The 230,686-nt window shown below is 41.7% G+C and carries 214 protein-coding genes (2 of these 214 cut by a window edge); 99 read left to right on the forward strand and 115 right to left on the reverse strand.

Going from position 1 to position 230,686, the window contains the following annotated elements; genetic code table 11:
- Positions 1–200, forward strand: the 3' portion of a protein-coding gene (locus GO816_RS00865; RefSeq protein WP_317163566.1) for an acyl-CoA thioesterase. The gene continues 232 nt to the left of window position 1, outside the view; the window shows 200 of its 432 coding nt (coding positions 233–432); its start codon lies off the left edge, out of view; it ends in the stop codon at positions 198–200.
- 282 nt (positions 201–482) lie between these two features.
- Here GO816_RS00865 and GO816_RS00870 read toward each other — a convergent pair whose 3' ends face one another.
- Together GO816_RS00870 and GO816_RS00875 are read right to left on the reverse strand one after the other, a co-directional pair.
- On the reverse strand, positions 483–1,169 hold the full coding sequence (locus GO816_RS00870) for a hypothetical protein (RefSeq protein WP_157539465.1): 687 nt from the start codon (positions 1,167–1,169) through the stop codon (positions 483–485).
- 39 nt (positions 1,170–1,208) lie between these two features.
- Positions 1,209–2,201, reverse strand: coding sequence for a D-alanine--D-alanine ligase (locus tag GO816_RS00875; protein WP_157539466.1), 993 nt, complete (start codon positions 2,199–2,201; stop codon positions 1,209–1,211).
- A 120-nt stretch (positions 2,202–2,321) separates the two neighbouring features.
- On the opposite strand from GO816_RS00875, the gene GO816_RS00880 reads away from it, so the two are divergent.
- From GO816_RS00880 to GO816_RS00890, 3 genes are all read left to right on the forward strand, one after another.
- Entirely contained in the window at positions 2,322–2,657 is a 336-nt protein-coding gene (locus tag GO816_RS00880) for a MerR family transcriptional regulator (RefSeq protein ID WP_157539467.1), read from the forward strand.
- 120 nt (positions 2,658–2,777) lie between these two features.
- A complete protein-coding gene (locus GO816_RS00885; protein WP_157539468.1) occupies positions 2,778–4,895 on the forward strand; it encodes a ComEC/Rec2 family competence protein in 2,118 nt (705 codons plus the stop codon).
- Positions 4,896–4,939: 44 nt separating this feature from the next.
- Entirely contained in the window at positions 4,940–5,578 is a 639-nt protein-coding gene (locus GO816_RS00890; protein WP_157539469.1) for a DUF4412 domain-containing protein, read from the forward strand.
- 80 nt (positions 5,579–5,658) lie between these two features.
- Here GO816_RS00890 and GO816_RS00895 read toward each other — a convergent pair whose 3' ends face one another.
- The 4 genes from GO816_RS00895 to GO816_RS00910 are packed head-to-tail and all read right to left on the reverse strand — an operon-like array spanning position 5,659 to position 8,952.
- Entirely contained in the window at positions 5,659–6,273 is a 615-nt protein-coding gene (locus GO816_RS00895; RefSeq protein WP_157539470.1) for a hypothetical protein, read from the reverse strand.
- Between the two features lie 5 nt (positions 6,274–6,278).
- The gene (gene bioA / locus GO816_RS00900) at positions 6,279–7,544 is read right to left on the reverse strand and encodes an adenosylmethionine--8-amino-7-oxononanoate transaminase (RefSeq protein ID WP_157539471.1); all 1,266 of its coding nucleotides are present in this window, start codon (positions 7,542–7,544) and stop codon (positions 6,279–6,281) included.
- Complete coding sequence (locus GO816_RS00905; protein ID WP_157539472.1) at positions 7,541–7,978, reverse strand: NUDIX domain-containing protein; 438 nt, start codon at positions 7,976–7,978, stop codon at positions 7,541–7,543. Before GO816_RS00905 ends, bioA begins: the two co-directional genes overlap by 4 nt.
- Positions 7,978–8,952, reverse strand: a complete 975-nt coding sequence (locus GO816_RS00910; protein ID WP_157539473.1) for a cation diffusion facilitator family transporter — start codon at positions 8,950–8,952, stop codon at positions 7,978–7,980. The genes GO816_RS00905 and GO816_RS00910 overlap by 1 nt, the downstream gene beginning before the upstream one ends.
- Positions 8,953–9,040: 88 nt before the next feature.
- On the opposite strand from GO816_RS00910, the gene GO816_RS00915 reads away from it, so the two are divergent.
- A complete protein-coding gene (locus GO816_RS00915) occupies positions 9,041–10,234 on the forward strand; it encodes a pyridoxal phosphate-dependent aminotransferase (RefSeq protein WP_198171386.1) in 1,194 nt (397 codons plus the stop codon).
- Between the two features lie 298 nt (positions 10,235–10,532).
- Here GO816_RS00915 and GO816_RS00920 read toward each other — a convergent pair whose 3' ends face one another.
- The 8 genes from GO816_RS00920 to GO816_RS00955 all read right to left on the reverse strand — a co-directional run bounded on the left by GO816_RS00920 (position 10,533) and on the right by GO816_RS00955 (position 19,647).
- On the reverse strand, positions 10,533–11,093 hold the full coding sequence (locus GO816_RS00920) for an outer membrane beta-barrel protein (RefSeq protein WP_157539474.1): 561 nt from the start codon (positions 11,091–11,093) through the stop codon (positions 10,533–10,535).
- Positions 11,094–11,345: 252 nt separating this feature from the next.
- Positions 11,346–11,885 (reverse strand): hypothetical protein, encoded by a 540-nt coding sequence (locus GO816_RS00925; protein WP_157539475.1) that lies wholly within the window; start codon positions 11,883–11,885, stop codon positions 11,346–11,348.
- A gap of 391 nt (positions 11,886–12,276) precedes the next feature.
- Positions 12,277–12,693, reverse strand: a complete 417-nt coding sequence (locus tag GO816_RS00930; protein ID WP_157539476.1) for an arsenate reductase ArsC — start codon at positions 12,691–12,693, stop codon at positions 12,277–12,279.
- 9 nt (positions 12,694–12,702) lie between these two features.
- On the reverse strand, positions 12,703–13,260 hold the full coding sequence (locus GO816_RS00935) for a DUF6428 family protein (protein ID WP_157539477.1): 558 nt from the start codon (positions 13,258–13,260) through the stop codon (positions 12,703–12,705).
- A 48-nt stretch (positions 13,261–13,308) separates the two neighbouring features.
- On the reverse strand, positions 13,309–13,638 hold the full coding sequence (locus tag GO816_RS00940; RefSeq protein WP_157539478.1) for an ArsR/SmtB family transcription factor: 330 nt from the start codon (positions 13,636–13,638) through the stop codon (positions 13,309–13,311).
- A gap of 71 nt (positions 13,639–13,709) precedes the next feature.
- Positions 13,710–16,886, reverse strand: coding sequence for an efflux RND transporter permease subunit (locus tag GO816_RS00945; protein ID WP_157539479.1), 3,177 nt, complete (start codon positions 16,884–16,886; stop codon positions 13,710–13,712).
- A gap of 136 nt (positions 16,887–17,022) precedes the next feature.
- On the reverse strand, positions 17,023–18,222 hold the full coding sequence (locus tag GO816_RS00950; protein ID WP_157539480.1) for an efflux RND transporter periplasmic adaptor subunit: 1,200 nt from the start codon (positions 18,220–18,222) through the stop codon (positions 17,023–17,025).
- Positions 18,223–18,243: 21 nt separating this feature from the next.
- Positions 18,244–19,647: a TolC family protein gene (locus GO816_RS00955; RefSeq protein WP_198171387.1), complete on the reverse strand. Its 1,404-nt coding sequence runs from the start codon at positions 19,645–19,647 to the stop codon at positions 18,244–18,246.
- A 402-nt stretch (positions 19,648–20,049) separates the two neighbouring features.
- Between GO816_RS00955 and spt the strand changes: the two genes are divergently transcribed.
- The 4 genes from spt to GO816_RS00975 all read left to right on the forward strand — a co-directional run bounded on the left by spt (position 20,050) and on the right by GO816_RS00975 (position 24,833).
- Entirely contained in the window at positions 20,050–21,255 is a 1,206-nt protein-coding gene (gene spt, locus GO816_RS00960; protein ID WP_157539482.1) for a serine palmitoyltransferase, read from the forward strand.
- Entirely contained in the window at positions 21,252–22,367 is a 1,116-nt protein-coding gene (locus GO816_RS00965) for a hypothetical protein (RefSeq protein ID WP_157539483.1), read from the forward strand. The genes spt and GO816_RS00965 overlap by 4 nt, the downstream gene beginning before the upstream one ends.
- Positions 22,364–23,347, forward strand: a complete 984-nt coding sequence (locus tag GO816_RS00970; protein ID WP_157539484.1) for an NAD-dependent epimerase/dehydratase family protein — start codon at positions 22,364–22,366, stop codon at positions 23,345–23,347. Before GO816_RS00965 ends, GO816_RS00970 begins: the two co-directional genes overlap by 4 nt.
- A gap of 163 nt (positions 23,348–23,510) precedes the next feature.
- Positions 23,511–24,833, forward strand: coding sequence for an inositol-3-phosphate synthase (locus tag GO816_RS00975; protein WP_157539485.1), 1,323 nt, complete (start codon positions 23,511–23,513; stop codon positions 24,831–24,833).
- 253 nt (positions 24,834–25,086) lie between these two features.
- On the opposite strand, the gene fabF is transcribed toward GO816_RS00975, so the two are convergent.
- Together fabF and GO816_RS00985 are read right to left on the reverse strand one after the other, a co-directional pair.
- Complete coding sequence (gene fabF, locus GO816_RS00980; protein WP_157539486.1) at positions 25,087–26,331, reverse strand: beta-ketoacyl-ACP synthase II; 1,245 nt, start codon at positions 26,329–26,331, stop codon at positions 25,087–25,089.
- A 177-nt stretch (positions 26,332–26,508) separates the two neighbouring features.
- Positions 26,509–27,456: a Smr/MutS family protein gene (locus GO816_RS00985; protein WP_157539487.1), complete on the reverse strand. Its 948-nt coding sequence runs from the start codon at positions 27,454–27,456 to the stop codon at positions 26,509–26,511.
- A gap of 216 nt (positions 27,457–27,672) precedes the next feature.
- Here GO816_RS00985 and GO816_RS00990 point away from each other — a divergent pair, with 216 nt between their 5' ends.
- On the forward strand, positions 27,673–28,266 hold the full coding sequence (locus tag GO816_RS00990; protein WP_198171388.1) for a phosphatase PAP2-related protein: 594 nt from the start codon (positions 27,673–27,675) through the stop codon (positions 28,264–28,266).
- Positions 28,267–28,299: 33 nt separating this feature from the next.
- Here the strand turns inward: GO816_RS00990 and GO816_RS00995 are convergent, their stop codons facing one another.
- Positions 28,300–28,659, reverse strand: a complete 360-nt coding sequence (locus GO816_RS00995; RefSeq protein WP_157539489.1) for a hypothetical protein — start codon at positions 28,657–28,659, stop codon at positions 28,300–28,302.
- 166 nt (positions 28,660–28,825) lie between these two features.
- Here GO816_RS00995 and GO816_RS01000 point away from each other — a divergent pair, with 166 nt between their 5' ends.
- Positions 28,826–29,362, forward strand: coding sequence for a hypothetical protein (locus GO816_RS01000; protein WP_157539490.1), 537 nt, complete (start codon positions 28,826–28,828; stop codon positions 29,360–29,362).
- 2 nt (positions 29,363–29,364) lie between these two features.
- Here GO816_RS01000 and GO816_RS01005 read toward each other — a convergent pair whose 3' ends face one another.
- Entirely contained in the window at positions 29,365–30,417 is a 1,053-nt protein-coding gene (locus tag GO816_RS01005; protein ID WP_157539491.1) for an NAD-dependent epimerase, read from the reverse strand.
- A 301-nt stretch (positions 30,418–30,718) separates the two neighbouring features.
- Here GO816_RS01005 and GO816_RS01010 point away from each other — a divergent pair, with 301 nt between their 5' ends.
- Positions 30,719–32,056, forward strand: a complete 1,338-nt coding sequence (locus GO816_RS01010; protein WP_157539492.1) for a cytochrome ubiquinol oxidase subunit I — start codon at positions 30,719–30,721, stop codon at positions 32,054–32,056.
- Between the two features lie 2 nt (positions 32,057–32,058).
- Positions 32,059–33,084 carry a cytochrome d ubiquinol oxidase subunit II gene (locus GO816_RS01015; protein WP_157539493.1) on the forward strand — a complete coding sequence of 342 codons (1,026 nt, stop codon included), beginning with the start codon at positions 32,059–32,061 and terminating at the stop codon, positions 33,082–33,084.
- Positions 33,085–33,355: 271 nt separating this feature from the next.
- Here the strand turns inward: GO816_RS01015 and GO816_RS01020 are convergent, their stop codons facing one another.
- Positions 33,356–34,876, reverse strand: a complete 1,521-nt coding sequence (locus tag GO816_RS01020; RefSeq protein ID WP_317163582.1) for a malate:quinone oxidoreductase — start codon at positions 34,874–34,876, stop codon at positions 33,356–33,358.
- A gap of 376 nt (positions 34,877–35,252) precedes the next feature.
- Here GO816_RS01020 and GO816_RS01025 point away from each other — a divergent pair, with 376 nt between their 5' ends.
- Together GO816_RS01025 and GO816_RS01030 are read left to right on the forward strand one after the other, a co-directional pair.
- Positions 35,253–36,062 (forward strand): alpha/beta hydrolase, encoded by an 810-nt coding sequence (locus GO816_RS01025; RefSeq protein WP_157539495.1) that lies wholly within the window; start codon positions 35,253–35,255, stop codon positions 36,060–36,062.
- Between the two features lie 164 nt (positions 36,063–36,226).
- Complete coding sequence (locus GO816_RS01030; protein ID WP_157539496.1) at positions 36,227–37,231, forward strand: fatty acid desaturase; 1,005 nt, start codon at positions 36,227–36,229, stop codon at positions 37,229–37,231.
- A 65-nt stretch (positions 37,232–37,296) separates the two neighbouring features.
- Here the strand turns inward: GO816_RS01030 and GO816_RS01035 are convergent, their stop codons facing one another.
- Both GO816_RS01035 and GO816_RS01040 read right to left on the reverse strand, forming a co-directional pair.
- The gene (locus GO816_RS01035; protein ID WP_198171389.1) at positions 37,297–38,028 is read right to left on the reverse strand and encodes a DsbA family oxidoreductase; all 732 of its coding nucleotides are present in this window, start codon (positions 38,026–38,028) and stop codon (positions 37,297–37,299) included.
- A gap of 53 nt (positions 38,029–38,081) precedes the next feature.
- Positions 38,082–38,996 carry a hypothetical protein gene (locus GO816_RS01040; protein ID WP_157539498.1) on the reverse strand — a complete coding sequence of 305 codons (915 nt, stop codon included), beginning with the start codon at positions 38,994–38,996 and terminating at the stop codon, positions 38,082–38,084.
- 211 nt (positions 38,997–39,207) lie between these two features.
- On the opposite strand from GO816_RS01040, the gene GO816_RS01045 reads away from it, so the two are divergent.
- Both GO816_RS01045 and GO816_RS01050 read left to right on the forward strand, forming a co-directional pair.
- Positions 39,208–39,405, forward strand: a complete 198-nt coding sequence (locus tag GO816_RS01045; protein WP_157539499.1) for a hypothetical protein — start codon at positions 39,208–39,210, stop codon at positions 39,403–39,405.
- A 62-nt stretch (positions 39,406–39,467) separates the two neighbouring features.
- Entirely contained in the window at positions 39,468–40,568 is a 1,101-nt protein-coding gene (locus GO816_RS01050; RefSeq protein WP_157539500.1) for a DUF3810 domain-containing protein, read from the forward strand.
- Between the two features lie 22 nt (positions 40,569–40,590).
- Here GO816_RS01050 and GO816_RS01055 read toward each other — a convergent pair whose 3' ends face one another.
- Positions 40,591–41,235: a DUF47 domain-containing protein gene (locus GO816_RS01055; protein ID WP_157539501.1), complete on the reverse strand. Its 645-nt coding sequence runs from the start codon at positions 41,233–41,235 to the stop codon at positions 40,591–40,593.
- Between the two features lie 138 nt (positions 41,236–41,373).
- Between GO816_RS01055 and GO816_RS01060 the strand changes: the two genes are divergently transcribed.
- Complete coding sequence (locus GO816_RS01060; RefSeq protein ID WP_157539502.1) at positions 41,374–41,613, forward strand: hypothetical protein; 240 nt, start codon at positions 41,374–41,376, stop codon at positions 41,611–41,613.
- Here GO816_RS01060 and GO816_RS01065 read toward each other — a convergent pair whose 3' ends face one another.
- Positions 41,614–42,597, reverse strand: a complete 984-nt coding sequence (locus tag GO816_RS01065; protein ID WP_157539503.1) for an SDR family oxidoreductase — start codon at positions 42,595–42,597, stop codon at positions 41,614–41,616.
- Between the two features lie 108 nt (positions 42,598–42,705).
- Positions 42,706–43,560: a pirin family protein gene (locus tag GO816_RS01070; protein ID WP_157539504.1), complete on the reverse strand. Its 855-nt coding sequence runs from the start codon at positions 43,558–43,560 to the stop codon at positions 42,706–42,708.
- A 169-nt stretch (positions 43,561–43,729) separates the two neighbouring features.
- Between GO816_RS01070 and GO816_RS01075 the strand changes: the two genes are divergently transcribed.
- The 3 genes from GO816_RS01075 to GO816_RS01085 all read left to right on the forward strand — a co-directional run bounded on the left by GO816_RS01075 (position 43,730) and on the right by GO816_RS01085 (position 48,127).
- Positions 43,730–46,066, forward strand: coding sequence for a TonB-dependent receptor (locus tag GO816_RS01075; RefSeq protein ID WP_157539505.1), 2,337 nt, complete (start codon positions 43,730–43,732; stop codon positions 46,064–46,066).
- Positions 46,067–46,070: 4 nt separating this feature from the next.
- A complete protein-coding gene (locus GO816_RS01080; protein ID WP_157539506.1) occupies positions 46,071–46,883 on the forward strand; it encodes a DUF4249 domain-containing protein in 813 nt (270 codons plus the stop codon).
- A gap of 92 nt (positions 46,884–46,975) precedes the next feature.
- Complete coding sequence (locus tag GO816_RS01085; protein WP_157539507.1) at positions 46,976–48,127, forward strand: MFS transporter; 1,152 nt, start codon at positions 46,976–46,978, stop codon at positions 48,125–48,127.
- A 25-nt stretch (positions 48,128–48,152) separates the two neighbouring features.
- On the opposite strand, the gene GO816_RS01090 is transcribed toward GO816_RS01085, so the two are convergent.
- From GO816_RS01090 to GO816_RS01110, 5 genes are all read right to left on the reverse strand, one after another.
- The gene (locus GO816_RS01090; protein WP_157539508.1) at positions 48,153–48,431 is read right to left on the reverse strand and encodes a hypothetical protein; all 279 of its coding nucleotides are present in this window, start codon (positions 48,429–48,431) and stop codon (positions 48,153–48,155) included.
- Positions 48,432–48,510: 79 nt separating this feature from the next.
- Positions 48,511–49,365 carry a hypothetical protein gene (locus GO816_RS01095; RefSeq protein WP_157539509.1) on the reverse strand — a complete coding sequence of 285 codons (855 nt, stop codon included), beginning with the start codon at positions 49,363–49,365 and terminating at the stop codon, positions 48,511–48,513.
- Positions 49,366–49,385: 20 nt separating this feature from the next.
- A complete protein-coding gene (locus tag GO816_RS01100) occupies positions 49,386–50,678 on the reverse strand; it encodes an acetylxylan esterase (protein ID WP_198171390.1) in 1,293 nt (430 codons plus the stop codon).
- Positions 50,679–50,931: 253 nt separating this feature from the next.
- Positions 50,932–52,107 (reverse strand): aldose epimerase family protein, encoded by a 1,176-nt coding sequence (locus tag GO816_RS01105; RefSeq protein WP_232336459.1) that lies wholly within the window; start codon positions 52,105–52,107, stop codon positions 50,932–50,934.
- Positions 52,108–52,226: 119 nt separating this feature from the next.
- Positions 52,227–53,378, reverse strand: coding sequence for a glycoside hydrolase family 26 protein (locus GO816_RS01110; RefSeq protein ID WP_157539511.1), 1,152 nt, complete (start codon positions 53,376–53,378; stop codon positions 52,227–52,229).
- Positions 53,379–53,483: 105 nt separating this feature from the next.
- Here GO816_RS01110 and GO816_RS01115 point away from each other — a divergent pair, with 105 nt between their 5' ends.
- The 4 genes from GO816_RS01115 (at position 53,484) to GO816_RS01130 (ending at position 56,976) form a co-directional block, all read left to right on the forward strand.
- Positions 53,484–54,293, forward strand: coding sequence for an MlaE family ABC transporter permease (locus GO816_RS01115; protein ID WP_157539512.1), 810 nt, complete (start codon positions 53,484–53,486; stop codon positions 54,291–54,293).
- Between the two features lie 11 nt (positions 54,294–54,304).
- Positions 54,305–55,078: an ABC transporter ATP-binding protein gene (locus GO816_RS01120; RefSeq protein ID WP_157539513.1), complete on the forward strand. Its 774-nt coding sequence runs from the start codon at positions 54,305–54,307 to the stop codon at positions 55,076–55,078.
- 4 nt (positions 55,079–55,082) lie between these two features.
- A complete protein-coding gene (locus tag GO816_RS01125) occupies positions 55,083–56,075 on the forward strand; it encodes an MlaD family protein (RefSeq protein WP_157539514.1) in 993 nt (330 codons plus the stop codon).
- A 133-nt stretch (positions 56,076–56,208) separates the two neighbouring features.
- A complete protein-coding gene (locus tag GO816_RS01130; protein WP_157539515.1) occupies positions 56,209–56,976 on the forward strand; it encodes an SDR family NAD(P)-dependent oxidoreductase in 768 nt (255 codons plus the stop codon).
- Positions 56,977–57,021: 45 nt separating this feature from the next.
- Here GO816_RS01130 and GO816_RS01135 read toward each other — a convergent pair whose 3' ends face one another.
- The 3 genes from GO816_RS01135 to GO816_RS01145 are packed head-to-tail and all read right to left on the reverse strand — an operon-like array spanning position 57,022 to position 60,345.
- Positions 57,022–57,561: a hypothetical protein gene (locus tag GO816_RS01135; protein WP_157539516.1), complete on the reverse strand. Its 540-nt coding sequence runs from the start codon at positions 57,559–57,561 to the stop codon at positions 57,022–57,024.
- Positions 57,562–57,587: 26 nt separating this feature from the next.
- Positions 57,588–58,100: a TspO/MBR family protein gene (locus GO816_RS01140; RefSeq protein WP_157539517.1), complete on the reverse strand. Its 513-nt coding sequence runs from the start codon at positions 58,098–58,100 to the stop codon at positions 57,588–57,590.
- Positions 58,101–58,146: 46 nt separating this feature from the next.
- On the reverse strand, positions 58,147–60,345 hold the full coding sequence (locus tag GO816_RS01145; protein ID WP_157539518.1) for an ATP-binding protein: 2,199 nt from the start codon (positions 60,343–60,345) through the stop codon (positions 58,147–58,149).
- A 170-nt stretch (positions 60,346–60,515) separates the two neighbouring features.
- Between GO816_RS01145 and GO816_RS01150 the strand changes: the two genes are divergently transcribed.
- Positions 60,516–61,199 carry a pseudouridine synthase gene (locus GO816_RS01150; protein WP_157539519.1) on the forward strand — a complete coding sequence of 228 codons (684 nt, stop codon included), beginning with the start codon at positions 60,516–60,518 and terminating at the stop codon, positions 61,197–61,199.
- Here the strand turns inward: GO816_RS01150 and GO816_RS01155 are convergent, their stop codons facing one another.
- The gene (locus tag GO816_RS01155; protein WP_232336460.1) at positions 61,200–61,772 is read right to left on the reverse strand and encodes an NUDIX hydrolase; all 573 of its coding nucleotides are present in this window, start codon (positions 61,770–61,772) and stop codon (positions 61,200–61,202) included.
- Positions 61,773–62,117: 345 nt separating this feature from the next.
- Here GO816_RS01155 and GO816_RS01160 point away from each other — a divergent pair, with 345 nt between their 5' ends.
- The 4 genes from GO816_RS01160 to GO816_RS01170 all read left to right on the forward strand — a co-directional run bounded on the left by GO816_RS01160 (position 62,118) and on the right by GO816_RS01170 (position 65,355).
- Complete coding sequence (locus tag GO816_RS01160) at positions 62,118–64,217, forward strand: LruC domain-containing protein (protein WP_157539520.1); 2,100 nt, start codon at positions 62,118–62,120, stop codon at positions 64,215–64,217.
- Positions 64,218–64,320: 103 nt separating this feature from the next.
- Positions 64,321–64,461, forward strand: coding sequence for a hypothetical protein (locus GO816_RS18750; protein WP_232336461.1), 141 nt, complete (start codon positions 64,321–64,323; stop codon positions 64,459–64,461).
- Positions 64,410–65,072 carry a class I SAM-dependent methyltransferase gene (locus GO816_RS01165; protein WP_317163583.1) on the forward strand — a complete coding sequence of 221 codons (663 nt, stop codon included), beginning with the start codon at positions 64,410–64,412 and terminating at the stop codon, positions 65,070–65,072. Before GO816_RS18750 ends, GO816_RS01165 begins: the two co-directional genes overlap by 52 nt.
- A 58-nt stretch (positions 65,073–65,130) precedes the next feature.
- The gene (locus tag GO816_RS01170; RefSeq protein ID WP_198171391.1) at positions 65,131–65,355 is read left to right on the forward strand and encodes a hypothetical protein; all 225 of its coding nucleotides are present in this window, start codon (positions 65,131–65,133) and stop codon (positions 65,353–65,355) included.
- A 120-nt stretch (positions 65,356–65,475) separates the two neighbouring features.
- On the opposite strand, the gene GO816_RS01175 is transcribed toward GO816_RS01170, so the two are convergent.
- Entirely contained in the window at positions 65,476–66,141 is a 666-nt protein-coding gene (locus GO816_RS01175; protein ID WP_157539521.1) for a hypothetical protein, read from the reverse strand.
- Between the two features lie 562 nt (positions 66,142–66,703).
- A complete protein-coding gene (gene dnaE, locus GO816_RS01180; RefSeq protein ID WP_157539522.1) occupies positions 66,704–70,288 on the reverse strand; it encodes a DNA polymerase III subunit alpha in 3,585 nt (1,194 codons plus the stop codon).
- 241 nt (positions 70,289–70,529) lie between these two features.
- Between dnaE and GO816_RS01185 the strand changes: the two genes are divergently transcribed.
- From GO816_RS01185 to GO816_RS01195, 3 genes are all read left to right on the forward strand, one after another.
- Positions 70,530–75,710, forward strand: a complete 5,181-nt coding sequence (locus tag GO816_RS01185) for a translocation/assembly module TamB domain-containing protein (RefSeq protein ID WP_157539523.1) — start codon at positions 70,530–70,532, stop codon at positions 75,708–75,710.
- Positions 75,707–77,974 carry a translocation and assembly module lipoprotein TamL gene (gene tamL, locus GO816_RS01190; protein ID WP_157539524.1) on the forward strand — a complete coding sequence of 756 codons (2,268 nt, stop codon included), beginning with the start codon at positions 75,707–75,709 and terminating at the stop codon, positions 77,972–77,974. The genes GO816_RS01185 and tamL overlap by 4 nt, the downstream gene beginning before the upstream one ends.
- A 100-nt stretch (positions 77,975–78,074) precedes the next feature.
- Positions 78,075–78,497 carry a retropepsin-like aspartic protease gene (locus GO816_RS01195; protein ID WP_157539525.1) on the forward strand — a complete coding sequence of 141 codons (423 nt, stop codon included), beginning with the start codon at positions 78,075–78,077 and terminating at the stop codon, positions 78,495–78,497.
- An 80-nt stretch (positions 78,498–78,577) separates the two neighbouring features.
- On the opposite strand, the gene GO816_RS01200 is transcribed toward GO816_RS01195, so the two are convergent.
- Together GO816_RS01200 and GO816_RS01205 are read right to left on the reverse strand one after the other, a co-directional pair.
- Entirely contained in the window at positions 78,578–79,672 is a 1,095-nt protein-coding gene (locus GO816_RS01200) for an AI-2E family transporter (RefSeq protein ID WP_157539526.1), read from the reverse strand.
- Positions 79,673–79,735: 63 nt separating this feature from the next.
- Positions 79,736–80,611 (reverse strand): nucleoside phosphorylase, encoded by an 876-nt coding sequence (locus GO816_RS01205; protein WP_157539527.1) that lies wholly within the window; start codon positions 80,609–80,611, stop codon positions 79,736–79,738.
- A 110-nt stretch (positions 80,612–80,721) separates the two neighbouring features.
- On the opposite strand from GO816_RS01205, the gene GO816_RS18665 reads away from it, so the two are divergent.
- The gene (locus tag GO816_RS18665) at positions 80,722–80,898 is read left to right on the forward strand and encodes a DUF6496 domain-containing protein (RefSeq protein ID WP_198171392.1); all 177 of its coding nucleotides are present in this window, start codon (positions 80,722–80,724) and stop codon (positions 80,896–80,898) included.
- Positions 80,899–80,959: 61 nt separating this feature from the next.
- Here the strand turns inward: GO816_RS18665 and GO816_RS01210 are convergent, their stop codons facing one another.
- The 15 genes from GO816_RS01210 to GO816_RS01280 all read right to left on the reverse strand — a co-directional run bounded on the left by GO816_RS01210 (position 80,960) and on the right by GO816_RS01280 (position 97,335).
- A complete protein-coding gene (locus GO816_RS01210; RefSeq protein WP_157539528.1) occupies positions 80,960–81,478 on the reverse strand; it encodes a DUF2911 domain-containing protein in 519 nt (172 codons plus the stop codon).
- 24 nt (positions 81,479–81,502) lie between these two features.
- The gene (locus tag GO816_RS01215; protein WP_157539529.1) at positions 81,503–82,486 is read right to left on the reverse strand and encodes a Gfo/Idh/MocA family protein; all 984 of its coding nucleotides are present in this window, start codon (positions 82,484–82,486) and stop codon (positions 81,503–81,505) included.
- On the reverse strand, positions 82,486–83,484 hold the full coding sequence (mgrA, locus tag GO816_RS01220) for an L-glyceraldehyde 3-phosphate reductase (protein ID WP_157539530.1): 999 nt from the start codon (positions 83,482–83,484) through the stop codon (positions 82,486–82,488). Before mgrA ends, GO816_RS01215 begins: the two co-directional genes overlap by 1 nt.
- 125 nt (positions 83,485–83,609) lie before the next feature.
- A complete protein-coding gene (locus GO816_RS01225) occupies positions 83,610–84,917 on the reverse strand; it encodes a bifunctional folylpolyglutamate synthase/dihydrofolate synthase (protein ID WP_157539531.1) in 1,308 nt (435 codons plus the stop codon).
- A 129-nt stretch (positions 84,918–85,046) separates the two neighbouring features.
- Positions 85,047–85,868: an energy transducer TonB gene (locus tag GO816_RS01230; RefSeq protein WP_157539532.1), complete on the reverse strand. Its 822-nt coding sequence runs from the start codon at positions 85,866–85,868 to the stop codon at positions 85,047–85,049.
- Positions 85,869–85,873: 5 nt separating this feature from the next.
- Positions 85,874–86,272, reverse strand: coding sequence for an ExbD/TolR family protein (locus GO816_RS01235; RefSeq protein ID WP_157539533.1), 399 nt, complete (start codon positions 86,270–86,272; stop codon positions 85,874–85,876).
- Entirely contained in the window at positions 86,269–86,985 is a 717-nt protein-coding gene (locus GO816_RS01240) for a MotA/TolQ/ExbB proton channel family protein (RefSeq protein WP_157539534.1), read from the reverse strand. Before GO816_RS01240 ends, GO816_RS01235 begins: the two co-directional genes overlap by 4 nt.
- Positions 86,986–86,990: 5 nt before the next feature.
- Complete coding sequence (locus tag GO816_RS01245; protein WP_157539535.1) at positions 86,991–88,277, reverse strand: SPOR domain-containing protein; 1,287 nt, start codon at positions 88,275–88,277, stop codon at positions 86,991–86,993.
- A gap of 42 nt (positions 88,278–88,319) precedes the next feature.
- The gene (locus tag GO816_RS01250; protein ID WP_157539536.1) at positions 88,320–90,137 is read right to left on the reverse strand and encodes a TonB-dependent receptor; all 1,818 of its coding nucleotides are present in this window, start codon (positions 90,135–90,137) and stop codon (positions 88,320–88,322) included.
- Between the two features lie 24 nt (positions 90,138–90,161).
- Positions 90,162–93,236, reverse strand: a complete 3,075-nt coding sequence (locus tag GO816_RS01255; RefSeq protein WP_157539537.1) for a tetratricopeptide repeat protein — start codon at positions 93,234–93,236, stop codon at positions 90,162–90,164.
- A 177-nt stretch (positions 93,237–93,413) separates the two neighbouring features.
- Positions 93,414–93,776, reverse strand: a complete 363-nt coding sequence (locus GO816_RS01260) for a response regulator (protein WP_232336462.1) — start codon at positions 93,774–93,776, stop codon at positions 93,414–93,416.
- 396 nt (positions 93,777–94,172) lie between these two features.
- Positions 94,173–94,634, reverse strand: coding sequence for an RNA recognition motif domain-containing protein (locus GO816_RS01265; protein ID WP_157539539.1), 462 nt, complete (start codon positions 94,632–94,634; stop codon positions 94,173–94,175).
- Between the two features lie 78 nt (positions 94,635–94,712).
- Entirely contained in the window at positions 94,713–95,279 is a 567-nt protein-coding gene (locus GO816_RS01270; RefSeq protein WP_157539540.1) for an L-threonylcarbamoyladenylate synthase, read from the reverse strand.
- Positions 95,272–96,399: a glycosyltransferase family 4 protein gene (locus tag GO816_RS01275; protein ID WP_157539541.1), complete on the reverse strand. Its 1,128-nt coding sequence runs from the start codon at positions 96,397–96,399 to the stop codon at positions 95,272–95,274. The genes GO816_RS01270 and GO816_RS01275 overlap by 8 nt, the downstream gene beginning before the upstream one ends.
- Before the next feature lie 117 nt (positions 96,400–96,516).
- On the reverse strand, positions 96,517–97,335 hold the full coding sequence (locus tag GO816_RS01280) for a 2,3,4,5-tetrahydropyridine-2,6-dicarboxylate N-succinyltransferase (protein WP_157539542.1): 819 nt from the start codon (positions 97,333–97,335) through the stop codon (positions 96,517–96,519).
- 99 nt (positions 97,336–97,434) lie between these two features.
- Between GO816_RS01280 and GO816_RS01285 the strand changes: the two genes are divergently transcribed.
- Both GO816_RS01285 and GO816_RS01290 read left to right on the forward strand, forming a co-directional pair.
- Complete coding sequence (locus tag GO816_RS01285) at positions 97,435–97,872, forward strand: RNA-binding S4 domain-containing protein (RefSeq protein WP_157539543.1); 438 nt, start codon at positions 97,435–97,437, stop codon at positions 97,870–97,872.
- Entirely contained in the window at positions 97,869–98,150 is a 282-nt protein-coding gene (locus GO816_RS01290; RefSeq protein ID WP_157539544.1) for a SelT/SelW/SelH family protein, read from the forward strand. The genes GO816_RS01285 and GO816_RS01290 overlap by 4 nt, the downstream gene beginning before the upstream one ends.
- A gap of 49 nt (positions 98,151–98,199) precedes the next feature.
- On the opposite strand, the gene GO816_RS01295 is transcribed toward GO816_RS01290, so the two are convergent.
- The gene (locus GO816_RS01295) at positions 98,200–98,673 is read right to left on the reverse strand and encodes a nucleoside deaminase (RefSeq protein WP_317163567.1); all 474 of its coding nucleotides are present in this window, start codon (positions 98,671–98,673) and stop codon (positions 98,200–98,202) included.
- 133 nt (positions 98,674–98,806) lie between these two features.
- Complete coding sequence (locus GO816_RS01300) at positions 98,807–99,418, reverse strand: OmpH family outer membrane protein (RefSeq protein WP_157539545.1); 612 nt, start codon at positions 99,416–99,418, stop codon at positions 98,807–98,809.
- Between the two features lie 151 nt (positions 99,419–99,569).
- Here GO816_RS01300 and gyrB point away from each other — a divergent pair, with 151 nt between their 5' ends.
- From gyrB to GO816_RS01315, 3 genes are all read left to right on the forward strand, one after another.
- On the forward strand, positions 99,570–101,528 hold the full coding sequence (gyrB, locus tag GO816_RS01305; protein ID WP_157539546.1) for a DNA topoisomerase (ATP-hydrolyzing) subunit B: 1,959 nt from the start codon (positions 99,570–99,572) through the stop codon (positions 101,526–101,528).
- 233 nt (positions 101,529–101,761) lie between these two features.
- A complete protein-coding gene (locus GO816_RS01310) occupies positions 101,762–102,466 on the forward strand; it encodes a 3'-5' exonuclease (RefSeq protein WP_157539547.1) in 705 nt (234 codons plus the stop codon).
- Positions 102,463–104,367 (forward strand): DUF294 nucleotidyltransferase-like domain-containing protein, encoded by a 1,905-nt coding sequence (locus GO816_RS01315; RefSeq protein WP_157539548.1) that lies wholly within the window; start codon positions 102,463–102,465, stop codon positions 104,365–104,367. Before GO816_RS01310 ends, GO816_RS01315 begins: the two co-directional genes overlap by 4 nt.
- A gap of 49 nt (positions 104,368–104,416) precedes the next feature.
- On the opposite strand, the gene GO816_RS01320 is transcribed toward GO816_RS01315, so the two are convergent.
- Together GO816_RS01320 and GO816_RS01325 are read right to left on the reverse strand one after the other, a co-directional pair.
- Positions 104,417–106,699: a TonB-dependent receptor gene (locus GO816_RS01320; RefSeq protein WP_157539549.1), complete on the reverse strand. Its 2,283-nt coding sequence runs from the start codon at positions 106,697–106,699 to the stop codon at positions 104,417–104,419.
- 83 nt (positions 106,700–106,782) lie between these two features.
- A complete protein-coding gene (locus GO816_RS01325) occupies positions 106,783–107,100 on the reverse strand; it encodes a hypothetical protein (protein WP_157539550.1) in 318 nt (105 codons plus the stop codon).
- A 177-nt stretch (positions 107,101–107,277) separates the two neighbouring features.
- Here GO816_RS01325 and GO816_RS01330 point away from each other — a divergent pair, with 177 nt between their 5' ends.
- The gene (locus GO816_RS01330) at positions 107,278–108,171 is read left to right on the forward strand and encodes a cation diffusion facilitator family transporter (RefSeq protein WP_157539551.1); all 894 of its coding nucleotides are present in this window, start codon (positions 107,278–107,280) and stop codon (positions 108,169–108,171) included.
- A gap of 10 nt (positions 108,172–108,181) precedes the next feature.
- Here the strand turns inward: GO816_RS01330 and pyrF are convergent, their stop codons facing one another.
- Positions 108,182–109,015 (reverse strand): orotidine-5'-phosphate decarboxylase, encoded by an 834-nt coding sequence (pyrF, locus tag GO816_RS01335; protein WP_157539552.1) that lies wholly within the window; start codon positions 109,013–109,015, stop codon positions 108,182–108,184.
- 286 nt (positions 109,016–109,301) lie between these two features.
- Here pyrF and rho point away from each other — a divergent pair, with 286 nt between their 5' ends.
- From rho to purS, 3 genes are all read left to right on the forward strand, one after another.
- A complete protein-coding gene (gene rho, locus GO816_RS01340; RefSeq protein WP_157539553.1) occupies positions 109,302–111,080 on the forward strand; it encodes a transcription termination factor Rho in 1,779 nt (592 codons plus the stop codon).
- A 304-nt stretch (positions 111,081–111,384) separates the two neighbouring features.
- Positions 111,385–112,098, forward strand: a complete 714-nt coding sequence (locus tag GO816_RS01345; protein ID WP_198171393.1) for a CDP-alcohol phosphatidyltransferase family protein — start codon at positions 111,385–111,387, stop codon at positions 112,096–112,098.
- 1 nt (position 112,099) lies between these two features.
- Positions 112,100–112,351 (forward strand): phosphoribosylformylglycinamidine synthase subunit PurS, encoded by a 252-nt coding sequence (gene purS / locus GO816_RS01350; RefSeq protein ID WP_157539555.1) that lies wholly within the window; start codon positions 112,100–112,102, stop codon positions 112,349–112,351.
- A 221-nt stretch (positions 112,352–112,572) separates the two neighbouring features.
- Here the strand turns inward: purS and GO816_RS01355 are convergent, their stop codons facing one another.
- Both GO816_RS01355 and folK read right to left on the reverse strand, forming a co-directional pair.
- Positions 112,573–112,938 carry an Hpt domain-containing protein gene (locus tag GO816_RS01355; protein ID WP_157539556.1) on the reverse strand — a complete coding sequence of 122 codons (366 nt, stop codon included), beginning with the start codon at positions 112,936–112,938 and terminating at the stop codon, positions 112,573–112,575.
- Positions 112,939–112,957: 19 nt separating this feature from the next.
- On the reverse strand, positions 112,958–113,443 hold the full coding sequence (gene folK, locus GO816_RS01360; protein WP_157539557.1) for a 2-amino-4-hydroxy-6-hydroxymethyldihydropteridine diphosphokinase: 486 nt from the start codon (positions 113,441–113,443) through the stop codon (positions 112,958–112,960).
- Between the two features lie 87 nt (positions 113,444–113,530).
- Here folK and sppA point away from each other — a divergent pair, with 87 nt between their 5' ends.
- The 7 genes from sppA to GO816_RS01395 all read left to right on the forward strand — a co-directional run bounded on the left by sppA (position 113,531) and on the right by GO816_RS01395 (position 120,710).
- Entirely contained in the window at positions 113,531–115,303 is a 1,773-nt protein-coding gene (gene sppA / locus GO816_RS01365) for a signal peptide peptidase SppA (RefSeq protein WP_157539558.1), read from the forward strand.
- A gap of 141 nt (positions 115,304–115,444) precedes the next feature.
- Positions 115,445–117,133 carry a DNA polymerase/3'-5' exonuclease PolX gene (locus GO816_RS01370; RefSeq protein ID WP_157539559.1) on the forward strand — a complete coding sequence of 563 codons (1,689 nt, stop codon included), beginning with the start codon at positions 115,445–115,447 and terminating at the stop codon, positions 117,131–117,133.
- Complete coding sequence (gene rfaE2, locus GO816_RS01375; RefSeq protein ID WP_157539560.1) at positions 117,134–117,637, forward strand: D-glycero-beta-D-manno-heptose 1-phosphate adenylyltransferase; 504 nt, start codon at positions 117,134–117,136, stop codon at positions 117,635–117,637.
- Positions 117,638–117,654: 17 nt separating this feature from the next.
- On the forward strand, positions 117,655–118,623 hold the full coding sequence (locus GO816_RS01380; protein WP_157539561.1) for a glycosyltransferase family 9 protein: 969 nt from the start codon (positions 117,655–117,657) through the stop codon (positions 118,621–118,623).
- Between the two features lie 72 nt (positions 118,624–118,695).
- Positions 118,696–119,391, forward strand: a complete 696-nt coding sequence (locus GO816_RS01385) for a porin family protein (RefSeq protein ID WP_157539562.1) — start codon at positions 118,696–118,698, stop codon at positions 119,389–119,391.
- A 76-nt stretch (positions 119,392–119,467) separates the two neighbouring features.
- Positions 119,468–120,070 (forward strand): porin family protein, encoded by a 603-nt coding sequence (locus GO816_RS01390; RefSeq protein WP_157539563.1) that lies wholly within the window; start codon positions 119,468–119,470, stop codon positions 120,068–120,070.
- 163 nt (positions 120,071–120,233) lie between these two features.
- Positions 120,234–120,710: a SixA phosphatase family protein gene (locus tag GO816_RS01395; protein WP_157539564.1), complete on the forward strand. Its 477-nt coding sequence runs from the start codon at positions 120,234–120,236 to the stop codon at positions 120,708–120,710.
- 53 nt (positions 120,711–120,763) lie between these two features.
- Here the strand turns inward: GO816_RS01395 and dprA are convergent, their stop codons facing one another.
- Positions 120,764–121,864 (reverse strand): DNA-processing protein DprA, encoded by a 1,101-nt coding sequence (dprA, locus tag GO816_RS01400; RefSeq protein WP_157539565.1) that lies wholly within the window; start codon positions 121,862–121,864, stop codon positions 120,764–120,766.
- 239 nt (positions 121,865–122,103) lie between these two features.
- On the opposite strand from dprA, the gene GO816_RS01405 reads away from it, so the two are divergent.
- Positions 122,104–122,484: a BlaI/MecI/CopY family transcriptional regulator gene (locus GO816_RS01405; RefSeq protein ID WP_157539566.1), complete on the forward strand. Its 381-nt coding sequence runs from the start codon at positions 122,104–122,106 to the stop codon at positions 122,482–122,484.
- Entirely contained in the window at positions 122,477–124,195 is a 1,719-nt protein-coding gene (locus GO816_RS01410; RefSeq protein WP_157539567.1) for a TonB family protein, read from the forward strand. Before GO816_RS01405 ends, GO816_RS01410 begins: the two co-directional genes overlap by 8 nt.
- Positions 124,196–124,239: 44 nt before the next feature.
- On the opposite strand, the gene rsmG is transcribed toward GO816_RS01410, so the two are convergent.
- Genes rsmG through GO816_RS01425 form a run of 3 tightly spaced genes read right to left on the reverse strand, consistent with a single transcriptional unit; the run spans position 124,240 to position 126,512 of the window.
- Positions 124,240–124,866, reverse strand: a complete 627-nt coding sequence (rsmG, locus tag GO816_RS01415; RefSeq protein WP_157539568.1) for a 16S rRNA (guanine(527)-N(7))-methyltransferase RsmG — start codon at positions 124,864–124,866, stop codon at positions 124,240–124,242.
- Positions 124,867–125,460 carry an RNA polymerase sigma factor gene (locus GO816_RS01420; RefSeq protein WP_157539569.1) on the reverse strand — a complete coding sequence of 198 codons (594 nt, stop codon included), beginning with the start codon at positions 125,458–125,460 and terminating at the stop codon, positions 124,867–124,869.
- The gene (locus GO816_RS01425) at positions 125,451–126,512 is read right to left on the reverse strand and encodes a glycosyltransferase (RefSeq protein ID WP_157539570.1); all 1,062 of its coding nucleotides are present in this window, start codon (positions 126,510–126,512) and stop codon (positions 125,451–125,453) included. The genes GO816_RS01420 and GO816_RS01425 overlap by 10 nt, the downstream gene beginning before the upstream one ends.
- Positions 126,513–126,797: 285 nt before the next feature.
- Between GO816_RS01425 and tgt the strand changes: the two genes are divergently transcribed.
- The 4 genes from tgt (at position 126,798) to GO816_RS01445 (ending at position 131,305) form a co-directional block, all read left to right on the forward strand.
- The gene (gene tgt / locus GO816_RS01430; protein ID WP_157539571.1) at positions 126,798–127,928 is read left to right on the forward strand and encodes a tRNA guanosine(34) transglycosylase Tgt; all 1,131 of its coding nucleotides are present in this window, start codon (positions 126,798–126,800) and stop codon (positions 127,926–127,928) included.
- Complete coding sequence (locus tag GO816_RS01435; protein WP_157539572.1) at positions 127,928–129,037, forward strand: LptF/LptG family permease; 1,110 nt, start codon at positions 127,928–127,930, stop codon at positions 129,035–129,037. Before tgt ends, GO816_RS01435 begins: the two co-directional genes overlap by 1 nt.
- A 70-nt stretch (positions 129,038–129,107) precedes the next feature.
- Positions 129,108–130,028 (forward strand): DMT family transporter, encoded by a 921-nt coding sequence (locus tag GO816_RS01440; protein ID WP_157539573.1) that lies wholly within the window; start codon positions 129,108–129,110, stop codon positions 130,026–130,028.
- 1,034 nt (positions 130,029–131,062) lie between these two features.
- Positions 131,063–131,305: a hypothetical protein gene (locus tag GO816_RS01445; protein WP_157539574.1), complete on the forward strand. Its 243-nt coding sequence runs from the start codon at positions 131,063–131,065 to the stop codon at positions 131,303–131,305.
- 139 nt (positions 131,306–131,444) lie between these two features.
- Here the strand turns inward: GO816_RS01445 and GO816_RS01450 are convergent, their stop codons facing one another.
- A complete protein-coding gene (locus GO816_RS01450; protein ID WP_157539575.1) occupies positions 131,445–132,578 on the reverse strand; it encodes a cysteine desulfurase family protein in 1,134 nt (377 codons plus the stop codon).
- A gap of 82 nt (positions 132,579–132,660) precedes the next feature.
- Positions 132,661–134,046 (reverse strand): phosphoglucosamine mutase, encoded by a 1,386-nt coding sequence (gene glmM / locus GO816_RS01455; protein ID WP_157539576.1) that lies wholly within the window; start codon positions 134,044–134,046, stop codon positions 132,661–132,663.
- 288 nt (positions 134,047–134,334) lie between these two features.
- Here glmM and GO816_RS01460 point away from each other — a divergent pair, with 288 nt between their 5' ends.
- Positions 134,335–134,898, forward strand: coding sequence for a phosphatase PAP2 family protein (locus tag GO816_RS01460; RefSeq protein WP_157539577.1), 564 nt, complete (start codon positions 134,335–134,337; stop codon positions 134,896–134,898).
- The gene (locus tag GO816_RS01465) at positions 134,898–135,611 is read left to right on the forward strand and encodes a ZIP family metal transporter (protein ID WP_157539578.1); all 714 of its coding nucleotides are present in this window, start codon (positions 134,898–134,900) and stop codon (positions 135,609–135,611) included. The genes GO816_RS01460 and GO816_RS01465 overlap by 1 nt, the downstream gene beginning before the upstream one ends.
- 83 nt (positions 135,612–135,694) lie before the next feature.
- On the opposite strand, the gene GO816_RS01470 is transcribed toward GO816_RS01465, so the two are convergent.
- Positions 135,695–136,666 (reverse strand): DUF2167 domain-containing protein, encoded by a 972-nt coding sequence (locus GO816_RS01470; RefSeq protein WP_157539579.1) that lies wholly within the window; start codon positions 136,664–136,666, stop codon positions 135,695–135,697.
- Between the two features lie 210 nt (positions 136,667–136,876).
- Here GO816_RS01470 and GO816_RS01475 point away from each other — a divergent pair, with 210 nt between their 5' ends.
- The 5 genes from GO816_RS01475 (at position 136,877) to GO816_RS01495 (ending at position 143,355) form a co-directional block, all read left to right on the forward strand.
- Entirely contained in the window at positions 136,877–139,114 is a 2,238-nt protein-coding gene (locus GO816_RS01475; protein ID WP_157539580.1) for a sodium-translocating pyrophosphatase, read from the forward strand.
- Between the two features lie 192 nt (positions 139,115–139,306).
- Complete coding sequence (locus GO816_RS01480; protein ID WP_157539581.1) at positions 139,307–139,858, forward strand: RDD family protein; 552 nt, start codon at positions 139,307–139,309, stop codon at positions 139,856–139,858.
- A gap of 109 nt (positions 139,859–139,967) precedes the next feature.
- Positions 139,968–141,452, forward strand: a complete 1,485-nt coding sequence (locus GO816_RS01485) for an amino acid permease (RefSeq protein ID WP_157539582.1) — start codon at positions 139,968–139,970, stop codon at positions 141,450–141,452.
- Between the two features lie 105 nt (positions 141,453–141,557).
- On the forward strand, positions 141,558–142,784 hold the full coding sequence (locus tag GO816_RS01490; protein ID WP_157539583.1) for an MFS transporter: 1,227 nt from the start codon (positions 141,558–141,560) through the stop codon (positions 142,782–142,784).
- Entirely contained in the window at positions 142,777–143,355 is a 579-nt protein-coding gene (locus GO816_RS01495) for a MarC family protein (RefSeq protein WP_157539584.1), read from the forward strand. The genes GO816_RS01490 and GO816_RS01495 overlap by 8 nt, the downstream gene beginning before the upstream one ends.
- A gap of 19 nt (positions 143,356–143,374) precedes the next feature.
- Here the strand turns inward: GO816_RS01495 and GO816_RS01500 are convergent, their stop codons facing one another.
- The 4 genes from GO816_RS01500 to fabG form a co-directional block, all read right to left on the reverse strand.
- The gene (locus tag GO816_RS01500) at positions 143,375–143,980 is read right to left on the reverse strand and encodes a trimeric intracellular cation channel family protein (RefSeq protein ID WP_317163568.1); all 606 of its coding nucleotides are present in this window, start codon (positions 143,978–143,980) and stop codon (positions 143,375–143,377) included.
- 3 nt (positions 143,981–143,983) lie between these two features.
- Positions 143,984–146,074, reverse strand: coding sequence for a vWA domain-containing protein (locus GO816_RS01505; RefSeq protein ID WP_157539585.1), 2,091 nt, complete (start codon positions 146,072–146,074; stop codon positions 143,984–143,986).
- A 74-nt stretch (positions 146,075–146,148) separates the two neighbouring features.
- Entirely contained in the window at positions 146,149–146,400 is a 252-nt protein-coding gene (locus GO816_RS01510; RefSeq protein WP_157539586.1) for a DUF3253 domain-containing protein, read from the reverse strand.
- Positions 146,401–146,457: 57 nt separating this feature from the next.
- Positions 146,458–147,201, reverse strand: a complete 744-nt coding sequence (fabG, locus tag GO816_RS01515) for a 3-oxoacyl-[acyl-carrier-protein] reductase (protein WP_157539587.1) — start codon at positions 147,199–147,201, stop codon at positions 146,458–146,460.
- A 173-nt stretch (positions 147,202–147,374) separates the two neighbouring features.
- Here fabG and GO816_RS01520 point away from each other — a divergent pair, with 173 nt between their 5' ends.
- A complete protein-coding gene (locus GO816_RS01520) occupies positions 147,375–147,707 on the forward strand; it encodes a hypothetical protein (protein ID WP_157539588.1) in 333 nt (110 codons plus the stop codon).
- A gap of 81 nt (positions 147,708–147,788) precedes the next feature.
- Here GO816_RS01520 and GO816_RS01525 read toward each other — a convergent pair whose 3' ends face one another.
- The 3 genes from GO816_RS01525 to carA form a co-directional block, all read right to left on the reverse strand.
- Positions 147,789–148,007 (reverse strand): hypervirulence associated TUDOR domain-containing protein, encoded by a 219-nt coding sequence (locus GO816_RS01525; protein ID WP_157539589.1) that lies wholly within the window; start codon positions 148,005–148,007, stop codon positions 147,789–147,791.
- Positions 148,008–148,172: 165 nt separating this feature from the next.
- A complete protein-coding gene (locus GO816_RS01530) occupies positions 148,173–148,589 on the reverse strand; it encodes a hypothetical protein (protein WP_157539590.1) in 417 nt (138 codons plus the stop codon).
- Positions 148,590–148,820: 231 nt separating this feature from the next.
- Positions 148,821–149,921: a glutamine-hydrolyzing carbamoyl-phosphate synthase small subunit gene (gene carA, locus GO816_RS01535; RefSeq protein ID WP_157539591.1), complete on the reverse strand. Its 1,101-nt coding sequence runs from the start codon at positions 149,919–149,921 to the stop codon at positions 148,821–148,823.
- A gap of 303 nt (positions 149,922–150,224) precedes the next feature.
- Between carA and panB the strand changes: the two genes are divergently transcribed.
- Both panB and GO816_RS01545 read left to right on the forward strand, forming a co-directional pair.
- Positions 150,225–151,040 (forward strand): 3-methyl-2-oxobutanoate hydroxymethyltransferase, encoded by an 816-nt coding sequence (panB, locus tag GO816_RS01540; RefSeq protein ID WP_157539592.1) that lies wholly within the window; start codon positions 150,225–150,227, stop codon positions 151,038–151,040.
- 174 nt (positions 151,041–151,214) lie between these two features.
- Complete coding sequence (locus GO816_RS01545; RefSeq protein ID WP_157539593.1) at positions 151,215–151,970, forward strand: RluA family pseudouridine synthase; 756 nt, start codon at positions 151,215–151,217, stop codon at positions 151,968–151,970.
- Positions 151,971–152,043: 73 nt separating this feature from the next.
- Here the strand turns inward: GO816_RS01545 and yiaK are convergent, their stop codons facing one another.
- Positions 152,044–153,033, reverse strand: coding sequence for a 3-dehydro-L-gulonate 2-dehydrogenase (gene yiaK, locus GO816_RS01550; protein ID WP_157539594.1), 990 nt, complete (start codon positions 153,031–153,033; stop codon positions 152,044–152,046).
- Between the two features lie 151 nt (positions 153,034–153,184).
- Here yiaK and GO816_RS01555 point away from each other — a divergent pair, with 151 nt between their 5' ends.
- From GO816_RS01555 to GO816_RS01595, 9 genes are all read left to right on the forward strand, one after another.
- Positions 153,185–153,751 (forward strand): hypothetical protein, encoded by a 567-nt coding sequence (locus tag GO816_RS01555; protein WP_157539595.1) that lies wholly within the window; start codon positions 153,185–153,187, stop codon positions 153,749–153,751.
- A 92-nt stretch (positions 153,752–153,843) separates the two neighbouring features.
- The gene (gene purN, locus GO816_RS01560; protein ID WP_317163569.1) at positions 153,844–154,431 is read left to right on the forward strand and encodes a phosphoribosylglycinamide formyltransferase; all 588 of its coding nucleotides are present in this window, start codon (positions 153,844–153,846) and stop codon (positions 154,429–154,431) included.
- 194 nt (positions 154,432–154,625) lie between these two features.
- A complete protein-coding gene (purH, locus tag GO816_RS01565) occupies positions 154,626–156,158 on the forward strand; it encodes a bifunctional phosphoribosylaminoimidazolecarboxamide formyltransferase/IMP cyclohydrolase (RefSeq protein WP_157539596.1) in 1,533 nt (510 codons plus the stop codon).
- 165 nt (positions 156,159–156,323) lie between these two features.
- Positions 156,324–157,346, forward strand: coding sequence for a rod shape-determining protein (locus GO816_RS01570; RefSeq protein WP_157539597.1), 1,023 nt, complete (start codon positions 156,324–156,326; stop codon positions 157,344–157,346).
- Between the two features lie 92 nt (positions 157,347–157,438).
- Entirely contained in the window at positions 157,439–158,275 is an 837-nt protein-coding gene (gene mreC, locus GO816_RS01575; RefSeq protein WP_157539598.1) for a rod shape-determining protein MreC, read from the forward strand.
- Entirely contained in the window at positions 158,268–158,783 is a 516-nt protein-coding gene (gene mreD, locus GO816_RS01580; protein ID WP_157539599.1) for a rod shape-determining protein MreD, read from the forward strand. Before mreC ends, mreD begins: the two co-directional genes overlap by 8 nt.
- On the forward strand, positions 158,784–160,787 hold the full coding sequence (gene mrdA, locus GO816_RS01585) for a penicillin-binding protein 2 (RefSeq protein WP_157539600.1): 2,004 nt from the start codon (positions 158,784–158,786) through the stop codon (positions 160,785–160,787).
- Entirely contained in the window at positions 160,780–162,039 is a 1,260-nt protein-coding gene (gene rodA / locus GO816_RS01590; RefSeq protein ID WP_157539601.1) for a rod shape-determining protein RodA, read from the forward strand. Before mrdA ends, rodA begins: the two co-directional genes overlap by 8 nt.
- 85 nt (positions 162,040–162,124) lie before the next feature.
- Positions 162,125–162,733: a YdeI/OmpD-associated family protein gene (locus tag GO816_RS01595; RefSeq protein WP_157539602.1), complete on the forward strand. Its 609-nt coding sequence runs from the start codon at positions 162,125–162,127 to the stop codon at positions 162,731–162,733.
- Positions 162,734–162,960: 227 nt separating this feature from the next.
- Here GO816_RS01595 and GO816_RS01600 read toward each other — a convergent pair whose 3' ends face one another.
- From GO816_RS01600 to GO816_RS01635, 8 genes are all read right to left on the reverse strand, one after another.
- Positions 162,961–163,170, reverse strand: coding sequence for a cysteine-rich CWC family protein (locus GO816_RS01600; protein ID WP_157539603.1), 210 nt, complete (start codon positions 163,168–163,170; stop codon positions 162,961–162,963).
- An 84-nt stretch (positions 163,171–163,254) separates the two neighbouring features.
- A complete protein-coding gene (locus tag GO816_RS01605) occupies positions 163,255–165,633 on the reverse strand; it encodes a ribonucleoside-diphosphate reductase subunit alpha (protein ID WP_157539604.1) in 2,379 nt (792 codons plus the stop codon).
- A gap of 149 nt (positions 165,634–165,782) precedes the next feature.
- A complete protein-coding gene (locus GO816_RS01610; protein ID WP_157539605.1) occupies positions 165,783–166,757 on the reverse strand; it encodes a ribonucleoside-diphosphate reductase small subunit in 975 nt (324 codons plus the stop codon).
- A gap of 45 nt (positions 166,758–166,802) precedes the next feature.
- Entirely contained in the window at positions 166,803–166,949 is a 147-nt protein-coding gene (locus GO816_RS01615) for a hypothetical protein (RefSeq protein WP_157539606.1), read from the reverse strand.
- Positions 166,950–167,279: 330 nt separating this feature from the next.
- Entirely contained in the window at positions 167,280–167,651 is a 372-nt protein-coding gene (locus GO816_RS01620; protein ID WP_157539607.1) for a methionine-R-sulfoxide reductase, read from the reverse strand.
- Positions 167,652–167,898: 247 nt separating this feature from the next.
- Positions 167,899–168,213 (reverse strand): DUF3817 domain-containing protein, encoded by a 315-nt coding sequence (locus GO816_RS01625; RefSeq protein WP_157539608.1) that lies wholly within the window; start codon positions 168,211–168,213, stop codon positions 167,899–167,901.
- Positions 168,214–168,223: 10 nt separating this feature from the next.
- The gene (locus GO816_RS01630; protein ID WP_157539609.1) at positions 168,224–168,685 is read right to left on the reverse strand and encodes a hypothetical protein; all 462 of its coding nucleotides are present in this window, start codon (positions 168,683–168,685) and stop codon (positions 168,224–168,226) included.
- A 48-nt stretch (positions 168,686–168,733) separates the two neighbouring features.
- A complete protein-coding gene (locus GO816_RS01635) occupies positions 168,734–169,318 on the reverse strand; it encodes a TetR/AcrR family transcriptional regulator (RefSeq protein ID WP_157539610.1) in 585 nt (194 codons plus the stop codon).
- Positions 169,319–169,529: 211 nt separating this feature from the next.
- On the opposite strand from GO816_RS01635, the gene GO816_RS01640 reads away from it, so the two are divergent.
- On the forward strand, positions 169,530–171,896 hold the full coding sequence (locus GO816_RS01640) for a glycoside hydrolase family 127 protein (RefSeq protein ID WP_157539611.1): 2,367 nt from the start codon (positions 169,530–169,532) through the stop codon (positions 171,894–171,896).
- A 16-nt stretch (positions 171,897–171,912) separates the two neighbouring features.
- Here the strand turns inward: GO816_RS01640 and GO816_RS01645 are convergent, their stop codons facing one another.
- The gene (locus tag GO816_RS01645; protein ID WP_157539612.1) at positions 171,913–172,200 is read right to left on the reverse strand and encodes a hypothetical protein; all 288 of its coding nucleotides are present in this window, start codon (positions 172,198–172,200) and stop codon (positions 171,913–171,915) included.
- A gap of 392 nt (positions 172,201–172,592) precedes the next feature.
- Between GO816_RS01645 and GO816_RS01650 the strand changes: the two genes are divergently transcribed.
- Positions 172,593–173,249, forward strand: coding sequence for a DUF3050 domain-containing protein (locus GO816_RS01650; protein ID WP_232336463.1), 657 nt, complete (start codon positions 172,593–172,595; stop codon positions 173,247–173,249).
- Between the two features lie 18 nt (positions 173,250–173,267).
- Here the strand turns inward: GO816_RS01650 and GO816_RS01655 are convergent, their stop codons facing one another.
- Complete coding sequence (locus GO816_RS01655; protein WP_157539614.1) at positions 173,268–173,837, reverse strand: hypothetical protein; 570 nt, start codon at positions 173,835–173,837, stop codon at positions 173,268–173,270.
- Positions 173,824–175,344 carry a 2,3-bisphosphoglycerate-independent phosphoglycerate mutase gene (gene gpmI, locus GO816_RS01660; protein ID WP_317163570.1) on the reverse strand — a complete coding sequence of 507 codons (1,521 nt, stop codon included), beginning with the start codon at positions 175,342–175,344 and terminating at the stop codon, positions 173,824–173,826. Before gpmI ends, GO816_RS01655 begins: the two co-directional genes overlap by 14 nt.
- A gap of 226 nt (positions 175,345–175,570) precedes the next feature.
- Here gpmI and nadC point away from each other — a divergent pair, with 226 nt between their 5' ends.
- From nadC to GO816_RS01685, 5 genes are all read left to right on the forward strand, one after another.
- Positions 175,571–176,419 carry a carboxylating nicotinate-nucleotide diphosphorylase gene (gene nadC / locus GO816_RS01665; protein ID WP_157539616.1) on the forward strand — a complete coding sequence of 283 codons (849 nt, stop codon included), beginning with the start codon at positions 175,571–175,573 and terminating at the stop codon, positions 176,417–176,419.
- A gap of 42 nt (positions 176,420–176,461) precedes the next feature.
- Positions 176,462–177,109, forward strand: a complete 648-nt coding sequence (gene plsY / locus GO816_RS01670) for a glycerol-3-phosphate 1-O-acyltransferase PlsY (RefSeq protein ID WP_157539617.1) — start codon at positions 176,462–176,464, stop codon at positions 177,107–177,109.
- A 14-nt stretch (positions 177,110–177,123) separates the two neighbouring features.
- Complete coding sequence (locus GO816_RS01675; protein ID WP_157539618.1) at positions 177,124–177,927, forward strand: M48 family metallopeptidase; 804 nt, start codon at positions 177,124–177,126, stop codon at positions 177,925–177,927.
- A 287-nt stretch (positions 177,928–178,214) separates the two neighbouring features.
- Positions 178,215–178,745 (forward strand): hypothetical protein, encoded by a 531-nt coding sequence (locus GO816_RS01680; RefSeq protein ID WP_157539619.1) that lies wholly within the window; start codon positions 178,215–178,217, stop codon positions 178,743–178,745.
- Positions 178,746–178,891: 146 nt separating this feature from the next.
- The gene (locus GO816_RS01685; RefSeq protein ID WP_157539620.1) at positions 178,892–179,626 is read left to right on the forward strand and encodes a YqjF family protein; all 735 of its coding nucleotides are present in this window, start codon (positions 178,892–178,894) and stop codon (positions 179,624–179,626) included.
- A gap of 35 nt (positions 179,627–179,661) precedes the next feature.
- Here GO816_RS01685 and GO816_RS01690 read toward each other — a convergent pair whose 3' ends face one another.
- Entirely contained in the window at positions 179,662–180,273 is a 612-nt protein-coding gene (locus GO816_RS01690) for a tetratricopeptide repeat protein (protein WP_157539621.1), read from the reverse strand.
- Positions 180,274–180,629: 356 nt separating this feature from the next.
- Here GO816_RS01690 and lon point away from each other — a divergent pair, with 356 nt between their 5' ends.
- The 4 genes from lon to GO816_RS01710 all read left to right on the forward strand — a co-directional run bounded on the left by lon (position 180,630) and on the right by GO816_RS01710 (position 185,555).
- Positions 180,630–183,107, forward strand: a complete 2,478-nt coding sequence (gene lon / locus GO816_RS01695) for an endopeptidase La (protein WP_157539622.1) — start codon at positions 180,630–180,632, stop codon at positions 183,105–183,107.
- A 49-nt stretch (positions 183,108–183,156) separates the two neighbouring features.
- Positions 183,157–183,666 carry a hypothetical protein gene (locus GO816_RS01700; RefSeq protein WP_198171394.1) on the forward strand — a complete coding sequence of 170 codons (510 nt, stop codon included), beginning with the start codon at positions 183,157–183,159 and terminating at the stop codon, positions 183,664–183,666.
- A gap of 75 nt (positions 183,667–183,741) precedes the next feature.
- The gene (locus GO816_RS01705; RefSeq protein ID WP_157539623.1) at positions 183,742–184,722 is read left to right on the forward strand and encodes a lipid A deacylase LpxR family protein; all 981 of its coding nucleotides are present in this window, start codon (positions 183,742–183,744) and stop codon (positions 184,720–184,722) included.
- Between the two features lie 95 nt (positions 184,723–184,817).
- Positions 184,818–185,555, forward strand: coding sequence for a hypothetical protein (locus GO816_RS01710; protein ID WP_157539624.1), 738 nt, complete (start codon positions 184,818–184,820; stop codon positions 185,553–185,555).
- Between the two features lie 89 nt (positions 185,556–185,644).
- Here GO816_RS01710 and arfB read toward each other — a convergent pair whose 3' ends face one another.
- Positions 185,645–186,052, reverse strand: coding sequence for an alternative ribosome rescue aminoacyl-tRNA hydrolase ArfB (arfB, locus tag GO816_RS01715; protein WP_157539625.1), 408 nt, complete (start codon positions 186,050–186,052; stop codon positions 185,645–185,647).
- A 188-nt stretch (positions 186,053–186,240) separates the two neighbouring features.
- Here arfB and cmk point away from each other — a divergent pair, with 188 nt between their 5' ends.
- Positions 186,241–186,918 (forward strand): (d)CMP kinase, encoded by a 678-nt coding sequence (gene cmk / locus GO816_RS01720; RefSeq protein WP_157539626.1) that lies wholly within the window; start codon positions 186,241–186,243, stop codon positions 186,916–186,918.
- On the opposite strand, the gene GO816_RS01725 is transcribed toward cmk, so the two are convergent.
- Together GO816_RS01725 and GO816_RS01730 are read right to left on the reverse strand one after the other, a co-directional pair.
- Positions 186,908–187,384: a deoxycytidylate deaminase gene (locus GO816_RS01725; RefSeq protein WP_157539627.1), complete on the reverse strand. Its 477-nt coding sequence runs from the start codon at positions 187,382–187,384 to the stop codon at positions 186,908–186,910. The genes cmk and GO816_RS01725 overlap by 11 nt on opposite strands.
- 6 nt (positions 187,385–187,390) lie before the next feature.
- The gene (locus GO816_RS01730; protein WP_157539628.1) at positions 187,391–188,998 is read right to left on the reverse strand and encodes an MFS transporter; all 1,608 of its coding nucleotides are present in this window, start codon (positions 188,996–188,998) and stop codon (positions 187,391–187,393) included.
- A 156-nt stretch (positions 188,999–189,154) separates the two neighbouring features.
- Between GO816_RS01730 and GO816_RS01735 the strand changes: the two genes are divergently transcribed.
- Positions 189,155–189,808, forward strand: coding sequence for a LysE family translocator (locus tag GO816_RS01735; RefSeq protein WP_157539629.1), 654 nt, complete (start codon positions 189,155–189,157; stop codon positions 189,806–189,808).
- A gap of 81 nt (positions 189,809–189,889) precedes the next feature.
- Here the strand turns inward: GO816_RS01735 and GO816_RS01740 are convergent, their stop codons facing one another.
- The 18 genes from GO816_RS01740 to GO816_RS01825 all read right to left on the reverse strand — a co-directional run bounded on the left by GO816_RS01740 (position 189,890) and on the right by GO816_RS01825 (position 210,999).
- A complete protein-coding gene (locus tag GO816_RS01740; protein ID WP_157539630.1) occupies positions 189,890–190,654 on the reverse strand; it encodes an SDR family NAD(P)-dependent oxidoreductase in 765 nt (254 codons plus the stop codon).
- Positions 190,655–190,830: 176 nt separating this feature from the next.
- Complete coding sequence (locus GO816_RS01745; protein ID WP_157539631.1) at positions 190,831–192,738, reverse strand: class II glutamine amidotransferase; 1,908 nt, start codon at positions 192,736–192,738, stop codon at positions 190,831–190,833.
- A gap of 125 nt (positions 192,739–192,863) precedes the next feature.
- On the reverse strand, positions 192,864–194,366 hold the full coding sequence (locus GO816_RS01750) for an NADH-quinone oxidoreductase subunit N (protein ID WP_157539632.1): 1,503 nt from the start codon (positions 194,364–194,366) through the stop codon (positions 192,864–192,866).
- 7 nt (positions 194,367–194,373) lie between these two features.
- Positions 194,374–196,248: a mucoidy inhibitor MuiA family protein gene (locus GO816_RS01755; RefSeq protein ID WP_198171395.1), complete on the reverse strand. Its 1,875-nt coding sequence runs from the start codon at positions 196,246–196,248 to the stop codon at positions 194,374–194,376.
- A gap of 122 nt (positions 196,249–196,370) precedes the next feature.
- Positions 196,371–197,963 carry a complex I subunit 4 family protein gene (locus GO816_RS01760; protein WP_157539634.1) on the reverse strand — a complete coding sequence of 531 codons (1,593 nt, stop codon included), beginning with the start codon at positions 197,961–197,963 and terminating at the stop codon, positions 196,371–196,373.
- Positions 197,964–197,968: 5 nt separating this feature from the next.
- Positions 197,969–200,029: an NADH-quinone oxidoreductase subunit 5 family protein gene (locus GO816_RS01765; protein WP_232336464.1), complete on the reverse strand. Its 2,061-nt coding sequence runs from the start codon at positions 200,027–200,029 to the stop codon at positions 197,969–197,971.
- A gap of 2 nt (positions 200,030–200,031) precedes the next feature.
- A complete protein-coding gene (locus GO816_RS19000) occupies positions 200,032–200,526 on the reverse strand; it encodes a TonB-dependent receptor plug domain-containing protein (RefSeq protein ID WP_157539635.1) in 495 nt (164 codons plus the stop codon).
- On the reverse strand, positions 200,526–200,831 hold the full coding sequence (gene nuoK / locus GO816_RS01775) for an NADH-quinone oxidoreductase subunit NuoK (protein WP_157539636.1): 306 nt from the start codon (positions 200,829–200,831) through the stop codon (positions 200,526–200,528). The genes GO816_RS19000 and nuoK overlap by 1 nt, the downstream gene beginning before the upstream one ends.
- The gene (locus GO816_RS01780) at positions 200,828–201,349 is read right to left on the reverse strand and encodes an NADH-quinone oxidoreductase subunit J family protein (protein WP_232336465.1); all 522 of its coding nucleotides are present in this window, start codon (positions 201,347–201,349) and stop codon (positions 200,828–200,830) included. Before GO816_RS01780 ends, nuoK begins: the two co-directional genes overlap by 4 nt.
- Positions 201,350–201,375: 26 nt before the next feature.
- A complete protein-coding gene (locus GO816_RS01785; protein ID WP_317163571.1) occupies positions 201,376–201,969 on the reverse strand; it encodes a 4Fe-4S dicluster domain-containing protein in 594 nt (197 codons plus the stop codon).
- 81 nt (positions 201,970–202,050) lie between these two features.
- Complete coding sequence (nuoH, locus tag GO816_RS01790) at positions 202,051–203,121, reverse strand: NADH-quinone oxidoreductase subunit NuoH (RefSeq protein WP_157539639.1); 1,071 nt, start codon at positions 203,119–203,121, stop codon at positions 202,051–202,053.
- 161 nt (positions 203,122–203,282) lie between these two features.
- Complete coding sequence (gene murI / locus GO816_RS01795) at positions 203,283–204,122, reverse strand: glutamate racemase (protein WP_157539640.1); 840 nt, start codon at positions 204,120–204,122, stop codon at positions 203,283–203,285.
- Positions 204,123–204,185: 63 nt separating this feature from the next.
- Positions 204,186–204,698: an OmpH family outer membrane protein gene (locus GO816_RS01800; protein ID WP_157539641.1), complete on the reverse strand. Its 513-nt coding sequence runs from the start codon at positions 204,696–204,698 to the stop codon at positions 204,186–204,188.
- Positions 204,699–204,750: 52 nt separating this feature from the next.
- Positions 204,751–205,281 (reverse strand): OmpH family outer membrane protein, encoded by a 531-nt coding sequence (locus GO816_RS01805; RefSeq protein WP_157539642.1) that lies wholly within the window; start codon positions 205,279–205,281, stop codon positions 204,751–204,753.
- Positions 205,282–205,288: 7 nt separating this feature from the next.
- Complete coding sequence (bamA, locus tag GO816_RS01810; protein ID WP_157539643.1) at positions 205,289–207,838, reverse strand: outer membrane protein assembly factor BamA; 2,550 nt, start codon at positions 207,836–207,838, stop codon at positions 205,289–205,291.
- Positions 207,839–207,898: 60 nt separating this feature from the next.
- Positions 207,899–208,639, reverse strand: coding sequence for an isoprenyl transferase (locus GO816_RS01815; RefSeq protein WP_157539644.1), 741 nt, complete (start codon positions 208,637–208,639; stop codon positions 207,899–207,901).
- 305 nt (positions 208,640–208,944) lie between these two features.
- The gene (locus GO816_RS01820) at positions 208,945–209,463 is read right to left on the reverse strand and encodes an ExbD/TolR family protein (protein WP_157539645.1); all 519 of its coding nucleotides are present in this window, start codon (positions 209,461–209,463) and stop codon (positions 208,945–208,947) included.
- A 333-nt stretch (positions 209,464–209,796) separates the two neighbouring features.
- The gene (locus tag GO816_RS01825; RefSeq protein ID WP_157539646.1) at positions 209,797–210,999 is read right to left on the reverse strand and encodes a proline dehydrogenase family protein; all 1,203 of its coding nucleotides are present in this window, start codon (positions 210,997–210,999) and stop codon (positions 209,797–209,799) included.
- A gap of 66 nt (positions 211,000–211,065) precedes the next feature.
- On the opposite strand from GO816_RS01825, the gene GO816_RS01830 reads away from it, so the two are divergent.
- From GO816_RS01830 to GO816_RS01845, 4 genes are all read left to right on the forward strand, one after another.
- A complete protein-coding gene (locus GO816_RS01830; protein WP_157539647.1) occupies positions 211,066–211,272 on the forward strand; it encodes an RNA-binding S4 domain-containing protein in 207 nt (68 codons plus the stop codon).
- A 3-nt stretch (positions 211,273–211,275) separates the two neighbouring features.
- On the forward strand, positions 211,276–212,346 hold the full coding sequence (gene aroB, locus GO816_RS01835) for a 3-dehydroquinate synthase (RefSeq protein ID WP_157539648.1): 1,071 nt from the start codon (positions 211,276–211,278) through the stop codon (positions 212,344–212,346).
- A gap of 248 nt (positions 212,347–212,594) precedes the next feature.
- Positions 212,595–213,155, forward strand: a complete 561-nt coding sequence (locus GO816_RS01840) for a helix-turn-helix domain-containing protein (RefSeq protein ID WP_157539649.1) — start codon at positions 212,595–212,597, stop codon at positions 213,153–213,155.
- Positions 213,156–213,218: 63 nt separating this feature from the next.
- A complete protein-coding gene (locus tag GO816_RS01845) occupies positions 213,219–213,959 on the forward strand; it encodes a heavy-metal-associated domain-containing protein (RefSeq protein ID WP_157539650.1) in 741 nt (246 codons plus the stop codon).
- Between the two features lie 161 nt (positions 213,960–214,120).
- On the opposite strand, the gene GO816_RS01850 is transcribed toward GO816_RS01845, so the two are convergent.
- The 5 genes from GO816_RS01850 to GO816_RS01870 all read right to left on the reverse strand — a co-directional run bounded on the left by GO816_RS01850 (position 214,121) and on the right by GO816_RS01870 (position 220,087).
- Entirely contained in the window at positions 214,121–214,861 is a 741-nt protein-coding gene (locus GO816_RS01850) for an EcsC family protein (RefSeq protein ID WP_157539651.1), read from the reverse strand.
- A 460-nt stretch (positions 214,862–215,321) separates the two neighbouring features.
- Positions 215,322–216,413: a chorismate synthase gene (gene aroC, locus GO816_RS01855; protein ID WP_157539652.1), complete on the reverse strand. Its 1,092-nt coding sequence runs from the start codon at positions 216,411–216,413 to the stop codon at positions 215,322–215,324.
- Between the two features lie 281 nt (positions 216,414–216,694).
- Positions 216,695–218,056: a cystathionine beta-synthase gene (locus GO816_RS01860; protein ID WP_157539653.1), complete on the reverse strand. Its 1,362-nt coding sequence runs from the start codon at positions 218,054–218,056 to the stop codon at positions 216,695–216,697.
- Positions 218,057–218,183: 127 nt separating this feature from the next.
- Positions 218,184–219,023: an aminotransferase class IV gene (locus tag GO816_RS01865; protein ID WP_157539654.1), complete on the reverse strand. Its 840-nt coding sequence runs from the start codon at positions 219,021–219,023 to the stop codon at positions 218,184–218,186.
- Between the two features lie 20 nt (positions 219,024–219,043).
- Positions 219,044–220,087 (reverse strand): RluA family pseudouridine synthase, encoded by a 1,044-nt coding sequence (locus tag GO816_RS01870; protein WP_157539655.1) that lies wholly within the window; start codon positions 220,085–220,087, stop codon positions 219,044–219,046.
- Positions 220,088–220,151: 64 nt separating this feature from the next.
- On the opposite strand from GO816_RS01870, the gene GO816_RS01875 reads away from it, so the two are divergent.
- From GO816_RS01875 to GO816_RS01890, 4 genes are all read left to right on the forward strand, one after another.
- On the forward strand, positions 220,152–221,207 hold the full coding sequence (locus GO816_RS01875; protein ID WP_157539656.1) for a DUF6588 family protein: 1,056 nt from the start codon (positions 220,152–220,154) through the stop codon (positions 221,205–221,207).
- Between the two features lie 9 nt (positions 221,208–221,216).
- Positions 221,217–222,104, forward strand: a complete 888-nt coding sequence (locus GO816_RS01880) for a 1-aminocyclopropane-1-carboxylate deaminase/D-cysteine desulfhydrase (protein WP_157539657.1) — start codon at positions 221,217–221,219, stop codon at positions 222,102–222,104.
- Positions 222,105–222,213: 109 nt separating this feature from the next.
- Positions 222,214–223,536, forward strand: a complete 1,323-nt coding sequence (gene lat / locus GO816_RS01885) for an L-lysine 6-transaminase (protein WP_157539658.1) — start codon at positions 222,214–222,216, stop codon at positions 223,534–223,536.
- Between the two features lie 223 nt (positions 223,537–223,759).
- Entirely contained in the window at positions 223,760–224,188 is a 429-nt protein-coding gene (locus tag GO816_RS01890) for a hypothetical protein (protein ID WP_157539659.1), read from the forward strand.
- A gap of 127 nt (positions 224,189–224,315) precedes the next feature.
- Here GO816_RS01890 and bshB1 read toward each other — a convergent pair whose 3' ends face one another.
- From bshB1 to GO816_RS01905, 3 genes are read right to left on the reverse strand one after another with little or no spacing between them, the layout of a single operon-like run.
- Positions 224,316–225,035, reverse strand: a complete 720-nt coding sequence (gene bshB1, locus GO816_RS01895; protein ID WP_317163585.1) for a bacillithiol biosynthesis deacetylase BshB1 — start codon at positions 225,033–225,035, stop codon at positions 224,316–224,318.
- Complete coding sequence (locus GO816_RS01900; protein WP_157539661.1) at positions 225,035–225,553, reverse strand: glutathione peroxidase; 519 nt, start codon at positions 225,551–225,553, stop codon at positions 225,035–225,037. The genes bshB1 and GO816_RS01900 overlap by 1 nt, the downstream gene beginning before the upstream one ends.
- A 3-nt stretch (positions 225,554–225,556) precedes the next feature.
- On the reverse strand, positions 225,557–226,171 hold the full coding sequence (locus GO816_RS01905; protein WP_157539662.1) for a DUF4294 domain-containing protein: 615 nt from the start codon (positions 226,169–226,171) through the stop codon (positions 225,557–225,559).
- Positions 226,172–226,280: 109 nt separating this feature from the next.
- Between GO816_RS01905 and GO816_RS01910 the strand changes: the two genes are divergently transcribed.
- The 3 genes from GO816_RS01910 to GO816_RS01920 all read left to right on the forward strand — a co-directional run.
- A complete protein-coding gene (locus tag GO816_RS01910; RefSeq protein ID WP_157539663.1) occupies positions 226,281–228,512 on the forward strand; it encodes a RelA/SpoT family protein in 2,232 nt (743 codons plus the stop codon).
- A 204-nt stretch (positions 228,513–228,716) separates the two neighbouring features.
- A complete protein-coding gene (locus GO816_RS01915; RefSeq protein ID WP_157539664.1) occupies positions 228,717–229,184 on the forward strand; it encodes a Fur family transcriptional regulator in 468 nt (155 codons plus the stop codon).
- Between the two features lie 229 nt (positions 229,185–229,413).
- Positions 229,414–230,686, forward strand: partial view of an adenylosuccinate synthase gene (locus GO816_RS01920; RefSeq protein ID WP_157539665.1) — the 5' portion only. The gene runs 5 nt beyond the window's last position; 1,273 of the gene's 1,278 nt are visible here — the first part of the coding sequence; the start codon lies at positions 229,414–229,416; its stop codon lies beyond the right edge, outside the window.

A 230,686-nucleotide genomic window follows, 5' to 3' on the forward strand; every position in this document is an offset into this window, starting at 1 on the left:
TTAACCTGGGCGACTACTTTTTGGTGCGCACAGGTATTAATAATATTACCGAGCGCGTTTGCCGGGTGGCATTTACCATCAACAACAAAGTCACGGGTAAACTATGCTGCGACGGCTGGTTTGATTATGTGATGATAGACCTTAAAACGGGTCGCGGAGCGCGTATACCGGAGGATGTGATTGAACATTATAGTGTCTAAGAGAGCTCTTGGAGGGAGAGAAAGACGTTTAATCATACAAGAGCACTGGCCTGCCATAACCTTAAAAACCGGCATCAGCCTGTTTGGTAACTACAAGTCTAAGTAAAAGCACCAAACTTTGTAGAACAGGGTGCAGCCGGAAGTTTTTCTTTGGTTACTTTCTTTTTAAAGAAAAAAGAAAGTAACATCCACTGGCTTACGGCAAGTACATGCCTATCCTAACAAGGCACTACACTCAGTATTAGCACAACTTATATGATGTATCATAACATTTCCCTCCTGTCAAGCTTTACGTAATTTAATCTTCGAGAAAACATTCGTTGTTCTTTTCTTATTAGAGCGTACCAATCTTAAGTCTTTAGTATCCATTTTAAAAGGTGCTAATTCCTTAATTTTGTCAAAATACTTCCAGAAGTCATCATTGGGTTCTGTAAATGGAAAACATAATGACGGGCAAACACTATTGTTTCTCGACAAACTAATAATCAGCATTGATGTGTATTGCTGACCGGTTAATTCAATTCGGGTATCTAAATCAATTAACTTAAAATCATATGATAATATTAACTCTATTGGCCCCAAGTTATACTTAGGATATGGCTGTCCTGCTACCATGAACTCAATAGCGTCACTCAAATCAGCAGGAGTTAACTTCCATTCAGTTTTATTTTGCTCTGTTGGTTGCTTATCATACACATGATATCCTAATGGTTTTATATCACCAACTCCAAAATGGGCTACAATTCTTTCTAATAAGCTAACTGCTGGTTCGGGCAACTCTCCATGTCTTCTATCTGCCGAAAAGCCATTGATTTCAATACTGGTCGGTTGATGAATATCGACATCTGTACATACTTCAACAAAATATTTAATATTATCCCATGCCTTTTCAATCTTACCACCTTTGATGGCTTGAAAAATTCTTGTTAACGGCAGTTTATAAATTATATATGGTTGTATTGCTACCATTTTTACAAGTTTCGCAGTCTACTTTCTACAGAGAGTAATTTACAGCCCTTTACTCGATCCTTCCACAATCATCCCGTAAAACTCCTGCACGCTCATACCGGCAGCACGTACCTGTTGCGGTATAAGGCTGTTTGCCGATTGGCCAGGCGTGGTGTTTACTTCAATAAAATAAAAATCACCGGTACCTTCCTGCAAAATAAAGTCAATTCGCACCATGCCGCGGCAATTAAGGCGCAGGTAAACTTCGGTTAATATACCGGCAATTATCTCCTGTTTATCAGCACTAATATCGGCCGGCGTAATTTCCTGTGTTACGCCAGGAGTATACTTAGCTTCGTAATCAAAAAACTCTTTTGAGCTGATAATTTCGGTTGGCGGCAATACTACCAGCTTGCCGTTTAAGCGGGCTATACCCTGGCTAAATTCACGCCCTTTAATAAACTCTTCAACTAAAATTTGACTGTCTTCATGGAAAGCCTTCTCCAGTGCTGCCGGTAATTCGGCTACGTTATGCACCTTGCTCATCCCTACACTGCTACCGCCATTGTTAGGTTTTACAAATAGCGGAAAGCGCAGAGCAGAAGCTATGGTGCTTACGTCATGCATATCGCTTTTGAAAAGCTTAACTGACTTTGCGGTGTTTAAATGCTTCACATCATGCACCAATGCTTTGGTGTAAGCCTTATTCATGGTAATGGCAGAGGTAGTAGCGTCACAAGTGTTGTAAGGTAACCCCATCATATCCAGGTAACCTTGTATTTTACCGTCTTCGCCGGGTGTACCATGTACGGTTATAAACACGGTATGGAAGGTAATTTTGGTACCATTTACAGTTATACTGAAATCATTTTTATCTACATCAACCTGCTGGCCTTCGTGTTGGTAAAACCAGCGGTCGCGTGTAATTAAGAGTGTATATACATTGTATACATCGGCATCTAAATTGGCTGCAATATTTTTAGCGCTATTTATAGATACCTCATACTCTCCGGTATAACCTCCGGCCAAAAGGGCTATGTTTTTCTTGCTCATGGTGGTCAAATATAAACAGCCCCAGCAATATGTTGCCCGACGGCGTGGCACTTTTTCAAAAAAACTTGGTGCACTACCTGCCAATGATGATTGCGTAAGGCAATTTTACTACTTTTGCATATGCCTTACAAAGAACGCGATATCAATAAAATGTACTATACCATGGGCGAGGTTACGGCTATGTTTGATGTTAACCACTCGCTTATAAGGTATTATGAAAAGGAATTTGATGTACTGCAGCCCAAAAAGAATAAAAAAGGCAACCGCTATTTCACTACTGAAGATATCGAAAATCTGAAAATTATTTTTCACCTTATTCGTGATAAGGGTTACACTTTACAAGGCGCTAAAGACCACTTGAAAAATAATGGTAATGAAGCCAAAAGTCAGCAAAATGTGATTAACGCCCTTGAAAACCTTAAGCAGTTTTTATTAGAGGTGCGCGATCAATTGTAAAATTTAACCATCCTGCTTATAACGGCAAAATCAAACGCTTATACCCTACCACATTTTGCCGGTGTTTTTTGGGTTATCATTTCTATATTTAGGCAATAATCACCACCTGTCACGCCTCATATGCTGCAAGCCCATAAAGGCGAAGTTCCATTTTTTTACTGGCTAATGCCTTTATTGGCTGGCATTATTGCAGCTTTATCTTTTCAGCTACCGCAATTTTTAAATGGTGTATTACTAACCGGAGTATCATCAGCAATCGTCATCATTCTGTTAAACCTGTTCTATAACAAATTTAGGGTACAACAATACTCATGGGCCGGAAGTGTGTTAATGCATATCATATTAATATGCAGTGGCTGGTTACTGGTCCACTTACATGATGATAAACACCATAAAAATTATTTTGCCCGTTATAAGGCCCAATACTTAACCTTGCAGGTTATAAGCGAACCCAGGCAAAAAGGAATTTACACACGCTTTACCGCTAATGTACAACAGGTATTAAATAGCGGAACACATACAGCAACCCAAGGCAAAATACTGGTGACCTTAGTGGCTGATAGTAACGCTCATGTAGCCAATTATGGAGACGAATTGGTGGTACCGGCCAGGTACAAAACTATCGATCCGCCTTTTAACCCCGGCGAGTTCAACTACAAAAAATACCTTGCTAACCAGAATATATACCACCAGCTGTTTCTCAACCATGATGATTGCAGGCTAACCAACTACAATACAGGCAACCCGGTAATTGCATTCGCTCTTTCAATTCGACAGCAACTTATAACGTCAATTAAAAAATATATACCTGACGTTGAAGCGGCAGCCCTTGCTTCGACCCTGCTGCTAGGCTACAAAGCCGATTTAAGTAATGAAACAATGCAGGCCTATTCAAAAACCGGTACTATTCACATTCTATCCGTATCGGGTGCGCACGTAGCAGTTCTGTTCAGCATTATTGCATTTTTGCTTAAACCCTTCAGGCATCATCGCTATGGTAAACTGCTCAACGCATTACTGTCATTAACACTATTATGGGGCTATACCATTATAACCGGTTTATCACCTGCCGCGTGCCGTGCTGCGGTGATGTTAAGCATGCTATTAATAAGCAAAACAAGCACCCGGCCTGTGCATCCACTTAACGTATTATCGGTAGCTGCATTTGCCATGCTGTTATACAACCCCTACTTATTAACCGATGTAGGCTTTCAACTTTCTTTCATTGCCGTATTTGGGTTGGTGGTTGTACAACCCATTATTTATACACTATGGCAACCCCACAACACGTGGCTAAACAAGCTATGGAAATTATGCTCTTTTTCGCTGGCTGCTCAGTTGGTTACCTTTCCACTAAGCATGTATTACTTCCATCAGTTCCCTGTATACTTTTTAATAAGCAATTTGCTTATCATTTTACCTGCCGAACTTATTGTAATTGCAGGCATTGCATTTTTAGCCAGCACATTTGCCCCGCCGTTTGCAATGGTAAGTAAGTTTACGGGGCTGGTATTGCAATACCTAATTACAAGCCTTAACGCCATGCTGAGGTTTATAGAACATCAGCCTTATGCCAGTATAGATCGTGTATGGTTTTCAGGTTTAGAGATTGTTTTGATTTGCGGAGTTATACTGATCTTTATTTATCTGCTCACTTACCAAAAGAACCGGCAACTTTTTACGCTCTTATGCTGTGTATTTATTTTATGCCTTAGCGTAAGCTGGAAAATTATTCACCGCTATACTACTGACCACATCATCTTCTTTAATCTTAAGAAAAATACCGCCTTGCTTTTTAAGCATGGTACTAAAGCTGTATTGATTACCAACCTCCAAAAGTCAGACAAAAATTTTAACTACAGCGTTCAACCCTGCCTGGATAGTTTAGGCATTGATAGTGTAACTATATGCAAGCCTGAACATGATATACAAAACACCTTTTTAAGCAAGCGGTTAAACTACATTCAGTTCATTAATCAAACTGTTATCCTTTTTAATCCATCGCTGCAAAACGTAGTCTTACCAAATAAAATCAGCATCGATTACTTGTTTTACACTGGGAACCCGCAAAGCAGTATGGCTTATATCAGCAAGTTTTATAATTTCAAGCACTTTGTTGTTGATGCAGGCATACCGTTAAAAAGACAACAGACATTAAAGCACGAAGCCGACAGTATGCACATAAATATAATTACCTTGCGGCGTAACAAATCGTTTGTTATTGAATCTAACTATTAAATTAATATCTTTAATTAATTATTAACTGCACATTTTTAAAGAATATGAATAAACTATTATCTGCAGCTGTGGGCTTAGCCCTTAGCGCAACTGCGTTTTCAGCAAGCGCACAAAAGGCTTACACAGAAGGCGTTGCTATTTACGATGCCAAAGTGAACGGCCAAAGCATTGAAGCTAAAGTTTTCTTCAAAGGAGATTCATCGGCAACTGCTCGCCAGCAAGGCCCTGCTTCTATCAAAGTAATCCAATTTAAAGACGAAGCCATTACGGTTTTGGTTGACGTACCGGTTGCTAACATGAAAAAGGCTGCAGTAGGTACTCCGGGTGAGGTTGAAGAAATGATGTCGCAAATGCCATCGTTTACCTTTAAGCCAGGTACCGAAACTAAAGTTATAAACGGTTTTAAATGTACTAAAGTTATTGCTACAGACGCCAAAGCCAATAAATCATATGATGTGTGGGTAACTAAAGACATTACAGCACCTTCAAGTGCCTACGGTGTAGTATACGCTAAAGCAGGCGGTTTCCCGGTCGAATTTACATTGAACCAAATGGGAATGACGGTAACTAATACCTTAAAGTCTATCTCTGGTGATAAAGTTCCGGCAGGCACTTTTAGCATTCCTGCAGGCTATGATAAAATGACCTTAACAGATCTTAAAGCTTTAGGCGGCGGAAGATAATTTCTGCTATAAATTAAGCTAAACAATAAAAGGCCTTTGCACTTGCAAAGGCCTTTTATGATTGTAAATGGCTTTATAGTTTATTGAACACCTAACTCCTTACCAAGCTCCTTTACCCACGTGTGAAATAAGCGGGCTTCAATAGCTACAGCTTTATCAGCGTGCACTTGCCAATCTGCCGAAAACTGCTGCAACTGGTTAATCATCTCTTCCAGGTGTCCTTCTTCTTCAAGTATAATTGACTTAACGTTCACCTTGCTTCCAGCTTCGGTGAGTACATCCTGGTATACAGGGTAAAGTTCATCGGCACGTACTTCAATGGCGTAGGTAACCAGCAAGTAAGCTGCAAATCGCAGCTCTTTACCGCTTAAGCACAACGTATCTTTTAGGTAACGGCACGCATCAATATCTAACTGGTTTAAATAACGTTTGCTATGTGCGGCCGCCAGTAAATACTCCGGTGAGTAGGTTGGCAGGCTCACCCCTTCAATCTTTTCAATTTGCTTTTTTAGGAAGAAGGCATGACGATGCTCCTCGGCCGCATGTTTAAGTATAATATAGGTAACGGTAGCCGGGTCTTCACAAGCCGATATTTTACGTGCGCCGGTGTTCTCCATCAGCGACAGCGTATTCAAAAAACGGGCGTGCAGGTTATCGTTATTAACTATTTTAGTAAATATATCTTTAAGTTCCATAAGTATTAAATTGTATCGAGCGCCTGTTTTATAGCACTGTAAATATAATTGAGTTGCTCATTGGTTATGCAATATGGCGGTAAAATGTACAGCACGTTACCCAGCGGTCGCAGTATAATTCCTTGTTGCAGGAAATGCTGGTATAAGGTATCGCGCAAGCTACTAAAGTAGGATGTGTTGTTACCTGTCTCCCACTCCAATGCAACTATAGTACCCGTTTGACGTATGGTACGAACCTTTGGATGATGTTTAACCTCGTTAGAAAATGAAGCGTGAGAGCTTTCAATTCGTGCAATATTTTCTTTAGTTTCAGGTGCCACAAACAGATCCATGCTGGCAAGCGCAGCGGCACACGCTACCGGGTTGGCCGTAAACGAATGTCCGTGGAAAAGCGTTTTCAGCCTGTCGGCAGATAAGAATGCATCGTAAATGTGCTGTGTACAGGTTGTGATGCCCAGAGCCATGGTTCCGCCGGTTAGTCCTTTGGAGAAGCACATAATATCTGGCTGTTCAGTAATATGCTCACAGGCAAATGCTTTACCTGTACGGCCAAAGCCGGTAAAAACTTCATCGTCTATAGTGAATACGTCTTCGGCTTTGCAATGCGCTACCAACTCGTTTAAATATTCAGCCTCATACATCAGCATACCTGCCGAACCTTGCACCAGCGGCTCAAAAATAAAGCAAGCTAATTCCGTCTTGATACTTGATACTTGATACTTGATATTCTCAATATTATCCGCCGTAGGTAAATCAATAAACTCTACATCAAACAGCAGCTTTTCAAACGCATTGGTAAACGCGCTGCGGCCGCTAACAGCCATAGCGCCGAAGGTGTCACCGTGATAGGCATTTTTGAATGCCATTATTTTTGTGCGCTGTTCACCTTTGTTGTGCCAGTATTGCAAACACATTTTTATAGCTACCTCTACCGCTGTTGAACCATTATCAGAGTAGAATACCTTTTGTTGATTTTGAGGCAGGAGTTCCAATAAACGTTCGGCCAGCTCAACGGCAGGCTCATGCGTAAAACCGGCAAAAATTACATGCTCCAATTTTTGCAGTTGCTCGGCTACCTTTTTAGCTATATATTGGTGAGCATGCCCGTGGATGTTTACCCACCATGATGATACAGCATCAATATACTCACGGCCATCCTCTCCGTAAAGTACCGCACCTTCTCCCCTCACAATGCCTACGGGCGGTGCTGCAGTTTGCATTTGGGTATATGGGTGCCATATTACTTTTAAATCACGTTCTGTAAGGGTCATTTTTGTTCTTTCAATAATTCTACAACGTACTGGTCAATTGGAAAGGTTACGTCTTGCGGCGTTAAGTTGCTTATCTTTTCCCACCGGAAGGATTGCATTTGCATGCTATCACCATCAAAATCAAATGCCTTTGTTTTTACTGCAAAGTTCAGCGGACCTATTGCTTTAACAAGATAGTATACGCTGATGATTTGCGAATCGTTAAAGGCCGACTTCACAAAAAAATCAGTAGTGTAAAAGTGACTAATAACGTCTACTTCGGTATTGCACTCCTCCATAAACTCGCGCTTAAGCGCCTGGCTCAAACCTTCGCCAAACTCCACGCCTCCCCCCGGGAATTTGGTAAAACGGTAGCCTTGCACCTGCTCATCGGTAAGCAGCACTTCCTGCTCATCGTTAATCAGCAAGCCGTATACACGTACATTAAAATACATTATTCAAAATGTTTTTTGTTACGGAGAATGTTCTCCATGGTCCATTCTATATCAACTCGTTTTGCTTCGCTCCTGATGGGGCAATTAGGCATACTGCAATAATGGCAACATTCAGGCAGGCATGGGTCGGCATGTATAAACAGCTCGGTTGATACGCCTGCCTTTTCGTTTATCATTTTATCAACTAATGATATTTCGGTGTGAACCCGATTGAGGTCAAAGTAGCTGGGCAAAGTCATGTGGCAATCCAGGTGCAATTCGTGCCCATATTTTTGTGCGCGCAGGTTATGCACATCAATCCATTCGGGCTTACGCTCATCATTCAGCACTTTGATGATGTGCTCTACCACGTCAAAGTCGGTTTCATCCATTAACCCCGCAACCGATTTACGAACCAGCTTATAACCACTATAGCATATATAAATGCCAACAGCAATTGATAAGGCCCCATCTAACCAATTAAGTGCGGTAAAGTGAATTAAAAGCAATCCTGCTACTAAACCTCCGCTGGTTACCATATCGGTCAGCAGGTGGCGGCCATCGGCATCTAGGGTAAGCGATCGCAAATGCCTGGCTTTATAAATCATATAGTAGCCTAAAGCACCGTTTATTGCCCCGGTAGCACCTATGATAATGGCACCTGTAAGCAAATCATGAATAGGCTCGGGATTGAACAAACCATAAACCGATTTAAAGAGGATACCGACACCCGCAATTGAAATAAGCGCTCCCTCTAAAAAGACTGAGAAAAATTCAATTTTACCGTGACCGTACGGATGGTTTTCATCACGTGGCTGTGATGCAATGTAAATACTGAATACAGCGAAGGAACTAGCCACAACGTTGACTATACTCTCAGCAGCATCGGTAAGTACGAAATTGGAGGATGTGATAAAGTAGGCGCTGAATTTGGCCAGCATTAGTACCACACTTACCACTAATGCTACAATGATAATATTCCGCGTCTCTTTCAAATCATTAAAATAATGGACAAATTTAATAATAAGGAGTTCAATTGCGGGTAAACTAATTTTCTATATTTGCCCAATTTGATTTTCAACTATGAGTGCACTAAGCGACAGAATTAACAACTTGTCTGAATCACAGACTATTAAAATGGCCAAAATGGGCCGCGAATTGGCTGCGAAAGGTGTTGATGTAATCAGCCTCAGCTTTGGCGAACCCGACTTTCATACTCCCGAACACATTAAGGAGGCTGCAAAGAAAGCCATGGACGATAACTTTACCTACTACACACCGGTAGCGGGTTACCCTGAACTGCGAAAGGCCATAGCCAAAAAATTAAAGGACGAAAATAACCTTGATTACGACTTTACCGAAATCGTAGTATCAACCGGCGCTAAACAAGCTATTGCTAACGCGGTGCTTTGCCTGGTTAATCCTGGCGAAGAAGTAATCATCCCCACTCCTTACTGGGTATCATACTCAGAAGTGGTTAAGCTTGCCGAGGGTAAAAGCGTATTTATTGACACTACGGTTGAGCAAAACTTTAAAATTACGCCTGAGCAATTGGAAGCGGCTATTACGCCTAACTCTAAATTGTTTATGTTTTCATCGCCTTCAAATCCAACCGGCAGCTTGTACAGCAAAGCCGAGTTAGAAGGTTTGGCTAAAGTGTTTGAAAAACACCCGCACGTTTACATCCTGTCTGACGAGATATACGAGCACATTAACTACGTTGACAAACACGAGTCAATTGCCCAGTTTGACAGCATTAAAGACCGCGTAATTATCATCAATGGTTTTTCAAAAGGTTACGCCATGACCGGCTGGCGCATTGGCTACACTGCATCAACTAAAGAACTGGCTAACGCATTTGATAAAATGCAGGGACAAGTTACTTCGGGTACTTGTTCAATCACCCAGCGCGCTGGAACTGCTGCTTATGAAGGCGGCCTGGAATCGGTATTACAAATGCGCGAACAATTCAAAAAACGTCGCGATTTGGTTTACGGCTTGTTGAAAGAAATTGACGGCTTAAAAGTAAACCTGCCCGAGGGTGCATTTTACTTCTTCCCTGATGTTACTGCATTTTTTGGCAAATCATACAACGGTCGTACCATTAACGATTGCGACGAGCTTTCAATTTACTTATTAGAGGAAGCACACGTAGCCACTGTAGGAGGCCTATCGTTCGGCGATCCTAAGTCAATCCGTTTATCATACGCTGCAGCTGAAGATAAATTGATAGAGGCATGCAAACGCATAAGACGCGCTTTAGAGCAATTACAATAAGCCGTTTGATTTAAGATATATGGAAGCCGGGTTGTTTTTGCAGCCCGGCTTTTTTTGTAAAGTTGATTCCTTTTACACAAACCTACCAAACGGGGCAAATTCAATTCAACCTGTCATTCCGACTCAAGGAAGAATCTGTTAATGCGAATAAGCTTTCTATGAACAATATGTCCCACTATCGTTTGAGATGACAACTAACTTTAAGTGTTCTGCTACTTCTTAGATTCATAAATACTGAATTACAAAAAAAGCCCGGAACCAAACGGTTCAGGGCTTTCGTAATATTTTTTACTACTTACTAGAAGTTGAAGTTATAAGCTACACGTAACGCGATAAAGCTTACATAATCATTCTGGTGGTTAACGTTCTCGTAACGGAAAGAGAAATCAAGTTTGTTTGTCTCATAACCTACTGATGGCGCAATGAATTTGCTGAAGTGAGATCTGGTTTCTTTATCAATGTACGGATCGGCATAAGCCACACCAACCTCACCACCTAAATAAAATTCTGGTAAGAAGTATGCTTTAGCACCTAAACGAAGAGGTATAAGTTTCAAATCGGGTGTTAAAGATGCAGCTGAACCAAATACTTTGCTGTTGTTAGCTGTTATAACCGAGTAACCCACACCAAAGGTAACACCTAAGTTTTGAGTAACATCATATTGATATTTTGCTGATACACCAAAGCCCGGGTTGTAAGTACCGCTTCCAGGGTTCATATTTAAGAAGCCGTCTACACCAACATTAATGTGGTTTACAAACTGGCTGTAACGCTCGTTATTTCCCAATAACTGGGCTTTAACATTGCTTACACTAAAGACGGTCGCGATTAGAATGAGTATACGTAGAGTGTTTTTCATGGCCGTGATGTGATAGTTTTAATTGTGACGAATATAATCTTTATAATTAACATTTACATAAATTAAATATTTTTATTAAAGAAAATATCACTTTTATAACTATAAATTAGAATATTATCAAAAATTAAACATTTAGAATCGTCAAGTTCATTAACCACTATTTAAATGTTTTGTTTAACTAAAAGTTATTCATTTACAAAAAAAGCCCCGGTAAAAAACCGGGGCTTTTTAAGCTTTTAAAATTGTGTTTAATTACAGTTTAAAGCCATATGCCAAACGTGCAGCTACCATACCGTAGTTATTGCTTTGGCCCGAGAAGTTTTCGTAACGTACACCTAAATCTACATTACTCCATGAATAGCCTAAGCCAGGAGATAAAATAAGTTTAGTGTTTTTGCCGTAAGCAGTTTCAAATCCTGCACCTACTTCGCCTGATACGTAAAAGCCGCCATTTGTGTAAGCTTTTATACCAGCTTTTACAGGTATCATACCTTGGTCTTTAGGATTTACTTCAACATTGCCAACATTGTAGCTTTTAGTAAAAAAGTTGTAATAGCCAGAAGTTAAGGTAAGGGCTACATTTTGGGCAGCACCATATTGCAAACGGGCAGTACCGCCTAAGGCAAAGTTAGACGCATCATTGTAGTCACCTGTTGGTATACCGGCTTCAACGCCAATACCAAAACGCCAGTCATTAGCGCCAGTGCGTGATTGAGCTTTTACTACATTTGATGCAAACAAAGTGGCAACTGCAAAAGATGCTGCTGCAACTATTTTAGTTAACTTTTTCATAATCGTTTTCTTAATTCACTTGTGATTTTAAGTCACGTACAAAATTGTACACACACCGATTATCAAATACTTTGCCATTAACGTAATGTTAACATACGTACTATGAATAAACTACACCCGTAAAGTAGTCTTTCAGCAAAAGTTATTAACATTGCAAAGATGCTATTAAACTGATGCTCAGTAACATTTTTGTATCGCATTTACGCTATAATTGCGTTTAATCATACAAGTGTTAAAAACAGCTATAAACACCAAACATGACACGCGCAAGCCATAGATACATTCTGTCCTGTATTTATTTCAAATAACATTGTCAGTTTAAGGCTACAAACAAGCCACTTTTAAATTACGTTTATAAACATGATGTATTAAGGATAAATTTTTGAGAATGCTAACTCAACTCACGTTCAATAAACCTTGCAGCATAATCTTTAATCATGTTCCTTACAATTCTAAATTGATTGATTACATCTTCATTAGCACCTGTGGCTTTGGCAGGGTCGGGAAAATTAAAATGAAAATGCCTTGCATTGTTCGGCAACACAGGACAAACCTCTTTGGCGTGATCGCAAACAGTTATTACGTACTCAAAGTGAACATCATTATATTCATTTACGTGATTTGATGTATGTGTTGATATATCTACTCCGTCTTCAGCCATAACTGTTACGGCCTTGGGGTTTAATCCATGTGTTTCAACACCGGCACTGTAAATCTCAGCCTTATTACCTGCATAAAGCCTCAAATAACCTTCAGCAATTTGACTCCGGCAACTGTTACCGGTGCATAACACCAAAATATTTTTCATAACTATAATTTAGCAACAACCTGATCCGGGAGTACAAGCGGTTGCAGATGATGCCAGATTAACTAATTGAATTTTTGGCTTTACCTGAACAGGCGGCGCGCAACACTCTTCCCCTGTTGATGTTGTACCGCAGCTTCCGCCACGTTCAATTGCCTTGCAGGTTACCGAATCAGGACGCAGATCAACTGTTAAATTATCGCCATCAACAATAAAGCCCTTTGGCAATAACTGCCTGGTATCATAAGTTGAATTACCAAACTCCACTTTAACCACAGCATCAGGATTAAGAGGTAAAGATTTTTCAACAAGCTGAATTATTGACAGCGCTTTACTCACTTCCATAGCACGCTCCTCCTGTTGGCCCTCAGGTTCCCATAACTGCACCACAACCTCTGTCCAGGCATTAAGTACGCCACCGCAATCAACCGAATTGACCAATGTGCGCTTAATTTCCGTAATATGATAAGAAGCATCAACCCACTTATCGTCGGCATACTTAAACTGTAACGTAAGCTGAGGATTAGCCAGCAATTCATTTTTGAAATCTTTCCAGTTCATCATTTCCATAATCTTAAATTTAAATCGTAATATTACGATTGATTTGAATAATTTTTTTTAACAGCAGGTTGTTGGCTGCTTGTATGAAGCAAATAAGCCGTCCACCTGTACGGCAAGTATATTCCATGCTTTGGGCTCAATGCAATAACAAATACTTACTCCATCAATTGTGCCCTGTATAATACCGGCATTTTTCAACTCTTTTAAATGCTGTGAAACTGTTGCCTGTGCCAGTCCCAGCTCATCAACCAAGTGGCCGCAAACACATGCATTCGCTTTTATAATGTGCTGCAAAATTGCAATACGGGCCGGGTGAGCTAATGCTTTAAGCATACTAGCTAATTGATTTTGTTCATTGGTAAATATTTCGGTTTTACTAGCGCCCATCTATCGCAATATTACGATTAATTTTTTATCAAAAAAAGGAGCTTCAATGATTGAAGCTCCTTTTTTATTTCTTAATGATGTTCTTGACCGTCATCCTTACGGTTTTGCTCTAGTTCGGCAAGTTTCTTTTCGCCGTATGCAAAGTGTGTAATAATGTAAAATAGTACCGGCACTACAAACACAGCCAGTGAGGTTGCTGCGAGCATACCACCAAACACTGTCCAACCAATGGTTTTACGAGCTTCGGCACCTGCTCCTGACGCAATCATAAGCGGAACTACACCTAATATAAAGGCAAGCGAGGTCATGATAATTGGCCGTAAACGCAACCTAACGGCTTCCAATACCGATTTTTCCAGCCCATGGCCGGCATCTAACCTTTCCTTAGCAAACTCCACAATCAGGATGGCGTTTTTAGCCGAGAGACCAATGAGCGTAATTAAACCAATTTGCGCGTATACGTTGTTGGTAAGCTTTGGTAAAAAGGTAAGGAATAGAATTGCACCAAATGCTCCCAATGGTACAGCCAGCATAACCGAGAACGGTACCGACCAGCTTTCATACAATGCTGCAAGGAACAAGAATACGAAACCAATTGATAACGCAAATATGTAAACAGTTTTCGAACCAGATAGCATTTCCTCGCGACTTAGACCCGAAAATTCGTAGCCATACCCCTCCGGTAAATACTGCGCGGCAGTTTCCTGTAAGGCTTTGATTGCATCACCGCTACTGTAACCCGGTGCAGGACTACCGTTAATTTCGGCAGAGCGGAATAAGTTGTAATGTGATATAAGCGGTGCGTTCTCAATAACTTTGTAAGAAGTAACCGTACTAAGGGGCACCATAGTACCTGATGAATTGCGAACAAAGAATTGTCCCAGGTTTTGTATGCTGGTACGGTAAGATGTATCGGCCTGTGCTACCACACGGAAGTTGCGACCGTAAATAGTAAAGTCGTTAATGTAGGCACTACCCAAATAGGTTTGCAGGGCATTATTAATATCTGAAATCTGCACCCCCAGGCGTTTTGCCTTCTCACGGTCAACAGTAAGCTGGTAGGCCGGTGTACGGGCAGTAAAGAAGGAGAACGAACGTGATATTTCTTTACGTTGACCCAATGCGGCAATAAAGCCTTGCAAGGTTTTTTCAAATGTTTTGATGTCGCCGCCTGCCTGCTTCTCTTCAAATATAAATGAGAAACCAGCAGTATTACCCAAACCAGGGATTGCCGGCGGCTGAATTACCACCACGCTAGCTTCCTTGTAGCGGGCTAGCCGTTGTTGTAATTTTGCAACTATACCTGCAGCATCTTCACCATCGCCTTTACGTTCGGCCCAGGGCTTAAGCTGCACGAATACTGTAGCACTGTTTGATTTACTTGCAAAGTTAACTGCGTTCAAACCTCCTAATGCTGCATAGTGGCCAATGCCCGGTATGCTGTCAATGGTGGCCATCATATTTTTCAGTACGCCAACGGTACGTTCAGTTGATGAACCTTCGGGCAAATCATAAGTCACAAAAATACGGCCTTCATCCTCGATAGGTAAAAAGCCTGATGGCTTACCTTTAAACAGGAACATAGTACCAACTATGATAGAAATTAGCAATATGACTACAAACCGCGAAGCTTTGATACTGCGATGTACGCCATTGCCATATTTCTCGGTTACGCGTGCAAACCAATTATTAAACTTGAAAAAGAACCTGTCGAGCCAGCCTTTTGAATTTTCATCAATTTTGTGAGGCTTAAGCATAATGGTACACAATGCCGGGGTAAGTGATAAAGCCACAAAAGCCGATATAAGCACCGAGATTGCAATGGTGATTGCAAACTGTTGGTACAACCTGCCCACAATCCCCGGAACGAAACCTACCGGCACAAATACCGCTGCCAAAATAAGCGCAATGGCAATTACCGGTGCCGATATATCACGCATGGCGTGTTCTGTAGCTTCCCGGGGCGACATGCCCTCCTCGTCCATATAGTGCTGTACAGCTTCCACCACCACAATGGCATCATCCACCACAATACCTATAGCCAGTACAAAACCAAATAGTGTAAGGGTATTTATGGTAAAGCCTAGTGGTATAAAGAAGATGAACGTGCCGATAATTGAAACAGGGATAGCTAAAACAGGTATTAAGGTTGCCCTCCAGCTTTGCAGGAACAGGAACACTACCAATACAACCAATGCCAGCGCTTCAACCAAAGTATGTATAACCTCTTCTACCGATACCTTTACTACCGTTACCGATTCAAACGGTACAACGTAGTCGACATCAGCAGGGAACGTTTTCTTAAGCTGCTCCATTGTGGCATACACCCCCTCAGCAGTCTCAAGTGAGTTACTGTTAGGTGCCTGGTATACCAACAGGTATGAGGCGCGTTTACCATCAACAAACGAGTTACCTGTATAGTTAAATTTACCTAATTGAACACGAGCTACATCTCGTAAGTGCACTAAGGCGCCGGTGTTTGGCTGAGTACGTACAATGATGTTTTCAAACTCCTCGGGCTTAACTAAACGGCCTTTGGTAAGTACAGTATATTCAAATGTTTGCCCTTTAAGTTGCGGCGGCGCTCCTACGGTACCGGCAGCTACCTGCACGTTTTGTTCCTGCAGGGCCGCTGTAACCTCGGCAGCAGTCATACCATAAGAGGCCAGTTTATCGGGCTTAAGCCAAATACGCATACTGAAATCATCGGCACGGGTAAACACATCACCTACACCCTTGGTACGCAATAAAGCATCCCTGATAAATACGTTGGTATAGTTGTCAATATAGGTAACATCGTGGGTGCCTTTAGGCGAGTACATGGCCACAAGCATTAAAATACTTGGGTTACGCTTACGCACGGTTAAACCTAAACGCTGCACTTCCTGCGGTAATGTTGGTTGGGCAATACTTACACGGTTTTGTACATCGAGCGCGGCAATGTTAATGTCAGTGCCTACTTCAAAGTTAACCGTCATACTCATTTGACCGTTGCTGGTACTGTTACTTTGCAGGTAGGTCATACCCGGGGTACCGTTCACCTGCACCTCTACAGGGGTAGCAACCGTTTGCTCAACGGTGAGCGCATCGGCACCGGTATAGTTACCCGTTACCTGTACCGTTGGCGGTGTAATATCAGGGTACTGTCCTATAGCCAAACTGGTTATAGATAATATACCAACTACCACAATTACTATTGAGATAACAATAGCAGTAACCGGTCTTTTTATAAATACATCTGCAATCATTGTATAATTATTAACCCAAGTGCCCCCTAAAACAAGGAATGGCTTTTGGGATATTTTCTGTATTTTGAATAAGGCTTTTATACCTTAATTTGCATTATTGCAAAGCTCTCTGCCTTAAACAGCGCGTTGCAGGCAGCTATTTCTTTTTTTCCTCGGCCTTGCCACCACCTGCAGCACCGCCTCCCTGGGCTCCACCGGCAGGTGCACCTGTACCGCCCTGAGCTCCTTGCGCCGGCGGCATGCCAATGGTAATTTTACCACCATCGCGCAAACGCTGAAAACCTTCGGTTATTACCTTCTGGCCTTCTTTCACACCATCCATTACCACAACGTTTTCGCCAATACGCGGGCCTAAAATTATTTTCTGCTGCTTGGCAACAGTATCGGCCTGTAAGAAAACAAAGTACTCTCCCATTTGCTCGGTAACGGCTTTATAAGGTATTTGCACTCGCTCGCCCGACTGATCATTCAATACATTCAGTACACCGCTCATACCATCGCGCAAACTATCTTGAGGATTTGGAAACTGCACTCTTACTTTAACAGAGCCTGTTAAACTGTTAACGCCCCTATCAATAGCGTAGATGCGCCCCTTTTGGTTATACATAGAGCCGGTACTAAGTTTCAGCCGGAAAGTTGAATCGGTAGTATGTTTTTGCAAATCATAAAAACGATCTACCGACTGCTCATTAATCACTATATCAACACCAATGGGGTTTTCACTCGATATGGTGTTCAATAAGGTAGTTCCTGGCGTTACCTGAGCTCCAAGCCTTACCTGTGAAATACCAATACGACCGGTAAACGGAGCAACAATGCGTGAATAAGACAAATTTGTAAGGGCTGTTGATACACCTGCTTTTGATGATGCTACCTGTGCCTGCGCAGTAGCCAGAGTAGCCACCGCCTGGTCATAGGTTTGGCGCGCAACCGCATCCTGTTTAAGCAGGAATGAGTAACGGTCGGCATCCTTTTTTGCACGAACCAGGTTTGCTTCTGAGCTGGCTAAACTCGCTTTTGCCTGCTGATAAGCGGCTTCATAGTTACGGCGGTCAATTTCATAAAGCAACTTTCCCTTAGGTACTACTTCACCTTCTTTGAAGAATATACCGGTAATGTAACCCGTAACCTGCGCACGCAGTTCAACGCTGCTTAAAGCGGTTACTGTACCCTGATATTGATCATAATAAACCGAATTTAACCTTTGAGCTTCGGTTACATTAACAGGAGTTGCTGGCGGAGCAGCAGCGGCTGCACTCTTATCATCTTTATTTTTGCAGCCCGTCCATAAAAGCAAGGCTAATGGAATGGCTGATAAGGTATATATTGTTTTCATATAATCAGTTTAGTCTAAAATTTATCGTACAGGTAGAGTTCCCAGTGCCCGCTGTACATCAACTTTACTTGATAGCAGCTGGAACAACGCGTTGTAATAATTAAGTGAAGCTGTGCGTAAATCAGTTTGCGCAACAATAAGGTCAAGGTAGGTTTTAATGCCCTCCCTGTACTGCAGGCTTACAATGTTATATACATCCTTTGCCAATTCAACGTTTTGTCGTAGCGTGTTGTAGTTAGTATAGTTGCTTTTATAGTTTGCAATAGCCTGGGTAAACTCTGTATTTATTGCATTACGTGTGTTTTCCAAATCAAGATCGGTACGCTTAACCTGCAGGCGTGCCTTACTTAGGTTTTGCAAGCGTTTGGTCCCCTGAAATATCGGTATAGCAATATTCAGCCCTACAAGAGAAGTTGGAAAAGCATCTTTATACAATCCGGATAAGCTACTGTTGAAGTATAACAAGTTGTATGATCCCACTGCCGATAACGAAGGAAGGAAACCGTATTTATAATAGCTTACACGTACATTGTTTAAATTCTTTTGCGTTTCGAGCAAGCTGTACTCAATGCGGTTATTTACGTTGAGCACCTGGTTGGTATCAATCAGCGTTTCGCGTTCAAGGCGTACCGAATCATAAGTAACGGTAAGCGGCCTTTGAGGCGTATATCCCATTAGCTGCTTTAAATAAGCAGTACGACTATTTACTGACTCCTGTAATTGCTTGCGCGTTGCTAAAGAGTTATTTAAACCAATAGTGGCTTGCTTAGCATCAATTTTATCAACCACTCCGGCTTGGTAACGGGCATTGGCATCTTTTAAATTACGCTGCAGGCGGGCAATATCCTGATTAATAATATCAAGCTGGCGTTGCGACAACAACAAATCATAAAAGGCTTTACTTACGTTTGATACCACATCAATTTTAGCGCTTTGAGTGTTTTGCTTATAATACTGTCTCGAAAACTTAGAAGCTTTTGATGCCTGCAAAACATCGTTGTTGTAAATAACCTGACTGGCTGATAAACCAAGGTTTGATACATTATTGGCAATGGCTAATTGCTGACCGCCTACTGCACCACCACCTGCACCTACACCTGTACCGTTGCCGGTACCACCAGTGCCACCGGTACCACCAGTGCCTGTTCCGGCTCCTGCGCCGCCAGCGCTTGTTCCTCCCCCTGTGGATGCAGCAAAGGCATTGAAGCGCTGTAAATAATGTTGAAAACTACCCGTTGAATTAACCTGTGGCAGCCAATCAGCCAAACTGATGCGAATGTCCTTTTCGTTAATTTCTTCATCAATGTTAGCTTGCCTAACTGCGGGTTGGTTACGTAACGCAAAATCAATACACTGCTCTAAGGTTAGCTTGCTCGCAAGCGTATCTTTTGCTGTTTGCGCCAAAATAATGGATGGCGCAGCCAATAAAATTGTGATTAATAAAAGCCGATAAAAATTTTTCATAGAGTAATGGCACCGTGCTTGTGCAGAACATACAACACGGGCATAAGTTTTATATTAGAGACTAATTAGAGGAGCGGCAATATTGCACAATAATTAAAGCAAAAAGGTAACCCTAATTGAAATTTTACATTAATGAAGCATTAAGACACTATATCGTTTCAAAAATGTAATTTTTTAAAACAATTTTAAAAAGCGTAATACGGATATCTAAAATTTTTGATTACTTTGCCAGATAGATAGCATGGGTTAATGCATACTATTAATATTGCCCTAACCCATATCATTAAAAAAATTTACATATCAAGTATAAGTTTTAAGCTTTTTGATTGGTATTTTTACAAAAAATTTAAGCAGGGTTAATAAATGCGTAAAAGACTACATGAGAAGATAGCTCAGTTTACAGACGTAAAAGATGTGAGGGATAAGGGTGTTTACCCATTTTTTAGACCTATTTCATCTGGTCAGGATACTGAGGTGATAATTGATGGGCAACGTGTGCTTATGTTTGGTTCAAATTCTTATTTGGGCTTAACCAACCATCCTAAAATAAAAGAAGCATCTAAAAAAGCCGTTGATAAATACGGAACAGGTTGCGCCGGATCAAGATTTTTGAACGGTACACTTGATATTCACATCGAGCTTGAAAACCGTTTGGCTGCCTATGTAGGTAAAGAAGCTGCCGTGCTTTTTAGTACTGGCTTTCAGGTTAATCTTGGCGTATTATCATGTATTACCGGCCGTAACGACTATTTAATACTCGACGAATACGATCATGCCTCTATTATTGACGGTAGCCGCCTGTCGTTTTCACGTGTAATTAAATATGCACACAATGACATGCAGGACTTACAGCGTAAATTGGCCCTGCTGCCCGAAGAAGCTGTTAAAGTAATTGCTGTTGACGGTATCTTCAGCATGGAAGGTGACATTGTTAAATTACCTGAAGTTGCAGTATTAGCTGAGCAATACGGTGCCAACATTTTTGTAGATGATGCACACAGCCTTGGTGTTATTGGTGTAAATGGTGCTGGTACAGCATCGCACTTTAACATGAATGATGATGTTGACCTTATTATGGGTACATTCAGTAAGTCGTTTGCATCATTAGGTGGTTTTATAGCTGCCGATCATGAAACAGTAGATTATTTAAAACACCGTGCACGTTCACTAATGTTTAGCGCAAGTATGCCACCGGCATCTGTAGCAAGCGTTATTGCCGCGCTGGATATTATTGAGGCCGAACCTGAACGTATTGAAAAATTATGGGATAATACCAATTATGCCATGAAACTTCTTACAGAAGAAGGTTTTGACTTAGGCCCTACTGAAAGCCCTATTCTTCCTATTTACATTCGTGATAATGATAAGACCTTTGCGGTTACCAAATTATTGCAAGATAATGGCGTGTTTGTAAATCCGGTGGTATCTCCTGCTGTACCATCTGATTCATCATTACTCCGTTTCTCGTTAATGGCAACTCATACGTTTGCTCAGATAGACGAAGCCGTTGATAAAATATCGCGTGTATTTAAAGAAGTAGGCGTTACTACAGTAAAAGAAAAAATATGACAAATATTGTCGCAGTAAGCTCCAAAAAGGAGCTTGCTGCTTTTATAGACTTTCCGCACGACCTGTATGCAAACGACCCGAACTATGTTCCGGAGTTGTTTATAGCCCAGCGCGACCTGCTAACCACCCACCCCTTTCACGAGCACAACGAACTTCAATGCTTTTTGGCTTACGAAGGCAAAAAAGTGGTTGGACGTATAGCCGCCATCTTAAATAACAGCCATAATGAATTTAACAAAGCCAATGATGGCTTTTTTGGTTTTTTTGACTGTATAAATGACGAGAAGGTAGCTACATTACTTTTTGATACGGCTGAACAATGGTTGCGTACCAAAAAAGTAAGCACCATTATTGGTCCGGTCAATTTTTCAACTAATGAAACTTGCGGATTGCTTATCCAGGGCTTTGATTCGCCGCCATTGGTGATGATGACCTACAACGCAGCCTACTACGCTGAGCTGATTGAAAAAGCCGGCTTGCAAAAAAAGGTAGACTTACTAGCTTTTAAATTTGGCAAGGAAGGATATGATGATAAATCATTCCAGCTTTTAGACCGTATACAGGAGCGCCTTAAGCGTAACGACATCATTATACGCAGCGTAAACATGAAAAACTTCAAAGAAGAATCTTTAGCAATACGCGATGTGTATAATGCTGCATGGGATAAAAACCTAGGCTTTGTACCCATGAACGATAAAGAGTGGGATTACCTGGCAAAAGACCTGAAAATGCTTTTAGATCCTGATTTTTTGATTGTGGCTGAGCAGAAAGGTAAGATTATTGGGTTTGGCCTTGCCCTACCTGATTTAAATCAAATTTTGCGTAAGGTAAAACGCGGTCGCCTACTCCCTACCGGTATTTTCAAAATATTATTAGGTAAAAAGAAAATAAGAGGCATTCGTATTATTACGCTTGGTGTTGTTGACGGCTATCGTAAAATGGGTATTGAGGCTTGTTTATATGGTACCATCATTAAAGAGTATCGCCGTAAAGGTTTGGATTACGCCGAGGCTTCATGGACTTTGGAAAGCAATGATTTAATCAACAATGCTATTCTAGCTATAAAAGGAGACCCATACAAGAAATACCGCATCTACGAAAAAGCTATATGAGAGAACGTGTACTGATTACCGGTGCAAGTGGCTTTGTAGGTTATCATTTAGTTGAAGCAGCTTTAAAAGCCAACCTTGATGTTTTCGCAGCGGTACGTAAAAGCAGTAAAGTAGATCATTTAAAAGAATTTGATATACAATACGCTTATACGAACTTTAATGATATCGACGCTTTAAGTAAAGAAATTGCAGAAAATCAATATGATTACATCATTCACGCCGCAGGTGTAACTAAAGCAAATTCTGCAGCCGAATACGATGCAGTTAATACCGGCTACGCGGTAAACCTTGCTAAGGCAGCGGTTAAAAGTAAACGTATTAAAAAGTTTGTTTTTGTAAGCAGCTTAGCCGCAGTGGGACCTTTGAATACAACTGAAGGTTGCCTTACTGAAAATAGCATACAAGCGCCGGTTACCGCTTACGGTAACAGTAAAAAACGTGCTGAAGAAGCGTTTAAACAAATTGAAGGTTTAAATTACGTTATACTAAGACCAACTGCTGTATACGGCCCGCGTGATAAGGATATATTGATAGTACTTAAACAATTTGCAGGTGGCTTTGAACCGTACATAGGCCGTATAGACCAATACTTAAGCTTTATATATGTTAAAGACTTGGCCCAGGCATGTGTTTTGGGTTTAACACACGGACATAACAGCGCTTATTTGCTTTCTGACGGAAAACGTTATGACCGTTATGAATTAGCAAATATTACAAAACGCTTACTTAGCGTTAAAACATTTAAAATACATTTGCCGGTGCCTGTAATAAGGGTTGTGGCTGGTATTGCCGAAGGCGTAAGCCGGATTACAAAAAAAGCATCAGCCTTAAATGTAGAAAAGCTGAATGAGCTGACTGCAGTAAGCTGGATTTGCAGTATTGATAAAGCACAGCAAGAATTAAATTTTGCACCGCAGTACGATCTTGAGCGCGGGTTAGCCGAAACGCTTTCCTGGTATAAAGAAAATAAGTGGTTATAAAGTAAAATTATATCCCTTATCATTATGATAAGGGATATAATTTTACTTAATTACGAAATCGATTAAGTAAATAAATTTTGGCTTTTGCTTGCAATTGTCAAACAGACAACAAATATAAACAGCTACGGCTTTATATTATATTAAAATACAATAGAAAAAGAAGATGGAAAACAACGTTAAACCTGCAAATGGCAAGCTAGGTATACTGATTCCGGGATTAGGTGCAGTAGCTACTACGCTTATTGCCGGTGTTGAAGCAGTAAACAAAGGCTTATCTAAACCAATTGGCGCCCTTACACAAATGGGTAACATCCGCCTTGGTAAAAGAACTGAAAATCGCTATCCGAAAATTAAAGAATTTGTTCCTTTAGCCAACCTTACAGACATTGTTTGGGGTGGTTGGGACGTATACTCAGATAACGTGTACGAAGCTGCTGTTAACGCTGAGGTGTTAGAAAGAAGCTTACTTGATTCGGTTAAAGCCGAGTTAGAGTCGGTTAAACCTATGACCGCTGCTTTTGATAAAAACTATGCTAAAAACTTAGACGGTACGCACGTTAAAACCGGTACCCGTTTAGATATGGCTAATGAACTGATGGAAGATATTAAAAACTTTCAGGAGCAAAATGGCTTGGATCGCGTAGTTGTACTATGGTGTGGCTCTACCGAGGTTTACTTTGAAGAGTCACAAGTACACCAAAGCGTTGTTGCATTTGAGCAAGGTTTAGCTAATGATGATAAACTGATTGCACCAAGCATGCTTTACGCGTACGCAGCATTAAAATTAGGTATTCCATTTGTTAACGGCGCTCCTAACTTAACTGTTGATATTCCTGCTTTAGTGGAGTTAGCAAAATATACCGAAACTCCAATTGCCGGTAAAGACTTTAAAACAGGCCAAACTTTAATGAAAACTATAGTTGCACCTGGTTTAGCAGCACGTGCGTTAGGTGTAAACGGTTGGTTCTCTACTAATATTTTAGGTAACCGTGATGGCTATGTATTAGACGATCCGGATAACTTCAAAACCAAAGAGGTATCTAAACTGAGCGTTCTTGAAGAAATTTTCAAGCCGGAGATTAACCAGGATTTGTATGGCGATATGTACCACAAAGTACGTATCAACTACTACCCTCCTCACGGCGATGCAAAAGAAAGCTGGGATAACATTGACATTTTTGGTTGGTTAGGCTACAAAATGCAAATCAAAATTAACTTCCTTTGCCGCGATTCAATTCTTGCTGCACCTGTTGCACTAGACTTAGCTTTATTTAGCGATTTAGCTAAACGTGCAGGTATGAGTGGTGTTCAAGAGTGGTTATCATTCTACCTTAAATCGCCGCAAACTGCACCAGGCTTAGCTCCTGAGCACGATATATTTAAACAGTTAACCAAGTTGCAAAACACCCTGCGCCACATGATGGGCGAAGACTTAATTACACATTTAGGTCTTGATTACTACCAGGATGTAGTTGACGCTATGTAATATTCCCTAAACCTTATCACACTCAAGGCCGCCTCAAAAGGGCAGCCTTTTTTTATGGCATTAATTATAGCGTCTGACAATTTGAGTCACTTAAACCTCCCTTTATTCGCTGAATTGAATTGGTTTCCAAATCCAACTTGCTCTTATTGACTTATTTTCTTGAAGACAAAAGCCTCATGAATTCAACGCATAGAGAAATGCGCAAAAAAAAGCCGCCTTCAACAGGCAGCTCTTCACTTATAAACTTCAATAATTAAATCTTTTTGAACACTGCAACAGCGTTGTGGCCACCAAAACCAAAGGTATTACTCATGGCTACGTTTACAGTTTTTTCGATAGCCGAACCGGTAACGATGTGCAAATCATGCGGTAATTGCGGGTCGAACTCTGTTGTATTAATTGTTGGTGGGACAACGTTATCAGTTACTGCTTTAACAGATATAATGGCTTCTATAGCCCCTGCTGCACCCAATAGGTGCCCAGTCATTGACTTAGTAGCACTTACTGATAAACGTGCATTGTTGTTACTAAAAGCTGCGTGAATAGCTTTTGCTTCGCTTATATCACCCACCGGGGTTGATGTGGCATGAGCATTCATATAATCCACATCGGCATGGTTGAGGCCAGCGTCCAGTAAAGCTAATTCCATTGCTTTGATAGCACCTTTACCTTCTGGATGAGTTGCGGTTATATGGTAAGCGTCACCTGTCATGGCAGCACCACTTATTTCAGCATAGATAGTTGCGCCGCGCTGTACGGCATGTTCATATTCTTCAAGCACTAATACACCTGCGCCCTCGCCCATTACAAAGCCATCGCGCTCCACATCAAACGGCCTCGATGCTGCCTGAGGGTCTGTATTACGCGTTGATAAAGCTTTGAGTGCATTGTAGCCACCTATTGAGGCTTCGGTAATAGGTGCATCAGCTCCACCCGTAACAATAATTTTGGCTTTACCCCAGCGTATATAGTTAAGCGCATCCATAATGGCTGTATTGGCGCTTGCGCAGGCCGTTACGGTAGTAAAGTTAATTCCCATAAAACCATACTTAATTGAAATTAAGCCTGCAGCCATATTTACCAGCGTTTTAGGTATAAAAAATGGATTAAAATGCGGCTCGTGGTCTGTAGCAACGTACTCGCGCACCTGCTGCTCAAAGGTTTCCATACCACCTTGCGCCGAACCAAATATTACACCCACATCATAAGGCGACATTGCCGATACATCAAAACCCGAATCTTCGATAGCCTGCTTAGCTGCTATTAACGCATATTGCGTGTACAAATCGTTGCGCTTAACTTCGTTCCGATCTAAAAATTGCAATGCGCTAAAATCATTTGGCAGTTGCGCTGCAAACTGCGTTTTGAATTTAGTTGCATCAAAACGGGTAATTGCTTTAGCTCCGCTACGACCGTTTTTAATATTATCCCAAAAGGTTGCTACATCGGTACCCAGGGCCGATACTACACCCATTCCGGTTATTACTACTCTTTTCATTTTTATGTTAAATTACACCGATTAAAAAATGATATTACCGATGCTTTTAAATTTATGCGGTGATTTTACTGACTGTATTACACCTACAGTTTAGTTATTGTTACTTTTAATTAGAACGGTCGTTATTCTTTCAAAATCGTTGGAATCACTCTTCCCATTAGCGAAATTAAACAAGAGTTACTTCAATAATACCTTTGTTGCGCCGTAACCAAACTTCTCTTTACGGGCATCTAAAAACGTTTGTACTTTTTGATGCTTGCTCAATTGCTTGTGCAGTTCATGCCGTAATATGCCGTTGCCAGCACCATGTATAAATGTAATCTCGGGCAATTGGTGAACTATTGCTGCATCAAGCGCTTTTTTAAACTGCTCGAGCTGGATGCGCAGAATATCATGACTGCTAATAAACTGGTAATCATTCCGCAGCTTTTCTATATGCAAATCTACCTCCGACTGTGGTTTTTCTATTTCTTGCTTTTCTGCCGCAGGCTTAAAAAAACTTTCTTTTAATTTTTGTGCATCTATTACCATTTCCGGCTCGTCAAGTCTTATAAGCCAGCCCTGCTGATTAACTACCGGAACAGACTTTTTACTTCCTGAAAAGTCTTTAGCCTTAAACTTTTCACTAAAAGTGAGCGGTTGTTGCGGCTCAAAATCTTGTCGGGTAAAAAACAACACCTGTAAGTTAAACTTTGGCCAAAGTTGTATATCAGCCAATTGTGCAGAGTATACCGGCACCCCTGTTCCAGGCGCAATTATGCCCAGGTATTCGCCTTTAAACTGCTTACCTTCTGTTGTAAGCGTTACCAGCAATTGGTACGATGTATCATTAACCAAGTTAAAATGCACCACAGATGCGGCTTTGTTATCACTAACTACACCTAAATATATGCCATGCTTTTTAAATTCAGCAGCAGGCACTACAGCTTCGGCCCCTGCCTGGGTACCGGTAGACTGCCCTTTTGCTACGTGCCCGTGCACAGTGGTTACCTTACTGGCTAGTACAGGTATCTCAAAATCGTCTTCCCCGGTAACGCCAATCATCTGATCATCAAAAATGCGGGTAACGTATCCCTCCATCTTCTCATCCACAAAGCGTACAAAATCACCCAACTTGTATTTCATATTCAAAAAATTAGCGGCGCAAAGTTAACTATTAAACCTAATTATAGTCACACCTAACATCACATTCATATTCGCATAAAAATTATTTAACATTATGCAAAAACACTTATTTTTGCAAACCCATATTAGTTTAGTAATAAATTGAACCGGAATACAAGCATATCGTTTAAGCAAAATTGGAAAGCTACCTGGAATTGCACTTCGCAGCGTTCACTCATGATCATTGGGTCTGTACTGGTTGCGCTCGTTCTTTCAGGAATGCCCATGTTTTTTCAGCACATTGAGCAACGCCCAGGTGTGCAGTTACATGATTATGTATTGGCACGCATACCCAGCCATGATGTATCGCTATATATATTTTTGATTGAATGGGGAATGGGCCTTTTAACACTCATAAGGGCTATTAAAAACCCTGCCATCTATGTGCGTTATGTATGGCTTTATGTTGCAATTAGCCTTACCCGGTTAATTACCATTACCCTTGTACCGCTTGCAGCACCGGCCAATTTAGTTGAATTGGTTGACCCTGTTACCGGCATATTTTATGGTCATGCGGTAATTACCAAAGATCTTTTCTACTCAGGCCATACATCAACACTGGTAGCCATGTATTTTTGCCTTCCCCGTAAAAGTGATCGTAAATTAGTTGTTGTTGCTACAATAGCTATGGCGTGCTTGTTGCTGGTACAGCACGTTCATTATACCATTGATATATTAGCTGCACCTGTGTTTGTGTTTTTGCTTAACCGTATCATGCAGTCAACCTTATTTTCTAACGTAAGGATAGATCAGGAAGTAGTAGAGTGCTAAAAAATCAATCACTACCTTATTAGCCTATTTTAGTTACTGGCCGCTGGTGCGTTTAAGAGTAGTTTGATATTCCCCACCTTGATAGCTAATTTTGAGGTTAATTGAATCTGCAAAGGTATGCCCCGTAAATACTGCTTTTGAGCCATTCAAATCAACTTTAAAGTTAATTTGGTCTCGCTCAACCTTACCTTCTTCTATTGCGCTTGCACCAAGCGGAGTTTCTGTGGTTCCAGTAAGTTTTTCACCTTCAGTTTTAAAATTGAAGGCCATGGGTACCAAGCTACCGTTGTAATCAACATAACCCGTCCATTTGCCGTTAATATCGGCTACAATAATCCAGAATAATATACCGCAAATTGCCAGTACAAGCGAATTGATAATCTTGGTATTCATAGGTAAAAAATTGGTAGGGAATTAAAGGTAAGTTTAATAATATCAAATACATAACTTTATTTTATCGAAATCACATACCTGAGTAAATGATTATATAAGTTGATGATTTAAGGTGTTTAAAAAAGAAAAATTGCATCGCTCCTTAACTGATTATTACATTTGGCAGATGCCTCGTAAGTACGTTTTAATAACAGTTGCCGCCTTAGCTATGTTAATGCAGTATTGCCAAAATAAGCCTAAAGAGCAAACAATACAACGATATGAGCCTGCCCCTGCCGATACTACCATTGTGTACAACGAGTTAAGCAGCAAAGTATTGGGACGCATATTAGCGGCAGATACCAACCGCATCAAAAAGCGCTTTACCGTACCTGTTAAAATAAGCGTTGAAGAAAAAAAGGAAAATAGAACCGAGCCCTATTACTTTTATACTTTTAGCAGCCCCGGTAATAAAATAACCTTGTTTTACAAGCCATCTGAAGGATTTTATATTGAAAACGGCTTAATTACAAGAGCAGGTGTAACGCTTAACAAAGATGTTGTAATTGGAATGGATAAGGCTGCGTTTTTACAATTACTCGAACTTAAAAAATCAAAGTTTAACTTGTTTCACATTGTGAACGACGACTCTACGGTGCAGTGCAGCTACTATTTCAAGAATAACTTATTAAGTTCGGTTAAGCTCACTCAAACCATTGAATAAACTTATACCTTATAAAAATCTTTAAACCAGGCAACAAACCGGCCAATACCATCCTGTATATTAGTTTGAGGCTGGTAGTTAAACTCCGTTTCCAAGTCATTCATATCAGCATCTGTACTCAGCACATCTCCTGCTTGCATAGGTAAAAAGTTAATCAATGCCTTTTTACCTATCGAGTTTTCTAACGCTTCTATAAATTTCATCAGCTTAACAGGCTGCGAGTTGCCAATGTTGTATAAACGGTATGGAGCGCTTGAAGTTGCTGGGTCGGGGTGCCCGCTGTTCCATGCAGGATTTGACTGTGCAGGCTTATCCAGTACCCGAATAATTCCTTCAACAATGTCATCAACGTAGGTAAAATCGCGCTGCATGTCGCCGTTATTGTAAACATCAATCGGGTCGCCCTTAATAATGGCATCAGCAAATTTAAAGTAAGCCATATCGGGCCTGCCCCAAGGGCCGTAAACGGTGAAAAAGCGTAGTCCGGTGGTGGGTATCTGGTACAAATGGCTGTAACTATGAGCCATCATTTCGTTACTTTTTTTGCTGGCCGCATACAGGCTAACCGGGTGCGCCGCTCCATGGTGCACCGAAAATGGTGTATTGCTGTTTAAACCATAAACACTTGAGCTACTGGCATAAACCAGGTGCTTTACTTTAATGGTCCGGCAGCCCTCCAATATATTTAAGAAACCTGAAAGGTTGCTCAGTGCATAGTCATGAGGATTAGTAATGGAATAGCGTACACCGGCCTGTGCTGCCAAATGGCAAACTACATCAAATTTATAGGTTGCAAACAGGTTTTCCATTTGTGCCCTGTCAGATATATCCAACTTTATAAAGCTGTAGTTAGCATAAACAGTGCTGTTAACGGGCTGGTTATCTTTCAGCGCATTGGTTTCGATACCCGATGCCCGCAACCTGCCGTGCTTTAACTCGGTATCGTAATAAGTGTTAATGTTATCTACGCCAATAACTTCAAAACCCAACTTTGCAAGTCTTTGAGCTACATAAAAACCAATAAAACCAGCGGTACCGGTAACTAAAATCTTCATATACGTTAAAACACTGTTACCCTTACAATAACAAGGCTGCAAAAGTAATTAATTTACCCAATTAGCTGCCTTAAGCAGTAACATAGATTTGTAAACGTAAAACAAGTGACAAGCAATATAAGAAGCCGAATATTTGTTGATTTAAACTCGCTCCCCTAGCGGCGTAAACGAATTAACCCTCATGCCAAACTCATTTGCTAACGCAATTATTTTCAATAAATAATCAATATAATTAGCAAAAAGTATATACACTGCTGCTGTTCGTCAGTACCTTAGCTTTGTGTAACAAACCAATTACCGTATGGATAATTTTTTGGCTGCCCGTTCGCAAATGGCCCTTTCGCTGGGGTTTCATATTATATATGCCTGCATTGGCATGGTGATGCCTTTTTTTATGGCTGTAGCCCACTACCGCTGGCTAAAAACTAAAGACATCGCCCATAAAAATATTGCCAAAGCCTGGAGCAAAGGCGTTGCTATATTCTTTGCTACAGGGGCCGTATCGGGCACAATGCTATCATTTGAATTGGGGCTTTTATGGCCAAATTTCATGAAGCATGCCGGGCCAATATTTGGTATGCCATTCTCGTTAGAAGGTACGGCGTTTTTTATAGAAGCTATAGCCCTTGGCTTCTTTTTGTACGGTTGGGAGCGCCTTAACCCCTACTTTCACTGGTTTACAGGTGTTGTGGTTGGCATCAGCGGATTGGCATCGGGCATATTGGTAGTTGCTGCTAACTCTTGGATGAACAGCCCGGCAGGGTTTGACTACGTAAATGGGCAATATCTAAACATTGACCCTATGAAAGCCATGTTTAATGAAGCCTGGTTTTCAGAAGCCCTGCACATGACTATTGCTGCATTCGCATCTACAGGGTTTGCCGTAGCAGGCGTACATGCACTTATGATTGTACGCCGGCAAAATGTGCACTTCCACCAGCAGGCGTTTAAAATTGCTGCAGGTTTTGCAGCAGTAGCAGCACTGTTACAACCTATTGCTGGCGATATTGCTGCTAAAAGCGTAGCTAAGCGACAACCAGCCAAACTGGCAGCAATGGAAGCTTACTTTCATACCAAACCCTACTCGCCGCTTGTTTTAGGTGGTATACCCGATGTGAAAACCCAGGAGGTGCATTACGGACTGGAAATTCCGGGCTTGCTGAGCTTTTTAGTGTATGATGATTTTAAGACGCCAGTTGAAGCGCTTGATCAAATCCCTGTTGAAAATCAACCGCCCGTGGCCATAACGCACTACTCGTTTCAGGTTATGGTGGGTTTAGGCATGTTTATGATGCTTATTTCGGTATTGTATTTAATTGCTATTTGGTTTAAAAAGCATTGGATTTACAGCAACTGGCTGCTTAAACTATTCATTATAGCTGTGCCTACAGGCTTTATTGCTGTGGAGGCCGGATGGATGGTGACTGAAATCGGACGGCAACCCTGGATAATACAGGGCGTAATGCGCACAGCTGACGCCGTTACCCCTATGCCTGGCATAGCATGGTCGTTTTACTTATTTACAGGTATTTATATATCGTTAAGCATAGTGGTGGTGTTTTTACTTTACAGGCAAATATTAATGGTACCGAAGCTTTATGACAAACCACAAGATAATTTAACCTTAAGCCAGGCATAATTATGGAGTACATTATCATTGGTTTTTTATGGCTTTCAATACTACTTTATCTTGTTTTGGGAGGTGCTGATTTTGGCGCAGGTATCATTGAGCTTTTTACCTCAAAACGGCATCGCTATCGCACACGTAATACTGCCTACCACGCCATAGGCCCTATTTGGGAGGCCAACCATATGTGGCTTATTATTGCTGTAGTTATACTTTTTGTTGGCTTCCCGGTTATTTATAGTACCATGTCTGTTTACCTGCATATTCCGCTGGTGGCTATGCTGCTGGGCATTACAGCGCGCGGTACGGCTTTTGTATTTAGAAATTATGACGCCGTAATTGATAACATGCAACGCGTTTACAACCGCATTTTCCTGATTTCGAGCTTTATAACACCTTTGTTTTTAGGAATGATTGCCGGCGGTGTTATAGCAGGAAAAATCAACCCCGACACCAACGATTTTTTAACAGCTTATGTTTGGCCCTGGTTTAACTGGTTTTCATTCACCATTGGGCTATTTACCGTTGCCTTATGCGGCTTCCTTGCATCAGTATATTTAATTGGCGAAGCCCCCTCGGGCGATGACAGGAACAGCTTTATACGCAAAGCCAAGCAATGGAATGTTATTGCCGTATTTTGCGGCGCATTGGTATTCATAGCGTCACTTGTTGAAAGTATACCACTCATGCAATGGATATTTGGCAACCCGGTTGGGGCAACAGCTGTAATTGCTGCATCAATTTCTTTGTTGGTATTATGGCTGCTAATAAACAAAGGCAAAACTGTAGTTCCGCGTATTTTGGCAGGCTTTCAGGCAAGTATGATTTTATTGGCGGTTAGCTATGCTCACTTCCCCAACTTTGTGATTTTAAGCAACGGGCAACACCTCTCGCTATTTGAACATCAGGCACCAGCAGCTACAATGACTGCCTTAGCCTGGGCGCTTATCATTGGCAGTTTATTTATACTGCCGTCGTTGTTTTATCTGTATTATAGCTTCCAGAAAGACAGGCACAAGGGTAGTTTTGTAGAGCATTAAGAGGCTGAATAGCGGCAATAGACAAGAGCCAGGTAGTTGCAGCGCCCTGTTATATCGAATTTAGTTCGGAACGTCACCAGATAATAAGGTTCATGCTTGGCTGTTCCATAGTTAAGGATATGGGGTGCTAAAACAAGTTCAGCGTAACATCGTGATAGCGTATATCTTCGAAATGCCAGTGTCCGGCAAGTTTCAACAAAAAATGTCACCCTACTAATAGGATGACATTGCCTTTTATATTTTCATTCACCTTTTTAAAAAAAAGTGGTGCTTACAATTCTAACACCTTTGTAGTACGTTCTCTTGTCTCGTTAGCAAGCTGTGCATTTTTAGCCATAGACTGACCGTATGACGGTATCATGCCTTTTAATTTGGCTTGCCACTCGGCCGATTGCGCCTGGCCTTTAAAGCAACGCTCAATCAACTGCACCATAATTGACACGGAGGTTGACGCTCCCGGCGATGCTCCCAATAAGGCGGCAATACTGCCATCAGCTGCTGCCACCACTTCGGTACCGAATTCAAGAACGCCGCCACGCTTAGGGTCTTTTTTAATAACCTGTACACGTTGTCCGGCAATGTCCAACTGCCAGTCTTCGGATTTAGCGTTAGGGAAGTAATCCTTTAACGCTGCCAGACGATCGTCTGCCGATTGCGTTACCTGGCTAATAAGGTATTTTGTTAACGGAATATTGTCGATACCGGCTTTCATCATCGGGAAGATATTACCGGCATTGATAGAGGTAAACAAATCAGTTAATGAGCCATTCTTTAGAAAACGGGTTGAAAAGCCTGCGTAAGGGCCAAACAGTAAAGCTTTTTTGCCATTAATCATACGGGTATCCAAATGCGGTACCGACATTGGCGGCGAACCTACCGATGCCTTGCCGTATACTTTAGCCTGGTGGCGTTCAATAACATCGGGGTTATTACAAACCAGCCATTGCCCGCTCACCGGGAACCCACCGAAACCACGGCTTTCAGGAATATCAGATTTTTGAAGCAAATGTAAAGCTCCGCCACCGGCACCAACAAATACAAACCTGGCTTTCAATTTTACTTTGTTGCCACTGGCTGTATCTTTTACACGCACGCGCCATGATCCGTCTTTGTCGCGCTTTAAGTCACGCACTTCGTGCTGCAGGTGAAGGTTTACCCCGGGCTGCTGCTTAAGATAGTTGAAAAGGCTATTGGTTAACGCGCCAAAATTAACGTCGGTACCCAGGTCCATGCGGTTTGCAGACACTTTTTCATCAGCATTGCGGCCTTCCATTACTAACGGCATCCAGTTTTGCAGTTGAGCAGCATCTTCTGAGTAAGCCATATCGGCAAAAAAGTGATGTTTTACTAATGCCTCATAACGCTTGCGCAAATAGGTTACATTCTCTTCGCCCCAAACAAAGCTCATATGCGGCACGGCCGATATAAATGACTTGGGCGAATCGATGATCTTGTTTTCAATTAAAAACGACCAAAACTCCTTTGAAACCTCAAACTGCTCCGCAATTTTAATAGCTTTTGATATATCAACTGTACCATCGCCAAGCTGCGGGGTATAATTTAGCTCGCAAAAGGCAGAGTGGCCGGTACCTGCATTGTTCATAGCATCCGAACTTTCGGCAGCCATTACATCCAGGCGTTCAAATATCTCAATTGTAAGATCAGGTTGAAGCTGTTTTAACATGAGGCCTAAAGTGGCGCTCATAATTCCGGCTCCAATCAGCACAACATCAGTTACGGGTTTCTGGGTATATTCGGTGTTAGTCATTTTCGATTTTCGGACGGTACAAATGCGTGCGCAATTTACAATGTACGTGATAAAAACGGCGTGATATTACGATTTTTAATCATAAAATTTACAATTAATATGATATTGAACAACGTTTCGATGTGTATATCAAACCAAACCACCTCATTGTAAAATCCTTTAATGAAAGTATTCTTTTACCTTTTTGTTTTCAAAAGCACGAGGTATCTGATTTACAGGGTGCAATAAGTAAGTTCCTCAATAACTCAACTAAGTGGTTTTTGCCTTTACACTGCTCAGTTATGCAACTTCAAGGATACTATGACCCCTTTACAACTATGCATTGTAGCTTATAAAGCAACAATATTAACGCCCAACTGTAACTTTTAATACAAAAATTTATTCAAAAATTAATTTACTTATGAAAGGCACTATCATTTTTATACACGGCATGTTTCAGAACGCTAAAAGCTGGAATAATTGGGTTGAACATTTTACCGCTAAAGGGTACAATTGCATAGCAGAATCATGGCCGCTACATGAAGGCGAACCTGCTGAGCTTAGAGCAAACGTACCAAACGGCTTGGGCGAGTTACGTTTAGCAACAATTACTGACAAATACCGCCAGCTTGCCGCCGCACAAACTGAAAAGCCAATAATTATTGGCCACTCTGTAGGTGGCCTTATTACTCAAATACTTGTTAACGAGGGTTTAGCTAAACTTGGAGTACCGGTAAGTACAGTAGCACCCAATGCAATGATATCATTTGATTGGGGCTTTGTAAAAAACAGCGCGCTTATAACAAACCCACTCAAAGGCGATGATGCATTTATAATGGATGCAGAAAGCTTTCATGGCTCATTCGCCAATACCATGAGCGAAGAGGCTGCTAAGCAGGCATGGCAAGATACAGCCACCAATGATAGCCGCAACGTACTACGCGATTGCTTGGGCGAAGATGGTAAAGTTGACCTTGATTTACCGCACGTGCCTATGCTGTTTATTGCTGGTGAAGAAGATCAGATTATCCCTTACGAGCTATGCGAAAAAAACGCAAAAGCTTACACAGATGAAATTAGTTTTACTGACCATAAAACGTTTGCAAACCGTAGTCATTTCATTTGCAATGAACCTGGTTGGGAAGAGGTTTTACAAACCGTATCAAGCTGGATTGACGAAAAAGAAAATGCACCGACGTACAATGCCCAGCCAATTGACATCGAATCTTAATTAATTCTTAATATTTGTGCAATTAAGCCTCACACCCAACGTTATAGACTCGGTGATGGGGCTTTTTACTTATCAGCGACTTTATAAATATAAATTTTTAGCAAATCTTAAATTTATTTACCTTTATTATCTTTACAAACATAAATTAAGTTACCACATTAAGTATGAAGAAAAAAAGTTTTAGATGGTCTGATGAGAGCGAACCGCACAAACACAGGACGAAGACCATTATTAAAGAACATCCGGAATTGCGCACCCTTATAGGTCGTAATCCGTATACTTTTTTAGTTATATCACTTTGTGTTGGGGTACAAATTGCCGCTGCTTATTTTCTTAAAGATGCAGCATGGTACTGGATTGCACTGGCTGCTTATTGCATAGGTGCCTTTGCCTGTCATACCCTGTTTGTGTGCATTCATGAATGTGCCCACAACTTAATTTTTAAAAATAAGACTGCTAATACATGGGCAGGCATCTTTGCCAATTTGCCTACATTGCTGCCAAGCTCTGTATCGTTCCAAAAATATCACTTAAAGCATCACTCATTTCAGGGCGTTGAAGCTTTAGATGCGGACATGCCTTTTCGCTGGGAAGCTAAACTTATTAATAATTCAACTTTTGGTAAAGCAATATGGTTGCTGTTCTACCCTATTTTCCAAGCTTTACGTCCATTCCGTTTAAAAGAAATTAACTTAGTTGACGGCTGGACTGCAGTTAACTGGTTGGTACAAATTGCCTTTACCGGTGCAGTGATTTACTTTTTAGGCTGGAAAGCTGTATTGTATCTTGTTTTAAGTTTCTTCTTCTCGGTTGGCTTGCATCCGCTGGGTGCACGTTGGGTTCAGGAGCATTTCTTAACACACGGCGAACAGGAAACAAAAAGTTATTACGGCAGGCTGAACGGGCCAAACCTTAACGTTGGCTTTCATAACGAGCACCATGATTTTCCTTCAATTCCATGGAACAATCTTCCAAAAGTTAAGGCAATTGCAGGCAAGCATTACGAGGATTTAGGTTACCATACATCGTACACCCGCTTACTGTTTGAATTTTTATTTGACCGCGAACTATCTGTGTTTTCACGTACAGCCCGCATTAACCGCGGCAAAATAGCGGCTCCTAAAGCTAAAACACTTGATGCTACCGAACCTGAGGTAAGTGTAGCTTAAGCTTAAACGTCATAAAAAAAGAAAGGGGATGCTACCGCATCCCCTTTCTTTTTTATAATAAATTATCAGCAGTTACCATCAGTATCGCAACTTGCACCCTCGTCACCGTTATTGGTATAACCGGGCTGTTGATACTCAGCATACGCGCTTATTAGTGTGTTTAAGAAAACTTCCGTTGCCTGTGCTCCTGATACAGCATAGCGGTCATTCACTACGAAAAACGGCACTCCTCTTATGCCAAGCTGTGCCGCTTCATCTATATCAATGCTAACATCGTGCTTGTAAGCATCACTGTTAAGCATAGCTTTTACCTCTTCGCTGTCAATACCAATGGCTTCACCCAAAGATGCCAGTGTATCATCATCATCAATATTTTGACCGCCAGTAAAGTAAGCATTGAATAGCTGCTCTTCAGCCGCATCGCTCTTATTGTATTTTTTTGCCAGGTGAGTAAAGCGGTGGGCATTAAAACTGTTAGCAACAACTGCATTATCAAAATTATAACTTAAGCCAACCTGGTCGGCCATTTCGGTTACTTGCTGGCCAACTTGCTTTGCGTAATCTATTGTCCAGCCTTTGGCATCGGCAAGGTACTGGTGTATACTGATATTAGGGTTGGTTTCAAGAGCTGGATTAAGCTGAAAGCTCTTCCATTCAATTTGCACATCGTCTTTAAACTCAAAAGCGTTTAAGGCTTGCTCAAACCGCCGTTTGCCAATGTAGCAGAACGGACACATTACATCCGACCATATTTTTATTTTCATAGCAATAACAATAAAGCCAAATGTAGTAAGCATTATATATGCTTAGCTGCACTACCCGTAGGTATTACGATTGAATGACAGCTTAATTACTTTTTGGGAACTGCATAATGGAATATAGGCTGCTTCATACCTTCACTTACGGTATAATAGCTGCGTCCGTTTGCGGCAAAACCTATGGCTTCACCCAAACGCTCCTGCTCATAGGCAGGCTGTTGTGGCTTGCGCTGCAGTGTTTGCCATATGGGTTCGTTGCCCTCTCTTTTCCAATAGTAAATACGGCTATAACTTTTTAAAACTACCTGTTTAGCATCTTTTGATATATCACCGCTAACAATCCATTTAAAAGGCTGCAAACCTCTAAAGTGCAGGTCGGCACGTTTGGTTAAAGTTACCGTATCATTATTATTGAATAGTAAAGGAGCCGTATACACGCTTACTGATTTATGACGCTTGGTAACTATGTAAAGTAGCTTTTCCAGCGGATCAATCATCAGTGTTTCGGCATCATGAGGTCCATCCGGGTATTTTAACGTTAAATTGGCATGCTTTACTCGCACGGTGCTGTCGGCCTTTGAGTAAAGGTCAGGCTCTTCGGCACGGTAAATATTTATGTTTGGGTAATTTTCGCCGTTATCGCCTATGTCACCAACGTAAACATAACTTTTTGTTGAATCAGGCCCTGGTCCAACGGCAATATCTTCACAATCGCGCACACCGTAGCCGGGCGCATCATCTGCTGAGTATTTGAATATTCCCATGAGCGCTCCATCAGGGCTTATAGCAAAAAATCGCCCTTCATCGCCGCTATCATTATGTATATAAAATATGTTCTGATGTTTTGATGAAGCGGCAATGCCCGAGGTTTCATTGTTAAGCTCGCTTTTTAGTTTACCGGCAACGTAATTTTTATCGTCTTTTCTGTTTTGCGCATAGGCTGCCAGTTCGAGCGCTAAAATTAGCACCGGCCACAAAAACTTCCATCTGCGCGGGCGTGTTATCATCCAAATTAAAACGCAAACTTAAGCTAAAAGTTACAATTAAAATAATACACGAGTGGCTCCGTTAATAAAGTATCAATAATAGCATCTTAAACATATGAACTTGTAAAAGTTAGAAATGTTTAAGAATGCGCTAAGCAATCAGAACTCCTTTCGATTTAGTTTGTTATACCCATGTATTTGCCTTTGATATAAACCATATAACTTAAGTACTATGGAAACGCCTGTAAAACATTATAAGTTTATTAATAGCCGAACAGACAACGTAATTTTCTACTACTCGTTAGATGCCGGCCTAAGTGATGAGCAGCGCAAAGAAAAGCTAGAAGCAGTAAAGGCCGACGTAGCCAGCAAAAACGGCGTTTTTTTGAATACCGTTTATTGGGAAGAAGTTAAAGAAAACGAGGATTAATAAACACCTACATATTTTGCTGGTTGATTTGCTATTCAAATGGTGCAACATTATTTTGCACCATGTTTAGCTCAGCGGGCAATTCCAAAAAAAATCACAACGTACTTTTTATTATAACCGGCCTGACGGCTGCGTTGTTCCTGCTGTTTATAGCAGGCTGCTACCCTTATTTTGTAGAATCGTATTACACTAACGGTTTTTATCAGGGTATAAGCCTTGTATTGCACCTGGTATTTGGTTGGCTTCCCGTAAGCATAGGCGACCTTTTATATATGCTTTTAATTGCAGCATTAGCATATTCCATCATCAGTATTGTTAAGTATTTACTCCTTAAAAATTATTCGGCTTTAAAAGGTGGTTCATTAAGGCTTATTATAGGTTTACAAACGTTCGCTGTAGTCTTTTACTTATTTTGGGGATTGAATTATTCGCGCCCACCTGCTGCTCAAATTTTGAATTTAACAGACAGCGTTTACACATTAACCGAACTTAAGGCCGCAACCGCTTTACTTATAGATAGCACGAACGCAACAAGAGCAAGGCTTACTGTAAAAGATTTATCGGTAACCAATACACAAGTGTATAACCAGGCGGTGAATGCAATAAAAGAGTTGGCTTTCACAAACAAAAATTTCGAAAGTCATTACCCGTCTGTTAAGCCTGCGTTGTTTACACCGCTTATAAATTACTTTAGTACAGCGGGGTATTTCAATCCACTTACCGGGGAAGCGCAGGTAAATTACAGCATGCCTAAAACTAACCGCCCGTTTACCTCATGCCATGAGCTGGCGCACCAAATTGGTTTTGCACGCGAGGATGAGGCTAACTTTGTAGGATTTTTAGCGGCAAAACAATCACCCCATGCCTTGCTGAAATATTCGGGTTACTATATGGCTATGCAGGAGTTTATGCATAATATTTACAGGCGAGACAGTGTAGGATTCAAACAGTTGAAAGTCAGGTTATCTCCTAGTGTTAAACAGGATCTTAAAGCAGATAACAGGTATTGGGATAAATACGAATCAAAGCTAAATGCAATCAGTGGATTATTTTACGATAACTTCCTTAAGCTTAATAACCAGCCTGAAGGCATCCATACTTATAACCGGATGATTATTTTAACCATGGCCTATTTAAAAAAAGAAGATATGCTGAATAGATAAATACTAAGCAGGATGTAATAGATTAACTGTTTTTTACCAAAATGCTCTCTACAACAAAGGCAATATCCTCAAACTTATCTGTTGTGCGTTCAAGTGCACCCAGAATTTCGCTATGCTTGATGAGTTGAATTGAGTCGGTTTCATGCGCGTTTAGCTGAGCAAAACCCCTGTCGTACACATCATCTGCATCGTGCTCCAGTTGCTTAATACGGGTACATAACGTTGTAATGGCTTCGCGGTCGGATAAGTTCCGAAGTGCCTTTAAACATAGTTGGGCCTGTTGTGCAGCTTCATTAATAATACCGCATAATTCAAGCATAGGCGGCGTTATGCTGCTTAACGAGTATAGGTTAATACGCCTCGCCGATGAATCTACATAATCAGATGCAGCGCTAATAGCCGATGCCAGGTCATAAATATCTGTACGTTCAAAAGGTGATACCAGCGCCTTACCGGCCGTGTAATATACCTGACGCTTGATTTCGGCCGAATGTGTTTTAAGACGGCTTATTTGAGCAAACTCAGTTTTTTGTTCGGGCTCCCATTTACCTTGTACTGCTTCATTTAACAGTTTTGCCATGGTAGCACAGTTGGCAGCAGCGCTGTCAAACAAACCAAAAAACAATTGATCATTATCAGGAAGGAATTTACTTAATACGCTGCTCATAGTACATTATTGGCTATGCAATATACGCCAAACTTCAACAAAATTTAATATTTTTTTAAGTATACCACTTAATACGCGGCCGAGTGATTAACAAAATGTTAATATTAGATTATAGAATTGTTAAAGTAAATTTGCCGCATGTCAAAAGACACGCTCCCTACATACGCTATTGTTGAATTACTTATACGCCTTGCCGATTTCAATGCATCCATAGGCGCCTACAAAGACCATATACCACACGAGTTTGGTGTAATGGTAAAAACCACAAACGGACACATTAACTTTTCGCGGCAGCTTATATTGCAACAGTTTAACAATCCTGCACTTATTGATGAACCACAGCTAAAAGAGGTGGCTTTGCTATTTAAAGCTGCCTGATTAGCGCAGCTTTTTAATAACATACAATGCACCGGCTATTACACCGGCTACGCCTGCATATTTACCCAGTTTTTTGCTGCTTACCTTTTTAGATGTATACCCACCTGAAATTTGGTTATCAGCACCTGTCGGCGTAAAAATACTGCCATTGGTAACGGGTGCAGGTTCGGCTTTTTTAAGATATAGCTGCATGAACTTGGCCGAACTGAAACGTGTTAGTTTTGGTGACAGCCATTGCCCAAAGCGTGCAAAGTAAGCTGCGCTACCTAACGTTACCGAATCTTTTGGATTACGCGCCAATGATACAACCGTGTGAGCAACTTTATAAGTTGGCACAACAGGCGGTGCCGGTTTCAACACTTTTCCGGTGTAATTAGCGGCATGGCTTGGCCCGGGAGTATCAACAAAACCAGGGAATACATCACATATATGTATGCGCGGGCAATCTTGTAATTCGGCACGTAAGGCCTCCGAATACCCACGTAATCCAAATTTGCTGGCAGTGTAAGATACCGAGTATGGAAAGGCAACAAACCCGCCTACCGAGTTCAAATTAATAAGCACTCCCCTCTTTTGTTTTTTAAAATGAGGCAACGCTGCATGAGCTCCGTTTATATAACCCATTAAATTGGTTCGTATAATTTGTTCATGTACTTCAATAGGTATGGTGGTGAATTCTCCCAGTGCACCTATACCCGCAACGTTTACCCAAACATCCAGGCTTCCGCCAAACAAACAGGCATCTTTAGCTAACTGCACCATAGCTTGTGCGTCAGTCACATCAGTCACAACTGCTATCGCCTTGCCACCAAGCCGGTCGCAAATGTTTACCATTTCATCCAACACATCTTTTTGGCGGGCAGCCAGTACCAGTTTTGCTCCATGGCGTGCAAACTCAAGGGCAGTTGCCCTGCCAATGCCGCTTGTAGCACCGGTTATTACAACAGTTTGTTTATTTAAAGGTACTGATGGCTTTAAGCTCATAAATAATGTAGTGTATAAAAGTTTAAGTTAATAAAACCCAATTTTGAATTAAAAGTTTCGAAAAAAGAATACCAGGTAAAACAGTGTATGTTCAAGTCTTGTAACAAATTAACCGTTCCAGCTGCCAAACTTTCCGCTGCGGTAATCATCGTAGGCTTGCATAATTTCCTCTTCCGTATTCATAACAAATGGCCCGTGCGACACTACCGGTTCATTAAACGGCATGGCATGGCCCAACAATAAAACACTGTCGGGTTTGGCTTCAATAACGAGGCTTTTGCCGTCATTGTTAAACTCAGCAAGGTGCAGTGAACGCACTGCTGTTCCGTTAACAATAAGTTCGCCGGTTATTACGTAAAAAAATATCTGGTGTGCATCTGGTATTTCAATTTCGAGCTTTGCCCCCGGTTTAAAATATATGGTACTTAAAAAAATACCGGTTTCTGATTCAAAAGCACCCCTGATGTTTTGCCATTCACCCGATATTAGGTTAGCCGTTACCTTACCCTCGTCAAACTGCAGTAACGGTATTTCTTCACGCTGTTTACCGATGTAATAGGGTTTAGCCATTTTTAGCCGTACCGGAAGATTCACCCAAAGCTGCAAAATTTCAAGTGGTCCGCCTTCATCAACAAATTCTTCTGATGATACTTCGGCATGAATTAAACCGCTGCCCGCGCGCATCCATTGAACGCCGCCTGCTTTAATAACGCTTTCGTGTCCGCTGCTATCTTTATGAGCTATATCACCTTCCAATATAAAGGTAACGGTTTCCATTCCCCTATGCGGATGCGGGCCAAATGGCAGGCCATTGTTATGGGGTGCGTAAACCTGTGGTCCGTGATGATTAAGAAATAAAAACGGATCTATATATTCAACTGATTGTGTTGGCAATGCTCTGTAAGTTACCAAATCAGCAATAGGCGAGTAAGCTGCCTGATGTATTCTCTTTATGCTTCTCATATATTTAGTAAAAAGCGTTTTAACAGCTTATGTTTTACCAGGTGCTGTTTAAAATAAACTTACGCAAGTATCACAATAAAAAAGGATATTCGCAGTTTCAGTCCTAATACACTTAAACTGAATTCATCAAGCACCAAAATGTAAGCTTTGCGCTGCTGTACTTCAACGCATGCAATATAAATCTACCATCTATCTCCTGCTGCCACTATTATTTTTTTGTTGCTTTAACGCAGCTGCACAAAAGAAATTTACCATAAGCGGAACAGTTCGTGACGCAGCTACCGGCGAAACTCTTATTGGCGCATCCGTAAAAATTGATGGACCCAATGGCAAAGCAGGCACTGCAACTAACGGCTACGGTTTTTACTCACTTACCGTTGCCGAGGGTACTTACACCGTAAATGTCAGCTACGTAAGCTACCAATTGGTTACTAAAAGCATACAACTATCAAAAAACACCAGCCTCAATTTGGATATGAAGGCCGGAAACGAACTTACAGCAGTTGTTGTAAGTGCCCGCGACCGCAAAGATCAAAACGTGCGCAGCCCGCAAATGGGCGTTGAACAGCTTGATATGAAATTGCTTGACAATCTCCCCGTTTTGTTTGGTGAAAAAGACGTGCTTAAAACCATCCAATTGTTGCCTGGCGTAAAATCGGGCGGTGAGGGTAATACCGGTTTTTTTGTACGTGGTGGCGCATCTGATCAAAACCTCATTTTACTTGATGAAGCTACAGTTTACAATTCATCACACCTTTTAGGCTTTTTCTCAACCTTTAATGCTGATGCTATAAAGACAGCCGATTTGTATAAAGGCGGCATGCCATCACAATACGGCGGGCGTTTATCATCGGTGCTTGATGTGAAGATGAATGATGGCAACAGCAAAAATTTCAGTATGCAGGGCGGGCTTGGTCTTATCTCATCGAGGTTAAAGCTGGAAGGGCCGCTCATTAAGGATAAAAGCTCTTTCATGATCAGTGCTCGCCGAACTTATATTGACCTTATATTAAAGGCCGCTCCGGATAGTAATATTAAAGGTAATACTTTGAATTTTTACGACCTGAATGCTAAGGTAAATTATAAGTTTGATGACAAAAACACCATCTACCTTTCAGGCTACTTTGGGCAGGACAACATAGGCATTAAAGACCTTTTTACCAACGATTGGGGTAATACAACCGCTACGCTGCGTTACAATCACATCTTTAACAGCCGGTTATTCTCAAACACCTCACTTATATATAACAAATACAGCTACAGCGTTGAATTACTCGACGAGGTAAACAATTTCAGGGCTACCTCGCTTATACGTGATTTCAATTTTAAGCAGGATTTTCAATATTTTAGCAATAAGCACACTTTGCGTTTTGGCGCACAGGCTACGCATCACCGCATTGCACCTTCTGACTTGGCACCGGGGTCATCTTCCAGCTTTAATCCGCTATCAATTGAAAATCGCTACGGTCTTGAAAGCTCGGCATACATTTCTGATGAATACAACGTTAGCAACCGCCTTAATTTGCTTTATGGCTTGCGTGCAAGCTGGTTTAGCCTGCTTGGACCGGGCACTTTCAGCACTTATACTGCTAACGGCGACATAGCAACATCACAAACCTACGAACGCGGAAAGTTTGTACAAAACTACTTTAATCTGGAGCCAAGGTTTTCGGCAAGCTATACTATAAACGAGCGTAACTCCATTAAGGCATCATACAACCGTAACACGCAAAACATACATATACTATCTAACTCGGGCTCAAGCTCCCCTACCGATCAGTATGTAATGAGCAGCAATAACATCCGCCCCGAAATTGCAGACCAGGTGGCCTTTGGTTTCTTTAAAAACATAAAAGACAATGCCTATGAGTTTTCGGCCGAAACGTATTATAAGTGGATGCAAAACCAGATTGAGTACAAAGATGCTGCAAGACTGTTAGCAAACGCCGATGTTGAATCGCAGCTATTATTTGGAAGCGGCCGCGCATATGGGCTTGAACTTTACGCAAAAAAACGCACGGGTAAATTAACAGGCTGGATAAGCTACACGCTCTCACGTACCGAACGGAAATTTGCAGGCTTAAATAATGGCAGTTACTTCCCGGCCCGGCAAGACCGTACTCATGACCTGGCTGTTGTTGGTATTTACAAGCTAAATAAACGCTGGACTCTTTCAGGTAATTATATTTATAACACAGGTAATGCCGTAACCTACCCTGCCGGCAAGTATGAAATTGGCGGCGTAACGTCTTTTTTTTACACCCAGCGCAACGCAAGCAGAATGCCCTACACCGGCAGGCTTGATTTAAGCGCAACGTTAGAAGGTAAAGATACCGGCAAGCGTTTCAGGTCGAGCTGGTCGTTTGGGTTATACAATGCTTTAAACCGCAAAAACCCATATTCTATTGATTTTAGAGACGTACCTAATGATCCAACCCGAACAGAAGCCGTGCAAACTGCGTTATTTGGTATAATTCCATCTGTTACCTGGAACTTTAAATTTTAACGAAATGAAAAGCCTTTTTTATCTGGTTATATTTTTCATTATCGCTGTAGCTGTTACATCGTGCGAAAAGGTTATAGATGTAAAAACCGATACGTCGCCCTCACAACTGGTTATTGAAGGGAACATCACCAATATACGCCAGCAGCAAACGATAAAAATAAGCAGGTCTGTTGATTATACTAACCCCAACGTTTACCCTGCTGTAAGAGGCGCTTTAGTAAATGTTAAAGATAACGCAGGCAACAGCTGGAATTTTACAGAAGAAACGCCGGGCGTATACCGTTCGGTAAATATACTCGGACGCCCGGGCCGCACTTACACGTTGAATGTTAATGTTGACAATAATGTGTACACGGCAAGCTCTACCATGCCTGCGCAGGTGAGGGCCGATTCAATTACATTAACGGATATTACCTTTGGCAGCCGCACACGTAAACTGGTTGCCGTACACTACACCGACCCTAAAGGCGTTCCAAATTATTACCGTTATATTTTAAGAATTAACGGCCGCCAAACCAACCGCTTATACGTTTACGATGACCGGCTTAAAGACGGCAACTTAAGCAAAAACGAACTTTACCCCGATACGGAGGATGACGACGAGCGCAATGAATTAAAAAGCGGTGATGTAGCCGAGGTTGAAATGCAGAACATCGACAAAAATATTTTTAACTACTGGTTCACATTACGCCAGCAAAGCCGCGGTGGTCCCGGTGGAGGAACCACACCCGGAAATCCTCCATCAAACATTAGCAACGGAGCGTTGGGATACTTTAGCGCACATACTTATCAGGCTATATCGATAACGGTTCCATAACGTAAGTGTAATTTTTACACGACAAAACTTCAAGTTGTCAACTTGGCCACTAACAAAAGTGTATTTTTGCATCGAATCCATCCATACACTACATGAGCGATCAGGCAGCTTTACTTCCTTTTCCTAAACACTATTTGCGCACTGCAGTTAGCATTGCGTTCTTTTTGCCCGGCCTTATATTTGCCAGCTGGGCATCGCGCATTGCAACAATCCAGCAAACACTTAACCTTTCTGATGCGGCTTTGGGTGCTATACTATTTTGTATACCTGTTGGCCTTATTGTTTCGTTGCCTGCGGCCGGTTGGCTTATATCACGTATTGGCAGCCGCAGGCTTGCTTTGGTTGGCATCATATCATACGGTGTTGCCTTAATTGGGCTTGGTGCGGCTATAAGTGTGCCTATGCTTATGGGTTGTATGGTTGCCTTTGGCTTTGCCAGCAACAGCGTTAATATTGCAGTGAATACGCAGGCTGTTGCCACCGAAAAGATTTATCAAAAGCCTATCATGGCATCTTTTCATGGCTTGTGGAGCCTTGCCGGTTTTACCGGTGCAGGCATTGGTACATTTATGATTGGTAAAAACATTAATCCCTTTTACCATTTCACCGGCATGGTGGTTATTGTAATAATTGCACTGATAATAACCTACCGCTACTTACTTGACGATAAAGGCCCAGCAGAAGCCCGTCAAGGCTTTGCCATGCCCGATAGAGCACTTATTAAACTCGGCATCATTGCGTTTTGCTCACTCATTTGTGAGGGTGCTATGTTTGATTGGAGCGTAATTTATTTTAAAAAGGTACTTAACGCACATAACGGATGGATGGGCGCAGGATATACTGCATTTATGTGTACTATGGCTATGGGGCGTTTTATTGCCGATTGGTTTGCTCACCGTTTTGGGCTTAAACAAACCTTGCAGTTAAGCGGCTTGCTTACAGCAATAGGTTTACTTATTGCAGTTATATTTCCTCGGATACCTACCGCAATGCTTGGTTTCTTGCTGGTTGGTTTTGGTGTTTCCTCTGTTGTTCCAATGGTTTATAGTGTTGCAGGCAAATCAAAAACCATGTCGGCCGGTATGGCTTTGGCTGCCGTTTCAACCATAGGTTTTATAGGCTTTTTGGTAGGCCCGCCGGTAATTGGGTTTGTTGCAGGCATATTCAGCCTCAGGGTAAGCTTTGTGCTTATTGCCGTTATGGGTCTTTTTGTTACTGCAATTTCAACCAAGGTAAAGCTGTAGCCGCAATTTAAAAATCTAATTACAACTACTTTTTAGACGTATTCAAGTCTTCGTCTGTTGGGTTGAGTATGTACTCGCGGTGTTCTCCGTTGTGTCTTAAAATAAACTTAAGTCGTTCTCCAGGTATAGTAATATCCAGGGAAAGTGTAGCTATCACGTCGGGAAGGTTTTCCATAATGGTGTCCATGCTGCTTCCCTGAGGTAAGTCTACAACAATGGCATCATCATCAAGTGGCTTAATTTTCCAGTCTTTAATATTGGCGCTGTTAAGCACGTTAATCCATTTTTGTTGATAGGCATTCATACTTATATAAAGCCCAAAAGAAGGCTTAATGTTTTGTACCAATGTAACCCGAATAAATAATGACTGTATGTAAAGGCTTTTAATAATAGATTTTTCGCCCTAAAAAGTTGTCTATTTTATAAATAAACGCCACCGAAGCATTTGTGGCTATAGTGGTGTTACGGCCGGTTATAAATCTGCCTCCGGTTAAAAATATGGAAAAACTATTATTGAAAGTATGCCCGTAACTTAGGCTGACCTGGGTAAATGTAAAATCGCGCGCTGTATATATGTTACGGGTGAAAGCTGTAAAATCACTTTTTGATAACACACCTGATACGCTTACTGATAATTGGTCATGAAACTTTTTATCAAGGGTAATACCAAATGAAGCACTATAACGGTCTTGTATAGGCCCGTTATCTCCAAGGTACTTTCTTACGGCATTTTCAAGGCTTAGCGAGTAAAAGCTTTTACCTATGTTGCCTGCGCCCGAAAGTCCAAGACGCAACTCGCCACCTCCCTGCGCAAAACCAAGCCCTTCGGTTTTATATAACGGCACAATGCCTGTTCCCTGTAAGGTGAAGTAGTATTTGTAGCCTATGTTAGCCAGGTAGTATTTTAATCCAAGCTCCATATCGCCAAAGCCCGATACGCCAAAGCTACGGCCGGTATCATCTTTAATATTATAGCTTAAAAATGGCAATGTGCCTATAGCTGCCAGTCGCCGTACAATGCCGTACTCGGCATACAGGCTTACGCTGTGCGACCTGAAGGTGCCGTTGTTTGGCCTGCTTACTTTACGCCCTACCGAATCCCAGTCTTTATTAGCGGTAAAGTATGAGTACGAAGGCGACAAAATAAGGCGGCGCGGGCGCGTAGGCCAGCCACAGTAGGCATCAAAACCAAACAGCAAACACAGTAACGATGTGATAAAGAATATTCTTTTAGCCAAAACTTTCAAGTATTACTGATCTAAAATAACGCAAACGTATCGCGCATCCACCTACCCTCATAATTTTTATAGTACAAGGCAACTTCATGTCCCAGATCTCTGAAAACTATCATATGTTTTTTACCGGGTATATTGTTGTAGGCTGCGTACTCGTTATCAGGCGGGGCAAGGTGATCAAGCAAACCTATGCCTACCAGTGTAGGGCACTTAATACGTGCTGCAAAGTTTTTAGTATCAAAGTATGATAAATTATCAAGCAACTTTTCAAGCGTAAGGCCACGGTTAGCTCTTACATAGCGGTTAAAATCGCGTAAAGGCCAGTTCACCTTTCCGGGCAAAGCTTTAACATCACACAAAATTGGATTTTGTGCCGAGCATAGCTTAACACGGTGATCAAGCGCTGCAGTGGCAATTGACAAAAAGCCACCCATACTTCCCCCCGAAACCATTATATTATCATGATCAAGCTCATCGCGCGAAAAAATAAAATCTACCATGCGCACGCAATCCATAATAGCGCCGCGCATAACATAACGGTTCTTATCTTCCAGGCCTGTGAAAATATAGTCGTCGCGCAGGGTTCTGATGCGGTCGCGGCTGTTACCTTGTCCTCTTACATTTATTACAACAATGGCCAGGTCTTCATCTGAGCCAAACATAGGCTTTAAATTTACCTGATAACCCGGCAAGCCCAGCAAAACAGGAAAGCGTTTGCGTTTATTGGTGGTGTTTGGAATGGTCATCCAACCGCGAACAGTAATATCACCCAACGATTTCATCTCAATGGCAAAAACCCTTCTGTTGTCCTGAGCCGAATCAGGCATTTCCGTTACCTTGAAATTGCCATTCACTTTAGCCAAATCAGCTAATGTTTTTTCCCAAAAGCTGTCAAAATCGGCCGGAGCGGCATGTTGCGATTTTATTTTTTCAGGGTCAACTCCAAAGGTGCGGCGCACGGTATCATCGTACTCGGGAAAGTTGACCATAAACTGTACCTTATAAAACCCGGCCTGCTGCGGAGGAATGCGCAGTGTTAAGCTTTTGCTGCCTTTACGGCCAATGTTTATGTTCTCGTTTTTTTGAATGATCTCTTTATCATCCATTGCCAAAACCCTGTAGCCAACTGTGCCTGTTTGCCTGGTGTTGAACGTGTTTTTAAGATCTATTTTATAATTGATGTTGTTGTTAGCGCTGTAAATAGCGTCTTTACTGGCAGGTACTGCACTTATAGCTATTTCACCATCATCTTCGCTTTCCTGAGCGTAAGCAAAGGTTGTGCACAAGCAAAGTACCAATGCAAACCATTTAAACATGAATGTACGTTTTACCAACAAAGCATTTATAAATAATAGCATATATACAACCTTGATAACTGTATAACCGCCAACTGTAATAATGGCAATATTTTGGTTACTAAGATACAATATATGCTACAAAAAGCGCTGTATACGAAATGATTTGTAAAGATAATTTCGTTGTATAAGCAAGCATTTCTTCACAGTTAAAAAGCAAACGGGCCGCCTGCAAATGCAGGCGGCCCGTTTCAATTCGGTATTACGGGTAATGCTACTTAGCCGAAAACTTGTAGATAGTAGTGGTTTTGTATGTTTGACCCGGCTTAAGCTCCGTTGTAGGGAACGATGGCTTGTTTGGTGAATCAGGGAAATGCTGAGTTTCAAGACAAAGCGCTGTACGGTATTCATCTTTAGCACCGCCTTTAAAATCAACTTTACCGGCCATAAAGTTGCCGCTGTAAAACTGAATTCCTGGCTCATCGGTAAATACTTTCATTACGATGCCGGTTTTATCGCCTTGTAGCGTAGCAATAGCAGTTTTTAAATCATGCTTGTTTAATACGAAGTTATGATCATAACCGCCGCCATTTTTAATTTGCTCATCTCCTTCGCCAATGCGTGAACCTATTTCGGTAGGTTTTCTAAAATCAAAAGGAGTGTTTTGTACGGGTGCAATTTTTCCGGTTGGAATAAGCTTATCATCAACAGCGGTAATGCCGTCTGCATCTATTTGCAAGGTATGTTTTAAAATTTCGCCGCTGCCAACTCCGTTCAAGTTAAAAAACGAGTGATTGGTTAAGTTGATAACGGTAGCCTTATCAGTGGTAGCGGTGTAGTGAATTTCAACTGCATTATCATCAGTTAATTTAAAAACTACCGTAGTTTTTAGGTTACCAGGGAATCCTTCTTCGCCATCGGCAGAAGTATAGTTAAGCTCAACGGTTTGTCCGTCAACTTGCTTTGCGTCCCATACTTTTGCGTTGAAACCATCTTTACCGCCATGTAAGGTGTTTGGTCCGTTGTTAACCGGCAGGCTATACTCTTTACCTTCTAAAGTAAATTTAGCACCGCCAATGCGGTTGCCATACCGGCCAATGGTAGCACCAAAAAAGTTAGGTTTTTCTGATTGAAAGCCGTCCAGACCAGCCGGACCGGCAATAACGTCAACCATTTTGCCGCTTTTATCGGGCACAAGTAAGCTTACAAGGCGGCCACCATAATTGGTAATTGCGGCTTCAACGCCTTTACTGTTTTTAAGCGTAAATAATTTTACTTCTTTTCCGTCAACGGATTTTTCAAAATCTTTGGCCACAGGAAGCTGCGCTGCAGCGGTACTGTCTGTCATGTTGGTTTCTGTTTTTTGGGTTGATTGATTACAGGCGGCCAAAGATAGTAATCCGGCGGCAAGCATAGCGGCGTAAAAGCCTTTGTTTTTCATATTGATCATAACTGGTTTGTTTGGGTTGGTTTAGTTTGATGTATGTTACCTGCACCTGTGCAAGATTTAATATTGCGGCCTAAAGTGTGCAAAAAAAACAGCATTAGCAATAATGGTCTCATCAACATTTAATCATTTCGTCTCAAATTTTTATTGTACCGCTGCTGGTGCTGCGGGCCATACACAGTAAGTGGCGTCAGCTTGTCCTGAAACAATACACTATCACTTCTATAAAACTCTAAAAAATCGGATGCACTACCCTGCCCGGGAAAAGGTGCATAATAATGTTCCGGACCATTATTGCGCCAAATTAAAACGTAAGAAAGCTGCTTGTATTCTGATAGCAAAGGCAACAGTTGCTTTGTCCACCAGGTTGTATCAGGTATACCCTGGTAACCGGTTTCGGCAATTGCTGTTAACTTCTTATGCTCAATTGCCGCCTGCTGCATAATATCAAGCTGCCGTTTCATATGGGTTTGATAGGTATCTGCACTATCAAGCTGGTAGCGGTCAAAACTCAGTATATCTACATATTCATCTCCGGGATAACGGCCCATCATTTCCCAATCGGTGTAAAAATCGGCGGCCGAGTAAACCGTAATAAGGTTATGCAGATGCTTCTCGTTACGCAAATAATTAACGGTAAATTGCCATAGCAGCGCAAAGTCATCAGGTGTACCATTATCATAACCCCACCAAAACCAATTCCCCGTAAGCTCATGAAACGGCCTTAATAATAAAGGTATTGGTTCACCGGCCGAGCCACGCAACGTGCCAAGATATTTGGCGGCGCGGTTTAACCAGGTTAAATAAACCTCGTGATGGGTGCCGCCCGGTAAAAGTTGTTTTAAAATAACAGCTGATGTATCCCATGATGTTTTTAAGGTAAAGGGGTTGTTCATGTGCCAGCAAAAAGTGTTTATACCGCCACGTTCGTAAGCCTGGCGCACAAGCCTTGCCTGGGTGGTAAAAGGAATTTGATTAATGTCCCACAAGCTGTCAAGCTCTATTCCCGACAAGTCCCAGCCGTAAACCGCAGGATAGACGCCCGTTACGTTTTTCACGTCAGAGCTGTCTTTCAGTTTCCAGTTTACACCGTATGCAGTATCATCATGATGGCCAAACATTACGCCGTTGCCAGCCATTTTTTGCATACTGTTAAACAAGTATTTGGTTTCGGGTGTGGCAAGTGAGTCAGACGGCATAATGCTTTGTGCCTTAGCTAAATTTAACATACCCATAATCAGCAAAATACCAAAGGCTTGTAGTTTGAAAAACATTAAATCAAATATGGAGTTTTTAAAAAGTTTTTACATTGCCCGAACATAACTTTAGGGCAATTTTTAGGTTAGTTAAAAATATGATGTAATTTTACGGCCTCTTAAATGGATCAACAAAACAGCACATCTGCCGAGCTACCAAAGGCCGAGCCATCAATTTTTAAAGGATTTAAGCAATTCTTTATTGATGTTTATGATGTATTTCGCTTCATATTCCGCTTCTTTAAAGAAGTGTTTGCACCGCCGTATGAATTCAGGGAGCTGATAAAACAATGCTGGGAAGTGGGTGTACGCTCCTTACTGCTTATAACTGTAACAGGTTTCATTGTAGGCTTAATATTCACTAAACAATCAAGACCATCGTTACTGCAATTTGGTGCAACTTCATGGATTCCGTCTTTGGTTTCCATAGCTATTATGCGTGCCCTTGCTCCGTTGGTTACAGCGCTTATCAGCGCCGGACGCGTAGGTTCCAGTATTGGTGCCGAGCTTGGCTCAATGCGCGTAACTGAGCAAATTGATGCCATGGAAGTATCAGGAACGCATCCATTTAAATACCTGGTTTGTATGCGTACGCTTGCCACTACAATTGCAATCCCACTGCTATCGGTATATAATGGTTTAATTGCCATGCTTGGCGGTTATTTGAACGTTTACGTTAACGAGGGTACCAGTTTTACAACTTATGTTCAGCAGTTTTTTCAGCCTTTAGGATATATCGACTTCTTTTCATCACTAGCTAAAGCAACCATCTTTGGTTTTACCATTGGTATTGTGGGAAGCTATAAGGGCTGGAACTCATCAAGCGGTACAGCTGGTGTAGGTAAAGCAGCTAACTCCGCAGTGGTAACGGCCATGTTCCTGGTGTTTATTGAGGAAGTAATTATTGTACAAATAACCGGCTGGTTCCGCTAAACAAATAAGAAATGGGAAAGCAACACCACGCCATAGATTACAACGAGAAAGTGATAAGCATAAAGGGTTTAACAAAATCCTTTGGCAGCTATCACGTGCTTCGCGGTATAGATCTCGACTTGTTTAAAAACGAAAACCTTGTTGTTTTAGGTCGCTCGGGTACAGGTAAGTCTGTTTTAATTAAAATAATATCAGGTCTACTTAGGGCCGATGTCGGGCAGGTAAGCGTATTGGGCAACGAAGTGGTTGGCATAAGCACCCGCGATTTGCAGGAACTCAGGCGCCGTATAGGTTTTTCGTTTCAAAACAGTGCGTTGTATGACAGTATGACTGTGCGCAAAAATCTGGAGTTTCCATTGGTGCGTAACCAAAAGAACTTAAAGCGTAAGGAAATTGACAGTATGGTTGAGCGGGTGCTTGAAGCAGTTGGTTTAAAGCAAACCATCAATCAAATGCCTGCGGAGCTATCGGGCGGTCAGCGTAAGCGCATTGGCATAGCCCGTACCTTAATTTTACGGCCCGAAATAATGCTGTATGATGAGCCTACGGCCGGTCTAGACCCCATCACATCGATGGAAATAAATAATTTAATTAACAGCGTGCAGGAGCGCTTTAATACATCATCTATCATCATCACCCATGACCTTACCTGCGCTAAGGCGGTTGGCGACAGGGTGGCAATGCTTTTAGATGGACAGTTTCAGCGCCAGGGTGCGTTTGAAGAGGTTTTTGATACTGATGATGTGCGCGTGAAACAGTTTTACGACTATAACTTTACCGATTGATATAATGGAATTAAAAGAAAATAAGTATGCTTTTTGGGTAGGCCTGTTTATAGCAGCAGGTGTGCTCATTTTTGTTGTAGGCATATTCACTTTAGGCAACCAGCAAAAAAGCTTTAACGATGGTTTGCACCTGCGTGCCCGTTTTGCAAACGTATCGGGGTTAATAAAAGGTAACAACGTTTGGTTTTCGGGTGTAAAGGTAGGTACTATTAAAAAAATCACCTTTAGCGGTATTAACCAGGTTGATGTTGATTTTAATGTAGACCCATCAATTCAGCAATACATTCATAAAGATGCCGTAGCAGAGATAAGTTCTGAAGGGTTTATTGGCAACAAAATTATAGCTATTGATGGTGGTACCCCTTCCGCGCCGGTAATTGAAAACGGAACGCTCATGAACTCAAAAGGTATGCTCAATACCGACGAGATTATGAAGACGTTTCAAAAGAACAATCAAAACCTTGTATCAATTACCACCGACTTTAAAACCCTGGCTAAAAATATGGTTGAGGGCAAAGGCTTAGCAGGCTCTTTACTGGCCGACTCGGCATTGGCTTTACAATTCAGAACTGTTGTGGCCAACCTGCAAAGCACAACCTTGCGCACGTCACAAATGGCTAATGAGCTTAACCGCTTTGGGGTAAAAATGAATACCAAAGGTGGCCTTGCCGATAAAATGCTTACCGACACAGCTGTATTTGCCAAACTACAGCAATCAGCCAATCAATTGCAGGAAGCAACAGCTAACGCCGGTGTACTTACAGACAATTTAAATAAAGCAAGTGCCAAGCTAAACAGCACTGATAACCCTATGGGTGCATTGCTTAACGATCAAAAATCGGCAGAAGAATTAAAAAGCATGCTTCACTATCTTAACGAAAGTTCCATTAAGTTGAATGACGACCTTGAAGCTGTTCAGCATAACTTTTTGTTGAGAGGCTTTTTCAAAAAACGCGAAAAAGAGGAGAAGAAAGCTCAGGAAGCTCCAAAAAAATAATCAAGAATTTTGGCTTGCTTAAGCCGTATGTTATAAAGCAATGTTGCATTTTGTTATCTAAATGCAACATTGCTTTATTTTTTGCGTATAGGTGAATAAATAATTAACGCAAAGAAAAAAACAGCATTGAGCCATGTTACTCGATTTTAGTGAGAAAACCGTACTTATAACCGGCGGTTCGCGCGGTATAGGTAAAGCTTGCGCAATGCTGTTTGCATCGTTAAATGCAGACGTTATAATTACTTATAACAAAAATCTGGATGATGCCGAAAGGACAATCACCCAACTCCCACACCGAGGTAATCACGCACTGTACCAGTTAGACCAAAGTAAACCTAAATGCGTACAACGTTTCTTTGATAAATTTTTAGATCATTACCCGCAACTGGATGTGTTGGTGAACAATGCAGGTATATATCTGGAGCACAAAATAGAAGAAATTGAATTTGATGAATGGCAGCACACCTGGCAAGACACTATAAATACCAACCTAAACGGCGTAGCAAACCTGTGTTATTTTGCCTCTAGGCAAATGATGCATCAGGGAGGCGGTAAAATAATCAATATATCATCGCGCGGGGCTTTCCGGGGCGAACCAAATCATCCGGCTTATGCTGCAAGTAAGGCGGGCCTCAATGCCATGAGCCAGTCTTTAGCAGTTAGCCTTGCGCCAAGTAATATTAGTGTGCACATCATAGCACCAGGCTTTGTTGAAACAGATATGACAGCTTCCATACTGAATGCAGATGAAGGGGAAGAAATTAAAAAGCAAAGTCCCTTTAACCGCGTGGCCGCAACAGACGAGGTAGCTCGCCTGGCAGCTGTTTATGCCTCGGAAGGGTTTGAGTTTACAAGTGGCGGTATAATAGATATAAACGGAGCTTCCTATTTAAGAACATAAAGCACGCACTTCATCACACCTTCAAAGCATATATACAACCAAGGCCTAGCTTATTAGGGAGTGTTTAATACCATCAAATATACTTTCAAAAAACGTAGGGATACTAAGTCCGTTACTATGATTAAAGTATATAAAAATTATAAGCACTATGGCTGCAATAATAATAAGACGCTTAAACAAGTAGCCAATAAATACAATTGCTAAAGGAATAACAACAAGCCACATCCAGCTAATCTTCCATGGGCTTAGCTTTTCCCCTCGTTTAAAAATGTAATAAAGCACCGAGTATGAACCCGACTCATTCCGATGCTTTACATACATAAAGGTTGATTTTTGAAGCTTTTGGCGATAAAAACCCGTACCATTTTGAAAATTAAGCTCGTACTGGAAGCCGTTGATTGTGAAGGCAAACTTACCGTTAACATTTTCCTGTATTTGTTCAAGCGAATCGGTAGCAACAATGGCTACCTCATTTTGCGCAAACGGGTTTTCCTTTACAACAAACTTTTTGATGCTAACCGTATCAGCTACGGCAACCACCACCGATGTAGTAAGCAAAATAACAGCCAAGAGAAGCTTTTTCATTTTTAATATGTAAACCTGCAACGGGTTTATGATTGCCCGTTTAGCAGGTAAATATAAAAATTTAATACCGACGCAAAGCTTACCCACAACAAATATGGAAATAAGAGCCACGCAGCCGGTTTACTAAATTTTAAAAAGTAATACATATTGGCAATGATGCTTAACCACAATAACGCTATTACCACCAAACCACCAAGAATTTGGTGCATACCAAAGAAAACGAATGACCAAGAAAAGTTTAAGGCCAATTGAATAACATAAACGAAAACCGCTGTACCAAATGCTTGGTGAAGATGCCGGTTTTTCCAAACTAGCCAGGCTGCAATGGCAATAAGCAGGTACAGTGTTGTCCAAACAGGGGCGAACAGCCAGTTGGGTGGATTAAAGGATGGTTTGGTTAGCGTTGCATACCATCCGGATATTTCGGGCCGGGTAAACATGGAAGCTGTAAAGGCAATACCCTCGGTTATTAAGATGCTTAATATTAAAGCCAGCCATTTACCTGCGCCGGGCTTTTGCTGTACATACAAAGTAGCCATGCACTTTTAACAAACAAACAGCAAATAGGTTGATGGTGATAAAATGCTATGATACGCCTGCAAGAGCCTCGTAAAGCTTTTCTATCTCAATAGGCTTGCGCAAAAAGCCGTTAAAATAGGTATTATACTCTTGATGATGCTCGGCGGTAACATCGGCAGTTAAAGCAAAAATAGGTGTATGTGTATTGGGGTTATGATTATTGCGAATATGAATGGTTGCATCAAAACCGTTCATTTCGGGCATGTGTATGTCCATTAAAATAAAATCAAACGTTTTATTAGCCGCCTTTTCAATAGCATCTACCCCGTTTATAGCGTGCTCAGCAGTAACACCCCAATTTGATAACAGCTTACGTGCTACCATTGCATTAATCATATTATCATCGGCCAGTAGCGCAACCTTGTTTTGTAAACGGTTTAGCTGCTTGCCCCTATCTGCCTTTTTAATACCGGCTTTTTTTAACCGCAGCTCAAAGTAAAAGCACGACCCTTTTCCAACAACGCTGGTGAAGTGAATATTACTTTGATGAAGTTCAACCAGCTTTTTTACTATCGCCAATCCTAAGCCAGATCCTCCCTGCTTGCGAGTTGTTACGCTTTTGGGTTGGGTAAAACTATTAAACATTTCGTCAAAAAATTCACTTGGTATACCAACACCAGTATCGGTTACTTTAAATTTTATGGTGTCAAATTCTCCCGTTGAGTTTACCAGCTTTAAATCCACTGAAACCTTGCCTACGTCGGTAAACTTTATAGCATTACTAATAAGGTTATTTATAATCTGCGATATTTTTGCCTCATCAAACTCATAAACCTCTGCTATACGGTCATCTACATGCAAACTGGTTTCAATGCCTTTACTACGGGCCATATTATCATACGTATTACTCAAGTTTTTTAATAGCTTAAGTAAGTTTGACGGCCGCTGTTCAAGTTGCATCTTACCTGTATCAAGCTTAGTAAAATCAAGTATATCGTTTATAATTAAAAGCAGATTATTAGCGGCAAACTTTAAAGAATCAAGTAGTTGCTTATCCTCATCATCAACACGTTCGGCCAGTAGGGAGCTAATGGTAATTACAGCATTAAGCGGCGTACGAATTTCATGGCTCATGGTTGAGAGAAAATTCTGCTTTATGGAAGCCGCCTCTTCTGCCCGTTGCTGATTTTGTGTTATACGCTCGCGCTCCTTATCCATTTGCGCCTGCTTCTCGGTTGATTCAATACGGTTTATCAGCTCATAATTTTCAATTACCTTTTGGGTTTGCGCATTAATAACCGTTTCTTTTTGATGCAGGTATTGCTCTAAATATTCCAGCGAGCGTTGTGTATCGCCTTCCTGTTTATAAATGCGATACAGCTGATATGATGATTTAAAGCTAGTATAAATGATATTGTACTTCGTACTAAATCGAAGTGCCCTGTCAAGCAATTTTTTAGCCCGCTCAAACTGCCCGGTTTTTGTATATAAAGAGCCTAATTTGCAGTAAACCATTGCCAGGCCAAGCCTCTCGCCCATCTGGTAATGTATATCAAGCGCCTTACGGAAATCGATTTCAGCGGCAGACCAATTTTGCTGGGCAGCGTATACTTTAGCACGGGCGTATAGTGCAAAGGCCAATCCGCGTATATCACCGCTTTTGGTTTTAATGGAGATTGACTTTCCGGCTATTTTCATGGCCAGTTGTACTTTATCCATTTTCAAATAAATTCCTGAAAGCGGATTGTAAGCATTGGCAATCAGGTCAATATCTTTAACCTTTTTTGCCGCATCAATAGCCCCAGTGTATGACCGGATGGCATTTTTACGATCGCCAAAATACTCATAAATAGTACCTAACGATTTTTGCGCACGCGCCTCGTTGTGATAGTCGTTGTGTTTACGGTAAACTCGTAAGCTATCCATCAGGTTAACCAATCCTAAATGATAGTTATCTGTTTTGTAATAAACGCCTGCAATGTTATACTTAGCATCGGCTATACCGCGTTCATCATCAAGCTGCTCAAAATATTTGATGGCATCTTTAGCCATACGTAAGGAGCGCTTATACTCTCCTCTTATCATATAAAATAATGATAACAGGTTTAGGCTTTTACCTATTAGTTGCTTATCATCACGTTTGCGGCTTAAAGCAAGGGCCCGGCCGGCAACAACAATGCTTTGCTTTAAATTATGACCACGACTTGAATATGCGTTATGTAATAATGACATAACATCATGACTACCCATAAACCTGTCGCTCATTTGAAAATTAAAAATTTAAGTCTGTGGTTTTCACAGCAATCAGAATGCTGTTATACCAAAGTAAATAAATAATATATTATAAGATAAATTATTTAATATATATTTTTTGCTCCAACTGCTGAATATGAAATTATCAAACGGGCAATAATTGTACTAGATTTGCGCCCCTCATGCTAGATGTTTTATACCGGGATAATTACCTCATTGCCATTAATAAACCGCACGACTTGTTGGTACACCGCTCCTCGATAGCTGCCGATGTGCAGGTGTTTGCTTTGCAACTACTGCGCGACCAGATTGGCCAGCCCGTATACCCGGCACACCGCCTTGACCGTAAAACAGCAGGCGTATTGCTTTTTGCGTTAGATAAAGATACAGAGGTAGCAATGCAAAAGCAATTTGCAGCCAACGAAGTAAAAAAAACTTACTTAACCGTTTTACGCGGTCATTCTTCGCCAAGTGGGGAGATTGACTACGCTTTAAGAAAAGACAACGGCACGCTACAGGATGCCTTTACCCGGTACACAACGCTGGCTCAGGCTGAGTTACCTGTCGCATTTGGTAAGCATCCTACGTCAAGGTATTCATTGGTCGAAGCATGCCCTCAAACAGGGCGTATGCATCAACTCAGGAAACATTTTGCGCACATATTTCACCCCATAATTGGCGACCGCACGCATGGCTGTAATAAACAAAACAAGCTATTTACCGAGCAATGGCAAATGAACACCATGCTGTTACATGCGCGGAGCCTTGCATTTAATCATCCAATAACTGGTGAAGCTGTTTATATACAAGCACCTTTGATGCCCGAATTTGAAAAAGTAATGCAACTGATGGGCTGGCAGTTATAATTACACACCGAAAATTTCAGGGTATCTTAAAGCAGCTTTAAGAATAAAGTTCATAGAGTCGGTTACCCAAATTTCCCCATCTTTTACACGTCGAAGAACCTCTGGGGCAGGCATGGTCAGCACTTCAATATTTTCGGTAACATCAAGCTTTTGCGTTGAATTAAATTCGGCATCAAACATAATATAGCCATAGGTAATTTGCTTCGTTTTAGTAGGATTATTAGCTATTTTACCTAATGATATCAGCTGACTGGCCTCCGCCTTCACACCTACTTCTTCTTCCAACTCGTTAAGCGCCGATTGTATAAGCGACTTGTCTTTTTGCTGCATGCCGCCGGGCAGTTCGAGCAATATTTCGCCCAGCGCATGCTTGTACTGGCGTACCAATATCACTTCATGTTTTGGTGTGAGCGCCAATACCTGCACCACATCTCCTAAGGGCGAAAAGAAATAATCATCTACTATAAGACCATTAGCCAGCTCAACTTTATGCTTAAGCATCGGGAACCATGGACTAGGTGAAACGTCAGCTTCTTCCAATACTTTCCATTTTTTTATCTCAGCGTTCATCATTGGCTAAAAGTAGTAAGTTTATGTATATGTTAACATCATAATATAGCTGCGTGTTCAACTACAATAGCCAAGTTCAAATCATTGCCACTCACCCTACAGGAATTTAGCCATTTAAATACCCACTCCTATTTGTTTTAGGTGATGTGCTGATTGGGTATAACCCTTTTACTGTTTTCATCGTAAAAAAGGGCAATCTATCTACACAAATGGATTGCCTATGGGGAATTACTACCACACATTTACTCAACTTCAACAGCCAAGTGTATTGTTTCAGCTATAAATGCACGTTGGAACACCCTTTGCCTAAGGGTATACAAACAAATTAGAAATTACACAATAATTTATATGAAACACCTTTTTACATGTGCCTTATTAGCCGGAGTTGTCAGCTTCTCGGCTTGTAAGAAAGACGCATCTCAGCCGGAAGAGACTACTACCAACCCGGTAGCAGGAGCTAAAATTGCTCCGGATGGCTTTAACTTTTCAACCACTAAAAACGTAACATTAAACGTTACCCTGCGCGCTGCAAACAATGAGGCTTTAGCCGGTGTAGTAGTGAGCGCTTACCTGCCTGGTGCAACATCACCAATTTTTAAAGGCGTTACCGATAAAAGCGGTGTGCTTCAAGGCTTGGTTACTATTCCAACTTCGGTAAATAAATTAATTATTGATCCTGCTTATGTTGGCTTAATGCGTAATGCACAGGCAGCAATATCAACCAGCAATACCGTTACTGCTTTAATTGGTGGTAAAGATGGTTTTGGCGGCGACATTCAGCCAGAAGAGATAACCGTATCTACTTCAAACGGTACTACTGCTACTAAAGGTACAATGGCAATTGGCGGTCCGGTGTTTGCTTACCCAAGCCCTTACACCTCAAGCACCAACGCAACATTCAACACTACTCAGTACCCACGCAGCGTTGGCCGTCCGGTTTACCTTGAGGCTACTCCTGATGCTATTGATGCTTCATTATTGTCATACATCAATGCTTCATTACCTGAAGGCTCACCACTGCCAACTACTCACCCTGAGTTTTTGACTACCAATGCGGTATCTAACTTAAATATCACAGCTACTTCTGACGTTTGGATCACATTCGTTTCTGAAGGTGCCGGATATCTTAACACCCTTGCTTACTACACTTACCCAACCAACACCCCTCCTACAAGTGTTGATGATTTGGATAACGCTACGCTTATTTTCCCTAATGCTTCGGCAAACGGATCGGGCGGTGCTTTAAAACCGGGTGATAAAGTAAAAATCGGTCGTTTTAACGCAGGTACTTCTATAGGCTTTGTATTAATTCAAAATGCATGGAATGGTAGCGGCGTATTAACCGGTAACGCTAAATTCTACTCTGACTACAGATTGAACCCTGAAAGCACAGTAGCTAAAAAGAAACACGTAGTTACTTTATGGGATGATGTTCACAAATTATTCCTGATGGGCTTTGAAGACATCAACCGTGACAACGGATCTGACCAGGACTTTAATGACCTTGTTGTATATGCTACCTCAAACCCGGTAACCGGTATTTCAAACAGCGGCGTGCCTGCAATTGACAAAGGTGGAGATACAGATGGCGACGGCGTATTGGACGAATTAGACGCTTTCCCTGATGATGCTACCAAAGCTTATGTAAGCTACTACCCGTCACAAACAGGTTATGCCAGCATTGCTTTTGAAGATAACTGGCCTAAAAAAGGCGACTTTGACCTTAACGACTTAGTAGTTAACTACCGCTACACATTTGTAAGCAACGCCAGCAACCAGGTTGTTGAAATGAAAGGTGAATTTACTCCTTTAGCTTCAGGCGCTTCATTCAAAAATGGTTTTGCGGTTCAATTACCAGTTTCAGCTTCAGCAGTTAGCGCAGTTACCGGTCAAAGAAACATCAGCAACTACATCAGCTATGCTGCTAATGGTGTTGAAGCTGGCCAATCTAAAGCGGTTATTGTTCCTTTTGACAACCACGAGGCTTTGCTTAGAAACCCTGATGGTGCATTCTTCATCAATACACTGATGGACAAAAACAAAGTTACCGGCAGCACAGCTACTGTAAACGTAACCTTTGCTTCACCTGTTGCGGCATCAAACCTACAAGTTGCTAATTTCAATCCGTTCCTTATCAGTGATATGCGTCGCGGTTATGAAATACACTTACCTGGCTTTGCACCAACCGATAAAGCTACCAAATCACTTTTCGGTACTGATGATGATGCTTCGGTATTAAACAGCAACAAAACTTACCTGTCAAAAGAAAACTGGCCATGGGCTATCAGCTTTGTAGGTGAGTACAAATACCCGGTTGAATTACAACCTGTAAACCAAGCTTACTTACGCTTCTCAGAGTGGGCATTATCTGGCGGCACTTCATATGCTGACTGGTATAGCAACACCGGAGTTGGTTTCAGAGACGCTTCTAAAATTTACTCTAAATAATTTTTTAGCCGATACATAATTAAGTTGTAAGGGCCGCCTCCAAAAGGGCGGCCCTTTGTTGTTAACAGGTATTTGAGTAATTTCACTTATAAACCGTTACTAAATGAAAGACAACTTTTCAACCCAATCAGACAGCTATGCCCGTTACAGGCCCACCTATCCTCCGGAGTTTTTTGAATACTTATATAGCTTATTACCCGTAAAAAAAATGCCTGGGATTGCGGCACAGGTAACGGACAGGTAGCTTTTGAGTTAGCTAAAAATTTTGAACAAGTATTTGCAACCGACATAAGCCAGGCGCAGATAGATAACGCCGGGCAGGCAAATAACATAATTTACAGCGTTCAACCTGCTGAAATAACAGACTTTAGTGACAACTTTTTTGATTTAATTGTAGTTGCACAAGCCATTCACTGGTTTGATTTTGACAGGTTCTATGCCGAGGTGGAAAGAACTGCAAAAGCTAATGCACTGTTGTGTGTTACCGGTTATGGGATGATTGAGGTTTCAAAAGAGATTGATGACGTGATAGCACATTTTTACAAAAATGTTATTGGCAGCTATTGGGATGCCGAACGTAAGTATATAGACGAGAACTATAAAACCATACCATTCCCTTTTGAAGAGTTGGAAACGCCGCAATTTTACAACACACTGAACTGGACTGCCGAGCATTTAATTGGCTATTTGAACACATGGTCGGCCGTTAAGCATTTTATTAAGCAAAACGACTATAATCCGGTTGATGAGTTGAAGCCTGAGATTAAAAAGCTTTGGGGTGGTAATGATACAAGGCAGATTAAATTTCCGGTACTTTTAAGGATAGGTAATGTTAACCCAACGCTTGAACTTTGATCAATACATACTGTAACTAATTGTGCGGCCCCCCATCTAAACCTAAACAAACGAAAATATGAGTGCCTGGACTACCCTTTATGATGGACATAAAATTACCGTAGAAAACAGCTGGTTTGGCGGCGAACGCCTTTGGGTTAATGGAACTTTGCAAGATGAGCAATTGGGATTTGCTTTGCGCAGCCGTTTGTACGGAAGCCTGAAAGCGCCCGGCCAGGAAACAAAACGAATCAAAGTATCATTAGGCACCCAACCTTTTCAGTGGAATGCCAGATTTTTGTAGATGATGAGTTGGTGTTCTCGGGAAGGTAGTATATCAATAGTATTGAGATGCAATCAAGCCAATTACCTGTGCTTGTCATAGACAGTAACACAGGCAATTGGCTGAAACGTTGCATATGAATCAGTATGCTAAATGAACACCATATGGATCATTCTCATCAAGATCAAAGCGCTTCCAGTACCCTTGGCCTCCAGTACGCACTTGACCATCTTGAGTAAGTGTTGAACCCAAAACGCCAGTTGTAATGGCATCAGATTCAGCTATAATATGCAGTTCGCCTCTATTGGACAATATTAACCTTGCATTTCTTGGACTTTTACCACCACACTGAAATACGTAAGTTCCGGCATCCCATATGGCATTATTGTTTCCATCGTACTCCACAAAGTTCATATCCGTCTGTAACACAAACTTTGGGTTTTTATTATAGCCACGTGTAAGATCCCATAACACTCTTAATCCGCCGTTTGTTCTATCATAAATAACAAGATTACCGTCAGATTGATTATTTAATTCATAATTACCACATGTCCAAATCTGCTTAGGTAAAACGTAATTAGCGTTAGTTGGAAATGTACCAATCACTGTGTACACTTGATTATAGGGATTATATCCCCACACCCCAGTTCTCTTGCAACTTGATCCAAGCACTGATTTTTTCACGCTGTCTGGAGCATTAGACTTCATTGAATTGGAAATCTGTGAATCTCCTGATTTTTCTTTAGTGCAACCGTACGTCAATGTAAGGGCACAAGCAACTGATGCAATAAAAGTAAAGGTTTTCATAATATTTAATTTTAAGCAATATAATAAAAACAAATAATAATTAAATCAGTGGTTAATAAAAAGTTTCTCTTTGATTAAATCGACTCTTGCTTGATTTCAGCGCTTACTAGCATTGGGTATTGGGTTAACCAAATAATTATTTAAAGGCTTGAAGTTTTTAATTTTATATCTCGAACTATCAGATTTGAAAATAATTAATTCATTATCTTATAAGTTAAATAATTACTATTTTACCGCCAAGTTCATAGTAATCAGTTCAGTTGATTTTTTGAAATTATAAGTTAGGGGAAGTTACGCAGGCAATTACAACAAACTTTGAGGTTTTCTTAGTAAGTGTTAACAATCAAAACCACTAAACAACATACATTAATAGTATGCTTGCTATTTGTTTGTCAGGAAAGGATTATCTGGAAATTGTCATTGTTTAAGTATTCATATTGTTATTATAAACTACTCCAAAAGGTATAGTTTATAATAACAATATATCTTATTTAATCTGTTTAAAAATTAGATGCCTGTTTTAAGATAATAAACTGCACGTTTCAAGTTTTTAATTTTCACCCTACTTCAACATAGGCTGCACATTAGTCAAACTATATATTCCGGCAATTAAATCATCGCTTGGGTTAACGCGCATGGTTTTGGATGGCAGGTCAATAAACAGGTTATCTTCGCCGTCTTTAATCATGAAACGCAGGGCGCAGTTTTTCACTTCGTATTTTTGATTATTAGCCAGCACCATTTCATTAAGGTTGTTAACCATATCATCGTTAAGGCTGTGCAAATGCATACAAATAGTGAGCGATTTAGTCATTTTATCGCGCATTTCTGATAGCAGATTTATGGAACCAAGGCGCATATCCCAGTTGTCTTTCTGGCGATACTTTTCTTCAACAGTACCTTTCAACTGTACAAAGAAACCATCGCCAAGCAGGTTACGGAACTTAATATAATCATCGCCAAAAAGGGCAAACTCGTAGCTATCGTAGTAATCTTCAATTACAAATGTGCCAAACGGTTTACCTGTTTTGGTCATTTTGTGCTGTACGTTAGCCATCAAGCCGCCGATGCTCAGCTCCCCCATTCGACGTAGTTGCGCAAAGCGCTCCACAATATCGGCCGGAGCTTCGCCCCCGCGCATAGTTACCAATACTTTTAAGTCAGATACAGTATTCTGGCAATAACGCTCCAGCTCTAACTTATAATTATCTAAAGGGTGACCGGTTAAATAAATACCAATCATATCCTTTTCGTACTTCAACTTTTCAATCAGGGCCCATTCTTCGCAAACAGGCATGGCAGGCTCGGGAATATACGCCTCAACCGTACCACCAAACAATGATGATTGCGAACTGCTTTGTGTATTTTGATAATCGTTGGAGTATTTAATTAATCGTTCAATTCCGGTTAGCAAGCCATTTTCGGTTTTGGCAAAAAACTGGGCCCGGTTTAAACCAAAGCTATCGAACGCACCGCTGTACACCAGGTTTTCATAAGCCTTTTTATTTACGTTGCGGGTGTTGCTGCGCTGGGCAAAATCAAAAACCGATTTGTAAGGGCCACGCTCATTACGCTCGTCAATTATACTTTCAATAGCCTTTTCGCCCACACCTTTAACACCGGTTAAGCCAAAGCGTACATCTCCATTTTTATTTACCGCAAAGGCCATGTCCGATTCGTTAACATCCGGCCCCAATACATTGATACCCATGCGGCGGGTTTCTTCCATAAAGAAAGATATTTTATCGATACTGTTTTGATTGTTTAATACCGCCGCCATGTACTCTGAGGGGTAATGCGCCTTTAAGTAAGCCGTTTGGTAGGCTACAAACGCATAACATGTAGAGTGCGATTTGTTGAAAGCATACTGGGCAAAGGCTTTCCAGTCGGTCCACACCTTGGTAAGTTTATCTTTAGGGTGGCCTTTGGCCATTGCCCCATCCATAAACTGCGCCTCCATTTTGTTGAGTACCTCAATTTGCTTTTTACCCATAGCCTTACGCAAAACGTCGGCATCACCTTTACTAAAGCCTGCCAGTTTTTGCGAAAGAAGCATCACCTGTTCCTGATATACGGTGATACCATAGGTTTCGCCCAGGTATTCCTCCATGTCGGCCAGGTCAAATGTTACATCTTCAAGGCCATGTTTACGTTTAATAAAGCTTGGTATATACTCAATAGGTCCTGGCCGGTACAGGGCGTTCATGGCAATCAAATCTTCAAACCTGTCTGGCTTTAACTCACGCAGGTACATTTGCATACCATCACTCTCAAACTGAAATGTACCGTTGGTATCACCGCGTTGGTACAGTTCGTAGGTTTTCTGGTCGTCTAACGGAATGTAATCTATATCAATATCACGGTCATGGTTCTGCTTAATCATGCGCAGTGCATCCTTAATAATGGTTAGGGTTTTCAGGCCCAAAAAGTCCATCTTAATTACACCGGCATCCTCAATTACACGCCCGTCATATTGCGTTACGAGCAGGTCAGAGTCCTTGGCAGTGGCTACGGGCACAATGTTCGTCAGGTCGTCAGGCGCAATAATAATACCTGCCGCGTGCACACCGGTGTTACGCACCGAACCTTCCAGCTTTTCAGCCTCGCGCAGTACCGTAGCTTTTAAATCGTTACCTTCTTTAATAGCCTTAAGTTCGGGCACCTGTTCTATTGCCTGTTTAAGGTTGATGCCCAGGGTATCGGGTACCAGTTTTTTAAGCGCGTTTACATCACTTAGCGGCATGTCCAATACCCGGCCAACATCTTGTATACTGGTGCGGGCAGCCATTGAGCCATAGGTAATAATTTGCGCTACCTGGTTTTTACCATACTTATCAACCACGTAATCAATAACCCGTTGCCTACCGGCGTCATCAAAGTCCGTATCAATATCGGGCATTGACTTACGGTCGGGGTTCAGGAAACGTTCAAACAGGAGGTTATACTTAATAGGATCTATATTGGTTATACCAGTACAGTACGCCACTACCGAACCTGCTGCCGACCCACGGCCAGGCCCAATAAATACGCCCATATTACGGCCTTCTTTAATAAAATCGGCCACAATGAGGAAGTAACCCGCAAAGCCCATGGTTTTAATGGTGAACAGCTCAAAGTTAATGCGCTCTTCTACCTCGGGCGTCATTTCCTTATAGCGCTCGTAGGCGCCGGTAAAGGTTAAGTGCTTTAAGTACTCCCACTGATTTAGCACGTCAGATTCCGGTCCGTCGTGTATTTTAAATTCAGGTGGTATGGGGAAGTTGGGTAGCATGATGTCGCGTTTCAGCTTCAACACTTCCACCTTATCAACAATTTCATTCGTATTATCTAATGACTCGGGCAGGTCATGAAACAGCTTGCCCATTTCAGCTTGAGTTTTAAAGTAAAACTGATCATTAGGAAATCCAAAACGATAGCCCCTGCCGCCCTCATCATCAGTTGCAATAGGCGTGCTTTGCATATCGCCCGTGTTAACACACAGTAAAATATCATGTGCATTAGCATCCTGCTGATCTACATAGTGCGAATCATTCGAACAAATAACCTTAACGTTAAACTTTTTGGCAAACTTAAGTAAGGTGTTATTAATTATTTCCTGCTCAGGTATTTCATGACGCTGCAACTCAATGTAATAGTCTTCGCCAAAAAGGTCAAGCCACCATTTAAACTCCGCCTCGGCCTCCTCTTCGGTACCTTTCAAAATAGCTTGTGGCACTGATGCACCTATACAGCAGGTGGTGGCAATAAGTCCTTCATAGTATTTAAGTATAAGTTCCTTATCAATACGGGGCCATTTACTGTATAAGCCTTCCATATAACCTAAAGAACATAGCTTAATAAGGTTTTTATACCCTTGCGGGTTCTTTGCCAAAAACAGCTGATGGTGACGAACGTCTTTCTTCTCTTTGGTAAACTGTTTTTTATGGCGGTCTTCTACCACGTAAAACTCACAGCCTACAATGGGCTTTACATTGTGTTTGCCGGCTTCGGCTACAAACTTAAACACGCCAAACATGTTGCCATGGTCTGTAATGGCAAGTGCTTTCATACCATCAGCAGCTGCCTTTTTATACAGCTTTGATATATCGGCGGCGCCATCTAAAAGTGAAAACTGGGTGTGTACGTGTAAGTGAGAAAAATCGGGCATAACAAAATCCTTTCAGCAATTACAAAAGTACGAAAAAGCGCTCCCCATTGAGGGTGCAACCGGCAAAAGTTATCTACAATAAACGTAAGTTATTAAGATTTACAGCTATAAAAAAAAACATTTCGTGCGGTTCAAAGTTTTATAAGCAATTTGCCGTTGCTCTCGTCAGTTTAGCCACAAAGGCATGTGCTTTGTTGTATACCATGCACCACACTATTCTTCATCTACTAAATATAATAAATTGGGAAAATTTGGACGTATAGCTTTAAAAACCATTCTATGGATAGTTGCGAGTGTTATATTTCTGGTATTACTTGTAGTAATTCTTATACAGGTGCCCGCTGTACAACAGTTTGCAAAAAACAAAGCCGTTAATTTTTTAGAAGGCAAAATTGGCACCAAGGTAGAAATCGGATACATCACCATTGGCTTCCCTAAAATGCTGGTATTGGAAAAGGTTTACTTTGAAGACCAAAAACGCGACACGCTGATTGCAGGTGATAAGCTGAAGGTTGACATCAGCATGCTTAAATTGCTTAAAAGCCAGGTTGAAGTTAACGAGATAAATCTGCAGGGTATTACGGCTAAGGTTAGCCGTGGTGCCGACAGTACTTTCAACTTCGATTACATTATAAAAGCCTTTGCAAGCGAAAATAAAAAAGAGCCAAAGCCGGAAGATACCACATCTACCCTCAAAATATCACTTGATAAAGTTGTACTCGATAAAATAAACATTGCGTATAAAGATTTAACAACAGGCAACGACGTTAAATTTTTGCTGGGACACTTTGATACACGCATTAAGGATTTTGATTTGGATAAGATGAAGTTCAGCATCCCTAAAATCAATTTATCAGACGTTAATGCGCGCATCATTCAAACTCCTGCGGGTTCATCAGTAGCGCAGGCATCTACGGTTGATACTGCTACTACCCCACTTAGCCTTGATTTAGATTTAGGGACTATTGACGTTAACCGGGTTAAAGTTGATTACCGCACCAACGAAATGAAAGCCAACGTTAACCTCGGCAAATTCTTGGTGGAGATGAATGATATTGATTTAAAAAATCAGCGCGTTGGCGTTAAAAGCATCACACTTAATGATACGAAGGCTGGCTTACGCCTGGCCAAACCACAAACAGTGGTTACCGCAGTGGTTGAAACTGCTAAAAAGATTGATACTTTAGTTACGCCGCCACAAAGCAACAAGCCTTGGTACGCCACCATTGGTAAAATAAGCCTGGCAAATAATGACATTAAGTTTGACAATGATGCACAGGCACCACTGCGCCGCGGATTAGATTTTGGGCACATGGATATTAAAGGCCTGAGTACTGATATAGAAGACCTTTTATACAGCCCCGATACTATTGCCGGTAAGGTAAACCAATTTACCTTTGCTGATAAAAGCGGCTTCAAGCTTAATGAATTCCGCACCGCATTTATGTATGGTGCTAAAAACGCTTACCTTAAAGACCTGTATGTTGAAACACCAAATACAGTTATTCAGCGTAATGTAGAGGTTGCCTATCCTTCAATAGAGGCAATAACCAAAAACATAGGTTTATTAAGTGTTAATGCCAATGTTGATGGTACACGCATTGGCTTGCGTGATGTGTTGCTGCTTATGCCAACAATGGCCTCTATGGAACCATTCCGCAGCACGCCAAACGCATCATTCAGGGTTAACGGCCGTGTAGCCGGTATGGTGAATGATTTGCGCATATCAAACTTTGAAGTTTGGGGCTTGTCAAATACGCACATTAAAACATCGGCCGTATTAAAAGGCATGCCTGATGTTAAAAAGGCTTACTTTGATGTTAACCTTGCCGACTTTACTACCAGCCGACGCGACATTTACCGCTTAGCACCGCGTGGCACCATTCCGCCAAGCGTAAGCATACCCGAGAGAATGAGCCTTAGCGGTAAATTAAAAGGTAGCATGCAAAATTTGACTACTCAGCTTAATTTACGCTCTAGCTATGGAAACTTGTCTGCAGCGGCCAATGTAAAAAACGCTATGGACATGAAGCGTATATCTTACGCTGCTAATGTAAAAGCTATTAACCTCAATGCCGGAGCGCTTACCAAACAGCCTAAAATGGTAGGTCGCCTTACACTAAGTGCCAATGTTAAAGGCGCCGGCGCCGATCCTAAAAATCTTAATGTTGATTTTAGCGCAAACGTTGCAAGCGCACAAATACAAGGCTATAACTACCGCAACCTGGTTGCAAAAGGCAGTGCCCGCAATGGCGCCTATGTAGCCAAAGCCACCATGCGCGACCCCAACATTAACTTCACGCTTGATGCTAAAGCCAACATGAGCAAAAAGTATCCGTCGGTAAATGCAACGCTTTTGGTTGACAGCATAAATTTACAACGCCTCAATTTTGTTAAGGATGATATGCGCTTCCACGGTAAAATTGTTGCTGATTTGCCAACTGCCGACCCTGATTACTTAAATGGCAGTGTTTTACTTACTGATATGCTGTTGGTAAATAAAGGCCAGCGCATACAGTTAGATACAGTTAGCGTTATATCGACAGCTAATGCTGATAGCAGCAGTCTGCGGTTTAAAACACCTTTCTTAACTGCACGCTTAGGTGGCAAGTATAAGCTTACCGAAATTGGCACTGCACTACAGGATAATATAAACAAGTACTTCAATACAGCTTTGGCCGCAGCACCCACTGTTCAAAGCAAGGCAAAGCCGGTTAAGTATTCGCCGCAACAGTTTAGTTTTAACTTAAAAATGGTTAAAACGCCATTAATAACGCAGTTTGTGCCCGATTTAAAGCAGCTTGACCCGGTAATAATAAACGGACGCTTTGATAGTCAGTCGGATTTATTGCTTGTAAATGGCAGCATACCAAAAGTTATTTATGGAACCAATACCATTGATAACGGCAAGCTGAACATTAATACTAATAACAATGCTCTTAATTACGGCCTTACATTTGACCAGGTAAAAGTTGGCGAAAGCTTAAAACTGCTGTACCCTGGCCTAACCGGTAATGCACAAAATGACAAGCTTAACCTTAGCCTGCAAGTGCGCGATGCAGCACGCAAAGAACGCTACCGCATTGCAGGCGTGTTTAGTGTGTTGCCAAATGAATACCAATTCAGCTTTTTACAGGATGGCTTATTGTTAGATTACATGGCTTGGGCGGTAAATCCAAACAATGCATTTCAGTTTGGCAGCAAAGGAATTTTAGCGCGCGATTTTTCAATTACCAATAGCAATCAGGTACTGAGCGTTACCAGCAATCCGCAACAATTAAATGCACCATTAACGGTTAACTTTAACAATTTCCATATTGAAACCCTTACGCGCTTGGCGCAGCAAGACTCATTGTTGGTTGGCGGAACTATAAACGGAAACGCCACGGTAAGCAACCTGCAGGCCTCTCCGGTTTTTGTAGCTGATATGAATGTTGGCGACTTTAACTTTAAAGGTGATACCGTAGGCAACATTGCCATAAAGGTGAATAACCAAACCGCTAACGCTTATGCAGCCAATGTAAACATAACCGGCAAAGGTAACCAGGTTGATCTGACCGGCATGTATTACACTGATACGCCTGAAGGCAGGTTAGACATGAACCTGAATATTGTTAACCTAAGCATGAAAAGCATTGAAGGCTTCAGCTTTGGCAGCATCAGGAGAGCAACCGGTAACATCACCGGCGGATTGAAAATTACCGGCACTGCCTCGGCGCCAAACGTACGCGGCGATGTAAACTTCAACCAGGTAGGCTTCAATGTTTCGATGTTGAATTCATACTTTACTATGCCAAAGGAAAGCATCAGCTTTAACAATGAAGGTATACGGTTTAATGACTTTACCATGGTTGATTCCACCGGTAATAAAGCCGTTATAAGCGGAGCAGTTTACACTAAAACGTATAAAGACTTTAGCTTTGGTTTAGACATTAACGCCAACAACTTCCGTGCGGTAAACTCTACCCGTGCCGATAACAAGTTGTTTTACGGTAAGCTTTACATCGATACACGCGTAAAAATTCGTGGTGATATGGCTAAACCCGTGGTTGATGCAAGCTTGACCGTTGATCCGCAAACAGATATGACCTTCGTGTTGCCAACAACCGACCCAAGCATTGAAGACCGTAAAGGCGTTGTTGAATTCATCGATGCCGATGCACCAAAAATTGATTCAATTTTACTGGCTAAGAGACTTGATTCGCTACGTAAATCAGAACTTACAGGTTTGGACGTTAACGCCACCATCAATGTAAGTAAAGAAGCCAACTTTAACATTGTGATTGATGAGCGCAACGGCGATGTGGTTCACATTAAAGGTGATGCACAGTTGAGCGCGGGTATTGATCCAAGCGGAAAAATTAACTTAACTGGTACGTACACAGTTAACCAAGGTTCTTATGAGCTATCATACGGTCCGGTTAATCGCCTGTTTAGGTTTAAACAGGGAAGCACTATTGTTTGGAACGGCGACCCTACCGATGCTAATGTTGACCTTACTGCTATTTACGTAGCCAACGTACCTCCTATTGACTTAGTCGAAAATCAATCGGGCGGTACTGATGCGCAAAGTACAGTTTACAAGCAAAAGCTTCCTTTCAACGTAAACTTAAACATGCAGAACAAATTGCTTACCCCTAAAATTGGGTTTGACATTGTACTGCCTGACAGCAACTACACTGTATCGCAAACGGTAGTTAATACCGTTAATACTCGCCTTGAGCAAATACGTCGTGACCCTAATGAAATGAACAAGCAGGTACTTGGTGTGCTTGTACTGGGCCATTTTATTGGTGATAATCCTTTACAAAGCCAGGGCGGCAGTGCCGGTGTTGAAGGCACCATACGTAACAGCGTAAGCGGGTTGCTTTCAAACCAGTTAAATAAACTTGCCGGTGATTTAATTGGAGGCGTTGACCTAAACTTTGATTTGCAATCAGGTCAGGATTATTCTACGGGTACCGAGCAAAACCGAACCGATTTAAACGTTGGCTTATCTAAACGCTTCCTTAATGATCGTTTAACAGTTACCGTTGGTAATAACTTTATGCTCGAAGGTAAACAACAGCCAGGCCAGCGTACCACCACCATTGCGGGCAACGTAATGCTTAATTACCGTTTAACTAAAGATGGCCGCTACGCGCTGCGCGCCTACCGCCGCGACCAGTTTATTGTAATACAAGGCCAGGTAATTGAAACAGGTGTTGGCTTCTCATTAAATGTTGACTACAACCGCTTCAAAGAAATCTTCTCAAAAACCAGTCGTGAGGAAAGAGCGCTTATACGTGAACGCAAACGCGAGGAGAAAGAAAAAAAGGAGCAACAAGAACAAAAAGAAAAGGACCAACAACCTGCCGATGAACCTAAAAAAGCAGCAACAGACAGTACCTCAACCGAAAGCATATCCACATTTGAACTATGATTAAAAAATCAGCATATACACTTCTAACAATCACGGTAATTGCAAGCAGTTGCAGTACCACCAAACAATTACCAGCCGGACAAAAGCTGTACACCGGTGCTGATATTAATTTTACGGATAAAGACATATCAAAAAAAGAGCAAAGCCTTATTAAAAGCGATTTACAAAGCTTGTTAAGACCTAAACCAAATGGTAAGATAGGCCCATTCAGATTTAAGTTGTGGGTTTATCAAAAAACACGTACAAACAAAACCAAAGGCTTTAAGCACTGGCTTAACACCAAGTTTGGCGAAGCGCCTGTTTTGGTTAGTGCTGTTGATCTTACACAAAACAGCTCCATACTGCAAAACCGTCTTCAAAACCGGAGTTATTTCCAGGCACAGGTTACTGGCGATACCGTAGGAAAAGAGAAGGTAGCGAAAGCTGTGTATTCTGTTTCGGCCGGACCGTCTTACAAGTACCGTAACATCATATGGCCGTCAGACAGTAAGGATCCGCTTGATACGGCAATTGCCGGCACCTCAGCTCAAACCATTTTGAAAAAGGGTGAGGCTTACAATTTAGATGCTATAAAGGCCGAACGACTGCGTATTGACGCACGGGTGAAAGAAAAAGGCTTTTATTACTTTGCACCCGAGAACCTTATTTTACGTGTAGACAGCACAGTTGGCAACCATGAAATTGATGGCTATGTTAAGGTTAAAGATGAGGTGAGCGAGCGCGCGCGTAGAATTTACACCATTGATAACATATACATTTACCCTGCTTACAGCCTGCGAGATACTTCTTTAAGATTACAGGACAAAATACCTTACAACTGGTATAACGTAATAGACAGCAGACGCCGTCGCACCATACGTCCGTATGTATTTAAAAACACGGTTTTGTTGCGCCCCGGAGAGGTTTATAACCGTACCGATCATACTAATTCATTAAGCAGGTTTGTGGAATTAGGGCCATATAAATTTGTGAAAAACAGGTTTGAAGACGTTTCTGCTGACTCTTCAAAACTGAATGTATTTTACTTCTTGACCCAGTACCCTAAAAAATCATTGTCATTTGATGCGTTGGCACGTACTACATCAGCTAACTTTAATGGTACACAGGTAAACGTAAACTGGCGCCATCGCAATGCTTTTTTAGGTGCCGAAGCGCTCACCATCACGTTATTTGGCAGCACCGACGGACAGATATCAGGAAACGCCGGTGGTGGTAACGCTCTTTACCAATATGGCGCACAAGCTACTTTATCATGGCCGCGCTTCATTAGTCCGTTTAACTTTAAGGCCGATAATGCTTACATACCCCGCACCAATCTAAGTGCAGGTTACTCAATCATTAATCGTTCAGGCTTGTATAATTTGAGCTCAATAAATGGTTCATTTGGTTATAACTGGAAACAAAGTGTGCACAAAAGTCATGAGTTAAACCTGTTGAACGTTACTTATGTAAAACCTACTAACGTAACACAGGAGTATACAGATAGTATTGTTACCACACGTAACCCTACGCTTAAGCACGTTATTGATCCGCAGTTTACATTTGGGCCGAGCTATAGCTATACATATACTAACACTACCGAAACTTATCGTACCAATTCGATTTACTATAATGGCCGCATAAGTACATCGGGTATGTTAACAGGTTTACTTACCGGTGCCGATACTATTGGCGGTAATGCAAAAAAAGTGTTTGGTACCAATTTCAACCAGTACGTAAAACTGGAGAATGAGATTCGTTTCTTTCATAAACTGGGTGTAAAGAGCTCATTTGCGGCACGCTTCATTGCAGGCGTAGGTATACCAATGGGCAATTCAACCATATTACCGTACAGCCAGCAGTTTTTTATTGGCGGTGCTAATAGTTTACGTGGTTTCAGGGCGCGTTCACTGGGCCCGGGCACGGTTGACCCTACCCAATATATTAGCGGTAATACAGGCTTTATTGCCGATCAGTCAGGCGATATTAAACTCGAAGCAAGTATTGAGTACCGTCCGCATTTATTTAGCATAGTATACGGCGCACTATTTGCTGATGCCGGTAACATATGGAATGCACGCGGTCATCAGCCGGGTGGTACTTTCAGCAGCAACTTCCTTAAACAGCTGGCAACCGACGTAGGTTTTGGCTTGCGATTTGATGCCAGCGTGTTAGTGCTACGTACCGATTTTGGTTTCCCGCTTACCAAACCATTTACGCAAAGTAATCCGGCAATTAACTACGATAAAATGGTGTTCAACCTTGCTATAGGTTATCCCTTTTAAGTTTACCTTACAATATACTTAACAAGTCCTTTTGATGTTAAAATCAAAAGGACTTTTGTTTTTAAACCAATTTGTAAACCTATCTCCTACCTTTACAATTATGAAAGTAAACATTCCGCTACAAGTGATTGATATGGAAAGTGACGGCTGCCATTTACTTGCTGATGTTAAAATAGGGCGAAAGAAGTATAAAATTGTACTTGATACCGGCGCATCAAAAACCGTGTTTGATCAAAACACGCTGGCTAACGCTGGTAACGTTGATATTAAGGCCACTAACCGCTTATCGGCAGGGTTGGGTACGGTAACCATGGAATCATTTACAGCTGTAATTGCAGACTTAAAATTAGGCAAGCTAAAGTTAACCGACTTTGAGGTAGCAGTATTGGATCTTTCGAGCATCAACCAGGCTTATTCGCAGCTTAACCATCCGGAGGTTTTAGGCGTGCTTGGAGGCGATATATTGATGAAGTATAAAGCAGTAATTGATTACCAAAAGAAACGGCTAAGGTTGGAATCCTGATTATAAAGTAGACTCAATAAATAAAATGGCCGTTAAGCAAATTGCATAACGGCCATTTTTATCACAGTATAATGTATTTATTACTCTGTCTTCATCTCCTCCTTGGCCTTTCGCTCATACTCATAATCTCCCCCTAAAAGGTACCCCCAAGGCCTGAGCGGACCAACGTGGTCAAAAATTATTTTAAATATAGCTATCACCGGTATTGACAAAAACATACCCGATAACCCCCAAAGCATCTCACCCAATACAATGCCTATGAAAGTTATTAAGGCATTCAACCTCACCTTTGAGCCAACAACCATTGGCAGTACTACGTTTGCATCAATAGCGTGTATTGCTACCACCACAATAGCTACAATAATTGCTTTGGTTATAGCGCCTGTAGCAAACGTAATTAGAGTGCTTAGCAACAAGGCCGAGAAGATACCCACATAAGGTATGATATTAAAAAGCGCAGTTATAATACCTAATAGTATGGCGTATTTAACGCCAATTATCCAAAACGCTACGCAGGTTAATATAGCAACGATCACCATCTCCAACAAAAGGCCTACAATATACTGACGTAATATACGCTGCACATTCTCTACAATAGTGTGTACCACCGGTGTTGCTTCTTCGTCAAACACAAATAAAATAAAACGGAACAACAATCTACGGTACAGCAGAATCAAGAATGTAAACAAGATGATGAAGATGTAAAACAACAGCAATGACGATACAGCTCCGAAGGTGGTACCTAAAACTGAGGTTCCTGAGGCAACAATTTTGTCGGCGGTATCATTCACATAAACCATTTGCTTTTCGGCATTGATATGGAAAGTACGCTGTATCCACAGCTGTACATCTACCGCCGATTTGCTGATCTGTTCTTTAAGTAAAGGCCAGTCATGCGCAAGATTGGTTATTTGCGTACCAACCAGGTACATAATTCCGGTTACAAATAGCACCATAAGTAAAATAGCTGCAAAAGCTGCCATACTACGCGGCATTCTACATTTTTGTTCAAAAAAGTTAGATAGCGGAAGTAAAAGAATTGCAAACAGGAACCCGAATAAAAGCGGATCAAGTAACTCTTTTCCTAAAATAATAAGAAAACCAAGTGCCATTAGCCCAATGAGGACCAAGGCAAACTTTACGTAAAAAGGCAACGATATGGATTTGTTGAACATAGGTGATGTGCGGCAACTAATTAGCTCATAAACACAGGTTGTTATGATATGTTTCGGCTTGTACTATAAGTAGTTTACAACCCTGTCGAGTACATTGGTAATGCAGTTTTGCATTACATGGTATGGTTGTTTACTAAATTGGTGTTTTACTCGGTTGGCCAGTATAACATTGAAAGAAATAGCCTGATGGCCTAAGTTTGATGCTAAGCCGTAAATGCCTGCCGTTTCCATCTCCAGGTTGGTAATGCGTTGATTGTTATGCTCAAACTTTTCAATAACGGAAAGTAGTTGTGGAGTCGATGATTTACAACGCACCTGCCTTCCCTGCGGCGTATAAAAACCGGGCGCAGTAATTGTGATTCCATGAGGCAAATCATGCGCAATGGTGTTAATCAACTTTGCACCGGCCGAAGCTACGTAAGGATGTAACTGGTAATGCTTGGGCAAACTACTTTTAAAGGCAGTTAATAAACCGGCTTCATCTGCAGTAAGCTCATGATCGCAATAATGCATTAAAGGATCAAGCCCTATGGCAGCTGCCGACACCAAAACCGTGTCAACTTCTATATCAGCCTGCACAGCACCAGATGTGCCAATGCGTATAATATTAAGGCTTCGAAGGTTTTTGTTTACCTGCCGTGTTTGCAGGTTGATATTAACTATGGCATCAAGTTCATTTAATACTATATCAACGTTATCGGTACCAATACCGGTTGATATTACCGTTATACGCTTTTTACCTATGTAGCCTGTATGCGTTAAAAACTCCCGCTTACCTTTTTTGAGTTCAATATGATCGAAATGCTTACTAACCTCTCCTACTCTGTCCTGATCGCCAACGGTAATCACTGTATCTGCAACCTCATCAGCCAGCAGATTAATATGGTATAGGCTGCCATCCTCATTCAATATCAGGTCGGTTTCTGAAATGTATTCCATAACTACAAATTTATAAAGCGTATAGCCGTTTGCTGGTCATTAACCTCTTTAGTGCTTAAACTAATCAAGCTGCAATTTGTAGATAAATTATAAAACTAATTAAACAAATTATGGCAAAATATTCGTTAAAGGCACAGGAAAAGGTAGGTGAAACTGTGCACGAAATGAAAGAAGGAAAATTGAAAACCGGCACCGGCAAAAAAGTAACCAGCAAAAAGCGGGCGGTTGCCATAGGCCTGTCAGAAGCACGTAAAGAAGGAGCGAAAATTTCTAAAAAGCAGGATTGATATTTAAACAAGAACAGCCACATTTTTATGTGGCTGTTTTTGTTTAAATATATTGATGAACTTATTTAACCATAAACGCCACTAACTTATCACCCCACGAAAAATGAACTTTTCCGGCAGGCTCAATGGCAAATTTCAGTCTTTCCACAAACTCTTTGGTTTTTGCAGCTTTAACGGTTATACGCAAAACATCATCACCTTCTTCGTATTTGGTTCCCCAGTTTTTAACGCCTTTATTAAAAATTACGGTCCATTCTTTTTCACCAGGTATTGAGTATAATGCATACTGACCAGCGGGCAATGCCTTACCTTCAATCTTAACATCTTTACTGAAAGAGATTGTTGTAGCATTATTTGCACCTGTACGCCAAACTTTACCGTAAGGCGCTATGTCTGTACCTATGGTACGGCCCTTAACAGCAGGCTGGCTATAGGCCACTTCAATGGCAACGCCTGCTTTGGTTGTTGCTTTTACAGTATCAGGCGGACTTGCAGGTACTTTTTTTGCCTGTTGTGCCGATGCCGTGAAGGCAGTTAAAATTAAACCGGTTACGGCAAATAGTTTAAATAATTGTTTCATGGTGTTGTATGTTAAAATTTGTGATTATGTATTTATTTTGGTTGCAAAGGCATCAATTATCTTCATTAACGTAACAGCCTCATCAATAGTACATGGGTTAGCCTCCACGCCGTTTAAATAGTTCACCATGCTTTCAATCATAGGTAACTGAATATTTTCAGGATGCTCGAAGGTGAATACTTCCTGGCCCGATTCCGTTTTAAGTGTAACCTTGTCACCAAAAACCGGAAAACTGATTTTGCCTTCGTTGCCTATTATTTCACAAAGGTCTGAATTCTCGGTTTCGGCAACATTAAAACACCACGATCCATTCAACACTACATTGTTTTCAAACACAACAGATCCGCAAACATGATCATCAGCATCAGTGGCTTGTGCCTGGTTAAGACTAAAGCCGGAGTAGTGCACAGGGTTGCCAAAAAAGTAAAGCATCAAATCTAACTGGTGGGGTGATAAATCATGAAAGTACCCTCCACCCGATACATTGGGTTGCGTACGCCAGTTAGGTGCGCCTTTTGTTACCAGTGCTGGTTTACGGCTTTGCCACAAGCGTAATTGCACGGTGCGTACACTGCCAATACGGTTTTGTTGCAAAAGCTCCTTAACCTTTAAAAACATGGGTAAACGGCGCCGGTAGTGCGCAACTATGAGTTGCCCGTTATATTGCTTTACGGCATCAGCCAGTTGTTGTGCCCCATGAGCGTTCATGGTTACCGGCTTCTCTACGTAAACAGGTAATCCTTTTTGCAATGCAGCTATAGCATAACTCAGATGTGATGAGGGCGGCGTAGCAACATACACTGCGTTTACTTCATCATCATTAAACAAGTCATCGGCGTTGGCGTACCATTTACTAACGTTGTGGCGCATTGCATAATCGGCTGCTTTGGTTGCATCGCGGCGCATAACGGCAACCAGCTTGCTGCCCGGTACTTTATTAAACGCCGGACCGCTCTTTTTTTCGGTTACATCGCCGCAACCAATTATTCCCCAGTTAATGGTTTGCATCAAGGTTTGTATTGTAATATTGTTTCTATTCTGTTCAGTTCATCAGGTGTGAAGGTGGTATTCTCCAAACACTTTAGTGAGTCGGCCAGTTGCTCGGGCTTACTGGCACCTATAAGTACTGAGGTTACCCGTGCATCATTCATTAACCAGGCTAGTGCCATTTGGGCGAGCGTTTGGCCACGGTTAAGCGCTATCTCGTTCAGTTGTTTAATTTGCTCAACCTTCTCACTTGTAATTTGCTCCGTTTGCAGGTGTCCGCTTGATTTTGCAGCTCTTGAATCTTGAGGTATACCATGCAAATACTTGTTAGTTAGCATACCCTGCGCAAGCGGTGAAAAAGGGATACAACCCACACCCTCCTGTTCAAGTACATCAAGTAAACCGCCTTCAACCCAACGCTCAAACATGGAGTATTTGGGTTGATGAATAAGGCATGGCGTACCTAAGTCTTTTAATATGCTGATGGCTTTTCTAGCCTCTTCGGCCTTGTAATTTGATAAACCTATATATAGAGCCTTACCTCGCCTTACCAGTAAATCAAGCGCAGCCATGGTCTCTTCCAAAGGGGTTTCCGGGTCGGGTCTGTGATGATAAAATATATCTACATACTCCAGGCCCATACGTTTTAAACTTTGGTTTAAGCTGGCAACCAAATACTTTTTTGAGCCCCAGTTGCCATACGGTCCCGGCCACATATCATAACCGGCCTTACTTGATATAATAAGCTCGTCGCGGTGAGCAGCAAAATCTTTTTTAAGTAAATGCCCGAAGTTTTCTTCAGCAGAACCATAAGGCGGCCCGTAGTTGTTAGCTAAATCAAAATGGGTTATGCCGCTATCAAACGCCAGGCGCAAAATGCTGCGGTAGTTTTCAAAAACATCAACGCCGCCAAAGTTATGCCACAGGCCCAGCGATAGAGCGGGTAATAAAATACCGCTGTTGCCACAACGGCGATAAGGCATGCCCTGATAACGATTAGGTGATGGTAGATAGGTCATTGGTAGTTATTTTAGTTGATGGTTAATGATTCACAGAAAAACATATCAGGAAACTGCTTTTTTTTGATTTTCAGAGCTACTATGAACTACGGACTATCAACTATGAACACCTCTTTCCAAATATATTAAACTATTTCGGCCACTACAAAGGTGCTGCCACCTGCAAATACCAAATCTTTTTCGGTTGCCGCTTCCTGTGCTGCTTTCAATGCCAATGGCACTGATGAATAACTGCTACCCCTCAAACCCATAGCTTCAGCCTGCTCTTTTAACAATGCAGCATCTAACCCTCGGGGCATATCGGGTTTACAAAAATAATAGGTGGCATTTTGTGGCAACATACTTAGCACCTTGGTAATATCCTTATCGTTCACCATACCTATTATAAAATGCAGGCGTTCATACTTAACTGCCGAAATGTCTTTTAATACTTCGGCAATACCATCGGGATTATGCCCGGTATCGCATATTGTTAGCGGTTTTGTGCTGAGGGTGTACCAGCGGCCCTGTAAGCCGGTAAGCGCGTTTACCTGCTTTAAGGCGCTGGCAACATGCTCATCAGAAATCAAAAATCCTTGCTCGCGCAATTCATCTACTGCCGAAAGTACGTTACAAACATTTTTAAGCTGATAAGTTCCTGTAAGATCGAGTTGCAGGCGGTAAATATTTGCCGGGAGATTGACACGCTGCACAACTATCGAAGCTAAATTTTTTTTTTGTACATTTTCAGCCACCTGGTCATCTCTGCTCACATTCCATTGTTGGGATGCAAAAGCAATGGCTGCATCTTGCTCTTTCGCCTTATTCAAGAATACGTCTGCTACTTCGGGCTGGTACTCTCCTATAATAACAGGTGTATGGGGCTTAATTATGCCTGCTTTTTGCGTGGCAATTTCAGGCAAGGTATTGCCCAGCATATTCATGTGATCCCAACCAATGTTGGTGATAATTGATAATAGCGGACTGATGATATTTGTAGAATCGAGCACACCGCCCAAACCAACTTCAATAATAGCAATATCAACTTTATGACGTGCAAAGCAGTCGAAGGCCAATGCAACCGTCATTTCAAAAAATGATGGTTCTATTTGCTCGAAAGCCTGTTTGTTTTGCTCAACAAAGCTTACCACCTCTTCCTCACTAATCATTTGTCCGTTTATACGCACCCGTTCCCTAAAATCTTTTAGATGCGGCGACGTATACAAACCTGTTTTATAACCTGCCGTTTGCAGCACGGCAGCCAGCATGTGCGAAGTTGAGCCTTTACCATTGGTACCGCCAATATGTACACTTTTGAACTTTTGTTGCGGATTATCAAGTCGCTCGCAAAGCGCAATAGTATTGGTTAAGTCTTTTTTAAATGCAGAAGCACCCACGCGGGTAAACATGGGTAGTTGATTATAAAGATAGTCGAGGGTTTCCTGATAAGTCATTTTCTTCGTGGCATTGCCAGCAGTTGTATGCAGTATTGAAAAATGCGTTAAGTTATAAAGTTTAAGGCAGAGTTTTTAAGGATAGTATTAACTGCGCTTAAGAAAATGGAACAGTAGATAAAAAGCTTATTACTGTACTTTGAATACAAAAACTACCGTACCCTGCTGCATATCGGGAGCGTTTTCGAGTTGATTAAGGCGTGAGCGTTTGACTGCTTCTTCGCATTTCTCTATCAAATTTTGGTCGGTTATGGTTGTGCCGCGGGCACCACCACGTGCGTAAGTTACGTTGCCGTCCTTATCAACCCTGATGTCAACCACTACCTTGCCGGTATGACGGCCGTCATCAGTAACTGCGGGCTTACTTATAAAATTACGTTGCGGCATACCGGTTAAGTTACCACCATTACCTGAGCCTGTTCCGTTATAGTTGTTTGTGAGCGTTGTACCTGTGGTTTTGCCCTGGTTGCCCGGGGTTGATCCGTTGCCATCGCCCTCGCCGGTACCATTATTCGTTTTACCTTTATACAAGGCATTTTGATTAACGGTTGGCTTTGGTGTTTCTTTAGTGGGTTGCTGCTGTGTGGCTACCGCTTGCGTTGGTTTTTTATCGTTGCTTATTTCAGGCGCATCCTCAGTGTTTTGAGTTACTACCTGCTTACTGGCATCTTCTGTTGGCGTTACCTGCTCAGTTGGAGGTGCGGTGGTTACCTTATCGGGCTTTTGGCCGTTGGCTTGTTCGGCAACTGATGGTTCTTCGGTGCTCATGTAATCGTCACCTATACCTTCATCTACAGTCCCGTAGTTTACGAGTATACCGCCGGTGCCGTCTTCCTGCTTTTCAGGATGCTGAAAGACAATAAAATAGCTCAAGCCAATTAGCATAGCCAGTATAACACCGGTTGCTAAAAAGGCTTTAGGATAATTATTCTCTTCCTTACGGTAATCCATATGTATTACTTGGGCTCGGTGGCCAGTACCAGTTTAATGTTTAATTTTTGGGCTATGTCCATTACCTGCACTACATCCTGTATGGCAACGGTACGGTCAACGTGCAGTACAATAGTAAGTTCATTTGCTATGTTTTTGTAGCCTTCAAGTGTAGCCTGCAAGGCATCAACCGCAACTTCCTTCTTTTCTACATAATAACGCAAATCCTGCGTAACTGATACCGTAATAGTTTTTTTCGATACCGCCTGCCCCGATGATGATTTTGGCAGCATCAGCTTAATTACGTTTGGATTAGTTACTGTAGATGCGATGAGAAAAAACAGCAGCAAAAAAAACATAATATCATTCATAGCCGAGGTATGCACTTCGGCCGATGCCCTTTTATGTCTCTTTCTTAAATTCATCGGCTTGGCTCCTCCAGCAAATCAATAAACTCTATGGCGTCGGTTTCCAGTTTTAAAATAACCTTATCAACCATCATGTTCAGTATATGGTAACATACATAAGCAATGATACCAACAAACAAACCTGCTGCCGAGGTTACCATTTTAACGTACAAACCACCCGAAATTACACCCATGCTGATATTATCAGTTTTTGATATATCGTAGAATATTTTGATTACACCCGCAATGGTACCCAGGAAACCAAACATTGGCGCTATACCGGCAACAATACCTAATATACCAATATTCTTCTCCAGTTTTGATACTTCAAGCTTACCCACATTTTCAATGGCACCTTCAATATCTTTTATAGGCCTGCCAATACGCAATAAACCCTTTTGCAGCATACGGCCAAGCGGCGAGTTACTGTTACGTGCCACGGCCACGGCAGAGTCAAGCTTACCGGCTGTAATGCTTCCCTTAATTTGGCGCATTAGTTCCGACTCATCTTTTGACGCCTTACGGATAGTAAAAAAGCGTTCAAAAAATATCACCAAACCCAATACAGCCAGTATACCAATTGGAATCATTACCCAGCCACCTTTTATCAAAAGGTCGCCAAAGCGTAAATCATCAACAGGTGCAGCAGGCGTAGTTACCGGCTGAATGGCCTTATTTACAGTATCAATAACTTGTTGAGCAGTGTCAGTTACCTGCGTTAATAGCGTCATTATATTTACTTTCTAAGAGTTTCAACGTATAATTTCCAGTTAAGTACTTTTCCTTGCTTAACCAGTTGTTTCTTTGCTTCCTGTCCTTCGGTATAGGTTGGATAGTAACCCAATGCCACTTTAAATAATTTGCGCGAGTTTTCAAACGGTGATGCGCCTATGCCAACTGCCTTGTACCGTTCTGATGCAGCCTTTGCCAGCTCAAGCGTGCCGTATGAGCCGCCAACCAGCACATAATTATAGTGATTTGAATTAACTACCGTACGCGCACCAACTGTAGGCGTTTCAACCTCAGGCGCGTACTCGGTTGATTCGGGTAAAGCCGTATTCCTGGCCACAGTATCAGTAGCGGCCGGTGCCTTTATAATAACGGTATCAGACGGTGCAGGTGTATTAACCTTTACCGAATCCATACTTGGCGATGCCTTTTCGCTGTGGTCAGTTGCCTTGCGAGTATTGTCGTTAGCTGTATTTTTTAATATCATTATTACGGCAGCCGCAGCAATAACCAATACAAGCCCTAAATAAAAAGGCAGGCGCATGTAAAACGGACGGGCAGGAACCTCATCATTATTATCTGCAACAGGTAAAGCTTCTGTTTTTTGAACCTGTGGCACCTCAGGTTGCGGTTGAGGTACAACAGGCGCAGGTTGTTCAGCCTTATGCTGCACCGGCTTGGGCTGGCGCACTAAAGGCGATATTGAAGTTGTAGTCTGCGGTTTGGCAACAGGTGATTCATTTAAAGCCTCCGGTGCTTTGCCAAGTTCCTTTTCAATTGAAAAAGTTACCGGAACCGGCTGTATCGTTTCTTCGCTAGCAGTGGCGGAGTTTTCCGGTTCGGCGTCAAGTTTCGGTTCGGTGCTTTGGGCAGCAGATGATTCGGGCCCTTTTTTAAGCAAACTAACCGGTGCAAAACCGAATGCTGCAGTAGCTTCTGTTGTTTCAGATGCCGACCTGAAATGAAGTGTATCAACTTCTTTTGACAGCCAACCAAGGTTGCCAATCCTAGCCTCGCCTATTTCGGCCTGCTGCAAGGTATTTTGCACGAACCTGTCTAAAAAAAACTTCGCTGATGATACCGAAACCTTACTTTTTTCAGTAAGGTATTGTAACAATACATCATCGCTTACAGTGGTTTGTTCAAACTCGGTAGCAAAATATGGTGGGTATAGTTTACCCTCTTCAGCATTATAATAACCTCTTTTACGAACCTGTTTGAACACACCAATATCGGGTATGCCAATGTTGCCACGTTCGTTAAGAAGCTCTGATATATATACTGAAAGATCCATTTTTTGTAAGCAGTATTTTTAGCGCAATGGCGGCAAATATAGTTAAAAACTGTAGCCTACGCCTCCAAATATGTTAAATGAATAATTAGGGTAGTACAACCAGGTTTGATAGTTTGTATTGAGAATATTATTGGCCTGCACAAATACCGACAACTTCTTGGTGGCCTTGTAGCTCACACCACCGCTTAAATCGGCAAATGATTTGATATTAACCACCTGCGTGCCGGAAATTAAATCTTTTGTGCTTCCACGGAAAAGTAACGAACCGTTAATATCAACCTTGTTACTGATATGGATGTGCGTACCTGCAGTTAACTTAAATTTAGGTAAGTTCCATGGCTGCGCCTCGCTGGCCAGCTTATAGTCGCGAAACTCCACCCTACCGAATATATTCAAATCATCAGATGCCTTGTAATCAAGCTCACCGTTAAAGCCGCTTATGCGGGCTTTTCCATTGTCATAAATAACGTTAAAGCGGTTATTACCGGTTGGGTAAGCTGCATCTGCAACAATTGGCTGCACACCGCTTACAAATAAAGGCAAATCAGATACACTGTTACGGAAAACAGATGCTTTAAAGCCTAGGCCCGCAAATAACCTTCCCTTTAAGCCTATGCTTATATTAAGTTTATCAACCGAGTTTTTGATAGCTATATTTTGACCGATGAAAGGATTTTCCTCTGAAAAGCCGCGTAACGACGAGCGGTTTACGTCGCCGCTTGCCTCGGCAAATAAACGCACGTATTGAGGTATAACCTGAAACTCAAGTTTGGCAGCAGGAAAAATGAAGAAACGTGTAAAATAACTGAACTCTTTAACAATGTTTATTCCCGCATCAATCTTATAATTTTCGCCCTGGAACTTTAAGTAAGGATTGGCACGTAAAAAGCTATTGTTTATAGAGTAGGCTAAATCTTTTTGTGAAGCAACATCAACAGATGCAGCAATACCTGCGTAAAACTGGTTAATGGTTTGATTTAAATAACCACTGATTACTACGTTATTTTCGCGCGCTTTAAAAGCATTGCTAAACAAGTAACCGTTAATTTTAGCAGCATAAGTAAACACACGGTCGGTGTCCTGGTAATTACGGCTTAATTCGCCTTCGGCACTTATGGTGTTAAAATGCTGCTTTGCCGGGTCAATTGGAGCTGTGGTTAACGTATTATCATAACCATAGAAGTAATTGTTACGACGCTGGTAGTTTATACGACCAGTCAACGTGTTTACCTCGCCGATACTTTTTCCAAACACAGATGCATCAAGCTTGCTGTGGTTCTGCTTTTCAAGATCACTACCCTGTTGCCCAAAGTACTTTACGTACGCTCCGGTTTGCAAGGCGGCATCTTTGCCGTTGTTGATGTAAGCTTCGCCAAAAAGGGTACGTAAGCTTCCAAACCCCGCTCTTACGAAGTTATCGGCAGGTATGGAATCGCGCTCAACAGGCATCTTCATGGCCTCTAACTGGCGTATGTCGCTATTGCGCTCAAGGCGCTTATCTAATGTAGAGTATGTGAGCGGAGCCTTGTATAGCTGCGTTTCTTCAAGATTAGGGTTGCGGCGTATTTTAACCGCATCAGCCAAAACAGGTTTGTAAATAGTGGTTACTACAATTTCTTCTGACAAGCTTCCGCCGTTTTGCTGGGCATTGTTTGCCGGTGCATTGCCACCTTTTTTTGTAGTATCCTGCTTTAATTTGGCAGCAGCATCACCAACCTTTTTGGCTACCGGTTTGCTCACCGGCACCTTTTGCGCTGGTTTTTGCACCGGCTTTTTTGCCGGTTGCTGTGTTTGAGCTTGTGCAAGCGCAGCGCCAAACGTAAAAATGCTTGTCAGTAATATATATCTATATCTGGTCATGTACTTATCTGGTATGGGCGTTGCTTACTTGTCTTGTTTTTTTGTACCTGTTGCGGCGGGTGCTGTTTTCTCGGCATCAGTAATTTGCTGCAGTTTTGCTTTAGCTTCCGGTAAGATTTCATCATTAGCCTTATAGCCATCAATTACACTCTGCAATGTGGCTTTAGCCTGGAACGGATCTTTAAGTGCCAGGTAATTATCGGCCAGGAGTATAAAGGTTTTTGTAAGCCAGTAATCATAGTTCGACATTTTGTTGATGATGTCGAAGCAAGTTTTTTGCGATGCTTTGTAATTACCTCTTTTATACTCTATTTGGGCAATGCGGTATTTAGCCTCAGCTGCTGCAACTGTTTTTGTATTAGTTACTGTATAATTGAGCTCTTTAATGGCTGCGGCAGTATCACCTTTAGAAAGATGGGCAACGCCTGCGTAAAGACCGGTTTTATACTTATCCTCCTCTGCCGATTTTTCGTTCTCTCTAACCAGTTTTACATAGTGCAGGGCATCGTCTGCCATCTCCATTTGTGCGTAGCACATTAACAGATTATTAATTGCAAAGGTGTAGTCGGCTTTGTATTCTGAGTTGGTTTCCAAACGCTTTAAGTAAACAACGGCTTCGTTGTACTTTTTCTGCGATATATACATCTTTGAGATAGCAATAAGCGATTTCTCTGTGTATGCACTTGTCCAATCGTTTAATATAACATTGTAATCCTGCACGGCTTCATCGGTGCGGTTAAGGTTTACCAATGCCTGCGCACGTATAAAGCGCATTTGCTTTTCATAAATAGGTTTAGTTTTAAACTTATCATAGTAAGCTCCTACTGCGGCAACAGTACCCTCCCAATCGCCTTTGAGGTAAAGGTTATTGGCGGCAGTGGCCATTAAACTTTCCTGCTCGGCTGCGCTGTAGTTACCAATTGGCGTAGTTTGCGCGTAGCTTATAAAAGTTTGCGCATCGCCCTTATCGGTGTATATTTTTTCTATTTGCTTTAAAGCCTGTTTGGCTTCTTCGGCCGATGGATAGGTTTGTACTACTTTTTTAAATGATTCTACAGCGGCATCGTCCTGGTTGTTATTATAATCAATTAAACCAATTGTTACCAGTGCACGGGGCACGTAACTGCTGTTTGGGTACTTCTGAATCATGGCCTGAAGATCAGTCTTAGCACGGTCTCCTTCATTTTTAAGGAAGTAAGTGTAAGCAATCTCAAATGCGGCATCATCTGCAAAATCGGAGTTTGGATAGCGGGTTAGAACACTGTTAAGGGTTGAAATTTTAGCATCAGGTGATGATTGCAAGCCCTGTATCATACCACGCTGAAATAAGGCATAGTCCTGACTTTGGCTGCCACTGGCTATCAACCTGTCATAATATGACATGGCCGAGCTATAGCTCTTTGTTACAAAGTAACTATCGGCAATACGTGCAACTGCATCATTAACTGCATTTTTATCGGTTGGTCCGCCGGCTAAAAAGCGCTCAAAGTAACTTGCAGCCTTTTTGTACTGCTCATCGCCAAATGCTGCATATCCTAAACCATAGTTTGCGTAGTTGTACACACTCAGTGAACGCGACTGCGGATTTTCAAGGAAGGTTTCAAATTGTTCAACAGACTCGCCATACTTACGTACCTCATACATTGATTCGGCAAGCCAGTAAGTGGTAAGAGCAACAATTTTTTCATCGCGCGGGTGCTTCAGTGAACGCAGGAAAATGCCTATTGCATTTTCGAATGCACGCTCATTGTAAAATTCGAGTCCGCGGTAATAAGTAACTTTTTGGTAGACTTCTGCTGCGCTTGGATTTGCGGCAACAATTGGCTCTAAAATTTCCACTGCTTCCTTGTAATTTTTTGAATTCAGCAGCGCCTCGCCTAACAAGGTTTTTACCTCATCGGTACGGGTTGACCGTGGGTAATTGCGCAAATACTGGCGGGTAGCCTCTAAAGCCTGCGTATTAAAATCAAGCTCGTAAGATAGCTTAGCATATTCAAAAAGTGCGTCTTCCTGCAGTTGCTTGTCAAAATCTAACTTGCTTGCAATTTGGAATGCGTTACGCGCCGATTGCTTGTTGCCTGATTTTAAAAATATACTACCAAGCGTATAATTACCACTTTGCGCGTACTCATCATTTTCGTTTACCAGTTTTGATAGCTCGGTAGTAGCCTTTGCATTATTACCGGTTTTGTAATGAGCATAGCCTATTTGGTAACTGTCCTGGCTGTTTTGAGTTTTTCCCTGGTCACGGTCCTGAAACTGTGTGTAGTACTTAACTGCATTGGGATAATCACCTTTAGCAAAGTATGAAGCGCCAACTATACGCATCATATCCGTTTCGTGCTGCTGCTTGGTACTATTTAAAATAGGTATGGCATAGTTCAATACGTCATCGTAGCGCTTATCTAAAAAGTAAACCGCTGATATATAATAAGGGTAGCTGCTTTCGTATTTTTTTGAATTTTTAAGCTTTTCAAAATTTACTAAAGCTATGTGGTAATCTTTATTAAGGTAAGCTATGTAGGCGTAATAATAGATAGCGTCTTCCTGAAAGGACGACTTTTTATCCTTAATATCTAAAAATTGCTGCTGGGCGTATTTATAATCGCCCATGTCAAAGTAGGCATAACCTTTACGAAACTTGTATTCCGTGTACTCACGCCCGTTAAGTTCATTAGCGTTTATTTTATTAAACCACAGCAATGCATCGCCATACATGCGCTGCCTTGAATACGACTTTCCAATTTGAAAATAAGCCAGCTTGGATAAAGGATTTTCAGGATGCTCCTTAATGAAGCGCATAAACATGGGCAAAGCATCATCATTACCCAATTCAAGCGCGCAAAGAGCCTCATAATATTGGGCATTTTCCTTGAGCATAGATAGCTCCGACTCAAACTTTGGCTGTGTAGTTGTTTTTAAGCGTACTTGTTCAATAAGCCTAAATTGCTCGGCTGCGGCTACAAACTGCCCGCCGTTAAGCAACTCCGTAGCGGTATGATAGGTGCGATATATATTAAAAGAATCATTTTGCTGGGCCTTAACGGTTAGCGTGCCTAACATTAAAGCACATGCAGCAATGGGTTTGAGTTTGATCATCAGAAAGCTGTTAACAAAGCAAATGCAAAAATGCAATCCGCGGCATGTTTAAACAAGCCGGATTGCATTTTTTTAAACGAAAGTAAATAATTGATGGTATAACCCGATAAACTTAAAGTAATAATAGGTTTATCCTCAGCTATTTATTTTTAAGATGATCGGTTTGAAAAGAAAAGATTAAGCAACCAGTTGGCGCTGTATTTTATTGATAAGCATACTTATATCAAACGGCTTAGCTAAAAAGTCATCAGGAGCGCATTCTTGTTTAAGTACATCACCTACGTTATGGCTGGCCGAAATCATAATAACAGGAATACTGTGCGTTTTATCATTAAGTTTAACGTGCTTACACAAATCACGGCCATCTAAGCCATTTAGCATAATATCCATTAAAATAAGATCGGGCTGCTCTTTATTAATCATATCAAACAACTGGTGACCATCGGCAAGAGTATTAACTTCATATCCGTAATCCTCAAGAACTAGTTGCAATGCCTCTAAAATATCCTTGTCATCGTCAACCGCTAATATCCTGCTCATGGTGTTCATATAAGTGTGTATTGTATCTGCTTATAATTCAATTAAAATATTATTAACAATTAATAAGCCAAACATTAAAACGCGATTAAATAACGGATAGAATTTTAAGAGGAAAAAGCTCTAATAGCTGATATGAACCATAATTGGACAAAAGATAGACTTAAATACTTGTTGCAACTTACTTATATTAAGCTATTAGCCTTTACTTATACCGTGTACATAAAATTTATAAACAACCTCAAATGTTATTAACAATGTCGAGCATTTAAAACACTAAGCTATTAGCTATTGAATAAATATTTGTACAGCGTTCTATTTATAGTACAGCATTTTAATAAGTGCTTTAAAAACAAAAACCGACTGATGCCGGCTTTTTAGTGATATTAAACAATATGTTTATTGTTCGTTTGGGTTGTCGTTACGCTTAAAGCCACCGCCTTCTCCCCTGTTGTAGTTGCTGTTATTACCTCTGTTGTAACCACCGCCACCACTGTTACGATCTTTATTATAGTTTCCATTGCGGTTGTTACCGTAACCGCTACCACCACCACGGTTGTAGCCACCTCCGCCGCCCTGTCCACGGTTATTCCGGTTAAAGCCACCTGTAGGTTTAGGCCTTTCGGTTGCCTGGCTAACTGCCAGTTGCTTGTTGTGGCCTACGGTTTTCTGATCTAAATGGCTAATGGCGTTTAGTGCTTCCTCGTCATTTACCATTTCAACAAATGCATAACCTTTACTACGGCCGGTTTCACGATCGGTTACAAGGTTGATAGTTAAAATGTCGCCGTAAGTAATAAAGAGTGTAGCGATATCCGTCTCATCATAATCAGGCGGAAGTTTTGCAACAAAAATTTTCATGGTAGATAAGTTGATATTACAATTTTAGTAAAAAGCAACCGTGTTTGTATATTTTTTTTAAAAATTGAAGTAGAACATCTAGCGCCTGATAAACTCAAATAAGCCGTCGGGGTTTATACGCATTATGGTAGATGGCTTTTTTGCGGATAAATCATGCTGATCTATATTTACCACATAATCAACCCCTTCTATTACCTCGGCCGAAATTTGCGAGAAATTTTGAGGTGATGGCTGACCACTGATGTTGGCCGACGTAGATACCAGCGGCTTACGCATACGCTGAATAAGTTGCTGGCAAAACGGGTGTTTGCTCACCCGTACGGCAATACTGCCATCAGCATTTATTAATGAAGGTGATACGTTTTTTGCACCAGGCATTACCAGCGTAAGCGGATTTTCTGCAAACTCAATTAAGTCGTAAGCTATTGAGGAAACTTCAGCCACATAGCTTTCCAGTTTATGGTCGGCATCGAGCAAAATAATCATGCTTTTTTCCTGGGGGCGCTGTTTAAGCTCGAATATCCTTTGTATGGCTTCGGTATTGGTAGCATCGCAGCCTATACCCCATATAGTATCGGTTGGGTAAAGTATAATACCGCCTTGTTTAATAACTTCAAAGGCTTTATGTACCTCGTCTCTAAGCATCGTTCAATGTTTTTTTATAAACTTCTATAAGCTGGCCGGCCAGCTTCTCGTGATCAAAGTTTTTTGCATAATCAAATCCGCGAGTTATCATGTGTTGCCTCACCGACGGCGAATTCCATATCCTGTTAATTTTACGGGCCAGGTCCTGCTCATCATCGGGGTTTACATATAAGCTGTCAGGCCCCCCGGCTTCTTCAAGGCACGAGCCTGTAGCTGCAATCACCGGCACACCGGAGTTCAATGCCTCGATAACAGGAATACCAAATCCTTCATAGCGTGATGTATATACAAATACTGTAGCTAACTGGTATAATACGGGTAATTCCTCAAAACTCACCTGATGAAGAAAGGTTACGCGGGCAGATAAGTGATTTGCCTCAATATACTCTTTCACCTGCTGCATGTAGTCCGTAGGTTTACCAACAACCACCAGGCGCATACTATCTTTGGTATGCTCAAGTGCTTTTAAAATGAGCATCAGATTTTTACGCTCTTCAATGGTGCCCACGGTTAACAGGTATCTTTTGGGCAGGTTGTATTTTTTACGTACCTGCGCCCGGTATTCATCACTGTGGTACAAGCTAAAAATTTGATCGCAACCCTGGTATACCACATCAATTTTTGATGGCTTTACACCAAACAGTTCAATTAAATCTTCGCGGGTTTTATGGCTTATAGCAATAATTCGGGTAGCAGTACGGCAGGCATACCTAAGCTTTGCACGGTAAATTACCCTATCGGCCCATTTAAAGTAGTGCGGGTAACGCATGAATATAAGATCATGCACGGTAAGCACGCCTTTTATATCACTTTCTTTAAGCCCGAAAGGCAATTCATGACTCAGGCCATGATACAGCTCTATATTATCGCGCTTTAAATTTTTAACAACACCCATGCTACGCCACCACGATGACAGGTACAAGTGGCCCGGAGTTACGGTAGTGATGTTTTTAAATCTGTTAAATTCGTCTTTATAACGGTTTTGCCTTACACGGGGAGTATACAGGCTTATTTGGTTTTGAGGTTGATACTGAGCAACACTCTTAATTAACCAGCGGCTGTAGTTTCCCAGCCCTGTACTATTTAAAAATGCCCGCTTTGCATCAAAACCAATTATCATGCTTCAGATATTTTAAAACAATATTGCGAGAAATAAAGCAATTTCATTGTTAATAAGCAGTTAAGCCCACAATTAAAATTACTTCACTCCTCGCAATAACGAGTTTTATATTAACAATTAAACAGCTACGTTGTTATCGCGCAACGCGTCGTTCAATGATGTTTTTTTATCAGTTGATTCTTTACGCTTTCCAATAATTAAAGCACAAGGAACTTGGTACTCACCGGCAGGAAACTTTTTGGTGTATGAACCAGGTATTACTACCGAACGTGATGGTACACGGCCTTTATACTCAATCGGAGTTTCGCCGGTTACATCAATTATTTTTGTTGAGGCGGTAAGTACAACGTTAGCACCTAAAACAGCTTCGCTTTCTACATGCACACCTTCAACCACAATAGCACGTGAGCCAATAAAGCAATTGTCGTCGATTATTACCGGAGCTGCCTGCACAGGCTCTAATACACCGCCAATACCAACACCACCGCTAAGGTGTACATGCTTGCCAATTTGCGCACATGAGCCTACAGTAGCCCAAGTATCAACCATGGTACCTTCATCAACAAATGCACCAATATTTACGTATGATGGCATCATAATAACGCCTTTAGCCAAATGCGCGCCGTAACGGGCTATGGCATGAGGCACAACACGTACGCCGTTCTTTTTGTAATCGGTTTTAAGTTTCATTTTATCATGAAACACAAACGGACCTACTTTAACCTCCTCCATCTCACGGATAGGGAAGTATAAAATAACGGCTTTTTTAATCCAGTCATTAACATGCCAGCGGTTAGTAATTAGCTCAGCAACACGTAGTTCGCCTTTATCTAAACGCTCAATAACGGTTTCAACGGCACCAATATATTCATTAAGGTTAAGCAATCCCCGGTCTTCCCAGGCATCCTCTATCATTTTCTTTAAGTTAGCGGGCATATCAAAAGTTTTCGCAAATAAAGGGAATTTTAAGGAAATTTGCAGAACTCTATGCATCAATAGTGTTTAATAAGCTATTGATTATATTGATACTTGGTTATGCCGGAAAAAGAAAAATTACGAATAGACAAATACTTGTGGGCAATACGCATTTTTAAAACGCGCACATTAGCCTCTGAGGCCTGTAAGGCCGGCCGCGTTAAAATTAACGGGCAAACTATAAAAGCATCGCACGAGGTAAAAGTTGGCGAAACTTATAATATTTCCAAAGGACTGGAACGCAAAATCATAACGGTTATCGGCCTGCTTGAAAATCGTGTGGATGCTAAAAAAGCTGTGGAATTTTACAGCGACCTCACCCCTGTTGAAAACACGCCGTCGTTTAAATCAATGTTTAACATGCCTATGCTCAGGCGCGACCGTGGTACCGGCCGGCCAACAAAGCGCGACCGCCGCGAGATTGACGATTTACAAGACGGATACTTTACACCCCCACCCCCGCAAACCGGAACAGGGAATGATGATACCGAAGAATGAAACCAACCATTTGTATTGAATACTGCCCTAAATGCGGCTGGATGCTGCGTGCTGCCTACATAGCGCAAGAGTTACTCACTACGTTTACAGATGACATAAACGGCGTTATGCTTAAACCAAGCGAAGTAAGCGGGCGCTATACAGTAAGTGTAAACGATGTAGAAGTATTTGACCGTAAAACAGCAGGAAGGTTTCCGGAGGTTAAGGAGCTCAAGCAACTGGTTAGAGACATTGTAAACCCAGATAAGAGCCTGGGACATTCTGATAAAAAGACTTAAAATCAAAAGAGCCGGAATCAGTTGTTGATTCGCGGCTCTTTTATAGTATTTAATAATGTGTTTTACCTTCGTGAGCTTCCCAGGCTTTAAAGGCACCTAAAGCCTCATCACGGAGCATTTCCACAACAGGCACTTTACGTTCACTTTTGGGCCGCTCCAATTCTTCATAAATAAATTGGTCATCAAAGCCAATGGCAGCAGCATCGGCCTTATTGTTGGCGTAGTAAATTTTATCTATACGAGCCCAGTATATGGCAGCTAGGCACATAGGGCATGGTTCGCAACTGGTATAGATTACACTGCCCTCCAAACTAAAATTACCCAACTCGGAGCAAGCCAACCGTATGGCCGATACCTCGGCATGAGCTGTAGGATCATTAGTAGGAACAACTTTATTGCCGCTTGCACCAATCACCTTACCATCTTTCACTATTACGGCACCAAAAGGGCCGCCCAAGCCTTCGGCTACGTTTTGTTCAGAAAGCGCGATTGCCATGCGCATATAATCTTCATGATTCATCATATCTCCTTGCATATTCAAAGCGCTACTTTTGAACTATTAATCAGTTGTAAAAAAGAATGCCTTCTGCTTTTAAACAGAAGGCATTTGTATGTGTTTTCATTCTCCCCTTTTATATAAAGGAAAGAATTGAGATTTATTTTTTGTCTTTGTTGTATGCTTCGTTAAGCTTAGCAACTACATCGCTGGTAATATCTAAACTGGCATCACCATATAAAATACCGCTGTTACCTTTTTGGTAGGTCATAACCATTTTGTAGCCTTTATCTTTAGCATAAACCTTCAAAAAGTCGGCAACTTTTTCGTAAAGCTTAGCTTGCTCGCCTGCCTGATCCTGCTGCACCTGTGCACCGGTATTTTGCTGATAAGCTTGTAACTCTTGTTGCTTGCGTGCAAGGCGCTGCTCGGTAGCCTGGCGCTGATCAGCACTCATAGTTGCTGCTGATTTTTGATACTCGGCAACTTCACGCTGAAAAGCCTGACCCCTGTTTTGCAAATCAGCCTGCGCAGCCTTACCCTTTTTCTCCAAACGGTCGGCCATGTCTTTAAAATACTGATACTTGTTTAATAACGTGTCAGAGTTCACAAAAACAATATCACCGTTTTTAAGTGTGTTGTCTTCAACTTTAGCAGCAGCCGGCGTGGTGGCTGGCTTATCATTAGTTTTGTTTTGATTGCAGGCAGCTAAGCTTGCGGCTACCAGTATGCTTAAAGTAATTTTCGATAGTATCGAAGCAGGGTTCTTCATCGTGCTCAATTAAAAAATTTCACAAATATATAATTTCATTATTAGTATTCTAATGTTTTTAAATGACCTGATACTGACCCGTCAAGTTATCAACAATAACAAGATTATGCGCTATAATGCGTATATTTGTTAGTTAGTTTTACACTTAAACATGAGCGAAGAAAATCAGAATAAATCCAACTATTCAGCTGATAACATTCAGGTTCTGGAAGGTTTGGAGGCAGTACGTAAAAGGCCTTCCATGTACATTGGCGACACCGGCGTTAAAGGTCTTCACCACCTGGTGTATGAGGTTGTAGATAACTCTATTGACGAGGCACTGGCCGGATACTGTACTGATATTAAGGTTATTATACACGAGGGTAATTCAATTACCGTTGAAGATAACGGCCGTGGTATTCCTACGGGCATCAATACCAAAGAAAACAAATCGGCGCTTGAAATTGTAATGACCGTGTTGCACGCTGGTGGTAAGTTTGATAAGGACACTTACAAGGTATCAGGTGGTTTGCACGGTGTAGGTATTTCCTGCGTTAACGCACTATCAACCCATGTTAAAACCGTTGTACACCGCGAAGGAAAAATTTTTACACAAGAGTATGAGCGTGGTAAACCGTTGTTTGATGTTAAATCAATTGGCGAATCAGACCGCACAGGTACTATTCAATGGTTCCAACCCGATCCGGAGATTTTCACTACCACTTTAGAATATAAATACGACACTTTAGCTGCCCGCCTACGCGAGCTGGCTTTCCTGAATAAAGGCATCAAGCTATCATTAACTGATGAACGCGTTACCGAGGAAGATGGAAGTTTCCTGACCGAGATTTTCTATTCAGAAGGCGGCTTAAAAGAGTTTGTTAAGTTTTTAGATGGTACCCGTGTACCTATCATACCTGAGCCTATTTATGTAGAAGGCACCAAACAAGGTGTACCGGTTGAACTGGCTTTGCAGTACAATGATACGTACTCAGAGAACGTTCACTCCTACGTAAACAACATTAACACCATTGAAGGCGGCACACACGTGGCCGGTTTTAGAATGGGCTTAACCCGTACGCTTAAAGCTTATGCCGATAAGGAAGGATTGTTGAAAAACGCCAAAGTAGAAATTTCGGGTGACGACTTCCGCGAGGGTTTAACTGCTATTATTTCAGTAAAGGTAGCCGAGCCTCAGTTTGAGGGCCAAACTAAAACCAAATTAGGTAACAGTGAGGTAAGCGGTGCCGTAAACGTTGCCGTAGGCGAAATTTTAACCATGTATCTTGAGGAAAACCCTAAAGAGGCCCGCATGATTATTAATAAGGTTATTTTAGCCGCTACTGCACGTGCAGCTGCTCGTAAAGCACGCGAAATGGTACAGCGCAAAAGTGTAATGGGCGGTTCGGGTTTACCCGGCAAACTGGCCGATTGCGCCAACAGCGATCCGGCTGTTTGTGAAATTTATCTTGTCGAAGGTGACTCGGCGGGTGGTACAGCCAAACAAGGCCGTGCACGCGATTTCCAGGCAATACTGCCGCTTCGTGGTAAAATTCTGAACGTAGAAAAAGCCATGGAGCACAAAATTTACGAAAATGAGGAGATCAAGAACATGTTTACTGCACTTGGCGTAAGCATTGGCACTCCTGAAGATAGTAAAGCGCTTAACCTTACCAAGCTGCGTTATCACAAAATTGTGATTATGACGGATGCCGACGTTGACGGTTCGCACATTACCACGCTTATACTAACCTTCTTCTTCCGGTATATGAAAGAGTTGGTTGAGCTGGGTTATGTGTACATTGCTTCGCCGCCATTATACCTCGTTAAAAAAGGTAAAGATTTTGAATACTGCTGGAATGATGAACAACGTAACGCTGCTATACAACGCTTAAAAGGCGCAGGTAAAGAAGACAGCGTACACGTACAACGTTACAAAGGTTTAGGTGAAATGAATGCTGAGCAATTGTGGGAAACTACCATGAACCCGGCTACCCGTACCTTACGTAAAGCAGGCATTGAAAACGCAGCAGAATGCGATCATACTTTCTCTATGCTTATGGGTGATGAAGTAGCACCACGCCGTGAGTTTATTGAAAAGAATGCTAAATATGCGCGTATTGACGTTTAAGTAAGTATTCTTACTTATTTGTACATATAAAGCCCTGCCTTTAAGCAGGGCTTTTTTTATGGGCGGTTCTTGGTAGCAGACGTATTGCACATGCCTCAAAGTAATCGGCAGCTTATATGCATAATGCGCCAACTTATTTTGGCATTACTTGTTATAAAATTATTATTTTGCACCTGTATACTGCTGCTACAAACCAATTATAAGCTAAAGCAGTTTACGTTAACTGCTTAGTTGTGACCGATTATCTGATCTTTATTGATATTGAAGCTTCTGGCCTACCTATAAACTGGCACTCGCCCTATTCTGAAGAAGGTGCGTGGCCGTCAGCCGTGCAAGTGAGCTGGCTTATTTACAATAAGGATGGCGAGGAGCTTAAGCAGGAAGATCATTACATTAAAAACTCTGACTTCATCATTACTCCTGCCGCCATGGAAATTCATGGTATAAACCCGGGAATTTTGGGTATAAAAGGCGAAGAAAGAGTGCCTGTTATGCAAAAACTGGCCAACGATCTTAATCAATATAAACCATTAGTGGTAGGCCATTTTGTACAACTGGATTACCATATTTTAAGTGCCGACTTTCACCGTGCAGGCATTGAAAACCCGCTGGCTAATTTACCGGTGTTTTGTACAATGATGGCAACGTCGCAGTTTATATGGAACCCTATGCCTAAAAACTTGCGCCTGGCCGATTTATATTCATATCTCTTTTACAAATCACTTCAGGACCAGCACAATGCACTTTCAGATGCAGGTGCTACGGCCGACTGCTTTTTTGAGCTGAGAAAAAGAGGAGAAATTAACGATAAGCTAATAGAAAGCCAGCAAAAATTTGCTAACATCAAAAACCTCAAATCTAAATCGGGGAAACTTTTTGCTTTTATAATTCCGGTTATTATATTGGCTTTGCTTATACTATTTGCCCATTACTTATGACTGAACGTGTTAAATACCTTCAGCAAATAACACCTTTTAACTTATTGCCTCTTGAGGTACTGCAAGGAATAGCCGAACAGCTAGAAGAAGTAACCTACAGTAAAGACAAGGTTATTTATCAGCAGGAAATATCGAAGCTCAAAGGCGTTGATATTATTGTTAAGGGTGAATATGAATCTTTTTTTTACGACAGCGTACAAAACAAACGCTTGGTTGAATATCACAACCCCGGGTTTTGCTATGGCGGAGTATCCGTTTTACTGAATCGCCGGCTTTCGCTACGCACCGTTATTGCCAAAAAAGGAACGCTTGTTTACTTTTTGCACCGTAAAGACTTTCGCGCTATTTGCAAAGCCTACGAAGACTTTTTCCTATACTTCACCGCAGAGTTTGGTAAGCGCATGCAAAATGAGGAATTTGTGCACTTTTTTAAGCAACCGCCCGCATTTGATGATAGCTACCTTGCAGCAGACCAGCTATACTCACGAAAAATTGACAGCCTTGAATTTCGTGCTATAGTAAAATGCAGCGCAACCACTCCTATCTATGAAGCCGCAAGGCAAATGACTAATCATAAGGTAAGCTGCTTGTTTGTAACCGACAGCCATGAGCAAATAGCGGGTTATGTAACTGATATTACGCTGCGCGATCGTGTGATAGCAGAACGCCGTGATGCCGCCGACCTACTTGAAACGGTGATGGACAGCCACACAGTTAGCATTGACGCCGACGCTTACATCTATGAGGCCATACTAATGATGTTTAGTACCAAAACGCGTTATTTACTGGTAAAAAAGAATGACGAGTATATTGGTTTCCTGAGCCGTAACAGGTTGTTGAGCGAGCAGGCACAGTCGCCGCTGGTATTTATACAGTCAGTAAAATCGGCGGTAAGTGATGATGAGCTTAAACGCAAATGGGAATCGGTTCCTCACTTCGTTAATCAGTTACTTGAACGTGGCGTAAACGCCAAAATTGCCAACCAGGTAATTAGCACCATTGCCGATACCATAGCTCAAAAGGTAATTGAAGGAGTAATTGAAAAAATTGGTCCGCCGCCGGCAAAGTTTGTTTTCATGGTGCTTGGCAGCGAAGGACGTAAAGAGCAAACTTTTAAAACCGACCAGGATAATGCCATTATTTATGAAGATAAAGCTAATGAGCACCGCGAAGAGGTAAGGGAGTATTTTCTTGATTTTGCCACCCAGGTATCAGGCAGGCTAAATGGTATTGGTATTGATTACTGCACAGGTGGGTTTATGGCGCAAAACCCTAAATGGACACACTCCCTATCACACTGGAAACGCAATTACACCAGCTGGATGGCTGAGTCGCTTCCGGAAACGGTTATTAATTTTTCTACGTTTTTTGATTGCCGGTTTGTTTATGGCGATGAAAACATAATGCACGAACTAAAGGCGTTTTTAGATGAAGAGCTACAAAAACCAATGGAGAAGCTTTTTCACAATATGGCCATAAATGCATTGCAATACGAGCCACCACTCACGTTTTTCAAAAACATAAGAACGTTTACCAAAGATAAGCGCGAGGTATTTGATATAAAAAAAGCAATGACCCCTATTGTTGACTTAGTTAGGGTTTATGCACTTAAGCACCGCGTGTTTGAAGTGAACACGGGCGACAGAATGCAGGAGCTACGCAAGCTGGAAGTGTTTAACGAAACTGCCTATCATGAGCTTTCTCAATCGTATTACTTTTTAATGAGCATGCGTTTAAAAAAGCAGGCACTGCAAATTATTCAGGATAAATCTGCACCTGATAACTATATAGACCTCTCTACACTTACAAAAATTGAGCAGGTTACACTCAAGGAAATCTTTAAGGTAATCGGTAATTTTCAAACCAAAATACGAATGGATTTTACCAATAGCGTATTCTAATAAAAAAGCCACAATCAATTTAATGACTGTGGCTTTTTTGGTATCACTATTATTTTAAATTGAACGGCAGATAAAACCCGAACGTGATATTACGACCGGGATTAAACACGCCCAGCGTTGTATCTTCCTGACTTAAGCGGCCAGGCTTAAGTCGGCTAAGCGCATCGTAGTACCGCTTATTAGTTAAGTTGTAACCCGAAATATATATTTTAAGAGGCTGTGACCCTAGCTTAATAGTAGTGCCTATACCTGCATTAAGTAAGGTATATGAATCGGTAGTAGTTTCAAAATCGGCATCAACTCTACCCTGGCGAAAATAATTATCAATGCCCGCATAAAAGTAAAACTCATGCAAACCTTTAATTTTCGGTTCAAAACGCAAGGTGTTATGTAACGTTCCGGCCGGTATAAATGGCAACGGCTTGCTGAACGTACGATTTTGCGCATGGGTATAATTAAACGTGTTTTCAAAATGAATAAACGAAACCGGGTGCAAGGTAACGGCAGCTTCGGCACCGTATAGGTTTGCATTAACCTGCCCGTAACGGTACACAGGGTAAGTACCTAAGTCTTCATCAGGCACTTCAATGGTTTCGTTATTATTTGAAAGGTAAATATAGTTGTGTACATAATTTTCGTAAACGCCAAGGCTACCTGTAAGTATGCCGGTACCAAACTCAAGCGTTGCATCGGCCTGATAACTGCGCTCGGGGCGCAAATTGCCGTTACCAACTTCATATCTGAATGTCCCCTCATGCACGCCATTCGCGCCTAACTCTGCAGGATTTGGCGCACGGAAGGCCGTACCCGCATTAGCTTTAAAGTTTACGTACTCGTTAAAGATGTGCGTATAGCCTAAAGCACCACTTATGCTGTTGAAAGTGTTGTTAAAGCCGGCAAAGCGCTCCTCCTCATCCTCAAATAACTGTTTACCTTTATTACGTATGTAATCGTAACGCAAACCTGCGCTTACCGTATTATCACCAAACGTTTTTTTAACAAAGCCAAATACACCTGCAGCATATGCATTATATTCAGGTATCAGTTTTTCTTCGGCTTTATTTAAACTCTTGCCTATGCTTCCGCTTAAACCTATAACCGGCTCCCATCCGTTTTTGGCAGGCAGCGCATATTTAGCATCTAACGAGTAAGTATTAAGGTCAAAATACAAGGCAGGATCGGCACTGTCCTCAAGCTCGCGTCGTTGGTTTTTTTGATAGCCTAAATCAACCTTCAATGATCCTTCACCTATTACAAAATTGTTATTCAGGGCCACCTTGTAGTGACGTATGTCTTGTCGCGGAAAGTCTAGCTTGCGCGAACGCTCGTTGGTGTAAAGTTCATTGGCTGTTTCAGGATCGTAAAAGCCTATGTTATTCTTATAGTATGAAAAATTTAAGTGCGAGTAACCCCAGCTCTTGTTTAAACCAAGCATACCACTCAGGTTTGTATTGTTAAAACCGCTGTTTGGAAAATACCCTTCAGGTGTTTTAAAAGAGTATGCGTTTTGGTACGAACCTCTACCTCTCCACACAAACCCGTTTTCATTACCTGTTAACATTAACGATGAGCCGGTTAATCCATTATTGGTAGAATAATTTGAAAGTAATTCGCCTTTAATCTTACCCGGTGCAGGCGCTAAAGGCTCAACCAAATTTATAACGCCGCCAATGGCGTCTGACCCATATTGGAGTGAAGCAGCTCCGCGCAATACCTCAACTTTATCGGCCTGGTACTGATCTAGCTCTATTCCATGTTCATCACCCCATTGTTGCCCTTGTTGCTTTATACCATCGCTAAGGGTAACTACACGGTTATAACCTAAACCCCGTATAACGGGCTTTGATATACCCGGTCCGGTAGTAATCTGGCTTACGCCGGGAACCTGCTTGGCCAACGCGTCAATGAGATTAGTGTAAGAGCCTTGTAGTTCTTCCTTATTAAGCACCGTTGCTGATGTGCTATTGCTTTTGCTGGTTGATGTAAGCACCGTACCCGTTACCACCACTTCACGTGCTTCAATTATACTTGGTGTTAATGAAAATGACAAAGCCGTTGGCGAGGATAAATCAACCGTTTTAACCTGGGTTTGGTAGCCTAAATAACTAACCTGCACCACAAAACGGCCACGTGCCGGTAACTGCGCAAAGCTGAATTCACCGGCAGCATTTGTACTGGTACTTATTCTTAATTGTGGAATGGTGATAACAGCACCAATAATAGGTTCGTTGGTTTTGGCATCGGTAACTTTACCATTGAAAGCAGCGATGGCCGCTTGTAGATAAACGGGTAGTATAAGCAGCATTAAGCTGCATAGAAACTTAAATTTCATGATTAATGAAAGGGCTAAAGTGTAATTTTGGAAAATGCAGTAATACAGCGACCGGATAACCGATCACTTTTCGATTTTTAACTTTACACTACCGGAGGCCCGCGGTTACCGGCAAGCAGTAATTCAATGCTGTTGTAAACGGGCACATATTCGCCTGTTTCACAAAAGCTTGTTAAAGCAAAAAAGTAGAATTGATGATGCTGCAAAAACAGTTGCAAGTTGCCGTGCTGCACACAAATAGGACAACTGTCTTCGGATATTTTTGACTTGTCTTTTTGTGCGTAATGCTTATGCAATTGCGGGGTTACTTTGTGCGTATGCGCAAAAACAATTACCTGCCCTGTTATAAAAAAAAACAGCAGTAATATTGATGTCGATATTTTTGCAGCGCGTTTGGTCAAAGCAATTACAGTACAAATATAAAGTGTAAGTGTGTGCGCTTTACATATTATTTATTAATCCAACACTTTTATTACAAAGTATTTAAGAATAAGCATCACTTCTCTTAAAAGTAAAAGCTTCACCCGCAATTTTGCTTCAAACTAAAACCTAATACACTTGCAACGTGTAATTAGCGTATGCCAGCATCTAAAACTCCAATTTATACAGCCCTTGCTGCCAACCTGCTTATAGCTGCTACAAAGTTAACAGCTGCGGTATTTACGGGCAGCTCAGCAATGGTGTCGGAAGGTATTCATTCCTTGGTTGATACCAGCAACGAAGTACTATTGCTGCTGGGCATACGTAATAGCCAAAAGCCGGCCGATGATGTTAGGCAATTTGGCTACGGCAAGGAACTGTACTTTTGGTCGTTTGTGGTGTCACTTTTGTTTTTTGCCTTAGGTGGTGGCTTTTCTATATACGAAGGTATTGAGCATTTAATGCATCCGCAGCACGTTAAAAACCCTGTTTGGAATTATATTGTATTGGGTATAGCGTTTATATTCGATGGCATTTCGTTTATAACCGCTTTAAAGGAATTTAAACGTCAGCGCGGAGATACGCCTTTTTGGAAGGCAGTACACGTAAGTAAAGACCCATCAACCTTTGTGGTGCTTTTTGAAGATGCTGCCGATGTTTTAGGTATCCTCATAGCCTTTACAGGCATTTTGCTTGGTCAAATTTTAAACAACCCATATATTGATGGCATTGCCTCGGTGATGATAGGCCTGCTTCTTACAGCGGTAGCCATTTTGCTGGTACGCGAAAGCCGCAGCCTGCTCATGGGTGAAAGCGCATCGGCAGAGGATCTGCAGGCAATTACCCGCATCATTGAAAATCATAACAAAGTAAAGCAGGTGCTATCTCACCAATCAATGTACCTTGCTCCCGAGGAAGTGATTTTGGTACTGAAAATAAGGTTCACCGAAGGCTCTATTGTTGAGGAATTGAGTAATGCAATAGGAGCACTAAAGAAAAGTATACAAAATAAGTATCCTCGCTTTAAGCAGATTTACATTGAAATAGGATAACTTATTCAGGCTATAATATGCCGGCCTTTTCCAATTCTGTTGCCATTTGCGTTTGCAGTTTTAAGGCTTCAGCACGGGCAGCTTCGGCAAAATTTTTTCCGTTTGATGCATAAATAATTGACCTGGAAGAATTCACCAGCAAACCACATTCACTTGTTATACCATACCGGCATACGTCTTCAAGGCTTCCACCTTGCGCACCCACGCCCGGAACAAGCAGGAAGTTGTTGGGCGCATGCTTACGTATGTTTTCAAACTCCTGCCCTTTGGTAGCGCCAACAACAAACATTATACGTTCAGCTCCTGCCAACGTGTTAACCTTATTAATTACCGCCTCATGTAACAAACCTTCATTAGTTTGCAGGTACTGAAAATCATGGCTTCCCACTGATGACGTAAGTGCCAGCACAATAATCCACTTCCCTTCGTAAGCAAGGTAAGGTGTGATGCTATCATGGCCCATATATGGTGTTACAGTTATAGCATCAAAACCCATTCCGCTGGCCTTTTTATCAAAAAATGCGCGGGCATAACGGTCGCTGGTGTTACCAATATCGCCGCGTTTAGCATCGATAATACTCAGGCAGTTTTTAGGCAGATATTCGTAAGTTTTAATGAGGCTTTGCAAGCCCTTTACGCCATAAGTTTCGTAAAAGGCAGCATTTGGTTTGTAAGCCACACATAAATCGGCGGTGGCGTCAATAATACGCTTGTTGAACTCAAATATCGGGTCTTCAAAATCATGCAAAAAATCGGGTATCTTATCTAAATCGGTATCTAAGCCAACGCATAAAAACGATTTCTTTTGTTTAATTTGATCAATGAGTTCCTGACGTGAGAGCATATTTAAGAAAAGTAAAATATTTTACCGGGCAAAAAAACTAAAAATAGCCCGAAGTGTTAGCCTTGTGTAACTATTTTTTAAATTAATTGTATAAAATAAAATTAATAGTTACTATTGCAGCGTTTCCAAATAAATTTTTCTTGCACTAAAGAAAAGTTGTAAAAATCCCACGTTGCTTTTAAAACATTAACTTTTTAATCAAGGTGCGTTACAGCAGCAAGACTAATTTTCTTTATACAACAAACAATCAAAATATTATCCCTTTTTGAATTTTTAATTCACCTCCATGCCCGATAAACTCGAACTGAATGACAAGTTAGTGTCTGAATTGCGCCAGATGGCCAAGGACCTGGGTATTGCCGAAGCAGACGAACTGCGCAAGGCTCAGCTTGTTACACGCATAACCGAACAACAACAGCTTATTGAAACCGCAAGGGAACAACAAGCTACTCTTGATAATAATTATAATAACGGTACTGAAACTGCTGACAGTGCCGCCGCTCCGGCTGCTGAAGCAGAAAACGACGATAAACCACGCAAACGTACGCGTAGCGTAAAGGCTAAAACCCCTGTCGCCGAAGCAGAGGTTGCTGCCGCTGCTGATTTATTTGCCGCCCCTGAACCTATTGTACAGGCCGAAACTGCAATTGCAGGTACACCAAATGATGTGCAGGCAATTGAAACCGTTACCGAAAACACGCACACACCGTTTGCGGCCCCACTTGCCGAACAAGCAACACGTACGCGTACGCAAAAATTTGAGCGTGAGCGTCGTCCTCAGGGAAACCCGCGCGAAGGACAAAACCAGCAACGCGATCAGCAACCGCGTGAAAATAATCATCAGCAGCGCGAAAATAATCAACAACGTGAAAACGGTCAGCAACGCGAAAACAACCGCGAGCATAACCGCGATAACAATCAAAATAAAAAGGAAGAGATAAACCTTGATTTTGATAACGTTATTGTAAATGAAGGCGTTTTAGAAATTATGCCTGATGGTTATGGTTTCCTGCGCTCATCTGACTATAACTACCTTACCTCTCCTGATGATATTTATGTATCACAATCACAAATTAAATTGTTCGGCCTAAAAACCGGCGATACAGTGAGAGGTAGCATTCGTCCACCAAAAGAGGGTGAGAAATATTTCCCGCTGGTGCGCGTAGAAGCTATCAATGGCCGTATACCTGCCGAGGTGCGTGATCGTGTTCCGTTTGATCACTTAACGCCGCTGTTTCCTTCAGAGCGTTTGAACTTGTTTACTGATGGCAGCAATTATTCAACCCGTATTATGGACCTGTTTTCGCCAATTGGTAAAGGTCAGCGTGGTTTGATTGTAGCGCAGCCTAAAACAGGTAAAACCATGTTGTTGAAGGATGTGGCTAATGCAATTGCAAAAAACCACCCTGAGGTATACCTTATTATATTACTAATTGACGAACGCCCTGAGGAGGTAACCGATATGGCCCGCAGCGTACGCGCAGAGGTGGTATCATCAACGTTTGATGAACCGGCCGAGCGCCACGTTAAAATTGCCAACATTGTGCTTGAAAAAGCAAAACGTATGGTAGAGTGCGGTCATGACGTGGTTATATTGCTCGACTCTATTACCCGTTTAGCGCGTGCTTACAATACCGTAGCACCTGCATCAGGTAAAATATTATCGGGTGGTGTTGATGCCAATGCATTGCACAAGCCTAAGCGTTTCTTTGGTGCGGCCCGTAACATTGAGGATGGCGGCTCGCTGACCATTATTGCGACAGCCCTTACCGAAACCGGCTCTAAAATGGATGAGGTTATCTTTGAAGAGTTTAAAGGTACCGGTAACATGGAGCTGCAACTGGATCGTAAGTTATCTAACAAACGTATCTTCCCTGCTATTGATATCACAGCATCAAGTACCCGCCGCGACGATTTATTGTTAGACCGCGAAACCCTGCAACGCATATGGATTCTTCGCAATCACCTTGCCGATATGAATTCAATCGAATCGATGGAGTTTTTACAGGCACAAATACGCGGCACCAAATCAAACGAAGAGTTTTTGGTATCAATGAACTCGTAAGGTTGACAGGTTGATGGTAACATCAATCATAAACAAATGCTATATAATGCCATTTCGGATTACTGTTCGAAATGGCATTTTTGTTTAAGAATGCTTCCGCAACGGGTTAAACATTTATAATTGATAAACCCACAGCTTTGAATTTCAACAAAGGCAGCAATGATAATTCCAGCCAAGCACTGCTAGTATTCATTGCTTATTTAAATACACTGCAAACATCCACATTAAAATACCGTTAGGATTTAAAGCCAATGCCACAATGTTTATACATGGTTAATATTATTTGGCTATCTTCAACGCCGAAATGAGGAATCGCGTTCAGAAACATGTACCCAACGCCATTACCTGTGCCAACCTGTTTAGCGGATGCGTGGGAATAGTTTTCGTTGCCTTTCAAGACAACCTTATATTTGCATCATACTGCATTTTCCTGGCAGCTATTTTTGATTTTTTTGACGGCTTGGCTTCCAGGGTGCTCAAAGCATTTTCAGTAATAGGAAAAGATCTTGATTCGCTGGCCGATGTGGTAAGCTTTGGCGTACTGCCCTCTTTTATTATGTACCGCTTGTTTTTACAGGCGCCTCAAATATCAGGAGTAAGCACCTATTTAAATTACATAGCATTCCTTATACCCGTATTTTCGGCATTAAGGCTGGCAAAGTTCAATAACGATGAGCGGCAGTCTGATAGCTTTATAGGCCTGCCCACCCCTGCTAATGCTATACTCATTGGTTCGTTTCCGCTGATACTTAAAGACAATGTTGACTTCTTGTCGGCATTTATACTCAACCCATTCTTTTTAGCCTTTTTTGTGCTTATAATGTGTACGTTACTGGTAATTGAATTACCATTGATGTCACTCAAATTTAAAAACCGCGATTTTCAACGAAATATTTATCGGTATATCTTACTCCTGTTGTCGGCAATTCTGATATTGTTTTTTAAATTTGCCGCAATTCCGGCGATTATAGTAATGTACATCGCCTTATCAATCATTCAAATAAGATTTGCCAAATAGTATGAAATTCCAGGCCGAAATTGACGTAATGCCAAAAAAAGAAATTCTTGACCCGCAAGGTAAAGCTGTTACCGGCAGCATGAAAAACCTTGGACTGGCCGAGATTCAAAACGTACGCATTGGCAAACACGTATCATTAGAGATTGAAGCAGACACTCAGGAAGCTGCTGAAAACAAAGTAGAGCAAGCTTGTAAAAGCTTACTGGCTAACCTTATTATGGAAAGCTATAGCTTTACAGTTACCGCTGTATAGTTTCATAACCTTTATAAAATATCGAAATCACTGTCATTTTGATTAGTAGTTGAATTAATTAACGGAATACCACCGTTTAAGAAACACATCTACTCATCAAAATGACTTTTTTATTTGCAGTCGCCACAAAGCCTAAGCTCGCGTGTACTTTAATCATACGCAAAAAAAAGACGCATTACCTGCGTCTCACCGTCAAATTACAAATTGGATTTTAAAAAACATTAAGCGCCTTTTTCAGCTCTTATTTTTTCCAACTCCGCAAGGTTTGCTTCAATCAACACCTTAGCATTATCAAATTTGTCTTTTAAAACCTGAGGCTCCGGAGCACCATTTTTGGCTATGTGCTCAATATCCTGCATCATACCCTGCGTGGTATGCATACCAAAAAAGCCTAGGTTAGGTTTAAGCTTGTGCGCCGCAGCGCCGGCTGCAGCCCAGTTTTGACTGCTTATAGCGCTACCAATTTCGGTAATAAGCATTGGAGTTTGCTGTAAAAACATATCTATTGATTCTACAATAAACTCGTCGCTGCCGTCAGCTATCTCGTATAAAAAGGTTAGGTCAAGGTCTGCTTGGTTCTCAGCCATATAAATTTACAATTGTTATTCAAAAATATATTTTTTTTACATCCGATTTATCCTGCAAATCATTTTTCAATTCATTAATTGTGGTTTGCAGCAAAGGATGTACAAAGTTCGGTGCAATTTCGGCAAGTGGTTCAAGAGTAAAGCGCCTGTTATGCAACTCGGGATGCGGAACAACCAGATTGGGCTTGTTAATGATCTCATCACCATAAAACAAAATATCAATATCAATGGTACGCGCTCCCCACTTTTCCAACCGCTCGCGGCCAAGTAATAACTCAATTGCAAGAATGTTGTTTAGTAAATCTTCAGCGCTTAACTGCGTTTGTATCAACAACACCTGATTCAGATAGTCGGGCAAATCAGTTTTTCCCCAGCTTTGAGTTTCGTAAACGCCCGATTTTGTTTGTATGCTTCTGACTTGTGCACTAATGTAATCGGCCGCTTGCTGTAAAAACATTTGCCTGTTGCCAAGGTTACTTCCTAACAGTAAATAAACGCTTACCATGTTGTAACAAATATTATATTGTATGCTCTAAACATTATATTGTACTCAATTATTAAGTTTGCATAGTTAAATTATTTAATATAGTTAATGAAACAATTTTTCAAGTTCGTACTGGCTACTGTAGTGGGCATTGTTATAGTTTGTATAATAATGCTGTTTGTAGTAATAGGCATAATAGCTGCCGCCGCCAGCGACGGTGATGTTAAAGTTGAGGACAACTCTGTTTTAAACGTATCTTTTAAAACTAACATCCCTGAACGTACACCCAACAATCCCCTTGCCGGGCTAGACTTTTTGGGCTTTAGTGATGACAAGCAACTAGGATTAAATGATATTTTGTCAAGCATAAAAAAAGCAAAAACAGACGATCATATTAAAGGTATTTTTATTACAGATAGTTACCTAATGGCCGGACAGGCAACTGCCCAGGAAATACGCGACGCTCTCATCGACTTCAAAAAATCTAAGAAATTCATCATTGCTTACTCAGAAGTGTATACGCAGGGCTTTTATTACATGGCTTCTGTAGCCGATAAGGTTTACATAAACCCAAAAGGCATATTTGAGTTTGCGGGCATGAGTTCACAAGTTACCTTTTTTAAAGGTGCCCTTGATAAACTGGGCATTGAAGCACAAATAATTAAAGTAGGTACTTATAAAAGCGCCGTAGAGCCATTTTTTCTTGATAAAATGAGCGATGCCAACCGCCAGCAGGTTACAGCCTACCTTGGTTCACTATACAACCAATTTTTGGGCGGTGTTAGTGCAAGCCGTAAAATTAACAAAGACAGCTTATACGTTATAGCCGACCAACTTAAAGTACGCTACCCTGCCGATGCGCTTAAATATAAACTGGTTGACGGATTGAAATACAAAGACGAGGTTTTAAACGAACTTAAAAAACTTACCAATACCGACTTAGACAAGAATTTAAAAGGGGTTGAGTTACCGGCTTATGCAAAAAGCAGCGGTGCCGATGATAATGACAAGGATGTTGATTCATCAAACCAAATTGCGATGATATACGCATCGGGCGAAATTAACGGTGGCGAAGGTGATGACAACAGCATCGGTTCTGACCGCATTTCGGCAGCCCTGCGTAAAGCACGCCTTAGCGATAAAGTGAAAGCAGTTGTTTTGCGTGTAAATTCACCGGGCGGAAGTTCATTAGCATCAGATGTTATATGGCGCGAAGTAAGTCTTACTAAAAAGGTAAAGCCTATTATTGTATCAATGGGTGCTTATGCGGCATCGGGCGGTTACTATATTTCTTGTGCGGCCGATTCTATATTTGCTCAGCCAAACACTGTAACCGGTTCAATAGGCATATTTGCCATCCTTCCTAATATGCAAAAACTGCTTAATGATAAACTGGGCATTACTTTCGATGGCGTTAAAACAGGTAAATATGCCGATCTAGGCGATGTGAGCCGTCCGCTTACTGCTGATGAACGCGCCATTTTGCAAGACCAGATTAACAATGGCTACGATGATTTTACCAAGGCAGTTGCCGATGGTCGTAAAAAAAGCCAAGCATATATCAATACCATTGGTCAAGGCCGGGTATGGACAGGCGAGCAAGCACTTAAAATTGGATTGGTTGACAGGCTTGGCAACATCAATGATGCCATTGCCAGCGCAGCAAAAAAGGCCAAAATCAAAAACTATAAGCTGGTTGCCTACCCTGAGCAAAAAGGTTTCTTTAAAAGCATGAGCGATGATGTGCAAACCCGTATAAAAACAAACCTGCTGCAGAAAGAGCTTGGCACTAATTACGCTTACTACAACCAGCTTAAAACACTGCAAGGCATGATCAGGGTTCCACAGGCACGCTTGCCGTTTGTTGCCGAGCATTGGTAGGCTAACAACCTACCTACCTACCCGGGTGTAGGCGTTGCCTAGCGTTTGTAATACCAAGCATGCTCTAATAGTTCCAACAAAATACCAACAAAAGCTGTTCATTGAGAATGGCTTTTGTATTTTTACAACCATTCTGCTGTTATGGAAAATAAACCTATTGCCGGTCAACTTAAACTACTGGCCAAATTAATGGAACTGCATGGCGAAAACGAGTTTAAAACACGCTCGGTTGCCAATGCCTCTTTTACCATTGATAAGCTGCCTTACAAAATTGCCGACAAAAGCTTCGAAGAGATAACGCAAATTAAAGGTGTAGGCAAAAGCATTGCCGCCTACATTAAAGAGCTTTTGGAAACCGGGTCATTATCTGACTTGCAAGATCTGCTAAAGGCCACTCCTGATGGTGTAATTGAAATAATGAACATCAAGGGCATCGGACCTAAAAAGGTTGCCGTAATATGGAAACAACTGGGTATTGAAAATACCGGAGAACTTTACTATGCCTGTAATGAAAACCGGCTTGCCGAGGCAAAAGGCTTTGGCTTAAAAACACAGGACGAGATTTTAAAAGCTCTTGAATTTAGAATGGCCAGCAATGGCAAGTTTCTGTATGCACAGGCCCAGCATGAAGCCAAAGAATTAATGGTTTTACTGAAAGGCATGTTCCCGGGCGCGCTAATAGAGTTTGCCGGAGATTACCGCCGTTGCTGCGAAGTAATATCTGAGTTAGTAGTTGTGCTTGGCAGCCGTGACGCTGAATTGGTAATAAGCTCACTGTCGGTATCAACTATATTAAATAACATTAACGTTAACAATTGCGAAGTAAGCGGCGAAACAGCAAATGGCTTACTGGTAACCATAGTAGTTACTGACAAACGCTTTTTCTATCGCGATTTATTTACTTACACCGGTAACGACAGGCATGTGGAGGCAGTGCTATCGCGCATTGTAGATGCCATTGACCAGCCCGATAACGAAGAATTTATATATAAAAAGGCAAGCCTTCCCTGGATGCCGCCCGAGTTACGCGAGGGTACAAACTTTATAAACAAAGCTGCCGTAAATTTTTTGCCCGATTTGATTGATTACTCAGACTTAAAGGGCACCTTGCACAATCACAGTACCTGGAGCGATGGTATCAACACCCTTGAAGAAATGGCCTTGTTTTGCCGCAACGAGCTCAAATTGCAGTATTTAGGCATATGCGATCACAGCAAAAGCGCTGTTTACGCCAAAGGCCTGAGCGTGGAAAGGGTATTGCAGCAACATGAGGAAGTTGACCGGTTAAACGGCACTCTTGAGGACTTTCATATATTTAAAGGGATAGAATCTGATATTCTGGGTGATGGTTCTCTTGACTATCCTAATGATATCCTTGAAAAATTTGATTTTGTAGTTGCTTCCGTTCACTCCAATTTAAAATTGGATGTGGATAAGGCAACAAACCGTATTATAAAAGCAATTGAAAATCCATACACTACCATATTGGGCCACCCTACCGGCCGCCTGTTGCTGGGCCGCGAAGGATACCCGCTGAATTTTGAAAAGGTTATTGATGCCTGCGCAGCTAATAACGTAATTATAGAAATAAATGCCAATCCACGCAGGCTTGATCTTGACTGGCGCTGGTGCCAGTATGCCATATCAAAAGGTGTGTTACTATCAATAAACCCCGATGCACACCGTGTGGAAGGTTTTCATGATATGCATTACGGTATATTATCGGCACGCAAAGGTGGTGTTACTAAAGAGAATTGCCTAAACGCACTATCGTTACAGGAAATTAAGGAGAAGTTTGAACAGCGTAAAGCTACTATCACTACCGTATAAATGAGACCTGAGCTTGAGCAAATACTTTTAAGTAAAATAACAGACCTGTCTTCACTCCAACAAAAAGTTAACGAGTGGAAGCAGCAAGGCGAAAAGGTAGTATTTACAAACGGCGTTTTTGATTTGGTACACATTGGCCACATCAGCTATCTCAACAAAGCTGCACAATTAGGTAGCAAACTTATAATCGGGCTAAATGCCGATTTATCAGTAAAAAGGCTTAAAGGAGAAACACGGCCCGTAAATAACCAGGATAGCCGGGCGGCGTTGCTTGCAGCATTCTTTTTTGTAGATGCCGTAGTATTGTTTGATGAAGATACACCGCACAATTTGATTAGCACTCTGCTGCCTGATATATTGGTTAAAGGTGCCGATTATGAAATTGAAAATATTGTTGGTGCTAAAGAAGTTCTTGCCAACGGTGGCGAGGTAAAAACTATAACCTTTGTTGAAGGCTATTCCTCCACATCAATCATCCAAAAAATCAGGAATCAACAATCCTGAAGCATAACTGCAGGTAAATGAAAATTCTGGTAATAAGGTTTAGCTCCATGGGCGATATAATTTACACTACCCCGGTAGTGCGATGCCTTAAAGAGCAAATTCCAGGTGCCGAAGTACATTTTTTAACTAAACCGGCATTCAGATACATTTACGATAACAACCCATACGTTGACAAACTACTGCTACTAAAGCCTGACTTGAGTGATACCATAAAGGACATAAAAGCTGAAAAGTATGACATACTGGTTGACCTGCATTCGAACCTGCGAACCCGTATAATTAAAATACGTACGGGCATTAAAGCCTACACGTATGATAAGCAACGCTTACGCAAATGGCTAAGCTTAAAATTCAACCTTAAGCTTGTACCTCCTGTTCATCTGGTTGACCGCTACCTCAAAGCTGTAGCTCCGCTTGGAATAAGCAATGATGGAAAGCCTATTAACTACTATATAAAGAAAGAATATTCTTTACAAAATTTGTTGCCACCAACACATCAAGCTGGTTATATAGTTTTTGTTATTGGCGCAACGCATAATACCAAGCGTATGCCAAACCACAAGGTTGTGCAAATATGTCAAAACATAAACCAGCCCGTTATACTCTTAGGCGGAAACGATGTAAAGGGTAACGGTAATGAGATTGCCGCCAGTGCAGGCTCGCATGTAATTAACCTCTGTGGCGCTACAACTTTAGACGAATCTGTTTTCCTTGTATCGAAAGCGCGTTGCCTGCTGGGGTTTGATACCGGCCTTACCCATATTGCCGAAGCTTTCGATATACCCATAGCATCCATTTGGGGCAGTACCGTGCCCGAGCTTTTGGGTGTGCAGCCTTACAAAGTAAGTAAGGCACTTGTAGCCGGTGTTGATTTACCATGCCGTCCGTGCTCAAAATTTGGCCAGGAAAAATGCCCGCTAGGGCATTTTAAGTGTATGCATGAAATAAGCAACGAGCTTTTAATAAATTTCACTAAAAGCTGTTAAACGCTTAATAATGAAATAATAAACGCAGCCAATATTTATTTATATTTGCTCAATTAAGCTTTATCGCATTTTATGAAAAAATCTCTACTAACCCTTGTGGCTGCAGTAAGCTGTTTTACTGCGTCAGCACAATTCCGTAACACATCAAGCCCTACATTTGGTATAAAAGGCGGTGTAAACTTTGCAAGTGTAACAATTTCACAAAACGGCACATCATCTGATTATGGTAGTGGTACCCTTACATCATTTTCGGCAGGTGTATTTGCTGATTTACCACTTGGCGAAAAATTCTCGGTACAACCAGGCTTATTCTACAGTGGCAAAGGCTACAAAATCAAAGTCAATTTTGACATGGGATCTGCATTTAACATCAATGCCGAAGAATCATTAAAGCTGGCTTATATACAACTTCCGGTTCATTTCCTTTATAATGCTGATGCTAATTTTGGCAGGTTCTTTTTTGGAGCAGGTCCATTTGCAGCAGCTGCTATAAAAGCCAAAGGTAAAATTAGCGGCGACATCTCATTGGGTGAAGAATACGGAGGTGAATCAGGCAGCAACACTACTGAACAAGACCTTGAAATTGGCAGCAATGGAGTTATTAAGCGCTTGGATTATGGCGTAACCGGCCTTATTGGCGTTAGGTTCAATAACGGCATATCATTAAGTGCCAACTATGATTATGGTTTGGCTGACATCTATAACAATTCTGTAAGTCAAAAAATGAAAACCCGCACCATCGGACTTTCTTTAGGCTATTCCTTCTAAAAAACATTAAGCGTTAAACCTTAATATACTGCTAAAGTCTCAACTACATCAATTAACATACTTTATCACAACACAAATGAAAAAATTCATTTTAGCCGCAATTTTAGCGGGCTCATTCTTTACTGCTTCGGCACAATCAAACACAACTTTTGGCGTTAGCGGCGGCGTTAACTTTGCAAAAATCACAGCATCAGTTGATGGTGTATCAGGATCAGGTTCAAGCGGCACCTTAACATCCTTTTCAGTAGGTGTATTTGCTGATGCCCCACTCGGAAATAACTTCTCTATCCAACCAGGTTTATACTATACCGGTAAGGGTGGAGCATCTAACGATGGCGGCGATGGCAAACTGAAATTAAATTACCTTCAGGTTCCGGTAAACTTTCTTTACAACGCTCCTTTTGGCGGCGGTAAGCTTTTTGTAGGTGCCGGCCCTTACGTTGGTATTGGCTTAAACGCTAAAACAACCAGTGGAAGCCAAAGCGTTGACCTTGAATTTGGTACCGACGTAAAAAGAACCGATGTTGGTGCAACCGGCTTATTAGGTGTTCGTTTTGATAATGGCTTACTTTTGAAAGCTAATTACGACTTAGGCTTAACAAATATTTTAGGCGATAACGAAATTGGCGTATCATCTAAAAACCGCGTAATTGGTTTATCAGTAGGTTTTACGTTCTAATAAGAAATTTAATAGTACAAACGGTCGGCTTTAAAAAAGCCGGCCGTTTGCGTTTATCAGATTTTGTAATTTATATAGATTAAGTAAATTAAACGTACTGCCAATTGAATTTTATTTTAACTGCATTGAAACGATTGACGGGTATTTGCTATTTTTATAGTAAATGAAGAAGTTACTGCTGATTAGACATGCTGAAGCATTACCGCATTCAGAAAAGGGTGATTATTACAGACCGCTATCTCAAAAAGGAGAAGCAGATGTAAAGAACCTGGCTCAAAAGCTTAATGCTAATAACCTGGTGCCTGAACAAATTATTTGCAGTGCGGCTTTGCGAACGCAGACTACTGCCAATACACTGGCAACAGCTTTTAACATAAATAACCTTAAGGCAACGGAGGCAATTTATGAAGCCAGCGAGAACACGCTGCTTCGCGAAATCAATCATTTTTCGAATGCATATGACTTTGTTGCTATGGTTGGGCATAACCCTAGCATAGCATACCTGCTACTCAACTTAACCGGCAAAGTACGCGATGTGCCACCATGCACTGCCGTTACTGTTGTATTTGAGGATGCCGACAGCTGGCAGGAGATAACGCATGAATCTGGCGTAATTACATGGTATGCAACTCCATCATAAACTTTACAGGATTTGAATTTTTAAGGTCTTTCAATAGTTAAAAATGTTCTCGCTTAAGCTATTACATAAGTTTTGCCCGGCCGGGCGTTAATATAACCCTGCATCTCCATGTTAAGCAGGTTCATGGCTAACGCACTAACAGGCATATTTAATATAATGCTCAAATCATCAATTGCTACGGGCACACTACTATTTTGCAGCATATGCCATATGGCTTGTTCCTGTTCGCTTAAATCAATGGGTAGCATAAACTGCTTGGCGGCAGGCTTACTGCCCGATTGAACATCCCACCCCATTAGGTAAGCCAAATCGGCTGCGCAACTCAGCAAACCAGCCTTATGGTTCCTGATAAGGAAGTTACAGCCTTCAGAATAGGTATCATATACACGCCCGGGAAACGCAAATACATCCCGGTTATATGAATTGGCAATTTCGGCAGTAATAAGTGCTCCCCCTTTTATGCCTGCTTCTACCACAACAGTAACATCGGCCATACCAGCCACAATTCGGTTACGCTGTGGGAAATTTTCCCTATCGGGCTTGGTGCCTGATGGGTACTCGCTAAGCAAGCCGCCGTTAAGTATCATTTTATCCGCAACGCCCCGGTTTTGGCTGGGGTATAGTCGGTCTAAACTATGGCCTAATACACCAATGGTTGGCAGGTTAAGTCTCAGGCTTTCCTTATGCGCCGCTACGTCAATACCCAGGGCAAGGCCGCTTACTACCAAAACGCCGTATTGCTGCAAATCTTCAAGCAGCTCCTTGCATAACTGCCGTCCATAGTCAGTAGCATTACGCGTTCCAACAATGCTTACTACACGTTTGTTGTTTAAGTCAGCATTTCCTTTACTGTAAAGTAAAATAGGAGCGTCATTACAATTCTTGAGCTTTTTTGGATATCGCTCATCAGTGTAGAAAATAACATCAATACCGTTTTTCTCAACAAATTGAATTTCCTGCGTAGCCTGATCAAGGGCTGCATTAAGGTTTAGGCTTTCAATGGTTTTGTGACCTATGCCCGGTACACGCTTAAAACGCTGCACCGATCCATTAAAAACTTCATCAGCACTGCCAAAATAAGCCAGTAATGATTTTGATAAGGTAGGGCCGATGCCCTTGATAAGTGATAAAGCTATTTGGTGTTTAAGTGTCATGATGCAGCCGCAAGATAATACCTCATACCTATTTACCCGTTAGGGTAAAAAAAAATTTTTAGGAAAACAGTGTATTTGAAGCCATAGAGCGTCTTTTAACTATAAAACTATCAAAATAGTTTGCGAACTATAAAAATAGTAGTACTTTCGGCTATCCAAACTACAAAAGCAGTTTGATAACTATTCATATAGTTTTATAAAACTACCATTATAGTTTGCTTTTTTAACCAGAAACAACAATGAAAGAATTAACTAAGGCCGAGGAACAGGTAATGCAGATTTTGTGGAAGCTCAAAGAAGGAATTGTGAAGCAGATTCTCGATCAAATGCCTGACGATCCGAAGCCGGCTTACAACACGGTAAGCACAGTGGTACGCGTACTTGAAAGCAAGGGATTTGTTGACCACAAAGCATACGGAAACTCACACGTGTACTTCCCTACCGTTAGTGAAGACCAATACAAAAAATTTGCTTTTGATAAGGTGATTAAAAGCTACTTTAACAACTCTTACAAAAGCCTGGTATCATACCTGGTAAAAGAGCAAAAGCTAAACCTTAGCGAATTGGCAGAATTAATTTTATTGGCTGAACGCAGTCGCAAAAAAAATAGTGATGATTAATTTTTTGCAATACCTGTTGGAGGTAAATGTTTACCTCGCCCTTGCTTATTTAGGTTACTGGGCGCTATTGCGCCGGCAAACATTTTATAATGCAAACAGGGCCTATTTGCTTACCGCTATTGTGGTTTGTTTTATGATTCCGCTGGTGCAAATAAGCTTTGAAGCCAGGCACACAAGCGTGGTTACACAGGCACTTATACAGCAAGGTTCAATGCAGGCAACACACTCTGACACATCCGTCGTTACAGGAGATGCCACTTTAGAGCCTTTTAAAGCTCTTACAGCGCTTTACTTAGCCGCAGTGACAGTCTTGCTTGTATTATTACTTTCAAGGCTTTACAAGCTCTTAAAATTAATATCTGGAGGCAAGAGAAGTAAATGCGATGGCTACATACTTGTGCAGGTGCCTGAAACACCATCACCGTTTTCATTTATAAGCTATGTATTTGTAGCTAATGAAGACCAGATGCAGCCGGTAATTTTGAAGCACGAATTGGTACATATTAACCAAAAACACAGCTATGATATCCTCCTCTTGGAGGTAGTAAAAGTAATTTGCTGGTTTAATCCCGTTGTATATCTGCTGCAAAACAGCCTCAAAACAATTCATGAATTTGAGGCCGACCGCCTTACGGCGGGAAAAACTGAGCAAGATAGCTATGTTGACTTTTTGATTGCCCAGGCTTGCCAAAATAGCGGCCTCAGCGTTGCCAATCACTTTTCTGAAAAAAACCTTTTAAAATCAAGAATAATGAAGCTCTATCAAAAACGCTCAGGTAAATTAGCCAGGCTAAATTACCTTATGGCCCTGCCATTATGTGCAGGCATGCTATGCGCCTCGTCGGCCGCATTTAGTAAAGAATACGGATTTAAAGTTGAGTGGGGAAAAGCTGCTTTTACAACCACCGGGTTAAACGCCAAAGCGGTATCTTCAAATGCTGACTCGTTAAAAAAGTTACGTTTAAAAGTTACCAGTGGTAATACCACTGCAGTAACTGATCAACTTAAAGTGAATGGTGCCAGCGGTAAGCAACTTGTATACACCGCTCAAAATATCACCGAAAACGACAAAAGAAACTTAAAAGAAAAGTTTGGCATCAAGGTGGAAACAATAAGCGCTGAAAGCAATACAACCAGCATAATGGCACTACCCCCACCTCCGCCAGCTACCGCGCGCAATTTATCTAAATACAAATTACCACCGCCACCTCCCCCTCCAATTGAGAGACCCGGATCAAAAAAGAATAAGAAAAACATTCCGCCACCACCGCCACCAATTGAAGGCAATTTAAAGGATGAAGACTTAACAGCAAGTGAGCGAACTCAACTCAAAAACGAAGGTAAACTGGTAACCTATTCGTTTCAAGAATTGCTTAAGCATGTAAACAGAAACATGCGCTATCCTGCTCAAGCTCAAAAAAACAACGTTACCGGTACGCTGCTAACAAGCTTTAGGGTAGATGAAAACAGAGAAGTTTCAGACGTAGCCATCAAACAAAGCGCAAACCCAATTCTTGATTCTGAGGCCAAAAATGCAGTTTCTAGCTACAAAGGAAAAGTGATTGCCAAACCCGGAAATTACACCATGCGATTAAGCTTTAAACTCCAGTACCCGGATGGTAAAACATCTGAAAGTTATGAAAATAAAAGTGAATTGGAAAGGCCTACCGCAGGTACAATCATCATAACTGCAGAAGGTGATAGCAATTAATTTTTAATTTAACTAACACGTGTTAAACACTGTTTTACAGCATTTTATATTTTAACATATATAACCTGCTTAGTCTCGAAGAACTCCTCCTCAAAGTAGTTTTTCAGGAAGTATTGCTGAACGGCTAAACCCGACTCGGCAATTTCCTGTTTAAGATCTCCCCCTTTCAAATACAAAATTCCGTTCGGTAAAGTATTCTTTGAATCCTTGTTAAATTTACCTTTTACCCAAGGGTAGAAATCTTTTAATTGCGTTACAGCACGCGATACAACAAAATCAAACTTACCAGGTATTTGCTCTGCACGACTATGCGTTGCTTTCAGGTTTTTCAAACCCGCTGCCGATGCTACTTCGCTAACCACTTTTATTTTCTTCCCAATGGAATCAACCAAGTGAAAGTCAGTCTCTGGGTATAAAATAGCCAATGGCACACCCGGAAAACCACCGCCTGTACCTACGTCAAGCACATGTTCGCCGGGCAAAAAGCTCATCACCTTGGCAATTCCCAATGAATGAAGCACATGCCGCTCATACAATGAGTCCATATCCTTGCGCGAGATGACGTTGATTTGCTGGTTCCAGTAATTGTACAGCTCAGAAAGCTGGTTAAATTGCTCTTGCTGCTGGCTTGTTATTTCGGGGAAATATTTATTGATAAGTCCGGCGTCCATTTATCGGTCAATGCGGTTAATGATGTTGCCCAGCAGGTATTTAGCTCTGAATAATTGAGCTTTTACCGTACCTAACGGCAAATCAAGTTGTTGTGCAATTTCTTCGTATGATAACTCATCAAAATACCTCAAAGTCAATAAGTTGCGATAACGAGGCGGTAAACTTTCAATTAGCAGCTTAATTTCGTTCGACTGCTGTTTTTTAATTGAAGTTTCTTCAGGATTCAACGTATCGGCCTTAATTTGCAGCGGCCTGTCATCCTCCTCGTCCATCATATTATTGATGGATACGGTATTGAGCTTCTTTTTACGCAAAAAATCGATGCAATTATTGGTGGCCACCCTAAACAGCCATGTGCTAAAAGCATAATCAGGCTGATATTTGTCTAGCTTTTCAAATGCTTTGGCAAAGGTCTCAACGGTTATGTCCATGGCATCCTCGCGGTTGTTCACCATTTTGAGCGACATAAAGTATATAGAATCTTTGTAGCGCTGCATTAAATCAGCGAAAGCTTTCTGGCTTCCTTCTCTCGCTTTCAGCACCAGCTGATAATCGTTTTTTGCGTTTTCGGTAAAGTTGGCGTTTACTTCCATTGTATGGTTTTTACAAATGTTCCTATTAAACCAAACACATTTAAGTACACATAATAAAGCAAATCAAAAAAAGGTAAATACCAAATCAAATCTTTGCCCGTCAGCCTGTTAGCCGACTTTATGTAAATTACAATTTGAGTTATTAACCTAATGGCATATAACCCGGTTATAATTGGTAACTGTATTTTAAAAACTATGCACAATACTAATGCCACATAAAAAAAGAAGCCGCTTAAAGCTTCAAAGCTCAACATACGGCGGTGCTTATTTTTATACAAGCCCCCTACTCCCATGTGGCGTTTTTTTTGCCGGTAATAGCCACCTAAAGTGCGCTTGGAGTCAGTGTATACAAAAGCATCTTTGTGTATTTCAATTGCTGTATTGTTAGCAGTAGCATTTTTATTTACAAATAAATCATCATCGCCTGCTAAAATATGCAAATGCGCTGCAAACCCTTTTACGCTAAAAAACAGTGATTTGGTGTAAGCCAGGTTACGACCAATACCCATATAAGCATTGCGCCCTAAGGCTGCCGAAAAATAGGTAACTGCTGTTTTAAGCGTTTCAAAACGAGTGAAGGCATTTATAAACCCTCTGCTCTTTTTATAGGGCGAATATCCAAGTACAATTTGCACACCAGGCGTAAACTGAGAAGCCATCCGCGCAATCCAATGCGGTGAAGCCGGTTCACAATCGGCATCGGTAAACAGTAAATGTTCGTGACTGGCGGCTTTTATACCCATGGTTAGGGCAAACTTTTTCCCGGTTTTAAAGCGGGGATGTTCTGTAACTGTAACCAATTTAAGGTGTGGATAGTTTTTAGCAAAATCTTCTAATACCCAACGGGTATCGTCTACCGAGCAATCATTAATTACCACAACTTCGTAGTTTGGATAATCTTGTGATAAAATTGCAGGCAGATACAGTTTAAGGTTCTCCGCCTCGTTACGGGCACTAATAATTACTGAGACCGGTAAGTCTACTGCTGAAACATCGGCATCGGGCACGCTGAAAGCTGCCAAACGACGCTGCACTATTAATAAAAAGCCCATTTGCCAAATAAAGCAGAGCGCAAAAAAACTCAATAAAACAAAGGGTATATATTGTTCCAAATTCGGGCACTTATTTTCAAGCCGCAAATTTGTTAATTTTAAGCGAATTAGTTGGGAATTAGTTAAATTTAAAGAACACCAACAAAACACCCCGACGAGGAAGCGTAAATTTCTGCACACTTATTAGCAGAAATACCGCTTAGCTGTACGGATTTAAAGGCAACACTCATCCAGGCAGGGTTTGGGAGGGGCTATTTTATTTTAGTAACTTTGCCCGTTACAAAAATGAAATTTAAATTAACCGCTCAAGATAAACTTTCAAAGGCACGTGCCGGAGAAATCACTACAGACCACGGCGTTATACAAACGCCTATTTTCATGCCTGTTGGCACCGCCGGCACAGTAAAAGCCGTACACCAGCGCGAACTAAAAAATGATATTGAAGCCCAGATCATTTTAGGCAACACTTATCACCTTTACCTGCGTCCAGGATTGGAAACTTTAGAAAAGGCAGGCGGATTGCATAAATTTAACGGATGGGACAAGCCAATTCTAACCGATAGCGGTGGTTATCAAGTATATTCATTAAGCCAGGCACGCAAAATAAAGGAGGAAGGTGTTACATTTCGCTCACATATCGATGGCTCGAAACACTTGTTTACCCCCGAGGCTGCCATGGATATTCAGCGCGTAATTGGTGCCGATATTATTATGGCTTTTGATGAGTGTACACCCTACCCTTGTGATTATGGCTACGCCCGTCGTTCTATTGAAATGACTCACCGCTGGCTGAAACGCTGCTGCGACCGGTTCGACAGCACCGAACCAAAATATGGATATAGTCAAACGCTCTTCCCTATTGTGCAGGGATCGGTTTATAAAGACTTGCGCGAGCGTTCGGCCGAGGTAATTGCCTCGTTCGGCAGAGAGGGTAATGCAATTGGCGGCCTGTCAGTTGGTGAACCTGCCGAGGAAATGTACGCCATGACAGAAATTGTATGCAACATTTTACCTCAGGACAAGCCGCGCTACCTGATGGGCGTAGGCACGCCGGTTAATATTTTAGAGAATATTGCCTTGGGGATTGATATGTTTGACTGTGTTATGCCTACTCGCAATGCACGCCATGGCCTGCTGTTTACCAAAAACGGCATATTGAACATGCGTAATGAAAAATGGAAAAATGACTTTACACCCATTGATGAAGATAGCGACCTGTGGGTTGACCGCGAGCATACTAAAGCCTATTTACGTCATTTAATTACATCGGGCGAGATGCTGGGCGCACAAATTGCCAGTTTGCATAACCTGCATTTTTATTTGTGGCTGGTAAATGAGGCCCGTCAGCACATAATAAATGGCGATTTTTACAGTTGGAAGAATGCCATGGTTACACAATTAGCCCAGCGCTTGTAATGTTCAAATTTCTGAATAACTACATAAAAATTATTGATTGGTACATTATAAAAAAGTACCTGGGCACCTTTGTATTCACACTATCGCTGTTCCTGATCATCATTGTTGTGTTTGATGTATCGGAGCATTTAGATGATTTTTTGAAGAGCAAAGCGCCCTTAAGCGCTATTGTGTTTCAATATTACGGCGGCTATCTGCCCTATTACGCAAACATTTTGCTTCCTCTTATTAACTTTTTGGCGGTTATATTTTTTACGGCAAAAATGGCCAATCAAACCGAAATTGTGCCCATTTTGAGTGGTAAGGTGAGTTTCAGGCGTTTTTTACGACCTTATTTTATTGCATCAGGCGTAATTTTTATAGTCTTCTTTTTAGGGAACGTGTACTTTATTCCGCTTACCAACCAGCTGAGTGTTAAGTTTGATGATACCTACACTAACAAAACCGACCCAACCCTGAAAGAACTGCACATGCAGCTTGACGACCGTACGTTTGTTTACCTGCAATCATATGATAACGTAGTACGTACAGGATATAACTTTGTGCTTGAAAAGTTTGACGGCGACCTGATGCGTGAAAAGCTTACCTCCGACCATATCACTTACGATTCATTAAAACGAAGCTGGACTTTCCATAACGCAAAGATCAGGTACGTTGATGGATTAAAGGAAAGATTTGTTGAACTGCCGCAAAAGGACACGGTTATTGATATGCGACCATCTGACTTTGAGGCCAATACAGACATTAATACCAACATTTACCGGGCCATAGCAACCGCCGACCTCACCAAGCAAATACAAAAAGAAAATATACGGGGCACCGGCAGACTTGTTGAGCTACAGTTAGAGAAATACCGTCGTTATATATACCCTTTTTCGGCATTTGTATTAACGCTTATTGGTGTCTCGATATCATCTCGCAAGGTACGCGGAGGCATTGGTCTGCCGCTAGGCGTAGGCATTTTACTTTGCTTTTTATATATAGTTGTAGATCGCTTTGCAAACGTATTTTCGTTGAAAGCCAGTCTGCCGCCTATTATAGCCGTTTGTATACCTAACGTTTTGTTTGGTTTAACCGGCCTGTACCTGCTTAAAAAGGCTCCAAAATAATAATCACCATAGGCGGCAAGTAACTTTATCAGCCCCTCAATACATACACAAATAATAACCCCGTTTTGTAATGACGCATGTTGTCAATAAATCGTCCGAGCTTAATAAAAACCTGCTGATACTGCACTTTACAGTTTTTATATGGGGCTTTACCGGCATTTTAGGAAAACTGATTACTATTACGGCGGTAAACCTTGTTTGGTACCGGGTACTCATTGCATTGGTGACGCTTTTTTTATATTTTAAGTTTAACAAGCAGAACTTTAAGGTTAATAGAAAATCATTTCTCACCCTGTTCTTTACCGGGGGGCTTGTGGGTGCCCATTGGATATTATTTTTTCAGGCTATTAAGGTGTCTACCGTTTCGGTTACACTTGTATGCCTCTCTTCACTCACACTGTTTACTGCCGTATTTGAGCCGCTTATAAAGCGCAAACCCATATCAAAGCTTGAAATACTATCAGGCTTATTGATCATTACCGGCATTGTGCTCATATTTAAGTTTGAAACGCAATATACCATCGGTATAGTTTTAGGGCTTTTATGTGCTGCAGCAGCCAGCCTGTTTTCCATCATCAATTCCAACCAGGTTAAGCATACACATCCCACCATCATATCATTTTACGAGCTTGGCGGAGCATTCTTTTGGATTACATTATATATGCTGGCAAGAGGTGGTATTAAAACATTGCAGGTACCCAGCAACCAAGACATTGCCTATTTATTAGTGTTAGGCACCATATGTACATCGCTGGCCTATGTGGCAGGCGTATCTGTAATGCGCGAACTCTCGGCATTTAAGGTAGCGCTCATCACTAACCTCGAACCCGTGTACGGCATCATAATGGCATTTATGTTTTTTGGTGATTTACATACCATGAGCATAGGTTTTTGGATTGGTGCAGTCATTATCCTTTCTACAATTTTTCTTTTTCCGGTAGTTCAAAAACAAGCCATCCGCTTCAAGCAACGTCAGGCTCAACAAGCGTAATATCCCGTTTCCTTTTTATGTGATTTTACACTAAGCCCCATCTTAGTGCTTGCCAGTGTACAAAATTATACTGAGGTAAATCCAATAAGCAAACTAAGGATCGCGAAAATCCATTCTCTTATTAATGAAAATAGAGCTTAACAGTTATGCTCTTATCTGAGCGTACTTTAGAAAATCTCTTCAGTCATCCTGCTGCTAAATATCGTTAGTGATAATTACCGGAAAGCTGCATGTTGCCTGTGTCATAACCTGGAAACACAAGTCATGTCGTCCATCTTCTTATGGTTATCCTTACCGGTACATCGAGTCATTCCAACCATCTAGCACTTTTTTATGAATTCGATCTCCACGCATTTTAAGCCTTTTTAAGAGATTAAAATTTTTAAGCATCTCAATCGCCACCCTCCAGTTATTAAATCAATCAGGAGCGATTTACAATTTTACCATAGTGTTTTGATCAATTCTAGAACAACTAAATTTTCCGATAAAAGTCATTAGTTTTGAAGAAGAAAAGCGAATTTTGATATCTATAATATAATATATAAATAACTGAATTTCAAACACATATATATCATTTAATAAACTCTTTTATGATATATAATTTACCTGACACAAACAAATTTACTAATATTATTAGCATTACCGTTAAATCGATAAATATAGTTCTTATAATGTTTTGATAATCAGTAGTATATACAACATCACATCTAGTAATTTTTTTGACAAGAATTTTAACGAGCTAAATACCGATAGTGTACTGAACTAAAAAATATGCATTTGAAGTTTTATGGCCTATACATGACCTAATTGAGTTTTTGTATACAGATCACTAAAATCCTGCCGACTAAAGAAGGCATGAACACTGTCTCAACTCTTAACCTCACCCCTATCTGTTCAACAATATTTTTGGCCGGAATAGAAAAATTGTTAGGCACTGATTATAAAATTTTGCATCTTGAAATGTCATATTTCAATTTACCGACATGAGTTTTAAAACCACAGTATCTCTCCTCCTTCTGATTTTTATAACAGCCATGTTATTACAGAATACCGACGAAGCAGAGTTTACAATCTTATTTTTACCACATACCGTACCAAAGGTTGCGGCGCTTACATCGGTATCCGTTAGTGCGTTTTTGTTAGGAATATTAGTGAGCAGGCCACGACGTAAAAGTCAGCTGCAGCGTGAGGAAAGTGAAGATGACGATTATATAAATCATAGCAACAACCAACGCACCGATACACTAAGTGATGAGGACAGAGATTATATCAGTTAATAAACTGTAACTTATTTTAAGAAAGGCTTACAGTTATACATCGCTAAAGCTTGCAAGCCGATGTTGCATATTTACCAGGAACAAAAAAGTCATTGCCGTATAAGCAATGACTTTTTTTATGTCGAAGATTCAAAAATATTTATGCATTAACTGCACATACTTCCCGGATTTTCGAAAGGGCAAAATCTACTTCTTCGCGGGTGTTGTATTTAGAGAATGAAAAACGTACGGCTGGGCGATTTGGATTGGCACCTATACCATTTAAAACGTGAGAACCAATATTGGTACCGGAGCTGCAGGCACTTCCTCCAGATGCCGATATACCCGCTATATCGAGATTGAACAATAACATATCAGCCATTTCCATTTCAGGGAACGATACATTTAGAACAGTATACAAACTTTTATCAGCGTCCGTCTCTCCGTTAAAATGTACGCCCGGAATTTGTGCTAATTGTTCCATCATGTACGTTTTTAAACCCTGAATATGCGCTTGATGAGCAGCCATGTCTGTATAAGCCATTTCAAGCGCTTTAGAGAGACCTACGATGCCGTAAATATTCTCAGTACCCCCGCGCATGTTTCGTTCCTGAGAACCGCCGTAAATCATCGGTTTTATTTTTACTTTATGATTTACATACAAAAATCCTGTTCCTTTTGGTCCATGAAGCTTGTGCGCAGCACATACAACAAAGTGAGCTTTCAGCTTGCTCAGGTCGTGCGGGTAATGTCCCATGGTTTGAACCGTATCACAGTGATATAACGCATTGTACTGCTCGCACAAGTCGCCTACGCGCTCCATATTGGTAAGGGTACCCAATTCATTATTAGCATGCATCAATGATACAAAGCTGCGCTCATTGTCCTTAAGCAGTTGCTCCAGGTGGTTGTAATCAACGCTGCCTTTTTCATCAACGTTAACAAAGCTAAGTTTAATTACGCCGTTTTTTTCAAGCGCTTCTAAGGTGTGTACTACGGCATGGTGCTCAATATGGCTGGTAATGGCATGTGTTAAGCCATGATCGATTATGCCGCAACGGATAGCTGTATTATCGGCCTCAGTACCGCCCGAAGTAAAAAATATCTCGGCCGGTGAAGTTTTTAGCAACGTAGCAACCGTTTTGCGCGATTTTTCAATCAACGACCGCGCCTCGCGCCCGTGTGCGTGTATAGACGATGGATTTCCAAACTGGCTTTCCATTACCTTAACCATTTCCTTCATTACCTCCGGATCTAACGGCGTGGTGGCAGCGTTATCGAAATAGACTTTCATTTATTGATTGATTGCTCAGCAGTCGATTCAGTTAGTAGTTCATAGTATTAACTACTAATCACTCACTAAATCAACAACTCACTTATATATTTAAAATCCCCTTAATATCAGTTATAATTTGCTGGGCCAGTGCGTTGGCGGCGGCTTCGTCAGCAGCTTCCGAGTAAATGCGTATGATAGGCTCAGTGTTTGATTTGCGTAGGTGTACCCATTGTTTGTCAAACTCTATTTTTAACCCGTCAATAGTGCTGTGTGGCTGCTGCATATACTTTTCTTCAACCTTTATAAGCAAGCCATCAATGTCCATACCGGCAGTAAGCTCAATTTTATTTTTGGAGATAAAGTAATTAGGGTATGATGCCCTTAACGCAGATACCGGCTTGCCATATTTTGCCAGATGCGTTAAAAATAAGGCTATACCTGCCAGCGCATCGCGGCCGTAATGGGTTTCGGGATATATAACCCCGCCATTACCTTCACCACCTATTACAGCATTCACCTCTTTCATTTTGGTTACCACGTTTACCTCTCCTACTGCGGCGGCATGATACTCGCCACCGGCACGCTCGGTAACATCGCGCAGGGCACGGGTTGATGAAAGGTTAGAAACCGTGTTTCCTTTGGTATGCTGCAATACATAATCTGCCACAGCAACCAATGTATATTCTTCGCCAAACATTTTGCCATCCTCACAAACAAAGCAAAGGCGGTCAACATCCGGGTCAACAGCTATGCCCAGGTCTGCACCGTTAGCCAACACCTGTTTTGATAACTCGGTAAGGTTTTCAGGCAGTGGCTCGGGGTTATGAGGGAAGTGGCCGGTTGGGTCGCAATATAATTTATTGATAGTTTTTACTCCTAATGCCTCCAGCAGGGCGGGCACATAAATGCCACCGGTAGAGTTTACGGCATCAACCACTACTTTAAAATCAGCGGCGGCAATAGCTTCCTTATCTACAAGCTTAAGCGCGAGTATTTCATCAATATGTTTTTGCAGGTAAGTATCGTTTACCGTAACGGTACCCAAATCATCAACCTGTGCATAACTAAAGTCACTATTGTCTGCCAGCTCCAATACTTCCTTACCATCGGTATCGCTGATAAACTCGCCGGTTGCGTTAAGCAATTTGAGCGCATTCCATTGCTTTGGGTTATGGCTGGCTGTCAATATAATTCCTCCGGCAGCGCCTTCGGCGGGTACGGCAACCTCTACTGTTGGTGTGGTAGACAGGCCAAGATCAATTACATCAATGCCTAAACCTTGCAGCGTACCAATTACCAGGTTGTTTACCATAGCGCCTGATAAACGTGCGTCACGCCCAACCACAATTTTACGTATACCGGTTTTAGCAACCGTCCATGCACCAAATGCCGAAGTAAACTTTACAATGTCAAGTGGTGTAAGCCCATCACCGGCAGCACCGCCAATGGTTCCGCGTATGCCCGATATAGATTTTATAAGCGTCAAATCTTTATATATTAGGTTACAAAAATAAAAATTATTACCTAAGCCTCTGTAAAAAGCGTGTCGTATTTAGCACTACCAAATTAAGGGCGTTAAATGGCTATATTTGCGGCGCTGTTATAAGGCGTTTTGGCGGGGAACGAGGCAATAGGTTTGGGTATAGGAAGAACGGAGCTGGAATATTAAACAACGGAGAAACCCTGCTCATAATGCAATACCTAAACGCTATGTGAAGGTCTCGCCTAACGGTAAATTGAAGTTTTATAACAAAGAAATCTATAACATAGTCACATGCCCAATTTTTTGCTGCAGCTAGACCGGCAGATATTCCATTTCATTAATTATACTTTAAGCAACCCGGTGTTTGATGCGGTGATGCCGTGGCTCCGTAATCCAAAATTTTGGATTCCGGTTTATGTATTTATCATCGGGTTTAGTATATGGAAATACAAAAAGGCCGGAGCGTGGTTAATTTTATTATTGGTTGCGGCGGTAGGAGTTGCCGATTTTGGCAGTGCAACACTGATAAAAAAGCAGGTAAAACGCGACAGGCCCTGCCGTGATGTCGTGCTGCAACAAACCATAAAAAGCCGGGTATCATGTGGAACAGGTTACAGCTTTCCTTCAACACATGCGAGTGATCATTTCGCCATGTCGGTCTTCTTAGGGCTTGTTTATGGGCGTAAATGGCAATATACGTGGGTTTTAGTATTAGCCTGGGCAATGCTGGTTTGCCTGGCACAGGTATATGTAGGCGTTCATTTCCCTGTTGACATCATCGCAGGAGCAATCTTCGGGGCTTTTATAGGCCTGATTTTTGCGAAGGTGTTCAAAAAAATTCAACCTCAATTTTAATGTACTGGTATTTACTCCTGCTTTTTTTCTCGGCTTTTTTAGGTGGTGCTGCCGTTTTTTTATTTAAAGGCGGCAACCATAAACAGCTGAAGCTGGTATTATCTTTTAGCGGTGCGTACTTGTTTGCAATAACGGTACTGCATCTTATCCCCGAGGCATACCATGTCAATGACCATATGGTTGGTGTTTTTATACTGGGTGGATTTATTTTTCAAATAGTACTTGAGCAATTTTCTGATGGTATTGAGCATGGCCATATGCACCAGCACCACCATGATAAAGCGGTTTTTCCTTTGGGCATAATGGTAAGCTTGTGCCTGCATGGCTTTTTGGAAGGCATGCCTCTTGCCGGCGGTTATAAAAACGAATTAGTGTTTGGCATTGCCCTGCATCATATTCCTGCTGCATTTGCTTTGGGTACGGTTTTGCTGGCTAGCCATCAAAGCCGCAATAATACGCTTTTCTTTATAGCGCTTTTTGCCATAATGGCTCCCTTAGGTTACTTTGTAAGTGATGCCATCAGTAATGGCGGCATTGGCAACCTGCAACGCTACTTCAACCGTATTATGGGTGTAGTTATTGGCATCTTTTTGCATATATCAACCACTATACTTTTTGAAGCCGGCCCCGATCATAAATTTAACCGTCGAAAATTAATAGCCGTGCTATTAGGTGTAGGCATAGCGCTCGGCAGCTTTGTTAGCGAGCTTTAGACAATAAGATTTTCAAAACCGAATCTACTTCGTTATAAAAACAAAAGGCCGCTTAAAAAGCGGCTTTTTGTTTTTATAAGTGGTTAGTCAATTTCTCCTTTAGGGCGTTCCGAATTTTCGTTTGTATTGTTGGCAGGTTCCTTTTTGCTTTCATCATCATCGGCAGCACCATTATCAGGCTCTTGCAACAAGGGTACTTCTTCTTCCTTTTTACCAAAAAGCTTTTTCTTAATGAAAGAGAATGCAGCCACTACTCCAAATGCAAGTACTTTCCAAAACTTAAGCATTAACGCAAAGAAGCCAACTTTAGCTAAAATCTTTCCGGCAACAAGTCCGCCAATGGTCCAGGCGGCCACGTTATCAATCTTAGGGTCAAAATCAGTATACTTAAAGCCCTCCGAAAAGTTCACAATGTTAAGCACATTAGGTATCCCCGCCTTAACCATATTCAAATCATTCATGGTTGCTATAGCGTTAAGTACCAGTACACCTTTACGACCCAATATCCGCACGTTGTAATTAAGGGTATTCAGGCTATCATTACCAAATTTTATGTTTTTAGCCCAATGCAAAATATGGCGGTTAGCATCGTAGTAAGGTTTAGCTGCCCATCCTACTAAACTTATAGGCGGATAACCCTGCTTCACACGCTCGGCATTGGTCTCCTCCGTTTCCTTTTGCATGTTGGTAAGCAGCTCATCGTAGTCAATTTCATCGGCATCATCGTCTTTAACGTAACCAATTTCATCGTACTCTAAGTTAAAAACGTAGCCATGATCGGCAAGGATACCTTGTTCCTCGGGCAGTATAAAGCCTAACGACATGTTTTGGCTTTTAGGATTATGCCAAATTTCGGTAAGTACACGCTCGGCCTGTACAGGCTCCAAATACTTAAAGCCTTTGGGTACGGTGATAGTCCCGATACCGTTACGTAGCTTGATAGTGCCGTGTTGATAAGTAAACAACTTTTCAACCGAATCTATACGCGATTGATTTTGCGCAAATGATACGCCTGTAAATAAAACAAGCAGTAACGAGAAGAATGATTTAATCATGATATTGTTTAGTGCCTTAAATATAGCAATTAAACGCTTATTTCAATTCACCTTCTCTTTAAACTTCATGCCTTAATACCTCAATTTCTTTCGATCAAAATAGCCCGCACATAACATATAACTTACTGTAAACCAAACTACTTTTGGTTTATTAAATTATTTTTTCGCAAATTCGTTAATACCAATCCAATTATAAAAACCAATAACATTATGACCTTACTTTATGATTATCTGATTTATTTTATTCCTATTGTTGGAATTATTGGCCTGTTAGCAATGGCAACCAAATCGGCATGGGTAACAAAGCAGCCCGCAGGAGATGCCGGCATGAGTCAGTTGGCCGGTTACATTGCTGATGGCGCAATGGCTTTTTTACGTGCCGAGTGGAAAGTGCTGAGCTACTTTGCCGTAATTGCCGTTGTGTTGTTAGTATGGTCGGGCACCACGGTCGAAAATTCAAGCCCCGTAATTGCCGTATCGTTTATTATCGGGGCATTTCTTTCGGCATTTGCAGGCTATTTAGGTATGCGTATTGCTACCAAAGCTAACGTGCGCACAACCGAGGCGGCAAAAACCAGTTTAGCTAAAGCCTTAAAAGTTTCTTTTACCGGCGGCACCGTGATGGGCCTTGGCGTTGCCGGATTAGCTGTATTAGGTTTAGGTTCGCTGTTCATCTTATTTTACCATATATATGTGGTTAAAACAGGCGGCAGTGTAAATGGAGAGGCCATGTCAAAAGCGTTGGAGGTGCTGGCAGGATTTTCACTGGGAGCCGAATCAATTGCGTTGTTTGCCCGTGTAGGCGGCGGTATCTATACCAAAGCGGCCGATGTAGGCGCCGACCTTGTTGGAAAGGTTGAAGCCGGTATACCTGAAGATGACGTACGCAACCCCGCTACCATTGCCGACAATGTTGGCGACAACGTAGGCGACGTGGCCGGAATGGGTGCCGATCTATTTGGCTCCTATGTAGCCACCATTCTTGCCACCATGGTATTAGGGAGGGAAATAGTATCGGCAGATAATTTTGGCGGTATTGCGCCTGTGCTTTTACCAATGGTTATAGCAGGGTTAGGTTTGTTGTTTTCAATTGTGAGTGCATCGTTTGTACGCATTAGCAAGGAGACTGATAGTGTGCAAAAAGCTTTGAACCTGGGCAACTGGTCGTCAATATTTTTAACGGCAATAGCTACCTTTTTTGTAGTAAACTGGATGCTGCCCGAAGGCTCCTTTCACCTGGTGCGCGATGAAGATGCAAACGGCGCCGTTAAAGCGGGCGCATTGGTGTTTGATAAAACCGGCGTATTCCTTTCCATTGTAGTGGGCTTAATAGTTGGCACACTTATGTCAATTATAACAGAGTATTACACCGCAATGGGTAAAAGACCCGTTTTAAGCATTATCAGGCAATCATCAACAGGGCATGCCACCAATATAATAGGAGGCCTGGCAGTAGGTATGGAATCTACGGTGCTGCCAATTATTGTGCTGGCAGCAGGCATATTTGGCTCCTACCATTTTGCAGGACTATATGGTGTGGCAATCGCCGCGGCAGGCATGATGGCAACCACCGCCATGCAACTGGCAATTGACGCCTTCGGACCAATTGCCGATAACGCAGGTGGCATAGCCGAAATGAATCAGTTACCCGAAGAAGTACGTCATCGAACCGACAACCTGGATGCTGTGGGCAATACCACCGCTGCAACAGGTAAAGGGTTTGCCATTGCATCGGCAGCGCTTACATCACTTGCCTTGTTTGCGGCATTTGTGGGTGTGGCGGGCATTGAGCATATAGATATATATAAGGCCGATGTACTGGCCGGGCTTTTTGTGGGCGGCATGATACCGTTCATTTTTTCGGCGCTTGCAATATCGGCTGTGGGCAGGGCAGCTATGGCCATGGTTGAGGAGGTACGCCGACAGTTTAGGGAAATTCCGGGTATTATGGAATACAAGGCCAAACCCGAGTATGACAAATGTGTGGCAATCTCAACCAAAGCTTCCATACGTGAAATGATTGCACCGGGCTTAATTGCACTTATTACACCTATTATTATAGGCTTTGCTTTTGGGCCTGAAGTTTTGGGCGGGCTATTGGCTGGTGTAACAGTATCGGGAGTATTGATGGGTATTTTTCAGAGCAATGCAGGTGGCGCATGGGATAACGTCAAAAAGTCATTTGAAAAGGGCGTTGAAATAAACGGCGAAATGTTCTATAAAAAATCCGAACCGCACAAAGCATCGGTAACAGGCGATACCGTGGGCGACCCATTCAAAGACACCTCAGGCCCTTCAATGAATATCTTGATTAAGCTGATGTCAATAGTATCATTGGTGATTGCGCCCCACCTTAATCATGAGACCAATGTAAACAGCCGCATTCAAAAAGATCTGAACACGCAAAGCAGCACAAAACACACTGTTATCCATAATAAACATATTTAATTAAAGAAGGGGCTTAACAGGCCCCTTCTTCATTTTGATATTATCAATTTCATTTAGTAGGTTTGTTTTATACGCTGATGCTAGTTGCATTAAACGTTTGGAAGGTTACTGCACCTCTTGTTGCAAACTTCCGCAAACTTAACCAATTGTAACTTAAGGGCGCTTTTGCCCGGGCTCTAATTTTATTGATTAATGATCCTATTCGGAAGAGTAAGGATGCTATTGTTGCGCACAATTGCGTACCTGATAGACAGTTTTATATTGTTTATACTTGTTATAGCAGGCTTTCAGTCGTTTTTGTTAATTACAGGCTTGCACCCCTTCATTGGCCGTCACTTGTATAGCATAAGCGGTAATGAATTACACATATGGCTGTTTGCTTCTATTATTATTCCGGTATACATGTATTTTGTAACCATGTTTAACACCAGGGCTCAGGCAACTCTGGGCATGCGAGCCGCGCGGTTACAAATTAATACGACAGGGCGCATTGGCATTGGCGGCGCCATGCTCAGAGCACTTATTATGCTTGTGCCCTGGGAGCTTACACATATAGCATTAAGCTATCCTAAACCATTTTGGGTAGCTCATCACCTCCAAAGTCCGCTTTTATACATTGCGTTGAGCTTAACCGGCATATATTGGCTGTTGCCGCTGCTTAATTTGCATGGAAAAAGCATTCATGACTTCATTACAGGCACAATTATTATACGATGGCACATGCCTCCAACCAAAAAGCCGTAATTTTTATTTTACAAAGCCTCTGAAACGCCATTTTCTTTATAATACCGAGAAAATTGAGTACGTTTGGAGGTAATTTTTATTAGACTATTGTAGAAACAACTATTCTGAAATGCGATTTAAGAAACCTTTGGATGTTTTGCTCAAAGAAGCCTCTGCCACCGGCGAAGGCTCACTGAAGCGTACACTAACCAGCTTTAACCTCGTGGCCTTAGGGATAGGTGCCATTATTGGTGCCGGCTTGTTCTCACTTACCGGTTTGGCGGCTGCCAACAATGCCGGTCCTGCTGTTACTATTTCGTTTATGATTGGCGCCATAGGCTGTGCTTTTGCAGGCCTTTGCTACGCAGAATTTGCCAGCATGATTCCGATTGCCGGTAGTGCGTACACTTATTCATACGCTACCATGGGCGAATTTATGGCCTGGGTAATAGGCTGGGATCTGATACTGGAATATGCTTTGGGCGCTGCAACGGTTTCTATAAGCTGGTCGCAATACCTTGTTAAATTCCTACATTACTTTGATATAACTATACCTCCGCAGCTTACCATGTCGCCGTGGGAAACCGTGACGCTTGCCGATGGCACTGTTGTAAGCGGCATGATGAATTTACCTGCGGTATTTATTATTATTTGTCTTTCGTTACTACTTATTCGTGGTACAAGAGAATCTGCTTTCATCAACAATCTTCTTGTTGTTTTAAAGGTTGCTGTTGTTTTGGTGTTCATCGCAGTGGGCTGGGGATACATTAACCCTGCTAACCATGTGCCTTATATTCCGGAAAATACCGGAAAATTTGGCGAGTTTGGCTGGTCTGGCGTACTACGTGCTTCGGGCTTGGTGTTCTTTGCCTTTATTGGCTTTGATGCGGTGTCAACTGCTGCGCAGGAAGCTAAAAATCCAAAAGTAGGTATGCCTGTAGGTATCATTGGTTCATTAGTTATATGTACTATACTTTACGTGTTGTTTTCGCACGTTATGACCGGTGTAGCTAACTACAAAGAATTTAAAGACAGCGCTGCACCTGTGGCGGTTGCTATTGCCAAAACGCCTTATGCCTGGTTGCAAAAAGCAATCATTGTTGCCATACTTGCCGGTTATACTTCGGTTATACTGGTTATGCTTATGGGTCAGTCACGTATATTTTATACCATGTCAAAAGACGGATTGGTTCCTAAAGCGTTTTCAAACCTACACCGCAAGTTTCAAACTCCTTATAAATCAAACTTGTTATTTGCAGGTTTTGTGAGCTTATTCGGTGCCTTTGTACCGGTTAGGGTTGTGGGTGAAATGGTATCAATAGGTACGTTGTTTGCTTTCGTACTGGTATGTGTTGGTGTATTGGTAATCAGAAAAACCGATCCTCAACTTCCAAGACCTTTCAAAACACCTTGGGTACCGTTTGTTCCTGTTATGGGTGTAATTATATGCGTTATAATGATGCTTGCCCTACCCGCCGATACCTGGTTAAGGCTTGCCGGCTGGATGCTTTTAGGCCTAATTATTTACCTGGTATACGGCAAAAAACACTCAGTTATACGCAACCAGGGTAACTCGGTAACGTTAGACCCGCCCACTACTCCGTTTACAAAATAATTGTATAATTTTTTATCAAAAAAAGGTTCTGCTATATAAGCAGAACCTTTTTTACTTTTAATCCTTTTGTTTACCGTAACCAATACATAAACGTGCGAACAAGGGATGAAGGCTGATAAAAATTTATGGATACTGGTGCTGATTTGCGTAATCAACTCCATGGGTTTTGGCATCATTGTACCCTTACTGTATGACTATGGAAAAAAGTTTGGCCTTAATGAGCAAACCATAGGCATACTAACTGCCTCATTTTCGGTAGCACAGTTTTTTGCTACACCACTGTTAGGGGGCCTTTCTGATAAATGGGGCCGCAAACCACTGCTGGCCATTAGCCTGGCCGGAACCTGTATTTCGTTCTTAATTTTCGCCTTTGCACAAAACCTCGTTATGCTTTTTGCCGCACGAATTTTAGATGGCATTACCGGCGGGAACATATCTGTTGCGCAGGCAATGGTGTCTGACAAATCAACTGATGAAGATCGAGCTAAGAAATTCGGTATTCTGAGCTCGGCGTTTGGGTTTGGTTTTGTGATTGGGCCGGCTTTAGGGGGCTTACTCAGTAAATTCGGCATGCAGATTCCCTTTTACTTTGCTGCAGGCATAGCGCTTATTGGAGCGCTTTGCAGCACGTTTATATTAAAAGAGACAAAAGAAAAAGTTGCTAAAAGCAGCAAACCAGAAAACGCTAATGATAAGCAGCAGACCGCCGACAGTAAACATCATGAATTTACATTTGCATCCCTTGTTACTGCGTTGAAAATGCCGGTTATAGGAACTGCGGTCTTAACGGGCTTTTTACTTACTACCGCGCAATTTGTAATGATACTTGGCTTTCAAACCTTTTCGGCAGATGTGTTAAAAATTAAACCTACACAGATTGGTTTGCTTTATGCAGGCTTTGGGGTAACAGGCATAATTATGCAATTATTGGTGCCGTTTGTAACCAGGCAAATTTCATCTAAATCATTAATACTACTGCTATCTACCGTCTTATGCATGGCTGCCATGTTGTTTACAGGGTTTACAGGCGCTATCATTCCGTTTGCATGCGGACTGTTTGTTTATGGCCTTTTTAATGGTTTAAGAGGCCCTATGCTCAACGCTATCATCGCAAACCATAACGATGATAACCGGCAAGGTGAAATTTTAGGCGTCAACCAATCTTATGCGTCGTTAGGGCAAACCCTGGGCCCTGTTTTAGCAGGATTGATAACGGTTGTATCGGTACATGCAGTCTTCTTTTTATCGGCATTTTTTATTTTGACGGGCTTTTTGCTTACCTTTCGCTTAAGAGCCAAAGAGAAACAAAACGCCTCAGTAAGCCATGCTTGATATTTTCGACCCACGACAAATTTTGTCGGTAACCATGATTTTATTTGCCATTATTGATATTTTGGGTACCATACCCATCATTATTGATTTGAGGCAACGTGCGGGTCACATCGAATCTGAAAAGGCAGCTTTCACTGTTTTGGTTCTCATGATAGTCTTCCTTTTTGTGGGCGAAGAACTATTAAAAATTATTGGTCTTGACATATCCTCGTTTGCCATTGCAGGCTCGCTGGTAATATTCATCATTGCCATGGAGATGATTTTAGGCATTAAGTTTTTTAAAGAGGATGATCACATCCCGGCAACCGTTTCCATTGTTCCGCTGGCTTTTCCGCTTATTGCCGGTGCCGGCACCATGACTACCCTGCTCTCACTTAAATCGCAGTATGCTACAGCTAACATAATTGTGGGCATTACCCTTAATACTGTTATTGTTTACGTGGTGCTCAAGAACGTAAAGCTGCTTGAACAGCTCTTGGGAAAAACCGGACTGGGCGTGCTACGTAAAGCTTTTGGTATTATACTACTGGCAATTGCTATCAAACTATTCAGAAGTAATAGCGGGTTGTGAGAGGGCTCCGCTTTAACGATTACCTTACCGGCAACTTCCAGCCATATACTACTGCCAAAATTCGCATACCGCATATGCATATGATAGCTACCAAACGGGCAATGTTGGCATCTAAAAACTGCATAAGGCTCAAATAAAGCATCCCTCCTATTATACAAGCCGTTGCATATAACTCCTTACGCCTAAAAATGGTGGGGATATTATTAAGCAACACATCGCGCAATACACCACCAAAGCAACCGGTTATAGTACCTAGCATAACGCATACCACGGGGTTGAGTCCGGCATCCAAACCTTTTTGCATACCAATAATGGTAAATAGTCCAAGCCCCAGCGCATCAAAAAGGAATAGTGTTGTTTTGAAGTTTTTGATATACTTTTTAAAAAAGATGGCGGCAAGCGCCGTACCCAATATAATAAGCGCATCATTCATATTGCGCATCCAGGTTACAGGGGTGTAACCAATAAGCACATCGCGCAGGGTACCGCCACCTATGGCAGTTACAAAAGCTATTACCAGCACGCCGAACACATCCAGCCGCTTTTGCATAGCCGAAAATGCACCCGATATGGTAAATGCTACCGTGCCGAGTAGTTCGATGATGATCTCTTCGTTAAGTTTCACCTATTACACTTCTCCTTCCCGCTTGCGTAACAGCCACTCCGTGCTCAACAGCACAAGTATAAATATGAAAAGCCATTTGCTATCTATAAGGTCACTGTAGCGCTGATCATCGTACACAACGGTCTTAATGTTATCATTCTTTTTAATAAGTTCTGTCAGCTGGTTCAACTGCGAGGGCTGCAGCATTCGTGCGCCCGATTGTTTGGCAATACCATACAGTAACCGATGATTGGCGGTGCTTTGCCTGCTCTCGAGGTTGAGCGGCTTTATGGTAAATTGTCCTTTTACGGTAAACGGCTGTTTGCCCCATTGTGTGTTAGCGGCATAACTATAGTTGCCTACGGGCAGTGTACCAGCATTTAGCTGGTAACTTTGAGCAGTACGGCTAAATAAAAAGCTAAATTTTTTTCCGTTACTATTTTTGATATTGATGTTTACATCGGGCGTATTCACAAGTTGCAAGGCGTCATTGTACAGCTCGGCATTAAGCAAAACGCTTTCGCCTTCATCAAACACATTTTTGCCGGCGTAAGCTCTAAAACGTTGCCGGTTAGCGTTAGCAGTAAGATACTGTATGCTCTGGCTTAGCAGCTCCTCCAAGGCACTATGATTGCCAAAAGTTTCAAATTCGGCTAAATTCCAACGCCATAAACCCTCTCCCGCCAGTGTGGCTGTTCTGCGGCCATTACTTTCATTGAATGCCATAAGCGGAAAGTCGGTATTTACGTTACCAATGCGCTGCTTAAGCAGCACTGATGAGCCCGATGCCGCACCATAATTACCAAACGGCGACAGTAAGGGCGGAAGGCGATTGAGCTTACTTAAAGTTGAATCGGTAAGGGTAAAAAGGGAAAAGTCTTTTGCAGGCTGGGCAAATGTTTCCTGCACATCAGTACGCCCGGCAATTATACGGATAGTATTTTGCGCCTGATTAAAGTCAATCATATCGCTTTGTGCACCACAGATATACCATAACGGCACCTTGCTATCCCCAGTAAAGCTTTTAAGGGCTATATGATCAGATGGGGTGATTTGATAGAGAATGATAAGTCCGTAATCGGCCAAACTCAATGAAGACAACTTATCGGTTTGTACCGCTTTTAACTCGTAGTTGCGGTTGCGCTCCACCAGCTGCTTTATAACGCTCACATCAGGATGAGGGGCCGCATAGACAAGCAATATCTTTTGCCGTGCATCTAACACCTCAATGTAAACAGTCTCGGCATTATTATCGGTTGAGAGCTCATTCGTAACCGGAGCCAGCTTAATCGCAAACTGATGCACCCCTTTTTTATCAGCTGTTAATTTTACCGGTATTACTTTACGAAATGCAGGCGAATTAACTGGTATGTTTTGGGTGTACACAACACGGCCATCTTCGGCAACAGTAAGGCGCAGCGTTTCGCCCTGGCTTTGATACGCCTCGGCAAGCACCTCCATTATAAAATCATTACCTAAGTAAGCGGTTTTATTGTAGTTTATGTTGCTTATCAGTAAATCGCGCCGCGGAATGGTATCGCCCAGTGCTATGGTGTAAATGCTTGTTTTAAGATTCCGTGCTTCGTATTGCGGATCGGTACCCTGATTATACAAACCATCAGTTGCCAGTATTATTGCCCCGATATTTTGATTTACGAAGCGCTCATTAAGCTGACGCATGGCTGCCGCTATATTGGTTTGCTTACCTTTGTTATTGGTTATAAGGCCCTGATGAAGGTTGCTGTCAAAATTAAATTCGCGTACATCGTAATCAGTGCCTAGTTGTCTTTTGAGGCCTGCTAAGCGGCTATTAAAATCTTTTAAATTGAAGCCTCGAGGTTTGAAACTATTAATTGATGAAGAATTATCCTGCGCAATTAATACAAGTGGTTTTTGAGGCTGATAAGAAACTGATTTTACAAGCGGCGATACAAGCAAGAACGCAATAATAGTTACTGCAACCGCACGTAATGCGGCAAGGCCCCAACGCGCTTTACTATCAAGAGTAACCGGGCTACGGTACAGCAACCAGGCATAAAGTACCCCCAGCAGCAAACACAAAGGCGTATACCATCCCGAAACGGTTCCCCATGTTATTGAAAACAAAAACAGCATATCTGTATTCCAAATATGCTGTTTTATTTTGATTTATTCATTTGGCCAGCGCAGTATCAATTGATAATGCTGAGCTAAACCTTGTTGATTTTTATACGGATAGGGCCTTTAATATGGTTCACATCAACCGGCTTACCTTTTTGTGTAATGCTTACTCTGCCTTGTTGATGTAATACTATAGCAGCTTGCCTTACTTCCTCCATATGCTTACGCCAATGCGTATCGTACAGAGCACGCGCAACTTCAGATGGGCAAATCGTCTTATCGGCACCTCGTTCGGTGGCCATTGCCAGTACGGTATTGCTTATAATATTTTCTTCACTCATCTTATTAAACAAGCAACAAAGCAATACGTATCCCGAACCTTGTACTCCTTATTCAAATTAAGCCATACCACCATCAACCGAAATTACTTGTCCGGTGATGTAAGTGCTCATGTCTGACGCCAAAAACACACAAGCGTTGGCGATGTCTTCAGTTTCGCCGGCACGTTTAAGCGGAATGTTTTGTGTCCAGCCTTCAACCACCTTAGGGTCCAAAACCTCGGTCATTTCGGTTTTGATGAAGCCAGGGGCAACCACATTGGTACGTATGTTACGTGAGCCTAACTCTTTAGCCATTGATTTAGAGAAACCAACAATACCAGCCTTTGAAGCGGCGTAATTACCCTGACCGGCGTTACCTTGTATACCAACTACCGAACTCATGTTGATAAACACACCCTGGCGGGCTTTCATCATTATTTTAGAAGCAGCTTTGGTAACGTTAAAAATTGATTTAAGGTTAACGTTCAAAACCTCGTCCCATTGCTCCTCGGTCATGCGCATTAATAAACCGTCTTTCGTAATGCCGGCATTGTTTACCACAATATCAAGCTTACCAAAATCAGCAACAATATTGTTGATCAGTTTATCGGCTTCATCAAATTTTGAAGCATCTGAGCGGTAACCTTTTACCTGGGTACCAAACGCCTGCAATTCCTGCTCTAAAGCCTGCCCTTTTTCAACAGATGATAAATAGGTGAATGCAACGTTAGCACCTTGCTCTGCAAACTTTTCGGCAATTTTGCGACCTATACCTTTTGATGCTCCGGTGATGAGAGCGGTTTTTCCTTCTAATAATTTCATGTATTCAAAAAATGATTTTTCGAGGTTGTGAAGGTAGGAATTTTAGTTTTTAGTTCATAGATGATAGTTTAACGTCAGTTAATCAGCATCAACAATTTAAAGGCCTTTTAAAGCAGTCCATTGCTAAACATCATCATTGTTATTTTGTTACCCTATCTCAATAATGTAACAGCATGTATACCGCCAAAATAATACGTCACCGACATAAATTTCATCATTACATGAATGATGACCTGAAAGAGGTGAAAGAAGAAACGCATTTTAAAATTGTATTTTCAGAACCTGCCGAGTTTGACAGGTTTCGGGAGTGGATAAAACAACACGAAGGCGAATACAATTATAATAAAGAAGAAAGCCGACAAGAGGGCAAGTTTCCTAAAGTGCCTATGTTTCACGATGAAATTTGCTGGTGCGACATCATGACTTACTACCTTTTACACGTAGCAGGCTATAATTTTCACAGCACCATACACCCTTATAAAGGAGAGGTATACGTTAAAAATTAGTTATTAAATTAAGAGCCGGGAAGCAAGAACCAAACATTTATTTTAATGGCACCTCTTGCTTCCCGGCTCTTAACCTTGTATCTATTTTTTCTTAGCACCTTTTTTCAATTCACTTTCTGATTTTACCACTTTAGTACCATTTTCCTGCTTAATTTCATAAGCGGGTTCTTCTTTAGTGGCTTTGCGCTTAACCGTAGTGCCTTTAGTTTTCTTTTTTACGGTATCAGTATGCTTTGCTTCAACTTTACCTTCAGCTTCTGATTTTCCCCATTTCCAGTGTACGGTATCTCCCTTTTTCATAACTATAGATGTTTTGAACCAACAGTTACAATTAGCCTGCCACTATTTATTGATAAACACAAAAGTGGTGTGTATGCTAGCGTTTTAAAGGGACTTAGAGAAATGGGAGTGCGGAATTGCACTGATAGACGCTGTTCACAAAACTTATGGGAAGCTTATCCGAAGCTACTCTACGCGTAACGTATCAATAATAGCTTTAGCTCCGTTAGGGCCAGTGAATTTAAGGAAGTACGTACCGCTTTTTACAGGTGTAAATTTAAACTCTTTAGAATGCTCAACTTCTTTGCCATTACAATCTTCCATGGGGTTTGTAGTAGTGTAAAGTTGTATACGCATGGTATCACTCAGCTTATCAGTTTTAAAACTGCTGAATTTTTCGCAGTTCCCGCTGTAAGGCCATGATACTTTAAAAGTAAGCTCCTGATTTATAGTGGCTGTGGTTGGACCGTTTACCCCTGCAATAGAGGCTTGCTTTAACTCTTTGAAATTATCAACATTTACTACATCCTTTAACTCCGATTTCTGACAAGATACGGCAGTAAAAAAAAGGAAAATAATAAGTACTGATAAAATTTTATTCATAGTTCAAAGTGGTTGATGCTTGAACAAACGGTTTTACAAAGTAGACTAAACGGAATTAATCAGGTTTAATTGTTACCAAAGCTATTTTATAATTATGAATATAGCAACAACAAAACGTTAAATACAAACTTTGTATCAATAAAGTTGCCCGGGGCTGACACTAGTGGCTTCAACAAAAAAGCCGGAACTCGAAAGTCACCGGCTTTTGCTTATATATAAAATGTTGAACGCTTACTTCATCAATTCCACAAAATCATCAAACAAATAACGGCTATCATGCGGGCCTGGTGATGATTCAGGGTGATACTGTACCGAAAAGGCCTTTTTATCTTTTACACGAATACCTTCAATTGATTGGTCATTAAGGTTTAAGTGAGTAATTTCCACTTTTTCAGATGCATGTACTGCATCCGGAACCACGCCAAAGCCATGGTTTTGTGAAGTAACCTCACAATGATCTTTAATAATATTTTTTACCGGGTGATTTAAGCCGCGGTGACCGTTAAACATCTTCTTTGTTGGAATATCGTTAGCTAAAGCCAGTAACTGGTGACCTAAGCAAATACCAAACATAGGTTTATCGGCAGCTAATATTTCTTTTACAGTTTCAACCGCGTAAGGCATTGCTGATGGATCACCGGGGCCGTTTGATATAAAGTAACCGTTTGGTTTAAAATCAGCTTCCATTTCGGCAAAAGTAGTTTTAGCAGGATAAACCTTGGCGTATACATCACGATCACTGAAATTGCGTAAGATGTTCTTTTTAACACCTAAATCTAAAACCGCTACACGGTAAGTGGCGTCTTCTTTACCAAAAGTATAAGTCTCGGTAGTTGAAACCTGTGATGACAGCTCTAAACCATCCATTGAAGGTACAGAGGCCAAACGGGCTTTAAGTTCTTCAATATCTAAAATTTCAGATGAAATAATGGCGTTCATGGCACCTTTATCGCGTATGTGGCGAACCAGCTGACGGGTATCAATGTCTGATATACAGGTAATATTTTGCTCCTGGAAGTAATCCTGGATAGACTCGTCAGCCTGTTTGCGGCTGTAAGCAATATTGTAGTTTTTACAAACCAAACCGGCAATCTGTATTTTGCCAGATTCTACTTCTTCATTACTGATGCCATAATTACCAATATGCGCATTGGTGGTAACCATAATTTGGCCAAAGTATGATGGATCAGTAAAAATTTCCTGATAGCCTGTCATACCGGTGTTAAAGCAAATTTCGCCGGTAGTGGTGCCTATCTTGCCGGCAGCTTTGCCATGAAAAACGGTACCATCAGCCAGTAACAAAACAGCAGGTAACTTGGTGTAGTTGGTCATTTTGCAAAAAAATTAAAGGAATTAAAAATAAGCCGGTCGGCCTGGTGAGCAGTTCCGTGAAAGCAGTAAGATTGCAGCATTAAAGGTGCGTCTGTATTCACGGCGCAAAGGTAAGTAATTTTAATGTTTACGCTAAGTAAATTTAAAATAATTAATTGGAACGGAGTTTCTAACTTTGCACTCGCGAATAGAGCCGAGAGACAAGAACCAAGAGCCAGGACGTTACGATCGCTATACTATCGTTAATATCTTTTCTTAATTCTTGGCTCTTGGCTCTTGGCTCTTGGCTCTATCCTCAAAACTATGTCAGTAAATAAAGAAATTAAACGCGTTACTACCCACAGCATACAGGCAATGAAGGCCAACGGCGAGAAAATTGCCATGCTTACGGCATATGATTATACCATGGCCAAAATTGTCGACGATGCTGGTATGGATGTTATCCTCGTTGGCGATTCGGCTTCAAATGTAATGGCAGGGCATGAAACTACGCTACCTATTACGTTAGATCAGATGATTTACCATGCATCTTCGGTAGTGCGGGCAGCTTCGCGATCATTGGTAGTTGTTGATTTGCCTTTTGGCTCGTACCAGGGCAACTCAAAAGAGGCATTGAGCTCGGCCATACGTATTATGAAAGAATCGGGTGCGCACGCGGTAAAGCTGGAAGGTGGAATTGAGATTGCCGAGTCAATAAGCCGCATACTTACAGCGGGCATACCGGTAATGGGCCATTTAGGCTTAACACCACAATCAATATATAAATTTGGCACCTACACCGTACGTGCTAAAGAAGAAGCCGAAGCCCAAAAATTGCGCGATGATGCTATGAAGTTGCAGGAGCTTGGTTGTTTTGCCGTAGTGTTAGAAAAAATACCGGCCCAGCTTGCTAAAGAAGTTACCGATAGCCTGCAGATACCAACCATAGGCATAGGCGCAGGCCAATATTGCGATGGACAGGTATTAGTTATACATGATATGCTGGGCATGAATAAAGGCTTTCGTCCGCGTTTTTTGCGCCAGTACGCATCCTTATATGAGGTGATGAACGAGGCAGTACAGGGTTATGTAAGTGATGTGAAGGCTAAAGATTTCCCGAGCGAAAAAGAGCAATATTAATTTGACAGTCAATATTATAGAGTTAAGAAACCAAGACTCGTCTTTCCTTTATAATATTGCTTGAAATAAAAAAGTGCCCATATCTTCCTATTTGGCTTAGTAGCGTAAAGCTTAAAACTTTCTGTTTATGCAATCGTATTTTAACTAAGTACCAGCCTCAATCTAAATAAAACCATGGCCAAAATTGACACCAGTACGCCGCAACCCAACATTACCGATGCCGACGTTTTATATGAAGACAATCATATAATAGCCATTAACAAACGGGCTGGCGATATTGTGCAGGTTGATGATACCGGCGACGAGCCGCTTGACGAAAAAGTTAAGCGTTACATTGCTGCTAAATACAACAAACCTAACGGTGCATTTTTGGGCGTTGTACACCGGCTGGACCGTCCGGTAAGTGGCGTTATTTTATTTGCCAAAACCAGTAAGGCATTAGAGCGGCTTAATGAAATGTTTAAAACGCGTAATATGCGTAAAACATACTATGCTGTAGTACGCAACCGCCCAAACCCGCCATATGGCGATTTGGTGCACTGGCTGGTAAAAAATCCACAAAAAAACGTTACCAAGGCGCATGACCAGGAAGTTAAGGGCAGCCAGCGTTCGGAGTTACATTACCGTTTAGCGGGCGAGCTTAACGGTTACTACCTTATACAGGTAAATCCTATTACGGGCCGTCCGCACCAGATACGTGTACAGCTGTCAACTTTAAACTGCCCTATTGTTGGCGATAACAAATATGGATACCCTCGCGGCAGCCTCAAAAAAAGCATTTGCTTACATGCCCGCCGACTTCAATTTATCCATCCGGTAAAGAAAGAACCGGTTGACATACTTGCTCCTCTTCCTAAAGACGGCTTTTGGGAAAAGTTTACGTCATTAATACAGGATAAGGATGACCAGATTGTATTGAAAAAAGATTAATGCAACAGTATCATACCAGGCATGCAAGTTGAACAGGATGCATGCCTGGTACTATATCTGAAGTTTGACCGGACTATAAAGCCATCACTTTTTCCCATATTTCCTTATCAACAGGTATGCCATCCTTTAAATTTTGCTCGCGTGTGCGCAAGGTGCTTTCTCCGGGGTAACGTACCTTATTGCTTTCATCTTCCAGCTTACTGGTTTTAGTAAAATCAATTATCTGCTCTATCAATTGTGCGGTTTGCTCATCGCCGGATGGTTTTATGCAAATAAATACCTGCGAAACGCCATACTCAGCTTTTCCCTCGGTAACTTTTGCTGTAGAGCGGCCTTTACTCAACACGCTTGCCAGTAAATCCAGCATTAATGATAGGCCCGAGCCTTTCCACAAACCAATTGGCAACAGGCGCCATGTTTCTGTTATATCGCCGGCATTGGTGGTAAGGTTTCCCTGTTTATCATACCCGCCCACATAAGGCAACTCTTTACCTTCTGCCTTGTATTGTTGCAGCTTACCAAATGAGTACTGCGATACAGCCATATCCAGCACTACATGCCCCTCTTCCCTGGGCACGGCAATAATCAAAGGATTGTTGCCTAAACGGGGCTCAACGCCACCCCACGGCGGTAAATTTGCTATGGTGTTGGTAAAACAAATACCAATACAACCGGCGTTGGCAGCCTGCCAGCCGTAAGTTCCGCCGCGCATCCAATGGTTGGTGTTACTTATGGCCACGCAGCCAATGCCATATTGTTCGGCCAATTTTATAGCCCTATCCATACATAAACCGGCATTAAGCATACCTGGGCCATTATTACCTTTCCAACGCTCAAGTGCACCCATGCTATCCTCCGTCTGCGGCTCCGCATCGGGAATTATATAACCTTGCTTTACATAATCAACAAACACCGGAAAACGGTTAAGACCGTGCGTATAAACACCGTTCAAACTATTTTCTGCAAATATTGCGGCAATCTTCTCTGCTTTGTGAGGGGCAAAGTTGAGATTAAGAAGCACGCGTTTAAATTCGGCCTGCATGTTTTCAAATGTTACCTTCATGAAAATTATGTTTAGTTATATGATTAACGGCAAATACTATATGTTGTTCGATAGTAAAGCGCTATAAATGGCTACTTGCGGGCAATTTCAAAGCCGAACACACGTTAATGCACTGTAAATAACCTGATAGTATTTTTTGTACTTTTACGCCGTGCAATCATTTATAAAAAGACTTCCACTATTATTTATTCCCGGCATTATGTTGCTGGGTTTGCTTATAAATTCATGTAAAAAGGAAGATAGTAATAGTTATATAAATACCTTGCTTACCAACGGTGTTTGGCGTCTTGCTTCGGTTCGTACAGAATTATTTCACGCTGATACCAGTAAACGCCGCGATACCTTAAATACCAATTGCAATCTTTTGCAAACCTTTACTTTTACAAATGATGGCACTTGCAGCTACGCCAACTTTCATTGCCTGCAACAAAACGCTGCCGGAAGATGGCAGCTACGTACAGCCAACACCACCAACCAAAACAATAACAACAACACCAACAATAATAACCTTGCCGATTCAGTTTTCCTCAACGCCGACGTTGTTTGTAAAGACACAATTAAAAGAAATAAAGGGAACTCCAGGCCATTTTTAGGTGTGCGCATAACTAACCTGGGTGAAAATTCACTTGTAATTGAACATACGCGCCTCGACACTGTATACCGTACACCTGTGGTGGTGCAAAGGCGTTTAGTTACGCGTTACGGCTTCATTCATTAAGCTTGCGTATATTTGGCCCTGTAAATTGCGGGACATGCGAGTTTGAGTCTAGCATAAGGCATCCTTTTTAATAATTTTTAAACTATACTTCAGTGAAAACCAGAATAGCCATTTTTGCATCAGGATCAGGGTCAAATGCTCAAAAACTAATGGAGTACTTCAAAAATCACAATGATGGTGAAGTAGTACTGGTATTGACTAATAATCCGGATGCTTATGTACTGCAAAGGGCCGATAACTTTGAAATACCTACTCACGTTTTTACACGTGAAGAATTTTTCAAAACCGATGAAGTAATTAAACTGCTCAAAAATGTACAGGCCGACCTTATTGTACTGGCTGGTTTCCTGTGGTTAGTGCCGCAATCATTATTAAAGGCATTTCCTAATCAAATCATTAACATACACCCATCCTTACTACCCAAATACGGCGGCAAAGGAATGTACGGTGATCATGTACATAAAGCGGTTTTAGCTAATAACGAAGTGGAATCGGGCATAACCATTCATTTTGTAAACGAGCATTTTGACGAGGGAGAAACCATCCATCAGGCCAAATTTAAAATTGAACCTGACGACACTTTAGACAGCATTAAACTTAAAGGCCAGCAGTTAGAGCACCAGCACTTTCCGAAGGTTATTGAAAGCTTGTTGAAAAAGGTTAAAACCAGTACAATGTAACGCTGATTGCTCCTTACGCAACAACTTAAGGTTCGGAGCCTGTGACTTTCTGTTAAGACGATTGAAACGTTCACTTAATGAGTGTAGTAATTTACTGCTGATGTTCCCGGTAGAATTACTCTAAAACAACTCATTATTCACTATTTACAAATCAACTAAATCACTACCTTTGCGGCTCCAAAAAACATTGTTGCATGAGCCAGTCTGTTCAAATCAAAAACGCGTTAATTTCGGTTTATTACAAGGATCACTTAGAGCCTGTTATTCATGAATTAAAACGCCTGGGGGTAAACATTTATTCAACCGGAGGTACTGAAACCTTTATTCGCAGCCTTGGCGCTGATGTAATTGCCGTTGAAGATTTAACTTCTTACCCTTCTATTTTGGGCGGACGTGTAAAAACCTTGCACCCCAAAGTATTTGGTGGCATTTTGGCTCGCCGTAACTTTGAAAGCGATGAGCAGCAACTGACAGAATACCAGATTCCTGAAATAGACCTGGTTATTGTTGACCTTTATCCGTTTGAGGAAACGGTATCATCAGGTGCAGGGCACGACGACGTGATCGAGAAGATTGACATTGGTGGTATATCACTTATCCGCGCCGCAGCTAAGAACTTTAAAGACGTAGTTATTGTAGCGTCTAAAGATGATTACCAGGAGCTTGAAGGCTTGCTTAAAACACAGGAAGGTACTACTACCTATGATCAGCGCCGCCGTTTTGCTTTAAAGGCATTCAATATTTCATCAAATTACGACAGCCATATTTTTAATTACTTTAACGCCCAGGAAGAAGAGCCTGTAGCCGTATTTAAACAAAGCATTCAAACCAGTCAGGTTTTACGTTACGGCGAAAACCCGCATCAGCAAGGTACATTTTACGGTAACCTTGATGCCATGTTTACCAAGCTGCACGGCAAAGAGTTATCATACAACAACCTTGTTGACGTTGATGCGGCCGTTGCATTAATTGATGAATTTAACGACCCTACCGTAGCAATACTTAAACATACTAACGCTTGCGGTATTGCAACACGCACACACATTAAAGAAGCATGGATTGATGCACTGGCCTGTGACCCTGTTTCGGCCTTTGGTGGTGTAATAATTGCCAACGATGAAGTTAACGCTGAAACAGCTACCGAAATAAGCAAAATCTTCTTTGAGGTTTTAATTGCTCCTGCTTACACTAACGAAGCCATTGAAATACTAAAAGCTAAAAAGAACCGTATTATACTCATTCGTCAGCGCGTTGAATTGCCAACCAAGCAATTTAAAACCCTGTTGAACGGTGTAATTGAGCAAGATAAAGATTTGGTAATTGAAGGGCCTGAGCAAATGACAGCTGTAACTGCCAAACAACCTACCGAACAGGAATTGAAAGATCTTTACTTTGCCAATAAAGTGGTTAAGCACACCAAATCAAACACTATTGTGCTGGCTAAAAACAACCAGCTGGTAGCAAGCGGCGTAGGTCAAACATCACGTGTTGATGCTTTGCGCCAGGCTATTGAAAAAGCAGCCAGTTTTGGTTTTGATGTAAAAGGTTCGGCTATGGCATCTGATGCGTTCTTCCCTTTCCCTGATTGTGTGGAAATTGCAGCCGAGGCAGGTATTACTGCAGTATTGCAACCGGGCGGCTCAATTAAGGATCAAGACTCGATTGATAAGGCTAACGAAAAAGACATTGCTATGGTAACAACTGGTGTGAGACACTTTAAGCACTAATTGCCGTACCATACTCATCCGCGTAAGGGAGGCTGTTAAACCTGTTGCAAATGAAAGTTTCTACCATACCAGCGGAGATTTTAAGAGGGCGATGAAATAAGACGGTTATTAACAACTTACAACATATTTTTATAATCTTTGCAGATTATTTGACATACAAATTCAATGGGTTTATTCAATTTTTTCACACAGGAAGTTGCTATTGATTTAGGAACTGCAAATACCCTCATTATACATAACGATAAAGTGGTGGTTGATGAGCCATCCATTGTTGCATTTGATCGCAAAACCAACAAGGTTATTGCCATTGGCCGTCAGGCTATGCAAATGGAGGGTAAAACCCACGAAAATATACGTACCGTGCGCCCGCTTAAGGATGGTGTAATTGCCGATTTTGATGCAGCAGAGCACATGATACGCGGCATGATTAAAATGATAAACAAAGGCAAAGGCTGGTTCTTCCCGTCATTGCGTATGGTTATCTGTATACCATCGGGCATTACCGAGGTTGAAAAACGTGCGGTACACCAAAGCGCCGAAATTGCCGGTGCTAAAGAGGTTTACCTTATTCATGAGCCAATGGCCGCTGCGGTAGGTATTGGCATTGACGTTGAGGAACCAATGGGTAACATGATTATTGATATTGGTGGTGGCACTACTGAAATTGCGGTAATTGCTCTTTCGGGTATCGTTTGCGACCAGTCTATCCGTGTAGCGGGTGATAATTTTGACTCCGATATTGTTCAGTACATCCGCCGTCAGCACAACATTATGATTGGTGACCGTACTGCTGAGAAAATCAAAATTGAAGTAGGATCGGCATTACCTGAACTAGCAGATCCACCGGCAGATTTTGCCGTACAGGGACGCGATTTGATGACAGGGGTGCCTAAACAAATCACCGTATCATACACCGAGATTGCGCATTGCCTTGATAAATCCATCTCTAAAATCGAAGAAGCTATTTTAAAAGCATTGGAGATCACTCCTCCTGAGCTTTCGGCTGATATTTATCAAACCGGTATTTACTTAACCGGTGGTGGTGCATTGTTACGTGGTTTAGATAAACGCGTAGCCGCAAAAACCAAGCTACCGGTACACGTTGCCGAAGATCCGCTTCGCGCCGTAGTTCGCGGAACCGGCACCGCCCTTAAAAATATTGGTAATTATAAGTTTTTAATGCAATAATCTAAGTGAGTGGTGAGTAGTTAAGTAGTTGATTGGTTAACCCCATCAGTTAGTGACTACTCACCATTCAACTACTCACAACTCTCTATCCGATGCGTAACCTCTTGATATTCATAAGCAAGTATAACGCATTCTTCTTGTTTCTAATATTTGAGATTGGGGCGTTGGTTATTTACGTTAAGTATAACTCTTTTCAGCGGGCTACTTATATCAACACCGCCAACGATGTTACAGGAACCATGTACGCCCGTGCTAACGAGCTTAACAGCTATCTGTCGCTCAAAAATGTAAACGATAGCCTTGCACGTGAAAACGCACGGCTTAGAGGCACTCTTAAATCGGCTTACTATGCCGATACGCTGGCCAAAACCACTGTAACCGACAGCGTTTACAAACAGCAGTACACCTATACCGAAGCCAGGGTAATCAACAACTCTATTAACAAGCGCAATAATTACATTACCATTCAAAAAGGCAGTAAAGACGGTATAGCCAAAGGTATGGGTGTAATAAGCAGTTCGGGTGTGGTTGGCAAAATTGTATACACATCAGAGCACTTGTCGCTGGTGCAATCTCTGCTTCATAAGGATACCAAGATAAGCGCCATGCTGGCCGATACTAAAGACATAGGAAGCTTTAAATGGGTGGATGATATGAACCCTAAAAAAGCCTTATTTGTAGATGTACCTAATCACGTTAAACCACGCATTGGCCAATGGGTAGTAACGTCTACTTATTCTGAACTATACCCGGCAGGTATTCCGTTGGGGCGGGTGAGTAATTTGCATGCCAAAGGCGGCGGTTTCTTTTTAAACATGGAAGTTAATCTTGCTGTAGATTTTGGCAAGCTGCAGTATGTATACGTAGTTAATAACAAATTGGCGGCCGAACGCCAGGCACTGGAGGCACAAGGAAAACAAGATGAGTAGGGTTTTAATATATAATCTTGTACGGTTTGTGGTGCTGGTACTGGTGCAGGTTTTCCTGTTAAAAAACGTTGCGCTTTACAATCTATCCGTTCCGTACCTGTACATATTATTTATTATGTTGCTACCGTTTGAAACGCCAAACGTGCTGCTCTTCTTCCTGTCGTTTATACTTGGCCTTACCATTGATGCATTTTATGATACGCCCGGCTTGCATGCTGCCGCGTGTGTACTAATGGCCTTTGTAAGAGTCTTGTTTATAAGTATAACGGTACAAAAAGAGGGTTTTGACAACGAACCTGAACCAACTTTAGGCAACATGGGCTTCAGGTGGTTTTTCACCTACTCATCATTACTTATACTTTTTCATCATTTCTTCCTGTTCAACCTCGAAGTTTTCAGTTTATCTGAAATACAATATACTTTACTTCGTTTCTTATCAAGTACAGTATTTACCTTATTTTTGGTATTGATATCAAGCTTCTTATTTTACAGAAGGAAAGAACGATAAATGAACAGCTTTTTTGAGCGCCGCTACGTAATTACCGCCATTTTTATAACCCTTGCACTGGTATTGCTGGGGCGTCTTTACTATATCCAAATTATGGACGACAGGTACCTCCTATCGGCCAAAGAGAACGTTTTACGCCGCACCATAAGCTACCCTGCCCGTGGTGCCATATTTGACCGTAACGGTAAGATACTGGTACAAAACGTGCCCGTTTATGATATTATGGTTACGCCCCGCGAGGTAAAACCTTTCGATACGCTTGAGTTTTGCAAATTGCTTAGCATTGATAAGGAGGGTTTTGATAAGCGGTTTCAAAAAGCTAAAAAGTTTTCACCATTCCGTCAGTCAATATTTGAAAAACAAATACCTGTTCAACTTTACGCAAGCTTGCAGGAACGGATGTCCGATTTTCCGGGCTTTGAGGCTGTGCCGCGTACTGTGCGTACTTATCCTGATTCAACCGCTGCACACTTTTTAGGATATATTGGAGAGGTGAATGACAAGATGATTGAAAAATCGGGCAACTACTACCGCCGGGGTGATTACGTGGGTATATCTGGTGTTGAACGAGCTTTTGAAGATGTATTACGCGGACAACGTGGGGTTACCTACAATATGGTTGATTCACGCAACGTTTCTAAAGGTTCATTTTCTAACGGCGAATTTGACACTGTTGCGGTAACGGGCGAAAGGCTGGTATCATCACTTGACCTTCGCATTCAAAAACTGGGCGAAAAGTTAATGACCAACAAAGTTGGAAGTATTGTTGCCATCGAGCCGTCAACAGGTGAAATACTTGCTTTTGTAAGCAGCCCTACTTATGACCCTAATCTTATGACCGGCCGTGAGCGGGGAAATAATTTATCAAAAATGTATAAAGACCCGTATAACCCTATGTTTATACGGCCTATTCAGGCGCGTTATCCGCCGGGTTCGTCATTCAAACCACTTGATGCACTCATTGCCTTGCAAGAAGGCATTATAACGCCGCAAACTACCTTCTTTTGCCCTCATTATTATCAGGCGGGCAATCACCAGGTAAAGTGCGAGCACTTTGATGGGGTTACTGATTTACGTAAGGCTATATCACAATCGTGCAACACCTATTTTTGTTACGTTTTTGATAAGCTAATGAATGCACGGGGTGTAAAAAACATCAGGCCAGCATTAACAACGTGGAAAGAGCAGGTTAACAAATTTGGCTTTGGTGTTAAAATGGATATTGAGTTGCCCTTTGAATCAAGGGGTAACGTACCTACACCGCTGCGTTACGACAATGTATTTGGTAAGAACCGCTGGCGCTCAAGCTCTATTATATCGTTAGCCATTGGCCAGGGAGAGTTGCTTGCTACACCACTGCAAATGGCTAATATTGAAGCGGTAATGGCTAACCGGGGTTTTTACTACAAACCACATCTTATTAAAGCCATTGGTGATAAAAACATAATCAAAGAAGAATATACCAAACGCAATTACGTGGGTATAGACGAAAAGTATTTTGAGCCCGTAATCGACGGAATGCAGGACGTGGTTGATCGCGGTACCGCTGCTGCTGCGCGTATACCGGGCATTGTAATGTGCGGCAAAACAGGTACCGTTCAAAACCCGCATGGCAAAAACCACTCCGTTTTTGTAGCCTTTGCCCCGCGCGATACGCCTAAAATTGCCATTGCTGTAATTGTTGAAAATGCCGGTTATGGGTCATCATGGGCTGCGCCGATAGGAAGTTACATGATTGAAAAGTATCTGCGTGATACCATTACCAAACCCAAGGCACAGGTACAATACATTGTTAATGCTAACTTGCTGCCGCCGCCGCCGGGTTGGAAGCCTCCAGTTAGAAAGCTAACCAAAAAAGACAGTGTAAAAATTGACAGTGCACGTAAAAGTAAGGCTGACACCATCCGTAAGCAACAGGAACTGAAGTCGGCCGGTGAACGCAAAAAGAAAGATACCTTGAACAAAATACTGGCCTATCAGCCTAAGCGAAAAGAAGATGAATAACCAGCGCAGCTTTTTCTTTAATGTAGACTGGCTTACAATATTAATTTATTTGTGTTTGTGTACCATTGGCTGGTTTAATATTCATGCTGCAGTGTTTGATGAAACGCACCCTCAAATTATTGACCTGGATACAGAATACGGCAAGCAGTTCATATTCATCATATCGGCTGTTGTGCTGGGCGCTGTTATTCTGCTTTTAGATTCACGCTTTTTTAATGGCCTTGCGCCGGTATTTTACGTGGTAACCGTGCTCTTGCTTATTGCAGTTTTAGTGGTTGGCCGAAATGTAGGTGGTAACCAAGCCTGGATTCCTTTAGGATCTTTCAGGCTGCAGCCGTCCGAATTTGCTAAGTTCAGCACCTGTTTGCTGCTTGCACGTTATTTAAGCGGCGTAAACATACGTATTACGGAGCCTAAGTCTTTTTTTACGGCAGCGGCGATCATTGCCTTGCCCATGTTTTTGATTATGATGCAACCCGATACCGGCTCAACCCTGGTATTCTGCTCTTTCATTTTCATTTTGTATCGCGAGGGCTTATCTCCTATCTTCCTCATAGCTGCCGGGCTTGCCATTACCCTTTTTATACTAGCCTTGCTGGTTAACGAGTGGTACATTATTGGCGCGCTTGCGGCTGTGGCTGGTGCCATACTCTTTTTCATCAGGCGTACGCCACAAACAGTTATCACCATTGTAGCTGTTTTAGCAATTTGCATAGCCTTTATATTCGTGATTAAGCCCTTATATGCACACTTTCCATCGCACCAAAAGGCGCGTATTGATGAGTTATTGGGCATAACGTCAGATAAACGTGGAATAGGCTATAACGTTAATCAATCTAAAATTGCTATAGGATCGGGCAAATTATGGGGTAAAGGTTACCTGGAAGGTACACAAACCAAATACTCCTTTGTTCCTGCGCAAAGCACCGACTTTATTTTTTGCACCATTGGCGAAGAGTGGGGTTTTGCAGGATCGGTAGTGGTTATAGGGCTATATATGTTTTTGCTGATGCGCATTATTATGATGGCCGAACGACAGCGATCTCCTTTTTCGCGCGTTTATGGTTATGGCGTGGCCTCTATCATCTTCTTCCATGTTATTATTAATATTGGCATGACAGTGGGCCTTGTACCCGTAATAGGAATTCCCTTGCCTTTTATAAGCTACGGGGGTTCATCACTATGGAGCTTTACAATCCTGCTATTTATCCTTATTAAGCTCGACTCAAACAGGTTAGGGCATATTTTATAATTAAGTTACTGATGATTTAGCCGCGCTTGCCGGTTCTTGATAATTTGCGTAAGGCTGCTTAACTTGTAAACGCCAATTAATAATTATGTCACAAACTGATATCCGTATAGACGATTACATTACTAAATCGGCTGAATTTGCCCAGCCCGTGCTTATCCATTTACGAACATTGGTACACGAGGCTTGTCCGCAAATACAGGAAACTATTAAGTGGAGCATGCCATTTTTTGAGTATAAAGGAACGGTTTGTAACATGGCTGCTTTTAAACAACACTGTACATTTGGCTTTTGGAAAGGTAAGCTATTACCAGACCCTCATGGTATTTTGAACATGAAAGACGAAAACGCCATGGGTCAGTTAGGCCGTATAACCAGCCTTGCTGATTTACCGCCAGATGAAGTGCTCATACAATATATTAAAGAAGCGATAGCGCTCAACGACAATGGCGTTAAAGTTGAGAAAGCCAAACCTGCCACTAAAGCCGATTTAGTAATTCCTGATTATTTTATTGACTTTCTTAATCAACATCCAAAGGCCGCCGCACAATTTAATCAATACGGCTATTCGCATCAAAAGGAATACGTACAATGGATTACCGAGGCTAAAACTGAGGCCACTCGTTTAAAACGCATGCAAACTTCCGTAGAGTGGCTAAGTGAGGGTAAGTCGAGAAATTGGAAGTATCAAAAGTAGTGAATGGTTGATTGTGTGAATTGTCGAATAGTGAAAATATTTAAGGCTGTTGTACTTGTTTCGGCAGCACACATCTTAAGTATCGCAGCTTCATTCTACCTTGTCATTTCGACCCAACGAAAACTTTCTTGAAGCGAACAACTGATATATTTGAAAGGATTTCTCTCTATCATTCAAAATGACACTTTTGCTTTAAAAGACCTGCCGCCTGTGGACTCAGGTGAGGCTTATTGTTCCTGATACTCCTGTTGCAACTCCAGCAAGCAATTAGCACATAGGCACCCATCATATAATTCGCTTACATACTGTACCTCGTTTATGGTAAGCTGTACTTTGCTGCACTGGCATTTGGTGTACGAGTTGGCCTTGCACTCAAAGGTGGTGCGACAGCGTTCGCATTGTATTACCTCGTGTTTATGAAATACCTGTTTATGCATATAACGTTACAAATATAAAAAAGCCCCGAAGCTAATAGCTTCAGGGCCGGGTCACAATTATAGATATACTTAAAACTTGCTAAATTATGCTGAACAGGTTACACAACCTTCTTCCATTGAGCATGACGGACCCGCCGGCACATCGTTCTCTACGGTAGCTACTTGTGAAGGGATAACCGGGTCCATGTTTTTACCGCCCTGGTTCTCTACGGTAAATTTAACTGCTTGTGAAGCTGCTTGTGTACGCAGGTAGTACATACCTGTTTTCAAACCTTTTTTCCATGCGTAGAAGTGCATTGATGTTAGTTTTGAAGCATTAGGCGCGTTAATGAACAGGTTAAGTGACTGCGATTGGCAAATGTAAGCACCACGATCGGCTGCCATATCGATGATGTTACGCATTTTAATTTCCCATACGGTTTTGTACAGGTCTTTAATGTTTTGCGGAATCTCGGCAATATCCTGAATTGAACCGTTAGCACTGATGATTTGATCTTTCATGCGGCTATTCCACAAACCTAAATCAACCAAATCACGCAACAGGTGCTTGTTCACGATAACGAACTCACCGCTTAAAACACGACGGGTGTAGATGTTTGAAGTGTAAGGCTCAAAACACTCGTTGTTACCCAAAATTTGAGAAGTAGATGCTGTTGGCATAGGAGCAACTAACAAAGAGTTGCGAACGCCGTTTTTAACTACTTCTTTACGCAAGCCTTCCCAATCCCAACGGGTACTGGCAGGTTGTACATTCCACAAATCGAACTGGAATTTACCTTGAGATAATGGCGAACCCTGGAAGGTTTCGTAAGCACCGTCTTTTATAGCCAAGTCTTTTGATGCTGTCATTGAGGCAAAGTAGATAGTTTCAAATATCTCTTTGTTCAATTGTTTAGCTTCTTCACTTTCAAACGGCATGCGCAGGCAAATGAACGTATCAGCCAAACCTTGTACACCTAAACCAATTGGGCGGTGACGCAGGTTTGAATACTCGGCTTCTTTAACCGGGTAATAGTTATGATCAATGATCTTGTTCAGGTTTAACGTAGCCTGATAGGTTACCTCGTAAAGTTTCTCATGGTCAAACTCGCCATTGATAACAAAACGTGGTAATGCTAACGATGCAAGGTTACAAACGGCAACCTCATCGGCCGATGTGTACTCCATAATTTCGGTACACAGGTTTGAACTTTTGATGGTACCTAAGTTTTGCTGGTTTGATTTGCCGTTAGCAGCATCTTTGTACAACAAGTAAGGAGTACCGGTTTCTACCTGGGCATCCAGTATAGCAAACCAAAGCTCTTGTGCTTTTACCTTTTTACGGGCACGTCCTTCTTTTTCGTATTTGGTGTAAAGTTCTTCAAACTCCTTACCGTGGCACTCGGCTAAGCCTGGTGCTTCATGCGGACAGAACAGGCTCCACTCCTCGTTAGCCTCAACGCGTTGCATGAACAAGTCACATACCCAAAGGGCGTAGAACAAGTCACGTGCGCGCATTTCTTCTTTACCGTGGTTTTTACGCAGGTCAAGGAACTCAAAAATATCGGCATGCCATGGCTCCAGGTAAATAGCAAAGGCACCTTTGCGTTTACCACCACCCTGATCTACGTAACGGGCAGTATCGTTAAACACACGCAACATAGGGATAATACCGTTGCTGGTACCGTTAGTACCGCTGATGTATGAACCTGTTGCACGTACATTATGGATGCTTAAACCAATACCACCGGCACTTTGCGAAATTTGGGCAGTTTGTTTCAGTGTATCATAAATACCTTCTATGCTGTCATCCTTCATGGTTAACAAAAAGCATGACGACATTTGAGGCTTTGGAGTACCTGCATTGAATAATGTAGGTGTAGCGTGGGTAAACCAACGCTCGCTCATCAGGTTGTATGTTTTGATGGCGCTTTCAACATCTTCTTTGTGGATACCTACTGAAACGCGCATAAATAAGTGCTGAGGGCGCTCAGCAATACGGCCGTCCAATTTTAGCAGGTATGATTTTTCAAGGGTTTTAAAACCAAAGTAATCAAATCCGAAATCGCGGTCGTAAATAATGCTGCTATCTAAAATATCGGCGTTTGCTTCAATTACAGCCCACACATCATCGGCAATCAGAGACGCATTTCTGCCGGTTTTGGGGTCTTTGTAATTGTACAGCTTACGCATGGTTTCACTGAACGATTTGATAGTATTTTTATGCAGGTTAGATACCGCAATACGCGATGCCAACTGAGCATAATCGGGGTGTTTGGTAGTTAATGATGCCGCTGTTTCAGCTGCAAGGTTATCCAGCTCAGATGTGGTTACACCGTCGTATAAACCTTCAATAACTTTTTTTGCTACGTCTACCGCATCAACCAAATGAGGGTTAAGGCCATAGCACAATTTCTCTATACGCGCGGTAATTTTGTCAAACTTTACCGACTCAGTTCTGCCGTCTCTTTTTATTACAAACATCTTGGTAAGCTGTTAAGTGTTTAATGTTTTATTGTAGGTATATTTTTTTTTTAGTAGTAAGTATAAAGTAATAAGTACTTAGTATTTACTTTGTCGCCAAGCTAAAGTCTTGCTACTTTTTACTGAGTACTTACTACTTTTTACTAATCTTAAAAATCCTCATCGAGTGAAAATGCCTGGCTTGATGGCTGGGCATTTAATACACCGCTTTTTTGGTAATCGCCAACGCGTTTTTCGAAGAAATTGGTTTTGCCTTGCAATGATATCATTTCCATAAAATCAAATGGGTTGGTGGCATTGTAATGCTTATCGTAACCCAATTCAACCAGCCAGCGGTCGGCTACAAACTCGATATATTGGCTCATTAAATCGGCATTCATACCAATCAGTTTAACCGGAAGGGCATCAGTAATGAACTCTTTTTCAATTTCTACAGCATCGGTAATAATTGAGGTAGCTTCTTCTTTAGTCAGCTTGTTTTGCAACATACTGTATAGCAGACAGGCGAACTCACAGTGCATACCCTCATCACGTGATATTAGCTCGTTGCTGAAAGTTAAACCGGGCATTAAACCACGCTTTTTAAGCCAAAATATTGAACAAAAACTTCCTGAAAAGAATATACCTTCAACTGCTGCAAATGCTACAAGGCGTTGCGCAAAGGTTCCGTTTTCAATCCATTTAAGGGCCCACTCAGCCTTTTTACCTACGCAAGGCACAGTATCAATGGCGTGGAACAAGCGATCTTTTTCAACAGGATCTTTCACATAAGTATCAATAAGCAACGCATAAGTTTCTGAGTGAATGTTTTCCATCATAATTTGGAAACCGTAAAAACAGCGCGCCTCAGGTACCTGTACCTCGCTCATAAAGTTTACAGCAAGGTTCTCGTTCACAATACCATCGCTGGCGGCAAAAAAGGCAAGCACGTGTGATATGAAATGCTTTTCACCAGAATTAAGGTTTTCCCAATGCTTAATATCGTCAGACAGGTCAATCTCTTCGGCAGTCCAAAAGCTGGCTTCATGCTTTTTATACATTTCCCATATCGCCGGGTAGTTGATTGGCAGGATAACAAACCTGTCCTTATTTTCTCTTAATAAAACTTCGTTTTCCTGGCTCATATATCGTATCTTATTTATCTTTTTGTAACCCCAAACCTTAGCGGCCTAACCAACCACCAACCTACTGATTGGGTGTTGTTTATGCTTATATTTTACGTTGGTTATGGCTTGATCAACCGCACCTTTCATGGCCAGCCTTAGGGGATGTTTGGCTACCTTACCACCTCGCGGCGGTGCACTAAAAATTTGCATAACAAATGTACAGTTCAACCCTTAAAGTAGTTCACAGGAGTTATAAACAACGGCCAAAAGTTATCCACAAAAGCTATTAGTAAATATATAAGTTAAAAATAGCTTATAATTTATTTATCTGTAAGTCAATAGTTTACAATGACACACAATTGTCATGAGCAAAATAAACAGCTAACATTTTTAGCAAATGTACTGTTTAATTTTTGCATGGCAAATGCTAAAGTGCTGTAAACAAAAAGCATAAAAAAAGCCTGCTTAAGCAGGCTCGCATTGTTAATAAAATAAAAATTAATCGTAAACTGAATTTTATGCGGATAGCAAAAAGTTGAACTACTTTACTTGTTCAAGCGGTACAAATTTCATTGATACCGAATTTACACAATGGCGGGTATTTTTTGAGGTAAACCGCTCCCCGGTAAAAACATGCCCCAGATGTGCTCCACAATTGTTACACAGTATTTCAACCCTCCTACCATCTGCATCAGTTTCGCGGCGCACGGCACCTTGTATCTCATCATCAAAGCTGGGCCAGCCGCAAAACGACTCAAACTTATCTTCGCTGCGGTAAAGCGGTGCATCGCACCTGCGACATACATACAGGCCCTGCGCCTTGTTGTTCAGCAACTCCCCCGTAAACGGACGTTCGGTGCCTTTGTACAATATAATGCGTTCTTCTTCAGGTGTTAATTCGTTGTATTTCATATAGTGTAGTGAGTAAACTTCAAGTGCTTATAGCTGCACCGTAGCTTACATAAATATACTCATTTTGTGCCATATTGGTTCTATAGCAACAGTTGTTTACCTACTGGTGACCAAATTTGCAACAGTTCATTATCACTATGGGTTCCAATCTTGCTTTCAGAAAATCGCAGGAAGCCTCTTTGCCTTCACGTGTTCAATTGAGTCAATTAAATGCCTTGAAGGCATTTGAATGCCCGCACCACCATATTCAGTGCTTTACCACAATTTTGTCCAATATCTGCTTGTCAATATAAAAAGTACCAAACGGAATTATGCAGGCCAGCAGTACTTTCCAGGTGGTGTTTTTAAATTGCCAGCCTTGCTCTACCCCAACGCTCAGGGTGTTGAATATAAACAGAAGAAACAGGGCACCATGCGCCGGACCGATAGCTTTAACCATGGCCGGGTTATGTGCATAGTATTTTAAAGGCACGGCAATAAAAACCAGCACTAGTAACGAGAGGCCCTCTAAAAAGCCGATGATGCGCAAGCGGCCTACATTAGTTTTAAGTAGAGATAACATATACAAAATTTTAAAGTGGACGAATGTAAGGACGCTGTGCCAGCGGCGAGAAAGGCCATGGAATGGCAACAAATATGACAAGCAAGGCCACACCAAACCAGATGTACATAGTTTTTGACTTTTCGGAGTCGCTAGATTTGCGCTTAGCCATGGCCGAACCAAGGGTAACCAGCACAACGGCCAGCAGCATGAGCGTAATGTGTATAACACCAAAAAAAACTGGGTCGGTAATATGGCCATTGCCGCTTAGCCCTGCAAAAAGAGCTTTAACCGTTTGGCTTTGCGAGTACAGTATAATACCAATCATCAACTGAATATGTGCTACAGTGGCCGTCCAGTGCCGTAGTTTGTTCAAAGTTTTAGTAAACGGCTTGTTGTTGGTGTAGGCTACGTAAGCTTTATAAAAAGACCAGCCCAGGCTTCCTAAAACCAGCCAGCGCATTACAGAGTGCGTAAAAAGTAGTACTTGCATAAATGTTGATTATAAACATACCATGTGGTATGTTTTTAGTAAAAAAAATTAAGCTAATGAATTAAGATAGTTTTTAAGTTCTTTCAAATAAATCTGGTAAGCATCGGCACCAAGCAGCTTACCCATATTACGTATACCGCCATAGCCCGAAATTATAAAATATACAACCTGCTGTGAATCAGTAATTTTATTAAACCTGCCTGTTTTAATACCCTGTTCAACCACATGCTGAATGGCTTGAGTCCACTCACTAAAAAGCTTGTAAAGCGCTTTATTAAACTGCGCGTTCAGAGGCGACATTTCTTCAATAAGATTAATTGCCGGGCATCCATATCGCACATCAAACATGGGCGATTGCAGTAGTCCCTTCATCATGGCATAAATCTCCGTTGCCGGATCTTCTGCTACCACTAAGGGCTTAATCATGGCTTCTATCATACCCGGATGCATTACTTCACTGATCATTGCCAGGCCCATTTCTTCCTTATTTCTAAAATGGTAAAAGAATGCCCCTTTGGTTACCTGTGTGGTCGCAACAATATCGTCAATACTGGTAGCCTGATATCCCTTGCGGTAAATAAACTCAAACGCCTTTTGTAAAATACTTAACCGGGTAACAGCTGCTTTTGACATAAAAAAATACCAATTAGTATGTTTTACAAACATAACATCTTGCATTGAAATAAAAAAACGGTGGGCCAGCTAACTATTAAGCTTACAATCACCTGACGTTTGAATTTATCTGACTACTATACAAGATAATTTTTCATAATACATTGCTAATAATGTACACATTTATTATAATTGTATAATTGACAGTTATAAACCAGCTCATTGCCTAATCATGTTGTTAAAAAACTATATCTGTGCGTTATCGCTCAGCGTTTGCAGCGCGCCTTCATTTACGCAGGTTAAATCTTCTACGGCATTGCAGAGCTTCCCCCTATCATCGGTAAAATTGCTGCCAAGCCCTTTTAAGCAGGCGCAGCAAACAGACATGCGGTACATGCTTTCGCTCAACCCTGATAGATTACTTGCCCCGTACCTGCGTGAGGCTGGTTTAAAACCTAAAGCAGAGTCCTATGGCAACTGGGAGAACACAGGTTTAGACGGTCATATAGGTGGGCATTATGTATCGGCGCTGTCGCTGATGTATGCATCAACAGGCAATGCAGAGGTTAAACAAAGGCTGGATTATATCATCGCTGAACTTAAACGCTGCCAGGATACCAACGGCGATGGTTACATAAGCGGCATACCTGGGGGTAAAGCCATGTGGAATGAAATTGAGCAGGGTAAAATTAATGCGTCTACCTTTGGCCTTAACGGAAAATGGGTGCCGTTATACAACGTTCACAAGCTTTTTGCCGGTTTATATGACGCTTATGCTGTAGCCGGAGATGCTAAGGCTAAAATCATGCTAGTTAAACTTACCGATTGGTTTGACGGCATTACACATAATTTAACAAATGAGCAGGCGCAACAACTGATGCGTAGTGAACATGGCGGACTGAATGAGGTTTTTGCCAATGTATACAGCATTACAGGTAACCAGAAATATTTAGCGCTCGCACGCAAGTTTTCACACGAGGCTATACTCAATCCGCTGTTGCAGAATAAGGATGCACTTACAGGCATACATGCCAATACGCAAATACCTAAAGTGGTAGGTTTTGAGCGTATTGCGCAGCTAAGCAATGACCAAAAGTGGGATAACGCGGCCAACTACTTTTGGAATAACGTGGTTGGCAAACGAACTATTGCCTTTGGTGGCAACAGTGTGCGCGAGCATTTTAATGCTACTGATAATTTTATGCCGATGCTTGAATCTCGCGAGGGGCCTGAAACTTGTAACTCGTATAATATGCTTAAGCTAAGCAAGGAGCTGTTTTTAAATCACCCCGAGCGTAAGTATATGGATTATTACGAACGCACGTTGTACAATCACATCTTATCGTCGCAAAGGCCAGAAGGTGGTTTTGTATACTTTACTCCTATACGCCCGGGCCATTACCGCGCTTACTCACAACCTCAGGAAGCGTTTTGGTGCTGCGTAGGCTCAGGCCTGGAGAACCATGGCAAATATGGCGAGTTGATATACGCACATAATAACAATGACCTGTTTGTAAACCTGTTTATAGCATCAACGCTCACCTGGACGCAAAAAGGTTTGATTGTTATCCAGGATACTAAGTTCCCTTACAGTGAAACGTCCAGACTAACACTTAAGCTGAAAAAAAACAGTCGTTTTGCTCTTAACTTCCGTAGCCCATCATGGGTACAAAATGGCAAAATGAGCATTGCAGTAAACGGCAAGCAACAAATAGTCAAAATCAACGCTAAAGGCTACACCTCTGTTGAGCGCGCATGGAAAACTGGCGATGTTGTAACCGTTACTTTGCCTATGCATACCAGTGCCGAATTTTTGCCCGACGGATCGGACTGGGTTGCGTTTATGCATGGCCCCATAGTATTAGCTGCCGACATGGGTAAAAATGATTTGATAGGCCAAACGGCCGATGGCAGCCGCATGGGTCATATAGCATCTGGTCGGCTAATGCCTTTAAATGAAGCGCCATTGATAGTAGCAGCTAATAAAAATGTACAGAACGGTATAGAAGCAGCCAACGGAGTGATGAACTATTCTGCGGCCAAATTGATTTATCAGGATAATTACAAAAACTTAAAGCTGGTGCCTTTCTACACACTGCAAAATACGCGCTACATTATGTACTGGCCTTATACCAGCACACAGAAATTGCCAGCCGTACTTGCAGCCATGAAAGAAAAAGAAGCGGCTAAACAAGCTTTAGACGCTCAAACCGTTGACATTGTAAACACCGGCGAGCAGCAGCCCGAAAATGACCATAACTTTAAAGGCGAAAACACAGATAACGGCCTCTTTGCTGAACGTCATTACCGCAATGCTAAGGGCTGGTTTAGTTACACGCTTAAAAATCCATTGGGTAAGGCTACAAAATTACGTGTCACATACCACGGTCGTGAACGTAACCGCGAGTTTGATGTGCTGATAAATGGCACTTTACTAAGTCATGTTAAGCTTAACGGCTCAGGCGGTGATAAGTTTATTGAGGCAGATTATACCTTGCCTACAAACACTATTAAGTCTACCACACTGGAGGTAAAGTTTATGGCCTCGCAAGGCTCGGCTGTGGCTAATGTTTATGAGGTAAGGCTAATGAAACCGTGATAAAAATGGATATTAATTAATCGGCTACCAAATAACCGAATAAAATGTTTTTGCGGGTATACATTGGCGCTTGCATGGGCGCAATGCTTTTGGTTTGCACTAATTTACCGTCGGCTTTTATTTCATACTTAAAAGTAGACGATACAGCGTAATCTATGTAGCACATTACGCTATCACCCGGCATAACGTCCAGCTCCTTATCATAGCTAAAAATATTACGCTTATTTTCAACCGTAGTGTATTCGCCTGCTTTTGATTTTATAATTATTGTGGCATCCAATCCTGCTTCATCGCTTGCAATCATTCTGACTTACTTACCTGTTTATCTTTCGAGCAGGCGGCTAAAACCAGGCATAAACATAAAGCCATTAAAAATTGTGAGAATAAGGTTTTCATGCATCTAATATGCTCTTTTACAGTAAAAAGCGGTGATACTTGTTGCTTCATATAATGGTAAGTTGAAATGCGGATGAATTGCACATAAAAAACGTGCATATCAAAATTTCGTCATAAAAATCTATACAAAGGCTAACTTCGTTAATGCAGTTTAACTTCGTCTGATTTTTTAAAGAATTTATGTCATTAGTGAACGAAAACATACTATCCCTCAAAAAACGCATTGAACCCTTACGGTTACAGCTAATTCAGCATCCGCTATATAAGAACATACAATCCTTACCAAACCTCACGGTGTTTATGGAACACCACATTTTTGCCGTTTGGGACTTTATGTCGTTACTTAAAGCGCTACAGCAAAAACTTACCTGTACTAACGTTCCGTGGATGCCTGCAGGAAACGCTAACACCCGTTACCTGATTAATGAAATTGTAACCGGCGAAGAAAGCGACGTTGATAACGAAGGAAACCGTACAAGCCATTTTGAGCTCTATTTGCGTGCAATGGAACAGGCCGGTGGTAACACAGCCTCTATCGATTCTCTTTTTAATGATTTAAAGTCGCACGAAATAAACACGGCTCTTAACAATGCACTAATGCCTAATGCTGCCCGTGAATTTGTAAGACATACCTTTGAGGTTATTAACACCAACAAACCATACCTACAGGCAGCTGTGTTTACGTTTGGCCGGGAAGATCTTATCCCTGATATGTTTATTAGCATGGTAAAGGAGATAAGCAGCCAATTTCCGGGTAAGGTAGACTTGCTTTTATATTACCTTGAAAGACATATTGAAGTAGATGGCGACCATCATTCGCAACTTGCATATGAAATGACGGCTGAGTTGTGCGGAGCAGATACACACAAATGGCAGGAAGCTACTGAAGCCGTTGAAGAAGCTCTTAAGGCACGTATCGCATTATGGGATGGAATACTATCCCAAATATCTGCATAGAATAAAACAGGCGCTTAACTACTTAAGCGCCTGTTTTATTTTACCGGTTATGGTATACCGGTTGCTTCCTAAAAATCTTACCTTCTGTAGTTTATCAATACTATAAAGCGAATCGGGATAATAATCAAGCTGCTCGACAGTTTGATACAGCAGGTTCTTAGTGTAATTATTAATCTTAATTCGTTTAACCTTTTCACCTGCACGGTAAATTACCATCCGGCGGGTTACCAGGTCATCCTCAAGTGCAGCATAAACTACCGAATCGGCTTTGTTAATAATGCTGTAGCTATCTTTCCATGCAGGCTTATTAATATCCGATGCACTGAAAGGCGCCAACTCCTGTCCCCAGTTTTTTATCTGCAGCTCCTTAGTTTGTGCAACATCATTATTATGCCTTACCGTTTTGACTACGGTTAACGGCAACTTATTTAGCCGTGCCGAGTCGGCATTTATAAATGTTTTTAAATCAAAGTAGCGCTTGGCAGCTGAACCTTCGCGCACATTTGGCCGGCATGAGGCCAGCACAACTATACACAACAAGCCGCAGCAAAGCTCAACTTTATGTTGCAAAAAGTTATACCAATACATTACCGGTCATAGCCTCTGGTACATTCACACCCAAAATTTTTAAAACAGTAGGCGCAATATCTCCTAGCTTACCATCATTAATTTGCTTGTAATCTTTATCAATCAAAATACACGGAACCAAGTTTGTAGTATGAGCCGTATTTGGTGATCCATCTTCGTTTATCATAAAATCAGCATTGCCATGATCTGCAATAATGATAAATGAATAACCATTTTGGGTACCTGTTTCAACCAGCGTTTTAACGCAGCTGTCAACCGTTTCGGCAGCTTTAACAACTGCTTCAAACACACCTGTATGGCCTACCATATCGGTGTTAGCAAAGTTGAGGCAAATAAGATCGGCCCACCCGCTTTGCAATTCAGGTAGTATGGCATCACGTATGCCTTCGGCACTCATTTCCGGCTGCAAATCATAAGTAGCTACTTTTGGCGATGGAATCATGATGCGGCGCTCGTTTTCAAATTCGCGCTCGCGACCACCTGAAAAGAAGAAGGTTACGTGCGGATATTTTTCAGTTTCAGCAATACGTATCTGATTTTTACCGGCATCCTGCAATACCTCACCCAACGTTTGGGTTAAGTCGTCTTTCGTAAATATAACGTTAACGTTTTTAAACGTTTCGTCATAAGTGGTCATGGTTACGTAATGCAGGTTAAGTGCGTGCATGTTTTGCTCCGGAAAATCTTTCTGACACAAAGCCTGCGTTATTTCACGGCCCCTGTCTGTGCGGAAATTAAAGCAAATAACAACGTCACCATCCTTAATTTGTGCCACCGGCCGCCCATCGGCGTCAACCATTACAATTGGCTTAACAAACTCATCGGTTACGCCATCGGCGTACGAAGTTTTAACCGCTTCAACAAGGTTAGTTGCAGGAGTACCGGTTCCGTTCACCATTAAATCGTAAGCCAGCTTAACACGTTCCCACCTGTTATCCCTGTCCATGGCGTAATAACGGCCTATAGCCGAAGCTATTTTTACCGGTTGATTAGCTATAGATAATTGGAAATCAGTAATAAAGCCAATGCCTGAGTTAGGATCGGTATCGCGGCCATCTAAAAATGCATGTACAAATACGTTTTTCAAGCCATACTCTGTAGCAGCATCACATAAACCTTTTACGTGCCTGGTATGTGAATGCACACCACCGTCAGACAAAAGACCTATGAAGTGAACATCCTTATTATTTTGCTGTGCATATTCAAAGGCTCCTCTTACTACACTATTCTGTGATAGTTCGTGGTCATCACATGCTTTATGTATACGGCCCAACTCCTGGTAAACAACGCGTCCGGCACCCAAGTTCATGTGTCCAACCTCTGAGTTGCCCATTTGCCCATCAGGCAAACCAACATCCATTCCCGACGTAACGAGCTTAGAGTTAGGATACTGTTGCAGCATCTCATCAAAAAAAGGCGTATTGGCCATGTAAATGGCATTCGATTCATCCCGACGGCCGTAACCCCAGCCATCAAGTATCAGTAAGGCTACTTTTTTGTTTTCCACGTTGCAAATATAATTTTTTGTTTGAATGAGCAATCGGCTTAGGCAGTTAAGTTAGTGTGAAAATTACATGGTGGTGTTTTGCTTGTTGCAAGTAAAACCACCTCTATATCTCTTTAGTTTTGTAGTATACCAGCTACAGCTATAAAATCACCAACGTAACAATAAAATTCAAAAAACTAAATACTCACTAATTGTTTTACTTTTGAACCGACAAATATCTATTGTTTTGGACAAACAACTTATTGACGATTTTATAAACAGGGCGTTGGCCGAAGATGTTGGCGATGGTGATCATACATCTCTGGCAACCATACCCAAGGGCACACAAGGCAAAGCACGCCTGCTGGTTAAAGATACCGGCGTACTGGCCGGAGTAGAACTGGCACAGGAAATATTTCACATTGTTAACCCTGATTTAAAGGTTGCAGTATTTATACAAGACGGTGCTGACATAAAGCCAAAAGACATTGTGCTTGAGGTTGAGGGCGATGTACAATGCATTTTACGGGGCGAACGCCTTGTATTAAATTGCATGCAGCGCATGAGCGGCATTGCTACCAAAACACGCCAGATAACCGATTTACTGGTCGGCACTACTACCAAAGTTTTAGATACCCGCAAAACAACACCCGGTTTCCGTTATCTTGAAAAATGGGCAGTTGCTATTGGCGGCGGGGTTAACCACCGGTTTGGGTTGTATGACATGATACTTATAAAAGATAATCATGTTGATTACTCGGGCGGCATACGCGAGGCTTTATATAATACACAGGAATACCTTAAAACCGTTAATAAAAAGTTGCCTATTGAAATAGAAGTACGCAATTTGGATGAATTGGAGCAGGTACTGGCCGTAGGCGGTATTGACCGAATACTGCTTGATAACTTTAACATTCCTGATATGCGGGAGGCCGTTAACATTGTAGCCGGCAGGTACGCAACAGAAGCATCAGGAGGCATCACTGCTGATAACATACGTGATTACGCTGCCTGCGGTGTAGATTATATTTCGGTTGGTGCGTTAACACATTCGGTAAAAAGTTTAGACCTGAGTTTAAAAGCTGTTAAGCAATAACAGCACCGTGTATTTTATTTGATTTAGTATTATTGTGGCAATATGGTAACTGTCTACTCTGTTTTAGTGCTCATACTGGCCTACTTGTTTGGCTCTATCCCCACTGCGGTATGGATTGGCCAGGCATTTTACGGAATAGATGTACGTGAGTATGGCAGCGGCAACGCCGGTGCCACCAACACCTTCAGGGTGTTGGGCAAGCAAGCCGGTATACCGGTTATGCTTATTGATATTTTGAAAGGTTGGACGGCTACCAACCTGGCCTATTTATTAGGCACAAGTACCATTGGTCATCATAACTCGGTTGCATTTATCAACTACCAGCTGGCGTTAGGAATTGCCGCTGTAATGGGCCATTTATTCCCGGTTTTTGCAGGATTTAGAGGTGGCAAAGGTGTTGCCACACTTTTTGGAATGGTTTTGGCTATCAACCTTCACGCTGCCTTGTTATGTGTGTTGGTTTTTATTGTGGTATTACTTGTATCCAAATATGTATCGCTTAGCTCAATTATAGCAGGCTTTACCTACTTGGCAGGAGTAACGGTTATATTTCCGGTGTATATTAAATCGGTCGTAATTTACAGCATGTGTATATGCGTACTAATTTTGGTTACACACCAAAAAAACATTGAGCGGTTGTTGAAGGGCAAGGAGTCTAAAGTAAATCTTTTTAAAAGTAAAGTAGCTTAAAATCAACTATACCTATGAAAATGTCAAAACCGATCCTGGCCCTGTTTGCGGCCGTACTGTTCTATTCCTGTTCTACTGTACCGTTAACCGGTCGTAAGCAATTTTTAGCCGTAAGCGATAGCGAAATCAACCAATCTGCTGCGGCAAGTTATCAGCAATTGCTATCTGATCCTAAAACCAAAGTAATTAATGGCTCTACTGATGCGCAGCGTGTTAAACGCGTAGGCAACCAACTTGCTGCCGCTATACAGCAGTATTTAAGCCAAAACGGCTACGGCGATCAATACAACTTTAAATGGGAATTTAACCTTATTGACAGTAAAGAAGTGAATGCCTGGTGTATGCCTGGCGGTAAAGTTGCCGTATACAGTGGAATATTGCCTATTACTCAAGACGATGCTGGTTTGGCAACCGTTATGGGCCATGAGATTGGTCATGCTATTGCCAAGCACTCAGCCGAGCGCATTTCACAGGAATATGTAGCTCAAGGCTTAGGTGCTGCAGTAGGTGTTGCATCAAACACGTCAAATTCAGCAGGGTTAAAAATTGTTAATGCACTATACGGCACCGGTAGCCAGTTAGCACTTTTACATTACAGCCGCTCGCAGGAAACTGAGGCCGACCGCTTAGGACTAACCTTTATGGCAATGGCCGGTTATAATCCTAACGCTGCCGTTGGTTTTTGGCAACGCATGGCCGCTAAAGCCGGAGGCAATGCGCCACCTGAGTTTTTAAGCACTCACCCTTCAGACGCTACCCGCATACGGGAAATCCAAAACCGTATACCCGAAGCAATGAAGTACTATAAAGGAAAATAAAAATTAGCATTACAAACAAGAAATCCCGCCTATAAAGCGGGATTTCTTGTTTAATTAAGTTTCCACTTAATACGGGATGATAGTTTTTCGGACGAACATCGCGCTTCTTCTGGTAGCGACATTGCCTGAGTAAGTAGCACATAATTTAAAGCACCAACATTGCTTTATACAATAATTTAATTTTCTCTTAATGAAAATACAGTATGTAAAGTTGCTAACATCCTATAATTAAGCCGTTCTGTCGTCCGGTATATTTGGTATATAAACCAATAATTACCAATATTTTTATGAAAACAGCTAAACAAATGCTATCACTGATAGCCGTGTTTTTCATTGCCCTTTTTGCAGGGCAAGCAACCGCAAAAGCAGTTTTTTCAACAGCGCAAAAGTTAGGCATTCCCTACTCATTAAGCTACATTGCCCAACACTCAACTCACGGCGTTAATGTAAATTACGACAACGTAATTTTTCATGAAACGGCATCAGAAGGCGGCCTTTACCGCACGTTTGACTGGCATGTAACCTTTGAGCAAAATGGCGCTGTGATTGCCGAATTTTCAACTAACGAATCATCTACCAACTGGACTACTTACTCTAACACAGACGAGAAATGGAATGGCAGCACTGCCTATGTTCCACCCGGCACTTATACTGTTAGAATTAGCGACATAAGCGGTGTAGGTAACTTTTATGAAATGTACGCAGGCGGCGTTTATGCAGGCCGCGATATTAACACTACGCGTGAAGAGGGCGTTATGGAAGGTGTAGTAGTTGAATCGTCAGGTTATACTGATGTTGGTGTGAACCGGGTTAGATAATCTTAATAACACAGTTTAATCCGAACGTTTTTTTAATAGATTGCTGGTACACAATCAAAACAAATCCTGCTTTTGCGGGATTTGTTTTTTTATGCAGTATTCATAACAAAATGATTTTTGTTATGGTGCTTTATTACTGGTAAAACATGGCAAAAATAAAATTTCTTGAAGCTGAATGGCGTAACTTGCTTATGCTAAACTACGAGGTAGACCCTAAGATATTAAAGCCATACCTGCCTGCCTATACTCAGCTTGATTTATGGGATGGCAAGGCATTGGTAAGCATGGTTGGTTTTATGTTTATGAACACGCGCGTACTAGGTGTTAAATGGCCGGGGCATGTAAACTTTGAAGAAGTGAACCTGCGGTTTTACGTACGCTACTTTGATGGCAAGGAATGGAAACGGGGCGCTGTTTTTATAAGTGAAATTGTACCCAAACGCATTATACCTCTTGTTGCCAATAATCTTTATAACGAGCATTATAAAGCCATGCCTATGCGGCATTCCGCTATACCAAGTGCCGACGGCCGTACCGAATACGTTTACGAATGGAAACTGAACGGGCGTTGGAACAAATTAGGTGCTATGGTAGATAATAGCTTTTTGCCTATTGAACATGGTAGTGCAGAAGAATTTATATTTGAACACTACTGGGGCTATAACCTAATAAACCAGCAAACTACCCTTGAGTATGCTGTTGAGCACATACCCTGGGAAGTTGCACCTGTAAGCAATGCTGTGTTTGATGCAGACGTAGCCGCCTTGTATGGCAAACAGTTTGAGCCATTTCTCAATAAAGAACCGCAATCATCCTTTTTTGCAAAAGGATCTGATGTGGCCGTAAGGGTTGCACAACGAATTAAAGGTGCACCCAAATGATGTGGACACACTAATCAATAAAATAAGTATAAGAGTTAGTGGTGACCTACAAGCGTGGCCAGCTTTTCTTTAGATACGTCGAGCAGTGAAGCTATATCTGCCCGGCTTGAGTTATTGGCAAGCACGTGTTCAAAATCGGCAATGGCCGCTTTTAGCGCGTTTGATACCTGATTTTTATCAAACGATGAAAGGTGCATTTTGTATACCGCGTAATCACGATAGGCTAAGCCCCTGCTTTGGTAATAAACATCGTCAGATTTTATAAGGATGGCCTTACCTAAATCGGAAATGGCACCTAAAAGCATTTTTTCGCGCTCGGCAGGCGTAATCTGTGCATCCTTTGCCAGGTTGCTTTTTGCCTTCGAACGGAAGTAATAAGCGTCTTTGTTAGTTTTATCAATGGCAATAACCTTTGAATAAGCAGTTATTGACTTGCGGTAATTTTCGCTGTGGAAATAAGAGTAACCCAGCATCCAAAGCGCATTAGTACTGCTCGAGTCAACAATGCAAGCCTTTTCCAGCTGGCGTATGGCGGTTTTAAAGTCCTTATCCATCATGGCCTGGTAGCCTAATTTGAGATAGGCATTCTGGGCCGAACTTTCAAAAGAAACAATCAGTAAAGACAATATGACGGACAGTCTCATCATTTATTTACGCCGTTAAATTTGATTTAACAATACAATAACTTGTAACTAAGTCTTTTATTGTGCTTATTTTCTTATCCTGAAAAATATTTTTTGCTCCGGCACCTATAGCCGGCTCATGACGTTTTTTCATTCACGCCGTTGGCAATTATAATAATTCATTACTAAATTCCAATATAAATTGTTTTACTATGGTTATCTGCACTAAGCGTGGCAGTTTACAGGCAATTGGCATATGTATTGACAAGTAACACCGTTATGGCTTGAAATTGTATTTTTGCCAACTTACAAGCATACTGTTAGCTCATTGCTGACAATATGACGTTTTTACTACCATTATCATTAAGAAAGGGTATTTGATGAGTTTTGATCCGTTTGATTTTAAAAGTGCACTACCAATTATAAACGAAGATTCTGAGTTCTTTCCGCTCATGTCATCAGAAGATGAAGAGGAAATGAATAATCAGCAAGTACCTGATGTTCTGTCTATTCTTCCGCTACGTAATACTGTTCTGTTCCCGGGTGTGGTAATTCCCATTACTGTAGGCCGCGATAAATCTATCAAACTTATACGTGATGCCAATAAAGGTGACCGTATGATAGGCGTGGTTGCCCAGCGCGATGTTAATGTTGAAGATCCGGAATTTGACCAGCTGCACAAGGTTGGCACTACAGCCATAATTGTTAAAATGTTGCAGATGCCTGATGGCAATACTACAGTAATTTTACAGGGTAAAAAGCGCTTTGTGTTGAAAGAAAAACTGCAAAGTTCGCCGTATATAAAAGCCGAAGTAGAGCCTTTTAAAGAAACCGATTTTAAAGACGATAAAGAGTTTAAGGCTATGGTATCATCTGTGAAAGATATGGCCATGAGCATTATACAACTATCGCCTAACATACCCAGCGAGGCCGGCATCGCTATCAAGAACATCGAAAGCACATCGTTCTTAATAAACTTTATTGCCAGCAACATGAACGCCGATATGGAGGCTAAGCAGCGTTTGCTGGAAACCCCTGCCCTGCGCGATCGTGCCCGTATTGTACTTGAGCACCTGACTACTGATTTGCAGATGCTGGAGCTCAAAAACCAGATACAAACCAAAGTACGTACTGACTTAGATAAGCAGCAGCGTGATTACTTTTTAAATCAACAACTTAAAACTATACAGGAAGAGTTAGGCGGAAATACGCCCGATTTGGAAATTGAAAACCTGCGCAACCGCTCATTTAAAAAGAAATGGAGCAAGGAAGTAAGCGATCATTTCAATAAGGAATTGGAGAAGCTGCAACGCATTAACCCGGCTGCAGCAGATTACTCGGTACAAATCAACTACCTTGAGTTATTACTTGACCTACCGTGGAACGATTTCACTAAAGATAACTTTGATTTAAAACGTGCGCAAAAGGTTTTAGATAAAGACCATTTTGGCTTAGATAAAGTTAAACGCCGCATAATTGAATACCTGGCCGTGCTTAAACTAAAGCACGACATGAAGGCCCCTATCCTTTGCCTGGTTGGCCCTCCGGGAGTTGGTAAAACTTCATTGGGAAAATCAATTGCAAAAGCATTAGGCCGTAAATATGTACGCATGGCGTTAGGCGGCGTGCGTGATGAAGCCGAAATTCGTGGTCATCGCAAAACTTACATTGGCGCTATGCCGGGCCGTATTATACAATCGGTAAAAAAAGCCGGTGCAGCAAACCCTGTTTTCATCCTGGATGAAATTGACAAGGTGGGCAACGATTTCAGAGGTGATCCATCGTCAGCTTTACTGGAGGTGTTAGACCCTGAACAGAACAGCAGCTTTTATGATCATTATGTTGAGCTTGATTTTGACCTAAGCAACGTAATGTTCATAGCCACGGCCAATTCATTAAGCACCATACAACCGGCCCTGCTAGATCGTATGGAGATAATAGAGGTTAACGGTTACACTATCGAAGAAAAAATTGAAATAGCCAAACAACACTTACTGCCTAAACAGCGCGAAGCCCACGGCGTAAAAACCAAAGACGTTGCTATTAAAAACGACGTGATGGAAAAGGTGATTGAAGATTACACCCGCGAATCGGGCGTTCGTGGTTTGGAGAAGCAGGTAGGCTCAATTGTACGCGGCGTAGCCAAAAGCATTGCCCTTGAAGAAGAGTACAACGCTACTGTAACCAAAAAAGACGTTGAGCGTTACTTAGGCCCTCCTGTGTTTGATAAAGACCTGTATGAAGGCAATGATGTAGCAGGTGTAGTTACCGGTTTGGCCTGGACGCAGGTTGGCGGTGATATACTTTTCATTGAAGCGAGCTTGAGCCCAGGGAAGGGACGCTTAACCTTAACCGGCAGCCTGGGCGATGTAATGAAAGAATCGGCCACTATTGCACTTGCCTATTTACGTGCGCATGCATCTTATTTTGACATCAATCCAAAGCTATTCGACCAATGGGATGTACACATTCACGTTCCGGCCGGTGCAACGCCTAAAGATGGTCCGTCGGCTGGTATAACTATGCTTACGGCCTTAACTTCGGCCTTTACACAACGCAAGGTAAAACCAAACCTGGCCATGACCGGGGAGATTACCCTGCGCGGCCGTGTATTGCCTGTTGGTGGTATCAAGGAAAAAATATTGGCTGCCAAACGCGCCAACATCAAAGAAATCATACTTTGCCGTAATAACGAAAAAGACATACTGGAAATAAAAGAAGGTTACATTAAGGACCTTAAATTCCATTATGTAAAAGAAATGCGCGAGGTAATTCAACTGGCCCTGCTTGATGAATTGGTTGATGAGCCTATAGACCTTACCGTTAAAGAAGACGAGAAACCGGCCATGCAGTTTTAATTACATCATTTGGTTTTCATTGAGTATATTTAGGCATAAATGTCACTCAATGAAAACCCTATCCAAAATCACTTTACTTACACTGCTGTTGTGTGGCTTGATTAACAATCCTATTCAAGCTCAAATTGAAGAAGGCCCAAGGGCTCAAAGCGTATATGCTGAACTTGCAGGCCCTGGTCTCCTTTTTTCAGCTAATTATGATACCCGTTTTAGTAAAGCACGTAATGGTTGGGGCGCGCGTGCAGGAGCAGGTTACTTATCGGCCGATAATAATTCGATACTTACCCTCCCGGTTCAGATAAATTATTTGTTAGGAAAACAGGGCAAATACTTTGAAGTTGGCTTGGGTGCAACATTTGTTAGTACCAAAGGAAGTAATAACGATGACAATTTTTTTGTTTTTGATGATGCCTCTACTACCATTGGCACCATGACCTTTGGTTACCGTTATCAGCCAATTGACGGCGGCTTTAATTTTAGGGCCAGTTTAAATCCTATTTTTAATAAATCAAACTTTATTCCTTACTATTTTGGGTTGAGTTTTGGTTATACATTTTAAGCAAGTCATAATTATAAATACAAAAGCCGGGTAAAGTACCCGGCTTTTGTTATTTTAGAACACTTAATTGGCCCGATGAACTTCAAACAATTAGCTCTTAGCTTTTTATTAGGCGCCTGTGCGCTATCAGCATCTGCGCAAATACGAACGCTGGAATTTGGTTTCCAGTCAGACAATGACTCTTTCTTGGCGCAAGGTTCAGACAGGTATTACACCAACGGCTTATTTATTTACTATCGCCGTGGTATGGAAATTAAAACCAATGGCAAGCTGGTAAATAAAGTGCTGGGTATTGAGGTTGGCCAAAAAATATTTAACCCTATATCGGGCAGTATAAATGATGCAAACAACAGGCCGCAACCAAGTTTTATTGACAGGCCCTTTGCCGGTTATTTGTACGCAGGGGCAACACTTAATTTACTATACCGCAACGAGAGTAACTTTAAAATTGGTGCCCAGGTAGGCGTAGTTGGTCCGGCGGCAAAAGGCAAACAGGCGCAACAGGTAATTCATGATACATTTGGCTTTTATGAGCTAAGCGGTTGGGAATACCAAATAAGGAACACGCCGGTAATCAATTTGTCGCTTGATTATAACCGCCTTTTGCTGCGTAATCAATGGGCCGATTTAACGGCCTTTGCTTACGTTAATGCAGGTACAGCGTTCAACAACGCAGGCATTGGCCCCATGGTTAGGCTGGGCAACTTTAACCAGCTATTTAATTCATACAGCACACAAAGTACAGCTACCCGTAACGCCATTGCACCGCTGCATAAGCGGGAGTTGTTTTTTTACTATAAACCTATGATCAATGTGGTAGTTTATGATGCCACTATCCAAGGTGCATTGATCAATAAAAAAGATGATGCTGGTAGTATGGAAATCACCAGCGAGCCAAAGCCTTTGATGCTAAGTCATCAAATTGGTGTAGGTTTTTCGGGCAAGCGCGTAAACCTGGGTTTTGAAGTTGCTGTGCATAGCCGCGATGTAAAAACACAGCGTTACAGTACACATCAATGGGGTTCACTTAACGTGGCCTACAGATTTGGCAAGTAATAATAACTACACTTAACACATCTGCACCGAGTGCAGGAAAATTCAATTATTATTTTATATTTTTGCCTTAATATCAACCACTTGTCATATATAAAATGAAATCAATTAACGTTCTTGTTACGCTCATAGCACTAATAGTTGTATTATTTACAGCATCATGCAAAAAAGGGGAGCAGGCCAATGATAAAACGATAAGCAAAAAAGAGTTTGCCTTGCAGATAGGTAAAAGCCTTTATCAAAGTTTCAATCAAACCGGCACAAAAGCCATTGCTTCAAAAAAAGGAACGTCGCTTTATACTGAGCGTTCTGTGCAGCCTGCGTGCGGCTCATCAACCGATTCTGTTATCAACAGCTACGTATCTTCAAACGGCTTAACCCAAACTGTAAAAGGCTTTTTAAAGCTTACTTACCTTTGTACCGGCGGTAATAATGTTTTAAATGGATACGCACTTAGAGACAGTATTCACACCATAAAGGAAACCGCTGCTGCACGCGAAGAAATGACCGTTAAAGAAGATTATGTTGCCTTAGGAAGCTTTGGAGCTGTAACCATCAACGGAAAGCAAAATTCGCATGTTAAATATGACAGCAAAACCGGTGAAGCAAAGAATATTGATCAATACAATGAATTTATCTTACAGGATCTTTTCTTTGCGCCAACAGGCTTTCAATCTGCACGCATTCCATATAAAGCTAAAGGCACTTACAATGGCAATTCATTTGACTTTGAAGGGTATATTCAATTTTATTTCGATGTTAAATTTGTAGTGTCAGTAGGCGGCGAAACTTATTGGGTAAATCCTGCCGACTGGAGCATTACAGAAAAGATATAGTTAAACCAAAGCAACAAAAAGAGGCTTATCTGTACAGATGAGCCTCTTTTTTATTAAGCCTTTACTTATTTGTATTTATCTATACAACACTACTCCATACCACTTCTTCTTAATTGCTTTTTTACAGACTGTATACGTTTAGCTTCCAACCTTTTTGCCTTGGCCTGCTTACTTACTTTTGTAGGCTTACGCACTTTCGGTATGTAAAGTGCATCTTTTAAAATTACAATCATCTTATCCAAAGCACGCTCCTTATTCATTAGTTGGCTGCGTTCTTCTTCGCTTATAATTTGCAGCTCACCGTTTTTATTCAGCCGGTTTTGCAGTTTGATTAACAAGCGCTCCTTCTCATCAGGAGTAAACAATAGCGAGTTGGTAATATCAAATAACAACTCAACTTTGGTTGAAACCTTATTAACATTCTGCCCGCCCTTGCCACCGCTGCGCGATGCTTTGTAGGTAATCTCTCTTTGTAAATCAGGCTTAAAAATATTCATCACTCAAAATTAAGTGTATTAATGTACATCAGCTACAAATAATAAAATCTTAATTCCACAACACGGCGCACCAAAAAAACACATCACTAGTATTCCTTACAGTATCGATAGTGTACTATATAACTGTGACGCACCCGTTGCTTTTTCACAGTTAACTTAGTTGGGTTTTTTGTACCTTTACCGCTGTAATGAGCAAGAACATTGTGGTGGCTATTGACGGTTACTCGTCGTGCGGAAAAAGCACATTAGCCAAAGCCTTAGCCAAAAAACTTCACTTTATTTATGTAGACAGCGGCGCTATGTACCGGGCCGTTACCCTTTATTTTTTACGTAATAACGTTGACATCAACAATACCGATGAAGTTGCTGAAGCTTTAAAGAATATACACCTTAACTTTCATTCGCGCGATTACCAAACCCATATTACGCTTAACGACGAGGAAGTATCTGACGAAATTCGTTTGATGCCTGTATCAACTATGGTTAGCCCTGTTTCGGCCATACGCGAAGTGCGTAAAGAGATGGTTGCCCAACAGCAACGCATGGGTAAGTCAAAAAACATTGTGATGGATGGAAGGGATATTGGCACTACCGTGTTCCCAAATGCTCAAGTAAAGTTGTTTATGACTGCCGACCCTAAAGTGCGTGCCGAACGCCGTTACAAAGAGCTGCAATCAACTAATCCGGATGTTACGCTGGAGGAGATATTTGAAAATATTGCACACCGCGACTATTCAGATACCACACGTAAAGAAAGCCCTTTAATGCGTGCTGCCGATGCTATCATTCTCGATAATACCAACATTACTCCCGAAGAGCAGTTAGCCTTTGCCTTAGCTAAGGTTGAACCATTCCTTAAAAAGTAGCGTTTTCAGCATCAGGCGTAAACCTTACAGCCTCAACTCCAAAGCGGTTTAAGAAATCAACCCCTTCATCGCTAGGCAGGCCTTTATACAGCGCATATGAATGCTGGTAATACACTTTGGTTATACCGGCCGAATAAATGAGCCTTGCACATGGTAAACAGGGCGATAGCGTGGTGTACATGGTAGCACCATCTAATTTAGCCCCGTTTTTTACCGCATAAAGTATAGTATTTTCTTCTGCGTGCAAAGCTAGTGAACAGCTTCCACGGGCATCACGCGGGCAACCGCTTTCCGGCCATTCTTCATCACAATTATGTGTACCTGCCGGGGGGCCGTTATATCCTACTGATATAATGCGCGTGTCTTTAGTTAGCACCGCCCCTACCTGTGCCTTAACACAATGTGAACGCCTGGCCAAATCGCCGGCCAGGTTCATAAATATTTGATCGAAAGAAAGTTTATTCATTATTTATTAATGGCCGCCTGCCGCCTCCACATGATCAAGGTCAATGCCTTGTTTCCTCAACTCGCCACTCACTTTCCAGGCAAAAAATGCAAGGTAAGCAAAACCCAAAACAGGTACCACGTATGATAAGTGAATGCCGCTGGTATCGGCCAGTATGCCTTGTACCGGCGGAATAATTGATCCACCTAGAATCATCATAATCAAAAACGCTGAACCCTGGCTGGTGTACTTACCTAAGCCGGTTACCGACAAAGCAAAAATTGAAGGCCACATAATTGAACAGCAAAGGCCGCCGCTTATAAACGCAAAGGTAGCCACAATACCTGTAGTAAATAAGCCAATAAGCATAAAAACAACACCCAACAAGCCGAACACGGTAAGCGTGCGAGCAGGCTTTTGATTACCTACAAAGAATGCTGCTATCATTACAGCTATACAAATTGCATAAGGGTATAAATGACTAATGTTGGCACCTGTAAGGTAGTTTACCAGCAAAATTATACCAAATGCCACAAACGGCATCAGTACTGTTAATATGTAGTTGGTTGATTGCTTTAACTTAAAGGCTCCTACGGCGCCAGCCCAGCGGCCAATCATCAAACTACCCCAGTATAAAGAGATAAACGGGGCTATGGCCGACTCGTTATAACCGCCAAATTCGGGCAGAACCAGTAGCGCGCCAAGGTTACTTTGAATGGTTACTTCGGTACCTACGTAAGTGAAGATTGCAAGCATACCATAAATTAACTGCGGATACTGCATAGCACCCCATCCACGGCTGTCTTTACGTGCGGCTAAAAGAGCCCTTATAAGTGCCGTTAAAATGATGATTAAAGAAAGGTATACAAAATATGCCTGCGATAAATTAGTAGCGTTGCTGAGTGGCCCGGCTGCTAAAATTAAACAGAAGGCGACAAAGATAACCAGTAAGGGCTTGTTAGCCTTGGTGCTTTGCTCCATCTCCTCATCGCTGGTAACTTTGGGTAAATCTGACTTCCAAAAGAAGATAGCAACGGCCACAAACAGGCCTGCTAAAATGTAATACAGGTTGTTAACGGCTGATATTTCAACTGTTCCACCGCCCGCGTTTGATGCTGTACCAAAAAGCATTACACCTACAATTATAGGCCCCATCAAGCCACCAAAGTTGTTTACTGCACCAGCAAAATTAAGCCTATGCGCCCCTGTTTCGGGCTCGCCTAATGCAATTACAAATGGGTTAGCTGCGGTTTGCTGTAACGAAAATCCGATGGCAATTACAAAAAACGCAGCAAGGATAAAACCAAATTGACCCGAACCAATAGCCGGAACCATGCCTAATGCACCAACAGCCGATATGATAAGACCGTAAATAATGCCGTTTTTATAACCTATTTTATTCAGTATATCAACCTTACTGGCTTGTGATGCAAAGTATAAAATGAGCGAGCCAATAAAATAACCACCATAAAAAGTAAAATCTATAAGCTGCGACTCAAATTGCGATAAGTTGAAGTGAGCTTTACAAAACGGAATAAAAATACCATTTGAAGCGGCCAAAAAGCCCCAGAAAAAGAATACGGTTATAAGCGTATAAAGGGCTGAGCCATAATTTTTGTTGGTTTTGTATTCCATGTTAAGCGGTGGTTAATTGGGATTTAATTTTTGCTAACATAATATAATTTTTTGAAAATTTTAGCCATTACATTTACAACTTGGCAACAACATTATTACCTTTTTTTGTTTAACATATAAGTTGCATATTCGCCGCGGGTAAATTAATCCTGTATAATGATTGAAGCTATTATTTCGGGAATAGGTATTGGACTGGTACTCACCTTTATAACGGGTCCGGTATTTTTTGCCCTCATAAAAACAAGTATTGAGAAGGGCTTTCAAGCCGGTGCAGCATTAGCATTAGGGGTTGTTAGCAGTGATGTAGTGTTTGTAGGAGCCATCATTTTCGGCTCGCAGTTTTTTGAGGTACCTGCCTCGGCTAAAGTGTGGCTGGGTGTTATAGGCAGCGTAATCTTGTTGATTATAGGCACTCATTATCTCACCAAAAAGCCCGAAATTGATTATGACTCGCACACTCCTGCCAAGGTAAACAGGGCGGGATATTTTTTCAAGGGTTTCTTGATGTGCATATTTAATCCAACGCTTTTATTTCATTGGATTACGGTTATTGGTACAGCAAGTACCATGTTTCATGCAGGTGTGCACAACAGGCAACTTAAAATAGGTGTAATGTTTTTAACCATACTATGTATTCAGTTTGGTATGGATACGCTTAAAGCATTTTACGCTAACAAACTGCGTGATAAGATATCATTCAAACTAGTTCATCAACTTAACTATGTGGCCGGAGCGGCGCTTATCATAGCAGCATTTGTAATTTTTGATAAGCTGGTTACACATTACATATTTTTTCCTATTGGCGATTAGGCAAAACTTTATAAAATTAAAAGCCAGTACAATATAAATGATATACTCACCACAATGCACTGGCAATAATTCATAGCCTAATTAAATCATCATACCGCCCGACGCTTCAATACGCTGGCCATTAACCCATCTTGCATCTTCGGTACATAAAAATGCTACAACGCCGCCTATGTCCTCTGCCACGCCCGGGCGCCCTAAGGCAGTCACGCTACTTATCATTTTCTGGCGCTCCGGATCGCTTCGCAAACGGCCGCCGCCAAAGTCAGTCATGATGGCACCTGGTGCCACTACGTTAGCTTTTATACCGCGCTCACCAAGTTCTTTTGCCAGGTAGCGTGTAAATACTTCAATACTGCCCTTCATGGCCGCATAGGCAGATGAGCCCGGCATACTTACCCTGGTGAGACCTGAAGATATGTTTATGATGCCGCCACCATTATTAAATACAGGCAGCAGTTTTTGAGTTAAAAAGTAAACTCCTTTGAAGTGAATGTTCAACAAATCATCAAATGTATCTTCGGTCATTTGCTCAAAAGGCACATATGCGCCCACACCGGCATTATTAACCAGGTAGTCAATTTTATCGGCGCCAAAAGCTGTGCTTAACAGCTTTCTTACGTTGTCTATAAAGGAATTAAAGCTGGCTGTATCGCCCACATTAAGTTGCAAGGCTGCGGCCTTTTGCCCTTTTTGCTTTATTTGGCCCACTACTGCCTCGGCATCCTCTGCTTTGCTGTTGTAGGTTATAATTACATCCAAACCTTTTTCGGCTATGCGCAAGGCCATGTCTTTACCCAAGCCACGGCTACCGCCGGTTACTAAAGCTATTTTGTTTTTTGTTTCCATAGTGCTTGTTGTTTTAACAGGTGTATAACAACGCAATTACTTTTTGGTATTAACAAATAAGTTTTGTGACAAAAAGCAAACTCTAGTTCATTCCTTAACTCCCTTATACTAACAAAAAAGCCCCGGCATTGCTACCGGGGCTGTATAATATTAAGCTAAATACTTAAATGCAATAATTACATGTAAGCGCGCTGGTTTTTACCTTCCATCCAGTTGGCAAAAGCACGGTTTACAACCTTATTTCCACCTGGAGTCGGATAATCTCCGGAGAAATACCAATCACCCAAATGATCAGGACATGCAGTGTGTAAGTTATCTAATGTTTGATAAATTACCTGTACTTCTGCCTGTATTTCTTTAGGGGTTATAATTTTCGCTATACGGTCAGATATCTGCTGATCAGTGAACGGCTCGTAAATGGCTTTAACATAATTAGGCACGTCCTCTTTTGGCAACTCGGCCGATGCCTTGGCTTTCTGGTATGCATCCAGCAATATATCTTCCTGTCCGGTTTCTTTAAGTAAGCTTACTGCAGCCTCAAACGCCACAAACTCACCCATACGAGACATATCGATACCATAACAGTCCGGATAACGTATTTGCGGGGCCGAAGAAACTACGATTATCTTTTTAGGACCCAAACGGTCTAAAATTTTAAGAATACTTTGCTTAAGCGTTGTACCACGTACAATGGAGTCATCAAGTACCACCAGAGTATCGGCACCTTTGTTAATAAGGCCATAAGTGGTATCATAAACATGAGCTACCATCTCGCTGCGGTCAGCATCCTGTGTGATAAAGGTACGTAGCTTAACGTCTTTAATAGCAATTTTTTCAACACGAGGAGCAAGGCTCAGTACTTCGCTTAACTCTTCGTCGCTTATCTTATCCTCGCGATTAAGGAGGCGGTCGCGCTGGTATTGTTTAACGTATTTATTTACCCCTTCAACCATGCCATAAAAAGCAATTTCGGCAGTGTTAGGGATGTACGAGAATACAGTGTTTTTCACATCATTGCCTACTGCTTCCAAAATTTGAGGACATAGTAAACGGCCTAAATGCTTACGTTCACGGTATATGGAGGCATCGCTGCCACGTGAGAAGTAAATACGCTCAAACGAACATGATTTTTTCTCTTTTGGCTCGCTAAACTGCTCTTCGTTTACGCTTCCATCCTTTTTAACAATAAGCGCGTGACCAGGCTTAATCTCCTGAATTTGATCTAAGGGAATATTGAAAGCTGTTTGGATTGCCGGACGCTCAGAAGTAGCTACAACAATTTCATCATCGTAATAGTAAAACGCCGGACGTATGCCTGATGGATCGCGCATAATGAAAGCATCGCCATGACCTAAAATACCCGCGATGGTATAACCACCATCCCAGTTTTTGGCCGATTTACGGAGTATTTTTGCAACATCCATACTATCAGCAATCATTTTACTGATCTGGATATTGTCGTCATTACCCTCGCGCTTAAACTGATCAAACAAACCCTGCACCTCGCTATCAAGAAAGTGCCCTATTTTTTCCAAAACAGTTACAGTATCTGCCTTTTCTTTTGGATGCTGACCTAATTCGTACAATTGCTGCAGCAGCTCGTCAACATTAGTCATGTTGAAGTTACCGGCAATAACCAAATTACGTGTCATCCAGTTGTTTTGACGAAGAAACGGGTGGCAGTTTTCGATGCTGTTTTTACCGTGAGTACCGTAACGGAGGTGCCCTAAAAGCACTTCGCCGGTAAAGCTGATGTTTTCTTTCAGCCATTCAGCATCCTTCATTTTTTCAGGATACTCTTTCTCAACATCGGCAAATTTCTTTTGGATGTATTCAAAAATATCGGCCACTGCGTTACTGGCCATTGAACGGTGACGGCTAATGTACCGTTTACCAGGTTCAACGTTCAGTTTAATGGTTGCAACACCCGCGCCATCCTGGCCACGGTTATGTTGTTTTTCCATTAGCAGGTATAGCTTGTTTAAGCCATAAAGTGCCGTACCATATTTTTGCTGATAGTATGAGAGGGGTTTTCTCAGGCGGATAAAAGCAACACCGCATTCATGCTTGATCTGATCGCTCATGATTTGAAATGAAGCCACGAAGGTAACACTTTTTCTGAGTTGTTTTGCCGCCAAATGTCATTTAAAAGCATTAAAACAACGATACCGATGTTTAATTAACGACAGCTTAAACAATGGCAAAATGCTTACATGAGGTTTGACAGGAAGTGAGGAAATATACCTAACAGTAAAATTGCAACGCTGATGATTACAATCATAGAAAGCATGTTTTTAGACACTGCCGGGTGTTCACCAACATCGGCATCTGCTTTTTTAAGGAATAAGTATAGCGGTATTTTGATATAGTAAAACAATGAAACCACGGTGGTAACTGCACCAGTTATGAGTAAGGCCAAAAGCCATGGGTTTTGCGCATCCTGATATACCGCGTATACGGAAGAAAACACCAACAACTTACCACTGAAGCCTGCCGAAACAGGGATACCCGTAAGCGATATAAGCAGAATAACAAAACATACTGATGCTATGGGGTATTTAAAGCCAAGGCCTTTCAAATCGTCAAGCGTGTGTGCATTGTGAGCGTTTGCAAAGTAGCTAACCAGCGCAAGCACGCCTAAGTTAGCCAGCGCGTAAACGGCCAGATAGAAGTTTAAAGCATCAATACCCTGGCTGCTGAAGGTTACAATAGCCATGAGCGCAAAACCGCTATGACCTACGCTTGAATACGCCATCATGCGTTTAATGTTCTGCTGCCATACAGCAGCAAAGTTACCGGCAACCAGCGTAATAATGCCAACTATAGATAGTACCAGCCTGAAATCAAATCCACTATGAGAAGATGTAGAGATAAATGGCGTTAAAAATGTAATAAGCAACCCAAAACCGGCAACTTTGGGTAGGGTTGACAAGTATGCGGTTACTGGTGTGCTTGCTCCCTGGTAAACATCAGGCACCCAAAAATGAAGCGGAACTAATGACAATTTAAAGCCTATACCTGCCAGTATAAGCGCTATACTTAACATTACCATGCCGCTATCAGCTTGTTGCAACTGATCAAATAAGCGGGCATCAAATAGATTAATGGTTCCGGCAAAGCCATAAAATAACGAGATACCGTAAAGCATTACAGCCGAAGCTGCAAGGCCAAATAACACATACTTTAAGCCGGCTTCGGCGCTTAAACGATTACCGCCCCTGTATGCTACGAGCAGGTATGATGCCAGCGAAACCATCTCAACTGATATGAGCATGGTTAAAAGCGTGGCCGACATAACCATTAAATGCATACCCAAAACTGAGCCTGTTATAATGGTATACATATCGCCAAGCCCTTTTGGATGCGCTTTTAAATCATCATCCCATGGTATATAAAGCAATAACAAAAATGCAACCGAATCAATAATCATTCGCAACACAATATTATCATGATGCACTAAAAGATTACCGTTAAATAAGAGCTGCGTGCGGTTATCAAGCGTTAAATCAACACCTAAGTCGGCAGCCATTACGAGCAGCATGCCGGCACAAGCCAGCATGCGCCCTACGGCTCCAAAACTTTTACGATAAATTAAATCGGCCATCATTACTAACAGGAACAATATACCCAAAGCTATTTCGGGCCTGAACAGTGTTAAGCTGTCAAGTGTATCATTTAAACTGTTACTTATATATGGCAAATACTGCTGCATTTATTTACTACTGAACTATTACGTTTTGATTTTTAGGATATTTAACCTGGTACTTAAGCCTTAATTTTTTCTCATCAAGAGGCTTGAGATCAAATGCCCACGATGTTTTACCGGTTATGGCATCCACCTTTGCGCCTGATGCTTCCTGCGTTTCAACTTCAATGGCCGAGTTTTGTGCTACCGGAAGCTGATCTTCAACCAATAACTTTACTTGTTGCGCTTTACGGTTTTTAACGCTGATAAGCCAGTCGCGGGTTTCTTTCCTGTTTGATCCAAGCAGGCCTCCCCTGTCTTTTAAATCCTTTTGCAAGGTACGGGTTACAATAATATTTTTATCAGTTCCTAATGATAAGTTAAGCGTATCGGCAGTTGAGCTTGTATTTAGTAATGATTTACCGATGAATGTTCCTTCGAAAAACAGGTTAGCCTCACCCGATAAAAAGTTATACTGATTCCAATTTGTCAGCTTGGCGGTAAGGAAAACGTCAGTACTCAACTTAGGTGCTGTGTAATACTCATACTCCGCCGGAATGTTTAGCTGGTTAATTTCAACCAAATACTGCTTTCCATCACTTGGGATACTGTAAGGATTGGCTATTGTAAATTCAACATTGGTTTGATTTTCACTCTTTTGAACCACCAGCGGATTAGTAGAGATCGACGACGTTCCGCGAAGCATAAGCCCTGGTGTACGTGCGGCCAGGTTTTCCTTTTTGTATTGGTTATTTGAACGTCCGTAACCAATAACAACTACATCGTTTAAGTATTCGGTAGCTGGTTTCAACGATACATTGATAACCGGTAAGGTTACAAATCTTTCCACAACCTCATATCCAATATAAGAATACTCCAGATATTGGCCTCCCTGCGGTATTTGAATACTGTACCTGCCGTTGGCATCAGTAACTGCACCTATAGATGTACCTTTAACCTTTACAGTTACACCAGCTAACGCTTTGCCATCATCTACGCCTGTTATAACGCCGGTAACGTTGGTAATGCTCAAAGCCTGACCAGCATACACCATACCCAAATTAAGGTAATAAGGTTGTAACTCAGGCTTACTGCCGCTGGCTGTTGGGTTACCGGTTGAAAGCGTAAGTTTAATATTGCTCCAATCCTCGCCGCATTGCTGGCTAACGTTAGCCTTGTAAGCAACCGTAATTAGGCTATTGATGTTTTTAGCGCGGATATCATAAGTTGGAAACCAACTGGCATTTCGCGCCACATAAGTAAGCGTAAATACTGAGTTTAAAGCCGCCTTTGATGATATGGTGACTAATACATTACTTGTTGCACGAGTATTGCCTTTATTAACATCAGATATCTGCTTATTGTATTTCTGCATTTCGGCATCTAACTGCGCAATAGCATTATTTACTATTATCTCTTTTTTACGTATTTCGGTAAGTCGAGCCGTTTGAAAGTCAAGTGCCTGTTTTAGTTTAACAACATCCAGGTTGCTGTTTTGTCCGCTTACTACCTGGTTTTTTATGAGCATGTTCTCTTCTTCTTTATAGATAGCAAGCGTGCTGTTTTGCAGCTGTATTTTTTGCCGTAGCTGTGCCTGCTGCGCCAGTAATTCTTCTACACGCTTTTGTCTGGTTTGCTGGTTCAAAAAGTCGAGCTCGTGCTTTACCGAAAGGATAGTAAAATCACCGGCCGACTTCACTTGTATGCTCTGCACATCAATATCGGGCGATATACCTTCAAACCTTAAGGTTGATGTACCAGCGGCTACATTTACTGTTGCCGTGCGTGTTACCTGAGCACCGTTTAAAAACACGGTCACCTTTTGCACTTTGGTGGGCACCTTTTGATCGGCCCTGGCAGCAAAAACTAATACGAACAGAAAAATTGAAGTTAAAAATTGTTTAGACATGGTTTTGTTGCTTAAATAAATACATTTTGTGAGTTGTACCAACGCCATTTGAGGCGCTATACAACCACAGGATGCAGTAGCGTGCATTATTCCATAAAAGAATTTAAATGCAGGCAACATTTTTATTTAGGCTGTAAAAACTGTACTAAAGCAATAACCGAATCATTTATTTTACCAAACACCAGTGAGGGCATTACACCTAACATCAACGCAAAAACAGCCAATGGTAACAAGGCTATCTTTTCACGAAGTTTTAAACCGGTTAAGGCATCCTTCCATGCTTGTCCGCCTTTAAGGAGTTCTTTGCCAAAGAACATGCGTTGTAATGTCCATAAAAAGTAAGCAGCACTTAGCAATATACCTACAGCACCACAAACTGCCATCCACTTAGGAATAAATATAGATTTAAATGAACCAGCCAGCGTAAATGCCTCGGCAATAAATGCAGAGAAACCGGGTAAACCTAGTGAAGCAAAAAACGCAATCATTACGTAAGTTGTGTACTCTGGGTTAACGGTTGCTAAACCTCTGAAGTTGTATATATCACGGTCGTGTACACGATCATAAACCACGCCTACCAGGAAGAACAGCATAGCCGATAAAAAGCCGTGACTGATCATTTGCATCATGGCACCACTCATACCTTCAGGTGTTTGCGAGGCAATACCTAAAAGTACAAAACCCATGTGCGATACTGATGAATAGGCAATAAGGCGTTTCAAATCGCGTTGGGCCAGGGCATTAAGCGCACCATATAAAATAGATACAACACCAAGTAAGCCTACCCAAAACGAACTCTGCACAGCAACCTCGGGGAAGATGCCCATACAAATACGAATGATGCCGTAACCACCTATTTTAAGTAACACACCTGCTAATATGATTGATACAGGCGTTGGTGCCTCCACGTGCGCATCAGGCAACCAGGTATGCAACGGAACCACAGGTACCTTAATAGCAAAGGCAATGAAGAGTACAGCAAAGCCTACTACCCTTGCAGGTATCCCCAGCAGCGTTGCATTGCCAGCCAGTGCAAATACCGAACCCGACTGATAATTTGCGGGGTTCATCATGTGAATAATGTTGAAAGTATGGTTACCTGTTTGCGGGTCTGTTACTGACAGGTAAAGCCCCACCATAATCAGCAGCATAAACACTGAACCGAAAAGTGTATAAAGGAAAAATTTTATAGCTGCATACTCGCGCCTTACACCGCCCCACATGCCAATCAAAAAGTACAGCGGCAGCAGCATCAGCTCGTAAAATAAATAGAACAGGAAGAAGTCGAGCGCACAGAATACACCTGCTACGGCCATATCCAGCATCAGGAAAAGCACAAAAAAGCCTTTTAAGTTGTCCTTTATCTCCCATGATGCAAGCACTGCAATTACCATCACCACGGCACTCATCACCAATAGCAGTATTGATATGCCATCAACTCCAACAAAGTAATCAATTTGCATGCGGCCTGCGTTACCCAGGTTAATACCAATCCACTCGGTTTTTTGCACAAACTGGTACTGGCTCTCGTTACTTATACCCGCATGTGCTGCCCCTGTTTGAAAGTTAGCATACAGGTATACGCTTAAAGCAAGCTGCACCAGCGTAGCAAAAAGAGTGATATACTTGAAGCTTTGCCGCATTGACGATGGTAAGGCCAGTATGAGCAAGCCAAATAGCGCGGGGATGAATATAAACAGCGTAAGTACGTTCATCAGGTTCAGATCAATAATTTAAATATAAACACGGCTAAAATAATTGCCAGCATACTAAACAGGTAGTATTGCACCTTTCCACCCTGAAACGAGCGAAAGAAGCTACCTACACCTTTAACTAACAAGGCCACACTATGTAAAAAGCCATCAACAAGGTAACGGTCTGTCCAGGCGCTAAGGGATGATAAAGCTGCGGTAATGCGCTGTAGCAAATTGATGAATCCATCAATAACCTTGCGGTCTAACATAAAAAGTGAACGACCAAAGCCAAGTACGGTATTGACTATCACGTTGCGGTAAAAAGCATCAATGTACCACTGGTTATATGATAGCTTGAAAAAGAAGTTTTTTTGCCCGAATACCAGCTTGCGTTGCTGTATGTACACTGCGTAAGCCCAATACATTACAAAAACGCAAAGCAAGTTAACGCCTATTGGTATTATGGTATGGTAATTATTTTGACGCGCCATGTGCTGCGACGGTGAAAAACCTTCAAAAAGCCATGCATGCTCGTACAAAAACGGATTTAATGAAAATAATGGAAACAGGCTGCACAGTGACAAAAGGATCAGCGGCGCTTTGAAATTCCAGCTGCCATCACTAATGTGCAAGTGCACGTTGGGCAATATTTCTTTAATTTTAAACTCACCGAAGAATACCTTAAACATTAAACGTGCTACATAAAATGCCGTAATTCCGCTGGTGAGCAAAATGGTTATGGGTATAATTTTATAAGCCAAACTGCGGTTTTCGGCCCATTCAAAAGCTTGTATTAAAATACCGTCTTTAGATAGGTAGCCGGATGTTAAGGGGATACCTACAAGCGCTAAGCAACCCACTAATGTTGCAATAAAAGTAACCGGCATTTTTTTGCGAAGGCCACCCATGTACAAAATATTCTGAGGGTCGATATCAAGGGCGTGCTCATCTTTTATATGCTGCACTTCATGAATTATCACACCTGCACACAGAAACAACAAACATTTAAAGAACGCGTGCGTAGCTAAATGGAATAACGAAGAAGCGTAGGCTCCTACCCCCATTGCCATAATCATATAGCCTAACTGCGATATGGTAGAATAAGCCAGAATACGTTTTAAATCGTTTTGGGTAAGTGCTATTGTTGCCGCCATAAAAGCCGTAAAGCACCCTACTATTGCTAAAATATCAAGCTCGGTATTATTGAACATAGGGTACACCCTGCCCAGCAAGAATACGCCTGCTGCAACCATGGTTGCAGCGTGTATTAAGGCCGATACGGAGGTTGGCCCTTCCATAGCATCTGGCAGCCAGGTATGTAATGGAAACTGGGCTGATTTTGCTGCAACTGCAAGCAGGATTCCAATAAAGGCAACATATTGCCACACTGCAGGCAATTCACCAGCAGGTGCCGTCCAAAGGCCATTTTGTATTGCAGATTTGATGACTAAGCCATGCTCACCAAATAGCTGAATTAAATCAAAAGTGTGGTATTGTGTAAACAAGATAATAATGGCCGATAAAAGACCGATATCACCTATGCGGTTAATGATGAATGCCTTTTTATTTGCTTGAACAGCGTTGTCTTTAGTGAACCAAAAACCTATGAGCAGGTAAGATGAAAAGCCTACCAGTTCCCAAAAGGCGTACAGCATGATCACGCTATCAACCACCACCAGCGCAAGCATACTGAAACAAAACAAACTTAAATAAGTGAAGTAGCGCTTTTGCTCGGCAGCCTTGATGTAGGCTGTTGAATAGATATGCACCGGTAAAGCAATTACCGTAACCAGCAATAACATAAACACCGAAAGGTTATTGAGCAGCATACCAACATAGACCGGCGTTTGCCCTATGGTAAACCATAAATACTGCTGATGCAATTGCTTGAAGTTCCAAACACGGCTAAAAACCACTATTGATAAAGATACCGCTGCTACAATAGCCAGCACCGATATCCACCCAGAAACCTTGCCGCTTTTAGCAGGCAGCAAACGGTTAATAAACGCTGCTACCAATGGCAGTAAAACTGCTGCAAGGGCAAAGTTTATGGTTTGTACATCAATATTTGAGAGCGCGTGATTCAAGGTTATGGAATGGTTGTGATTTTTACCGAGCCTTTGTTATTGCGTTTCGGTTTTTCAAAGTCAACTTTGTGGATAGCATCGGCCTTAAGTAATATAACCTCATTAGGCACTATGCGGGTAGTGTCATTTACTACTTTTCCGTTTATTGAAAAAGTAAGATTCTTGTCTGCAGGATTATCCTTCACGTAACTTCTGTATTTTGAAGAAAACTTCCCTAGCTTATCCTGCGCTGTTTTAATAGTGAACGGTTTAGTGTTAACCAACACCACACCATTTACCCCGCGTGAACCATAGATTGCCGTAGCAGATGCATCTTTCAACACGTTAATAGATTCAATATCTTTTGGGTTAATGGCTGATAATGCGTCGTTGGTAGTACCTTCTAACACCTTACCATCAACCACATACAAAGGTTGATTGGATAGCGTAGTTTGAGCCTGTGTTTTTAAGCCAAACGCCACCGTTAGTACGAACAAGTAAAATATTGCTTTTTTCATCAGTCTTTCAATTCGTTGATTCTGCCCGGATCAATAGTTTTATAACGCCTGTAAACATTAAGCACAATGGCCAAAGCTACAGCCGTTGCTGCTGCGGCTAGTACAATGGCAAAAAGAGCAAAGGTTTGTCCGCTGCTGTTTAATTTGTCGAACCGGCCAAAAGCAACCAGATTTAAAATTGCAGCATTTAACATCAACTCAACCCCTATTAATATTTGCACTGCATTTTGCTTGGCCAGTATTACATACAAGCCAATGCAGAACAATGCTCCACTTAAAACAAGATAATGCGTTAGGGTGATCATGCAGCCTCGCCCTCCTTGCGTGACAAATGTGCCGCTCCAACCAAGGCCATCAACAATAATATTGATATAGCCTCAAACGGCAAAAGGTAGTTGGTCATGAGATTTACGCCAATGCCGTTTACTGTTACATCGGTTACGGTAATAACATTTTTTTGAGCTATTGATTGGCTTATCCAACTGGCATTATCAATATTCGCCTTTAAAAAAACGTTCACTAACACTATAAAAAACAACACTGCCAGCATTAATGCGGGTAACTTGTTAATGGCTATTAAACGATTAGTTTGCTGCTGTAACCCCGAAAGCAACTCGCGGCCCGAAAGCATAAACGCAAAAAGAATAAGTACCAAAATACCGCCTACGTACACCACAACTTGGGTAATAGCCACAAAATCGGCAAGGCAAAGTACGTATAGGCCTGCCAACGCAAACAAGGTAACAAAGAACATGAATACCGAACGCACTAAATTTTTACTTGCTGCAACGTATAAAGCCGAGCCTAATGCGATTGCTGCCATAAGGTAAAACATAACCGTTATCAAAGTCATGCTCCTCCCTCCTTTGCTTTGAGTGCAGCTTGTTTGGCAGCCAGCTTGGCCGCCTGTTGTTGCTCATACTCCTGCTTTTTCTCCTGCACAAGCTCGGGGCTCATATCTGAAAAACTGTAAGTTAAATCGCCAAGCTGGTAAACGCTCCTGTCATATTGATTGGTCATGGTAATACACTCCGTTGGACACACTACCGTGCACAGGCCGCAGTATAAACATTTAGCCATGTCAATATCAAAGGTCTCGGCATAAAGCATTTTCTTTGAACCGTCAGACGTTTGACCGTAGGCTGACGTTGCCTTGATTGATTTAATGTCAATACAATCAACCGGGCATATTTTGGCGCACAAATCACACACAATACAGTCGTCAATTTCAACATCCAACTGGTAGCGCCCTACCTCCGGGATTGGTAATTGTTGCTTAGGATACTGTATGGTATTGGTTTTATTTTCTAACTCGGCAAAATAATTCTTTGCTTTTACAGGCGTCATAGACCTTTTGCCTTTACCCGCCACAATATGACGCAGGGTAAGCGTTAAGCCTTGCCAGGCAGTTATAAAAGCGTTATATGTATTTTTTAACAACACGTTTTCTTATCACCTTCCGAATTTGCGGAACTCAATAAACAATTTACAAATACCTATCTTTTCACATCATGACTTCTGCACTTACATTACCCATAAGCGCCATAAGCCCGATATAACCATACATAAAAAGCCAAGCGGTGTAAGTACTTTCCAGCACAGGTTCATCAACTGATCAACCCTCAAGCGCGGGAGCGTCCAACGTATCCACATTTGAACGCCAACCAGCGCAAGGCTTTTTATCAGTGTCCATAGTATGCCCCAAACAATACCGGTGGTCCAGTCGGCCAGTTTTACTGCACCAATATTTGGCAGCGGAGTGTTCCATGCACCTAAAAAGAGTACAACGGCAACCATCGATACCATAAACATCATGGAGTACTCGGCTAAAAACACCAACGCAAAACGTACGCCGGTATACTCGGTATGAAAACCTGCTACCAGTTCTGATTCTGCCTCGGGTATGTCAAACGGTGCCCTGTTGCTTTCTGCCAGCGATGCGATGAAGTAAATAACAAACGCAATTATAAGATGCGGTGCTTTAAATACATTCCAGCTTAACAAGCCACCTGTATGGGTAACATCCCACAAACCTAAAAACTTCACTTTCTCTGAAGATAGTATTCCCTGCTGTAAAGATATCTGCTGCAAATCGAGCGTTTGACTGATCATTACCACGGCTATAATTGCAAAACCTGCGGGTATTTCATATGATATGATTTGTGCCGCTGAACGCATAGCACCTAGAATAGAGTACTTATTATTAGAACCCCAACCTGCCATCAAAATGCCTAGTGTTTCAATAGAGACAATGGCAAACACGTAATATAACCCGATATTTACTTTTGATGGAACTACCTCGGGCGCCCATGGCAATGCAGCAAAGCCAAGGTATACCGATATAAAAATTATCATTGGGGCCAGCGCAAACAAAACTTTATCAGCCGCAGCAGGAGTTATCAGTTCCTTTTGCAACATTTTAAGAATATCAGCCAGGGTTTGCAACGAACCAAATTTGCCTGTTTCGGTTGGCCCAAGCCTGTCTTGTATAAAGGCTGATAGCTTACGCTCGGCATATACACCAAATAGTGCAAATGCTGCTGCAAAAGCAAAAAGCCCAACGGCTACAACAATATTAAGTACATATGAATTCAAAGCAAGTTATTTGCAATTAGGCTGCAAACTTAGCTATTTATATGCAGATGATGAGGCACTATTTGGAATTATTCTATTGTACTGGTAGAGTATGAATTTATGATTACAGATGATGGCCATCAACACTGCATCCCGACTGTTTACAACAAGTTTGATATATACTAATTGTCGCTTGTTAACGACGTATATTCAGATTTTACCGGTGACGAAAAAAACACGGAGGCATGCTCGTCGAAATCAGTGGTATCGTCACTAGTTGTAAAAAAACGGCGGGTGCAAGTTTGGGTAACATTCTCTTCGATGTCAGTATGCCTTTTCAAATAATCGGCAAGGCTATCGGCCACTATTTGCCCCTGAGATACCACTTTTATTAGTGGTGGTAAATGCCCTTCAATTTTGCTTTGCAATAAAGGATAATGTGTACACGCTAATAGTATGGTGTCAATCTCGGCCGATTTTGCCAACACCTCATCAATGTAAAGTTTTACATAATAGTCGGCCCCCGCCTTATTGTACTCACCACTCTCAATTATTGGCACCCATAATGGGCAGGCCTGCTGATGTACTTCAACATCCGGAAAAAATTTTTTAATCTCGAGGAGATATGACTCTGATTGAATAGTACCGGTGGTGCCTAAAACGCCTATTTGTTTGCTTTTACTGTAATCACCTATTACTTCGGCAGTGGGCCTAATAACGCCTAATACCTTTTTGTCAACATAGTTAGCAAGCATGTCTTTTTGCTGAATGGTGCGTAATGCTTTTGCTGATGCCGTGTTACAGGCCAGTATAACCAACGGGCACCCCTGCTTAAACAACCACTGAACACACTCCCAGGTATATTGATGGATGGTGTTAAAAGATCGGTTACCATAAGGAGCGCGACTGTTGTCGCCCAGGTATAGGTAATCATACTGCGGCAGCTTTTCAATAATAGAACGCAATACGGTTAAACCTCCTATTCCTGAATCAAATACCCCAATGGGCCTTGTAACTTGCATAGCACAAAAATAAAAAAGGCGAGGGTAATACCCTCGCCTCTATACTTTAAGTTTACAGTTGTATTATTTAATACCTAATTTAACTTTAACTGCCGGCATAAGGTCATCTCCCGCAGGCGATACAATTAAACCAGTAGTGGTTGAATCAAGTACATAAGTGTAACCTTTTTCTTTAGCAACAGCGTTAATTGCTGTTTTAACTTTATCGCTCAAAGGTTTGAATAACTCAGAGCTTTTAGCTTGTACTTGTTGCTCAGCATTTCTGTTATAATCCTGAATGCGTTTTTGCATATCCTGTAATTCAGATTCAGCAGCTGTACGGGCAGCATCAGTCATGCTTTGTCTGCCTTTTTCGTAAGCTTCACCTTTTTTCTGAAACTCAGCCTGCATGCTTTGCGACTGATCAATAAAAGTTTTTTGATAGGTCTGCAATTGAGTTTGGATTGGTTTTAAGTCGGGCATTGCTTCAATTACGCCGTTAAAATCAATATAACCAATCTTAGTCTGTGCTTTAGCAAAACCCGCCGTCGCTAACATAAATACTGCAACTAAAGCAACTTTAAATAAATTTTTCATTTCTCTTGTATTGTTCTGTGTTTAATCGTGTGCTATTTTAATCAAATTAACTTTATCTCGCAAATGCTCCAGGTTTTAAACCTAAACGGGTAACAACGGCGTCGCTTTTATTATACCGCGGATTAGCGTACAACATCATTACCTCACTGTTTTTGTCAAAAATCATATCCAGGTTCTCACCCTCAGCAACTGCTTGTACAGCTTTAGACACCCTTTCTTGAATTGGTTTAACCAGTGAACTGCTACGTTGTGATAATTCTCCGTCAGGACCAAATTTTGAGCGTTGAAAATCCTTTGCAGCTTTCTCTTTGTCTACAATTTCTGCCTCACGGCGTTTCTTCATTTCAGGTGTCATTAAAACCTGATCGGCCTGATAGGCTTTATACAACCTGTCTATTTCCTGAAATCTTGAATCAACCTGCTTTTGAAACTGGTCAGACAGTGCTGCCAATTGCTTTTGCGATGAAGCGTATTCAGGTATATGTTTCAGTATATAATCGGAATCAACATAGGCAAAACGTTGTGCCCATGATGCAGAAACACTGATTAACGCAATTACTATAGTTAATATTATCTTTTTCATCTTTCTGTTAATTAAATCCACCGTTTAAGCTTTGCGCGATAGAGAAGTGGAACTGGCCTTTGTTTGCATCACGAATGCCCGGGATTTTATCAAACCCGTAACCGTAATCAAGCCCAAGTAAGCCAAATATAGGAAGAAATATTCTTGCACCAACCCCTACCGAACGTCGGATATTAAACGGATTATAATCGCGGAAATTGTTCCATGTATTACCACCTTCGGCAAATGTTAATAAAAATATTGTGGCCGACTGACTTGCAATAACAGGGTAACGCATTTCAAGGGTAAACTTGTTATAAATTGGGCTACCAGGGTTAGTATCGGCGCTGTAGTTACTACCAACCGGTACTAATGAAAAGTTTTGATAACCACGTAAACCAACAATCTCGCTACCTTGAAGGAATTGGTAGGTTGCCATACCATCACCACCTAATTTAAAGCGCTCAAACGGCGATTGACCAACCAGCTTGTTGTAAGAACCCAGGAAGCCGAAACGGGTTTGGGTCATTAACACCAATTTACCGGTAATTTTAGTGAACCACTGTGCATCAAATTTCCATTTGTGGTACTCTACAAAACGGTAACGCTCCTCGGGTGGGGCAATACGGTAGTTTGTATTGTTGAACAATGAATATGGCGGAGTTACCTGCAATGTAAAGCGTATGTTTGAACCACTGGTTGGATAAATAGGCGCATCAATTGAGTTGCGGCTAAGCTCCTGCGTTAACTTGATGTTGTACGAGGTACCGGTTTGGAACAGGTAGCCCGAAAATCTGTCAAGCGTATAGTGGTCAAAGTTTAACGAGTAGTTTAACTGGAAGTAGTTATCAGGCCAGTTTAAACGCTTACCCAAGGTTACACCCAAACCGTTAATGCGGAGGAAGTTGTAGCGTGGGTCAGACTTTGGATAGAATTGACCGGTTGAACTTAACTGCGTGTAAGCTGATAAACTGAAGTAAATAGGTTTTTTACCACCTAACCACGGCTCAGAAAATGTGAACGAAAAGTTTTGATAGTTACGACCGTTGGCCTGACCACGCAAGCTCAACTTTTGACCGTCGCCTTTTGGAAGCGGTTTGTAAGCTTTACCGTTAAACAGGTTTCGCAATGAGAAGTTGTTGAACGTTAAACCTAACGTACCTACCAACTGGCCACCACCAAAACCACCCGAAAGCTCAATTTGGTCAGACGGCTTTTCAACTACGTTGTATAAAATATCAACCGTACCATCTTGCGGGTTGATGTTGGTTGGTTTAGGATCAATTTTAGTTTCATCAAAATTACCTAACTGGGTAATTTGACGCGTACTGCGCACAATAAGTGCCTTCGAGAACTTTTGACCAGGTTTAGTTGCAAGCTCACGTATTACAACCCTGTCATTGGTAACATCATTACCTTTAACCATTACGCGGTTAATAGTATACTGAGCACCTTCGTATATACGAATGTTAAGGTCAATAGTATCATTATAAATACGTGTTTGTACCGGCTCGGAGTTGAATGTTAAAAATCCGTCGTCAAGGTATAATGAGTTTACATCATTACCATCAGGCGTACCACCGTTAAGGCGTTTGCTTAACTCTTCCTCACTAAATACATCACCTTTTTTAATACGTAATATTTTGTTCAGTACGGTTTCAGAGTAGCGGGCATTACCTGTCCATGTAACATTACCAAAGTAGTATTTGTGGCCCTCATAAACTTTAAGCTTTACGTTTACGGTATTGTCATCATGTTTCCAAACCGAATCGCTCAAAATTTCAGCATCACGGTAGCCTTTGGCCTGCATTTTTTCAATCAGGGCCTGCTTATCTTCTTCGTACTGGTCTTGCTTAAATTTTTTTGAACCAAATATGTTATAAAACTTACGCTCGCGGGTTTTAGGTAAAAACTTTTTCAGCTTGGCATCACTGAAAGCTTCGTTACCTTCAAAAATAACTTCGTTGATTTTTACCTTTTGCTTTTTATCAATAGCAACGTTCAGTATAACACTGTTTGAATCGGCCGGGTCGCGCAGTTGTTTAATGTCAACTGTGGTATTCAGATAGCCTTTCTCATTAAAATGCTTTTTAATAATTGCCGTTGTGGTATTAAGCAGGTTTTCGTTTACAATTTTCCCGGTTTTATCATTCAGCTTCTTTTGCACATCTTCAATTTCACCTTTACGTATACCTGTCATGCGCAAACGTGACAAACGCGGGCGCTCTGTAACACTCAATTCAAGGTAAACCGTATCAAGGTTAATTTTGGTAATGTATAATTGAACGTCATCAAACAAACCCTGGCTCCACATGTTCTTCAGGATGTTAGCAGATGCTTCACCCGGAAGATTAATGCGGTCGCCTTTGTTGATTTTGGCAATTTGAATAAGCACATCTTTGTCGAGGTTTTTGGTACCCGACACGGTGATATTACCTATAATATAATCTTTAGGGTTGAGGTAGCTCAAGCTATCAGTAGAAACAGCCGACCGGTTTAAACGGTTACCGCCACCAAATTGTGCCATGGCTGCCGAACTGATAAGGGAAAAGAGAATTGCAAAAAAGAATTTATTCATCCGAATATTTTGTGCCGCTAAAGTAATTTAAACGTTTGTTAAAATTTGTTAAAAGAAAAATTAGTTAACCTGTTCACTGGTTTTTCCAAAGCGGCGTTCGCGTTTTTGATAATCTAAAATAGCTTCAAACAGGTCATCGCGCCTGAAATCGGGCCAAAGTTTATGAGTGAAATATAACTCTGCATAAGCAATTTGCCAAAGCAGGTAATTGCTTATTCTAAACTCCCCGCTTGTTCTGATAAGCAGTTCAGGATCGGGCAGGTTGTGTGTATATAAATGTTGCGAAAATACTTCCTCAGTTACATCTTCGGGCTTTAACAAGCCCTGCTGTACTTTAGCTGCAATTTTTTGGACTGCCTGCACCATCTCCCTGCGCGAACCGTAACTTAAAGCCAGAGTAAGTACAAGCCCGGTATTACCTTTGGTTTTTTCAATGGCACCCATCAATTCACGGTGACATTTACCCGGCAGCATTTCTAAATCGCCTATAGCATTTAACCTTACGTTATTTTGCATCAGCTTTTTTATTTCCTTGTTGATGGTGCTCACCAGCAACTCCATAATAGCTGTAACTTCCAAACTCGGGCGATTCCAGTTTTCGGCCGAAAAGGTATATAGCGTTAAATACTTTACACCAATTTCGCCGGCGCCCTCAACTACATCGCGTACAGATACAACTCCGTTATGATGACCGAATACACGCAGTTTGCCTTTTCCTTTAGCCCAACGGCCATTACCATCCATAATAATGGCTACATGCTCAGGAAGCCGCGTTATATCAATCTGATCTTTAAAACCCATAATGTTGTTGCTTACAGCCCATTAAAAAAACGTACATGGCCTAACTTAAAACCGCAACCTTATCACTCATCTGTTCATCTGGGTTTTAACCGTTGTACACAATTAATGAGGTTTTTGACAAGTGCATACCTTGCCAAATCTCAAAATTTTCAGGGTACAAAGGTAAAACTATACTTTGATTTTTTTATTATTCAATTTGCAAAAAGATAACGTATTTCAATTGGTTTGCAGCGGCTTAAAGCGCACAAAAAAACCGCAGAAGCTTTAATTGCCTTGCGGTTTTGTAAAATGACTACCCTATATCTTTAATAAATTGACTGCTGCTTGAGCATGTCCACATCTTTATCGTCAATATCAACAATAGCGTATTGCTTGTTTTGTGTAATGTTTAACTCATCAAGCGCATCAATAAGATTACCGTATTTTGAATGGTTGCTTGGTTTGAGAATAACAAGCATAGGTTTACCAGTTTGTTGTTTGATAAGTTGCTGCTTGCTTAAAAGTGCTTTTCGAAGCCCTTCCCTGCCATAATCTATTACTTCCACGTTTGTATTACCAGGCAAGCCACGGTAAAGCAAAACCTTATTATCGGCCCCAAGGCAAAGCGTTACCGTTCGGCTTTGAGCTACAGCTTGGTTTTCAGCATCAACAGGCATGGCTAAATCCATTGCCTTTGGCTTTGACAGTGTAGTAGTCAACATAAAGAAAGTCACCAGCAAAAAAGCCAAATCTACCATAGCGGTAAGGTCAACGCGCAGGCTTTGAGGTTTGCGCAGCGGTTTTTTGCCATCATTTTTTGCGGGAGATGCATTTAGCTCGGCCATATTGTTACGTTTTAAGGTTAAATAATTGGTTTACAATACTTACAACGGCTTATTGAACACTTTTGTTGCAGTAAATTCTACCTATTTTATAGATAATATTATCAGAATGCGCTAATTTAATCTTGGGGCAATTTTATAACATTGCAGATAACAAAAGCCATCAACGTCTACTCCTTTTTATCCGTGAAACTTCTTTTCCACCGCAGTTTTCCGGTACAGTCTCCTGCTTAAGCAGGCTTTTGAAAACGAAGAGCGCCGGCATGTTTATGCCGGCGCTCTTTAAAATACAGCTAAAAAATTCAGATGGTATCTTTACATCAGATCATCACCAAATTAAATCTTTCTGCGTTTCTTTTCTTTAATTATCAGGCTGAGTTCACGGCTCATTTGTCCGGCAATGGCTGTATTTTCGTTAGCGCGTCTGAACAGGTATGGCATCACGGCTTTTACCGGTCCGTAAGGCACGTATTTCACCACGTTGTAACCTGCATTAGCTAAATTAAAGCTTAGGTTATCGCTCATGCCCAGCAATTGCGAAAAATATACATGCGGATGGTTATGAGGTATACGCAGCTGGTTTAATAAATCGGCAAGCAGGCGGCAGCTATCTTCGTTATGCGTACCTGCAACCAGCGCAATGCGGTCAACATGTTCAACACAAAAACGCAAACTATCATTGTAATCCCGGTCGGCGGAGGCTTTGTCGGGCTGTATGGGTGATGGATAGCCCATTTCAGCAGCACGTTTACGCTCCTTCTCCATATAAGCGCCGCGTACCAGTTTTACGCCCAAATAGAAACCTTCGGTACGGGCAATGTCAAAGTCAACCTTTAATGATGCCAGCTTGTCGTGACGGTAAATTTGATACGTATTAAAAATAATGGCCCTGTCGCGGTTGTAACGGCGCATCATACTCATGGCCAAACGGTCAATGGTCAATTGTATCCAGGTTTCTTCGGCATCTATCATTACCGGTATGCCTGCCTGGTAAGCCTTGTTACATATGGCCTGAACGCGTGCTTGTACTTTTTGCCACTCCAGCTCTTCAGCTTCTGTCAGTTTTGTTCCGGCATCAAGCTTTTCTAATAAGCCAAACCGCCCTACCCCTGTTACCTTAAATACAGTGATGGGAATTGCCGGGTCGCCGGTGGCACGCTCAATAGTACCGATGATTTCATCGCGGGTATCATCAAATACTTTTTCGTCTTCTTCACCCTCTACGGAGTAATCGAGTATGGTGCCAACGCCGCCTTTGTACAAATTTTTAATGGTAGCATCACATTCTGCAATGGTTTCGCCCCCGCAAAACTGCTTAAATATGGTAGCCTTAATAATTCCTTTTATGGGCAAACCTATGCCCATGGCAAAATTGGTAATACCCGGACCTATCTTTACTAAAAAATTATTGTTGATGGCTTTAAACAACCAGTACGCGCGGTTCAAATCGGCGTTAGATGCATGTTTAAAAGCTATTTCGGTATTTTCGAATGATAAATTTCCCTTAACGGGTGGAACAGAATCTTGTTGGTCAAACATCGCACAAAATTAGAAAATCAAACTGATAACTCATTTTTTGATGTAATAGTTTATTTTTGCCGCACCATGATTGAATTTAAACTTGACGGTGACTTTATTCCTCTGATACAGTTGCTTAAGGCAACCGGACTGGTTTACACCGGTGGTGAAGCACAAATTGTAGTAACCGAAGGTGAAGTTAAGTATAATGGACAGGTTGACTACCGTAAACGCCTAAAGGTAAAACGTGGCGATGTAGTTGAATTCAGGTCGCAAAAAATTGTGGTGATTTAGTTTATGGATACGATTAAAAGTATTGATTACCCGGTTTTTTTTAACGATACCCTTACCCAACTGGTTAATCTGATTGAAAAAGGCAATTACTCCCGCTTTTTTATATTGACTGATGAGCATACCGGCGAACATTGTTTACCGTTACTGCAAAGCCACCTAGAACACCTGAACGATAAATACGATGTAATTGAGGTTAGCGCCGGTGAGGAAAGCAAGAATATTGATTTTTGTTCGGGCATTTGGAAGATGCTGATTGATTTTGGCGCCGACCGCCACAGCCTCATGATTAACTTGGGCGGCGGTGTAATTGGTGATATGGGCGGCTTTGCGGCCAGCACCTACAAACGCGGAATTGACTTTGTGCAGGTGCCTACTACATTGTTATCACAGGTTGATGCCTCGGTTGGTGGCAAAACCGGTATCGACTTTGATAACCTTAAAAACATTATAGGCACCTTTACCCAGCCTAAGGCTGTGTTTATAGAACCTACGTTTTTACAAACCCTGCCACAACGCCAAATACTTTCAGGATATGCCGAAATGTTAAAGCACGGCCTTATACAGGATGCTGTATATTGGAACCAGTTAAAGGAACAAGGTATCAGCAACGGCGCTCCTGCTCCTGAATTGATTCACCGTTCGGTTGCGATAAAAAACAACGTTGTTGTAAATGATCCGTTTGAAAAAGGCTTTCGCAAGTGCCTGAATTTTGGACATACCGTTGGCCACGCTGTTGAAACTTACTCGTTGCAAAACGACGACGGCAAACACATAACCCATGGCGAAGCTGTAGCTATAGGTATGATTTGCGAGGCATGGCTATCACATAAAAAGGCAGGACTAAGCGCTGAAGAATTGAGTGAGATTGCTACAGTGCTTAACAACCTCTATCCAAAGTATGATCTTGATGAATCGTGCTACACGCTGCTGCACAGCTTAATGAAAACCGATAAAAAAAATCAGAATGGTTTTGTTAACTGTACCTTACTTAACAAAATAGGTGAGTGCAGTATAGATCATATTTGTACCGAAGAAGAACTTTGCGATAGCCTGCGTTATTACGCTACGCTGTAAAGCTTTCAATCAACTTCAAATTGTCATCTTTAACGTTGGCTAAATATCTTAATTACATTATGGCAATACCGCCTGTATTAAGACTTAGCAGTTGTTAGGGATGACAATTTTTGTTTACAGCTGTCCGTTTTTAATTTGGCTAAGACATGATCTTATTTGATAGAATGACCAAGCTTTTGGCCTATTGTAAAACTTGTTTATAGAATTACATTTTGAACAATGTAATTTAGGTTCTTCTGCATACAACTATGAAACTGCATATTAAAAACATGGTTTGCCGGCGCTGTATAACGGCCGTTGAAAATGAGTTGAGCAAAGAGGGGTACCACATTCATCAAATTGAATTAGGCGAAGTAACGGTTGCCGAAGATCTTAACAATAGTCAACTTGATAAGCTGAATACCAGCCTTAAACACTTAGGATTTGAACTGATAGACGACCGTAAAAGCCGTTTGGTAGAAAAAATCAAGAATATTATTATAGACCTCGTTCATCATAATGAACAAAACCTAGCTATAAATTTATCTGCCTACCTGGCTCATCAGCTGCACTACGAGTATAATTATTTAAGTAATTTATTTTCGGAAACCGAGGGTACTACTGTTGAGAAGTACTATATAAGCCAGAAGATTGAAAAGGTGAAGGAACTGCTTATTTACGATGAGCTTACTTTGAGCCAGATTGCCAATCGTATGGGCTACAGCAGCGTGGCCTATCTGTCAAGCCAGTTTAAAAAAGAAACAGGTTTAACGCCAAGTCACTTCAAAAACATAAAGGACAACAAACGCCGCAACATTGAAGAACTGTAAATTTTGAAAAGCATAGCCTTAATTGTATAAAGTTATGGCTACCCTAAGCTGTACCTTTGCTACATGAAACATACCTATAAAGTGACCGGCATGACCTGTGCCGGTTGTCAATATAAAGTACAGCACCTGCTTAGCCAGGTTCCACATGTAAATGAAGCTGTTGTAAACCTAGAAAGGGGCGATGTTACCGTTGAAATGGACGAACATGTAAACACAACTGTTTTGCAGGATGCCCTTAAAGAGTATCCAAAATATCAGCTTACGGATGTACCGGTCACGTCATCGACCCCTATTAGTATGAACATGGAGGCCGAAGACAAGCGCACCTGGTTTGAAACTTATAAACCCATTGTACTTATTTTCTTCTACATAATTATGGTATCGGTTATTGCCGGTTCAACCTTACTGGGTTTTGATGAGTTGGTGTTTATGCGCGTATTTATGGCGGGGTTTTTCCTGGTATTCTCTTTCTTTAAAATGCTTAACCTCGATGGCTTTGCCGACAGCTATGCCATGTATGATGTTATTGCCCGTAAGTTTAAGGCCTGGGGCTACATTTATGCTTTGCTCGAACTGGCTTTAGGTTTGGCCTACGCTACCAACTTTAATCCAGCCATAACTAACTTGGTAACCCTGGTAATAATGAGTGTAAGCATTGTTGGCGTGCTGCAAACCGTATTGAATAAAAAAGTGATAAAATGCGCCTGCTTAGGGGCTGTATTTAACCTGCCAATGAGTACCGTTACCATTATTGAGGATGGATTAATGATTGTGATGAGTGCAGTAATGTTGTGGATGATGTAACGGCGGTTGCTACTTACTTAAATCTCATATCGCTGTGCTACCGCATCCGGGCCGCGGTGGCTCTTAGTTCTTTTGATGATAAAAGAACCAAACTCAAGTGTAGTACAATATTCCTCGTCTCTCGAAATTACACGTAAGAGGAAACACTATGCGACATACCATTATTCCTTAATAATTTCCAGCGGACTGATTTTGCGCATGCGGTAACAGTTCATGGCGGTTTCGCCTAGTTGTGCAATAAGTTTATAATTGGCAATAGCACCTACGGCGGCTCCTATTACAGGTAACAATTGTGCCAGCTTGGCCAGGTCAATGTAGTCGCGGTACTCCTGTTGAAATATGCGCCAGTCAAACTCATCTGCATCGCCTGGCAAAGAGCCACTGTAGCCTTGCCAGCCAGCCATCAGCTCATACACTTCATTACGCCGCTGCTGGCTCGAAAATGCTAACTGAAAAATGTAGAGTATATATAAACGCTCTTTGTAATCCTTTACATCGTAGCCATACAGCGCTGCTATTTCAAACAGCAGTTTTAGTTTAATCCCAATCAATATCGGGAAATCAGCCATGCCCATTAAAAAGCCGCCTGCACCGGTAACCGCACCTTCTACGGTGGCAGTATTACGGTAAGTTTCTATTTTTTGCCTTACCAAAGACTCTCGTAACTGCAATGGTGTATCGAGTTCGGGAGATGTAGAGGTAGTATACTTAGCACCAAACAACACGGCTTTTATCATTTTTTCGATAGTGGTGGTAATGGCCGCGTGGACTTTATCAGGAATAAGGTCGTTTATTTTCGTTTGCACAGTTTTAGATACCTTATCGGTAAATGAAGGCTTTTTTTGCATACGGTGCTGCCAAAACTGAAGTTCGATGTGTGCCTGTTGTTCGTAGCTTGTCATGCAGGTTTGTTATTGTTTAGGCTAATATTAAGGTAATACATGTTGGTTACATGTTAATCAACCAAATTTCATTCCAACTGTAAAATAAGCAGTACAGTGTAATCGATATTAGTTTTACCTGAAGCAATAAGTTAATGAGTCTCTCCATTCAGAGATTGTAAATTATAGAATTTACAGAATTAAATTTTAGGAAATTAATTTTATAAAAGAGCGGTGGCCCGCCACAACACCCGGCCGGGAGCTGCCTGTGCGCGGGCAGGGATTGTTGTGGATAGGCGTTTTTGTTACTTTTGGGGCTATGCCAAAAGTAATAGCCCGAGCGGCAATGAGCGGTAGAAAAGCGACAAGCTAAACTACTCTACAGCTAACCAATACACACGTCCGCAAATACCTGCGCTAGAAAACTTTGAACAAGATTTCTCCTAACGTCGAAATGACAGTACGGTTTGATTTAAGCCTCTTATAACTTACTTCCTTTATTCCTTAACCAATGATCGGCAACAACCAACGCAGCCATAGCCTCCACAATAGGCACGGCACGTGGTACCACGCAAGGATCGTGGCGGCCTTTGCCTTGTATTTGGGCATTATTGCCTTCGGCGTCGATGGTGTTTTGGTTGGTCATGATGGTGGCAACGGGTTTAAAGGCAACCTTAAACTCAATAGGCATACCATTGCTGATGCCGCCCTGTATGCCACCCGAAAAGTTAGTAAGCGTTTTCACGCTGCCGTCCGATTCTTTTGCAAAAATATCGTTATGCTCTGACCCAAGCATTTCGCTGCCGGTAAAGCCCGAGCCGTATTCAAAACCATGTACAGCGTTAATGCTCAGCATGGCTTTTCCTAAATCGGCATGCAGCTTATCAAAAACCGGTTCGCCTAAGCCTACCGGGCAATTGGTAATGGTGCAACTTACCTTACCGCCAATGGTATCGCCTTGTTTGCGTATCTCGTCAATGCGGGCTATCATTTCTTCAGCAGTAGCCGGGTCGGCGCAACGTACTATGTTGGCTTCGCGAATGGTTTCAAACTCCTGTGCGTTGGTGATGCTGATGTTAGGTGCATCAATTTTGCCTACACTGCTTACGTGAGCCAACACTTCAATGCCCTGCGTTTTAAGCAATAGCTTGGCAATGGCACCTGCGGCAACACGTGCAGCGGTTTCGCGGGCCGATGAACGGCCTCCTCCCCGGTGATCGCGTATGCCGTACTTGGTAAAATAAGTATAATCGGCGTGCGAAGGCCGGAACACGTCCGTGTTGTGGCTGTAATCTTTACTACGCTGGTCTTCGTTAGGAATAAGCATAGCAATAGGCGTGCCCGTGGTTTTACCCTCAAACGTGCCTGAAAGGATCTGTACGGTATCAGCCTCTTTGCGCTGAGTGGTAATTTTAGATTGACCAGGTTTACGCTTATCTAACTCGGCTTGTATGTATTCAATATCAATGGGCAAACCAGCAGGGCAACCATCTACAATTACGCCAATGGCCACGCCATGCGATTCGCCAAACGTGGTTATTCTGAATAATTGTCCGAAAGAGTTGCCTGCCATGGTGTAAGGATATATATTATAAATTCAAGAATATAGATTAAGCAAATATGTGATTTTTGTCTGAATCAAAATTTTCAGAATGTGATAATTTTCAGAATTTCATGTCATGCTGAATTTATTTCAGCATCCCATATGCAAAATAGCCTATAATTTTATCTACCTATCCTGTGGGATGCCGAAACAAGTTCGGCATGACGGTAAGAATTTATAATGCTTGGGTTATCGGATTGATGTAATCGCGATACATTCCTTCACTCGTTCACTAACTCACACCTCACTCATCAAAGCGATATCGCATTTATAATATCAAACTGAGTAATGATTTCAATTCTGCCGCGCTCGTCTTCAACTAATACCGCTATATTCTCTTTGTTTATCAAGGTCGAAATTTTATCTATCGAGGTATTCAAATCCACAAAAGGGAACGGCGTAGTGGTAATGGTTTGCACCGGTTGTGATTTAAGTGATGGATTTTCGAGTAATGCATCCAGTATATCGCTTTCGGTAACCTTGCCAATAACCATACCTTTTTGAGTGACAGGTATTTGCGATATATTAAGGGATTTGATTACGTTGATAGCTTCCAAAACGGTCTTTTCACTATCAATAGTCACAATTTCGGGATTGTCTTTTTTTCTGATGATATCACGTGCGGTAAGTTTATCATCTTTTAGGAAACCGCGCTCGCGCAGCCAGTCTTCATTATACATTTTGCCCAGGTAGCGTGTACCATGGTCAGGGAAGATGATTACAACAACGTCGCCTTCTTTAAAACGGTCTTTCATTTGCAGGGTACCTGCAACGGCCGAACCTGTTGAGTTACCAGCAAAAATGCCTTCCTGCATAGCAATCTGGCGGGTCATGAGGGCGGCGTCTTTATCAGTTACTTTTTCAAAATGATCAATAAGGCTGAAATCAACGTTTTGCGGTAGAAAGTCTTCACCAATACCCTCGGTTATGTAAGGGTATATCTCGTTTTTGTCAAACTCACCGGTTTCTTTGTATTTTTTAAATACCGAACCGTAGGTATCAATACCCAACACCTGTATGTTTGGGTTCTTTTCTTTTAGGAAACGTGCCGTGCCGGATATAGTACCGCCGGTACCTACGCCTACTACCAGGTGAGTTATTTTACCTTCGGTTTGTTCCCAAATTTCGGGACCGGTTTGCTCGTAATGAGCCTGCGAGTTTGACAGGTTATCGTACTGATTGGGTTTCCACGAGTTAGGCACCTCGCGCTCTAACCGTGATGATACGGAGTAGTAAGACCGTGGATCCTCAGGATCAACGTTGGTGGGGCACACAATTACCTCGGCGCCAAAGGCGCGCAGGGCGTCAAACTTTTCTTTTGATTGCTTATCGGTACTTGTAAAAATACACTTGTAGCCCTTAATAACCGCGGCAATAGCTAAACCCATACCAGTATTGCCCGATGTACCCTCGATGATTGTACCACCCGGTTTAAGGCGACCATCTCTTTCGGCATCCTCTATCATCTTTAAAGCCATACGATCTTTAATAGAGTTACCGGGGTTGGTAGTTTCTATTTTAGCCAGTACGGTGGCTTTAATGTCTTTAGTTATTTTGTTAAGCTTAACCATTGGTGTGTTACCAATAGTTTCCAGTATATTATTACTCCACATAATTAGTAGACAAAGTAAAGGAAATTATCTCTTCTGAACCGGAATTTTAAGAATTTTTATAATTTACAGAATTACCTATCCGTAGTATAAAAAACTATGTTCATTCTATGAATTCTTAAAATTCCGTTCAGACCAATTTATTCAGCTCATCAATCAATGTTTTGCTCAACCCGTTGAAATAACGTTTAATACCGTAGCCTATTACCCATTGAATGCCTCGTGTTGCGTTGGTAATAAATACTTCATCAGCCTGGTGAAGTATGTCGGGGTTAATTTGAGCTTCGGTAACAGGTATTTCGAGCGAAATGCATAAATCAATAATCTTTTTACGCATTATACCGGCTACACACCCTTCGCTTAAGGCAGGTGTATATAAGTGCTCGTTATACCAAACAAACACGTTTGAGCTTATGGTTTCGCATAGAAAACCCTGCTGGTTTAATATAAATACCTCGTCCAGCTTGTGCTGGTTTTTGTAAAGGCCTGCCATTACGTAAGGTAGCGCGTTACAGGTTTTATAGTTTGACAGGAAGTTTACCGGCTTGGTAAGCTCAGTGTAAACATCCATAATTAAGCCTTTTTGGTTAAGACGGTAACCTGAGGTTTCCTCGGGTACCAGCTCCAAACACCAACCCGATTTATTATCGTCGGGCGTGTAAAGTCCGCCGGCATCGCGGTATACTGTTAGCCTTAAACGGCCGTTTTTAGCTTTGTTCCATGTTGCAAGTTCCTCAGCTTTTTCTTTTAAAAACCAGGTATCAAGCAGGCTGTAACCTTCCAGCTTTAAAACCTTCATACCATTTTGCAGGCGTTCGGCATGCATGTCGGCAAATTTAAGCTGACCGTTAATCAGCCTCATACTCTCAAACAAACCGTCGCCGTACCTGAATGCACGGTTGTTTAACGGTAATATAGCGCTATCGGCCGCTAAAAGCTGGCCATTAAAATTTACAAAAAGAGGCATCATTGATTAAGGGTAACAAAGAATCAGGCGTTTTGCTCTACAGTGGCTGCAATATATTTACGCCATTTTTGTAAAACGGCTTCAAAGTCGTCAGGCAGGGATGCCTCAAAATTAATATATTTACGGGTAGTAGGGTGAACAAAACCCAGCGTTTGTGCATGCAGGGCCTGCCGCGGCATGAGCTCAAAACAGTTTTCAATAAACTGTTTGTACTTATTAAAGGTAGTGCCTTTCAATATTTTGTCGCCCCCGTAAGTGGCATCGCTAAACAGCGGGTGCCCTATATGCTTCATGTGGGCACGTATCTGGTGCGTACGGCCGGTTTCCAGCTGGCACTCTATCAGCGTTACATACCCAAAACGTTCCAGCACCTTATAATGCGTAACCGACCATTTACCTTTATCCTCGCTATCATAAATACTCATAACGCGCCTGTCGGCCACGCTGCGGTTTATGTAGCCGGTTACGGTGCCATTCTGCTCTAAATCACCCCAAACCAAGGCTTTGTATTTACGGGTAATAGTATGTTCATAAAACTGGCGGGCAAGCCAAGCCATGGCACGCTCATTTTTACTGATGAGCAGCAAGCCCGATGTATCCTTATCAATACGATGCACCAAACCCGGCCGGCCATCATTACCGGGCAGCGTAGGCAATTGCTGAAAATGATAAACCAATCCGTTAACCAGCGTACCGGTGTAGTTGTTATAACCCGGGTGCACAACCAAGCCCGGCGGCTTGTTAATTACCAGCACATCGTTATCCTCGTAAGCAATATTAAGCGGAATGTTTTCGGGGTATACCTCAGTATCGCGGGGCGGGTGCGGTAACACCACCGATATTACATCTAAGGGCTTCACCTTATAGCTTGATTTGGCTTGCTTTTCGTTTACCAGCACATTACCCAACTCAATAGCATTTTGAATACGGTTGCGTGAGGCATTTTCAAGCTTATGCATCAAAAATTTATCAATACGCAGCAGTGACTGGCCCTTATCAACCACTATGCGCATATGTTCAAATAAATCCGGCTCTTCTGCCTCGTTCAAAATACTATCTGTAGCCATTGGCACAAAAATAAGGCTTTTTTTGACCGCCAATGTTCAGGTAAAATTTTTATTACATTTACATATGAAAAAATCCCTAATCATAACTATTACAACTATTTGTGTACTCAATTTTAGTGCAAAAGCGCAGGATGGTATTTCACAATTATTAAAATCAGCACCTGGCGATGCTAATAAACTGCTTAATGCCTATGCCGATCCGCTTTTCAAAGGCTTTGGTACCGGCCTTAATAACGGCTGGACAAACACCGCAAAAACAAAAGGACTTCTTAGATTTGATTTGCGGATTTCAGCTTCAGGTGTGTTTGTACCCACCGCCGATAAAAGCTTTGATGTAACTAAAATTGGCCTTTCCAGTAACACACGTTTAAAACCAGGATCACCTGCCATTACGCCCACTATTGGTGGTGAAAAAGGCGCCACACCGGCAACACTTGAACTATATTCAGACAATGGATTGAAAGTTGACGAGTTTACACTACCAAAGCGTGTAACTCCTGTCGTACCTGCTCCGCAATTGCAATTAACGGTTGGCTTAATAAAGCACACGGACGTAACCGTTAGGTTTATTCCTAAAACTAAGCTGAGCGATAATGTAGGCTCCGTAGGCATGATAGGTTTTGGCTTGAAACACAACATCATGGAAGATATTTTTGGCGGCATAGGCGGCAAATTGGCACCATTTGACCTGGCACTGGCAGCAGGTTATACTCGCTTTAATTATATGTTACCTTTGGAGGTACGCCCAAGTGGCAACCGTTTACCTGAGCCGGGAAGTGCAGGAAAAACCGACTTTTCTAACCAACGCCTGGAAGGCCATTTTAACGGCTTCAATCTGCAGGCACTCTTCTCAAAAAAACTTTCGGTTTTTACACCATTTGCTGCTGTGGGCTATAACACCGCCAAAACAAATGTAGGGTTGTTAGGGAACTTTCCGGTTACCAGTGGCTTGGCAACCTACACCGTTTATACCAATCCCATTTCTATCAATAAAACCAGCATTAATGATGTAAAGGTTGATGTTGGCTTCCAACTCGAACTTGGCTTTTTTAACTTCTACGCTTCGGGCAGCTTAGCCAAATACAAATCGGTTAACGCAGGTATAGGTTTTGGGTGGTAACTTTACCGCATGAAGTTTGACTTGGAAATATTCAGCCCGGTTGATGCCTGGCAGCATCCGCTGTTTGCTCAAAAGGGGCTGAATGTTTTTATTAAGCGCGATGATATGATACATCCGCTTATATCGGGTAATAAATGGCGTAAGCTTAAATACACACTCCAAAAGGCTCATTCGCTTGGTAAAACGCACCTGGTTACATTTGGCGGAGCCTTTTCCAATCATCTGTTGGCTACAGCATCAGCAGCTGCAAAATTTGGCTTTAAATGTACCGCATTTGTACGCGGTGAAGATGTGCAAAACGACACGCTGTTTTTATGCCGCATGCATGGCATGAAGCTAATATTTACTAACAGGGATTCCTACCGTAACAAAACACAACTTTTTGAAGAACACTTTGGCGATGACGATGCAGCCTGTTTTATTGATGAGGGTGGCGCCAGTGCCGAGGGTGTACAGGGCTGCGCTGAATTGATAAGTGAGCTACCATTAATTTATCAACATATATTTTGTGCCTGCGGAACCGGAACAACCGCCGCCGGCATTATCACCGGTCTGCATGAGCACCAATTACCAACACACTTTCACGCTGTCCCTGTTTTAAAAAACGGCGGCTTTATGCGTAACGAAATTAATCGCTTCCTCGATTTTGAAGCAGATTACAGCATACATACTGATTATCATTTTGGTGGCTACGCCAAAACAACGCCCGATTTGATTAACTTTTCGCAAAGTTTCACTTCATCAACCGGCATATTAATAGAACCTGTTTACACCGCAAAAATGCTGTATGCTTTGCTTGATTTGGCTGCTAAAGATGCCTTTGAGCAGGGCAGCAATATACTGGCTATTCACAGCGGCGGACTTCTTGGACTACTGGGAATGAAGGAGAAGTTTTAAGCTCAGACACTAGAGCTAAAACTTAAAATAACACATTCGTGTGACGTCTGTCTGTTTATCTTGTTTCCTGGCTCTTGTTTCTTGCCTCTGGCTTCCCTAAGTTTGTTATATGCCAATTAACCCTAAAAACGTACAGCAAATTTTAGAAAAGCATCTCATTGCCGATGGCTTTGACCTGACTTTTGACATGGAAAGAAGCAAGGGCGTTTTCATTTACGATTCAAAGAATGACCGTACCCTGCTTGACTTTTTTACCTGCTTTGCTTCGGTGCCTTTAGGCTATAACCACCCGGCTATGCTTAATGATGAGGCTTTTAAAAAAGACCTGATGCTGGCGGCATTGTCAAACCCGTCGAACTCCGATATTTATACAACACAGTACGCACAGTTTGTTGAAACTTTTGATCGTGTGGGCATACCCAATTACCTGCCTCATGCCTTTTTTGTAGCCGGCGGAGCGCCTGCAATTGAGAATGCATTGAAAACCGCAATGGATTGGAAAGTGCAAAAAAACTTTAAAAAAGGGCATACCACCGAAAAAGGCCACAAAGTACTGCACTTCGAAAAAGCCTTCCATGGCCGCTTGGGTTACACGCTTAGCTTAACTAACACCTTACCGGTTAAAACCAAGTGGTACGCAAAGTTTGACTGGCCAAGGGTTACTCACCCAACCGTACAATACCCGCAAACAGAAGCCAACCATGAGGACTTACTTAAACGTGAGGCAGAATCAATAGCCCAAATTAAGCAGGCCTTTATTGACCATAAAGATGACATATGCGCTATTATTATTGAGCCTGTACAGGCCGAAGGAGGCGACAACCACATCAGGCCTGAGTTTGCCCGTGAACTACGCATTTTGGCTGATGAGAACGAGGCGATGCTTATTTATGATGAGATACAAGTTGGTGTTGGCTTAAGCGGCAAGTTTTGGTGCCATGAGCACTTTGGAGAGGAGGCACGCCCGGATATTATTGCATTTGGCAAAAAAATGCAGGTTTGCGGAATGCTGGCTGGTAAACGCGTTGAAGAAAACGAAGAAAACGTTTTTAACGTATCATCGCGCATAAACTCTACCTGGGGTGGCAATTTGGTTGATATGGTACGCTCAGGCAAAATACTTGAGATTATTGAACAGGACAATTTATGTGATAAGGCTGCCACAACCGGCCATTACCTGCAACAGGCGTTGCACAAGGTGGCTGCCGAGTATCCTATTATTAGCAATATACGAGGTAGAGGCTTGTTAACCGCATTTGATTTTGAAGACCGTGCCACGCGCGATAAATTCATAGCAGGTGGAATTACGCATAATGCCATGTTCCTTGGCTGCGCTGAAAAGACCATCCGTTTCAGGCCTGCACTAACTATTGAACCCGAGCATATTGACTTAGGAATAAATATTATGGAAGATATATTTAAGCAACTATAATGTAATAATACTGCTACAGCCGCGCTGCTTTGACGTTTTGCTTACATTTTTTGTTTTTACAGATACTATTATTGCGCATAGTAAGTTTAATTAATAAAAATTACAACTTTAACTATATCTGCGCGTTTAAGCGTTGTTGCTTTCAGGTAGTTTTACTTGGTTCTTCAGGTAAAACCACCATTTCAACTTTAAACAAATAAGGGATCTACTACTACTAATTACAATGAGCAAACAAACTGAGAAATTGAAGAAACAGCTTCTTGAAATTTCGGATGTAATCAATGCGTTTCAATCTGAAGCCGTACAAGTTAAAATAATTGACAGATTACTGGATACAATGGTTGACTGGGATCGCGAAAGTGAAGACAGCTACAACCGCAAAACCATGCGTTTACAATCTGACGAAAGCCGTAGCAATAGCGGTAGCCGTAAACCGGGAGCAACTAAAGTGTTAAACCAACTGCTGCAAACAGATTATTTTGATAGTCCGCATAGCATAGCCGATATAGCAAACCACTGTAAAGACCAGTACGATTCGGATTTTAAAACATCTGAACTGTCGGGCATATTGCTAAAGCTGGCAAACGAAAGCAAATTACGCCGCGAAAGAAGTGAGGAAAATAACCGCTTTGAATACGTGAAAGCATCGTAAAAGATAAAGCTAAGAGACAAGAGCCAGGAAACAAGACACATTTTTGTTCTTGATTCCTGGCTCTTTTTTTTGAATATTTAAGACTAACCAGCCTCCATCTTGTTTCTTGGCTCTTAGCTCTTTCCTTTTATCTTAAGTCAAATAAACTTTCAACACCTAACATTTTACGCGAAGTGAAACCTTCGGCGTAGCGTGCCTGTATGGAACGGCCCAACTCTCCGGCACGTGCTTCCACGTTCTGAAAAAATTCAGGAGAAGAGATGTAAGTTTGAGGTTCATCGGCCCACTCGGGGTTATGAAACTGCGAGCCGTAAGCTTTTATACTATCCATTTTACCTTGCCAGTAATCGCTTACATCAACCAATACATCGGGTTTAATGTACATATCCTGAATAAAGTGCAATAGCTGCTTTGGTCTCCAGGCTTCCTGCGGTTGCCCGTTATCAAAAGTTTCAATTTTACGCAAGCCCGATAAAAAGCAGGCGGTTTGTACCAGGTCACTCGCCCGGCCATGATCCGGGTGGCGGTCATGGTAGGCATTGGTAATAACAATTTCAGGCTGATAACGCCTTATCACTTCAATTACCTTTAGCTGGTATTCGGGCGTATTCTGAAAAAAACCATCGGGTATGCCCAAGTTGTCTCTAACAGCCAATCCTAATATTTTGCCTGCAGCCTCAGCTTCTTTAATGCGTATTTCGGGAGTACCGCGTGTACCCAGTTCACCACGGGTTAAATCAACGATACCCGATTTTTTACCCATAGCATTATGCTTTAAAATAACTCCGGCGCAACCAAGTTCGGCGTCGTCGGGGTGTACGGGCAACACTAAAATATCAAGTTTAATCATGCTATTACCAAATGATTATCAGCCACCAGTAACTCGTTAATTTTACGTTTTACCTTAGCTGCTGTAGGTTTGGTGAAAGGATAAAAGAAATCAACCACATGACCGTTCCGATCAATCAGGTACTTATGAAAATTCCATTTTGGTGATGATTGTATGCGGCCATTCTCGCGTTTGTTGCTCAAAAAGCTAAATAACGGATGCACCTCTTTACCCTTAACATGAGTTTTATTAAATACCGGGTAATGCGTACCGAAATTGATGCTGCAAAACTTGCTTATTCCGGCACCGCTTAAAGGCTCTTGTCCGCCAAAATCATTCGAAGGGAAAGCAAGTATCTCAAAATTCTGCCCCTCAAACTCGCTTCTTAAAAGTTCAAGTTCTTTAAGTTGTGGGGTAAAGCCGCATTGCGAGGCTGTGTTTACAATTAATAAAACTTTGTTTTTATAATCGCCCAAGTTCACTTCTTCACCATTCAGTTTTTGAACACTGAAACGGTAAATACTCTGTTCGTCCATTTATTAATTATATCTGTTGGAGTAATAGCCGGCCTGTCGCAGTATGGCTTCAATGTCGCGCTCCTGTTCCGGGTCGTATGTTTCTTTCAAATTGTGGCCAAATATACGTGCTACAGATTGAAACATAAAGGCCTGAAAGCCGCCTTTTAATTGTTTGGCAAGTTCATAACTGGTTGTACCTACTTCACGGTCAATCAGCTTTATTAAAATCTCGCCCTGAGTAATAGTCAGATTTTTGATTTGAGCGTTAAACAGCTCCTTCACTTCCTTTTCACATGTTTTTACCAGCTCCTTTTGCTTGTGCTTATCAGAGGTTAAGGCCAAATCACGCTGTAACTGGCGGTATTTATCGCCCGCTATACGCGCATACGGAATAACCTTGTAAACATTGTAACGTAGACGGTAGTAAGCTTTACGGTCGGCCTCACTGGGCCATATGCGCACGCTTACAACAGGCACCTCGGGCAATATTACCCACGGCACCAGCTCGCCTTCGTAATTAGTTAAGTAAGTTTTAATGGTATCATTTTTGCCCACCTTTGGATGTGGCAGCTGATTTTGAGAGCGCGCACGCCCCGCAAAACAGCAAAACAATAGCATTAAAACAATATATTTCATATATTTACTTACTTACAAAAATAGTGCTAATTTTTAGTGAAATAAAAATCATTGTGCGAATTTATTTTTATACGCATTTAAATGATAAATAGTTAACAAGCGCTTATAAATGAAAGATTTAGTGATTGATCTGGAAGCTGAAAAAGCGGAAATACTAAAACGTTACCGCGCCCTGTTGCGTGCATCAAAATCTACCCTTCAAAAGGGTGACAAGAGAATGATACGCAAGGCGTTTGAAATGGCCGTAGAAAGTCATAAAGATATGCGCCGCAAATCGGGCGAACCGTATATATACCACCCTATAGCCGTTGCGCAAATAGCCGCCGAAGAAATTGGCCTGGGTACCACTTCAATTGTTTGTGCCCTGTTGCATGACGTGGTTGAAGACACCGATGTTACCCTTGAAGACATTGAACGTGAGTTTGGAAAAAAGGTAGCCAAAATAATTGATGGCCTAACCAAAATTTCGGGCGTTTTCGATACCAACAGCTCATTACAGGCCGAAAACTTCCGTAAAATGCTGCTTACACTGGCCGATGATGTAAGGGTAATACTTATTAAACTTGCCGATAGGTTGCACAACATGCGCACCATGGAGTTTATGCCGCGCGATAAGCAGCTTAAACTATCGTCGGAAACGGTTTACCTGTACGCTCCGCTTGCGCACCGCCTGGGTTTGTATGCCATAAAGTCAGAACTAGAAGACCTTTCTATGAAGTACATGGAAAGAGAAACCTACCAGTTCATCAAGAAAAAGCTTAACGAGAAAAAGGCAGAGCGTGAAAAGTTCATACAGGATTTTATACAGCCGGTTGCTGCTGCGTTAGAAAGCCAGGGACTTAAAGCCGACATTTTTGGCCGCCCAAAATCCATCCATTCCATATGGAATAAGATGAAGAAAAAAGCCATCCCGTTCGAGGAGGTTTATGACTTATTTGCCATACGTGTAATACTTGATAGCGCGCCTGAAAACGAGAAGGCCGATTGCTGGAAAGCTTATTCTATAGTAACTGATTCTTACCGGCCCAACCCCGATCGTTTGCGCGATTGGGTGTCCTCACCTAAAGCCAATGGCTATGAATCATTACATACCACTGTAATGGGACCACGCGGCCAATGGGTGGAAGTTCAGATACGCACCAAGCGCATGAACGAAATTGCTGAGAAAGGCTTTGCTGCTCACTGGAAGTACAAAGAATCATCGAGCGATAGCGGACTTGACCAGTGGATTCATAAGGTACGCGAATTGCTGCGCAACCCTGATAGCAATGCACTCGACTTTTTGGATGATTTTAAAATGAATTTGTTCAGTGACGAAATATTCATTTTCACGCCGAAGGGTGCGCTTATACAATTACCATCCAACGCAACTGCGCTCGATTTTGCTTTTGAGATACATACCGATGTAGGCGCAAGCTGTATTGGAGCCAAGGTGAATCACAAATTGGTTCCTTTGAATTATAACCTGCAAAATGGCGATCAGGTTGAAATTATAACTTCAAGCAAGCAAACACCAAAAGAAGACTGGTTAAATTTTGTAGTTACTGCCAAGGCTAAGGCTAAAATTAAATCTTCGCTTAAAGAGGCAAAACGCAAGATAGCCGAAGACGGCAAGGAGATTTTGGAGCGTAAGCTGAAATCGCTTAAGATTTCGTACAATACTGACAACATTCACAAGCTTACCAACTACTTTAAATTACTATCGAGCCAAGATTTATTTTTTAATGTAGCCAAGGGAGTAATTGACCTTAAAGACCTTAAAGAATACCAGGCCACCGAAAAAGTAGTTGAAAACAAGCCTCAGGATAAAATTGACAACGAGCAGGTACAAAGCCTTATACGCACTATAAAATCAAAAGATAGCGACATACTACTGATTGGTGAGGATATGCAAAAGATAGATTACAAGCTGGCAACCTGCTGTAATCCTATTCCGGGCGATGATGTGTTTGGCTTTATAACCGTAAACGAAGGCATCAAAATCCATCGTACTAACTGCCCCAATGCTGCCAAACTAATGGCCAACTACGGCTACCGTATTGTAAAAGCACGCTGGACAAATCAGCACGAACTTGCATTTCTTACAGGTTTACGTATTACCGGCATTGATGATGTTGGCTTAATTAATAAGCTTACCACCGTTATATCAACCGATTTTAAGGTGAATATGCGCTCGCTTACCGTTGATAGCGATAACGGCATTTTTGAAGGAACTATTATGGTGTATGTAAATGACACTATACACCTTGATAATTTAATAAAACGCCTTAAACAAGTTAAAGGGGTAACAGGCGTAACCCGCTTTGACTCGGCTCCTACCCCTGTTGAAAGGGCATCATAGGAGCGAGTATAAAATACAGAGTCAAGAGTTCAGATATTAAGAAGCATCACTTCTGCCTTTATATCTCAATTCGTGACTCTTTATTCTTGGTTTTAATACTAACATGGGCATGTCATTAGTTCATGCTTGCTCCTGATTCTTGACTCTGTACTCTTGATTCTACTCAATAATTTCTACCTTTGAATTCTTAACTGTTTTAATATTATGCCTCTACAGGAAACCATTGATATGGTTAAAAAAATTTTCGAGGCGTATCTCGAAAATAAAAGCCTGCGTAAAACGCCTGAGCGTTTTGCCATTTTAGAAGAAATTTACTCGCGCAATGATCACTTCGATGTCGAATCGTTATACATTCACATGAAGAACAAAAAGTACCGGGTAAGCCGCGCCACCGTATACAATACACTCGAATTGCTGGTATCTTGTGATTTGGTTACCAAACACCAGTTTGGTAAAAACATGGCCCAGTTTGAAAAATCATACGGTTACAAGCAGCACGACCATATTATTTGTATTGACTGTGGCAAGGTGGTTGAGTTTTGCGATCCCCGCATTCAGCAAATACAAAGTATGATGGGCGATTTGTTAAAGTTTGACATTAAGCACCACTCTTTGAACTTATACGGCAACTGCACTAAACTACGCGAAGGCGTTTGCGACCGTAAAAATTAAGTTCGCCTTTAACGCTGTATGTTTCTGAAATACAATGAGCAGAAACAAAATAAGTGTTGACAGATGCTGATATAATCTTACTTTTGCGCTTTAAAAAGTTAGATATAAATAAAATACACATATACGTCATGCCGGATTTATTTCGGCATCTTACAGCAAGACAACGATGGATACTTGTAAGTGAGATGCAGAAACAAAATTCGGCATGATGATTTTAAAATTAATTTAAATGGCTGTTGATGTTTTATTAGGACTCCAATGGGGCGACGAAGGCAAAGGAAAAATTGTTGACGTACTGAGCGCCGGTTATGATTTAATTGCACGTTTCCAGGGTGGGCCTAATGCCGGTCACACACTTGAGTTTGACGGCAAAAAGTTCGTATTGAACACCATTCCCTCAGGTATATTTTTTGCAAACACCATGAACCTTATTGGTAACGGTGTAGTTATCGATCCTATTACTCTTAAAAAGGAGTTAGATAAACTGAAGGATGCCGGTCATGATTTATTGGCCAAAGGCAACCTGATGATAGCAAAAAAAGCTCACCTTATATTACCTACACACCAACTGCTTGATGCCGCTAATGAAAAGAAAATGGGCGACGGCAAAATTGGTTCAACTTTAAAAGGTATTGGTCCAACTTATATGGACAAAACCGGCCGTAACGGTTTACGTATAGGCGATATTACCCTGCCAGACTTTAAAGAGCGTTACGACAAGCTTGTGCATAAACACACCTCTATGTTAGAGGCGCTTTACGGCGATGTGGTTGATTTTACAGAGCGTGAACAAGCATTTTTTGAAGCTATTGAAATTATCAAACAATTCCCGCTAGTTGATTCAGAACATTTAGTAAATGATTACCTTAAACAGGGTAAAAAAGTACTGGCCGAAGGTGCACAAGGCGCTATGCTCGATATTGACTTTGGTTCGTACCCATTTGTTACGTCATCAAACACTACTACAGCAGGTGCTTGCACCGGCTTGGGTATTGCTCCAAGCAAAATTGGCGATGTAATTGGTATTTTTAAAGCTTATTGTACCCGTGTGGGTGGTGGCCCCTTCCCTACTGAATTAGATAATGAGTTGGGTGAAGAACTACGCCAGTTAGGCCACGAGTTTGGCGCTACCACAGGTCGCCCACGTCGTACCGGCTGGATAGACTTGCCGGCGTTGAAGTACGCTATTATGTTGAATGGCGTTACTCAACTGGTAATGACCAAGGCTGACGTTTTAAGCGGTTTTGAAAAAATTTACGCCTGTACCCACTATAATTACAATGGCGAAACTATTGATTACATGCCTTATGATATTTGTACCATTAAGCCTGAGCCTATGCTACAGGAAATTGATGGTTGGCATGAAGACATCACCGGTATTAAAGAATTATCTGAAATTCCGGCAAGATTGCAATCATACATGAATTTTTTAGAGGAACAATTAGGCGTTCCGGTTAAATATCTTTCAGTTGGGCCTGATAGAGTTCAAACGCTTGAAATGC

Origin of the sequence: Mucilaginibacter aquatilis, from assembly GCF_009755275.1 — a bacterium.
GTDB lineage: Bacteria > Bacteroidota > Bacteroidia > Sphingobacteriales > Sphingobacteriaceae > Mucilaginibacter > Mucilaginibacter aquatilis.

Bases quoted from the DNA above. Each gene is read 5' to 3' on its own strand.
- rho (WP_157539553.1), top strand. From the start codon at position 109,302: ATGCCCGATAAACTCGAACTGAATGACAAGTTAGTGTCTGAATTGCGC.
- GO816_RS01345 (WP_198171393.1), top strand. From the start codon at position 111,385: ATGAGGAATCGCGTTCAGAAACATGTACCCAACGCCATTACCTGTGCC.
- dnaE (WP_157539522.1), bottom strand. From the start codon at position 70,288: ATGCCCGATTTTTCTCACTTACACGTACACACCCAGTTTTCACTTTTA.
- GO816_RS01195 (WP_157539525.1), top strand. From the start codon at position 78,075: ATGAAAGTAAACATTCCGCTACAAGTGATTGATATGGAAAGTGACGGC.
- GO816_RS01330 (WP_157539551.1), top strand. From the start codon at position 107,278: ATGCCAGCATCTAAAACTCCAATTTATACAGCCCTTGCTGCCAACCTG.
- GO816_RS00975 (WP_157539485.1), top strand. From the start codon at position 23,511: ATGGAAAACAACGTTAAACCTGCAAATGGCAAGCTAGGTATACTGATT.
- GO816_RS01675 (WP_157539618.1), top strand. From the start codon at position 177,124: ATGAAAATGTCAAAACCGATCCTGGCCCTGTTTGCGGCCGTACTGTTC.
- GO816_RS01255 (WP_157539537.1), bottom strand. From the start codon at position 93,236: ATGATCAAACTCAAACCCATTGCTGCATGTGCTTTAATGTTAGGCACG.
- GO816_RS01750 (WP_157539632.1), bottom strand. From the start codon at position 194,366: ATGCAGCAGTATTTGCCATATATAAGTAACAGTTTAAATGATACACTT.
- GO816_RS01440 (WP_157539573.1), top strand. From the start codon at position 129,108: ATGACGCATGTTGTCAATAAATCGTCCGAGCTTAATAAAAACCTGCTG.
- GO816_RS01760 (WP_157539634.1), bottom strand. From the start codon at position 197,963: ATGAACGTACTTACGCTGTTTATATTCATCCCCGCGCTATTTGGCTTG.
- GO816_RS01840 (WP_157539649.1), top strand. From the start codon at position 212,595: ATGAAACTGCATATTAAAAACATGGTTTGCCGGCGCTGTATAACGGCC.
- rsmG (WP_157539568.1), bottom strand. From the start codon at position 124,866: ATGGACGCCGGACTTATCAATAAATATTTCCCCGAAATAACAAGCCAG.
- GO816_RS00950 (WP_157539480.1), bottom strand. From the start codon at position 18,222: ATGAAAACAATATATACCTTATCAGCCATTCCATTAGCCTTGCTTTTA.
- GO816_RS00885 (WP_157539468.1), top strand. From the start codon at position 2,778: ATGCTGCAAGCCCATAAAGGCGAAGTTCCATTTTTTTACTGGCTAATG.
- GO816_RS01680 (WP_157539619.1), top strand. From the start codon at position 178,215: ATGAAAACAGCTAAACAAATGCTATCACTGATAGCCGTGTTTTTCATT.
- plsY (WP_157539617.1), top strand. From the start codon at position 176,462: ATGGTAACTGTCTACTCTGTTTTAGTGCTCATACTGGCCTACTTGTTT.
- tgt (WP_157539571.1), top strand. From the start codon at position 126,798: ATGAAATTTAAATTAACCGCTCAAGATAAACTTTCAAAGGCACGTGCC.
- GO816_RS01900 (WP_157539661.1), bottom strand. From the start codon at position 225,553: ATGGACGAACAGAGTATTTACCGTTTCAGTGTTCAAAAACTGAATGGT.
- GO816_RS00870 (WP_157539465.1), bottom strand. From the start codon at position 1,169: ATGGTAGCAATACAACCATATATAATTTATAAACTGCCGTTAACAAGA.
- GO816_RS01285 (WP_157539543.1), top strand. From the start codon at position 97,435: ATGCCGGAAAAAGAAAAATTACGAATAGACAAATACTTGTGGGCAATA.
- GO816_RS01160 (WP_157539520.1), top strand. From the start codon at position 62,118: ATGAAACACCTTTTTACATGTGCCTTATTAGCCGGAGTTGTCAGCTTC.
- GO816_RS01145 (WP_157539518.1), bottom strand. From the start codon at position 60,345: ATGAGCGACAGGTTTATGGGTAGTCATGATGTTATGTCATTATTACAT.
- aroB (WP_157539648.1), top strand. From the start codon at position 211,276: ATGGATACGATTAAAAGTATTGATTACCCGGTTTTTTTTAACGATACC.
- GO816_RS18750 (WP_232336461.1), top strand. From the start codon at position 64,321: ATGAAAGACAACTTTTCAACCCAATCAGACAGCTATGCCCGTTACAGG.
- GO816_RS01610 (WP_157539605.1), bottom strand. From the start codon at position 166,757: ATGAGCCAGGAAAACGAAGTTTTATTAAGAGAAAATAAGGACAGGTTT.
- GO816_RS01705 (WP_157539623.1), top strand. From the start codon at position 183,742: ATGAACTTCAAACAATTAGCTCTTAGCTTTTTATTAGGCGCCTGTGCG.
- GO816_RS01395 (WP_157539564.1), top strand. From the start codon at position 120,234: ATGAAGAAGTTACTGCTGATTAGACATGCTGAAGCATTACCGCATTCA.
- GO816_RS01005 (WP_157539491.1), bottom strand. From the start codon at position 30,417: ATGAAGATTTTAGTTACCGGTACCGCTGGTTTTATTGGTTTTTATGTA.
- GO816_RS01130 (WP_157539515.1), top strand. From the start codon at position 56,209: ATGTTACTCGATTTTAGTGAGAAAACCGTACTTATAACCGGCGGTTCG.
- GO816_RS01115 (WP_157539512.1), top strand. From the start codon at position 53,484: ATGGATCAACAAAACAGCACATCTGCCGAGCTACCAAAGGCCGAGCCA.
- GO816_RS01460 (WP_157539577.1), top strand. From the start codon at position 134,335: ATGCCCAATTTTTTGCTGCAGCTAGACCGGCAGATATTCCATTTCATT.
- GO816_RS01450 (WP_157539575.1), bottom strand. From the start codon at position 132,578: ATGAAAGTCTATTTCGATAACGCTGCCACCACGCCGTTAGATCCGGAG.
- sppA (WP_157539558.1), top strand. From the start codon at position 113,531: ATGAAACAATTTTTCAAGTTCGTACTGGCTACTGTAGTGGGCATTGTT.
- GO816_RS01800 (WP_157539641.1), bottom strand. From the start codon at position 204,698: ATGAAAAATTTATTTAAAGTTGCTTTAGTTGCAGTATTTATGTTAGCG.
- GO816_RS01260 (WP_232336462.1), bottom strand. From the start codon at position 93,776: ATGAGCAGGATATTAGCGGTTGACGATGACAAGGATATTTTAGAGGCA.
- gyrB (WP_157539546.1), top strand. From the start codon at position 99,570: ATGAGCGAAGAAAATCAGAATAAATCCAACTATTCAGCTGATAACATT.
- GO816_RS00945 (WP_157539479.1), bottom strand. From the start codon at position 16,886: ATGATTGCAGATGTATTTATAAAAAGACCGGTTACTGCTATTGTTATC.
- GO816_RS01125 (WP_157539514.1), top strand. From the start codon at position 55,083: ATGGAATTAAAAGAAAATAAGTATGCTTTTTGGGTAGGCCTGTTTATA.
- GO816_RS01040 (WP_157539498.1), bottom strand. From the start codon at position 38,996: ATGATAACACGCCCGCGCAGATGGAAGTTTTTGTGGCCGGTGCTAATT.
- GO816_RS01865 (WP_157539654.1), bottom strand. From the start codon at position 219,023: ATGATGCCTCTTTTTGTAAATTTTAATGGCCAGCTTTTAGCGGCCGAT.
- GO816_RS01530 (WP_157539590.1), bottom strand. From the start codon at position 148,589: ATGAATAAAATTTTATCAGTACTTATTATTTTCCTTTTTTTTACTGCC.
- GO816_RS01070 (WP_157539504.1), bottom strand. From the start codon at position 43,560: ATGAGAAGCATAAAGAGAATACATCAGGCAGCTTACTCGCCTATTGCT.
- GO816_RS01435 (WP_157539572.1), top strand. From the start codon at position 127,928: ATGTTCAAATTTCTGAATAACTACATAAAAATTATTGATTGGTACATT.
- GO816_RS01745 (WP_157539631.1), bottom strand. From the start codon at position 192,738: ATGAGCGATCAGATCAAGCATGAATGCGGTGTTGCTTTTATCCGCCTG.
- GO816_RS01650 (WP_232336463.1), top strand. From the start codon at position 172,593: ATGGAACACCACATTTTTGCCGTTTGGGACTTTATGTCGTTACTTAAA.
- GO816_RS00930 (WP_157539476.1), bottom strand. From the start codon at position 12,693: ATGAAAAATATTTTGGTGTTATGCACCGGTAACAGTTGCCGGAGTCAA.
- GO816_RS01630 (WP_157539609.1), bottom strand. From the start codon at position 168,685: ATGCAAGTACTACTTTTTACGCACTCTGTAATGCGCTGGCTGGTTTTA.
- GO816_RS01290 (WP_157539544.1), top strand. From the start codon at position 97,869: ATGAAACCAACCATTTGTATTGAATACTGCCCTAAATGCGGCTGGATG.
- GO816_RS01845 (WP_157539650.1), top strand. From the start codon at position 213,219: ATGAAACATACCTATAAAGTGACCGGCATGACCTGTGCCGGTTGTCAA.
- GO816_RS01320 (WP_157539549.1), bottom strand. From the start codon at position 106,699: ATGAAATTTAAGTTTCTATGCAGCTTAATGCTGCTTATACTACCCGTT.
- mrdA (WP_157539600.1), top strand. From the start codon at position 158,784: ATGAACAGCTTTTTTGAGCGCCGCTACGTAATTACCGCCATTTTTATA.
- rfaE2 (WP_157539560.1), top strand. From the start codon at position 117,134: ATGAGACCTGAGCTTGAGCAAATACTTTTAAGTAAAATAACAGACCTG.
- GO816_RS01645 (WP_157539612.1), bottom strand. From the start codon at position 172,200: ATGATTGCAAGCGATGAAGCAGGATTGGATGCCACAATAATTATAAAA.
- rodA (WP_157539601.1), top strand. From the start codon at position 160,780: ATGAATAACCAGCGCAGCTTTTTCTTTAATGTAGACTGGCTTACAATA.
- GO816_RS01085 (WP_157539507.1), top strand. From the start codon at position 46,976: ATGAGCGATCAGGCAGCTTTACTTCCTTTTCCTAAACACTATTTGCGC.
- GO816_RS00875 (WP_157539466.1), bottom strand. From the start codon at position 2,201: ATGAGCAAGAAAAACATAGCCCTTTTGGCCGGAGGTTATACCGGAGAG.
- GO816_RS01405 (WP_157539566.1), top strand. From the start codon at position 122,104: ATGAAAGAATTAACTAAGGCCGAGGAACAGGTAATGCAGATTTTGTGG.
- GO816_RS01470 (WP_157539579.1), bottom strand. From the start codon at position 136,666: ATGATTAAATCATTCTTCTCGTTACTGCTTGTTTTATTTACAGGCGTA.
- lon (WP_157539622.1), top strand. From the start codon at position 180,630: ATGAGTTTTGATCCGTTTGATTTTAAAAGTGCACTACCAATTATAAAC.
- GO816_RS00990 (WP_198171388.1), top strand. From the start codon at position 27,673: ATGATCATTGGGTCTGTACTGGTTGCGCTCGTTCTTTCAGGAATGCCC.
- GO816_RS01105 (WP_232336459.1), bottom strand. From the start codon at position 52,107: ATGATCAATATGAAAAACAAAGGCTTTTACGCCGCTATGCTTGCCGCC.
- GO816_RS01355 (WP_157539556.1), bottom strand. From the start codon at position 112,938: ATGGCTGAGAACCAAGCAGACCTTGACCTAACCTTTTTATACGAGATA.
- GO816_RS01030 (WP_157539496.1), top strand. From the start codon at position 36,227: ATGAAGAAAAAAAGTTTTAGATGGTCTGATGAGAGCGAACCGCACAAA.
- GO816_RS01890 (WP_157539659.1), top strand. From the start codon at position 223,760: ATGAGCAAACAAACTGAGAAATTGAAGAAACAGCTTCTTGAAATTTCG.
- folK (WP_157539557.1), bottom strand. From the start codon at position 113,443: ATGGTAAGCGTTTATTTACTGTTAGGAAGTAACCTTGGCAACAGGCAA.
- GO816_RS01150 (WP_157539519.1), top strand. From the start codon at position 60,516: ATGCTAGATGTTTTATACCGGGATAATTACCTCATTGCCATTAATAAA.
- GO816_RS01390 (WP_157539563.1), top strand. From the start codon at position 119,468: ATGAAAAAATTCATTTTAGCCGCAATTTTAGCGGGCTCATTCTTTACT.
- GO816_RS01295 (WP_317163567.1), bottom strand. From the start codon at position 98,673: ATGATGAATCATGAAGATTATATGCGCATGGCAATCGCGCTTTCTGAA.
- GO816_RS01915 (WP_157539664.1), top strand. From the start codon at position 228,717: ATGCCTCTACAGGAAACCATTGATATGGTTAAAAAAATTTTCGAGGCG.
- GO816_RS01905 (WP_157539662.1), bottom strand. From the start codon at position 226,171: ATGAAATATATTGTTTTAATGCTATTGTTTTGCTGTTTTGCGGGGCGT.
- GO816_RS01215 (WP_157539529.1), bottom strand. From the start codon at position 82,486: ATGCAAACCATTAACTGGGGAATAATTGGTTGCGGCGATGTAACCGAA.
- GO816_RS00935 (WP_157539477.1), bottom strand. From the start codon at position 13,260: ATGGAAATGATGAACTGGAAAGATTTCAAAAATGAATTGCTGGCTAAT.
- purH (WP_157539596.1), top strand. From the start codon at position 154,626: ATGAGCCAGTCTGTTCAAATCAAAAACGCGTTAATTTCGGTTTATTAC.
- GO816_RS00915 (WP_198171386.1), top strand. From the start codon at position 9,041: ATGAGTGCACTAAGCGACAGAATTAACAACTTGTCTGAATCACAGACT.
- pyrF (WP_157539552.1), bottom strand. From the start codon at position 109,015: ATGCTCTCACGTCAGGAACTCATTGATCAAATTAAACAAAAGAAATCG.
- GO816_RS01315 (WP_157539548.1), top strand. From the start codon at position 102,463: ATGACTGAACGTGTTAAATACCTTCAGCAAATAACACCTTTTAACTTA.
- tamL (WP_157539524.1), top strand. From the start codon at position 75,707: ATGATTAAAAAATCAGCATATACACTTCTAACAATCACGGTAATTGCA.
- GO816_RS01410 (WP_157539567.1), top strand. From the start codon at position 122,477: ATGATTAATTTTTTGCAATACCTGTTGGAGGTAAATGTTTACCTCGCC.
- carA (WP_157539591.1), bottom strand. From the start codon at position 149,921: ATGACCAACTACACCAAGTTACCTGCTGTTTTGTTACTGGCTGATGGT.
- GO816_RS01050 (WP_157539500.1), top strand. From the start codon at position 39,468: ATGTTTAGCTCAGCGGGCAATTCCAAAAAAAATCACAACGTACTTTTT.
- GO816_RS01055 (WP_157539501.1), bottom strand. From the start codon at position 41,235: ATGAGCAGCGTATTAAGTAAATTCCTTCCTGATAATGATCAATTGTTT.
- arfB (WP_157539625.1), bottom strand. From the start codon at position 186,052: ATGAATATTTTTAAGCCTGATTTACAAAGAGAGATTACCTACAAAGCA.
- GO816_RS00895 (WP_157539470.1), bottom strand. From the start codon at position 6,273: ATGGAACTTAAAGATATATTTACTAAAATAGTTAATAACGATAACCTG.
- GO816_RS01250 (WP_157539536.1), bottom strand. From the start codon at position 90,137: ATGACCAGATATAGATATATATTACTGACAAGCATTTTTACGTTTGGC.
- GO816_RS01735 (WP_157539629.1), top strand. From the start codon at position 189,155: ATGATTGAAGCTATTATTTCGGGAATAGGTATTGGACTGGTACTCACC.
- GO816_RS19000 (WP_157539635.1), bottom strand. From the start codon at position 200,526: ATGAAAAAAGCAATATTTTACTTGTTCGTACTAACGGTGGCGTTTGGC.
- GO816_RS01475 (WP_157539580.1), top strand. From the start codon at position 136,877: ATGACCTTACTTTATGATTATCTGATTTATTTTATTCCTATTGTTGGA.
- GO816_RS01385 (WP_157539562.1), top strand. From the start codon at position 118,696: ATGAAAAAATCTCTACTAACCCTTGTGGCTGCAGTAAGCTGTTTTACT.
- GO816_RS01265 (WP_157539539.1), bottom strand. From the start codon at position 94,634: ATGAAAATTTTTGTTGCAAAACTTCCGCCTGATTATGATGAGACGGAT.
- GO816_RS01740 (WP_157539630.1), bottom strand. From the start codon at position 190,654: ATGGAAACAAAAAACAAAATAGCTTTAGTAACCGGCGGTAGCCGTGGC.
- GO816_RS01620 (WP_157539607.1), bottom strand. From the start codon at position 167,651: ATGAAATACAACGAATTAACACCTGAAGAAGAACGCATTATATTGTAC.
- GO816_RS01595 (WP_157539602.1), top strand. From the start codon at position 162,125: ATGTCACAAACTGATATCCGTATAGACGATTACATTACTAAATCGGCT.
- GO816_RS01155 (WP_232336460.1), bottom strand. From the start codon at position 61,772: ATGATGAACGCTGAGATAAAAAAATGGAAAGTATTGGAAGAAGCTGAC.
- GO816_RS01520 (WP_157539588.1), top strand. From the start codon at position 147,375: ATGTATACCGCCAAAATAATACGTCACCGACATAAATTTCATCATTAC.
- spt (WP_157539482.1), top strand. From the start codon at position 20,050: ATGCGTAAAAGACTACATGAGAAGATAGCTCAGTTTACAGACGTAAAA.
- GO816_RS00880 (WP_157539467.1), top strand. From the start codon at position 2,322: ATGCCTTACAAAGAACGCGATATCAATAAAATGTACTATACCATGGGC.
- GO816_RS01870 (WP_157539655.1), bottom strand. From the start codon at position 220,087: ATGGCTACAGATAGTATTTTGAACGAGGCAGAAGAGCCGGATTTATTT.
- GO816_RS00940 (WP_157539478.1), bottom strand. From the start codon at position 13,638: ATGGGCGCTAGTAAAACCGAAATATTTACCAATGAACAAAATCAATTA.
- GO816_RS01445 (WP_157539574.1), top strand. From the start codon at position 131,063: ATGTTATTACAGAATACCGACGAAGCAGAGTTTACAATCTTATTTTTA.
- GO816_RS00920 (WP_157539474.1), bottom strand. From the start codon at position 11,093: ATGAAAAACACTCTACGTATACTCATTCTAATCGCGACCGTCTTTAGT.
- GO816_RS01725 (WP_157539627.1), bottom strand. From the start codon at position 187,384: ATGAATAAACTTTCTTTCGATCAAATATTTATGAACCTGGCCGGCGAT.
- GO816_RS18665 (WP_198171392.1), top strand. From the start codon at position 80,722: ATGGCAAAATATTCGTTAAAGGCACAGGAAAAGGTAGGTGAAACTGTG.
- GO816_RS00925 (WP_157539475.1), bottom strand. From the start codon at position 11,885: ATGAAAAAGTTAACTAAAATAGTTGCAGCAGCATCTTTTGCAGTTGCC.
- bamA (WP_157539643.1), bottom strand. From the start codon at position 207,838: ATGAATAAATTCTTTTTTGCAATTCTCTTTTCCCTTATCAGTTCGGCA.
- GO816_RS01000 (WP_157539490.1), top strand. From the start codon at position 28,826: ATGCCTCGTAAGTACGTTTTAATAACAGTTGCCGCCTTAGCTATGTTA.
- GO816_RS01510 (WP_157539586.1), bottom strand. From the start codon at position 146,400: ATGAGTGAAGAAAATATTATAAGCAATACCGTACTGGCAATGGCCACC.
- GO816_RS00890 (WP_157539469.1), top strand. From the start codon at position 4,940: ATGAATAAACTATTATCTGCAGCTGTGGGCTTAGCCCTTAGCGCAACT.
- GO816_RS01275 (WP_157539541.1), bottom strand. From the start codon at position 96,399: ATGATAATTGGTTTTGATGCAAAGCGGGCATTTTTAAATAGTACAGGG.
- GO816_RS01875 (WP_157539656.1), top strand. From the start codon at position 220,152: ATGAAAAAATCCCTAATCATAACTATTACAACTATTTGTGTACTCAAT.
- GO816_RS01480 (WP_157539581.1), top strand. From the start codon at position 139,307: ATGATCCTATTCGGAAGAGTAAGGATGCTATTGTTGCGCACAATTGCG.
- GO816_RS00905 (WP_157539472.1), bottom strand. From the start codon at position 7,978: ATGTATTTTAATGTACGTGTATACGGCTTGCTGATTAACGATGAGCAG.
- GO816_RS00970 (WP_157539484.1), top strand. From the start codon at position 22,364: ATGAGAGAACGTGTACTGATTACCGGTGCAAGTGGCTTTGTAGGTTAT.
- mreC (WP_157539598.1), top strand. From the start codon at position 157,439: ATGCGTAACCTCTTGATATTCATAAGCAAGTATAACGCATTCTTCTTG.
- GO816_RS01270 (WP_157539540.1), bottom strand. From the start codon at position 95,279: ATGCTTAGAGACGAGGTACATAAAGCCTTTGAAGTTATTAAACAAGGC.
- GO816_RS01140 (WP_157539517.1), bottom strand. From the start codon at position 58,100: ATGGCTACTTTGTATGTACAGCAAAAGCCCGGCGCAGGTAAATGGCTG.
- GO816_RS01230 (WP_157539532.1), bottom strand. From the start codon at position 85,868: ATGGATTACCGTAAGGAAGAGAATAATTATCCTAAAGCCTTTTTAGCA.
- GO816_RS01380 (WP_157539561.1), top strand. From the start codon at position 117,655: ATGAAAATTCTGGTAATAAGGTTTAGCTCCATGGGCGATATAATTTAC.
- fabG (WP_157539587.1), bottom strand. From the start codon at position 147,201: ATGAAATTATTAGAAGGAAAAACCGCTCTCATCACCGGAGCATCAAAA.
- GO816_RS01045 (WP_157539499.1), top strand. From the start codon at position 39,208: ATGGAAACGCCTGTAAAACATTATAAGTTTATTAATAGCCGAACAGAC.
- GO816_RS00995 (WP_157539489.1), bottom strand. From the start codon at position 28,659: ATGAATACCAAGATTATCAATTCGCTTGTACTGGCAATTTGCGGTATA.
- panB (WP_157539592.1), top strand. From the start codon at position 150,225: ATGTCAGTAAATAAAGAAATTAAACGCGTTACTACCCACAGCATACAG.
- GO816_RS01015 (WP_157539493.1), top strand. From the start codon at position 32,059: ATGGAGTACATTATCATTGGTTTTTTATGGCTTTCAATACTACTTTAT.
- purS (WP_157539555.1), top strand. From the start codon at position 112,100: ATGAAATTCCAGGCCGAAATTGACGTAATGCCAAAAAAAGAAATTCTT.
- GO816_RS01635 (WP_157539610.1), bottom strand. From the start codon at position 169,318: ATGTCAAAAGCAGCTGTTACCCGGTTAAGTATTTTACAAAAGGCGTTT.
- GO816_RS01010 (WP_157539492.1), top strand. From the start codon at position 30,719: ATGGATAATTTTTTGGCTGCCCGTTCGCAAATGGCCCTTTCGCTGGGG.
- GO816_RS01205 (WP_157539527.1), bottom strand. From the start codon at position 80,611: ATGGAATACATTTCAGAAACCGACCTGATATTGAATGAGGATGGCAGC.
- GO816_RS01035 (WP_198171389.1), bottom strand. From the start codon at position 38,028: ATGCTTACTACATTTGGCTTTATTGTTATTGCTATGAAAATAAAAATA.
- fabF (WP_157539486.1), bottom strand. From the start codon at position 26,331: ATGAAAAGAGTAGTAATAACCGGAATGGGTGTAGTATCGGCCCTGGGT.
- GO816_RS01485 (WP_157539582.1), top strand. From the start codon at position 139,968: ATGCGATTTAAGAAACCTTTGGATGTTTTGCTCAAAGAAGCCTCTGCC.
- GO816_RS01420 (WP_157539569.1), bottom strand. From the start codon at position 125,460: ATGGAAGTAAACGCCAACTTTACCGAAAACGCAAAAAACGATTATCAG.
- GO816_RS01065 (WP_157539503.1), bottom strand. From the start codon at position 42,597: ATGAGCTTAAAGCCATCAGTACCTTTAAATAAACAAACTGTTGTAATA.
- GO816_RS01170 (WP_198171391.1), top strand. From the start codon at position 65,131: ATGAGTGCCTGGACTACCCTTTATGATGGACATAAAATTACCGTAGAA.
- GO816_RS01075 (WP_157539505.1), top strand. From the start codon at position 43,730: ATGCAATATAAATCTACCATCTATCTCCTGCTGCCACTATTATTTTTT.
- GO816_RS01605 (WP_157539604.1), bottom strand. From the start codon at position 165,633: ATGTTTGTAATAAAAAGAGACGGCAGAACTGAGTCGGTAAAGTTTGAC.
- GO816_RS01175 (WP_157539521.1), bottom strand. From the start codon at position 66,141: ATGAAAACCTTTACTTTTATTGCATCAGTTGCTTGTGCCCTTACATTG.
- GO816_RS01710 (WP_157539624.1), top strand. From the start codon at position 184,818: ATGAAATCAATTAACGTTCTTGTTACGCTCATAGCACTAATAGTTGTA.
- GO816_RS01100 (WP_198171390.1), bottom strand. From the start codon at position 50,678: ATGTTTAAATGGTTTGCATTGGTACTTTGCTTGTGCACAACCTTTGCT.
- GO816_RS01280 (WP_157539542.1), bottom strand. From the start codon at position 97,335: ATGCCCGCTAACTTAAAGAAAATGATAGAGGATGCCTGGGAAGACCGG.
- GO816_RS01825 (WP_157539646.1), bottom strand. From the start codon at position 210,999: ATGTTTGACCAACAAGATTCTGTTCCACCCGTTAAGGGAAATTTATCA.
- GO816_RS01730 (WP_157539628.1), bottom strand. From the start codon at position 188,998: ATGGAATACAAAACCAACAAAAATTATGGCTCAGCCCTTTATACGCTT.
- GO816_RS01850 (WP_157539651.1), bottom strand. From the start codon at position 214,861: ATGACAAGCTACGAACAACAGGCACACATCGAACTTCAGTTTTGGCAG.
- GO816_RS01600 (WP_157539603.1), bottom strand. From the start codon at position 163,170: ATGCATAAACAGGTATTTCATAAACACGAGGTAATACAATGCGAACGC.
- GO816_RS01235 (WP_157539533.1), bottom strand. From the start codon at position 86,272: ATGAATTTAAGAAAGAGACATAAAAGGGCATCGGCCGAAGTGCATACC.
- GO816_RS01830 (WP_157539647.1), top strand. From the start codon at position 211,066: ATGATTGAATTTAAACTTGACGGTGACTTTATTCCTCTGATACAGTTG.
- GO816_RS01545 (WP_157539593.1), top strand. From the start codon at position 151,215: ATGGCCAAAATTGACACCAGTACGCCGCAACCCAACATTACCGATGCC.
- GO816_RS01780 (WP_232336465.1), bottom strand. From the start codon at position 201,349: ATGGCAGCAATCGCATTAGGCTCGGCTTTATACGTTGCAGCAAGTAAA.
- GO816_RS01570 (WP_157539597.1), top strand. From the start codon at position 156,324: ATGGGTTTATTCAATTTTTTCACACAGGAAGTTGCTATTGATTTAGGA.
- murI (WP_157539640.1), bottom strand. From the start codon at position 204,122: ATGCAAGTTACAAGGCCCATTGGGGTATTTGATTCAGGAATAGGAGGT.
- GO816_RS01625 (WP_157539608.1), bottom strand. From the start codon at position 168,213: ATGTTATCTCTACTTAAAACTAATGTAGGCCGCTTGCGCATCATCGGC.
- GO816_RS01525 (WP_157539589.1), bottom strand. From the start codon at position 148,007: ATGAAAAAGGGAGATACCGTACACTGGAAATGGGGAAAATCAGAAGCT.
- GO816_RS01225 (WP_157539531.1), bottom strand. From the start codon at position 84,917: ATGACTTATCAGGAAACCCTCGACTATCTTTATAATCAACTACCCATG.
- GO816_RS01135 (WP_157539516.1), bottom strand. From the start codon at position 57,561: ATGAAAAAGCTTCTCTTGGCTGTTATTTTGCTTACTACATCGGTGGTG.
- GO816_RS01370 (WP_157539559.1), top strand. From the start codon at position 115,445: ATGGAAAATAAACCTATTGCCGGTCAACTTAAACTACTGGCCAAATTA.
- GO816_RS01815 (WP_157539644.1), bottom strand. From the start codon at position 208,639: ATGGGTTTTAAAGATCAGATTGATATAACGCGGCTTCCTGAGCATGTA.
- GO816_RS01820 (WP_157539645.1), bottom strand. From the start codon at position 209,463: ATGGCCGAGCTAAATGCATCTCCCGCAAAAAATGATGGCAAAAAACCG.
- GO816_RS01300 (WP_157539545.1), bottom strand. From the start codon at position 99,418: ATGAAGAACCCTGCTTCGATACTATCGAAAATTACTTTAAGCATACTG.
- aroC (WP_157539652.1), bottom strand. From the start codon at position 216,413: ATGGCAGGCAACTCTTTCGGACAATTATTCAGAATAACCACGTTTGGC.
- GO816_RS01655 (WP_157539614.1), bottom strand. From the start codon at position 173,837: ATGTATTGGTATAACTTTTTGCAACATAAAGTTGAGCTTTGCTGCGGC.
- GO816_RS01755 (WP_198171395.1), bottom strand. From the start codon at position 196,248: ATGTCTAAACAATTTTTAACTTCAATTTTTCTGTTCGTATTAGTTTTT.
- GO816_RS00985 (WP_157539487.1), bottom strand. From the start codon at position 27,456: ATGAAATACAAGTTGGGTGATTTTGTACGCTTTGTGGATGAGAAGATG.
- GO816_RS01685 (WP_157539620.1), top strand. From the start codon at position 178,892: ATGGCAAAAATAAAATTTCTTGAAGCTGAATGGCGTAACTTGCTTATG.
- GO816_RS01060 (WP_157539502.1), top strand. From the start codon at position 41,374: ATGTCAAAAGACACGCTCCCTACATACGCTATTGTTGAATTACTTATA.
- GO816_RS01910 (WP_157539663.1), top strand. From the start codon at position 226,281: ATGAAAGATTTAGTGATTGATCTGGAAGCTGAAAAAGCGGAAATACTA.
- GO816_RS01025 (WP_157539495.1), top strand. From the start codon at position 35,253: ATGAAAGGCACTATCATTTTTATACACGGCATGTTTCAGAACGCTAAA.
- GO816_RS01505 (WP_157539585.1), bottom strand. From the start codon at position 146,074: ATGCTGTTTTTGTTTTCAATAACATGGGGAACCGTTTCGGGATGGTAT.
- GO816_RS01490 (WP_157539583.1), top strand. From the start codon at position 141,558: ATGAAGGCTGATAAAAATTTATGGATACTGGTGCTGATTTGCGTAATC.
- mgrA (WP_157539530.1), bottom strand. From the start codon at position 83,484: ATGACCTATCTACCATCACCTAATCGTTATCAGGGCATGCCTTATCGC.
- GO816_RS01640 (WP_157539611.1), top strand. From the start codon at position 169,530: ATGTTGTTAAAAAACTATATCTGTGCGTTATCGCTCAGCGTTTGCAGC.
- GO816_RS01200 (WP_157539526.1), bottom strand. From the start codon at position 79,672: ATGTTCAACAAATCCATATCGTTGCCTTTTTACGTAAAGTTTGCCTTG.
- bioA (WP_157539471.1), bottom strand. From the start codon at position 7,544: ATGACCCTTACAGAACGTGATTTAAAAGTAATATGGCACCCATATACC.
- GO816_RS01690 (WP_157539621.1), bottom strand. From the start codon at position 180,273: ATGATGAGACTGTCCGTCATATTGTCTTTACTGATTGTTTCTTTTGAA.
- GO816_RS01700 (WP_198171394.1), top strand. From the start codon at position 183,157: ATGAAAACCCTATCCAAAATCACTTTACTTACACTGCTGTTGTGTGGC.
- nuoK (WP_157539636.1), bottom strand. From the start codon at position 200,831: ATGATCACCCTAACGCATTATCTTGTTTTAAGTGGAGCATTGTTCTGC.
- GO816_RS01245 (WP_157539535.1), bottom strand. From the start codon at position 88,277: ATGGATCTTTCAGTATATATATCAGAGCTTCTTAACGAACGTGGCAAC.
- GO816_RS01465 (WP_157539578.1), top strand. From the start codon at position 134,898: ATGTACTGGTATTTACTCCTGCTTTTTTTCTCGGCTTTTTTAGGTGGT.
- GO816_RS01615 (WP_157539606.1), bottom strand. From the start codon at position 166,949: ATGCAAATTTTTAGTGCACCGCCGCGAGGTGGTAAGGTAGCCAAACAT.
- GO816_RS01880 (WP_157539657.1), top strand. From the start codon at position 221,217: ATGAAGTTTGACTTGGAAATATTCAGCCCGGTTGATGCCTGGCAGCAT.
- dprA (WP_157539565.1), bottom strand. From the start codon at position 121,864: ATGACACTTAAACACCAAATAGCTTTATCACTTATCAAGGGCATCGGC.
- GO816_RS01110 (WP_157539511.1), bottom strand. From the start codon at position 53,378: ATGTTTTTCAAACTACAAGCCTTTGGTATTTTGCTGATTATGGGTATG.
- GO816_RS01120 (WP_157539513.1), top strand. From the start codon at position 54,305: ATGGGAAAGCAACACCACGCCATAGATTACAACGAGAAAGTGATAAGC.
- lat (WP_157539658.1), top strand. From the start codon at position 222,214: ATGCCAATTAACCCTAAAAACGTACAGCAAATTTTAGAAAAGCATCTC.
- GO816_RS01210 (WP_157539528.1), bottom strand. From the start codon at position 81,478: ATGAAACAATTATTTAAACTATTTGCCGTAACCGGTTTAATTTTAACT.
- cmk (WP_157539626.1), top strand. From the start codon at position 186,241: ATGAGCAAGAACATTGTGGTGGCTATTGACGGTTACTCGTCGTGCGGA.
- GO816_RS00965 (WP_157539483.1), top strand. From the start codon at position 21,252: ATGACAAATATTGTCGCAGTAAGCTCCAAAAAGGAGCTTGCTGCTTTT.
- GO816_RS01495 (WP_157539584.1), top strand. From the start codon at position 142,777: ATGCTTGATATTTTCGACCCACGACAAATTTTGTCGGTAACCATGATT.
- GO816_RS01090 (WP_157539508.1), bottom strand. From the start codon at position 48,431: ATGAATGCCTATCAACAAAAATGGATTAACGTGCTTAACAGCGCCAAT.
- mreD (WP_157539599.1), top strand. From the start codon at position 158,268: ATGAGTAGGGTTTTAATATATAATCTTGTACGGTTTGTGGTGCTGGTA.
- GO816_RS01240 (WP_157539534.1), bottom strand. From the start codon at position 86,985: ATGACGCTATTAACGCAGGTAACTGACACTGCTCAACAAGTTATTGAT.
- GO816_RS01425 (WP_157539570.1), bottom strand. From the start codon at position 126,512: ATGGGCTTTTTATTAATAGTGCAGCGTCGTTTGGCAGCTTTCAGCGTG.
- GO816_RS01080 (WP_157539506.1), top strand. From the start codon at position 46,071: ATGAAAAGCCTTTTTTATCTGGTTATATTTTTCATTATCGCTGTAGCT.
- yiaK (WP_157539594.1), bottom strand. From the start codon at position 153,033: ATGAAGGTAACATTTGAAAACATGCAGGCCGAATTTAAACGCGTGCTT.
- GO816_RS01860 (WP_157539653.1), bottom strand. From the start codon at position 218,056: ATGTGGAGTAATAATATACTGGAAACTATTGGTAACACACCAATGGTT.
- GO816_RS01805 (WP_157539642.1), bottom strand. From the start codon at position 205,281: ATGAAAAAGATAATATTAACTATAGTAATTGCGTTAATCAGTGTTTCT.